The 190,809-nt window shown below is 51.1% G+C and carries 154 protein-coding genes, 1 tRNA gene and 2 riboswitches (1 of these 157 cut by a window edge); of the genes, 54 read left to right on the top strand and 101 right to left on the bottom strand.

Annotation, left to right across the window (positions count from 1 at the left end; genetic code table 11):
- Both BN6628_RS26270 and BN6628_RS02860 read right to left on the bottom strand, forming a co-directional pair.
- Positions 1–293, bottom strand: a 293-nt coding sequence (locus BN6628_RS26270; RefSeq protein WP_162272648.1) for a hypothetical protein, incomplete at its 3' end; no start/stop codon positions are given.
- Between the two features lie 210 nt (positions 294–503).
- Complete coding sequence (locus BN6628_RS02860; RefSeq protein WP_068613955.1) at positions 504–3,614, bottom strand: DEAD/DEAH box helicase; 3,111 nt, start codon at positions 3,612–3,614, stop codon at positions 504–506.
- 273 nt (positions 3,615–3,887) lie between these two features.
- Here BN6628_RS02860 and BN6628_RS02855 point away from each other — a divergent pair, with 273 nt between their 5' ends.
- Together BN6628_RS02855 and BN6628_RS02850 are read left to right on the top strand one after the other, a co-directional pair.
- Complete coding sequence (locus BN6628_RS02855) at positions 3,888–4,646, top strand: tryptophan-rich sensory protein (protein ID WP_068613952.1); 759 nt, start codon at positions 3,888–3,890, stop codon at positions 4,644–4,646.
- A gap of 309 nt (positions 4,647–4,955) precedes the next feature.
- Positions 4,956–5,810 carry an NAD-dependent epimerase/dehydratase family protein gene (locus BN6628_RS02850; RefSeq protein ID WP_068613949.1) on the top strand — a complete coding sequence of 285 codons (855 nt, stop codon included), beginning with the start codon at positions 4,956–4,958 and terminating at the stop codon, positions 5,808–5,810.
- 170 nt (positions 5,811–5,980) lie between these two features.
- Here the strand turns inward: BN6628_RS02850 and BN6628_RS02845 are convergent, their stop codons facing one another.
- From BN6628_RS02845 to BN6628_RS02830, 4 genes are all read right to left on the bottom strand, one after another.
- Positions 5,981–6,361, bottom strand: a complete 381-nt coding sequence (locus BN6628_RS02845; RefSeq protein ID WP_068613947.1) for a RidA family protein — start codon at positions 6,359–6,361, stop codon at positions 5,981–5,983.
- A complete protein-coding gene (locus BN6628_RS02840; protein ID WP_068613944.1) occupies positions 6,358–7,785 on the bottom strand; it encodes a sensor histidine kinase in 1,428 nt (475 codons plus the stop codon). The genes BN6628_RS02845 and BN6628_RS02840 overlap by 4 nt, the downstream gene beginning before the upstream one ends.
- A gap of 177 nt (positions 7,786–7,962) precedes the next feature.
- Positions 7,963–8,163: a CsbD family protein gene (locus BN6628_RS02835; RefSeq protein WP_068613941.1), complete on the bottom strand. Its 201-nt coding sequence runs from the start codon at positions 8,161–8,163 to the stop codon at positions 7,963–7,965.
- A 155-nt stretch (positions 8,164–8,318) separates the two neighbouring features.
- Complete coding sequence (locus tag BN6628_RS02830) at positions 8,319–9,830, bottom strand: HD-GYP domain-containing protein (RefSeq protein ID WP_068613938.1); 1,512 nt, start codon at positions 9,828–9,830, stop codon at positions 8,319–8,321.
- 215 nt (positions 9,831–10,045) lie between these two features.
- Here BN6628_RS02830 and BN6628_RS02825 point away from each other — a divergent pair, with 215 nt between their 5' ends.
- Complete coding sequence (locus BN6628_RS02825; RefSeq protein ID WP_068613937.1) at positions 10,046–11,608, top strand: potassium/proton antiporter; 1,563 nt, start codon at positions 10,046–10,048, stop codon at positions 11,606–11,608.
- A gap of 114 nt (positions 11,609–11,722) precedes the next feature.
- On the opposite strand, the gene BN6628_RS26755 is transcribed toward BN6628_RS02825, so the two are convergent.
- The 6 genes from BN6628_RS26755 to BN6628_RS02800 form a co-directional block, all read right to left on the bottom strand.
- Positions 11,723–11,851 carry a hypothetical protein gene (locus BN6628_RS26755; protein WP_262363141.1) on the bottom strand — a complete coding sequence of 43 codons (129 nt, stop codon included), beginning with the start codon at positions 11,849–11,851 and terminating at the stop codon, positions 11,723–11,725.
- Between the two features lie 777 nt (positions 11,852–12,628).
- Positions 12,629–13,888 (bottom strand): ABC transporter substrate-binding protein, encoded by a 1,260-nt coding sequence (locus tag BN6628_RS02820; protein ID WP_068613934.1) that lies wholly within the window; start codon positions 13,886–13,888, stop codon positions 12,629–12,631.
- 50 nt (positions 13,889–13,938) lie between these two features.
- Positions 13,939–14,775 (bottom strand): carbohydrate ABC transporter permease, encoded by an 837-nt coding sequence (locus tag BN6628_RS02815; protein ID WP_068613931.1) that lies wholly within the window; start codon positions 14,773–14,775, stop codon positions 13,939–13,941.
- Positions 14,775–15,644: a carbohydrate ABC transporter permease gene (locus tag BN6628_RS02810; RefSeq protein WP_068613928.1), complete on the bottom strand. Its 870-nt coding sequence runs from the start codon at positions 15,642–15,644 to the stop codon at positions 14,775–14,777. Before BN6628_RS02810 ends, BN6628_RS02815 begins: the two co-directional genes overlap by 1 nt.
- A 201-nt stretch (positions 15,645–15,845) precedes the next feature.
- Positions 15,846–16,883, bottom strand: coding sequence for a YsnF/AvaK domain-containing protein (locus BN6628_RS02805; protein ID WP_068621898.1), 1,038 nt, complete (start codon positions 16,881–16,883; stop codon positions 15,846–15,848).
- A 303-nt stretch (positions 16,884–17,186) separates the two neighbouring features.
- Complete coding sequence (locus tag BN6628_RS02800) at positions 17,187–17,879, bottom strand: general stress protein (protein ID WP_068613925.1); 693 nt, start codon at positions 17,877–17,879, stop codon at positions 17,187–17,189.
- Positions 17,880–18,338: 459 nt separating this feature from the next.
- On the opposite strand from BN6628_RS02800, the gene BN6628_RS02795 reads away from it, so the two are divergent.
- The 4 genes from BN6628_RS02795 to BN6628_RS02780 all read left to right on the top strand — a co-directional run bounded on the left by BN6628_RS02795 (position 18,339) and on the right by BN6628_RS02780 (position 22,095).
- Positions 18,339–18,665, top strand: coding sequence for a hypothetical protein (locus BN6628_RS02795; protein WP_068613923.1), 327 nt, complete (start codon positions 18,339–18,341; stop codon positions 18,663–18,665).
- A 73-nt stretch (positions 18,666–18,738) separates the two neighbouring features.
- Entirely contained in the window at positions 18,739–19,416 is a 678-nt protein-coding gene (locus BN6628_RS02790; RefSeq protein WP_235847561.1) for a class F sortase, read from the top strand.
- 5 nt (positions 19,417–19,421) lie between these two features.
- Positions 19,422–20,546: an amidase domain-containing protein gene (locus BN6628_RS02785; RefSeq protein WP_068613916.1), complete on the top strand. Its 1,125-nt coding sequence runs from the start codon at positions 19,422–19,424 to the stop codon at positions 20,544–20,546.
- 79 nt (positions 20,547–20,625) lie between these two features.
- Positions 20,626–22,095, top strand: a complete 1,470-nt coding sequence (locus BN6628_RS02780; RefSeq protein WP_068613913.1) for an oligosaccharide flippase family protein — start codon at positions 20,626–20,628, stop codon at positions 22,093–22,095.
- Positions 22,096–22,252: 157 nt separating this feature from the next.
- On the opposite strand, the gene BN6628_RS02775 is transcribed toward BN6628_RS02780, so the two are convergent.
- Positions 22,253–22,663, bottom strand: a complete 411-nt coding sequence (locus BN6628_RS02775; RefSeq protein ID WP_068613909.1) for a hypothetical protein — start codon at positions 22,661–22,663, stop codon at positions 22,253–22,255.
- A 216-nt stretch (positions 22,664–22,879) separates the two neighbouring features.
- Here BN6628_RS02775 and BN6628_RS02770 point away from each other — a divergent pair, with 216 nt between their 5' ends.
- Positions 22,880–23,911 carry an ROK family protein gene (locus BN6628_RS02770; protein ID WP_068613906.1) on the top strand — a complete coding sequence of 344 codons (1,032 nt, stop codon included), beginning with the start codon at positions 22,880–22,882 and terminating at the stop codon, positions 23,909–23,911.
- A 53-nt stretch (positions 23,912–23,964) separates the two neighbouring features.
- Positions 23,965–24,525, top strand: coding sequence for a sugar O-acetyltransferase (locus tag BN6628_RS02765; protein ID WP_068613904.1), 561 nt, complete (start codon positions 23,965–23,967; stop codon positions 24,523–24,525).
- 59 nt (positions 24,526–24,584) lie between these two features.
- Here BN6628_RS02765 and BN6628_RS02760 read toward each other — a convergent pair whose 3' ends face one another.
- The 9 genes from BN6628_RS02760 to BN6628_RS02720 form a co-directional block, all read right to left on the bottom strand.
- Positions 24,585–25,004: an OsmC family protein gene (locus BN6628_RS02760; protein ID WP_068613902.1), complete on the bottom strand. Its 420-nt coding sequence runs from the start codon at positions 25,002–25,004 to the stop codon at positions 24,585–24,587.
- A gap of 20 nt (positions 25,005–25,024) precedes the next feature.
- The gene (locus BN6628_RS02755; RefSeq protein ID WP_068613899.1) at positions 25,025–25,996 is read right to left on the bottom strand and encodes an ABC transporter ATP-binding protein; all 972 of its coding nucleotides are present in this window, start codon (positions 25,994–25,996) and stop codon (positions 25,025–25,027) included.
- Positions 25,980–26,969 (bottom strand): ABC transporter ATP-binding protein, encoded by a 990-nt coding sequence (locus tag BN6628_RS02750; RefSeq protein WP_068613896.1) that lies wholly within the window; start codon positions 26,967–26,969, stop codon positions 25,980–25,982. The genes BN6628_RS02755 and BN6628_RS02750 overlap by 17 nt, the downstream gene beginning before the upstream one ends.
- 68 nt (positions 26,970–27,037) lie before the next feature.
- Positions 27,038–28,633 (bottom strand): ABC transporter substrate-binding protein, encoded by a 1,596-nt coding sequence (locus tag BN6628_RS02745; protein WP_068613893.1) that lies wholly within the window; start codon positions 28,631–28,633, stop codon positions 27,038–27,040.
- A 24-nt stretch (positions 28,634–28,657) separates the two neighbouring features.
- Positions 28,658–29,527 carry an ABC transporter permease gene (locus BN6628_RS02740; protein WP_068613890.1) on the bottom strand — a complete coding sequence of 290 codons (870 nt, stop codon included), beginning with the start codon at positions 29,525–29,527 and terminating at the stop codon, positions 28,658–28,660.
- A complete protein-coding gene (locus BN6628_RS02735) occupies positions 29,520–30,530 on the bottom strand; it encodes an ABC transporter permease (RefSeq protein WP_068613887.1) in 1,011 nt (336 codons plus the stop codon). Before BN6628_RS02735 ends, BN6628_RS02740 begins: the two co-directional genes overlap by 8 nt.
- A gap of 36 nt (positions 30,531–30,566) precedes the next feature.
- Entirely contained in the window at positions 30,567–31,148 is a 582-nt protein-coding gene (locus tag BN6628_RS02730) for a TetR/AcrR family transcriptional regulator (protein ID WP_082926763.1), read from the bottom strand.
- Between the two features lie 219 nt (positions 31,149–31,367).
- A tRNA-Thr gene (locus BN6628_RS02725) sits at positions 31,368–31,439 on the bottom strand.
- Between the two features lie 80 nt (positions 31,440–31,519).
- The gene (locus tag BN6628_RS02720; RefSeq protein WP_068621895.1) at positions 31,520–31,819 is read right to left on the bottom strand and encodes an MTH1187 family thiamine-binding protein; all 300 of its coding nucleotides are present in this window, start codon (positions 31,817–31,819) and stop codon (positions 31,520–31,522) included.
- Positions 31,820–32,429: 610 nt separating this feature from the next.
- Here BN6628_RS02720 and BN6628_RS02715 point away from each other — a divergent pair.
- From BN6628_RS02715 to BN6628_RS02700, 4 genes are all read left to right on the top strand, one after another.
- A complete protein-coding gene (locus tag BN6628_RS02715; protein ID WP_068613881.1) occupies positions 32,430–34,415 on the top strand; it encodes an anaerobic ribonucleoside triphosphate reductase in 1,986 nt (661 codons plus the stop codon).
- Positions 34,412–34,951, top strand: coding sequence for an anaerobic ribonucleoside-triphosphate reductase activating protein (nrdG, locus tag BN6628_RS02710; RefSeq protein WP_068613878.1), 540 nt, complete (start codon positions 34,412–34,414; stop codon positions 34,949–34,951). The genes BN6628_RS02715 and nrdG overlap by 4 nt, the downstream gene beginning before the upstream one ends.
- Before the next feature lie 208 nt (positions 34,952–35,159).
- Positions 35,160–37,493 (top strand): ribonucleoside-diphosphate reductase subunit alpha, encoded by a 2,334-nt coding sequence (locus BN6628_RS02705; protein WP_068613875.1) that lies wholly within the window; start codon positions 35,160–35,162, stop codon positions 37,491–37,493.
- A 746-nt stretch (positions 37,494–38,239) separates the two neighbouring features.
- Positions 38,240–39,271 carry a ribonucleotide-diphosphate reductase subunit beta gene (locus BN6628_RS02700; protein ID WP_068613872.1) on the top strand — a complete coding sequence of 344 codons (1,032 nt, stop codon included), beginning with the start codon at positions 38,240–38,242 and terminating at the stop codon, positions 39,269–39,271.
- A gap of 301 nt (positions 39,272–39,572) precedes the next feature.
- Here the strand turns inward: BN6628_RS02700 and BN6628_RS02695 are convergent, their stop codons facing one another.
- The 4 genes from BN6628_RS02695 to ssuE all read right to left on the bottom strand — a co-directional run bounded on the left by BN6628_RS02695 (position 39,573) and on the right by ssuE (position 43,476).
- A complete protein-coding gene (locus tag BN6628_RS02695) occupies positions 39,573–40,175 on the bottom strand; it encodes a P-loop nucleotide/nucleoside kinase family protein (RefSeq protein WP_068613869.1) in 603 nt (200 codons plus the stop codon).
- Positions 40,176–40,271: 96 nt separating this feature from the next.
- Positions 40,272–41,678, bottom strand: coding sequence for an MFS transporter (locus tag BN6628_RS02690; RefSeq protein WP_068613865.1), 1,407 nt, complete (start codon positions 41,676–41,678; stop codon positions 40,272–40,274).
- A 171-nt stretch (positions 41,679–41,849) separates the two neighbouring features.
- Complete coding sequence (locus BN6628_RS02685) at positions 41,850–42,437, bottom strand: TetR/AcrR family transcriptional regulator (protein ID WP_068613864.1); 588 nt, start codon at positions 42,435–42,437, stop codon at positions 41,850–41,852.
- Between the two features lie 472 nt (positions 42,438–42,909).
- Positions 42,910–43,476, bottom strand: a complete 567-nt coding sequence (gene ssuE, locus BN6628_RS02680; RefSeq protein ID WP_068613861.1) for an NADPH-dependent FMN reductase — start codon at positions 43,474–43,476, stop codon at positions 42,910–42,912.
- Positions 43,477–43,690: 214 nt separating this feature from the next.
- Here ssuE and BN6628_RS02675 point away from each other — a divergent pair, with 214 nt between their 5' ends.
- Entirely contained in the window at positions 43,691–44,593 is a 903-nt protein-coding gene (locus BN6628_RS02675; protein WP_187386103.1) for an SDR family oxidoreductase, read from the top strand.
- 1,106 nt (positions 44,594–45,699) lie between these two features.
- On the opposite strand, the gene BN6628_RS02670 is transcribed toward BN6628_RS02675, so the two are convergent.
- The 8 genes from BN6628_RS02670 to BN6628_RS02635 all read right to left on the bottom strand — a co-directional run bounded on the left by BN6628_RS02670 (position 45,700) and on the right by BN6628_RS02635 (position 53,895).
- Positions 45,700–47,352, bottom strand: coding sequence for a bifunctional ADP-dependent NAD(P)H-hydrate dehydratase/NAD(P)H-hydrate epimerase (locus BN6628_RS02670; protein ID WP_068613860.1), 1,653 nt, complete (start codon positions 47,350–47,352; stop codon positions 45,700–45,702).
- A gap of 472 nt (positions 47,353–47,824) precedes the next feature.
- Positions 47,825–48,742 (bottom strand): GNAT family N-acetyltransferase, encoded by a 918-nt coding sequence (locus BN6628_RS02665; protein ID WP_235847559.1) that lies wholly within the window; start codon positions 48,740–48,742, stop codon positions 47,825–47,827.
- A 398-nt stretch (positions 48,743–49,140) separates the two neighbouring features.
- Positions 49,141–50,010, bottom strand: a complete 870-nt coding sequence (locus BN6628_RS02660) for an AraC family transcriptional regulator (RefSeq protein WP_068613857.1) — start codon at positions 50,008–50,010, stop codon at positions 49,141–49,143.
- A 242-nt stretch (positions 50,011–50,252) separates the two neighbouring features.
- Entirely contained in the window at positions 50,253–50,897 is a 645-nt protein-coding gene (locus BN6628_RS02655) for an NAD(P)-dependent oxidoreductase (protein WP_068613854.1), read from the bottom strand.
- Between the two features lie 555 nt (positions 50,898–51,452).
- Complete coding sequence (locus tag BN6628_RS02650; protein WP_068613851.1) at positions 51,453–51,839, bottom strand: DUF1634 domain-containing protein; 387 nt, start codon at positions 51,837–51,839, stop codon at positions 51,453–51,455.
- Position 51,840: 1 nt separating this feature from the next.
- Entirely contained in the window at positions 51,841–52,674 is an 834-nt protein-coding gene (locus BN6628_RS02645; protein WP_082926762.1) for a sulfite exporter TauE/SafE family protein, read from the bottom strand.
- Positions 52,675–52,731: 57 nt separating this feature from the next.
- Positions 52,732–53,157, bottom strand: coding sequence for a GNAT family N-acetyltransferase (locus BN6628_RS02640; RefSeq protein ID WP_068621889.1), 426 nt, complete (start codon positions 53,155–53,157; stop codon positions 52,732–52,734).
- A 27-nt stretch (positions 53,158–53,184) separates the two neighbouring features.
- On the bottom strand, positions 53,185–53,895 hold the full coding sequence (locus tag BN6628_RS02635) for a DUF421 domain-containing protein (protein ID WP_089153526.1): 711 nt from the start codon (positions 53,893–53,895) through the stop codon (positions 53,185–53,187).
- Between the two features lie 198 nt (positions 53,896–54,093).
- Here BN6628_RS02635 and BN6628_RS02630 point away from each other — a divergent pair, with 198 nt between their 5' ends.
- The gene (locus BN6628_RS02630; protein WP_068613844.1) at positions 54,094–55,044 is read left to right on the top strand and encodes a hypothetical protein; all 951 of its coding nucleotides are present in this window, start codon (positions 54,094–54,096) and stop codon (positions 55,042–55,044) included.
- 612 nt (positions 55,045–55,656) lie between these two features.
- Here BN6628_RS02630 and BN6628_RS02625 read toward each other — a convergent pair.
- The 5 genes from BN6628_RS02625 to BN6628_RS02605 form a co-directional block, all read right to left on the bottom strand.
- On the bottom strand, positions 55,657–55,884 hold the full coding sequence (locus tag BN6628_RS02625; RefSeq protein WP_068613841.1) for a YezD family protein: 228 nt from the start codon (positions 55,882–55,884) through the stop codon (positions 55,657–55,659).
- Between the two features lie 255 nt (positions 55,885–56,139).
- Positions 56,140–57,000, bottom strand: a complete 861-nt coding sequence (cysW, locus tag BN6628_RS02620; RefSeq protein ID WP_068613839.1) for a sulfate ABC transporter permease subunit CysW — start codon at positions 56,998–57,000, stop codon at positions 56,140–56,142.
- A gap of 86 nt (positions 57,001–57,086) precedes the next feature.
- The gene (gene cysT, locus BN6628_RS02615; protein ID WP_089153525.1) at positions 57,087–57,917 is read right to left on the bottom strand and encodes a sulfate ABC transporter permease subunit CysT; all 831 of its coding nucleotides are present in this window, start codon (positions 57,915–57,917) and stop codon (positions 57,087–57,089) included.
- Between the two features lie 33 nt (positions 57,918–57,950).
- Positions 57,951–58,982, bottom strand: a complete 1,032-nt coding sequence (locus BN6628_RS02610) for a sulfate ABC transporter substrate-binding protein (RefSeq protein WP_068613833.1) — start codon at positions 58,980–58,982, stop codon at positions 57,951–57,953.
- Positions 58,983–59,387: 405 nt separating this feature from the next.
- Complete coding sequence (locus BN6628_RS02605; protein WP_068613830.1) at positions 59,388–60,461, bottom strand: lactonase family protein; 1,074 nt, start codon at positions 60,459–60,461, stop codon at positions 59,388–59,390.
- 432 nt (positions 60,462–60,893) lie between these two features.
- On the opposite strand from BN6628_RS02605, the gene BN6628_RS02600 reads away from it, so the two are divergent.
- Positions 60,894–61,385, top strand: a complete 492-nt coding sequence (locus BN6628_RS02600) for a CcdC family protein (RefSeq protein WP_068613829.1) — start codon at positions 60,894–60,896, stop codon at positions 61,383–61,385.
- A gap of 374 nt (positions 61,386–61,759) precedes the next feature.
- On the top strand, positions 61,760–62,149 hold the full coding sequence (locus tag BN6628_RS02595) for a VOC family protein (RefSeq protein ID WP_068613826.1): 390 nt from the start codon (positions 61,760–61,762) through the stop codon (positions 62,147–62,149).
- A 205-nt stretch (positions 62,150–62,354) separates the two neighbouring features.
- On the opposite strand, the gene BN6628_RS02590 is transcribed toward BN6628_RS02595, so the two are convergent.
- The 4 genes from BN6628_RS02590 to BN6628_RS02575 form a co-directional block, all read right to left on the bottom strand.
- Entirely contained in the window at positions 62,355–62,588 is a 234-nt protein-coding gene (locus tag BN6628_RS02590) for a cold-shock protein (RefSeq protein ID WP_068613823.1), read from the bottom strand.
- An 88-nt stretch (positions 62,589–62,676) separates the two neighbouring features.
- Positions 62,677–62,877: a cold-shock protein gene (locus BN6628_RS02585; RefSeq protein ID WP_009223993.1), complete on the bottom strand. Its 201-nt coding sequence runs from the start codon at positions 62,875–62,877 to the stop codon at positions 62,677–62,679.
- Positions 62,878–63,157: 280 nt separating this feature from the next.
- Positions 63,158–64,198, bottom strand: coding sequence for an EAL domain-containing protein (locus BN6628_RS02580; protein WP_068613821.1), 1,041 nt, complete (start codon positions 64,196–64,198; stop codon positions 63,158–63,160).
- A 197-nt stretch (positions 64,199–64,395) separates the two neighbouring features.
- A complete protein-coding gene (locus BN6628_RS02575; protein WP_068613817.1) occupies positions 64,396–64,818 on the bottom strand; it encodes a pyridoxamine 5'-phosphate oxidase family protein in 423 nt (140 codons plus the stop codon).
- Positions 64,819–64,992: 174 nt separating this feature from the next.
- Positions 64,993–65,103, top strand: a riboswitch (TPP riboswitch).
- 214 nt (positions 65,104–65,317) lie between these two features.
- Between BN6628_RS02575 and BN6628_RS02570 the strand changes: the two genes are divergently transcribed.
- The 6 genes from BN6628_RS02570 (at position 65,318) to BN6628_RS02545 (ending at position 70,852) form a co-directional block, all read left to right on the top strand.
- Positions 65,318–66,310, top strand: a complete 993-nt coding sequence (locus BN6628_RS02570) for an ABC transporter substrate-binding protein (protein ID WP_068621884.1) — start codon at positions 65,318–65,320, stop codon at positions 66,308–66,310.
- A gap of 22 nt (positions 66,311–66,332) precedes the next feature.
- Positions 66,333–66,626, top strand: coding sequence for a thiamine-binding protein (locus BN6628_RS02565; RefSeq protein ID WP_068613814.1), 294 nt, complete (start codon positions 66,333–66,335; stop codon positions 66,624–66,626).
- Entirely contained in the window at positions 66,623–67,387 is a 765-nt protein-coding gene (locus tag BN6628_RS02560; protein ID WP_068613811.1) for an ABC transporter permease, read from the top strand. The genes BN6628_RS02565 and BN6628_RS02560 overlap by 4 nt, the downstream gene beginning before the upstream one ends.
- Before the next feature lie 12 nt (positions 67,388–67,399).
- Positions 67,400–68,221, top strand: a complete 822-nt coding sequence (locus tag BN6628_RS02555; protein ID WP_068613808.1) for an ABC transporter ATP-binding protein — start codon at positions 67,400–67,402, stop codon at positions 68,219–68,221.
- A complete protein-coding gene (locus BN6628_RS02550; RefSeq protein ID WP_089153523.1) occupies positions 68,218–69,006 on the top strand; it encodes a TatD family hydrolase in 789 nt (262 codons plus the stop codon). Before BN6628_RS02555 ends, BN6628_RS02550 begins: the two co-directional genes overlap by 4 nt.
- Positions 69,007–69,340: 334 nt before the next feature.
- Positions 69,341–70,852, top strand: coding sequence for an alpha/beta hydrolase family protein (locus BN6628_RS02545; RefSeq protein ID WP_068613802.1), 1,512 nt, complete (start codon positions 69,341–69,343; stop codon positions 70,850–70,852).
- Here the strand turns inward: BN6628_RS02545 and BN6628_RS02540 are convergent, their stop codons facing one another.
- From BN6628_RS02540 to BN6628_RS02485, 12 genes are all read right to left on the bottom strand, one after another.
- Positions 70,853–71,608, bottom strand: coding sequence for an AAA family ATPase (locus tag BN6628_RS02540; RefSeq protein ID WP_068613799.1), 756 nt, complete (start codon positions 71,606–71,608; stop codon positions 70,853–70,855).
- A gap of 2 nt (positions 71,609–71,610) precedes the next feature.
- Positions 71,611–72,135, bottom strand: a complete 525-nt coding sequence (locus tag BN6628_RS02535; RefSeq protein WP_068613796.1) for a hypothetical protein — start codon at positions 72,133–72,135, stop codon at positions 71,611–71,613.
- Positions 72,136–72,287: 152 nt separating this feature from the next.
- A complete protein-coding gene (locus BN6628_RS02530; RefSeq protein ID WP_392397623.1) occupies positions 72,288–72,851 on the bottom strand; it encodes a DUF2062 domain-containing protein in 564 nt (187 codons plus the stop codon).
- A 213-nt stretch (positions 72,852–73,064) separates the two neighbouring features.
- Complete coding sequence (locus BN6628_RS02525; protein ID WP_068613793.1) at positions 73,065–74,624, bottom strand: amidohydrolase; 1,560 nt, start codon at positions 74,622–74,624, stop codon at positions 73,065–73,067.
- A gap of 18 nt (positions 74,625–74,642) precedes the next feature.
- Positions 74,643–76,142 (bottom strand): Na+/H+ antiporter NhaC family protein, encoded by a 1,500-nt coding sequence (locus BN6628_RS02520; protein ID WP_082926761.1) that lies wholly within the window; start codon positions 76,140–76,142, stop codon positions 74,643–74,645.
- Between the two features lie 30 nt (positions 76,143–76,172).
- Positions 76,173–77,027, bottom strand: coding sequence for a PfkB family carbohydrate kinase (locus tag BN6628_RS02515; protein ID WP_068613788.1), 855 nt, complete (start codon positions 77,025–77,027; stop codon positions 76,173–76,175).
- A 136-nt stretch (positions 77,028–77,163) separates the two neighbouring features.
- Positions 77,164–78,177: an SIS domain-containing protein gene (locus tag BN6628_RS02510; RefSeq protein ID WP_068613785.1), complete on the bottom strand. Its 1,014-nt coding sequence runs from the start codon at positions 78,175–78,177 to the stop codon at positions 77,164–77,166.
- 174 nt (positions 78,178–78,351) lie between these two features.
- The gene (locus tag BN6628_RS02505; protein WP_068613782.1) at positions 78,352–79,080 is read right to left on the bottom strand and encodes a GntR family transcriptional regulator; all 729 of its coding nucleotides are present in this window, start codon (positions 79,078–79,080) and stop codon (positions 78,352–78,354) included.
- A gap of 107 nt (positions 79,081–79,187) precedes the next feature.
- Positions 79,188–79,931 carry an oxygen-insensitive NADPH nitroreductase gene (nfsA, locus tag BN6628_RS02500; protein WP_068613779.1) on the bottom strand — a complete coding sequence of 248 codons (744 nt, stop codon included), beginning with the start codon at positions 79,929–79,931 and terminating at the stop codon, positions 79,188–79,190.
- On the bottom strand, positions 79,928–80,524 hold the full coding sequence (locus BN6628_RS02495) for a TetR family transcriptional regulator (protein ID WP_068613776.1): 597 nt from the start codon (positions 80,522–80,524) through the stop codon (positions 79,928–79,930). Before BN6628_RS02495 ends, nfsA begins: the two co-directional genes overlap by 4 nt.
- A 164-nt stretch (positions 80,525–80,688) precedes the next feature.
- Complete coding sequence (locus BN6628_RS02490) at positions 80,689–81,858, bottom strand: YhgE/Pip domain-containing protein (protein ID WP_068613774.1); 1,170 nt, start codon at positions 81,856–81,858, stop codon at positions 80,689–80,691.
- A 509-nt stretch (positions 81,859–82,367) separates the two neighbouring features.
- Positions 82,368–83,060 (bottom strand): LysE/ArgO family amino acid transporter, encoded by a 693-nt coding sequence (locus BN6628_RS02485; RefSeq protein WP_316245787.1) that lies wholly within the window; start codon positions 83,058–83,060, stop codon positions 82,368–82,370.
- A gap of 186 nt (positions 83,061–83,246) precedes the next feature.
- On the opposite strand from BN6628_RS02485, the gene BN6628_RS02480 reads away from it, so the two are divergent.
- The gene (locus BN6628_RS02480; protein ID WP_068613771.1) at positions 83,247–84,710 is read left to right on the top strand and encodes an aminotransferase-like domain-containing protein; all 1,464 of its coding nucleotides are present in this window, start codon (positions 83,247–83,249) and stop codon (positions 84,708–84,710) included.
- A gap of 435 nt (positions 84,711–85,145) precedes the next feature.
- Here BN6628_RS02480 and BN6628_RS02475 read toward each other — a convergent pair whose 3' ends face one another.
- From BN6628_RS02475 to BN6628_RS02460, 4 genes are all read right to left on the bottom strand, one after another.
- Complete coding sequence (locus tag BN6628_RS02475; RefSeq protein ID WP_068613768.1) at positions 85,146–85,784, bottom strand: VC0807 family protein; 639 nt, start codon at positions 85,782–85,784, stop codon at positions 85,146–85,148.
- A 71-nt stretch (positions 85,785–85,855) separates the two neighbouring features.
- A complete protein-coding gene (locus BN6628_RS02470) occupies positions 85,856–86,449 on the bottom strand; it encodes a TetR/AcrR family transcriptional regulator (protein ID WP_068613765.1) in 594 nt (197 codons plus the stop codon).
- 28 nt (positions 86,450–86,477) lie between these two features.
- A complete protein-coding gene (locus BN6628_RS02465; protein WP_068613763.1) occupies positions 86,478–86,993 on the bottom strand; it encodes a hypothetical protein in 516 nt (171 codons plus the stop codon).
- A gap of 42 nt (positions 86,994–87,035) precedes the next feature.
- Entirely contained in the window at positions 87,036–87,575 is a 540-nt protein-coding gene (locus tag BN6628_RS02460; protein WP_068613760.1) for a CcdC protein domain-containing protein, read from the bottom strand.
- Between the two features lie 455 nt (positions 87,576–88,030).
- Here BN6628_RS02460 and BN6628_RS02455 point away from each other — a divergent pair, with 455 nt between their 5' ends.
- A complete protein-coding gene (locus tag BN6628_RS02455; protein ID WP_068613757.1) occupies positions 88,031–88,441 on the top strand; it encodes a hypothetical protein in 411 nt (136 codons plus the stop codon).
- Positions 88,442–88,650: 209 nt separating this feature from the next.
- Here BN6628_RS02455 and copZ read toward each other — a convergent pair whose 3' ends face one another.
- The 3 genes from copZ to BN6628_RS02440 form a co-directional block, all read right to left on the bottom strand.
- A complete protein-coding gene (copZ, locus tag BN6628_RS02450; protein ID WP_068613754.1) occupies positions 88,651–88,851 on the bottom strand; it encodes a copper chaperone CopZ in 201 nt (66 codons plus the stop codon).
- A gap of 19 nt (positions 88,852–88,870) precedes the next feature.
- Positions 88,871–89,206 (bottom strand): metal-sensitive transcriptional regulator, encoded by a 336-nt coding sequence (locus tag BN6628_RS02445; protein WP_068613751.1) that lies wholly within the window; start codon positions 89,204–89,206, stop codon positions 88,871–88,873.
- 182 nt (positions 89,207–89,388) lie between these two features.
- Entirely contained in the window at positions 89,389–90,366 is a 978-nt protein-coding gene (locus BN6628_RS02440; RefSeq protein ID WP_068613747.1) for a diaminopimelate dehydrogenase, read from the bottom strand.
- A 298-nt stretch (positions 90,367–90,664) separates the two neighbouring features.
- On the opposite strand from BN6628_RS02440, the gene BN6628_RS02435 reads away from it, so the two are divergent.
- Together BN6628_RS02435 and BN6628_RS02430 are read left to right on the top strand one after the other, a co-directional pair.
- Positions 90,665–92,335 (top strand): copper resistance protein CopC, encoded by a 1,671-nt coding sequence (locus tag BN6628_RS02435; protein WP_148449254.1) that lies wholly within the window; start codon positions 90,665–90,667, stop codon positions 92,333–92,335.
- Between the two features lie 69 nt (positions 92,336–92,404).
- Positions 92,405–93,184: a YcnI family copper-binding membrane protein gene (locus tag BN6628_RS02430; RefSeq protein WP_068613742.1), complete on the top strand. Its 780-nt coding sequence runs from the start codon at positions 92,405–92,407 to the stop codon at positions 93,182–93,184.
- Between the two features lie 284 nt (positions 93,185–93,468).
- Here the strand turns inward: BN6628_RS02430 and BN6628_RS02425 are convergent, their stop codons facing one another.
- Positions 93,469–94,017, bottom strand: coding sequence for a flavodoxin family protein (locus tag BN6628_RS02425; RefSeq protein ID WP_068613740.1), 549 nt, complete (start codon positions 94,015–94,017; stop codon positions 93,469–93,471).
- Positions 94,018–94,322: 305 nt separating this feature from the next.
- Here BN6628_RS02425 and BN6628_RS02420 point away from each other — a divergent pair, with 305 nt between their 5' ends.
- Positions 94,323–94,544, top strand: a complete 222-nt coding sequence (locus tag BN6628_RS02420) for a PspC domain-containing protein (protein ID WP_068613737.1) — start codon at positions 94,323–94,325, stop codon at positions 94,542–94,544.
- A 42-nt stretch (positions 94,545–94,586) separates the two neighbouring features.
- Positions 94,587–95,261, top strand: a complete 675-nt coding sequence (locus tag BN6628_RS02415) for a PspA/IM30 family protein (RefSeq protein ID WP_068613734.1) — start codon at positions 94,587–94,589, stop codon at positions 95,259–95,261.
- Positions 95,262–95,324: 63 nt separating this feature from the next.
- On the opposite strand, the gene BN6628_RS02410 is transcribed toward BN6628_RS02415, so the two are convergent.
- From BN6628_RS02410 to BN6628_RS02385, 6 genes are all read right to left on the bottom strand, one after another.
- Positions 95,325–96,263, bottom strand: a complete 939-nt coding sequence (locus tag BN6628_RS02410) for an SPFH domain-containing protein (protein WP_068613732.1) — start codon at positions 96,261–96,263, stop codon at positions 95,325–95,327.
- The gene (locus BN6628_RS02405) at positions 96,263–96,697 is read right to left on the bottom strand and encodes an NfeD family protein (protein WP_068613729.1); all 435 of its coding nucleotides are present in this window, start codon (positions 96,695–96,697) and stop codon (positions 96,263–96,265) included. Before BN6628_RS02405 ends, BN6628_RS02410 begins: the two co-directional genes overlap by 1 nt.
- A 146-nt stretch (positions 96,698–96,843) precedes the next feature.
- The gene (locus BN6628_RS02400; RefSeq protein WP_235847558.1) at positions 96,844–98,895 is read right to left on the bottom strand and encodes a methyl-accepting chemotaxis protein; all 2,052 of its coding nucleotides are present in this window, start codon (positions 98,893–98,895) and stop codon (positions 96,844–96,846) included.
- Positions 98,896–99,080: 185 nt separating this feature from the next.
- The gene (locus tag BN6628_RS02395) at positions 99,081–99,926 is read right to left on the bottom strand and encodes a sugar ABC transporter permease (RefSeq protein WP_187386101.1); all 846 of its coding nucleotides are present in this window, start codon (positions 99,924–99,926) and stop codon (positions 99,081–99,083) included.
- Positions 99,923–101,254: a sugar ABC transporter permease gene (locus BN6628_RS02390; RefSeq protein WP_068613724.1), complete on the bottom strand. Its 1,332-nt coding sequence runs from the start codon at positions 101,252–101,254 to the stop codon at positions 99,923–99,925. Before BN6628_RS02390 ends, BN6628_RS02395 begins: the two co-directional genes overlap by 4 nt.
- A gap of 95 nt (positions 101,255–101,349) precedes the next feature.
- Positions 101,350–102,651: a sugar ABC transporter substrate-binding protein gene (locus BN6628_RS02385; RefSeq protein WP_068613721.1), complete on the bottom strand. Its 1,302-nt coding sequence runs from the start codon at positions 102,649–102,651 to the stop codon at positions 101,350–101,352.
- A 633-nt stretch (positions 102,652–103,284) separates the two neighbouring features.
- Between BN6628_RS02385 and BN6628_RS02380 the strand changes: the two genes are divergently transcribed.
- The 3 genes from BN6628_RS02380 to BN6628_RS02370 all read left to right on the top strand — a co-directional run bounded on the left by BN6628_RS02380 (position 103,285) and on the right by BN6628_RS02370 (position 106,647).
- Entirely contained in the window at positions 103,285–105,027 is a 1,743-nt protein-coding gene (locus BN6628_RS02380; RefSeq protein ID WP_068613718.1) for an alpha-glycosidase, read from the top strand.
- A gap of 577 nt (positions 105,028–105,604) precedes the next feature.
- Positions 105,605–106,255 (top strand): DL-endopeptidase inhibitor IseA family protein, encoded by a 651-nt coding sequence (locus BN6628_RS02375; RefSeq protein WP_068613715.1) that lies wholly within the window; start codon positions 105,605–105,607, stop codon positions 106,253–106,255.
- Complete coding sequence (locus BN6628_RS02370) at positions 106,255–106,647, top strand: VOC family protein (RefSeq protein ID WP_068613712.1); 393 nt, start codon at positions 106,255–106,257, stop codon at positions 106,645–106,647. Before BN6628_RS02375 ends, BN6628_RS02370 begins: the two co-directional genes overlap by 1 nt.
- 88 nt (positions 106,648–106,735) lie before the next feature.
- Here the strand turns inward: BN6628_RS02370 and pulA are convergent, their stop codons facing one another.
- Entirely contained in the window at positions 106,736–109,363 is a 2,628-nt protein-coding gene (pulA, locus tag BN6628_RS02365) for a type I pullulanase (RefSeq protein WP_068613710.1), read from the bottom strand.
- Positions 109,364–109,958: 595 nt separating this feature from the next.
- Here pulA and BN6628_RS02360 point away from each other — a divergent pair.
- The 6 genes from BN6628_RS02360 to BN6628_RS02330 all read left to right on the top strand — a co-directional run bounded on the left by BN6628_RS02360 (position 109,959) and on the right by BN6628_RS02330 (position 118,556).
- Complete coding sequence (locus BN6628_RS02360; protein WP_068613707.1) at positions 109,959–110,993, top strand: LacI family DNA-binding transcriptional regulator; 1,035 nt, start codon at positions 109,959–109,961, stop codon at positions 110,991–110,993.
- Positions 110,994–111,087: 94 nt separating this feature from the next.
- On the top strand, positions 111,088–111,738 hold the full coding sequence (gene pgmB / locus BN6628_RS02355) for a beta-phosphoglucomutase (RefSeq protein WP_068613705.1): 651 nt from the start codon (positions 111,088–111,090) through the stop codon (positions 111,736–111,738).
- Positions 111,739–111,860: 122 nt separating this feature from the next.
- On the top strand, positions 111,861–114,185 hold the full coding sequence (locus tag BN6628_RS02350) for a glycoside hydrolase family 65 protein (protein ID WP_068613702.1): 2,325 nt from the start codon (positions 111,861–111,863) through the stop codon (positions 114,183–114,185).
- Between the two features lie 831 nt (positions 114,186–115,016).
- Complete coding sequence (locus BN6628_RS02340) at positions 115,017–116,183, top strand: epoxide hydrolase family protein (RefSeq protein ID WP_068613695.1); 1,167 nt, start codon at positions 115,017–115,019, stop codon at positions 116,181–116,183.
- Positions 116,184–116,231: 48 nt separating this feature from the next.
- Complete coding sequence (locus tag BN6628_RS02335) at positions 116,232–117,383, top strand: winged helix DNA-binding domain-containing protein (protein ID WP_235847557.1); 1,152 nt, start codon at positions 116,232–116,234, stop codon at positions 117,381–117,383.
- A 252-nt stretch (positions 117,384–117,635) separates the two neighbouring features.
- Positions 117,636–118,556, top strand: coding sequence for a helix-turn-helix transcriptional regulator (locus tag BN6628_RS02330; RefSeq protein WP_068613691.1), 921 nt, complete (start codon positions 117,636–117,638; stop codon positions 118,554–118,556).
- A 109-nt stretch (positions 118,557–118,665) separates the two neighbouring features.
- On the opposite strand, the gene BN6628_RS02325 is transcribed toward BN6628_RS02330, so the two are convergent.
- From BN6628_RS02325 to BN6628_RS02285, 10 genes are all read right to left on the bottom strand, one after another.
- Positions 118,666–120,324, bottom strand: a complete 1,659-nt coding sequence (locus tag BN6628_RS02325) for an alkaline phosphatase (RefSeq protein ID WP_068613688.1) — start codon at positions 120,322–120,324, stop codon at positions 118,666–118,668.
- A gap of 234 nt (positions 120,325–120,558) precedes the next feature.
- A complete protein-coding gene (locus BN6628_RS02320; RefSeq protein ID WP_068613685.1) occupies positions 120,559–121,950 on the bottom strand; it encodes an L-cystine transporter in 1,392 nt (463 codons plus the stop codon).
- Between the two features lie 400 nt (positions 121,951–122,350).
- Positions 122,351–123,085, bottom strand: coding sequence for an ABC transporter permease (locus BN6628_RS02315; RefSeq protein ID WP_068613683.1), 735 nt, complete (start codon positions 123,083–123,085; stop codon positions 122,351–122,353).
- Between the two features lie 4 nt (positions 123,086–123,089).
- Entirely contained in the window at positions 123,090–124,001 is a 912-nt protein-coding gene (locus BN6628_RS02310; protein WP_068613680.1) for an ATP-binding cassette domain-containing protein, read from the bottom strand.
- A gap of 24 nt (positions 124,002–124,025) precedes the next feature.
- The gene (locus tag BN6628_RS26010) at positions 124,026–124,172 is read right to left on the bottom strand and encodes a hypothetical protein (protein ID WP_157692451.1); all 147 of its coding nucleotides are present in this window, start codon (positions 124,170–124,172) and stop codon (positions 124,026–124,028) included.
- A gap of 15 nt (positions 124,173–124,187) precedes the next feature.
- Complete coding sequence (locus BN6628_RS02305) at positions 124,188–126,356, bottom strand: peptidase domain-containing ABC transporter (protein WP_082926756.1); 2,169 nt, start codon at positions 126,354–126,356, stop codon at positions 124,188–124,190.
- Positions 126,357–126,389: 33 nt separating this feature from the next.
- Complete coding sequence (locus tag BN6628_RS02300; protein WP_068613677.1) at positions 126,390–129,317, bottom strand: type 2 lanthipeptide synthetase LanM family protein; 2,928 nt, start codon at positions 129,315–129,317, stop codon at positions 126,390–126,392.
- Positions 129,318–129,398: 81 nt separating this feature from the next.
- A complete protein-coding gene (locus tag BN6628_RS02295) occupies positions 129,399–129,581 on the bottom strand; it encodes a class II lanthipeptide, LchA2/BrtA2 family (protein ID WP_148449253.1) in 183 nt (60 codons plus the stop codon).
- Positions 129,582–129,644: 63 nt separating this feature from the next.
- On the bottom strand, positions 129,645–132,761 hold the full coding sequence (locus tag BN6628_RS02290) for a type 2 lanthipeptide synthetase LanM family protein (protein WP_068613671.1): 3,117 nt from the start codon (positions 132,759–132,761) through the stop codon (positions 129,645–129,647).
- Positions 132,762–132,846: 85 nt separating this feature from the next.
- On the bottom strand, positions 132,847–133,077 hold the full coding sequence (locus BN6628_RS02285; RefSeq protein WP_082926755.1) for a plantaricin C family lantibiotic: 231 nt from the start codon (positions 133,075–133,077) through the stop codon (positions 132,847–132,849).
- Positions 133,078–133,614: 537 nt separating this feature from the next.
- Here BN6628_RS02285 and BN6628_RS02280 point away from each other — a divergent pair.
- From BN6628_RS02280 to BN6628_RS02260, 5 genes are all read left to right on the top strand, one after another.
- Positions 133,615–134,085 (top strand): GNAT family N-acetyltransferase, encoded by a 471-nt coding sequence (locus BN6628_RS02280; protein ID WP_068613667.1) that lies wholly within the window; start codon positions 133,615–133,617, stop codon positions 134,083–134,085.
- Between the two features lie 16 nt (positions 134,086–134,101).
- Positions 134,102–134,623, top strand: coding sequence for a phage tail protein (locus tag BN6628_RS02275; RefSeq protein WP_068613664.1), 522 nt, complete (start codon positions 134,102–134,104; stop codon positions 134,621–134,623).
- A gap of 28 nt (positions 134,624–134,651) precedes the next feature.
- Entirely contained in the window at positions 134,652–135,149 is a 498-nt protein-coding gene (locus BN6628_RS02270) for a phage tail protein (protein ID WP_068613660.1), read from the top strand.
- Positions 135,150–135,160: 11 nt separating this feature from the next.
- A complete protein-coding gene (locus tag BN6628_RS02265) occupies positions 135,161–135,682 on the top strand; it encodes a phage tail protein (RefSeq protein WP_068613659.1) in 522 nt (173 codons plus the stop codon).
- A 122-nt stretch (positions 135,683–135,804) separates the two neighbouring features.
- Complete coding sequence (locus BN6628_RS02260; RefSeq protein ID WP_068613656.1) at positions 135,805–140,322, top strand: S-layer homology domain-containing protein; 4,518 nt, start codon at positions 135,805–135,807, stop codon at positions 140,320–140,322.
- A 179-nt stretch (positions 140,323–140,501) separates the two neighbouring features.
- On the opposite strand, the gene BN6628_RS26515 is transcribed toward BN6628_RS02260, so the two are convergent.
- Positions 140,502–143,600 carry an OmpL47-type beta-barrel domain-containing protein gene (locus BN6628_RS26515; RefSeq protein ID WP_235847556.1) on the bottom strand — a complete coding sequence of 1,033 codons (3,099 nt, stop codon included), beginning with the start codon at positions 143,598–143,600 and terminating at the stop codon, positions 140,502–140,504.
- 297 nt (positions 143,601–143,897) lie between these two features.
- Here BN6628_RS26515 and BN6628_RS02250 point away from each other — a divergent pair, with 297 nt between their 5' ends.
- The 3 genes from BN6628_RS02250 to BN6628_RS02240 are packed head-to-tail and all read left to right on the top strand — an operon-like array spanning position 143,898 to position 148,442.
- On the top strand, positions 143,898–144,719 hold the full coding sequence (locus tag BN6628_RS02250) for a cyanophycinase (protein ID WP_068613653.1): 822 nt from the start codon (positions 143,898–143,900) through the stop codon (positions 144,717–144,719).
- Positions 144,709–147,432 carry a cyanophycin synthetase gene (gene cphA, locus BN6628_RS02245; RefSeq protein WP_082926754.1) on the top strand — a complete coding sequence of 908 codons (2,724 nt, stop codon included), beginning with the start codon at positions 144,709–144,711 and terminating at the stop codon, positions 147,430–147,432. The genes BN6628_RS02250 and cphA overlap by 11 nt, the downstream gene beginning before the upstream one ends.
- A gap of 2 nt (positions 147,433–147,434) precedes the next feature.
- Positions 147,435–148,442 carry an asparaginase gene (locus BN6628_RS02240; protein WP_068613649.1) on the top strand — a complete coding sequence of 336 codons (1,008 nt, stop codon included), beginning with the start codon at positions 147,435–147,437 and terminating at the stop codon, positions 148,440–148,442.
- A 171-nt stretch (positions 148,443–148,613) separates the two neighbouring features.
- On the opposite strand, the gene BN6628_RS02235 is transcribed toward BN6628_RS02240, so the two are convergent.
- Positions 148,614–149,597, bottom strand: a complete 984-nt coding sequence (locus tag BN6628_RS02235; RefSeq protein WP_082926753.1) for an S-layer homology domain-containing protein — start codon at positions 149,595–149,597, stop codon at positions 148,614–148,616.
- 181 nt (positions 149,598–149,778) lie between these two features.
- A complete protein-coding gene (locus BN6628_RS02230) occupies positions 149,779–150,156 on the bottom strand; it encodes a winged helix-turn-helix transcriptional regulator (protein ID WP_082926752.1) in 378 nt (125 codons plus the stop codon).
- Between the two features lie 228 nt (positions 150,157–150,384).
- Between BN6628_RS02230 and ahlS the strand changes: the two genes are divergently transcribed.
- A complete protein-coding gene (ahlS, locus tag BN6628_RS02225; RefSeq protein ID WP_068613646.1) occupies positions 150,385–151,233 on the top strand; it encodes an AhlS family quorum-quenching N-acyl homoserine lactonase in 849 nt (282 codons plus the stop codon).
- A gap of 126 nt (positions 151,234–151,359) precedes the next feature.
- Here the strand turns inward: ahlS and BN6628_RS02220 are convergent, their stop codons facing one another.
- The 12 genes from BN6628_RS02220 to BN6628_RS02165 form a co-directional block, all read right to left on the bottom strand.
- A complete protein-coding gene (locus BN6628_RS02220; RefSeq protein ID WP_068613642.1) occupies positions 151,360–152,238 on the bottom strand; it encodes a class I SAM-dependent methyltransferase in 879 nt (292 codons plus the stop codon).
- A gap of 56 nt (positions 152,239–152,294) precedes the next feature.
- On the bottom strand, positions 152,295–153,728 hold the full coding sequence (locus BN6628_RS02215) for an MDR family MFS transporter (protein WP_068613638.1): 1,434 nt from the start codon (positions 153,726–153,728) through the stop codon (positions 152,295–152,297).
- A complete protein-coding gene (locus BN6628_RS02210; RefSeq protein WP_068613636.1) occupies positions 153,725–153,943 on the bottom strand; it encodes a hypothetical protein in 219 nt (72 codons plus the stop codon). Before BN6628_RS02210 ends, BN6628_RS02215 begins: the two co-directional genes overlap by 4 nt.
- Positions 153,944–154,023: 80 nt before the next feature.
- Positions 154,024–154,497, bottom strand: coding sequence for an RrF2 family transcriptional regulator (locus BN6628_RS02205; protein ID WP_068613632.1), 474 nt, complete (start codon positions 154,495–154,497; stop codon positions 154,024–154,026).
- 292 nt (positions 154,498–154,789) lie between these two features.
- Entirely contained in the window at positions 154,790–156,229 is a 1,440-nt protein-coding gene (locus BN6628_RS02200; RefSeq protein WP_068613629.1) for an NAD(P)/FAD-dependent oxidoreductase, read from the bottom strand.
- Between the two features lie 105 nt (positions 156,230–156,334).
- Positions 156,335–156,434: riboswitch (purine riboswitch) on the bottom strand.
- Between the two features lie 393 nt (positions 156,435–156,827).
- Positions 156,828–160,085: a GAP1-N2 domain-containing protein gene (locus tag BN6628_RS02195; RefSeq protein ID WP_068613626.1), complete on the bottom strand. Its 3,258-nt coding sequence runs from the start codon at positions 160,083–160,085 to the stop codon at positions 156,828–156,830.
- Entirely contained in the window at positions 160,086–161,345 is a 1,260-nt protein-coding gene (locus tag BN6628_RS02190) for a TRAFAC clade GTPase domain-containing protein (protein ID WP_068613623.1), read from the bottom strand.
- A 28-nt stretch (positions 161,346–161,373) separates the two neighbouring features.
- Entirely contained in the window at positions 161,374–162,036 is a 663-nt protein-coding gene (locus BN6628_RS02185) for a beta-mannanase (RefSeq protein WP_068613621.1), read from the bottom strand.
- A gap of 566 nt (positions 162,037–162,602) precedes the next feature.
- The gene (locus BN6628_RS02180) at positions 162,603–163,886 is read right to left on the bottom strand and encodes a vWA domain-containing protein (RefSeq protein WP_068613618.1); all 1,284 of its coding nucleotides are present in this window, start codon (positions 163,884–163,886) and stop codon (positions 162,603–162,605) included.
- Between the two features lie 81 nt (positions 163,887–163,967).
- Entirely contained in the window at positions 163,968–166,409 is a 2,442-nt protein-coding gene (locus tag BN6628_RS02175) for a transcription initiation factor TFIID (protein ID WP_068613615.1), read from the bottom strand.
- Positions 166,410–166,412: 3 nt separating this feature from the next.
- Positions 166,413–169,802 carry a tubulin-like doman-containing protein gene (locus BN6628_RS02170; RefSeq protein WP_068613612.1) on the bottom strand — a complete coding sequence of 1,130 codons (3,390 nt, stop codon included), beginning with the start codon at positions 169,800–169,802 and terminating at the stop codon, positions 166,413–166,415.
- 1,197 nt (positions 169,803–170,999) lie between these two features.
- Positions 171,000–172,778 carry a vWA domain-containing protein gene (locus BN6628_RS02165; RefSeq protein ID WP_068613609.1) on the bottom strand — a complete coding sequence of 593 codons (1,779 nt, stop codon included), beginning with the start codon at positions 172,776–172,778 and terminating at the stop codon, positions 171,000–171,002.
- A gap of 442 nt (positions 172,779–173,220) precedes the next feature.
- On the opposite strand from BN6628_RS02165, the gene BN6628_RS02160 reads away from it, so the two are divergent.
- Both BN6628_RS02160 and BN6628_RS02155 read left to right on the top strand, forming a co-directional pair.
- Complete coding sequence (locus BN6628_RS02160; protein WP_068613607.1) at positions 173,221–174,177, top strand: hypothetical protein; 957 nt, start codon at positions 173,221–173,223, stop codon at positions 174,175–174,177.
- On the top strand, positions 174,174–175,949 hold the full coding sequence (locus BN6628_RS02155) for a hypothetical protein (RefSeq protein WP_068613604.1): 1,776 nt from the start codon (positions 174,174–174,176) through the stop codon (positions 175,947–175,949). The genes BN6628_RS02160 and BN6628_RS02155 overlap by 4 nt, the downstream gene beginning before the upstream one ends.
- A gap of 217 nt (positions 175,950–176,166) precedes the next feature.
- On the opposite strand, the gene BN6628_RS02150 is transcribed toward BN6628_RS02155, so the two are convergent.
- Positions 176,167–176,763, bottom strand: a complete 597-nt coding sequence (locus BN6628_RS02150; RefSeq protein ID WP_068613601.1) for a nitroreductase family protein — start codon at positions 176,761–176,763, stop codon at positions 176,167–176,169.
- 187 nt (positions 176,764–176,950) lie between these two features.
- On the opposite strand from BN6628_RS02150, the gene BN6628_RS02145 reads away from it, so the two are divergent.
- Positions 176,951–177,655, top strand: coding sequence for a M50 family metallopeptidase (locus tag BN6628_RS02145; protein WP_068613597.1), 705 nt, complete (start codon positions 176,951–176,953; stop codon positions 177,653–177,655).
- Between the two features lie 139 nt (positions 177,656–177,794).
- Positions 177,795–179,174, top strand: coding sequence for an esterase-like activity of phytase family protein (locus BN6628_RS02140; protein WP_068613594.1), 1,380 nt, complete (start codon positions 177,795–177,797; stop codon positions 179,172–179,174).
- A gap of 583 nt (positions 179,175–179,757) precedes the next feature.
- Here BN6628_RS02140 and BN6628_RS02135 read toward each other — a convergent pair.
- The 3 genes from BN6628_RS02135 to BN6628_RS02120 form a co-directional block, all read right to left on the bottom strand.
- The gene (locus tag BN6628_RS02135) at positions 179,758–180,858 is read right to left on the bottom strand and encodes a hypothetical protein (protein ID WP_068613591.1); all 1,101 of its coding nucleotides are present in this window, start codon (positions 180,856–180,858) and stop codon (positions 179,758–179,760) included.
- Between the two features lie 269 nt (positions 180,859–181,127).
- Positions 181,128–181,670, bottom strand: a complete 543-nt coding sequence (locus BN6628_RS02130) for a hypothetical protein (protein WP_068613588.1) — start codon at positions 181,668–181,670, stop codon at positions 181,128–181,130.
- 833 nt (positions 181,671–182,503) lie between these two features.
- Positions 182,504–183,364 carry a helix-turn-helix domain-containing protein gene (locus tag BN6628_RS02120; protein ID WP_068613582.1) on the bottom strand — a complete coding sequence of 287 codons (861 nt, stop codon included), beginning with the start codon at positions 183,362–183,364 and terminating at the stop codon, positions 182,504–182,506.
- 132 nt (positions 183,365–183,496) lie between these two features.
- Here BN6628_RS02120 and BN6628_RS02115 point away from each other — a divergent pair, with 132 nt between their 5' ends.
- The 3 genes from BN6628_RS02115 (at position 183,497) to BN6628_RS02105 (ending at position 186,357) form a co-directional block, all read left to right on the top strand.
- Positions 183,497–184,555 carry a Gfo/Idh/MocA family protein gene (locus tag BN6628_RS02115; RefSeq protein ID WP_068613579.1) on the top strand — a complete coding sequence of 353 codons (1,059 nt, stop codon included), beginning with the start codon at positions 183,497–183,499 and terminating at the stop codon, positions 184,553–184,555.
- Positions 184,556–184,618: 63 nt separating this feature from the next.
- Positions 184,619–185,500, top strand: a complete 882-nt coding sequence (locus tag BN6628_RS02110; protein ID WP_068613577.1) for a sugar phosphate isomerase/epimerase family protein — start codon at positions 184,619–184,621, stop codon at positions 185,498–185,500.
- A gap of 2 nt (positions 185,501–185,502) precedes the next feature.
- Positions 185,503–186,357, top strand: a complete 855-nt coding sequence (locus BN6628_RS02105; protein WP_068613574.1) for a sugar phosphate isomerase/epimerase family protein — start codon at positions 185,503–185,505, stop codon at positions 186,355–186,357.
- Positions 186,358–186,596: 239 nt separating this feature from the next.
- On the opposite strand, the gene BN6628_RS02100 is transcribed toward BN6628_RS02105, so the two are convergent.
- Together BN6628_RS02100 and BN6628_RS02095 are read right to left on the bottom strand one after the other, a co-directional pair.
- The gene (locus BN6628_RS02100) at positions 186,597–189,353 is read right to left on the bottom strand and encodes an alpha-mannosidase (protein WP_068613571.1); all 2,757 of its coding nucleotides are present in this window, start codon (positions 189,351–189,353) and stop codon (positions 186,597–186,599) included.
- Positions 189,354–190,395: 1,042 nt separating this feature from the next.
- Positions 190,396–190,809, bottom strand: partial view of an alpha-amylase family protein gene (locus tag BN6628_RS02095; RefSeq protein ID WP_082926750.1) — the 3' end only. The gene runs 2,883 nt beyond the window's last position; the window shows 414 of its 3,297 coding nt (coding positions 2,884–3,297); the start codon falls outside the window, past its right edge; it ends in the stop codon at positions 190,396–190,398.

The raw sequence follows: 190,809 nt of genomic DNA, 5'->3' as shown, positions 1-190,809 counted from the left end.
GGAGCGCGGCCCTGCGCCCAAGGCGGCTCGGGCGGCAGCAGGTCCGACGCAAGGGAGGGCTCGCCTCCCTGAAGCAGGGCAGCCAGCTCCAGTGGATGCGAGCTGAAATAGTTCACAAGCGTCTCCTCCAGATCAGCTCCCGAAGCCTCCAGCGGCAGTGTAACCCTGCATGGCTCTTGACCTTTGGAAGCCGCCGCCTTCTTATTCTCCCGCTGCTCCTCAGTCGGAAATGTCACGCGGAGCTCGCCTTCTGAAGCTTCTACCCGATCTTCCTGCTGTAACGCCTTCTTCATCAGAACCCCCTCCTTCCGGTCAACGGACTCTGGCTGTATGCCAAGTTATAATCTCATCCGGTGTTAAGTACATAAGCCAGTTTCGGCCAGGTAGACAGGTTTCTTAGCGAATTTCTTGCTAGTCTCCTACTGGACACTTGCTGGTTTCATTACCAGCTTCTTTCCGCCCACGGCAACTCACTCAGCCAAAGCCCTGGAATCCAGCCGTTGTTAACCCCAGTCTCCGGCCTGCAGTGTAATCAGGCTCTGCAGCTCCTCGCTTGTCATCTCGGTCAGCCACTGTTCGCCAGAACCCACAACCTGCTCTGAAAGCGACTTTTTCCTCTCGATCAGTTCATCAATCCGCTCTTCCAGCGTCCCTTGGCAGATTAATTTATGGACTTCCACATTCTTCTCCTGCCCGATCCGGAACACCCGGTCTGTTGCCTGGTTCTCGACAGCCGGGTTCCACCACCGGTCGAAATGGATCACATGGTTGGCGCGGGTAAGATTCAGCCCAACACCTCCAGCCTTCAAGGAAAGAATGAAGACGGGAGACCCCTTGCCCTCTTGGAACATGCTCACCATATGATCCCGTTCGTTCTTGGCTACCCCGCCATGCAGGAAGAATGGGGCTGTTCCGTATTGATCAGTCAACTGCTTCACCAGCAATTCACCCATCTGCACATACTGGGTGAATATCAGCGCCGCTTCACCATTCTCCCGGATAATATCCAGCAGTTCCAGCAAGCGTTCCAGCTTGCCGGACCGTACCGAGGCGGCGCCCGTTCCAGCGGGACCCACCAGACGGGGATGATCACAGATCTGCTTGAGCCGGGTCAGCGAAGACAGCACCAGCCCTTTGCGGGCGATGCCGGTGCTCTCCTGAATCCGGGTCATCAAATCTTCGGTTACCGCCCGGTACAGATTGGCCTGTTCCACGGTCAGCGGGCAGTAAGACTTGATCTCGATTTTCTCCGGAAGATCCTTGCGGATATCCGGATCACTCTTGAGACGGCGCAGGAGGAAAGGAGCCACAAGCTTTCTAAGCCGCAGCAGTTCGACTGCCTGCTCCTCCCCACCCCCCGTGTACTGTCTGCGGAATGAAGCATAGGTTCCGAGATATCCAGGGTTCAGAAATTGAAAAATCGACCACAGCTCGCTAAGCCTGTTCTCCACCGGCGTGCCCGTCATGGCGATCCGGTGGGGCGCGCTGAGCTTCATCACACTTTGGGCCTGCTTGGTGCTGAAGTTTTTAATATATTGGGCTTCATCCAGGATAATCGATTCCCACTGCGTCTCCCGCAGCTCCTTGGCATCCCTTCCGGCAAGATGATAGGTCGTCAGCACAACATCGTGCTCCCGGCAGGCATTTTGGAACGGTTCGCCATGAAGCCTGCCCGTCCCGTGATGAATGTATAAGCTAAGCTGGGGCGCGAACCTGCGCAGCTCCCGCTGCCAGTTCCCCAGCAGCGAAGTTGGGCATATGATAAGCCTGGTTCCCTCCACATGATCGCTGAGAAGGGTGGTGATGACCTGAACCGTCTTACCCAGACCCATGTCGTCGGCCAGCAGGGCGCCGAACCCCAGTGATTTCATTGTGGTGAGCCACTGGTAACCTCTCTCCTGATAAGGACGAAGGGTTCCTTTTAGAGAAGGGGGCACTGGACGGGTCTTAAGAGTTTTCAGAATCCCGCCTTCCATCAAGGCGGCCAGCAGGCCGGTCGTCTCGACCTCTTCCACATATAACCCCTCGTACCGCCCTTCCTTAGGCCCGTCGTTGGCCAAGTGCATAAGCTCTTTGAAGGTCATGGCTCCCTGTTCATTCTTCTTCATATAACGGAGAACCTGCTTGATCTCCTTCACGTCGATCTCGATCCATTCACCGCGGAACAGAACCAGCGGGGCCCGGGAAGAAGCCAGCTCCGCTAACTCCTCAGGAGTCAGCTTATGTCCGTTCAGCACCGCCTCCAGCTCGAAGTGGACCACCTGCTCCACCCCAAGCTGCGGCTTCTCTGTGCTCCCTGCCTCAGCAGGGTCCCAGCCTGCGGTCTTCAACCGTACTCCCGCTCTCCGCCGGCCCTCCTTAGTCCACCGGGATGGCATCTGTACGGTTACTCCCTGTTTGCGGAGCAGCGGTACGGACTTGCTCAGGAACGAATATACTTCTTCCGGACGAAGCCGGGCGCAATCCGGACGTGGGGCTTGCATGGCTCCTGTAATTTCGGGAGACACTTCTGCGGCTTTAGCCAGTCTGATCAGCAGGTTCTCCTGCACCCCGCTGTACGTTCTCCCGCGAATAACCATTTCATGATCAGGCTGATTCCAGATCAATGCGGCAGGGAGCAGCAAGGAAGCATCCTCTGGCACTTCCGCCCAGAAGGAGAGCTTCCATTCGCCCGGGGAGCTGGAGCTGTCCGCTGCAGCTTGCTCATGAGGCGGCTCCAGCCTTAGGCAGAGCCGGAACCCGCCTCCCGGGGCGGGCTCGTCTTCGGCCGAAGCGCTCGGCAGCTCGCCGCCTACCTCAATGATCCCGCCAGTCAGCTGCTCGATTTCCGGTGCAGTGCCCTGAATGTCCACAGCCCGGTCGCCGCTCAGCAGTCCTTCCCACCATAACTCTGTCAGTGGAGAGACCCCTCTGCGGTATTTACCCTTGACCGCATTCAGCTGTTTGCCAAGCTCTTTGGTCCCTTGGCGGGTCTCATAATCGATAAAAGCGGTAAGAAACGAGTACAGCACCTGAATTTGCCGGCCCTCAGCGGAGAACTCTTCATCTTGAGGCCCATGCTGGACTGGGGTCAGCCCGATAGGCGGCATTGCGCCAGCCAGCAGCCTGAAGCGTTCCTCGTCCCTTGCATCATCAAGACAAGGGGTCCATACGGCCCGCAGTGCAGACTGGGTTCCCCGTCTCCGTGCCCCAGGAACCGCCGCTGGTCTCGCCGACGGAGCGATAGCGCCGCGGAGCATGAGCTCCAGCGCGAATTTCGCTGCACCGCTCCAATAGTTCATCTCGGCGCCTGGAGTTACGCCTTTGGCTATCAACTCGGCCTCCTCATAGTTCAGCAGCATCGGCCAAGCCTCTTCCGGCGATAACGCAAGACCCTCCAGCGTTCTACCGAACAGCCCTTTCCGCTCTCCCCGGCGTACAGCACCGCGAAGGGCAGGCGCGGGCCACCGCAATTCGGCAAGCCGCAGTGCGGCATGCTGGAATGGACGCGCCCCATAGGACAGCTCCAGCCTTCTTAGCGAAGCTGTCCACGCATCCACCCTTGATTCCGATGCCTCTCCCGAGAAGCAGAAGAATATATCACCGAGCCAAATTCCATACAGAGGTTGATTCATTGCTTTCTCCTGTCTGTTCACGATTGCATAACCGATACACCTGCATTACTAACATATTATACGAAAAACCATAGTTTTAAAAATGATCCTGACCACTCCTCTTGTAAAAATTGTCCATGAAATCCGTCTTGCCGGGTGAAGCCCCGCATATGAATCTGAAGAGGGGACAAGAGCAAATCCTACACGATCTTACGGAACAAAAGCATCCCGGCGTGTGCTTCTTCCCTACTTGGGTATATTCATTATAGTAACCATTTAACAGGAGGACCCTTCATGTATACAAGAAATCAGTACAAATGGTGGAACATCCTGCTCTTCATAGGCGTTCTTGCTGTGAATTTCCTTGCCGAGACGCTTCCTCTTGGTGGCCACACCACCGGGGATATCTCAGATATGTATCCTACTCCGATCACTCCAGCTGGGTACGCCTTTGTCATCTGGTCTGTCATCTATCTTCTTCTTGCCGGGTTCATATTCTATCAGGCGAAGCGCACGTATGAGATACGCGACTCCATCCGGGCTATAGGCATATGGTTTGCGGTGTCATGTTTTTTTAATATGGCCTGGATTATATTATGGCACAATCTGTACATAGAATGGTCTCTAATTGCCATGTTGGGTCTATTCTTCAGCTTGTTTATCATTTACCGTCGAACCCGCTCCATTACGTTCCCTACACCGGGAGAGACCTGGTTCGTCCGGCTTCCGTTTAGCATTTACCTCGGTTGGATCAGTGTTGCTACCTTGGTCAATATCATGGTTGTTCTCTCAAAAAACGAATGGAATGGCTTTGGCCTATCCAGCCCACAACGTGCCATTATTATGCTGGCTGTCGGAGCAATTCTGGCTGTCATTCTCAGCTACCGGCCCCGGGATGGCATGCTCCCGCTGGTCTTCGTCTGGGCTTACATTGCCATTGCCATTAAACAGCAGGATACGAGCAATGTGTACCTGACCGCAGGCACACTGTCCCTTATCCTCTTTGTATATGCGATATGGCTTCTGTTCATTCGGGCACGGGAACGGGATTAACTACATTCCTGTACGCGGATACCGTCACAAATCCTTCCCCTATCTTGTCTTTATGTATATAAAATGAACTTATGAAGGTTACCCTTATGGGACGCTGCGATGCCGAGTGTTCTTTAAGACCGCTGTTGTCTCCGAAATGCTTGAGCAATATATCAAAGCAGGGGCATTTCGGAGACAAAGGCGGACGCTCCGCTTCTTCAGAATCACTCGGGATCGAAGCTCAGAGAGGTTAATTTTTAAAGTTCGTTTTATATATAATGGGAATTTCATAAGTTTCTGAATTTTCCTAAGGAAGCGGAGGTAGTTGTTATGCGTATATTTGTAGCTGGTGCAGCCGGAGCGATCGGACGGTTGATGGTGCCCGCCCTTGTCCAGGCCGGACATGACGTCGTGGGGATGACCCGAAGCCCCGGGCACGTTGACACGATCCGGCAGCTGGGGGCACAGCCCGTGGTGGCTGATGTATTCGACCGGGAGCAGCTTGAGACGGAGGTCCTTAGAGCCCGGCCCGATTGTGTAATTCATCAGCTTACCTCACTGGGGAACCGTGATTTCGCGGCGAACTCACGGATCAGGATCGAAGGCACGCGGAACCTTGTGGATGCAGCCCTCAAGGCAGGAACCCGTAAAATGATTGCCCAGAGCATTGCCTGGGCCTATGAACCGGGTCCTTCGCCTGCCGCTGAAGAAGTTCCACTCGATCTAGATGCTCCCCTGCCAAGACAGGGAACCATCCAGGGGGTAGCAGCCTTGGAAGAGGAAGTGTCCAGGATGCCGGAATCAGTCATTCTCAGATACGGCATGTTCTATGGACCAGGCACTTGGTTTGAGCAGAATGAATGGATGGCGGAGCAAGTCCGCCTCGGCCAGATTCCTGCCCAAGACGGGATTACTTCCTTTGTCCACGTCGAAGATGCTGCACGGGCTGCCGTGCTTGCGCTGGATTGGCCCCCGGGAGCCGTCAATATTGTTGACGATGAGCCTGCATCCAGCCGCGAATGGCTGCCAGTCTATGCTGATCTTCTAGGCGCTCCGGCCCCCACCTATGAACCCGGAAGCCCCCGCGGGGAACGGGGAGCTCTGAATACCAAAGCCCGGCAGCACTACGGGTGGCAGCCAATATATCCAAGCTGGCGCTCCGGATTCGCAGAGAACCTTAAATGAGGTAGTAGATAAAATCACCAGCCACAGGCAAGGAGATAGGTTTTAGGTTTTAGGTTTTAGGTTTTAGGTTTTAGGTTTTAGGTTCTTTGACCCAGGCATAAGCCTGAAGCTTCCATCCAATTTAAATAAGACAGCCCGGATCTTCGGGCTGTCTTATTGTCTTCCTGAGCTTATTTCTTGAGTGCAATAACCTCAATTTCAACCAGTCCATCCTTGGGCAGACGGGCTACCTCAACCGCGCTGCGCGCCGGATAAGGCTCTGTGAAGAAGGAACTGTAGATTTCATTAACTTTAACGAAATCACCGAGGTCCTTAAGAAACACTGTCGTTTTAATTACTTTGTCCATTCCGGTTCCCGCCGCTTCCAGGATCGCCTGGACATTGCGCAGGGATTGCACAGTCTGTCTCTCAACCCCTTCGGCAAGCTCCCCGCTCGCCGGATCAAGACCAAGCTGCCCTGAAGTGTAAATGAAGTCTCCGACCTCAACCGCCTGAGAATACGGGCCGATGGCGCCCGGCGCATTTGTAGTGGATACCGATTGTTTGTTCATGGAAATCTCCCTTCCCTCTCTGCTTCATAATTAACGGGTAAATACAGTGAAAATGTGCTTCCAACTCCCTGCTTGCTCTGCAGCCGGATGCAACCTCCGAGCAGTGCCGCCAGATCACGGCTGATGGACAGACCGAGTCCCGTCCCTCCGTACTTACGGCTGATTGACCCGTCAGACTGCTGGAAGGCTTCAAAAACGAGGGAATGCTTGTCCTCCGGAATTCCAATTCCGGTATCGGTCACCGCGAATACAATCCACTGTCCCGGGTCCTGACCATTTCCCCGCTCCTTGCGGATCTCCAGCTTAACTTTACCCGCCTCTGTAAATTTAAACGCGTTAGCGATCAGATTCCGCAGAACCTGCTGCAAACGCAGAGAGTCCGATTGAATCGACTCCGGAAGGTCTTGATCAAACCGGATTTCGAAATCCAGCCCCTTCTGCTGCGCAAGATGCTGAAATTGCAGCTCCATCACCTCGGCAATTTCACGGATGCTGACCTCATCGATCACGATCTCAAGACGCCCCGCCTCTACTTTGGATAAATCAAGAATATCATTAATCAGCTGCAGCAGCTCTTCGCCTGACTTATGGATAATAGCGCCATAGGAGGGATTCTCGTCTTCCTCATGCGCAGGTTCGGATTCCTTAATAATTTGGGCGAGATTCAGAATACTGTTCAAGGGTGTACGCAGCTCATGGGACATATTAGCAAGAAATTCAGACTTGTATTGAGAGGCCATCAGCAGCTGATTGGCCCGCTCTTCCAGCTTAATCTTGGTTCTTTGCAGCTCTTCTGTCTGCTTCTTCAATAGATCATTGGTATACTCCAATTCCAACTTTCGCTTTTGCTCCAACTGAAAGTCCCTCAGCATTACGGCGAACAAGGCACTGAGAATGACCCCAAGCGGAAAGAGCAGCGGCGCTAATTCCAGCATGTACTTTTTAAAAGGAATAACGCCAAAAATACTCACATTCACTGTATTGAATATGTTCACTACCAGAATCGTAATTGTAGCTTTAACCACCAGTCGAACCGTACTCCGCCGCATCCATATATTAAGCCCCGCGCAAATGACACCCAGCAGCGCAAGATTATAAAGCCCTGCTAGTGCCGCCTCATTCACCCCGAAGGTGAGCCGGACCAGGCCGATTCCTATCCCGATAATCATAATTGTCCAGGGCTGTGAGTATACAACGGTTGATATCAGCAGAGGCACAAACCGGAGATCGAATATTACATTGTCGCTTAACCGAAATCCGAACCGCATACAGATCCAGCCAGCTAGGATCATGAGAACTACCGAAGAGACATATTTAACTTTGCTTGAGGTCCGATTAAATAAATACTTATACGCGATATTGGCTAGGTACGCTACGCTAATCAACATCCCCAAATTCATCAGGAACATGTCCCTAAAGCCCATTTGCTCACTCCTGTTGGTAAAACCTTCAAAGTTAGAATATTATAGCTGGGAATATGCTGTCATTTCCTGTCTATCATAGCACGAAGATAAGAGTTAGAGATAGCTTACAGCGCCAGATAAAGACGCAGACCTAGATGGTCTGCGTCTTCCGTTCAGGCTATGCAACTTTTGCCCTTATTACTCGCGTCCCCGGGCCCATTCGTGGAACTCGCGCTCTGCCGCGTCCTTGGTGTGGCCGTACCGCTCCTGAAGCTTCCCGACCAATTTGTCCTTCTCGCCTTCAATTTTGTCCAGATCGTCATCGGTCAGCTTGCCCCACTGGATTTTGACTTCACCCTTAAGTTGGTTCCATTTACCCTTAAATACGCTGCTATCCATCTTAATCAACTCCTTAATCATCTATTGTTTATCTAGCTCGCGGCCTTATCTTAGAGATGAAAAATCTATGTACTTATTACCCTCGCAGCGTAGCTGTGAATCCTTGACTTGCTGGGTCAACATGAGAAAAGGGCCCCATTCATGAGCCCTGTTCATTAACCCGCATATTCAGTTTTGCCTTTCTGCCTGTTTCGATAGTCCTCCACAAACAAACCGGAATAATAAGGGTCCCACTGGGTTCCCCGGCCCTCTTCAAGGATCTGAATGGCCTTCTCCACGTCCAGCCCTCTCCGGTAGGGACGATTGGAGGTCATCGCGTCGAAAGCGTCCGCCACAGCAATAATCCGTCCAAACAACGGAATTTCCTCCCCCTTAAGCTGGTCAGGATAACCTTTCCCGTCATACCGTTCATGATGGGATCTAACTCCGGGAAGGAACGGTGCCATGGCATCGGCGGGTTCGATCTGCCGTAGAATGCTCTCTCCCATAGCGGGGTGCTGCTTGATCTGGTCGAATTCCTCCTCGGTCAGACGCCCTTCCTTCAGCAGAACTGAATCCCGGGTCCCAATCTTGCCAATGTCGTGCAGCAGAGCCGATTTACGCAGCGCATCCAGCTTCTCCGCAGACAGACCTGCAAGCACTCCAATCTGCACCGCATAGTCCGCAACCCGTAGAGAATGGCCCGCCGTGTAGGGGTCTCTCGCATCCAATGCAGCCGCCAGCGTTGCAAAATAACTCTCGATCAGCTGGTTGTTCAGCGCCGACTGCTCTTTAATCCCGCTGAGCATGTGATTGAAGCCGGACACCAGCTTGGAGAACTCATCCGAGAACATTTCGCTTGCATGCGTATTTAAGTTGCCTTCCTTCACTTCAGCCATACGCTCATACAAGTGCTGGATAGGAATTTCCACATCCCTTGTCAGCAGCCAGGCCCCAAAAAAGGCGAAGCCTAACGACACGATCAAAATATATCCTGCCCATCTCCAATACTCTCCCCCAGCCCCATCCAGATTGCCGATCCTGAGCTGTACGGCAAGTCCATACAGCAGCAAGGGGAAAGCGCCAATCAGAAATGCGCCCCAACGGAACTTCTGCTTGATCGAGATAAGCACTTGCCCGCCAAGCGACAACTCCTTGCCGAATTTACCTATACTTCTCCGTTGAAGCTCCTCCAGCACTGGTCTTATGGCATAGGAGGTTAGGAAAAATTCGATCATCGCGTGCATCGCCGCCACCAAGAGCGCACCCAGAACAGCAAGGACAAGAAAACCCTGTGGAAACGAGAGCACTCTGGTATGAATCAGCCACAAGGTTAGCAGTACCGCTGGTACAGTTAATCCGAAAAAATGCGGCCCCAGTATTCTTTTGACTGCCAGGGAAGGAAGCTGATGAAGGCGGATATACACCTGCTGCAGCTCATTGTGGCTAGCGACATCCTGATGAAACACATGTTTGATCGGCCGGATGTGCCTGGAGAAGGACGTCCATTCCAAGCTGACCATGGAACATAAGGAAATCCCCAGAACAATAACCAACCAAAGGTACTCTCTTGGGGAAATCTCCAGCGTAGTAAAGATTATCAGACCGCCAACTCCAGCGACAGCCGTAACAGATCCAATAAAATAATTGAGCATCAGACGTGAAATGAACGTTCTGTATATCGTCAAGACTTTCGCCGCTCCTTTCTCATCTCAAAGGACTACTAAGTCATTATCGGCATATTCTACCAACAAATTGACAGCAGCATTTGACTTATTCATTCGTGCCCTCCCTGATCCCCTGGCCAGAATCCGGCTGGTTCAAGAGGTGGGGAGATGGTCTAATAAATTTAGTAGGAATTAAGTAAACTAAATCACGAGGCAACACATTTTAGGAGGTGGCCATGGAACTCACTGCCTTAACCAGCTCAATCATCATCCTGCTGGCCAGCCTATTGTTGATCGGCGTATTTGCCACCAAATTCTCAAGCCGCTTCGGCTTGCCCGCTCTGGTCTTCTTCATTGCCGCGGGGATGATCCTTAGCAACTTCCTCTATTTCGACAATGCCTTTATTACCCAGCTCGTCGGCACCTTCGCCCTGATTGTCATCTTGTTCGAGGGCGGCATGCAGACCAAATTCATTACGATCCGGCCAATCCTTCCAGCCGCCCTGTCGCTGGCAACGGTCGGCGTGCTCTTCACAACAGCAATCATCGGCGTCAGTGCCATGCTTATTTTGAATGTGCCTCTTGCAGACGGTCTCCTGTTCGGGGCAATTGTCGGCTCGACGGATGCCGCCGCAGTATTCTCTGTCCTGGGTGGCAAGAACATCAAGGAGCGGCTCACTTCCACACTAGAGGCCGAGTCCGGCAGCAATGACCCGATGGCCGTCTTCTTGACCGTCACATTGATCGAGTGGATTCAGCATCCGGAGGGGCACAATCTTCTCCGACTCGTCTTTTCGTTCGTCATGGAGATGGGGCTCGGACTTCTCTTCGGCCTGCTCCTGGGCTGGATTTCCGTTAAAGTTATTAACAGAATCAACTTTGACTCGTCCGGATTGTATCCGGTTATGGCTATTGCTTTTGCCGTGTTGACATACGGATTGACCTCAGCCCTGCACGGCAGCGGACTTCTCGCTGTCTACGTCATGGCTCTGGTGCTTGGGAACAGTGATTTAACCTACCGCCAGTCTATTCTTCAATTCAACAAAGGCTTCGGTTGGATTATGCAAATCACCATGTTCACCCTCCTCGGGCTGCTGGTATTTCCGGGAGAGCTCCCTGCGATTATGCTCCACGGACTCGCACTTTCCCTCATTCTGATGTTCATCGCCCGTCCAGTAGGCGTGTTCGCAAGCACACTTCTAACCAAGTTCAGCTTCAAGGAGAAGCTTGTTCTGTCCTGGGCGGGACTTCGGGGCGCCGTACCGATTGTACTGGCGACCTATCCCCTGATCAGCGGCCTGCCCGATGGCCGGATGTTTTTTAACGTAGTGTTCTTTGTCATTCTGACCTCCGCCTTGATCCAAGGTGCAACCATAACCCCCTTTGCGGTGAAGCTCGGGCTTGTCGATGAACGGAGCGAGCAGTCTCATTCACTTCTGGAGCTTGTTTCGCTTGGCAAAACCAAATCCGAGATCAACCATATCCATGTTCACGCAGGCATGGTCAGCGTAGGGGAGGAAATCCGTAATTTGAATCTTCCACCCAATGTTCTCGTCACCGCAGTTATCCGCGGCGAAGATATTGTTACTCCTACAGGAAATACTGTAATCCAGGAGGGGGACACCCTCTATATTCTCGGTCCAAAGGCAGACAGAGAGCGCATCAAGAAGGTCTTCCGGTTCCGCGAAATGCCGCTGGCACCTGCGACACCAGAGCCTGAGCTGATTCCGGGCCACCCCGAGCCAGGCAAGGTGGATAACAGCCCGCCTATGCCTCCCGACCCCGGGGATACCGATTAATACTCTCTGAAAGCAAATAAGCCCGTCCTAGGGGAAAATCCCCGGGGGTGGGCTTATTTTAATTACGCTGAGAAAATATCTCTATCTTTATGGGGAATTATCACCCCGATCAACTTATCTTTTACTCTTGGCTTTCTTATTCAGCCACAACAGCCAACCGCCAAGTGCAAGGATACCTACCGCCAACAGAATATAGAACGCAATGGTATACAGCTCGTCTTCTGTCATATTGAACACCATCATTCTCCCCTTTCCAAGTTTCCACGACAGCTAAAAAACACCGTATGATTAAATAAACATCCTAGTCTATTTCTAACCTAAAAAGCCGCTTTTCATAAGTGAGCTTGCGTTTTACATTCAATTGACGTATAATATATATTTGAGTTGCAAATCCTCATATATGTAGTTCCTCAGAAAGATGATAACTCTCCTTATAACCTGGTAGAAATTCCTATTTGAACTAACCCTAAGAGTAAGAATTTTGGAGTAATTCTGATTCACACTGGCGCGGTCATTGGAGCCGCAAGGACAAGAGAGAGGTAGGGCTTTTGTTGTTTTGGAAAATGTCAGTTATGATCTGAGCAGGAACATTGCCATGTCTTTACCGTGTACATAAAGGCATAGGTTACAATATAACTTACGCATAACCAAAGCGAGCGCCGCAGGATTCCCTGTTCGGCGCTCGCGTCCATTCTACTGGTCCTTCCCGGCCTATAGCTGCTGCGTACAAGTTCGATGGGCAGTCGGCATTATCTGCAAGGAATTATATAAATGGCTATATTTCCTACTTCTTACTTATTTGATCACTACCAAATTACCCAATCTTACTATTTCGCAAAAAATGAGAGCGTTCCTTGGCAAACTCACGCTTGTGCCAACCGGGTTCGTAAGATTTTAGGATTGAGTATCACCATGTATACCCGCCTCCGGAATATCAACAGACAAAAGGTGCCTCAAAGGTCTAACGAGACCTTGGGGCACCCTTCTTGATGCTTAACCTTGTGATGGTTGACTTGGCGTCTATCGCGCACTTAGGTTGTCCCAGTTTCGCTGGAACTGCTCATACATCTCTTCCTTATTGATTTTGCCGCCAATATAAGCCTGCATGCTGCTTGCGAACTCAGGTGACATGCCGTTCGGGAACCGGAACCAGTTCCAGGTCAGCGCCTTATCTGCATCTGTATACCAGAGAACTTCCATACCCAACGCCCCAAGATCCTCCTCCTTGCCTTTAATATTGTCAAAGGCCGGGATAAACTTGAACTCTTTGGTGATATATTTCTTGCCCGTCTCCGAGGATACCAGCCAATTCAGGAACTCCTTCGCTTCCTTCTTGACCGGCGAATTTTTGTTTACCACCCAGTTATTCGGCACTCCTACGAACAGCTTATCGTTACCCTGCTCATTGTTAATCGGCATGGGCAGGATGCCCAGGTTCAGCTTCGGATTGATCCCGTCAATTTGCACCTGGGTCCAGTTCCCCTGCTGCATCATAGCCGCCTTGCCGCTGGCAAGCATGGTCACCTGGGTATTGTAGTCCGTGGTCAGCGGGTTATCATTCCCGTATTTCAAGGTCAGATCGAATAGGTCCGACCACATCTTAACCACCTTGTTCCCCGCAAACTTCTCGGTTCCTTCGTTAAGCCCCTTGATGAATGCGGCAGGGTCTTTCTGATAAGCAAAAGCCAGATTAATATTATGATTCCCCAGCACGAACGACTCCTGATACCCGTTGGCAAAAGGAACAATACCTGCCGCCTTCAGCTTCTTGGCCGCTTCCTCCAATTCACTCAAGGTCACCGGAGGCTTCTCGATCCCGGCTTTCTTGAATAAATCTTTATTATAAATGAACCCGTAACCCTCCAGGTTCATCGGCTGACCGTATAACCGCCCGTTCTTGGTCATCGGCTCCTTGGCAATCGGCTTTACATCCTTCACCCATGGTTCATCCGACAAGTCTTCCAGATAATCCTGCCACATATCCAGCTCCCGGTATCCGCCGATATTGAAGATATCCGGCTCCTTACCGGAGGAGAACTTCGCTCGGAGCGAAGCTCCGTAGTCGCTGCCTCCACCTACGGTTTGAATGTCCAGCTTCACGCCTGGATGCTCTTTCTCATACTCTGCTTTGAGCCGGGCCATGGCCTCAGATATTTCCACCTTGAACTGAAAAATGTGTACGGTCTTGACCCCGCCGCTCTCCGCCCCGCTGCGGCCACAGCCGGTGGCCGTCAAGGCCGTGAGAAGCAGAAGCGCAAGACCTCTCGCCCATGATTTCATATCATAACAACCTCCTTTTCAACCGTCCTATCCTGTAATCGTCCCATGGTTTAGCCTTTAACGGAGCCTTGGGCAATTCCCTCGATAATATATTTCTGCATCGCCAGGAAGAAAATGACAACTGGCGCAATGCCCAGAACCAGCCCAGGCAGGGCCAGATCCCACTGCTTTGTGAACTGGCCGAAGAAAGCGTAGGTTGCAATAGGGATCGTCCGCATCTCTGGACTTTGCAGGATCAGGGACGGCATCAGATAGTCATTCCAGATCCACAGCGTATTGAGAATGATGACCGTCACAATAATCGGCTGCATAAGCGGAAGCACCAGACGGAAGAAGATGCCGAAGGTAGAGCTGCCATCCACCCTGCCGGCTTCCTCGATGTCGATAGGCACAGTCTTAACAAAACCATGCAGCAGGAACACCGTAATCGGAGCGCCAAATCCCAGATAACACAGGATCAGCCCGGTGCGTGTATCCATCACGCCGAGAAGGCTGACCACCTTGACGAGCGGAATCATCAAGGATTGGAACGGAATCACCATCGCCGCCACAAACGCCCCGTAGAGCAGACGGTTGAAGAGGGTGGGCTTGCGCACCATCCGGTATGCTGCCATGGAACAAGTCAGCACGAGCAGCAGATTGCTGAGCACGGTGATCAGAAGTGAATTGCCAAACGCCTGCGGGAACATGGTTTTGGTCCAGGCCTCCGAGTAGTTGCTCCACTTGAACGCGCTTGGCCAGTCTGCGGAATTTGTCAGAATCTCACCGAACTCTTTCACCGAGTTCACCAGCAGGAAGTAAAAAGGCACCAGAAACAGAAGGCCAAGCAGGATGAGGATGACCTCAATCACCACATAGGAAGAGCGGTAGCGCTTAATCGTATTCATTAGACCTCCACCTCCCTGCTCTTCGTTGCCCGTACCTGAAGAATCGAGATGATCGCGACAATGACGAAGAAGATGATCGCCTTCGCAGACCCCATTCCGAAACGGCTGATGTTAAAGGCCTCATTATAAATATTGAGCGCCACGGATTCCGTAGACTTGAACGGTCCGCCCTTGGTCAGCGACAAATTTAGATCAAACAGCTTGAACGACCAGGAAATGGCCAGGAAAAGACACACGGTTACCCCTGGCATAATGAGCGGTACGATAATATGCCGGAGCACTTGCTTGCGGCCCGCCCCATCCACCTTGGCGGCTTCAATTAAAGACCCCGGGATCGCTCCAAGCGAGGAGATGTAGATCACCATCAGATACCCCGAATTTTGCCAAATAAATACGATCACGATCGCCCAGAAGGAGGTGCTTTCCGTTCCAAGCCACGGGAGATTGAAGAACGGTCCGCCGATGGACTGGAAGCCCCGGACGAAGATGAACTGCCAAATGAAACCGAGCAGCAGGCCGCCAATAACGTGCGGCATGAAGAAAACCGTCCGCATCACATTGCGGGTGGCCAGCGGCTTCGTAAGCAGGTAGGCAAGCGCGAAACCGACCACATTCGTCAGCACCACGCCGAGCACCGTGAACTTAACGGTGAACCAGAAAGAGTTTAGAAAGTCAGGGTCTTTTGTGAAAATATGAATGTAGTTATTAAGCCCAACCCATGTGACATGTCTGGAAATTCCATTCCAGCTTGTGAATGAATAGTAGAGTCCCAGAAAGAAAGGGACCGCCACAATCAGGAGGAAAAACACCGCGGAAGGTCCGACAAATATGAGCTGGTAGAGCCAGCTTGACGCTTTCTTCCGTTCCATACCTATCACCTCTCGTTATGTACTCTTTTGTCCCTTTTATTACCTTCTGAGTACACTTTTGAATCGCCCAGCCCCCTCAAGTCTGGGTTGTCTCCGGTCTCATTTCCTTGAGCTTATGGCGGACAAACCAATCAGCAGCCCGCTTGGTACGCCAAAAGAAGCCGCCCCTAAGCCGGGCGGCTTCTGCCAGTAATTATATAATTAGCGGCGGCTGTTCAGCTGCTCCTCCCTCACTTCGGGAGAGCCGCTGCGCTCGACGCGGGCTTTTTCTTTTCTAACGGTATCCTGCACCTGCTGCGTCTCTTGAACATCACGCTTATGGACCTCAACCTCACCCGTTACCACCGCGTTCTTGTTCACTTCCACCTTCTCCTCGGTCACCGGAATGCGGATGGCCTCCTCCTTGCCAACCGGCTGATCAGACGCACCATCCTGGACAGGCTTGCGCTCAATCACAACTTCTTCATGGCTCACAGGAACATTGATCGTCTTCTGCTCCTCCACAACTTCCTTGCGGACCTGAACCTCTCCCGTCTTAACCCGGTTCTTGTCCACAGACAGCTGCTCCTCACGAAGCTGCAGCTTGTCGGCTTCCTTGTCCGGATATGCAGAATCGGCTCTAGAGGAAGGCTCAACTGTATCCTTCTCATTATATACCGGCATTGTACCTGTGTCCGTGGCGCTTAAGTGTGTTCCTACTCTGTCCTGAGTCTGTACCTCAGCGTCCGCCTGATCATATCGGCTGTAGTAATGCGCGTTCAGCGAATGATTGTCACGGAAGATTTGATACACTCGGCCTGCCTGACCCGGCTGCGCATCAACCATAACCAGAATGCGGCCGTCGTTAATCATGGTGTCATATTCCTCAGCCTCATCCTCTGGGATGCCCAGTCCAACAAGCCCGCCTACCAGTCCGCCTGTGCCCGCACCAACGGCTGCCCCGGTCAGCGCGGCGGCAATAGGACCAGCTGCTACGATAGGGCCGATGCCGGGAATGGCCAGCGCCCCAAGCCCCGCAAGCAGTCCCGTAACACCGCCCAGAATTCCGCCGGTTGCCGCTCCTGTTGCAACACCTTCTGGAGCTTTAGTGCCTGTCTCATCGCTTATTGCCGATACATCACGCTTATCCTTGGCCACGATGGAGATATCGTCTGCTCTGAAACCCTGACGCTTCAGCTCTTCGATCGCGTTCGTAGCTTCTTGTTCGTTTCTAAATACGCCAACAATTTTCTTAGTCATGTTGATTACCTCCAAGTTGTTCGTCATGTTGTAGTTCATCCTGCGAAACGTAATATGTAATTAACCAGCCCCCTGAGGGATAAACAGGATATTCTTATGTTTTTGAGAATATGCAGTTATTCCCAGGTGGATTGAAGCTGCTATATGTAAATCCCCTTTCTGACACTTCCAACCCTGCATATAGGACCTCCCACAGCCTTTTGAACAACCCAAACAGGCCACCCGGTTGAGATGGCCTCGTTCGACAAGCTGCTTCCAATTCACTTTGCTTTCACATATCACCTGTTCCCATGCCATTAACATTTATCTGTGTCTGCTTACTTGCTCATCATGCAGACGACGAAGCTCGGCCTCTTTGTTCTGGGCAATAGAGACGGTATCCTCCGGGTCGGCTGGAACGTCCTTCTCATTGTACCAAGGCAGGGTCCCCTGATCGGTTGCACTTACGTGCGTGCCGAGGACGTCCTGATCTCCTACCTGGCCGGCCTCGTCATTACGGCTGAAATACTGTGAATTCAAGGAATTGTTGCTGTGGAACACGTGATAAATATCGTTCATCTGCTCCGGCTCGGCGTCAATGAGCACCAGAATGCGGCCTTCATTCACCTGGTTATCGTACTCCTTGGCCTCTGTCTCAGGCACACCAACACCAATAAGCCCTCCAGCCAAGCCCCCGGCTCCCGCTCCAATCGCGGCTCCCGTTAAAGCAGCCGCAATCGGCCCGGCTGCCAGCAGCGGACCAACTCCCGGAATAGCCAGCGCGCCAAGTCCGGCAAGCAGCCCGGTCACTCCCCCAAGCACCCCGCCTGCGGTCGCACCGACAGCCACACCCTCAGAGGAATTCGTACCCGTCTCCTCGGAGATCGATGCGGCGCGTCTTGTATCTTTTGCAACAATCGAGATATCCTCTGCCTTAATGCCCATGTCCTTCAATTGCGTTATCGCATTTGTTGCTTCGCCCTCACTGCCAAATACACCTACAACTTTCTGTGTCATAGTATATTTCCCCTCCAGTATGGACCATTTATGAGATAAAAGGGCTCATACGATTTTGTACTATGTATTTAACCATCACTCTTTAGGATAAACAGGCAGGAATACCTGTGTGATCACTGAACATCTCTGAAAATTAACCTGAAGAACAAGGGCCAGGTCGCTGTCAGAGAAAATTAAGGTCTCCATAGCCGAAGCCCCCTCATTCATCTGCGTGCATCCACTCCAGTTTGGGTACCGGGCAGCTGATTCCGGTAGTTTCATAGGATGGCAGAAGCGCTATGGACTCTTCTAGTTACGTTGGTCTTTCTATATATGTTTGGAGTTCACAGATTCTTGGGTGAAATCCCTTCCCCCTCATTTCCTTTTTAGGTGATGGTAAGAAATGTTTAAATAATTGTCTCCAAAACGCGCATTTTAGTATCGTACCCAAAAAACACAAACTCAAGGAGGCAGTACAAAATGAAAAAGATTATCGTAGCAGTCGCATCCCTTGCCTTGATGCTTAATGCAGGTGTAGCTGTATCTTCAGCTTCCGCAGAAACAGATGGGCACAAAAAACCGGCACAACATAAGACCCAGACAAAGAGCACGCATAAGACTCATGCTAAAAGCACCCACAAGAAGCATACTCTGCACAAAAGCTCCCATGGCAAAGCTGGGACACTTCACGGCAAAAGTTCAAGCCACGCCAAAAAAATTGGTGGGATGCACACAAAGAGCATAAAAGCCAAAGGTACACAAATGCCTAAAACAGGTTTTGGCGGCGCAAGCGAACAAATGGAATAGGAAGGACGGAAGAGGGGATTTTGGTTAGTCCTCTCTTTTTTTAAAAATGAATAAGATCAGAATAGCTCGTTTCTTGACCGGAATTTTTTATGTATGGTGCTGTGCGGGTTGTTCCACTACACCGAATTCTCAACCTCAATCTGAACCCAGACCCATTAAGGTACAAACCGAGACTAAGCTGCCTATTCCAAAACCGGATAACACCCGGGATTTTAATTTTGAATCCTTTAAGGGAATAGTTCCTTACGAGATCAGCATTCCCTCTGTAAAACTGCAAGCCAGGATTGAACCTGTAAGCTTTTTGAAAAACGGACAAATGGGAGTTCCCCACAACACCGACCGGGTCGGCTTTCTAAAAGGAGTATTACCTGGCAATGTGGGAAATGCTGTTATGGATGGCCATGTGGATACCTATACAGGCCCCGCCGTATTTTATCCATTGAAAAGGCTAAAGCAGGGGGACTTTGTATATATAAAAAATAACAGAGGGTGTAAAATCCGTTTTACCGTTAAATCCGTGAACTATTATGCTACGGCGGAGGCACCCACTGAAGCTATATTCGGGCCATCGTTAAAACGTCAACTCAACTTGATTACCTGTGCAGGAAGATACAGCAGAAGCCGACGCGAGCATGAGGGAAGACTTGTGGTCTATACGGAACTGTCCGGGGTGGAAGCCGCCTGCAATCAACAAACCAAAGACACTAAAGGGACTTTGAAGCCTAACCCAATAAATACCCAGGGAGAATAGACATCGTGTATAGGATTTTGAAATCTCTCCTCATTTTTGCAATTGTTACTTGTCACACTTATGGTATCAGCAGCCTGCCAGCTGCCCGTGCGGAATCATCTGAGAAAGAACAGATAACCCTGATGCTTCAAAATTTATTTGAGAACCGGGCCAAGCTGCTTTTGGATCAGAACAAAGAGCTTATTAAGGACTATTATCTCCCAAGTGACCGCTACAGTCGTCACGCATTTCAACATGAGCTTGACCGGGCTGAGTATCTGCAGACCTGGGCTCATCACCGGCGAATGAAGTTCGTGAACGCTGAATGTTCAATCCGAATTATCCGCCTCAACGTTACCGGCGACACAGCTAAAGTCTCCCTGGCGCAGTCCCTAAAAGTAAGTTACGAGTATAAGGGGAAATATCCTGGCCAGCATGACTTCGGAATTGGAACCCGGCACGCGATCCGGCTTAAGAAAGTAAACCAAAGCTGGCTGTTGGAACGTGAGTGGTATTCTGATCCGCTTGAAGAGAACCCGAAGCTCATCCAGCAATGCGATACTGATTTCATTCCCGGAAAGGCTCCGGTAAGCGTACGGGCCCATACGAAGTACAACCGGCTCCGTGCGGTTGAATATGCTAACAAATATGCCGGCCTCGCTTGGGGAGCCGGAAATGAGCATCGTTACAACCGGAAGTACTTGGATTATACGTCCAAGGGTGGAGACTGCACCAACTTCTCTTCGCAGGTCATTGGCGACAAGGAGGAAGGCGGAGGCTTGCGCATGTGGAGGGATTGGCGTTACTTCTATGGTAATGGCGGCAGTCAGGCCTGGGTAAGAACGGACAGCTTCAAAAGCTTCCTGGTTCACTCTGGATATGGAACGGTTGTTGCCCATGGAGACTTCACGAAAATTGTTAAATTTTCGAACAAGCTTCAGCAGCAGGGAACTGAAGTATATAAATTTCAGCCGGGAGATCTTATTGCCTACCAACTAAATGGGGATATCGACCACTTCTCGGTTATTGTCGGATTTGATCAAGGCGGTTATCCGTTAGTCAACTCACATACCGCGGACCGTTATCGCGTTCCCTTTGATTTAGGCTGGGATAAATATACCAAATACCAAGTCATTCACATTCGCGATTAAATAGCTATAGCTTGTTCTTAACCGCCCTACAGCTGTCATAAGCTTTATTGGACAGCCTTTTGGGTGGGGAGGACAAGAGTTGAAATTACCCTTGCTTGTTAAACAAACCCTGATGAGGGCCGGGGCCTTAGTAGCTGTCAAAACTATTGGCCTGGCTGGTAAAGTTTTCATCACAAGAAGCCTGGGGATGGAAGGATTAGGACTTTATCAACTGTCCTACTTCTTCTATGCCCTGATCTTAATGATTATCTCTGGCGGAGTGCCCACGGCACTGGCCATTTACACTTCCGGTCACCCTAATGCAGGCTGGGGCCAATTTAAAGGCTTCTCGATGGTTCTGCTGCTTCTGGGAGGCGGGGCCAGCCTTATAACCTTTCTGGAGTCGTCTTGGATCGCTTCCCTGCTCGGTTATCCCCAGCTGGATGTGGTCATCCGCTGCTTGGCCCCGTCTTTATTTGCCGTCCCGTTACTCGGTCTGCTCCGGGGTTATCTTCAAGGGCTTGAACGTTACGGGATCATTGCCTGGTCTGAGATTATTGAGCAATCCGTACGCATTGGCTCTTTAATGCTGCTCATCCCCCTGTTCATTCCCTCAGGCCTGGAGTTGGCTGTAGGTGCGGCGGTACTGGGTACCGCGCTTGGAGCTATAGCTGCCTTTGCGTTTCTTACCGCAGCCATCCTGTTCAAATTTCCGGATAAGTCCCCTTCACCATCAACGGATTACAGAACCGGATTTATGACCATCGCCAAGGTTTCATGCATCATCAGTCTGACCCGTCTGCTTGTCCCCGCCTCTGATTTTGTGGATTCTCTCCTGATTCCCCAGCGGCTGAGAGTTGCGGGTTATTCTTCACTTGAAGCGGTGCAGATGCTCGGGGTGTTTACTGGAATCGCTCTTGTGGTCGCTTATATGCCAACACTGTTCACCGGGGCAATCACACATATTTCCACGATGAAAATCTCATCGGACTGGACCAACCGGAAGTACCGCCAGTTCAATAAAAGAAGGAACTACACAATAGACTTGGCCTGGGTATGGGGGTGGGCCTCCAGTTGTTTTATTTTTTGTTTTTCACCGGAAATATCCGAGCTGCTATTTGGTGTTCCCAGTGCGGAGCCGTCCATCAAGATGCTTGCGGTGATTCCGCTTCTGGCAGGACTTAGAGAGGTGACCACCAGCATATTATGGGCCAAAAATCAAAAAAAAGCCCCATTTCTGGGACTGGCTGTAGGAATTGCAGCTAACTTTACGATCCTGTATGCGGCTGTCGCAGTGCCGGGGATGGGTTATGCGGGCATAGCTCTTGGAACAATCACCCTTGAGCTGGTATCCACCTTGTGGAACTTTAAGGTACTACAGCTTTTCAGCTATATTAAAACCCGCTTAGCGTTATATGTTCGGGACATTGTGTTTTTTGCAGCCCTCGCCTTGCTATGTATAGGAAGCTATAAATGGCTGGTCCCACCTTACGGTATTATGATAGAACTGGCTTCCTACCTGCTCTGCTCTGCCCTCTATTTTAAAATCCGGTTTAAACGTCTTCTATGAGCCGCTCCAACTTTAAAGAGCCAAATGAACTAAACTAGCAGACCCATAGGTCGGCGACGTTAGCCCATGTTGATAATCAAAGCAGCCCTGCTGGCATATTGAACGGTCCACCATCTGGATCACAGTTCATATCGCCATTCAGGGCTGCTTTATTTTCTTAAAAGTCTCCGAACGACACTCCAGAGAACGATACCGGTCCTGTAACGCTTGCTGTATTCAGCAGAACATTAGAGCTGTTGTTTGTGACCACCAGCAGATAGGAATGGTATCCCTGAGGGGCGTTATCCAAATAAGATATGTTTACCGGAGTTATGGCCAGAGCGGATAACCCGGAAGCACCCACGTTAAAAATAGGCTGTCCGTCTCTATAGATCGTAAATACCACATTAGGGACTCCCAAAGTTGTCTGGAAACCTACCGTTGCATTCAACAGCGCACTGCCTCCATTGATGGTATACAGTCCAAAGTTAGCCAGTCCCACCGGATCGGATGGACTTAGAATGGGGATGCTGAGTGTCTCAGTGCCCGTGGACGCAACTGAACTTCCTCTGTCTATTATAACTGCCATGATTACTACCTCCCTTCTATATTTACATAGTATGAGAGACTTATGGAAACGATTGGACTCTTGAGTTTCAAGAGGAATAATGAGGCTGCTCCCCTTACCATAATCGGACTCATCGTTCTCCTGCTCAGTCTCTGGGTGGACAAAAGGACATAAATCATATATTTTATTACTTATTAAAAGTATTATTATAAGTGGTCTGGGGTGATAGCAAACTAAATGAGTCCAATTACAAACAATACAATGCAAGTGAAAAAGATGAACCTGGAACTGGTTCGGCAGGCGCTTAAATCGATGAAGCAGGGCACGAAATCTATGGTGGCACAGGCTACAGGCTTAAGCGTAGCCACCTGTGGGAACATGCTTAATGAGCTGCTGGATACCGGTGAACTGTTCGAGCTGGACCTGGAGGAATCTAGTGGCGGCCGTCCGGCGAAGCTGTACCAATATAATGTGAACTATAGTTATATTGCCTGCATGATTATCCAAGCTGGAGTGGAGACACATTCCCTTAATTATAGAGTGGCCAATCTGGCGGGGGAGACCATCTCGGAAGGCGGCCTGGAAGCGGCGCAAATGAACGCAGGAGTGATTGAAGAGGAAGTTGATAGACTCCTCTCACTTTATCCGCAGATCCGGGCTGTAGGAATCGGTGTCCCGGGGGCTGTATATGAGGGGGTTATTAATCTCTGTGATATTCCGGAATTGGTCAATGTCCCTCTGATGGACCGCATTCATGAGAAACATAACATCGGGGTCCTTATAGAGAACGACATGAACTCAACGGTATATGGCTTCTACCGCAAACAGGAATACGAAGAAGACAAGTCCGTAGCCGTTGTGACATTCGTCGAAGGCTCTTTTCCGGGAGCAGGGATTATGGTCGATGGGCATATTCACAGAGGGAATACGCGGTTTGCCGGAGAGATCTCTTTTTTACCGTTTGGCATGTCACGCGAGGAGCAGCTGCGACAACTGCACAATCGCGATACGTTCCCCCATCTGTCTGCTTGGGCCATATCCAGTTTAATTGCAGTTATGAACCCGGAGACCATTGCCTTGACGGGAAGCCTTATCCAGCCGCCTGACGTACAGATGATCCGGTTGGAATGTCTGAAGTATATTCCAGAGATGCATGTGCCTCAGCTTACGCTGCTGGAGCATCCAGAAGAGGACTATATGTACGGGTTGATCACAATGACACTGGAAAGTCTCTCCTATTCCCTTCAGCTTGTGGAGAAACGGAGATAGCCTGAAGTATATGACAACAGATTACCATGATAAGAGAGGATTGGAGAGATACCATGAAAACAGAAAAACAAAAGATGCTGGATGGGGAACTGTACCTTGCTTCCGACCCTGAATTAACACGTGAGCGGGCCTATGCCAGACGAATGACACGTCTTTACAACCTGACCACCGAGATGGATGAAGAACGCCGGAGCCAGATCCTCAAAGAGCTGCTGGGCTCCACGGGAGAAACCGTTAGCATGGAGCCGAATATCCGGTTTGACTATGGCTCCAACATTCACGTTGGCGAGAATTTCTATGCTAATTTTGACTGCACCATCCTGGATGTGTGTGAAGTACGGATCGGGGATCATTGTATGTTCGGACCCGGTGTTCACGTGTATACGGCCACACATCCTGTGAATCCATATGAACGGATACAAGGACCCGAATACGGCAAACCTGTAACTCTTGGCAACAATGTGTGGGTTGGTGGCCGGGCCATTATTAATCCAGGCGTAACGATTGGAAATAATGTTGTTATTGCTTCTGGAGCGGTGGTGACTAAGGATATTCCGGACAACATGATTGTTGGCGGCAACCCGGCTAGAATTATAAAACAAGTTGAAGTGTAACTTGAACTGTTAGCTAGAAAAAGGCGCAGGTCCCATAACCGGAACCCGCGCCCTCTCTCTTATTTAAACACCTCTACGCCATTCAGAATAAGTCTGTGTGTAATGGCCGCACTCAACGAATCCGATACGGAACAATACTTCAACGTTCCAAGTTCAATGGCCTTCCAAATCCGGTAATCGGGAATATCGCCGTCCACCTTAAAGATCAGCTCGATGGATTCAAATCCCTTTGGAGGTTCCTCCTTGCGGACTCCGTTCGTTACAATCTCCAATTTATCGATGGAAGACAGGAAATTCTCCAGAATCATGGTTACATCAATACCAATACAGCCCGCCAAGCTTGCCAGCAGGACTTCCACGGGCGAAGCGCCGTTACCTTCCCCTCCCCATTGCGGCGTTGCGTCCATGTTCACGTTGTAGCCGGAAGGACCTGCTGCTTGAAAAAACTTCTTACCCTGCCATGTTGTCGTTACTTGCATATGGATAACCTACTTTCCTATTACGATTTTTGATATAAATGACAAGCTGTATAACGATTCTCGGATACTTTAAGCCATTCTGGCTCTACGCTGCCGCATTGCGGCATGGCATGAGGACAGCGGGTATGGAATACACAGCCTGAAGGCGGCTTGCGCGGGCTCGGCACCTCCCCGGACAGAACAATCCGCTCTCTTCGATTGTCCGGATCCGGTTCGGGAATGGCTGAGATCAGCGCCTGTGTATAGGGATGGAGAGGATTCGTGAACAGCTCCTCCGAGGGGCCGATCTCCATCATTTTCCCCAAGTACATAACCCCTACGTGGGTGCTAATGTACCGGACAACCGACAGATCGTGGGAAATGAAGAGATAGGTAAGGGAGAGCCGGCTCTGCAGATCCTCCAGCAAGGTCAGAATTTGAGCTTGTATCGATACATCCAGTGCCGACACCGGTTCATCAAAAACAATGAATTTAGGCTCAAGAATCAGTGCCCGGGCGATCCCTACTCTCTGCCGTTGACCGCCCGACAGTTCATGCGGATACCTTGAGGCATGTTTGGCGGTCAGCCCTACAACCTCGAGGATATCATTCACTTTTGCCACAAGCTCTGCAGGCGCCAATTTATAATGGGTACGCAGCGGCTCCTCCAAAATACGACGAACGGTCCATTTCGGATCAAGGGAGCCGAACGGGTCCTGAAATACCATCTGCATGTCCGTCTTAAGCCTTCTCATGGCCTCCTTACCGAGCTCTGTAATATCTGACCCCTCGAACAGGATGCCTCCAGAGGTAGGCTCTATTAACCTGAGCACGGTTTTGCCTAGAGTGGTTTTCCCTGAACCCGATTCCCCCACGATAGCGAACGTCTCCCCTTTTTCAATGGCAAAGGATACCCCATCGAGTGATTTGGCGGCGCCAGTAACCCGGCCGAACAGACCCGTTTTTACAGGATAATGCTTCTTTAAATCGTTGACCTCAAGAATGGGCTGCATCCGTATCCCCCCTATAGAGATGGCACTTGCATAAATGCTGATTGCCGAAGTCGTAAAGCGCCGGCTCTATGCTCTCACATAAATCCATTCTGGAAGGGCAGCGCTGGGCAAACCGGCAGCCAGGCAAATATTCCGAAGGATGGGGAACCTGGCCGGGTATCGCCTTCAGACGCTTCATCTCACCCGAGAACTTGGGCATCGAGTTCAACAGGCCGATTGTATAAGGATGCTTAGCTTCCTTGAACAGCGTCCGGATATCCCCCTGCTCCACAATTTGACCGGCATACATGACGGCCACCCGGTCACACATTTCAGCCACAACTCCAAGATCATGCGTGATAAAAATAATTGCGGTTCCCCGCTCCTTTTGAAGCTTCTTCATGAGCTCAAGAATTTGCGCCTGAATGGTGACGTCCAGGGCGGTTGTCGGCTCATCCGCGATCAGAATATCCGGATTGGAGGCCATCGCCATCGCGATCATCACACGCTGCCGCATGCCTCCGGACAGCTGGTGCGGATAGGCCTCCATAATTTGCTCCGGTGCGGATATGCCCACTTCCCCGAGCAGGGCAACCGCATCTTGATGGGCTTCTCTTTTACTTTTTTTCGAATGCTGCCGTATCGACTCGCGAACCTGGCGGCCGATCTTAAAGACTGGATTCAACGCCGTCATCGGCTCCTGAAAGATCGTGGCGATCTGATTGCCCCGCACCTTTTGCATTTCGGATTCGGACATGTTCAGCAGACTCTGTCCACGGTAACGAATATCTCCCTCCGCCACCTTGGCCAGCCCCTGGGGAAGCAGTCCCATAATGGATAGCGAGGTCACACTTTTTCCACTGCCGGATTCCCCGACAATGCCAAGCGTTTCTCCTGCCGCTAGTTCCAATTGCACCCCGTTTACTACCCGAATCGGACCGGAACCACTGGAGAAGTCGATAGACAATTGATCTATTTCCAAGAGCTTGGTCATAGCGGCCTCCCATGATGAATTAAAGTAGGTAAGACCCCCTGCGCCCTTCGGCTCGGAGGTCCTTCTTCTTATTTGTACAATGAGCTGAAGCGAATAATCTCATCCGGGTAGAAGATGTACCCTTTTACATCCTTGCTGATGCCAACAATCAAATTGCTTTCATACAGGTACGCCCACGGTGAATCCGCCGTAACCTGTTTTTGGACCTGCTTGTACAGCTCCGAACGCTTCGCATCGTCTGGTTCGACATTAGCCTGTGCTAACAAATTATCAACGACCTTACTGCTGTAACCTGTATAGTTGGAAGCACCTTTGCTGTCCAGCAGGAAACCGTAGTGATACGATGGGTCATTGACCAGCGAAGTATATTTGCCCAGATAAGCTGCTGCTTTCTTATTATTAATCAGCTCGCGGTATTGGGCTGGAGCTACTTTGTTAATGTTCAAGGTGACTCCAATTTTCTCAAGCTCCGATTTAAGCAAGACGGCAATATCTTCATAGTCCTGAGTTGAAGAGTTTACGGTTAAGTCAAAGGTAAATCCTTTCTCATAACCCGCTTCCTTAATCAACTGCTTGGCCTTATCCAGGTTGTAGGAATACTCATATCCCTCGGATGTGAAATCCGGAGATTTGCTGGAGATGGAGCTCTTCAGCGGTGAGGCTTGTCCGAAGGCCACATCCTTAATCAGCTTGTTCTGGTCAATCACATAGTTTATAGCTTGTCTCACCTTCAGCTGGTCGAATGGCTTGAAGTTCGCATTCATGCCAAGGTATACAATCCGGTTGGAGGATTCCGAGCTGATCGTGAGGTTGTCTTTCTTCGACAAGCTTTCCACGTCTTTAGCCGGAATGTCGAGCGCTACATCAACTTCACTTTTCTCAAGGAACAATTCACGGTTAGAAGCCTCTGCTACATACTTAACGATCACCTTATCAACCTTTGGAGCACCCTTCCAGTAGTCTTTATTAGCAACAAAGACAGCTTCGGTAGCAGGGTCCCATTTCTCAAGTTTAAACGCCCCGGAGCCTGCTGAATGCTGAGTCAGGTAATCATCCGGTTGGCCCTTAGCAACAGATGGATCGACGATCGAGAACGTAAAGGTAGCCAGATATTTCAAGAACAAGTGATTAGGAGCACCAAGCTTAAATTCAACTGTTTTATCATCAATTTTGGTCACAGACTTAATATTTGCCAGCTTATACAGGCTTCCGCCTTCGCCTTTGGATTGAACCCGCTCAAACGAGTATACAACCGCATCGGCATTGACAGGTTTACCGCTTTGGAACTTGGCCCCATCCCGGAGGGTGAACGTATAAGTCTTCAAATCATCGGAAACCTTCCAGGATTCAGCCAGTGAAGGAACGACTTTGTCGGTACGTCCCACCGTTTTGCCACCGGCTTCCTCCGTTGCGCTTGTTACCAGCTGATCATACAGGGCAAATGCGTAGGAGGCTGAAGTCAAGTCTCCGGCATCATGCGGGTCCATCGTCTGGCCTGCACCTTGCGAATAAGCAATCGTAATTGTTTTTCCAGCCGCAGAATCAGCCTTGGGCGCTGTATTGCTGCTTGCGGTTCCGCTCGGATTGGAGCTTTGTGCACAGCCCGATGCAAGCACCAGTACCAGCAATGCTGAAATAAGAATAAGAAATTTACTTTTAATCATGTCTTCCACTCCTTCTCTATATTTCTATTTATGTCTGGAAGATTGGCGGTGCGGATCAAGAACATCGCGCAGTCCATCTCCAAGTAAAATGAATCCGAAAATCGTTGTAGCAATCGCAGCTCCCGGGAACACCGTCATCCACCACTCGCCCGAAATAATATAATCACGGCCATAAGAAATCATGGCCCCCCATTCTGCTGTTGGAGGTTTGACCCCCAGCCCCAGAAAGCTCAGGCTTGAGGTAATCAATACGGCTGATCCCAGGCCAAGCGTAATTTGTACAACGACCGGCGCCAAGGCGTTCGGCAGAATATGCTGAAAAATAATCGCTGACTGCCGCACCCCCAGCGCTTTGCTGGCTTCAATAAATTCCTTCTCCTTGATCACAACAGTCTGGCCGTACATCAGACGGGCGAATTCCGGTATAGCCACGATGCCGACCGCCAGCAGGGCGCCAAATAAACCGGGTCCAATCGATGCTGCAAGCGCCATAGCCAGGATCAGCGATGGAAAAGCAAGCAAAATGTCCATGATTCTCATGATGAAATTCCCGGTCTTTCCTCCAAAATAACCGGCGATAGCGCCGAGCGGAATTCCAACCACACTTGCTATGCCTATCGCTACCATCCCGGTCCAAATTGTGACCCGCGCCCCGTACAGAATCCGGCTGAAAATATCCCGGCCGAAATTATCCGTACCGAACCAATGCACCATATTCGGGGACTGCAGCTTGTCTTCTGTTCGTATTTCATCAGGTCCAAACGGAGCAATCCATGGGGCTACCAACGCCAATATAACCCATGCCAAAACTATGATTAAACCAACTAACAACAATTTCTTCGCTGTAATCTTCCTCACGAAGCTTATCCATGGCTGCCTTAATGATCTATTCATATCTCACCCGGGGATCAAGCACCCCATATAACAATTCAACAATAAGATTAATGAATCCATACAACACGGCACTAATCAGGGTCATCGCCTGGATAGGCGCATAGTCTGCCGAGAGAATCGATTCCGTTACATAATTTCCGATTCCCGGCCATACAAAGATCGTCTCCGTAATGACCGCTCCCCCAAGCAGTGCGCCAAATTGCAGTCCGATTACCGTCAGGGAAGGTATCAAGGAATTAATAAGACCGTGCCTGTAAATGACCGCTCTGTGCGATAATCCCTTGGATTTGGCCGTTCTCATGAAATCCTGCCGGATGACCTCCAGCATGCTCGCCCTGATCATCTTCGTGACTATAGCCATCGTGCCCATGCTCATGCAGACCGCTGGCAGGATCAAATGCTGGAGTGAGCTTTTCAGAGCGGCCATATCCCAGCTCAGCAGGCTGTCCAGTACATACAAGCCTGTGATATGCGTCGGTGGATTCAGGTCTCCGCTAATACGGCCGATTGGCGCGGGCAACCATCCAAGCTTGGAGTAGAATAACGTAATAAGCAGCAATCCAAGCCAGAAGATAGGCACCGATGATCCAATAAAAGACAGCACTCTCGCGATATGGTCAAAAATAGAGTTCTGCCGGGAGGCTGCTGCAATGCCAAGAGGAATCGCTATGATTAAAGCTACGAGCATGCTTGCAAGCGTAAGCTCCAAGGTGGCCGGGAAACGGGACACAAAATCGGATACGACCGAGTGCCCCGTATGCCAGGCAAACCCCAAATCGCCCCTGAACAACTGCTTGATATAGTCCCAGAGCTGAATATAGAGCGGCTGATTGAATCCGTACTCCTCCCGTACCTTGTTCACAAACTCGGGAAGCGCTTGTTCCCCTGTTATCATAAGCGCCGGGTCCCCTGGTAAAATTCTTGTTAAGATGAACGTGATCATGACGATACCCGCGATACTTGGGATCATCATGGCTAATCGTCGAAGCGCATACTTTAACAACTCACATGATCCTCCTTCTCAGCTGTCTTCAACCTGTCATATCCCAAGCAATCCAAAAAACTCAAAATGAACGGCCTGCGCTGCCAATTCATCCACCGCAAGCTCAGGCAGGTTGGAATCCGAAGGGGTAGGTCCGAACAGCCACCTTGCAACAATTCCCTCAATTAAACTCATCAGGAGCGCTGCCCGTATATGTATGTCTGACGATTTCGGCAGCATGCCCAGCTCGACCGCCCGTTCAATATTTCGCCTGAACGAATCCTCCATTTCGATGCGTGTTTCCCGGAACGCATTTCGAATGGCTTCCTCTTCCCCGTTATCCATGAGCAGCAGCTGCATGAAATACCGGTGTTCCTGTGCAAATCTAAAAATGTCCGCCAGCAGGCGCTGCGAACCCTGAACCATCTCTTGGACAGAGCCGCCCCCAGTCCGGTAACCTCTCTTGATCACTGCAAGCAAATCTTCCCGGCCAGCCTCAATGATCTCAAGGGCTATCGCTTCCTTGCTCTTGAAATACCAATAGAATGTGCCCTGCGCAACTCCGGCATCATTAACGATGTCTGAAATTTTCGTGTTCTGATATCCATATCTGGCAAATCTCTCAACGGCAATATCCATCAATTGAGATTTTCTCGTATCCCGGAGACTAGACTGATTTGCGTTTGCGATGGAAATCACTCCCTCCAGATTGACTGGTCAGTCAGTTATTTTCATATCTTATAGGTTTAGTCGGTTTTTGTCAACGAATAAATCCGCTTAATCTGACTGATGTTCTTGGCTTTGAAATACAAAAAAAGCCACCTTCAATTTGGAGATGACTTTCTGGATTTGAAAGCATGCTGGTGAAGGGAATTGAACCCCCGGCCTACGCATTACGAGTGCGTTGCTCTACCCCTGAGCTACACCAGCTTATATATATAATTATATAACATATCGTCTGTTTTTCAACCTTGAATTAAGGCATTAAAATGAACCAAAGAGAGAGGCTTTCACAGCTTCTCTCTCACCGACCGCAGCTTCTGCTCTGAAGAGGAAGGCTTATCGCGACGGTCGTCGATTTTGATGGACGTGGAGACCCGACCGGCTCCAGCTTCAAAAGTCGCTTCGTGAAGCGCCGTTATGGCCGCAAGGATACGGTCAAGCGGTCCCTCGATAATCGTGCTCATGGATGTGAGCTGATACTCTACCCCTTCCTGCTTCTGCAGCACCCGCTGCATCTGAGCCACATAAGTGCTCAGGCTGGTGGAGCCTGTGCCTATAGGAATAATAGTTACCTCAGCAATAGCCACAATCAACTTCTCCCTTCTCAATTGGATTATCCCGCTATTTGTTCTCATTTAATTTTAACATCCCTCTTTCATTTTTCCAAAGACCAAGCTGAAAACCATGAAAATTTACACCCCAAATACAACCAATTTTCTTCAAAATCCCGCAAAAAATTTTTGTGAAATTTCTTTGAATCGGCTCATCCCAAGCAGGGTGCGGGAAGGCGGTTATCTCTCGAAAAGTCAAGCCCCTTTTTCTTGGCGTTTTGGATTTTCAAACCCTATTCAAACACTATATATTGTGGTAATGTAAATAAACCGAAACCAAATATAGTGTGAACAGGCTTTTGGCAAGCCAGACGCTTCTGTGGGCTTATTGTTCTGGAGGATCTCATGATTCTACCCGAAACCACGTATTCCCCGACTTCTTCTGCAAGTGTTCGGCTTTCAGGATATGCCTGTTTTCACGACGCCCTCCTTCTCTTGGGAAGACACGGGAGTCCGGATGCACTACATACAACAATTCGAAAGCCCGATTGCTTTCCTACCTGCACGATAAGTATCAGCAGTGTTGCTGGAATGGGAGCTTCTTTCGCATCCGTATATACAAGTATATCGAGGGGAGAAGTTGTAAATGGCACTATTGAATCCGGTTCTTGGCAGACAAGAAAGTATGCTAAGTGAAGTTATACAGCTTGGAGATGACATTCGGGGCAGCCTCGATCTGGAGATGCTGCGGGAGAATGCCAATTTGAACGGAGAGAGCTTCTCAGGGAAAATGAGCAAATTCGGCAGTGAATATGCCAAGTGGTATGCAAAGCATTTTGTGATGCCAACACCGCTTGTGCAGGCTTATGAAGACAATTGGGTCTATATTCATGATCTTGATCAATACGCCATTGGCACAACGAACTGCATATTCATCCCATTTGATAAACTGCTTCGGCAGGGCTTCAATACGGGCAACGGAAGTGTCCGTCCGCCGAATTCCATCATGACCGCTATGGCGCTGGTGGCGATTATTTTCCAGTCCCAGCAGAACTCCCAGTATGGCGGCGTATCTGCGAACAAGCTGGACCATGACCTGGCTCCTTATGTGGCCAAGTCCTTCTCGAAGTATTTTCTTAAAGGCCTGGATTACTTCGAGGAGCAGGATCCAAACATTACAGGCGCAGAGCTTGGGGAAGTCCACATGAGCCGCCTGGATCTCCAGGAACGTTATCCAAAGGCCTTCCGTTATGCTCTCAAGGAGACGGAGCTTGAGACGCTGCAGGGCGCAGAGAGCCTTATCCATAATCTGAATACGATGTCGAGCCGGGCAGGAGGGCAAATCCCTTTTACCAGCATTAACTACGGCACCTGCACCTCACCTGAAGGACAGCTTGTCATCAGCTCCATCCTGGCGGCTACTTTAAGAGGGCTTGGCAGCGGGGAGACCCCGATCTTCCCTATCCAAATCTTCAAGTGTAAAAAAGGCATCAACCAGGCGCCTGGAGAACCGAACTACCCGCTCTTCCTGAAAGCGGCGGAATGCTCGGCACATCGGCTGTATCCGAATTTCGCCAATCTGGATGCCCCACTCAACCTGGCTTACTACGATCCGGCCAACCCGGATACCGAGTTCGCAACGATGGGCTGCCGTACCCGGGTGCTGGCCGACCGTTTCGGCCGCAATCACCTGTCCGGCAAAGGCAACCTGTCCTTCAACACCTTGAACCTGGTGAAAATGGGGATTGAACATGGCACAGCGCTCGGGCGGCGCAAGAAAGCCGATGAAGCAGGATTTTACCGGGAGCTGGACCGCTGCCTGGATATCGCCCTGGAAGGGCTGCTTCACCGGTTTGAGATCCAGTCCGCCCAGAAAGCCAAGGCGTCCGACTTCATGATGCGCGAAGGGGTATGGGAAGGCGGCGAGCAGCTTGATCCGGAAGCTCCTGTGGGAGATCTGCTCAAGCACGGAAGCCTGTCCATCGGATTCATCGGATTGGCAGAGTGTATGAAAGCCTTGTACGGCAAACATCATGCCGAGGATGAGCAGGTCTATCAAAAGGCGCTGCAGCTGATCCAATACATGCGGAGCTACTGTGACCGCCACAGCGACAGGCTGAACCTGAACATCACCCTGTTCGCCACACCGGCTGAAGGGCTGTCCGGCAAATTCACCAAGCGTGACCGTGCTTTCTATGGGGCAATCCCCGGTGTAACGGACCGGGAATATTACACGAATTCGTTCCACGTGCCTGTGTACTATCCGGTGACCGCGGCCACCAAAATTAAACTTGAGGCCCCGTTCCACGACCTGTGCAACGCTGGCGCCATTTCCTATATTGAACTGAACGGGAATGCCCGCGCCAACCCGGAAGCATTCCTGCGCATCGTCCAATATGCCCTCGATCAGCAGGTAAGCTACTTCAGCATCAATCATCCGATTGACCGCTGCTCCGCCTGCGGGCATGAAGGCATTATCGGGGCCACCTGCCCTTCCTGCGGAAGCCATGAGAATGATGTACATATCCGCAGGCTCCGCCGGGTCACCGGCTACCTGACCGGGGATTTCCAGACCCGGTTCAACGGGGCCAAGCAGGCCGAAGTCAGAGACCGGGTTAAGCATACCCCATGAATATTTGCGGATATTCCCCGGAGTCTATTAATGAGGGCGAGGGCCTCCGGGCCGCCATCTTCATCAGCGGATGCCGGCATTACTGCCCGGGCTGCTTCAGCCCGAAGACCTGGAATTTCAATTACGGCGAGCCCTTCACGAAGGCCAGGCAGCTTGAGATCATCGATGAAATTAAGAACAATCCGTTATTGAATGGAGTCACGATTCTTGGCGGAGATCCTTTCTTCTCTGCGGAGGAGGTCAGCGGCTTTCTGGATCTGCTGCGCCTTAAAGCCGGTCCCATCCCGGTGTGGATTTACAGCGGTTATACGTTTGAGGAGTTAACCGCCCAGCCCGGTTCGGCCGAATACGCACTGCTGTCGCGCTGCGAAGTGCTTGTCGACGGGCGTTTTATTGAAGAGATGCGCGATCCTTCCCTGCGTTACTGTGGGAGCTCCAATCAGCGGCTGATTGATGTTCCGAAGAGTCTTGCCCAAGAAAAAGCTGTTCTCTGGAAAAGCCGCTTCAGCTCTGGCTTAGAGCCATTTTCACCTTGAAATGAATACAAATAACGGCAGCAAAGTCTTTAATTCTTTCTTTATCGCCATGACTCTTTCTAGTATAATTGCTTCTTGTGGTCCTTTTTTGAGCGGCAAACCTAACCAGCCAAAAACAGATGATCCATTGCAGCCAGTTTCAAACGATGTAATCTGCAATTTTACTCTATAAATTTATATTTCAATAAGAAAGTAGGGATTTACTTCTATGCCATCCTTCGTCACTAAACCGAACAACCGTCAACTCGCTTTCGACAGCAACCGTCTAGGTATTTATGCGGACCGCATTCTTGAAGGGCTCCCTTCTTTGGATAAAGAACGCCTGCTGCGCGGAGTGACCTCCAAGCTGCGCCGTGATGAAGTCACTGCTGAGGAGATCAGCAACGCGTTTACCATGTCCTCGCTGGAGCTTGTAACCAAGGAAGAACCGGACTGGAAGTTCGCCGCTGCGCGTTCCCTGCTTACGACACTGTATAAGAAAGCTGCGTTCAACCGCCGCTACAAAGCATATCCGGAAGAACCGTACGGATCATTCTATCACCTCGTAAGCGAGCTGACCAAGGCTGGCATTTATAAAGAGGAGCTGCTCGAAGTCTATACCAAAGAGCAGATTGAAGAACTCGGCGAAACGATTGATCCTTCGCGCGATCTGCTGTTTGACTATATCGGGCTGCTTACCCTTGCTGAGCGCTATCTCGCTAACGATTTTGACGGACGAGTTATGGAGCTTCCGCAGGAACGCTATATGATCATCGCGATGTTCCTGATGCACAAGGAACCGGCTGAGACGCGTATGGAACTGGTCAAAGAAGCTTACTGGGCCATGAGCAACATCTACATGACCGCAGCGACGCCAACCATGTCCAATGCCGGTAAAAAAGTAGCCGGACAGCTCTCCAGCTGCTTCATCGATACGGTCGATGATTCCCTGGAAGGCATCTTCGACTCCAACACTGATGTGGCCCGTCTGAGCAAAATGGGCGGCGGTATCGGCGTATACCTCGGCAAAGTCCGGGCCCGCGGTTCGGATATCCGCGGCCACAAGAACACCAGCTCCGGCGTTATCCCTTGGATCCGCCAGCTGAACAATACCGCGGTCAGTGTTGACCAGCTCGGCACACGTAAAGGTGCGATCGCCGTATACCTGGATGTGTTCCATAAAGACATCCTGGCCTTCCTTGACCTGAAGCTGAACAACGGGGACGAACGGATGCGCGCGCATGACGTGTTCCACGGGGTCTGCCTTCCCGACCTGTTCATGGAGGCAGTAGAGAACCGTGACGAGTGGAGCTTGTTCTGCCCGCATGAAGTGAAGAAGACCATGGGCTGGAAAGATGCGAACGGACGCCCATTGGGACTTGAAGACTTTTATGATGAGTCCTTTGGTGAAGGCTCCTTCCGTGAGAAATATGAAGAAGCTGTGGCTCATCCAACGCTTCCGCGTATTACCGTACAGGCTATCGATATTATGAAACGGATTATGAAATCCCAGCTGGAGACCGGTACCCCGTACATGTTCTACCGTGACACAGTGAACCGGGCCAATCCGAACCGTGCGCATGGCATGATCTATTCTTCCAACCTCTGCACAGAGATTATGCAGAATCAGTCCGCTACAGTGGTTGAACAGGAAGAGCTTGTAACCAAAGACGGCCAGACCCGCATTGTCATCTCCAAAATCCCGGGTGACTTCGTAGTCTGCAATCTGAACTCCATTCACCTGGCACGTGCGGTTCCGGCCGGCGTTCTGGAGCGTCTCGTACCGATTCAGGTCCGCATGCTGGACAACGTCATCGACATTAACAACATCGAAGTGCTGCAGGCTCAATACACGAACAGCCAATACCGTGCCATCGGTCTGGGGACGTTCGGTCTGCATCACCTGCTGGCTCTGGAAGGCATCCGTTGGGAATCCGACGAAGCCGTAGCCTACAACGATGCTCTATATGAGAAAATCAACTACCTGCTTGTCCGCTCCAGCATGGAGCTGGCCAAGGAAAAAGGCCGCTACGCCAAATTCGAAGGCTCCGACTGGGATACAGGCCACTACTTCACCTACCGTCATTACACCGACGGAACCCGTGAAGGCAAATATGTAACTACTGAAGAGTGGCGCGCTCTTCAGGCTGAAGTGCATGAGCATGGTGTGCGTAACGCCTGGATGTTCGCTATCGCGCCAAATGGCTCCACTTCAATCATTGCCGGATCTACAGCAAGTATCGATCCGCTGTATGAACTGTTGTCCTATGAAGAGAAGACAACTTACAAAATTGCCAACCCGGCTCCGGACCTGTCCGAGAAGACAATCTGGTATTACAAAACCGCATTCCTGATTGACCAGAACTGGTCCATCAAGATGGCTTCGGCCCGTCAGCGTCACGTGGACCAGGCGCAAAGCTTCAACCTGTATGTGCGCCCTGACATCAAAGCGACTGAATTCCTCAGTCTGCACCTGCATGCCTGGAAAGCGGGCATCAAATCGACGTATTATGTGCGCAGCCGTGCGCTGACCATTGAAGAATGTGAGTCGTGTGCATCGTAAAATCCGAAAGAGCCTTCGAAGGCTTTTTCCAACCCACCCAAACCCTCCCTTCCTAAGGGAGGGCCCCAAGGGCTTCGCCCTCTGGACACCCGAGTGGGGAACGTGAGAGTTTGAGAGACGGTTGTGTGAGGCTTCGTGCTTGGATCGCTTGCCGTCCCTATCGGGACCCGCTTTCGGATTGGATGTGTCTAGTTACCTGTTTCAATCGCTTGGGAGCCGGGCTTTTATGACCCGGGTGAGATTCGTGCTAGGAGCCGCTTGTCGCCCCTGCGGGGCACGCTCTACTTAAGAGCTCCTGCGGCTGGATGTTGGTGTGAATGCGGGCGGGTTTACTTTACGACGTGGCTGCGAGGCGCTCTCCCTTCGGGATACGCTTGGGCTTGGTGCAGGGCGGCCTGGGAGTTGCTTTTGTGCTTAGCTTGAGACGACGTGCTGCGAGACGCTCTCCCTTCGGGATTCGCTTGGGCTTGTGCGAGGCAAGAGCTTGAAATGATCTTGTTGGTTTGGCTGTAGCGGGAGCGGAGTGAGCGGAACGAATCCGGAGAAGCGACAGCGGTCGCCTTTATCTCCGAGTTTCTACCGCAACGGCGGTTCCAATCAGGAAACTTGGAGATAACAGCGATCGGAGGATCGTTGCGCTCTCGGAGCGTCTACCACGCACAAAGTGGCAAGCTGCTAAGGAGCCCCTCCTCGCACCAAAGCACTATCTCGCTGGCTGAACGCAATATTTTAAGGAGATGATTGTAATGCAATTACAAACAATTTTTAATACAGAGGCACCTAACAAATCTACGCGCATTATTGGCGGAGAATGCTCGGGTATCCTGAACTGGAACGATATCCGGATGCCGCATATGTATAAGCTGTATAAGGTTCTTCTTCTCAACCACTGGATTGCAGATGAGATCCCGATGTCCAAAGATGCGCAGCAGTTCGCACGCCTCGATAGTGAAGAACAGCGCACGTTCAAGATTAACATCTCTCTGCTGGCTGTGCTGGATTCCATGCAGACCATGTTTGTGGGCGACGTGAAGCGCTATTTCACTGACTCCTCGCTGGAGGCGATCTCCGCGATTATCGGCCAACAGGAGGTTGTGCACAACCAATCTTACTCCTACGTGCTGTCCTCTATCGTATCCGAGCAGGAGCAGAAGGAAATTTTTGAATATTGGAAGCATGATCCGGTACTTCTTGAGCGCAACAAGTTCATCTCGGACATCTACCAGAACTTCCGTGACAACGCTACGCCGCAGACATTCTTCGAAGCCCTGGTAGCCGACCTGATCCTGGAAGGTATTTTCTTCTACAGCACCTTTGCCTTCTTCTACAACCTGGCACGCGACCAGAAGATGATGGGCACAAGCCAGATGATCTCTTACATCCAGCGGGACGAGAACCAGCACTGCTATTTCTTCGCCGAGGTGTTCAAGCAGCTGCTTGCGGACTATCCAGAGCTGAATACGAAGGAGAACATCGACTACGCATACCGTACTATCAACCGTGCGGTTGAGCTTGAGACCAACTGGGCGCATTACACCCTCAAAGAAGTAAAAGGCATCGATCTGAACGAGCTGTCTGATTACATCAAATACATCGCCAATAAACGCCTGACCCTAATGGGTCTGGAAAAAGCTTATCAAGGTGTGGATGTGAACTGCATGCCTTGGATCAAGCCTTTCTCCGATGAGGCTCTCAATGCAACCAAGACGGACTTCTTCGAAGCCAAGTCCCGTAACTACGGTAAAGTTGGTGACGACAACGGATTTGACGATCTGTAAGAAGGAGTATGAACTCCTGAACAGATCTGAATAGATAAAGAAAAAGGCGTGCAGCTTGCAAGAGCTGTACGCCTTTTTTGTTTATGCAATTTTGTGCATGACTTTGTTTATGCAATTTTTGTATGCATTTTGTGTACTTTGTGCATGCAGTTTTTGTATGCCCTTGTTTATAACCTTTCTGTTATAGAACCTACCGTTATAATCTCTACTGTTTTGTACCTATGTGAAGTATATCTTTTGCACATAGCCTTTTGTAAATAAATCTATTGTACAAAAGCCAGAGGCTAGAGATTAGAGCTATCTAGTCCTGTTTAGGGTCGGCAGTGATGAATTGGTACAGCCCTTCAACCTTCTCATCGGTCAGGTCGCCACTGTTGTCAAACACCAGGATAGACGAGGCTGGAATGTTCCAGTTCACTTCAGGCACAAACTCCACACGTTTCTTGAAATTATCCCAATGGTTAAGCTTCCATGTGTCGCGCTCCGTGGCTCTTTCGATAATCCGTTCTTTCTGCACATCCATATCGCTGAGTGTCACCACAACCACCTTAACATCCACTTGATCCAGGCTGAGTCCGGCAGCTGACAGCACTTCCTCAATCCAGGCCTTGTTCTTCAGCTCGGAGGTGAACGGTGAGATCATGAATACACTCTGCCCAGCGGCCAGGTTATCAATGCAAATATCTTTGGTTGTGTCATACTCCAAATCACGCAGATGCTCTTTGTAGAACTCCGAGTCCCGGTCATTCTTATCGAGATGATTCATCTCCAGAATCTTCTCCACAAATCTTCCACCTACTGTATCTCTATCTAAAAAGGCAGCCTGAATCCGTGCGGACAGCTTGCGGGCCACCGTAGTTTTGCCTGTACCTGCTACACCTACAAAGAAAACCAGTTTTTGCATGGTTATGCCTCCAGTTCTGATATATTCATTTGTACATTTTAACACAATGAAGGAAGCAAGTGTAGCGCGGTGCCCAAGCTGAAGGTCACTAGGTCACTAATCAGCCAATCCATGTCCAGTCAATTGCTTCTCTTCTGTCACCTTGACCATGCCCCGGGCTTGTTTGTTACGTAGTGTGTAAATTACAGTTAAGATTAAGCTTACCCCTGCAGCAGACAAATAAATATTACTGAACACCGCCGCCCCGGGGTAAGGATGGAGCGGATTCCAGCTGCCTGCAGCCCCTTGGTCCAGGATGCGGCTTAAAATCGCAGAGACTGCGGCAAACGTAATAAAATTCAACATGGACATCAGTCCCATGCCAACCCCCGTCTGTTCAGGGGGCAGTGTGCGGGAAATTGTATTCGACAGGCCAATCTGCATAAATGTAACCCCGACATTTCCAAATATTATTATAGCCCCAATCAGCCAAGGCAGACTCCCAGCGGTGAAGGACAACAGCATATAACATAGAATGAGCAATCCAAAAGCAACATAGATTACAAAGGAGTTGCCCCTCTGATCGGCGAGTCGTCCTCCCTTCAGTCCCAAGATGGCTGAAGCTGCTGCACCCGGCACCATCAGAAAACCGATAATTCCCGGATCAACATGGTTAACCCGAGAGAAGAGCTGCGGAATCAGGAAAGGCAGTGAGATCGCACAACCATTAACAAGAACGACCATCAACAAGCCAAATACATAATTTTTGTTCCGGAACAAGCGGGGCTCCACGAAGGGTTCTGGTACACTAACAATCCGCAGAATAAACAACAAGAGCAGGATCAATCCTCCAATCCCGAACATCCATCCCCCATTTGTGATCGCAAGCAGCAGCAGGGCCACCATTCCGGCAAGCAGACCACCGCCCAGCAGATCCATCTTCTTCACCACTCCACCTTGATCATCCAAGTATTTTCGGTAAAAAGGAAGTGTCAGCAGCGTCAGCAATGACAGGCTGAATAACCAGCGCCAGTCCCCTACACTCATCACCACACCGGAGACGACAGGGGCAGCTGCATTCCCCATGGCCATTCCAATTGCAGAGATACCCAAGGCCCGCCCCCTGACCTCAGGCCGGAAATATCTGACTGGAATAATCATGGCGGCAGCAGGGATTACCGAGGAACCGGCCGCTTGGAACAAACGCCCAAGCAGAATCATAATATACGAATTGGCGGTCAATCCTATGGCTGAACCCAGAGCGAATACAATCAGTCCGAAGGTGAGCAGGTTTTTAAATTTATATTTATCCGCTAATTTCCCATAAATCACCGAGCCTATCGCATACATTAGCATATAGATCGAGGTTACCCAACTTACCTGGGCAGTGGACAGCTGGAAATCACGCGCAATTTCCGGCAGGACAATATTGAATATTGAGGCATTCATAACCGAAATAACCAGAGTAAAAGCCAAAATCCGAATCAGCTTTTCTCCCGCTGAGTGCTTAAGTTCAGTATTCATTCTCTCTCCTTCTTTCTGCTTTAAAATGGAAAGCTAAGACTATAGAGCAGCGTATTCGCTTCTCCATACAGTTCCAGCCAGGCTCAGGGCAAAATCTCCAACTCCTTATCTAGCAGGGACCTCCAACTGTCTGTTAGTTAGTACTAACTAACATCAATTCGATAAAAAAATCTAGGGGGTTAATCCCCTAGCGAAAACCAGTACACTCTCCTGAATAAATTCATCCAGCGGTGCCGTACTAAGCGACCGTTCCGGTCTACGGCTGTCCAGAAAAGCGCCGTGGTTCATCCACATAAACGCAAGTGCCAGATGCTCAGGCGAGGTCTGAATCAACTTGCCCCGTTCATACATCCCTTCGAAATATCTCGTAAGAAACTCCTTAAGCTGCCGGGGGTGCTGATGCAGCCTCTCGTGCAGGCCCGGAATCCGGGCGGATTCCTTTACCCCAATCTGAATCAGCTTTGTATTACGGTTCATAATTTCGTGATAGGTCCTGCTGACCAAAAGCAAATCTGTCTGCAAGTCCCAAACGAGCTTCTCCTGAAACAGAGTCTTCATCTCTGGTCCATAATGAAAACGGTCCACCGCAGCCTCCAGCAGGTTCTGTTTGGAGCCAAATTGCCTAAACAGGGTCATCTCGCTTAAATTTGCGGCCGCCGCAATCTCCTTAGTGGTAACCCCGTTATAGCCTTTTTCCGCGAACAGATCAATAGCTGCCAGAAGCAGTCTGTCACTACTGGACCAAGATTTAGTGTCCATTTAAATTCCTCCGGTCAGCAACAGATGTTAGTGATTACTAACATCATCATAGACGTATTCCAAGTATTTGTAAAGGGTCAAAAAGCCCCTGTCTACATATGTTCAAGAACCTCTCTAGAATTCATTGGAATAACCAGGTTTTTCCCAATATCAATTCTAAGAAATGCACTTCAACATAAGTCAGGGACCTTTCAATTCGTGCAGGAGCATTACCTGCTAAATCCCTCAGAACATTCTGCTGTATAACATCTGCATTGTATCTTCACGAAACTACCAATATTGCAACGGTACGCTGTGGACCTCATCGCAAACAACACACCGTGGGTGCTGGGAGCTAAAGCCCCGGGCAACCGGGCAGCAAGACCTCATACCCTCAACACCATACCACGCCCCGGGAGCTTAGGCTCCCGGAGAGCCCGCTGGTTATGAGCTACCCTAACAGTAGAACCTAACACCTTGCTTTGTAATCCGCTTAAGCCAGACCCTTCGGAAGCTGGTTGTTCTCCACGCGGAGACGGGTTTCCTTAATGAGCTCAGCCGCGTTATCTTCCAGCCGGATACGCAAATCCTCAGCAATATCAAAGCCACCAGCCTCTGTGCGGGCCACCTGGTTATCGACAGCATATACACCGCCCAGAATATGGCGTGCGCCCAGCGCGGCCAGCACTGGCTTCAAGGAGTAGTCGATCGACAGCAGATGCGCAAGGCTGCCTCCGATGAACAGGGGCAGGATAACTTTGCCGGCCAGACCCTTTTGCGGAATCAAATCAATAAAGGTCTTAAGCACTCCCGTATAGGAGGCCTTATACACCGGGCTTGCGATAATAACCGCATCGGCCTGAGCCACCAGGGCATTGGCTTTAACGATGGCCTCGCTCTCAAATTTCGTATGTATCAGATCCTCCGGTGGAAGCTCCGCGACGTTGACGTGATGGACCTCAATGTTCTCTTTCTTCAAAATCTCCTCAGTCAGTCCGATGATTGCCGATAAACGGGAAGTTAACGACGGATTTCCGTTGATAATCGTGACTTTGAACATCATAACATGCTCCTTTCTTTTCCTGTTTTTTAAATTCCGACATACAAACTATGATTTAAACAGATGCTATCAAGCTTTCTCCGGATTGTCAATAAAATCACTTTTCACCTCCCCATTGTACCTGCTGGGTTCCCTTTTTCCAAGGAACCTTCAGATGGGCAGATGCATATGGATGAGCAAGAGAATAACGAATTGTAGAGGAGATTATTTGACCATGATAAACCCCGTATATCCCTATTACGGAAAAAAGACGGTGTGCATAGAACAGAAGCTGAGCTTCCCTCCCCAGCACCAGCCCGTTCAGCCAGGCTTAGAGAGCCTGATGAACCCAAGACCCATCTCCGAAATCCCGGAATACTGCGGCAGCGGCAAGCTGCTCGGTAAAGTGGCTGTAATCACAGGTGGAGACAGCGGGATTGGACGTGCCGTAGCGTATGCTTTTGCCAAAGAAGGAGCCGATATTGTCATTGCCTATCTGAACGAAACCTCTGATGCGCTGGAAACAAAAAACCGGATTGAGCAGCTCGGCAGACGCTGTATTCTGATGGAGACCGACTTAAGGTTTAAGAGCAACTGCTCCTCGGTTATTGACGGGACGATCCTGCATTTTGGCCAGCTCGATATCCTTGTGAACAACCATGGGGTGCAGTACCCGCAAAGCAGCATTATGGATATTACGGAGCAGCAGCTGTACCATACGTTCCAGACGAATATCTTTCCGTTCTTCTTCCTGGTGCAGGCGGCACTGCCTTATCTCCGCAGGGGGGCAGCCATCATTAATACAGCCTCCATCACGGCTTATCGGGGGCAAAAGGAGCTTATAGACTATTCATCTACCAAGGGAGCAGTCGTCTCTTTTACACGTTCCCTGGCCCTATCCCTTGTAGACCAGGGCATTCGGGTCAACGCAGTAGCACCGGGTCCGATCTGGACACCGCTTATCCCATCCAGCTTCTCTGCGGAGGAGGTATCCACCTTCGGCACGAAGACTCCCATGCAGCGGGCCGGTCAACCGTATGAGCTCGCCCCGGCCTATGTGTATTTAGCCAGCCAGGATTCCTCTTACGTAACCGGCGAGACTATTCATGTCAATGGCGGCGATATGGTCACTACCTGATCATGGATGATCCTGTCTCCTTGTTAAAGACCCATATAAAGCACACAGACCGGGGGTCTTGTTAAAAACCAAAAACCTATCATAAAGCTCACAGATCGGGTGATTCGCTTATGTAAATGGCTCAGGCTGTACATTGTACCAACGGCATCCGCCGGGTGGGCTCACCTTCGAAGAGCAAGGCCAAACTAAGATCGGCCCTCTTAAGCCATCCGTCTTCCATGTAAAACTTCTGGGTAATACTTCTGGCTTCCTCATGTCAACCTAACGCTAAGCTCCAGGCCCCTGCCTGCGGCTTAGCTTCGAAGGTAAAATCCAGGCTTGGCCCACCTCTATGCGGTGCTAAACGGAGGACCTGTAGGTATAGAATGCGCATCAAACAGCCCGCATCCATAGTAAAGGGATACAATCGAAGGCAGCAAAGCTTCCTCTTTCCTCTTCTATCTGAATGCAGGCTTAATGAATAAGACAATTTCTCAAATTAATAATTTATACCATTAATTAATTGTTGCCCGTGGAACAATTCAGTTCCACTTCCGCCTATAAGTTCATCTTGCGGGGTGGAGAAAAGTGCTGAGGAGCGGCGACTGCTAGGCAAAACGAGAGAGCAGGGCGGGGGATCTGCAAGGCTTCATCAAGCCTTTCCATCCTCGGTTGCGTTATTCTTGCAACTATCTGGGTGCTCACCTCAGCAGGAGACATGAAGGTTAAATGGACAAGACACGTGGGACTAGAACGTTGGGAGTTAATCGAATTGCTAACTCCAGCAACTTGAGATCTTCTCTTCGTGCATTTCACCTCAAGTCTATGATTAACTGAATGCTCAACCAACAGCAGGGGACGTGAGGGCAGGACAGGCAAGACACGTGGGACAAGATCATTAAGCGTTGACCAAATGGCTATCTCCAAAACCTAGGAACTTCTCACTCCGTCCATTCACCTCAAGCCAACGTTTAACCGAACGCCCGGCCAACAGCAGGAGACGTGAAGGCAGGACAGGCAAGATAGGCTACACATTGGTCTAGATCATTAAGAGCTGACCGCGTGTGAATAGCATGCTTTCAGTTGCCATGTCTGTGCTTCGTTATACAGCGCCGCAGCCTCCGCCGTTATAGATGCTCGATGATGTCCCCGGCGAGCAGCGATGCCGGGTGGTTTCTCGCGGCGGCGGCCCGTTCTCCGGCCAAGCCGTGCAGATATGCGCCGAACGCCGCAGCCTGCACGGCGCTAAGGCCTTGGGCCAGCAGACCGGCGATGATGCCGGTCAGCACATCTCCGGCTCCCCCGGTGGCCATGCCCGGGGTGCCGGTGATGTTCACAAAAACGCGGCCATCTTCAGCCGCGATGACCGTGCGCGCGCCCTTGAGCACGAGCGTCACCCCGTGCTCAAGGGCGTACCTGCGGACCAGGCCGATCCGGTCCCGCTGGACCTCGGCCGTGGAGATGCCCGCCAGGCGCGCCATCTCGCCAGGATGCGGCGTAAGAACCACCGCCGCATCCCGCCTTGGCATTGCCGCGGGGCCACCGGCCGCAGCAAGAATGTTCAGTGCATCAGCGTCTAGTACCAACGGACGCTGGGCGCGCTCCCAGAGGGCGAGCAGGAAAGCCTGCTCGCCGCTGAAGCGGCCAAGCCCCGGCCCGGCGGCGAGCACGGTGCGCGTCTCGAGCAGCCGCAGCACCTCTTCCGCTGCGGCTGCGCTCCAGCCGTCGGCCCCGTCGCCGACAGGGGCCAGCATCAGCTCGGGCACCGCGCCGAGCACGTGCGGAGCAACCCCGCCTGGCAGCGCCCAGGTGGCCAGCCCGCAGCCAGCCCGCAGTGCGGCCTTGGCGGCCAGCAGCCCGGCGCCGCTCATCTGGGCATGGCCGGCGGCAAGCAGTACATGGCCATAGGTGCCCTTGTGCCCATCCGGGGCACGCCTCCGCAAGAGGTCAACCCCCAGCTCACTGGAGAGCACTTCTTCCGTGAGCAGGTAACTACCTGGCGACTCAGAATCTGCCGCCAGACTGCGCGGGATGCCGATGTCTCTAACGATGACATCGCCCGCTGCTCCGGCGCCCGGATATTGGGTCAGCCCGGCCTTCAGAAAGGCCAGGCACACCGTCATCCGGGCCTGGACACACGGCTCGTAAACCTCGCCCGTATCTGCATCCAGTCCGCTTGGGATATCCGCGGAGATGATGGGCAGACCGGAAGCGTTAGCCTCTTCAATCAGCTTGGCATAGCTCCCCCTGGGTGCCCCTGAAGAGCCTGTTCCAAGCAGCGCATCCACAATCCCGGTATACCGGCTGTAATCGATCGGTTCTTGACCAAATACGAGAGAAGGAAGGCGCAGCGCCTCTGCAATCTTGTACTGTACCTCGGCCTCCCCCGTCAGCTGCTCCGGCGGGGAGGCATACAGCAGGGTAGCACGAACCCCGCTGTTCATGAGGTGCCGGGCCGCCACAAGCCCGTCTCCGCCATTGTTGCCCTTGCCGACCAGAATGAGCCAGTGCTCCCGGGAAAGCATCTCAGTCATCTTTTGCCCGGTATTCGCGACTCCCTCGATCCCATTCCCCACTAAGGCTGACCACTCCCCGTAAGCCTGTTGTTCCATTCGGGAACCCGCCTCTTCCCTTACCAAGCTATGCCGAACACACCACCTGACCACTTCATCCGCAATGGCCTTCCCTGCATTCTCCATCAGAGATAACGCCGGGATGCCCACCTCCTGAATGGCCCGTTCATCCAGTTCCCTCATCTGTTTCGCGTTTACGATCCGCATAATTTCTTCCCCCTCTCGCTCGAACACAGCTGATTCACAGCGTCTATAATCTTCACTACTTGTATATTAACCTTCCCACCCGTCAGAACCAAGCCCGCTAATTCACCATCATTTAACTTTGGGTTTGATTCGTCTAAGACAGAATATAACATGGCAAAATGGGGCAGCAGGCAAATGATGCCTGTCACCCTTATTATCTAGCAGGCATCCCTAAACATGCCATTAACCAAACTTTTTATATTCTTTCGTGTTTATAATAAACTTTTCTAATCTACGGCTGTAATCAATTTTCAAGCTTCATAAATGTAAAAAGACCGATTCTCTATTCGAGAGAACATCGGCCTTTCTGATCTTATAAATTTATTTCCAAATCACCTAGTGCCTACTAAGATTAGTCTTTAGATGCTGAGGAGTCATTTCATTGTATAAAGGTTCTCACATTTTAATTGTAACTTCACTGACAGGCAAGCCATTAGAGCAGGTCCCGATACAACCGGATTTCTTCCTTCACAACCCGGAATCCAACAGACTCATACAGGGACAAGGCTGGCTCATTCATTGTTAAGACATCCAGCTCAGCGTAACCATGTCCGTGTTCCCTTAAATATTGAACCGCCTGGTTCAGCAGAAATCTGGCGACTCCCTGATGTCTCCATGGCTCACGGACGAATACGTCCTCTATCCGCCCATTGTCCCCGTCCTGCCAAACCATCACACTGCCTGCCAGCTCGCCCTGCTGGCGCACGTTCAGCATGGTCCAAAGCGGATACTTCATCACTTCCACGAGTCTCTCCGCCCGGAGAGGGGCATCCGGCCATATTTCGCTTTCTACACGCAGATACTCTTCTTCCTCACCATTCTCCAGCTTCGATAAAGAGAAGAAGGCGAAACCCTCCGCAAGATCAGCCGGGGCAGAAGCAGAAGGCTCCTGAAGGTTGCAGCCCATCAAGTACAACCGGGTTAAAGGTTCGAAGCCCTTGTACTCCTCAAAAAACTTCAGATTGGCCGTCTCCGCATCATAATTGCCCACACAGATATGTGTCCCATGTTCCGGCGGCAGGGTGCTTTTTAGCTCAAGGGCACGTTGATACAATTTTGTATAGATTGCATCCAGAAGGACGTAATCCTCCTGCCTGTCCGGCAGCGTTTTGATATTAACATAGATGCTGTGGTTGCTCTCACCGCCAAAGTCCGAAGGAACCACACTAATAATTCCCACCTGTCCCTTGGCAATCATGATACCATCTTCTATGGCACAGATCACATTATCCCAGTTAGACTCCTCCCCAACCCACCAAAAGACAACATCACTATGTGTGGTCACCGTGTGATAAAGTTGACCCAACATTCCCATATCTTCAGCTTGAAACCCGCGAATTTCCCAGCTCATCTTGTAGTCCCCCATCTTCGTTTGATTTGATTCTATCATTCTGGCTGCCCAGTGACAGGGGAACAATTTGCTATAGCTGATTTGTAGCACGGATTAGCCTTTTATCTCGGTGTTTTTAATACGATCGGTTTATTGGTAGAAAGTTTATTGGCTTATTGGCTTATGATCCCAATGCTTCTGGTACAACCGGTTTGTCTGCTCATTGGTTTATTAGCTGGTGGTTTACCAGGCTGGTTGCCCGGTTGGTTTGTTGGGTTTGAGGAGCTGGCCATCTGATTTGCTCTGTAGAATCGTTTCCTTAGAAGCTTTGATCGTAAGCCCTCCTCTTTTAACTGAGTTGAGCAGTTCGGCCATTTTATTTGATGGAATAACCGATTGACTGCCAGGCTGAATTTTCGTTAGTCCCTCGTTGCTTCCTTCTTAGCCACCACCGGAACCCAAAGCTCATTACGTCCTTCCTCAGGCGGCAGGTAGTTCTCAATAGCTGGCAAGTAGGCCAGATCGTAGCTGGAGGAAGGCACCCATTCCGTATATAGGCGTTTCCATATTTCCTGAATCCCTCCCGGATGACCCGGCGCATCGAACACCGCCCAGGTGCTTGCAGGATACTCGAACTTGACCATGCCTTCCCTTGGCTCATGTTCAGACGTAATTGCCAGAATATAATCAAATTCTTCATTCTCCCCGAATTCCCCGTTCGCGCATATGCCAAGAATGCCTCCGACCTCATGACCCTCTTGACGGATGTTCCACAGTTCTTCGAACACTCCTTGGCTCCGGGCATTGTCCCATATTTGAGGAATGATACTAAATGCATTCTCCGTATTTACCCGCTCAGAAATCCCAACAATACGAAACGGTTTAAGTTCAACCATCCGGTAATTCATTTCCACAGCCCCTTTTATCGAAATGTGAAAGGCAATCTTGGGATAAGCCTTCAGCGTTGTCCCCACCTTTCTCGCCGCTGTAGGTGTAACCCCGTGAAGGCTGCTAAACGCGCGCGTGAAAGCTTCCGGGGAATCATACCCATACTTCAAAGCGAGATCGACGATCTTGATATCCTGATGCTGGAGTTCAAATGCCGCCAGAGTCAGGCGACGGCGACGGACATATTCTCCGAGCGGGACCTCCGCAATGAAAGAGAACATTCTCTGAAAATGATACACGGAACAGCAGGCCACCCTGGCCGCTTCCGCGTAGTCCACCTCGTCCATCAAATGACACTCAATATAATCAATAGCCTCGTTCATTCTCGAAATCCAGCTCATCTGCCGTAAGACCCCTTTCACTCTCAATATAACGGAAGCGGTTCATCCAAGCCGTGCAGTTCTTGCACAAAATTGCAAGCCGCCTGTAGTTCTTGTCTCTTTGAGTGTACCATACCCTTTCCAAGTGAAATATGAGCGCCTCCGGCTGCCGATATGGCAAACTAAAAAGGCCCGGGAGCTAGTCCCGGGGCCCGTTTCTATATTTTAAATTCCACTGTTATCGGCAGCAGCCTACCTCAGATTCAATATCCTACGGTGAACCGGCTTCTTATGAAATGTCCCTCATCCGCCTCATCCAGCAAGGCAACCGCGTAATCCTCTACCGAGATACGGCTGTTATCCAGCTCATCGGTAACGAGCTGATTCGTTCCAATCCGGAAGTTGCCTGTGCGTTCACCGGGTTCAATAACTGCCGCCGGACTGAAATAAGTCCAGTCAATATCTGAATTCCGGTAGATTTCATAGGCTTCAGCGTGAGCTCTGGCAATTGGACGCCATTCCTCCGGGAAAGCGGGCGTATCCATGAGCATGACTCCTGGCTCCACCTCAAGGCTTCCTGCCCCGCCCACAACAATCAGCCGCCCGGCGCCCCCGCGTCTTACTCCTTCAACCAGGGTCCGCGCGACTTCGGACAGTTCATCTTCCTCCCCGAATTTAGGACCGAACGCGCTGATTACCACATCCTTGCCCGCCGCCGCTTCCGTCACAGAATCGGGAACCAGAATATCCCCGGTCTTGAGCTGCAGCTTCTCATGCTGCTTGGACAGCTTCTCCAGCTTAGATATATCCCTCAGCACCGCGGTTACCTCATAACCTCTGCGGAGCGCCTCCTCCAGAATGCTTTTGCCAATCGTTCCCGTAGCTCCAAACAAAGCGATCTTAAGCATATGTAATCTCTCCTTCTCTATATTCTTACAGGTGAATTTCTGCACTATTCACGGCCAGACCCATGCGCAGAGTCCTTCTATTATAATTATCCCCCAGAGTGAATCCAAAACGCATTCCATTTATTTTCCCCAAAATAAGAAGATCCCTCTCCACTTGAAGAAGGATCATGTTCTTAATCATTTACATGATTAATATTAGACTTCGAGCCATTCTCCGCTTGTGCCAGTTGCCTCCCAGGTTCACAGCTGTCACAGTGCATCTATATAAAATGAACTTATGAAGGTTACCGTTTTAGGGCGCTGTGATGCCGAGTGTTCTAACGAGACCCCTGTTGTCCCCGAAATCCATGAACTAGCTATCCAGTTGGGCATTTTGGTGACAAAGGCGGACGCTCCGCTTCTTTAGAATCACTCATCTCTCCGCTGAGATCGGTACATTCTAAAGTTCATTTTATATAGTCGTTTACTTACTTTCCTACAGCTTGGATCTCTGTCGTCCGTCATACAGCGCAACACCATGGGCGTTGCTTTTCGCATACGGTGTGAGGTCTAAATCTAGCCCGCCTTCCCCAGCATAAAGCTGAGAATAAGAATAATAAATACGGTGGCTGTAATCGCCACGAACCGGTAATCCTTCTCCTGCCAAAAGACAAACAAAGAGACGAATACCCGCAGAACCGGTGTCATAATCAGAAGCAGCAGTCCTGTCTCTATAATCGCCACCGACTTAAGCTCAAGCAGCCCCTCCCAGATTGCGGCGAAGCCGAGCGGATAAGTATCATCCGGGTATCCGCTGACCCCAGTGACCAGCAGCTTCACCAGCCCGATAATGATAACCGCCGCGGCCACAACCACGCCGATTCTCAAGATTTTGCTTATCGCCAGCTCTACATCGGCAATCCGGCTGGGCGTCTCTTCGTGATGTGGATGCTCAACCGTCATGTTAACCCCTCCAGCCTTGATATAACATTTGCCCGGCCACATAGATCATAACCGGGATAAACAGCTTGCGGATCGTCTTGCTCTTCATCCGCTGCATCAGCCTTGAACCGATGGTAGCTCCAATCAGGACGCCAAGAGCCACCGGCGCAGAGATTACAGGATTAATATCGCCTCGCAGCAGGTAGATTCCCGCACTTGCCGCTGCCGTAACCCCCATCATAAAGTTGCTGGTTGCGGTGGATACTTTCAGAGGCATTTTCATAAAGACATCCATCGCCATAACTTTAAAACTGCCGCTGCCGATTCCCAGAAGCCCTGAGATGACCCCTGCACCGTACATGACGCTGAAGCCCTGCGGCACCTTATCCACGTTATAAGCCACAGTTGTACCCATAGCTTTGTCGTAGTATTCCCCTTGAAGCCCCAGCTTCCTGGCTACCGGATGCAGAGGGACATTCTGGGGAACCTCCTGCTTGCCCTTCTTAATCATGGCATAAGCCGAATAGAGCAGAAGAACAGCAAAGATGACGTAAAGAAATTTGGGAGCGACGATAGCTCCAAGGAACGCCCCGGTAATCGCCCCTACCGTAGTAGCGATTTCAAGAAACATCCCCACTCTCAGGTTGGTGATACGGTCCCGGATATAAGCAACCGCCGAACCGCTGGAGGTGGCGATAACAGAAATAATACTGGCTCCAATCGCATGGTTAATGTCCACGCCGAACAGCAGGGTCAAGGCCGGAGTGACCACGATTCCGCCGCCAAGTCCCAGAATGGAGCCTACGACTCCCGCCAGAATAGCAATAAAAAAGATCTCGATTACTGTACTTGTCAATTCCGCAGCTCCTTTGTATGTAATAGCATTGCGGTCCAAGCCTTTAAACTGGGCAAGCTAGGGCCGGATCCTGAGGTACATGCCTTGGCCTTCCGGCTGGGTATAAGCGAAGCCAAACTGCCGGTAAAGCTGATCGGCCGGGACATCGGCGATCAGACTCACATACGTTTTGTCTGGAGCTGACTGATTCAGGTGGTCCACCAGGCGTGCAAAGATCATTTTACCAATGCCCTTACCCTGGTAGTCAGGTCTCACCGCAACGTCTACAATCTGCATATGACAGCCTCCGTCACCGATGATTCTTCCCATCCCGATCAGCTCGCCCTCCGCATAGACCGTGACCGCAAAATAAGAGTTCGCAAGGCCGATGGCGGCCCCCTCCTCACTCCGCGGACTCAACCCGCAGCTAACCCGGAGTGCGAGATACTCTTCCACCCCGGGCGGCTGTTCGCGAACCTCCAGCTCTGATAAGCTCAAGTTCATGTTCAATGCCGGTTCACTCCTTTCCCATTAACTAACTTCATTCGGAAGCTTAAATGATTTGGACCGGTGCTCGAGCACATACAGACCTTCATCCGGGGTCCATTCGGCATAAGCAATCTCGTCAAAATTGTTATAACCGCATTGCTGAAGCTCAGCCCGCAGCCAGTCTTCGTCCTTCTTCAACAGCTTCAGCCCTTCCTTATCCACTTCCCCGTCCTCGATCAGACAATAAGAGAAGAAGGCATCCTGCTCGGGCAGCTTCAAATCCTGGCGAGTCACCTGCTCATAGTCGGACTTCTTCATTACACTAAGCGTACCGTTGGCTTCAAAGATAGCATAAGCCACTTCACGCATGAAAAAGACATTCTGCTGGCGCAGCAGCATTCGCAGCTGGTCGAAATCCAGCTTGTTCTTGCGCAGCTCCTTCAAATCAACCTCGCCGTGGCGGATCAATATGGAGGCTTTGCCATCCAGAAACCCGCGGCCCCGCTTGAAGATCTGGGTGATTTTTTCAAAGGCAAAGGAAAGCACGGCCCACAGTGCCAGCGCATACAGCAGGTAAGAGAATTTCACATCCTCTTGGTAAACGGTATTACCTACAAGCTCGCTCAGCATAAGCGAAGAAACAAAATCAAACGGGGTTAGCTGGGAAATCTCTTTCTTGCCCAGAATCCGTGTCATGGCCCAAAGTCCGATAAAACCGATCACAAGCTTCAAAGTAATATGCTCAATACCCACAAGATCTCCTCCATTATAGCCTATTTGAATGCCGGGTGTACTTTTTGCCCAAGGTACTTGCTATATATATACCCACGGAGACATGCGGAACCGCTTGTATTATGTGCCGGTCTTGTGCAATAGTGGAGGTAGAGAAATAGGGTATGGGAGGGACGATGGCAACATGTCCCCTATACCGGTTGAAGGAGTGATCCTCTGGTGTCTCTTACGCAAGTCTGGTCATGGGTGACCGGGCACCCCACAGGGCCTTATCTGTCCGCCTTGACCGTCGTTATTTACATAGCACTCTATTCCGCGTTCCGCCACCGGACCTGGCGCATGGAACAAGCCCGGCTGGAAAGGCTCCGGCACAGCCTGGAGCTCAGCGCCGCCGCGCTCAGTCCTCTGCAGCGGGCCGCGGAGCAGCGCGGACGCGGCCTGTCCGAGGAAGCGCGGGCACAGCTTCAGGACCGCCTGCAGGCCTGCAAGGCTGCGCCCTACCTGACCGCTGATCTGCAGGCCCAGATCAGCGCTTACCTGGCAGACGGGGACGAGGCCCGTCTGCTCCTGCTGCACCGGGCGCTCGATCGCGAAGCCGCCCGGCTAATGGACGAGCGCGCCAGGCTGCTGGCCCGCACCGAGCAGCCCGGCTGGGGCCTCTCGCTGTGGCTGCAGCTTCGGGCGATGCTGCCCTTCGCCTTCGCAGCCGCGGCGGTCCTGCTGACCGCCTGGCTGCTTCAGGCACTCGGCAGCGCGCCCGCGGACGGCAGCAGCGAGGCTGGATGGCTGCGCACGGCCATCTGGGCCCGCTTCGCCTCCATCCTGTTCTCGCTGCTGCTGCTTGGCCCCGTGCTGCTGGGCAGCCGCCGCCCCGAGCCGGGCGGCGCTCTTCTGCGCCTGCTCTCCATCCTCATCGCCCTGCTGGCGCTGATTCATCTCGCAGGCCTGGAGACCGCGCTGTACGTGCTTGCTGTACAGCTGATGCTCTTCGGGCTCGGCTTCAGCCTCACCGGCAAGAAGCCCCGCAAAGCCAGGCCCTTCGCCGGCCATTATGACGATGATGTAGTACAAGCCCATCTTTCGGGCGGCTCAGTCGGGGCCGCAGATGAGGGGCTGACCGAACCGGGCACGGCTGATTCTTCCAGCGAAGAGCCTACCGGGAGGAACTGAGGCATGCCATAGTTGTTATAATATCTTTGCGCAGCGTGGCGCTTAATTGTTGGATTGTTATATAAAATGAACTTATGAAGGTTACCTTCCCGGGTGCTACAATGCCGAGTGTTCTTACGACCACGCTTGTCTCCGAAATCCTCGAAATAAATATCCAAGTAGGGGCATTTCGGAAACAAAGGCGGACGCTCCGCTTCTTCAGAACCATTCGTCCTCTTCGCTGAGATCGGTGAATTCTAAAGCTCATTTTATATAGTTAACTTGTCAGAACACATAAAAGCCCCGCAGCTCCGGGGCCTGATACTAATCAGGCTCTTCGAAGCTTGCGGGGCTTTTCATTTCCCTTTATTCATATCTGCGCATATCAGGAACCCATCGCTCGCTATATAAAATGAACTTATGAAGTTTACCCTTTAGGGGCACTGCGATGCCGAGTGTTCTTTAAGGCCCCTGTTGTCTCCGAAATGCTTGAACTAGATATCCAAGTAGGGGCATTTCGGAGACAAAGGCAGACGCCCCGCTTCTTCAGCATCACTCGGGATCGAAGCTGAGACCGGTGAATTCTAAAGTTCATTTTATATAGATTTCTAATTAGTCCCTCATACGGCTTATCTATCTACCGGGACCGGACTCGCGCAAAGCTCTGTTGGAAGCTTTAGCTCCTGCCGAAGCCTTCGCTCCAGAGGAGGCACTCGACTCATACCGCTTACGTTCCGTGCGTTCCACCTGTACAATCTGTCCCTCGTGAACCACGATATTCAGGGACCCAAACTCCATGTCGCTTAGCAAATCGGCAATCCGGTTCAGCCACACATCGTCGACTTTTAATGGTTTAGCCATGGCCTGCGCCTCCTTAATCCCGATAAATTTTCTCTCAATATAAAATGAACTAATAAAGGTTACCCTTATGGGGCGCTGCAATGCCGAGTGTTCTTTAAGGCCGCTGTTGTCTCCGAAATGCTTGAACTAAGGTAGCCAGTGAGGCATTTCGGAGACAAAGGCGGACGCTCCGCTTCTACAGAATCACTCGGGATCGAAGCTGAGAGGGGTTAATTTTTAAAGTTCGTTTTATATATCAATCACCGCTTGATTCTATCAGTGTGCGTTCTTGCGTGTGAACCAGCCTTTTAACACCAAAGTCACCAAGGCCAGAATCAGCAGCAGCGAAGCTACGGCAAAAGATGCCGAGAACTGGTACTCGTTATACAAAATTTCCACATGCAGCGGCAGGGTGTTTGTCTCTCCGCGAATATGTCCCGATACGACCGATACCGCACCGAATTCGCCCATCGCCCTCGCATTACACAGAATAATTCCATAGAGAAGTCCCCACTTGATATTAGGCAGCGTAATCTTCCAGAATACGCGCCATCCCTTGGCACCGAGTGTCACTGCCGCCTCTTCCTCATGCTGCCCCTGATCCTCCATGAGCGGAATGAGCTCTCGGGCAACAAACGGGAAGGTAATGAACAGCGTGGCCAGCACGATCCCCGGCAGAGCGAAGATCACTTCGATATTGTTCTTATCCAGCCATCCGCCAAGCCATCCATGTTCCCCGTATACAAGCACATAGATTAACCCTCCAATAACCGGAGATACCGCAAAGGGCAGGTCAATCAAGGTAATCAGCAACTGCTTGCCGCGGAAGCGGAACTTGGTAATGGCCCATGCGGCAGCCACACCAAAAATTGTATTTAAAGGCACAGTAATCACGGCAACGAGTAAGGTCAACCTTAGAGCAGACAGCGCATCCGGGTCCACAATCGCCGCCAGATACACATCCCAGCCCTTTTTCAAAGCTTCTGCCAGGACAACAATGAGGGGAAGAACGATCAGCCACAGAAGGACCAGAGAAGCGAGAGCGATTAACGTCCACTTTACCCAGCCTGTCTCCTTCAGAGACCGGGTTCTTACTTGGGTACTGCCTGCGGGACTCATAGGTACAGAACCGGCCATATTACCTTCCTCCTTTATCAGATATGTTCATTCGAAAGTGTATGCCTGCCCTCTCTTGGACGACTATACACCTAGTCCGTTTGCGGTTAACGTGCGGTTTTACGAAGCCGATGCTGCAGCGTATTGATGATAAGCAGCAGCAGGAACGAGATGAACAGCAGCAGCAGAGCTACGGCAGTGGCTCCCGCATAATCGAACTGTTCCAGCTTCGACATGATCAAGAGCGGGGCAATCTCGGTCTTCATCGGCATATTCCCCGATATGAACACCACCGAGCCGTACTCACCGATACCCCGGGAGAAGGCCAGAGCGAACCCGGTCAGCAGAGCCGGGTACAGCTGCGGAAGGATCACGGACATAAAGGTTCTCACCCTTCCAGACCCCAGCGTGGCTGCGGCTTCTTCCACCTCGGCCTCCAGATCCTGAAGAACTGGCTGAACCGTTCTTACTACAAACGGAATTCCAATGAACATTAACGCAAGCGTGATGCCGATCGGCGTATAGGCCACTTGAATTCCCAGCGGCTCTAAGAGGGAGCCGATCCAGCCTTTGTCGGAGTAGATCGCGGTCAGCGAAACTCCGGCTACGGCCGTTGGCAGCGCGAAAGGAAGGTCAATCATAGCGTCAAATATGTTTTTGCCCGGAAAGTCGTATCGAACCAGCACCCAGGCCAGAAGCAGGCCTAGCACAGCATCAATCAGTCCCGCAGCCGCAGCTGTCAGGAAGCTGACTTTAAATGAGGCCAGCACTCTGGCGTCTGTGGCAATATCCCAGAACTTCCCCCAGGTTAGTCCCGTAGAGTTCAACAGCAGGGCTGATAGTGGAATCAAGACCACCAAGCTGAGATAAAGCACAGTATAACCCATAGTGAGCCCAAAGCCGGGAAGCACTCCCCGTTTGGCAGCTATCGTCTTCATGATCGTTTCATCCCCTCCGTTGTCCGGTCGGTATTATTTGCTGGGCACGTAAATTTGGTCAAATACGCCCCCATCGCTAAAGTGCTCCTGTTGTGCCTTGGCCCATCCGCCAAATTCATCAATAGAGAAGAGCTTCAGGTCTTTGAAGTTGTTCTTGAATTTCTCCTTCACACTCTCCAGCGTCGGACGGTAGAAATTCTCTGCTGCAATGGTCTGACCTTCCTCAGAGTACAAATATTTGAGATAAGCTTCGGCCACTTCACGGGTTCCCTTCTTATCCACGTTGGTGTCAACCACGGCAACCGGCGGCTCCGCTAGAATACTCTCCGACGGGTACACGATATCCAGCTTGTCAGGACCAAGCTCCTTGATCGATAACAGGGCCTCATTCTCCCACGCGATCAGCACGTCGCCGATTCCGCGTTCCACGAATGTTGTCGTTGCCCCGCGGGCTCCCGTATCCAGAACAGGCACATGCTTGAACAGCTCCTGGACGAACTCCTTCGCTTTGTTCGTGTCATTGTTGTTGTGATGCAGGGCATAACCCCATGCAGCCAGGTAGTTCCAGCGCGCCCCGCCTGAAGTCTTAGGATTCGGCGTGATCACCTTGACGTCACCTTTAATCAGATCGTTCCAGTCCTTAATCCCTTTCGGGTTGCCTTTACGCACCAGAAAGACGATCGTAGAAGTATAAGGCGAACTGTTCTTCTCGAACTTGGTCTGCCAGCCCTCTTTAATCAAGCCCTTCTTCTGAATCGCATCAATGTCATATCCGAGGGCCAATGTAACCACATCGGCCTTCAGGCCATCGATTACCGCCCGGCTTTGCTTGCCTGAGCCGCCATGTGACTGCTTAATCGTAACCTTCTGGCCCTTCTCCTTCTCCCAATAGGCAGAGAATGCCTTGTTATAGTTCTCATACAGCTCACGGGTCGGATCATAAGACACGTTCATTAATTCCACAGTATCCGAGCCCTTGCCTGAGCTTGAGCCGCAGGCGGCTGTCACCATAGACATAGCCAAGACCAGACTTACAACAATCCCCTTCTTCAGAGCCTTTTTCAATCCCATCACTCCCCTTTAGTTCGGTAATCTTGTATTCTTCTCTACTAAAAAATGACCTCGACCCGCGTCACCTTGCCCATTCATGATAGTTATATGAACGACAAAGAAACGCTCTTTGCCATAAGTCAAACCGAGCGACTGCCCGTGCCTGCAAGGCCATTAGAGCGTTCCTCCGTTCGTACGGTGAGAACCTAATTTAATTATTCCTACCTGTTTAGTAAGTTATGTTTGTAATTGTAATTGCATTACACATTCATTGTCAAACCTTTTTTGCGTCAATCCGCTAAAATATTTTCAGGTTTTCTCCTACAGCAAAAAAACACAGCCAGAATTTGTCCTGACTGTGTTTTTTATAATTCACCTTCACATCAAAAGCCATAATTCCATGCGGCCAATTAAAGCCGCTTAAACTTGGGGATTGTTCGCGAGAGCCACACACACCGGCTTGCTTAAGCGAAGCTCATACCCGGTCTTTTTAGGAATACCGGTCTCAGAATCCAGGCGGAAGCTGACAAGGTTGTTGCTGTTCTGATGTGCGGCGATCAGATGGCCGCCTTTGACAACGAGGAAGTGACGCGGAATTTCTCCCCCGCTGGATACCCACTGGGGATCGGACAGTTGGCCGGTTTCCTGATCGATCCGGTAGCGCACAATACTGTCGTGTCCGCGGTTGGAACCATACAGATATTTCCCGCAAGGTGAAATGCCCACCTCTGCCGTGGTAGACTCGCCGCTGAAGTCCTCGGGGACGGCTGAAATGTGTTGGAGAATCTCCAGATCACCGCCAGCCTCATTCAGAGAGTATACCGTGACGGTATTATTGAGCTCGTTAATTCCATAAGCCCACTTTCCGGTTTGGTGAATCTTAAAATGCCTAGGACCAGCACCTGGCGGAAGTTTAATTTCCTTATGAGTGACCAGCTTGCCATCCTCAATGCGGTAGATCACAATTTGATCGAGCCCCAAATCCGATACATACGCGAATCTGCCGCTGGGGTCTACAACCACCGAATGGGCATGGGCCGCTTCCTGACGGTCTTCCCGGTGCCCACTGCCTACGTGCTTGACCCGGGAAGCCAGTTCCTTAATCGCTCCGTTTCGATCCAGATGATAGCTGCTGATCTCCGCACTCCCGTAGTTGACCAGATACAGCTGCGATTCCTCACCTGGAACATGGCATATGTAACATGGGGAGTGGCCGCCCGTTGTTTCACGGTTAAGCTCGCGAAGCCGTCCATCCTGCTGGTCGATTTCATAAGCTGCAATCTGGCCTTCCTCCATTTCACCAACGGCATAGAGCCGCGTTCCTTCCTCATTGACCACGACAAAAGAAGGGTTCTCAATCCCGTCTGTGCTGTGGACCAGACGAAGCTCCCCGCTCTCCTTGTCCAGGGCCACCAAGTGAATTCCGCCATCCTCTGCTGAGGAATAGCTTCCTACATACAGCAAAATCTCGTTTCCATTCGCCTGAATCGCCATGCTTCTCAAGTCTCCTTTTTGTACATAAATTCGACTACTCTACAAGGGTATTAATACTCTTATAACGTCTCCTGTCCCAGTTGGTCCGCCCCGGGCTTTCCCTGCGTTGGTCATGAGGTCCTTCTGTGATTGTAATATAAGAAGGTTATTTTTTACAGTAAAACGCAAATGCTGCCCGCCTTCCGCTGTGCAGCTGATCTTTAGGGCGGACTGGTCTTTGTTTCTGCCCGCTTAATGTATATACCCGAAAATTGCCCTTTCCTCATAAGTTCCTGCCAGTCAAGCCTCTACAGATGAGCGGATTGGCCTGTCGGAAGCCGCTCAACCTCAGTAATCAGAAATGATCCGGGCTCCTTATAGTTCAATCCCAGCATAGGATTGTGATATAATATAAAGACATGAGCTTGCCAAAAGAGAAAGGGGCCTGAATTTATGCAACTCAGTCCTTCATACTTACAAATTGCTGCTACAGTGGGCACTTTAATCATGGCCCTGTTAACTATATTCATCCGGCTTAAGGCCAGTAAGCGGCCGGTTACAGTTAAGAAGATCATCATGCCTCCGGTTGGCATGACCACCGGTTTCTTCATGTTCATTGTACCGGCCGTCCGGATTCCTTGGCTGTGGGGGATTGCGGCATTTGCTGTCGGCTGGCTGCTGTTCTCTTACCCACTCATCCGCAGCACCAAATTTGAGGTTATTGAGGATCAAGTGTACGCCCAGCGTTCGCGGAGCTTCATCGTTGTCCTGCTCGGCCTGCTGGCGGTCCGTATGCTTCTTCACGAATTTATTGAACAATACGTCTCGGTGCCGCAGACAGGCGCGCTTTTCTTCCTTCTTGCTTATGGAATGATTACGCGCTGGCGCTTGTTCATGTGGAAACATTATCAGACCCTCCTCAAGGATCGAATCCCTGTGGAGTAACGGATAGATACAAACAAGGGGTTATCCTTAAATGGATAGCCCCTTGCTCTGTGTTTATGAGTTTTGTTTGTGTTCGAAAAGGCTCCGAGGACGAACGCCCACTTCCATCGCTGTTGGTTTCCGATTTCTCGAATTAGTTCCAGCGGATGAAACCCAAAACCAAAGGCGAACGCTAGCGCTTGGCCGCGGGTCGTTCGCCTCTCCGCGGCTCTAGCGAAATCCCCCACCCAACAACAAACAAATCAGGGCAAAAGAAGCCGCCTCCTAGTATATAGAGGTTACCGGAAAACTTATCTGATTATCCCTACTTGACAGGTAAGCTTTCACGCTCTCATAATCGTTATTAATTTATAGGCTCAAGGAGGAGGATACATATGAGACAACGGAGAATTGATCACGTTGGAATCGTGGTGCGGGATATTGAGACTTCCACCCGTTTCTATACGAGTGTGCTGGGGCTGGAGCTAAAGGGCACTTTACTCCATACGAACGGGGTATTTAAACTTGCTTTCCTCGGCTATGGAGGAAGTGAGGAGACCGAAATTGAGCTTATCCAGGGCTATAGCGACAAGTTGCCTTCGGAGGCAACCGTGCACCATTTTGCAATCACTGTGTCTGATATTGAAGAGGAGTTTCGGAGAATTCAGGCGATCGACGGTGTTGAATTTATTGATACAGAAATAACAACTCTACCCAACGGACACCGTTACTTCTTTATTTATGGACCTGAACGAGAATGGATTGAGCTGTTCCAGCGCAGTTAACCTGTAGTTACAGAGACAACATTAAAATACGCGGACGAGGTGGCTCTGCGGAATGTTTTCAAGAAATCCAAAACCAACTGCTTGACAGGTCTCGTTCATGTCTGCGATGGAGCAACGTTCGCTCTCGAAGCGTTTGAACACAAACCGGACTCCACAAAAACAGGGGCCGTCTCTTGACGGCCCCTTGCTGTGTTCACACGATAACCTATTGATCGATCTGAACACCCTTCTTGAGGGATTTCATATCAGCATTGTTGTTTACGAGTTGGGGAAGCATCTTAGTGCTCTTCTCCATCTCAGACGAACATAGAGGGCAAGCAGGAGTATAGTCAAACGCAAAATTATCCCTCATCCATCCGTTGCAACTATCATTGGTACAGGACCAAATCGGCGTGATCTCCTCAGGAATTTCTTCTAACGTTTTCTTCCGATAATTCATGATTATCCTCCTTTTATTCCTTCCTACCTCTCAAGAAAAAAAGAAAAAACTGCCCTCAACGCACACGTTAAGGGCAGTATGGTTTGCGTTACAGTTTTACAACGTTTTCAGCTTGCGGTCCACGGTTGCCTTGTACAACGTTGAATTGTACGCGCTGTCCTTCGTCAAGCGTCTTGAAGCCTTCGCCAGTAATAGCGCTGAAATGCACGAATACATCGTTGCCGCCTTCAACTTCGATGAAGCCAAAGCCTTTCTCAGCATTAAACCATTTAACTGTACCTGTTTCCATTTGGGGTAGCCTCCCTAAAAGTAGAAAAAAATTAATATGCTCCTTTTTTCCGTAAAAAAAAATTCACACATTGAAAAAAGTTCCAACCGTAGCAAGTGACACTCTTTTCAATATGAGAATATCGCTTCAAGACTTAACTTAACCTAATTATAATCCTTTTTCCAGCAAAAAGCAAATAATCACCCGCACCTTATGGTAAAACTGGAAATAAAAAGGCTCCTCTTCAGAGCCCTTCAGCGAAGTGCGATTATCCTATCCATACGGCTGGAATCTCCGTTGATTAGGCAGAGCTGGGCATCAGCTTCTGCGGGGGCTGCGGCATCGGTCTGCCGAACAGATATCCCTGGGCGAGCGAGGCGCCATAAGTACAGCAGAACTCAAAATCTTCACGTTCTTCAATTCCTTCAGCAAGCACCTGACCGCCAAAATCCCGGGCCCTCTCAATGATGTTCAGGATCTCCTGCTGTTTGCGGCGATCTTGGCTGCAGCCATTGACCAGCCCCCGGTCAATCTTAACGTAATCCGGTTTAAGGCGGGTCATTTCTTCCAGTGTGGAATAACCGGACCCTACATCGTCCAGAGCTACCGAAATCCCGTTTCTCCTATATTCGGTGAAAATGTCCAGCAGGTTCGTCATATTATGAATCTGCTCTGTCTCCACTACTTCAAACACAAAGTCAGCTGGATTCAGCAAGAGCCTCTCGATTGCTGCAAAGGTATGGGTAAGACAGTATTTTGGATTATAGATGGAGGACGGAAGAAAATTGATGAATCTTTTTAAGCCGTGGGGAAGATACTGCGCGCTCAGCTCAATGGCTGAGATACGGGCGGCCCGGTCAAGAAAGGAATGAAGACCAGCCTCCCGCGCAATCTCGAACAGCTCGAACGGATTGAATGGATACTGGATTTGCGAAGGACGTAGGAGAAATTCAAAGCCAATCACCTCTTCCGCAGCACTTACGATGGGCTGCATATGACTGGTGAATCGCTTACCGACAATAATATCAACGACATCATTATGTTTGAAGCGAGCCTCCATTTGAGGCAAGGATGCCCATACCCAACGGTCACTCTGCTTACTAGAACCTTCAATGTTCACGTAAACTTCTGTCTTGTCCGCCAGCGCAGACCGGCGTACAGACTGAAGCAGCTGAAGCAGTTCGGCTCTTGAGCAGTATGACACCCGGCAGGCATCCGGATCACAGATCGGGGTGAACCCGTCTTGTCTTAACAACGAAACGAGCTCGGCTGATGCCGGGCGCAGTGAAATGACTCCCTTATCCTCAATTGGCCCCTGAACGCTGCAGCTGCTACAGATCATAAGAATCCCCCTTGGCACTTTTTGCCGAATTATGTCGAGTTCATTATATCACGCACAGGACATAATACCTAGGTCTTGACAACTATTTTTCGTAGGTAATCTAAGAACGGAGTCCTCCTTTTTCAAGGCTAGTGCATCAGTGCTAGAACATAAGAAAAGCCCGGAGATTGTCCCGGGCTTGATGGATCTTATGTGTATTACTTGTCCGCTGTCCATACCTGTCTGTCCGAACCCTTGGCTGCAAATTCAATCCTGGATGGAGTAAGCTTAATCACCACATAATCAGGATCATCAGGTCCGCTAAGATAAGGCTTGAAGTCGTCCCTCCATACCTTTGACTTTAAGTCCTGAGCATCACTTACCGATGCCTCCCCTTCAATCTCCACCACGTCCCCCGTTCCTCCCTGCTCATAGCCTAACAGGAGGGCCGCCTTCGGGTTATTCTTAAGCTCCTCCACCTTGTGTGTCTTTCGGTCAGTAGCCAAATATATGCTGAGTCCCTCATGGTAGATGGCCATATAACGAACCTTGGGGCCACCGTTCTCAACGGTTGCCAGTGAACCAAATTTGTTAGCCTGTAATGCCTGTTCGATCTTCGATTCCAACTGCTGACGATCCACGATTGTCTGCTCCCTTTCTTTAGTAAATTAAAGACATGGCATAACTATGGAAGCTTCATCCATACACCACACAACGTTAGTGTACCCTGTTCCCAGCCCGCTGAACCGTCTTCCTTCCTTTACAAGATCGCGGGGGTGGGACTATAATACTCCTAGCAGTACCACCCGCTTAACTTCATAGACCCGGGGAGCTGGAATTCGGCCGGCTGAGAGTGTATCCCAAAGATACTAACCCGTATACCTGATCTGGATAATGCCAGCGTAGGAACGAGAAAAGTATGGTTACCCATTCTTTCATACGCATACAAGGCGTCCTGTCCAGGGCGCCTTGTCTTTATTTATGTGGAATTAGACGCGGCTTCCCCGCTCTAATTCTGTATGCAGATTCATGTTATTAATTAGGCTGTTGGAGAATAAGTCGGGATTCAAATTGAGGTAAGGAGAGATTCAATTGAACAAGAAAACCTGGGGCCTGCTCCTGCTGATCTGTCTGATCGTGATGACCGCGGCAGGCTGCGGAGCTTCGAAACAAACGGATAATGCGGACACCAGCACCGGTAAGACCGCAACACCCACCGAACCGGCCAAGCTGAAAAACATCAAGGTGGTTCTGGACTGGACCCCCAATACGAACCATACAGGGCTCTATGTTGCCAAAGAGCTCGGTTACTATAAGGATGCTGGACTAAATGTGGACATTATTCAGCCGGGAAGCGGCTCTGCGGATAATATGGTTGCTTCTGGCGCGGCGGAGTTCGGTGTCAGCTATCAGGAGAGCATTACCCAGGCCCGAACGCAAAATGTGCCTCTGGTCTCCCTGGCGGCTGTGATTCAGCACAATACGTCCGGCTTTGCGGCACCCGTTGACCGCAAGATCAAGTCTCCGAAGGATTTTGAAGGCAAGAAATACGGCGGCTGGGGTTCACCAGTAGAACAAGCCGTAATGAAGTCCATAATGGAGCTTCAAGGTGCCGACGTCAGCAAAGTAACCAACATCAACATGGGGGATGCTGACTATTTCACCGCCGTGAAGCGGGATATCGACTTCGCCTGGATTTATTACGCCTGGACCGGAATTGAAGCCCAGCTTCGCGGGGAACCGCTCGACATGCTGTATGTTAAGGACTACTCCGAGAAGCTCGATTACTACACTCCGGTGATTGCCTCCAGTGAGAAAGTGATCTCGGGTGATCCGGAAATGGTTAAGGCGTTCATGAGCGCCACTTCAAAAGGATATCAATATGCGATTGACCACCCGGAGGAAGCTGCCAAGATTCTGCTGAAGGCCGCGCCGGACTTGGATGAGAAGCTGGTCATGGCCAGCCAGAAATGGCTCAGCCCCCGCTATAAGGATGATGCGCCGCGCTGGGGAGAGCAGAAGGAATCTGTCTGGAAGAACTATTCCGACTGGATGTATGAGCACAAGCTGCTCGACAAGCCGCTTGAGGTAAACAAGGCCTATACGAACGATTATCTGCCCGCAGCCAAATAAATAACCAGGAAGGAAGATTACAATGGCAAATACGCTGCTCAGTGTTCAGATTATTCCCAAGACTCCAGGCGGTGAAGACGTGATCCCCTATGTGGACCGGGCAATTGAAGTCATTCAAGCCTCCGGTGTGAAGCATCAGGTTAACGCCTTGGAGACGACGATGGAAGGGGAGCTTGACGAGCTGCTGGATATCGTTAAGAAAATGAATGAGGCTGTTATCGAGTTCGGCAGCCCAAGCATTATTTCCCAGATCAAGATTCTATACACGCCGGAAGGAGCGAGTATGGATAAGCTGACGGAGAAATACCGTCCGTGAGAGCATGGTTTAGAACTGTATGGCCGCCCCTTGTGGCGGTCATCTTGTTTATCATCGTCTGGCAGGCGGCGGTTTCCACGCTTGGCATTGACAAATGGCTGCTCCCGGCTCCTTCCGACATCGCCAGAGAAGCAGCCGTGAATCCAGAGAATCTGTGGGTGAAGACGATGTCCACACTCCAGCTGACGGTTCTAGGGCTGGTCATTGGCGTGGCGGTTGGTCTGATTCTTGCTTTTGCCCTTCATTTTATTCCGTTATTGAAATCAGCCTTCTACCCACTAATTATTCTCAGCCAAAACATTCCGACCATCGCGCTGGCTCCGCTGCTTGTTGTATGGTTCGGCTTCGGCCTCACCCCGAAGCTGATTATCATCACCCTGGTCTGCTTCTTCCCGGTGGCGGTGGCCGCCATAGACGGCCTGTCCAGAACCGACCATATTATGCTGAATTACATGCGTATGATTGGCGCAAGCCGGGGACAGATTTTCCGCAAGCTGGAACTGCCCTACGCGCTTCCCTCCATCTTGTCCGGGATTAAGATTGCTTCCACTTATAGTGTCATGGGAGCGATTATTGCTGAATGGATTGGGAGCGGCACAGGCATTGGCCAGTATCTGATGATGCAGAAGTCATCCTTCAGGACAGACCGGATCTTTGTGGCCATTATGATTATTGTCCTGCTGAGTCTCCTGATGTTCACGCTGATTGTTCTGCTGGAGAAATGGCTGATCCGTTACAAGCCCGAACAAACCAATAAATAAGGAGTTATGAAGATGAGCGATGTCACAATCCAAGAAGGAAGGCCAGACACTCCCGCGCTGGAAATCCGGGGCATCTACAAAAGCTTCCGGGAACGCAAACAACAGCTCCCCGTTCTCCAAGATGTCTCGCTGTCCGTGGCTCCGGGTGAGTTTGTATCTATCGTGGGGCCTTCCGGCAGCGGCAAGAGCACCTTATTCCATATTGTCGGAGGCCTTGAGAAGCCCGACCAAGGGCAAATTCTGCTGCAAGGGACCGATGTTACCGGAAGCAAAGGGCATATCAGCTATGTGCCGCAGCAGCCTGCGCTCTTCCCGTGGCGGACGATCGAGGACAATGTGATTCTTGCGCTTGAAGTCGCCGGCGTACCGCTGAAGGAAGCCCGCCAGGAAGCGAAGAAGTGGCTCGTCCGGGCCGGCCTCGGTGGCTTTGAGCAGGCTTACCCGCACAAGCTGTCCGGCGGCATGCAGCAGCGGGCCTCCTTCCTGCGGGGACTGCTCAGCCGCCAGGAAGTAATGTGCCTGGATGAACCATTCAGTGCACTGGATGCCTTGACCCGCAGCGATATGCAGCACTGGCTGCTGGATATGTGGGAGGAGAACAAACGCTCCGTCCTGTTCATCACCCATAACATTGAAGAGGCTCTTCTGCTGTCCGATACGGTATATTTGTTCTCCAGCCGGCCGGCCTCCGTCCTGCATTCGGTGAAGGTTCCCTTCCCCCGGCCGCGCCGGGAGGAGCTGATCGAGGACCCGGCCTTCAACCGGCTCAAGCGGGAACTGACCGGCTACATGCGGGAAGAGCAGCGCAAGATGCGTGAAGGGAGCGTAGGATGATGCAGGCTTTAATCGATGCCCATATTCACCTGGATATATATGAAGAGCCCGACCAGAAGAGACTGCTCAGCGAGCTTGCGACGAGCGGTGTTGAATCCGTCATCGCGGTATCCATGCACCTGGAATCGTGCCGGGAGAACGAGGCCCTTGCGAGGCAGTATCCAGGCGTAGTCCGCCCTGCGTACGGCCATCATCCCGAGCAGCCGGTTCCTGCCGAAGACGACATCCGCAAGCTGCTGGCCTGGATGGAAGAACGCGCAGGCGACATGACCGCTGTCGGCGAAATCGGCCTCCCCTACTATTCCCGCCTGGAGGCGTTGGAACGCGGGGAGACCTTCGAGCTTGAGCCGTACATCCGGCTGCTGGACAGCCTGCTTGCTTTTGCCGCCCGGCATGGGAAGCCGGTAGTGCTCCATGCGGTATATGAAGACGCCGACCTCGTCTGCGATCTTCTGGAGAAGCATGGCATCAGCAAAGCGCATTTCCACTGGTTCAAGGGCGCTTCCCATACCGTCAAACGTATGGCGGACGCAGGCTATTACATCTCGTTCACCCCCGATCTCCTGTATGAGAAGGAGATTAATGAGCTAGCCAGGGTCTATCCCCGCCATCTCGTGATGGCTGAGACCGACGGGCCGTGGCCGTTCGAGGGACCGTTCCAAGGGCGGATCACCGACCCAGCTATGACCCGGGATGTTGCTGCTGCCTACGGAGCTATCCATGGACTGACTGCGGAAGAAGCAGAGCTGCTGCTGTATGAGAACACCCGCCGGTTTTACGGATAGCACTTCCCGTATTCGCTGTGGCAACTTCATCAACGTTGTCTGGACATTACATAGAAGCCGGTATTCACATTCCCATTTAAGTTGAACCTGAGAATTACCAGTAGGCAAGCGTGTGAAATGATTCTGGAGAGCGGAGTGTTCGTCTTTATGATCGGAAGAACATTTCGCACGGCTGTCACACTTGTAATTCAATAGTTCAACTTATTCGGCTTCTTTTCAGTCCTGGCCATCTCCGATTTATACACAGTGTAAGATTCCGTTTATATCCAGTTTAAAAAAGTGCCGAATAATACGGGATATCTAATAAGATATACCTGATCTAGGAGGCGCAAATATGAGATTATTTGAGATGATTCTCTTGCTGTGTACCGCTTCTTCCATCATAATCTACTTCTTTGGCAAAACAAGGCTATCCATCAAAGCTCTTTCGGGCTGGGTATCATTGGCCATACTTGCAGTCCATCTTCTTACCGAAGGCTATCGTTGGCCTTTGCTTCCCCTATATTTCATCGTTCTGCTCTTCTCGGCCTTGTCCTTATACCAATACTATAAAAAGCCCCCTCTTAAAAAGAGGCGGCCTGTTCATACGGCATTAATCAGCAGCATTTTAGCCGCCGTTCTCTTTATATCCGGTGGTTTAATGGTGCTGTTCCCTTTCTTCCAGCTTCCCGAGCCGACCGGGCAGCTAAGTGTCGGCACACAGACGCTCCATCTGATTGATAAATCCAGGCAGGAAATTTTTGCGGCCGACAGAAATCCAAACCGAAAAAGAGAGCTGATGGTCCAGCTGTGGTACCCGGCCGAAGCAGTCTCTGGTGACCCAGCGCCTTTCATATCCAGCGGGTCCAAAATGATCAAGGCCGTTGCGCAGAGCATCGGCATGCCAGCTTTTTTATTTAATCACCTGAATTATATTCCTTCAAATTCTTACAAGGATGCGGCCATCGCAAAGATTAACAGCACCTACCCGCTCGTTATTCTAAATCACGGCTTCAGCTCATCCCGGGTGTACCAGACTTCATATGCCGAGAACCTGGCCAGCCACGGGTATATCGTCGCATCCATCGACCATACCTATAGTACGGCGGCAACCGTATTTCCGGATGGAAGAACAACATATACGGACACTTCGCAGGATATGCTGGATACTTCGGACACTTATAGGGACAAGCTGGGAGGAGAATGGACCAAGGACATTCTTTTTACGCTGGATCAACTAGAGAAGATGAATAAAGGCACCGTACCAAGCATTTTCAAGGGAAAAATCGATCTGAATCATATGGGGGTATTCGGACATTCTCTTGGAGGAGCAGCCTCCTATGATGCTGCCTATGACCCCCGTATCAAGGCGGGAATGGATCTCGATGGTTCGCTATTCAATTACCGGAACAAACATGGTTTCAACAAGCCGTTTATGTTTATGATGTCGGATCAGGGCTTCAACATGTACAAAAGGGTGATCGACAAGCAATATTTCTCCGATCAGGAGCTAAAGGAACTGGATACAACCCCTGGGCAGTACAAGCGGGATGTGGACAATATGAAGGCGATGTTCAAACATTATCAGCATGTCGTTCGGCAGGGAGGCGAAGTGGTCTATGTGCAGGGCACCAAGCACAACAATTTTATGGATCAGCAGCTGTTCTCCCCGTTGATTACGCGGCTGCTAGGGATTACAGGAAGCATCGACGGCGAGCGGTCCATCGAGATTGTGAACCGTTATGTTCTGGATTTCTTCGATAAACATCTGAAGAACACAGGGGGAGATCTGTTGACGGGGCCTAACCCCAATTATAGGGAAGTTAAATTCATTTCATCCACCTTCAGCAAATTGAACCAGACCTGATCAGTCAAACAGCTCCCGCATCATTTTGTCCTTATTGTTCAGAAATTCCTTCATGATAACATAATGATCCGTCTCCTCCAGGGCCCGGACTTCCATTCCTTCCGCCGTCAGGTTATAAATGATGGAGTCCGGATAGGCCATCAGAATTGGAGAATGCGTGGAAATAATAAACTGGGAATGGTTCTGTACCAGTTCATGAATCCGTGCCAGCATGGCCATCTGCCGCAGCGGGGACAGCGCAGCTTCAGGCTCGTCCAGAATATATAGCCCGCGTCCCCCAAAACGGTGGGTGAAGGCGGAAAAAAACGATTCCCCATGGGACTGCTCATGCAGGGACTTCCCTCCATAGGAATCCCGGATGGGCGGACTATTACCTTCTTCTCTGTCCAGCTCATCCATGTTCGTCGCCAGGTTGTAATAGCTCTCCGCACGGAAAAAGAACCCGTCCTTCGGCTTATTCCTCCCACGTACGAGACGGATATATTCATGCAGCGGGGAATGGGTGGCCTGGGTAGTGAAGTTAAAGTTCTTTGTTCCCCCCTCGGGATTGAATCCACAGGCTACCGCCACCGCCTCCATCAAGGTGGATTTGCCCATTCCGTTTTCCCCCACAATATATGTCACTTTAGGATGAAGCTCCAAGCTGCTCAACGTCCGGACAGCCCCCACATTGAACGGATATTCCCGGGTGCTGGGAATCCGGTCCCTAAGCAGTTTGACACTCCTCACATACGCATCCGCTTCATAAATGCTCATCCTTAATCACCCCCGCTGTATTTTGTCAGCCAGCTTTCACGCCACCCGGAGAAATCCTGCCCAGTTACCTCTTCTACGGTCCGGCCATCTAGGCTATAGAGTGCATCTCCAACAGGTTTATCCGATTCACCCTGGCTTCCTGCTGCGATGTATCCTCCAACGATCTTATCCCGGACAATTAACAGAGCCGCTGTCAACATCTCCCCAGACTTGAGTCGAAACTTATACTCCTGTTCCGGGCTGCTTACGATGTATCGCCTGATGGTGACTTCGTTACCGACATACTCTGCGGGGTCCGCCTGTTGCAGCCCCCAAATCATCATCTGCGGCAGCTGAGCCAACTGCTTCCGGGACAGTTTATACTTATAGTCGCTTCCGAGCCGATCCTTAACCGCATAACCCCAATCCGCCAAATAAGCCTGGTCCTTCTCCGGTATAGAGATAGATGCAGCACTTGGACTATCACTGCACCCAAACAGCGGCAATGTGATGAACAGAAGCACGAGGCTGATTTTTAATAAATTCATCATTTTCCTCCCTGTGCGAAAGGTCGATAGAACCCTCGGGATTAAAAGCTGCCCAGGATAAAGTCCCCCCTATTATAGCGCGAATGAATTCGAATTTACATTATGTTCCAACGACAAAAAAGGACAGACAAAAAAAGGATCGGAGTCCTCGCTCACGATCCCATTTGTTCATATAACAGTATTCTGCTCCGCCGTTTCTCCAGCCGGCGCTGGGCTGTCTTGTTATACAAGAATTGAATCACATAATAGGAGATAACCCCAAGCACCGCCCCGAAAATGCTCATACCGATCAGAATATGAAGCCCCCCGTGCAGAATATCCCTTACAGCCGTGAAATCCCCCTTGAAAATATCCACCAGTGAAGCCTCATGGATGATACCTTTATTGTGCCGCGGCCCATGAATCGGATACACCCAGGAGCCAAGCTTCCGTGCAAAGGGCATCAGCAGAATGGGAAGAAACGTCAGCTTCCCGATTACATTACCGATAATCGCAGCCGGGACCGAGCCGCCTGCAAGCTTAACTACAGGGTAAAAAATCAGATACACCAAACAAGCGGAAGAGATAACAATCATCTCCAAAGCGAATCCAATCGAAAATCCGAGAGATACTTTTTTGACGCCGCCGGGTGTACGGAGCAGCTTAAGGAAATTCAGCTTGAAAGCCCGGTATATTTTATTGAGAATTTGCTTCTTATTTGATGTCATCTTATTCATGGCAGACTCCTTCTGTCCATAACCCTTATGGAGATAATAAAGATTATACCATAGAAGAAGCTGCACTTCCTATCCGGTGGATTACAGTTCTGTCATAAGAGCGGCAACATCCCCGAAGGCCCCGCGTTATAGGTGCCCCATAACAAAACCCGGCCTCAACCGGATATTCCGGTACTGAAGCCGGGCTTATATTGATGAGGCCAGCCCGCTCACTCAAGCCTCAAACACGATTTCCCCATTCATCATTGTAAAAATCACCTTAAGCCCCCGCAGGTCCTCTTCGGGTACTTCCAGCGGATTTCGATCAAGCACAGCAATGTCAGCATATTTGCCCGCCGCAAGACTGCCCGCTTTATCTTCCAGGCCATGATGATAAGCAGCATGGAGTGTCCAGGCCTTCAGCACGTCAATCACAGGCATGCCGTTCTCCTTGAACCATCCGCCGTCAGGCGAACCATCCGGGAACAACCGGGCAGATACCGCATACAGCGAATCAGGAATGTTCGGATACATCAGCGGCAGATCAGTGCCCATCGTTACCCGGACACCTGCCCGCTGCATCGATCCGTAATTGTAGAACAGTCCTTCCCGGTCCTCCCCCGCAAACTCTCTCATATAAGAGCTGTCATGAGAATCGTTCATCAGCAGGATTTGCGAGTAGACTTCCGCTATGATGTCCTGCTCGGCCATTCGCTTCAAGTCATCCGGATGGCTGAGCTCCAGATTGGCGATGGAGTGTCGGAACTTCCGGCCGGACTGCTGCCTGCATGCCTCCAGAATCGACACCGCTTTACGCACGGCGGCATCCCCTTCTGCATGAATGCATACCTTGAAACCGCGGCGGTCCGCCTCCAGTGCAGCATCATGGATTTTTCCGTAATCAACCGGCTTCAGATTGGTCGTATCCGGACGGTTCGTGTATGGCTCAAGCAGGTCTCCGGTGAACGCCGCAATAATTCCGTCAGTCATCAGCTTATATCCCTCGAACCGGATGAAATCCCCTTGATATTTCCGGGACGCTGTTTCGCCAAAGTCAAAATCAACAGGCCGCGCGTTCGGCTGGGAGGAGAAATGAACCCGCAGCTTTAGATTTCCCTCAGCCTTCAGCTCCTCAAGCACATCCAGCATGCCCAGATAATCATCAAAGGCGATGTCCCGGATTGAGGTAATTCCCCGGCTGGCCAGCTCACGGCTGAATTCAGTGAACTTGCCTTTGATGAAGTCCTTGCGGCGAACCAGCTCCTGAAGCAGCTCCGCCACAGCCTCCGGATTGCATGCTTCCGGCGAGAAGTGGTACTTCTCCATCGCCCGTGTATTCATCCAGCAGTAATCCCGGTCTGCGTTGAACAGCATAACGGCACGGTCTGGATACCGCTCATCCAGAATCTCGGAAGCCGGCTGCTGCTCCCAGTCTGAGGCGTCCCAGCCATGGCCGTACAAATCCGCACCCGCCTCGTGACGCCCGGATTCCTGCTCAAGCATGTCCAGCGCTTCCTGAACAGAACCGCAGGCAGACAAGTCAACACCAAGCGTAGTTAACACACTGCCGGTGAAGAACGTATGATTATCATGGAATCCGGCCGTAATCAGGCCGTCCCCGAAATCCCTGACGACCGTGTCCGGGCCGACCCAGGCTCCCTGATCTTCCTTCCGTCCCACTGCTGTGACAAGCCCTTTCTTCACCGCCACAAATCCTGGAATAACCGCGTCATCTTCACCGGTGAATATATGATTCGAGATTAGAACAAAATCCGCATAAGTTGAAGTTTCCATAACCGTGTCAGCTCCTATTTAGAATATGAACCCAGCCACCAGGAATGCGGCGGCAGACAAGACCATCGCGATAATCGCATACGGCAGCGTAGACATGCCGTGCTTGTACAGATCAATCTTACCTGAAGCCGAAACGACAATTCCCGCATCCGAATAGAAGCACGCGTTACTGCCCCAGATCCCAGCTGAGATCAGAGCGCCCAGCGTCAGATATACGTTTGCACCGGTTGCCGTACACAGCGGAATGATAATCGGGATCGCCATAATGTACAGCGCCCAGTTCAGAGAGACGAGGAATTCGGTCACTGCGAACACGGCAAAGATAATAAATGGCAGCAGATGTGCTGATACCATCGTTCCCGTCATGCCTACAATGTATTTGGTGAAACCAATCTCATCTACGGAGCTGCTCACGACGAATGAAATAACCAGCAGGATAATAAGCATGAGCATATCCTTCATGCCCACCATCATCGTATCGATATACTCCTCGGCATTGAAGATACCTTGGGCGATGAACACAATGGCGGTAACCACGACTGTTGTAATAAGTCCCAGCTGAATATTCATGTCGAAATAAATCGTGGAAGCAATCAGCACAATGATCGGAATGAAGAAGTTAATGATTCTTGCCGGCTTCTTCCCGGCTGCGGGAGCCTCAGGACTCCCTTCGGCATCTGCCGCCTCCACAGAGCTGTCGGTTTCTCCTGCTGCCTCAGGGGATACAGATCCGCCTGCCGCAACACGCTCATAAGCCTTCTTCATAGGTCCAAATTTCGGAATAACACCAATGATCACCAGCAGCGTAAGGATGATGATCAAGATCGGATAGAACAGGAACGGTACGATCTTCATATACTCAGCCATGCCCTGGTCCGGCGCGGCAAACTTGTTGGCTACGAGCAGACCTGCCACGAAGATCGACCAGGAGCCAATCGGATGCAGCGCGCAGGGTGGTACGGCTGTTGTTCTCAGCACCAACGCGTTCATTTCACGCGGCGTCTTGAACTTGTCGTTAACCGGGGTCATACAGGTGCCCACGGTGAGAGCGCTTAAATAATCATCGATAGAAAGAACAAGAGTCATCAAATACGTAATAAACAGGCCCATCTTGCTGCCTTTAGCCTTCTTCGAGGCCCACTCGCCAAATGCCGCGGCAACACCGCTTCGCTCAAAGATCGCGATCAGACATCCGAACAGCAGAAATATAATAATCAGCGACAGATTATCAGGGTCCTTTAGCTGGTCAACCAGCTTGTCATTATAGACGGTCAGCGTCTGTGCTTTATATTTCATAAACACAGCCATGATGCTGCCCCAGAGAAATCCCTCAAGAATCTTCCGCGTTGTAAGCACGAATAAGAACATCAGAACCGGAGGAATCAGAGTCCAGGCTCCGTAAGTTTCCGCACCCTTCGGCGCAAACAAGCCTACGATGATAAATACAATCAGAATTGCTAAATATACAACCGCATTTTTATTGAAAGCGAGCCTTCTCGTCTTGGAATTGTCCATCATATGCGCCCCTTTTGGCCGGTATAAATTCGTTTATTGATAAGATTGCCCATATCCGAAGGAACCTTGGACCAGACAGGTCTGAGCGGCAAATTTCGAAGCCTTGCGCAGGCCTTCACGAATCACTTTTTCTCCCGGAAAACTGGCGCGTGTCCAACCGTTAGCTGCCAGATGAACCAGGAAAGCGGTTACAAAAGCGTCTCCGGCTCCCATCGTATCCACGGGTACCACATAATCAACGCCGCCTTCATAGAAGCGGCTGCCATCATAGAATAGGGAGCCCTTCGATCCTCGTGTCACCAGTGCGGCTCTGGCTCCAAATCCAGTTACTTTCTTAAGCATATCCTCAATCTGCTCGGTACTTAGGCCGCTGCAGGACAACAGAGCGAAGTCAATATGTGGACAAACCCGGCTCAAGTATTCATCTGAATGAAACTGATCTTCATCCGAGAAGTCAAAAGATACAACGGCATCCAGATCCCGCAGCTTCGGAAGCTCGGATTCAAGCCGGGAGAAGCAGCTGGAGTGAATAAGTTTGAACTGGCTCAAATAACTGAGAAAATGCCCATCCAGCTCAATCGGCTGCTCGGTGGATATGCCTCCTTCATTCCAGTCCACGAAGACCCGGTCCCCATCCTTCAAATTCACCTGGCAATACCCGCTAACCCCTTCCCGGCTGATACAAGCCGAAGTGTCGATTTCCAAATCGCGTAGAGCATCCTGGATTACTTTCGCCGCGGTGTCTCTTCCGAAGACACCCAGATAAGCCGAGTCAATTCCGAGCTGTTTGGCATAAACGGCAAAGTTCACCGCATTGCCTCCGGGATATAACGTTTTGGTATGCAGATACTGATCTACCACGTTATCTCCAAATCCGATCACCCGCATGTCCATTCCCCTTTCTGTCTACCTCTTTCTTTCTACCTCCATCCGGGAACAGGGGGTGGACCGTCATGCTGCCGATAAGGACGGATACTCCCGCTGTTCCCCTTGGAGTGTGCAGTTCGTTATTTACGAATTGATCTTAATATTCCACAGTACGATAGTATCTTCTGGTGCTCAGCGGATGATTGCGCTTGGCTTCCAGCTGGACACTCACTCTTTCGAACAAGGAAGCAATAATGAGCGGCGACAAGTATTGGCGGAATTCCTCCCCGATCCCCTTAAGCTCATAGTCTTTGGTATCAAATATTGAAAGCTTCTCCGTATATTTCTCCGCAAACCGCTTCACCCGGTCCATCAGCGGACGGCTCTCATCTTCACCTGTCATCAGAATGATGCTGGTATCCTTCTCCACCAGTTCAAGCGTGCCGTGGAAGAATTCAGCCGCATGGATCGACTTGGTGTGGATCCACTGCATTTCCTCCAGCACACACATGGCATAGGAATAAGTCTCTCCATATACGCTGCCGGAACCAACAAGCATATGATACTTCTCGTCTTTATACTGCTCTGCGAAAGCCTCTGCCTTCTTCTCTGTAGCCGCCTTCACATCAAGCAGCACTCTTGGCATGGTCTGAAGCTGATCCGCGAACTGCGGGTACTGAGGGAAGTCCCCATTCTTATGCATCAGAGCAAACACTAACAGATAGAGCTGAAGATAGATGGAATCGGAAGCGGTATCATTTTCCGAATAGTTAACGAGCTTGTAATCGGACAGATCCGCCAGCGGCGTGCCCAGCTCCCCAACAAGACCAATGGTTGTGGCGCCCTTCTCTTTGCAGAACTTGGCGGCGGCCACCGTCTCCTTCGTCGTACCTGACAATGAGGATAGAATTACGATGGAATCCGGTCCGAACTGCTTGTGGTCATACAGGACGAACTCCGCGGCAATCTCGGCAAAAACAGGAATCGTAGATGTCGTCTTGATCATATATTCGAACGGATACATGATGGCAATCGAGCCGCCTGATCCAATCAGAAAGATGTTTTTATATCCCTTCTTCGATACCTCATCCACAATCTGCTCAATTTGACCTCTAAGCCCGACCGCCCCTTGGGTGACCTTCAAGAAATTCTCTTCGCTAAAGTTAAACATCCCAGCTGCCTCCTTTAAATATCAATCCATTCATAAAGATTACATGTAATCGCTTTAATGGTATATACCATATTGATTGGTATATACCATTTATGAACTTAGTATAGTACCTGTCTCCCTAAAAAGTCAATACTTTTTAGACGATTGGTATATACCAATTTTTCGAATAAGGACTTACAGTGTCAATTCTGTGTAAAAACTCACGATATCGCCTCTTGTGATGGACTGGGAGAACTCAATGCTCCGGCCTTCTGTATCATAGGCTACGGTCTCCAGCAGCAGGCAGGCGCTTTCATTCTGAATCTTCAGCAGTCTGCTCTCCATCTCGTCGCTGATGGAAATCCGGGTGTACTGCGTGGCCTTGTGCAGCTTGATGGAATAAACATCCTCCAGCACTTTGTACAGGGATACGTTCTCGTTCATATAATCCTCAATCCCCCGGCAGTAACGATAGGGAATTTGCGACAGCTCAATTGCAACGGGAATGCCGTCGGCCAGACGAAGTCTTTTTAAGGAGAATAACTCCTCGCCCTCTTCGACATCCAGCATCTTGGCCACAGACGGTTTGGCTCTCTCCACCTTCATGAACAGAGTCTCCGTGGTTGGCTTCATCCCCAGATCAAGCATGGATTTAGAGAAGCTGTTGAAGGTGAAGTCCATCTGAATCTTGCGGTTCGAGACAAAGGTTCCCGCCCCTACAATTCGCTCAACGAACCCTTCTCGCTCCAGCAAAGACAAGGCATGTCTTGCCGTCATGCGGCTGACTTTGTGCTGCTCTGCGAGGTCCCGCTCCGAGGGCAGCTTATCCCCCTGATTCAGCCTTCCACTCTCAATATCCTCCACAATCATCTCTTTCAGCTGTCTGTAAAATGGAATGTTCTCTTCCGTCTCATGGCTTCTCATATACTTACCTCGATATCCGCGGTTTTGAAAGTCAGCTTTCATTATATGAAGGATTTGAAAAGATTGTCAATTGAAAGAAGCGGGCCTGGCGGCACCGCTTCCCCTGCTTATTTCAGTTCAAAGCCCTTCTTCTGGAGGAACTCCCGCATATGCAGACGCAGCGGCTGGGTCATCTTCTCGGCCATCAGCTCGGACCAGGCCGTGTCCTTCTGGCCGCCAGTCCGCTCGCGAAGATAGCGGATCATCGTCTCATCATATATGCCGACCTGCTCAGCCGTCTTCCCGGCATCATAACCGTCCCAGTGGAGTACTGCCGACACTGGAAGACGCGGACGAAGTCCCGGCTCCTGGTCGGGATACCCCAGGCACATGCCGAACACCGGATAGACCAGATCCGGCAGGCCGAGCAGCTCGGACACCTCCGCAATCTTATTGCGGACCCCGCCGATGTATACAATGCCAAGGCCCAGCGACTCTGCCGCTACAGCCGCATTTTGTGCGGCCAGTGCCGTATCTACGGTAGCGATAATGAAATTCTCGGTAACATCCTCATAGGATTGCTGATCCGGACGATGTTTCTCTGCGGTATATTTCAAACGGTGCAGGTCCGCGCACCAGACCAGGAAGACTGGGCACTCCCGGATGTAGGCTTGGTTGCCCGCAAGCTCGGACAGCACTCTTTTACGCTCCGTATCCGTAACCGCAATCACACTGAAGGCCTGGACATTGCTTGAGCTGGATGCGGCTTGTCCGGCGCTGATAATCTGTTCTACCATCTCTTTGGAAAGCGGCTTGTCCTTATACTTCCGGATAGAACGGTGCCGCTTCAAGAGCGATATTGTTTCGTTCATGACATCTGCACACCCAATCCTTTAAATATAAACGCTACGGTCTGATCCGCTATCTCCAGCGGATTCATATCCGATTCGCCGATAATTGCGTCATAGTTGTACTCCCGCTTATGCGCAAGAGCTACTCCCATTACCATCAGCAGCGTGTAGCTCAGGGAGTCAAAGTGAAAGATTCCCTGATCTTTCCCTTTCTGAAGCAGCTCCTTGACCTTGGTCCACACCGGATTCAAATACTTGTTCACAATTGCCTTACGCGACGAATTCATGGTCATCTCCTGCTGAATGATAAAGCTGAGTTCCTTGTCATACACACAGCTGAAGTTCACGGTTTCTTCAATGATCGTACGCAGTCCGACCACCGGATCGCTCAGTTGGTCCTCTAACTCGGATATCATATTACCAGAGAAGAAGTGCTGAAAAATCGCCTCAAACACCTTCTCCTTCCCGCCAAAATGATATGAAACGAGAGCCACATTCGCTCCCGCATCCTCACAGATCTGCCTTACCGTTGTGCCTTCAAAGCCCTGCTTGGCAAACAGCTTTCTGGCAGACAATAGAATTCTTGTTTTGATATCGTTATCCGCTTGGCTCATCACTTCAAGTCCCCTCGAATCATTCTTATCTTATTATGAGACTTTGAAACCTCCTTCGCAAGGTCGGTATGCAGGGAAAGCCTGCGTCTGGCCAGGCAATACGGCCAAGAAACACAGGCTAACAAATATAGGAGACACGACTCTATTCGGGCTTGCTGGAAAGCTTATACGGCTGGAACTGCAGGCTCCGCACTCAGCTCCTTATTTTGCTCCAGCTTCGGAGCCCGCTTCAGGGTAACTGCCAGCAGGCTGATTCCCACACTAACCAAGCTGATTACCAGAAGGGCCAGCACTTCAGGCCCAATAGCCGGCCCGCCAAATTGCAGGTTCATCAATCCCTCCACCGCATACGAGGCCGGAAGAAACTCTCCGATGGATTGGTACGTGCTGCTGAGAAGTTGACGAGGCACCATTGCTCCCGAGCTGACCAGCTGTACCGACAGCATCGTTACATTCACGAGCATACCAGCCATGCCAAACACAATCAGGAACATTTGGGCAAACAACATGAAGGTCAGCACGAACACACCAAGGAACATCCATAAGCTCAGGAACCCATGAGCGGCCTGACCGCCAAGGGCCATTACAAGCGAAGAGCCAACCAGAGAGACAAACACAGCGGACAGCACGTTCAGCAAAAGGCGGGCTCCAAACAGCTTCCATTTGGAAGTGCCGGGCTTCATCATCATCACGCCCTGCTGCACATTCATGCCCATAATCATGGCCCCTACAAAGGAGGCCAGCACGAGCATCATAGGAACCATCTGATTGTTCATACCGCTTACGGGGTTCGTAAAAGTGATTTGAGATTCTACGCGGCTTGTTAGCGCCGTTGAGGCCTGACCCGCCTGCTCGGCGGGCATTCTAAGCTGCTCCAGCACTGCCTGAGTTCCCTTGGCAGCGGCTCCTGCATTTACCGATGCTGTAATGGAATTCGCCGCACTCTGCATGGCGCCCTTTACCGTAACCGGGTTGGATTCATTGATGGTGTATTTCAGCTCGGCTTTCTTGCCCGGTGTCTGAAGCTCAGCACTGAAATGCTCCGGTACAGTCACCACCATCTGGACTTCACGGCGGTTCAGACGATCAGCAGCCTGCACACCATCCATCTCCACAATGCGGAAGGGAAGCTTGCCTTCCAGCTGTTTCTCCAGCGACTGGCCGAATGCCCCATCCTGATTTACAAAAGCGATTTTGAAATCCTTAACCCGCTCATTAACCCCGTCATATCCAGTCATCCAGACCAGGCAGAAAATAATCTGGAACGACAACGCCATCACGATGCCCACGATCGTTTGGGGCTTCTTGAGTAAATCCTTGAAAGTTTGCAGCATAAATTGATTCTCTCCCTCTACTCCACACAAATTTGATTTGATTAAAATAAATGATTTAGTTTCTGTTTAATCTAATGTTTAAATCATATGTTTTAATCATTCATTTAAAACAACTGTTTAAATATAGAGCAGATTTCGACTGCTGTCAAATCTTTTTTCTGTTATATGGGCAAAAAGATACACTCGGAACCTTAATTCTCTCTCCGAAAAGCAAAAAAGCTTCGGAACTAAGGGGGAGCCCCGTCCGAAGCTTTCATTCTTCTATTAATCGCATTTATTTGCATATGTTTCAGGCTTCTTGTTGCCCTAAAGCTAATTTCAAGAGAACATCTATTCCATTCATACACTGCAAAAAGAGCAGGAAGCATGGACAAAGGAGCCAGTCCGGGATATCGCCTCAGCGTGTGAAAAAGCCCCTGACTCACCACCTAAAAAAGCTGCCCTTCAATCCATTAAGGCAGCTAAGGCAGCCTAAACAAGCTTACGGGGCGTAAAGTTGGATCTCTGTTTTACCCGATCGCCTCTATGAATTGAACCGCCAGGTACACCGCAACCGCCCATATAATCACTGCCGACACTTTATTAATCACCTTAAGAATTTTTCCGGCCCGGTCCAGACTTCCCACCCAGTGGCCTGCCAGAGCCAATGCGGAGAACCAAATCCAGGATAAACCAATGCATCCAAGGGTAAAGCCCCACTTTGCCTGTCCCTCATACCCCAGGGCGTTCGTACCGATGACACCGACCGTATCCATGATCGCATGAGGGTTGAGCAGAGATACAGACACCGCGAACAGGATTTGCTTTCGGACAGGAAGCTTTTCTTCACGGGAAGCCGAAGGACTAGCCTCGCTCTTCCATATGGACCATCCCATATACATCAGGAATATGACCCCGGCCGCGAACAGCAGCAGCTTCAGCCAAGCCACAGACAACAAGAGCAAAGACACACCGAACACGGAGAGCAGGATCAGCAAAGTGTCGCACAGGGAGGCGGCCACAACCACAGGCAGGGCCAACGGCCATCTGGCGGCTGCAGCCCCCTGGTTAAATACAAACACATTCTGCACGCCAAGCGGCAGGATCAACCCCAAAGCCAAAATAATTCCGTGAATAACCGCTTCGATCACTTTTTTGTTCCTCCAATACTTAAGCTGGGAGCAAATGCCACGGGTAAATTCCAGACTCTGGTCATTATACACGCCCGGGCAGGCTCCTCTTTTGCTCCCCATTGTACCCTGTCTTGCTGATCCTGCCTCCAGCCATTTGGATGGAACATATACCAACCAAATTGTATACTGGATGTAACAAGACCAGGCTCAGGAACCCACGATAATAAAACGTAAGGGGATGAGCGCACCGGACTCATCAGAAATGGAGGGCATAACATGCAGTCAAATTCATGGAAACCAAACCGCCAGTCCGAGCTCCCGCTTCATCTGCAGATTAAACGGCATATCCGGGAGAAAATCGCCGGTGGCGAGTGGCCCGCGGGCACGAAGCTGCCGTCCCAGCGCCGCCTCGCGGATGCCTTTGGCGTCAATCGAAGCACCGTGGTTACGGCGCTGGACGAGCTGGCCGCCTCCGGGCTGCTTGAAGGCAACCGCGGCGGCGGCACGCGGGTGGTGAGCGGCGCTTGGGGCGTTCTGGCTGCGGCGAAGCCGCCGGATTGGAACGCCTACGTGCGCTCCGGCAGCCACCGCCCGAATCTGCCGGCGGTGCAGGAGATCAACCGGGCAGAATTCCTGCCCGGGATCATCCGCCTCGGCACGGGCGAGCTGTCGCCGGAGCTGCTGCCGCAGGCCGGAATGCAGCGCCTGCTGCGCACGATGGCGCGGCGCACCAGCCCGAGCCTCGGCTACGGCGAGCCCGGGGGCGACCCGCAGCTGCGGGAGCTGCTCTCCGCGCGGCTCCGGGGGCTCGGCATTCAAGCCTCGCCCCGCTCCATCCTGATCGTCTCGGGCGCCCTGCAGGCTCTGCAGCTCATCTCCATCGGGCTCATGCCGCCTGGCTCGTCCGTCCTGCTTGAGCGTCCATCCTACTTGTACTCCGTCCCCGTCTTCCAATCGGCAGGCATAAAGCTGCGCGGAATTCCTATGGACGCCGAGGGAATACGCACCGAGCTGATCGCTCCCTATGCCAAAGCCTCCGGCGGAGCGCTGCTCTACACGATCCCTTCGTTCCATAATCCCACAGGGCTCGTGATGAGCAAGCAGCGCCGAAGCAAGCTGCTTGATGCCTGTGCCGAGATCAGTCTTCCGGTGCTTGAGGATGACGTGTACAGGGACCTGTGCCTGGACACACCCCCGCCATCGCCGCTCAAGGCCCTTGATGACAAAGGTTTGATCCTCTATATGGGGAGCCTGTCCAAAACGGTAAGTCCCGGCCTGCGTATCGGCTGGATCGCCGGACCCGAGCCTGTAATCGACAGGCTCGCGGACTTGAAGATGCTGACGGATTACGGCTCCAGCCAGCTCTCCCAGTGGGCTGCGAGAGAATGGCTCGCCAGCGGCATGCACGAAGAGCATCTGGATAAGCTTAGAAGGAAGCTCACCCAGCGCCGGGATGCGGCAGCGGCTCTTTTGCATAAGCATTTTCAGGGACTTGCGCAGTGGCAACTTCCCGCCGGGGGGTTCTATATTTGGATGAGGCTAATTGAGCCAGTAGCGCCAAGGGTTCTGTTCGAAGAAGCCCTCCGACAAGGGGTGCTTCTGAATCCTGGTTACCTGTATGACCCGGAGGCGGCGGACTGTCTCCGGCTGTCCTATGCCTATGCCTCCCCGGAAGAGCTGAAGCAGAGTATCCCTATACTGGCTGATCTTATTCGCCGTTTAAGCGGACAAGCTATTTAAGTTGAACTATTGATTTAAAGGTAAGGCAGCCATATGATAATGTTTCATCCGATCGCTGCTGCTCCCTGATGTATAAGGGTGGAAGTTCAGTTACAAAGGCGAATGCTTCGCTTCTCCCGAATCATTTCATCCTCTTGTCTATTGGGAATCCTTAAGTTCAGCTTATATAACCAAAGAACGCCAAAGGAAGATCACCATCATTAATCAGGAAGCTTGTCAACAGTCTGTTCCTAGACTGGCAGTCGCTAATCCTCGTTCCCTGAACGTCTTTAGCGCCACCGTCAATCGCCGCCAGCTTCTTACATCTCCTCAATAATGAGATGACTTCATAGGAATCGGGAGAAGCATGACACCGCAGGCCTGAACCAATCGACCTTACAAAAAACCTTCAAATCCGCATGCTGGCTTGATTTGAAGGTCATCTTTTATCCATATTCAGGTATATTCAATTATTCCGGCAAGAACAAACCGGCTCCGGCGCCTATATTTCCAAGTCCACACTGCTGCGGCAGCGATGAAGCCATAGAAGACCAAATTAGATATCCCCAGAAACACAGGCGTGGACAACGTAAATACCAACACGGTTCTGACAGCCGCCTCAAGCAGCAGTATAACGCCCCAAACCGCGGTCATCATATTAAAAATACGCCGGATCTCCCGATGCTGGAAACCGGCCTCATACCGCGCCGCCGTATCAGGAGATACAAAGCGCCGGGCCAATCCGTAGATCAGAGGCTTGCGGAATAAAAGAGACAGCAGAAAGACCACTCCTACAGCTCCGGTCACGAAGGAGCCGCGGATTAACAGCAGATGCTCGTCCCCACCCAGCAGCGCAAGAAGAGCTGCAAGAACGAATGACCCAAGCATCAGCGCGCCAAAGGTGTCCAAGCGCCGGTTACGGAACAGATAGATCACATTTTCAATCAGAGGCAGAAAAGCGGCCACAGAAAGAGCCGTAAAGCTGGAATAACGGCTGGACAAGATGAGATAGACCATCCAAGGCAATACGGCATTCAGCAGAAGTGTAAACAGCAGTTGCGGCCCCCATGACCGCCAAGCGGAAGCAGGATTCATTCATTCACCCGGATTCGTCAGAAATCTTACTCCTGTCATTATATCCAGGTCCCTGCCGCCAAGCTAAACAATTATTGTAAGGTCCGGAACAATAGGGCAAATACATCCTTGGCGTCCAAGGATGTTGCCCCTTCCCCCGCCACCACATTCTGAACGCGGAGCCCGTACCCGAAGATCATGAACATGCTGGCCATCTTGGCGGCATCGATGCCTGCGGGAATAGCTCCTGCCTGCTGGCCGGTCAGAATCCAGCGCTCAGCTGTTTTGAGGGAGAATTCATAAACGTCCCGCAGAATTTCAGAGACTTTGGGATTATCCGCCTGGCTCAGCAAATAGGTAAAGATGGTGTTCGTCACGTTCTCCTTATCCGTACTTTCCATCATTCCCTTTGTAATCGAGAGGATCGGCGTTCTGACATCCCGTTCTCCCGCTTCGGACACCGCCTCCTCAAACTGAAGATTCATCGACTCCATCTTGGATTTTAAAATCAGGCCGAACAGTTCATCCTTGCCGGATACGTAGTGATAAATCGCCCCCTTGGACAATCCAGAGCGCTCAATAATATCCTGAAGGGTTGTCTTTCGGCAGCCCTTCTCCCGGATCAGTTCCTCTGACGCGGAAAGAATAAGCTGAAAGCTGCTGTTCGGTGGTGTAGACTCGTTCATACAGATGACCCCCATAGAGTTGGATGAATCAGAAGCGGTGACCGCGGTTAATGTAATTCCTCTCCTGCCGGCTTACACCTGCAGCCTGCTGGAATTCATCCGGATATTTGATAATAAGATAAACCGCTCTTCCCAGCATAATGCCGGAGAGTGAGAACAGATAAGGAACAAACATATAACTTCCCGTTAGTTTCACTGGAATATGAAACAGCTCCGTAAATCCGTATTTAATGACCAGCCTCAGCGGAATAGACAACAGCCAGATGCCCAGGGTTACCACGGAGCCCTGCGTCATCCAGACCCCCCCTTGCTCAAACACTCTTACAAATCTTCCTTGGTAAAGACCAACAGCTGCTCCCAGTCCGAGACCGATCAGTAGTGAGGCAGTTTCACCCACGCCGACCGAGAGTTTGGCGGCTAAATATCCGCCGTATAAGGCAAGGATCAGGGGAACTGTAACTATGCGGGCCGACACAGGCCGGGGGGCAAGCTGTCTTTTGCCCATAATAATCAGAACCAGAAGTGCAATCCAAACATAATCCATCGAATTTATCTCTCCTTTATTGTATACCAACGGTCGGTTTGATTAAAGGGCAGGTATCTGGTCTTCCTGTATTCGCCCCTGCCGACGTACAACCCTGCGATAGCTTATATACATATACAGCCTCCAGAGGAAGGTGAGCAGCACCAGAACTCCAACGTACTCCGCAAGCATCAATTCAATATCAGGACGGTGCTGCGCATCCAGAATCGGATGACTGTGGAAGACCCGGTCACGGACTGTGTAACGAATGTAAGGCAGTGTGAACAGAAAGATATAAAACAACACATTCGACTGAAAGCGGACGGTGCCATCCGGGAACGCCTTGAACCGGGTGGTCACAATATACGGCAGTGCAAGCAGTACGCCGAATCCCAAGGTCCATACCAACTGCTGCATGGTTCCACGTTCAATCATCCGGTAGGCAATCCAAGGCACGGGGGCAAACAACAGCCAGTCCCCGAACAACAGCTTGAAGCCTCTGCCTTGAACTGGTCTTCTGGTTTGTAAAAACTGCTTCAGCGTCATCCAGATAATTAACGCCCATACCCCGTATCCTATTAAATCCCATTGCTGCTGTGTCATATTTGTCATCTCTCCTTGTTTATCGTATTGTTCTTCAAACCAAAAACTCCAGACCGACCAACGGTTTATTGAAGCCGGATTATGACTTTTTGATTCCTTTTTTGCATATGGAAGACCGAACTATTGGATAGTATCATTTACCCTACCCATGTTATTCCCCCTCGATGCTAACTTCTGCATTCCCGGCCTGGAAGGTACTTCTCTTTAGAACTCGGGAGATATTTCTCTCTAGAAAAGCACCAGACCGACGGTCGGTTCCCGATTTAATCTTACGATACCGACCGTCGGTCTGTCAACAATTAAATTCTAATCTCTCTTCTCTACTTTGCACACCTCTCCCTCTAAACCGTCCCGGCCTGCTTCAAAATCAGCAAATGCAGCACTCAAGTCGTCCAAACTGAATCTGTCTTCTAGCATACAATGCAGTATATTCCAAGAAGGAGTTGATAGATTAAATGGCACAGATATTGGCTTATGGTACAAACGTTCCTACTCCAATTACGGATGGCGCGGCAATTACGATTCCACTGACCCCTGCCGGCCAAGGGATCTCCCTGGTAAGAATCACTGTTCCTCCAGTAGCAAATAACCGTGTGGAGTTGGTAGCCACTGTTGGTTTCCGTGGAGATGCGGGAACAGGAAGCGTACTTTTCCGTATCTTCCGTGATGGTCGTGAAATATACTATGCACGGCAAGGCTTTGAAGCCGGCTTCGAAAAGTACTATTTGACCACACAGCAAGCCATCGATACCAATGTTGCTGCGGGAACCCATGACTATGTTCTTTCCGTTGAGCTTCTAAACGCTGGCACAGCGGCTACGGTCATCGGCCCGATCACCTTCAGTGCTCTGGCGATTGAGCCTTAATTGCTCTTAGCTTGAAATCTGATAACAGGTGGTTTAGTGAATCACCGTCCTTACAACAAGAAGAAGAGGAGCCCTGACATAGGGCTCCTCTTCTTCCATTTCAGGTTTCTAGCTTCAACCTAAACTTCCCAATTTAAACACGAAATCTCGTCTTGCTTATCGAAGCCGCTTGCGGCTTCTGGCGTAAGCATTACGCTTTTTTCAATACCTTAGACTACATCGTAGCCTTGATCCTCAATCGCTTCCTTCAGCTTATCCACGGATACCTTGCTTTCATCGTAATTGACATCAACTGTCCCCGAAGCCAGGTTGACCTTACCTGAAGCGCCTGCCTCTTGAAGCGCTCCTTCTACTGCTTTTACGCAGTGCTCACAAGACATACCTTTTACATTTAGAGTAATGCTTGACATACCAATTCCTCCTCCTGGATTATTTCATCAGCTTATTCACCGTAACCAGCAGTTCATCCATAACTTCCGTCTCTCCGGCCTGAATCCGCTCGATTACACAGCTCTTCAGATGCCCCTCAAGCAGCAGACGTCCCACACTGTTCAGCGCCGATTGGATCGCCGCGATTTGGTTCAGGATATCATCACAGTAAACATCCTTCTCTATCATTCCCTTAACTCCGCGGATTTGCCCTTCAACACGGTTCAGGCGGGTAATCAAATTACTCTTCGTCTTCTCAGAATGGTGGCTTTGGCGGGTATGGTTGCCAGCTGCACAACAGTGGTCTTCAACTACCGGATTCTCTTGTTCTGGCATAGTCCCTCACCCTTCATATCAGGTTTGTAAGCTTATTCTAGCATACCCCCTAGGGGTATTCAAGCAGCATCTCCGCTTACCGTGAGTATGCCATTCGTTCTGTCTCCAGTCAATGCCAAAAGGACGCCTCGTTCAAATCAGAAATTGAACGGGCGTCCTGGTCTTTTATATCTATTTATAAATTACAATAATTCCTTGCGTAATTGCTCTGGCGACTTCGGTGACAGCAGACCGAACGGAATATCAAACACCGTTAAGGCTCCGGTCTGTCCAGCCTTGGACAGCTTATAAGCCGCACGGGCGTACGCTACGAGCACGCTCGCCGTAAACTCTGGATTGCTGTCCAGTTTAAGTCCGAACTCAATGATCTGTGTGCTGCTCTCTCCGGTCCGTCCGCTGCGCAGCACAGTGCCGCCGTGCGGCATGGCCGAGTGGTTCGCCTTCAACTCTTCCTCGGAAATAAAGTTAACCGTGGTATCATAATCAGAGAAGTAGTTCGGCATTTCTTTGATTTCCCGCTCGATCCGGGCAAGATCGGCTCCTTCTTCTGCAACGATGTAACATTCGCGCAAGTGCTTGTCCCGTGTGGTCAATTCCGGATTCTCCCCGTTACGAACACGCTGAACCGCCGATTCCACAGGAATCGTATACTGCACACCGTTCTTCACACCCTCTACCCGGCGGATCGCGTCGGAATGACCTTGGCTTACGCCCTTGCCCCAGAAAGTGTATTCCTTCCCTTCGGGAAGAATAGCCTCAGCAAGAAGACGGTTCAAGGAGAACAGACCCGGGTCCCAGCCTGTTGAGATGACGCTTACCTTGCCACCCTGACGGGCTGCTTTATCCACACTTGCATAATATTCCGGAATTTTGGCGTGGGTATCAAAGCTGTCGACTGTATTGAAGAGCGCCGCAAGCTCTGGACCTTGCTCAGGCAGGTCCGTTGCAGACCCTCCACACAGCAGAAGCACATCAATCTCACCTTGGTAATTCTTGATTTCAGACATATGTACAGCCTTCACACTGGCTTTGACGCTCCCTGGATCTCTTCGGGAAAAGACCGCTTTAAGCTCAAAATCTGGATTTTGACGCAGAGCCATTTCTACACCGCGCCCCAGATTTCCGTATCCTACAATTCCAACTCTGATAGTGTCTGACAAGTTTTGTAGCCTCCTTATTTATTAAGCTTCTATTATTGTAGCTTAAGGAGCAATCATTTTAAATAGTTTACACATTCTCTGATTCACAAATTGGACATAAAAAGCCACCGCCAGATTAGAATAAATAGCCCGTTGTAGTCATGCTAATTAGGCAATACTAGGATAGAATGAAGTTTAGCCTGCGAGAGGATCGGAAGTAGCGACACCAGAATGGCTTAACCTCCGTTTTTTGTGATATTTATAGACAGTTATTCCTTACTCGGAACTCAACTACAGCTGCAGAGAAGGTGAATTTGCATTGAAAATTTGGACTAGACATACATGGATCACAGCAGTTCTTGTGCTTTGTATGTGTTTTATTCTGTATCCCGGGCGTACTTTCGCCCATGCCTACATCGTCAAATCAACCCCTGCCGCCAATGAGGCGCTTGATCAATCCCCGGACACCGTTACAATTGTGTTCAACGAGGCGATCGAGAAGGTATTTCACTCCCTAACCGTGACGAATACTGCGGGAGAAAGGGTTGATCTCGACAACTCCCATATTGATGATAATAATCCGGCACGGCTTGACGCCGGACTCAAGAAGAATCTGCCGGACGGGATCTACACCGTGAGCTGGCGGGTCGTCTCTGCAGACGGACACGCGATATCCGGCGTCATTCCGTTCATTGTAGGAAGCGGTGGCACCGCTCCGGTTCAGGAGGCTGATTCCGGTGCCAAGGCGCTTCCCGGGCTTGATCAGACCCTGATCCGCTGGCTGCAGTATACAGGTCTGTCCTTGTATTTGGGCACACTCTTTTTCCATCTGTTCCTGCTCCCTAAAGCCAAACGCAAGGAATCCTACAACCTTGGCCGGAGCCAGGCGGCAATCATTGTATCCTTTGTACTGACCTTCTTGGGGGTCGTCCTTAGCCTGCCTCTTCAAGCCAAGCTTGACGCAGGGGTGACCTGGAGCGAGGTGTGGAGCAATAATGTGCTTGGGGAAGCCTTGAGATACTCCAGCTTCGGTTCGATTTGGTGGACCCAGGTGCTGCTCCTGCTTGTTCTGGCTGGTCTGACCTATGCTCTGATCCCGAAATGGAGCCAGGGGGAGAAGCCGGTTTTTGCAGGGCTTGCCCTGGGAACTATCCTCTGTATGTTCGTTGCCAAAGCCTTTATGGGACATGCGGCGGCAGCCGAGCTTGAGAGCGTGGCAATCGGAGCCGACTTCATCCATCTTGCGGCGGCTTCCCTGTGGCTGGGCGGGCTGCTTGCCTTGGCTTTCCTGCTTCCTGCTTATGGTGCAGGCGAGCCGGACACCGCAGCGCGCAAACAGCTCTATTGGGGGACAATCCGCCGATTCTCCGTTACCGGTGCAGTATGTGTGCTGCTGGTGCTCGGAACCGGACTATACGGGATTAAGATCTATACCCCAACCCTGTCCTCCCTGTTCACCTCGATCTATGGTCAAGTTCTGCTGGCCAAGATCGTACTGTTCATAGTTATGCTGGTGTTTGCCCTGACCGGATTCCTGCGGGGAAGACGGATGAACCGGGAGCTTGGACCCGCCGTATGGATCGAATTCTCTGCGGGGATTGTTACGCTGGTCTTGGCTGCCATTCTGTCCAACCTTCCGACAGCACTCTCCAATCCGGGCCCTGTTCATCTGGAGGATAAGACACGAAGCGGTCATACCGTGATGATTGACATCTCCCCAAATATCATGGGCAAGAATGAGTTCAAAGTTACGGTTCAAGACCCTGATGGCAAGCCGGTCAACGGCATTGAGGCGACCTCGCTTAAGTTGACCTCGCTGGAAATGGAGATGGGGACCCTGGAGATTAATATGCCGGGCAACACCTCTCCGGTTATCAAAGATGACCTGATCACCATGGCTGGACGGTGGCAGATCAAATACCATGTACTTTTGAAATCACTCGACTCCCTGGACGGCCTGGTTAACTTCACCGTTGGGAATCCAAAATAAGGATTTGCTGATTCTGCTCCAGCCATTGCATGAAAATGAAAATTCATATATAAGGAGACTTCTGAAAAAATGAAACGAATCTACTCCAAAGCTGCTGCCATCTTCACGTCCGCGTTAGCCGGAACCCTGCTCTTCTCCGGTCTGGCGAGCGCCCACGTTACCGTTAAGCCTTCAGCCTCGAAGCCAGAAGCTTATGAGACCTACACGATTAAAATTCCGGTTGAGAAAGAAATTGCAACAACTAAGGTTGCCATCAAAATTCCAGCCGGTGTGGATTTCAAGAACTACCAGCCTGAACCGGGCTGGAAAGTGGAGACGACCAAGGATAACGCCGGAAAAGTTACAGCGGTAACCTGGACAGCTGAGGGTGCTGGCATTGAGCCTGGTCAATTCCAGCAGTTCAACTTTGTGGCGAAGAATCCCGCCAAAGACACATCCATCGCCTGGGATGCCTATCAATACTACAAAGACGGCAGTGTAGTGGAATGGACTGGAGATGGCGGAGAGAACCCGCATTCAGTGACCACGATAAGTGAATCGGCGGAAGGAGCCGCCGCTGCAGACAGCGGTCACGACGATCACCATGCCGCAGGCGGAGACAGCACGTCCGGCGGTACATCCGGCACATCCGGCACGACGGGCAACACCAGCGCTACGGGCAGCACGGACACCACAAGCAGCGCCGGTAACGAAGCAGCAACGGGTCAAGCTGCTGCCTCAACATCAACAGATAACAGCGGATCTTCCACCGCCCAGACGATCTCCATCGTCCTGTCAGCTGCTGCTCTTCTCGTTTCTCTGGCGGCGCTCTGGATCTCCATCCTGTTCGTCCGGAGAATCAAACGCTAAGCTGAACGATATCCAAGTCCCATACATCAAAATACAAGAGGTTATCCCGTCCACATATGGCATGACAGGATAACCTCTTTTTTTGTCATTCATCATGCAAGCCGGAGTGTACGCCCACTTCTCCCAGCCTCCAAGTCCTGGTCTGCTTCAATCTGAGGAAGCAGAAGTTTTCGCACCGTACGAAGCTCCCAGCTCCCGATATGGCGTTGCATGGCAGCTGTCAACCCCGAGAGGTTTGTTCGGCCGATTTTAGTAAGAACTTACTGGTACCCTGCACATTTAAACTAACTGTACAGCTCTTTGAGCTGGGTGTTCAGCCATTTGGCGTTTTGCACCGCCCGGGAGTCCTGCAGGACATCCCCCGGTTTACTGCCCTTGCCTATGAGATATCCCTCCAAGGGCAGATTCACAAAGTCAAAGGTATACTTGAGCTGCTGGATAAGCGGCAACGCTTTGATATATGGATCGTCCCCGCCAACAACCACGATATAGGCTTTCTTTTGCGATATCAGTTCCTTGAAGTTGTAATCCGGACTCCGGAGACTCTGGGACCAGCGGTCAATGAAAGTCTTCAGTGTGCTGGAAACCCCATACCAATACACCGGTGTGGCGAAAATGAGAATATCGTGCTCCAATATCTTCTGGACTAACCGATCATAATCATCCGGCACAGGCTGGAAGCCCTCCGGGTCATGCCGCTGGTCGATAATCGTCTCGATATGGCTCTCGCTGAGCCCGTACTTATGGTGACTAACCCCGTCCACCACCAGATCTACCAGCTGTTCTGTATTTCCGCCTGCCCGCGTACTTCCCAGCAGTACTGCAATGCTCATTTTTTGACGACCTCCAGTAATTACCATCTTATAATCCTATGGATATACTACGACTTTATGCACTTCATTACAATAACATTCTGCCCCGGTAAATCATTAAATCTATTTTCATTTCTCCCCGTCACCCAGTCTTTGTACAGAACCTGTTCCCCGACCTAAGTCTAGATCAAAAACCGTCTGAGGGCCGTTTTGAACAAATCGTGCACAAGGTAAGATATAGACATAAGTTACAGTAACGGTGCAGCGTACGACACACGAACTGAGGCTGACTATCCAAATCCATTACCGAGAGGGAGATTTACATTATGAATAAATTATACAGATCCAGAACAGATCGTAAAATCAGCGGACTTTGCGGCGGATTGGCCCAGTACTTCGGTGTCGATCCTACCGTAATCCGTCTGGTGACAGCGGTAGGTGCTTTGTGCAGCTTCGGTACCTTCGTTCCCATCTACATCATCGCTAGTCTTCTTGTTCCTAAAGAACCTGCAGGCTTCGGATTTCATGACTACAACCATACGTACTAATTTCACTTAGCCATAAACACTATATTAAGGGAGAGATCAACCATGAGTATCTTTGAAAGACTTGCCAATATGACCAAAGCTGTTGCCCACGAAGCCTTGAACAAGCTGGAAAATCCCGTTCTGCTGATGAACCAGTACCTCCGCAATCTGGAGGAAGATATTCGCATCGCCGAGCGCCGCCTGAATGAGCAGCAAAGCGCCGTTAAGGTGCTGGCATGGCGGAAGGAAGAGGCGCTTCGCTCAGCTGAGCAGTCCGCTCAGACTGCGGAACAAGCACTTGCTGGCGGCAATGAAGCCGCTGCCCGCGAAGCGATCGCTGCCAAGCTGCAGTTCACGCAGCAGGCTGAACTGCATACAGCCCAGCACCAAGAAGCGTCTGTACGCATACAGGAGCTGGAATTCCAAATCCAAAGTGCCAAGGAAGAATATGAGCGCCTCAAAGAGAAACGGGCCGAGCTGGCCGCACGGGCTCAGAAGGCGGAAGAAAGATCCGGAAATATCCGTCCAAGCTTCAGCTACGGATTGGAAAGCGGCACGGCCGCCCGCGGCTTCGAGCGGATGGAAGAGAAAATCACGCAGTGGGAAGCAAGCCTCGATGCTTCAGGCCGCACCTATCCGGCTTCCAGCAGCCCATTTGGCACAGGCAGTCCAGCCGTTGATGCCTCCGCTGTTGAGGAAGAACTCCGCCGCTTGCAGAGCAAGAAATCGCAAGCCTAACATCATCACAAAGAAAGCCGGGTGAGAGCAATATTGCTCTCTTCTCGGCCTTTTGCTTTTAGGTTAAGACTTCTCGTTCTTGCCCGCCTTGAATACCTCACCAATCGCTCCGATACTGCCAAGTGCATCCACCGTACTTGTTGGCAGGAACACTTTGTTGGCTGGCCCCTTGGCCACTTCGGTCAAGGCCTCGAAGGAGTAGTAGGCTAACACGTTCTCATCCAGGCCCGCATTCCGAAGCAGCTCGATGCGGTTTCTCTCCGCTTCGGCAACCACCTGAATCGCTTTGGCCTGACCCATTGCCTCCAGCTCCTGCGCCTGGCCGAGACCTTCTGCTTCACGGATGCGCGCTTCCTTATCCCCTTCCGCCTTGAGGATCTTACTCTGCTTATCCCCTTCAGCCCGAAGGATCATATCCTGCTTGGCCGCTTCCGCTTCCAGCACGATGGCCCGCTTGCTCCGTTCGGCCTTCATCTGTTTGTCCATCGCTTCCTGAATATCCAGCGGCGGTTTAATATCGATAACCTCTACCCGCTCAATGCGCACGCCCCATTTCTCGGTGGCTTCATCAAGCGCCAGGCGAATCTCGGTAGATATTTTTTCCCGGCCGGACAGAGTCTCGTCAAGCTCCAGCTTACCGATAATCTGGCGCATGGTAGCTGTCGTGATATTACGCACCCCGTAGACATAATCTGAAATACCGTAAGTCGCTTCTTCCGGACCTACCACCTGATAGAAAATAATCGTGTCGATCTGTACCTGCACGTTATCTTTGGTAATTACCGTCTGGGGCGGCACATTCGCCTGCTGAATCCGCAGATCGTGATAAATGCGAACCTGATCCATCACCGGGATAAGAATATTCAGCCCCGGCGTCAGCAATCTGTGGAATTTCCCCAGCCGTTCAACTACGCCTACCCGCTGCTGTGGTACGATCTTAACCGTTAATGCGATGAATATAACGACAACAACCAGAAGAATTACAATAACTGCCCAAGTCATTAGTGTGTCCCCTCCCAACGTTCCACTTCAATAATGGCATTGCCGCGCTTCACTACAATGACCTGTTCATTCAGGCCGATGAACTGATCGGACACTGCGCTCCACGTGTCGCCCCCAATTTTGACAATGCCGTACTGGCCCTTGTCAATAGGTTCAATTACAATCCCCTTCTTGCCGACAAGCTCGGTACCGGTGTCTTGGAACCCTCTGGATGTGCGAAACCTTTTGGCCAGCGGCTTGGTAAACACTGTTAACACCAGTGCGACCGCACACCCCACGATGACCTGCAGCAATATGTTGTCTGGCGTCACAATCGACACCAGCATAGCCGCTGCTGCTCCCAGGCTTAGCCACAGGAGATAGAAGGTCAGCGTCATCATTTCCACCACAAACAGGATCCCGGCAGCTATCAGCCAAAATACCCATGCATGCATACGGCAGAACCACCACCTTTCCGCAATATACTCATTATATACGGAATATCCTGGGAAAAGTATCAAAAAGAGCACGTATCCCTTATCAAGGGGACGTTAAGATAGACAGATGCCACCCGATAGTCGCTCATGGAACTTGATTGGACTCAGACAGTGAGGCCCGCAAGAGATCTTTTTAATTCCTCTGCAAGACTTTCCAGCCGGGCAGACAAGGCCACAAGCTGCTCACTGACCCTGTACTGCTCAGAGGACATGGAAGCGACCTCCTGGGTAGATGCGCTGGTCTCTTCAACCACGGCGCTTACGCTGGCGATAGAGTCGCCAAGAATATGCTGGGACTCGGCTAGTTCCTTAACCGAGAGAGAAGAGTGCTCAATATGCTTATAGAACTGCTCCATCTCTTCTTTAACATTCGCAAACAAGGATGATGCCTCCTGAACCGAAGCAAGCTGTTCATCAAAGAGCGGGGAGACCTGGTTCAGTACCTCGACTGTACCCGCAATATCCTGCTGGATCTGCTCGGTGATCTGGGAAACCGACTGAATGGACTCATTCGAATGTCCGGCCAGAGTACGAATTTCCTCCGCAATCACACTGAATCCTTTGCCAGCTTCTCCAGCTCTGGCCGCCTCAATGGATGCGTTAATCGCAAGAATGTTCGTCTGCTTGGTCATTTCGACCATTGGGGCTAAGATGCTCCGGATGGAATCTGTACTCTTGGTCAGCCGGTCCGAATTGAGCTGAATCAGACTGGTCATCTCGGAAGCGGTCCCCGTCTTCTGCACGAACTCCTTCATATACTCCGTTCCTTTAATGCTGACTTCAATGGCCCGGCCAGCCGAGGCCTCCATAGAGGTGTTCGCGGCGTCCACTCTGCTCATCTTCACTCCCATATCCTCGGCAATTTGACTCTCCCGGTCCGCTTCGGCAGCCAAAGATGCCGCTCCCTGAGCGATCTCCTGGGTCGCTGCGGCGATCTCACCTGCTGCCTGGGACGTGCTTCGGGAAGCCTCTGCAAGCTCCTCAGCGGTATCCAGAACACTCCGGGCTGTCGCATTCGTCTGTTCCACCAGGCTGGAAATACGGGACATCATTTGATTGAAGGAGTGACCCACATGACCAATTTCGTCCCGGCTTCGGAAATAGGCCCGTACCTGAAGATTGCCCTTCTCGCCCTCTTCCATAAGCTTGGACAATTGACGCAGCGGCTTCCCGACCATCCGGATCATATAATAGCCAATAAGCAAGGCAAGCAGAACGGCAGCAATAACTACAATTAAGGTGATCATTAGCAGGCGGTCAGCTGCACTCAGGAAATCACTGACAGGAGCATAGCCAAGAAGCGTCCACCCTGAAGTCGCCAGCGGCTGAAATACAACCAGATTCTCTGTTCCCTGCTCATCCGCTGCCTTGAATGATCTATCTTTCCCTTGAACCTGGACGGAGCTTACTTTAATAAATGAAGGCTTCTCCAGCAGCTTGCTGTTCTTGGCATGTACAATCTCGTTATTTGGGGTTACAAGCCGAATCTCACCGGCATTGCCGATCTTCATATTAGAGAGGACCGTACCCAGTGCCGATTCCTTAATCTCGATCAGCAGAATATATTCCGCCTCAGGATGCTGCAGATTCTTGAGCAGTCTTCCCATCGTAAATTCCGGCTCACGAGTAGTCCCGAAGAATCCCTTGTTCAAGGTCGGAACCCACACTGGTTCCCCGTCTGCCTTTTTGATCCGGTCGAGTCTGGCTTGCACCACATCGTCTGAACGCACCCCTGCAGCCCCCGATTGAAAAGACAAAGTGTTTCCTTGGCCGCTTCCAATCAGCTTCACACTGGTCAGCTGGTCATCCGACCCCGTGAGACCATCCAGCCTTCTCTTGATACGTTCCTCGGCTCCGGTTCTCTCAACTGTGCCAACATCGGGCTTGCTTACAGTCTCAAGATCAGATCTTAACATCGGGTCCACCGCTAATTGGCGTGACTGCGCTTCATACTGGGTAAAGAGGAAATCCAGCTTATCCGCAGCCTGCTTAACGGCCTCTGAAGAAGCTGAAGAAACCTGGTCTTCAATAATGCCTTTGGATACTTGATAGGAAATCAGGCCAAGACCCACAGATAATGCAACGATGGTGAGAAATACAACCAGAAATAGTTTTGTTCCCACAGACCTCCAGCCTGCTTTGGTTCCGAACTTCAAATTCGACCCCTCCATCTACTTGTATAATGTTATCTAGATCTGCAAATAACTTACATTGTATGTAACCTTTTGCTCAAAGCAAAGGCACAGTACCATAAACGGGACTGTGCCTATACAATTGGAGTTATACTTCCTCTTACGCCGTGAAACCCGAGTACGCTATAAATCTATACAAAACCACCGGGTTATCCCTTACTCGCCCCGGACGTCAATCCGTCCACAAGCAGGCGCTGCAGGAAGATGAACAGAATGATAATCGGAATAGCGATAAATACCGAAGCAGCGGCGAACAATGTAAAGTTGCTGTTCTGGCTTGTGTTAACGATATCCCATAACCCGACCGCAAGCGTCCAGTTATCCTTCGTCCGCAGAATCAGACGGGCGAAGATGAAGTCCACCCAAGGGCCTACGAACTGGGTCAGTGCCATGTACGTGAGCATTGGACGGGACAGCGGCAGGATGATCCGGCGGAAAATCGTGAAGTTGCTGGCACCGTCGATCCGGGCCGCTTCATCCAGCGATCTTGGAATCGTGTCGAAAAAGCCCTTGGCGATGAGTGTTCCACCCAGCGGAGCCCCGCAGGCATACACGATGATTAGAGCAATATGCGTATCCAGAAGGTTAAGTTCCTTAAGCAGCAGGAAGATGGCAATCATACTCATAAAGCCAGGGAACATCCCTAGTACAAGTATCGTTGACAACGCTGTCTTCCGGGCCCGGAAGCGGAACCGGGATACTGCGTAACTGGTCAGCAGAGTAAGGAAAACCCCAATAATCATCGAGAAGGTAGCAATCTTAAGTGTGTTCATGTACCACTGTCCGAACATAAACGTATCGGACGTGAAGAGCTCTTTATAGTGTTCCAGTGTAAAGGTCTCTGGAATCAATGACTTACTGTACAGCGATTTACCCGGTCTGAAGGAAGCGAGTACAACCCAAAGCGCGGGGTACAAGGCACAGATGGCCAAGATGACAAGTATGATATAGCTGGCAATCAAGCGCAGCTTGTTCGCAAGTTTACGTCCGATCATTGGATCATATCCTCCTCTTGGAACGACTTCGTCCGGCGGTAGTTATATATCGAGAAGGAAGCAACAATCACGAATATAATGATGCCTACCGCAGAGGCCATGTTGTTCTTATTCTGATCCAGCGTAAGTTTATACAGCCAGGTCACAAGCAGATCCGTCGAACCGGCGTACTGGTAATCCCCGTTAACCGGATTCCCGGCGGTCAGCAGGAAGATGGCATTAAAGTTATTAATATTGCCCGCAAATTGGGTAATCAATGTAGGTGCCGTAGTGAATAGAATCATAGGCAATGTGACAATTCTAAACTTCTGGAATCCGGTCGCGCCATCCACTTCCGCAGCCTCATACATATCCTTAGGAATGGTGGTAAGCACACCCATGATCAGGAGCATGGATACCGGGATACCTACCCACATATTAACAACGATAACCGTAACCTTGGCCCAGAATGGATCCGTCAGCCAAGGAAGGCCGCCAAGTCCGAAGTACCCAAGATACTGATTGATCGGACCGAATTGGCCGTTGAACAAGTTCTTCATGACAAGCAGGGAGATCAGCTGAGGGATCGCATAAGGGATGATCAGAATCGTTCTCCACATCCCCTTGAATTTGATGCCCTTTTGACTTACGAGGAGAGCTACCAACAGCCCGCCAAAGTAGGTGGTGATCGTGGACAGCACCGCCCAGATAATGGTCCAGGTCAGTACCCCATAAAACGTATGACTCCAAGTGCTCAGTGACACTAGATTGGTGAACGTCTCAAAACCTACCCAGTTCACAAGCTTAGCTGGCGGAATATGATCTGGTGCCGCATAGTTCGTGAATGCCAGCAGGACCATGAAGATAATCGGCATGATCGTAAAGAACAGGATCCCAATGGCTGGAAGCACCAGAAACACCTGAGCGAACTTGTAATCCAAAATATATCTAACCGATTGTTTGAATGTATTCGGTGTATTTCCGTTGTCTCTTAACTTACCGATCCGGTAAGCATCCTTAATGTTCATGTAATAAGCAATTATAAAAAGTACAAAAAAGAGCAATGTAATCAAGCTTTGAATCATGATGATAATAGAATGGTCACCTTGGATAAGCTTGGAGACCATAATTCCCGAAGGAGATTTCACTTTTACGAATCCTGTAGGCGTCTCACCCAACGTGGTGATCCCCCAGAACGCAAAGCTCAAATAATTGATAAAGTAGGCAATTCCCAAAACTTCAACCAGCAAGAAGATGGCGCCTTTGATATATTGGCGGTTATATATTTGTCCGAGTCCCAAGCTGAGTATCGACAGTATAGCGGCTTTGGTGCGGTGACGACGATCCATGTGCCTTCAATTCTCCTCTCCCGGCGATCGGGGAATGACCCGCCGCTTATTGCGGCGGGCCTTGTCATGCTTCAATCCCCAATTCACAATTCCAATTATTTCTTAGCGCCGTTATTCAAATCTTTGATTTGTTGTGCTGCTTTATCCAGGGTTGCTTTTGGATCTTTGCCGTTATCCCAGATTTCAGGAAGAGCGGCGTTAACCGGGCTCCATACGTTACCCATTTCAGGGATGGATGGCATTGGCTGAGAATTCTTAGTCTGCTCAGCAAAAGCGGATACGAACGGATCGTTCTTGATTTGATCGGACTCAAGCGCTTCATTGTTCGTTGGAACAGAACCTACTTTCTCATTCAGGAGAAGCTGGGCATCCTTAGACGAAGCAAACTCGGCGAACAATTTAGCCGCATTTGGATATTTGGTGTATGCATTGACATACCAAGCTTTGATACCGGAGAAGCTGATCGCCGGTTTGCCGCCGATACTTGGGATCGGTGCAACGCCGAGCTTATCGCCAAGAGCAGTCTTGTATGCGGCAAGTTCCCAAGGACCGTTAATGTCCATAGCCACGTCACCAGCATTGAACAAGCTGCGTTTGATATCTGGAGTGATATCACCGCTCTTCACCGGAAGGATTTCTTTCAGGCTTTGATACACTTTCAGGCCTTCAACAGCGCCTGCATTGTTGATACCGATGTCATTCTTGTCAGTGCCATCTTTACCGTAGATGTATCCGCCTGTAGTAGCGATAAACGGATAGTTAAAGTACATGTTGCCAGTTTCCCACATCAAGGCGTATTTCTTTTTTGCTTTATCTGTAAAGGTTTTGCCGAAGGCTAGCACATCATCGAACGATTTTGGCGCTTCTTTTACCAGAGACTTGTTGTAGTAGAGGGCATAGGTCTCAGCTGCTCTTGGATAGCCGTACAGTGTGCCGTCGTAAGTTACCCCTTTAACGGAGTTCTCTGTGTTATTTTTAGTGGTTTCTTCCGCAAAAAGATCGTTTGGCAGAATCAAGTTTGCGCTAGCAGCTCTACCCAGGTTGTCATGCGGGAAGATAACAACGTCAGCCGCAAGTCCTGACGGACCGTCCTGTGTCAATTTGGTTACCTGGTCTGTTGGTGCCACTTCTTCAATTTTCACTGGAACGTTGTATTTTGCAGTAAATTGCTTAGCAATTTCATCTGTGAATGATCTTTCGTCCTTACTTTCCCAAATGACAAGCTTCGCCCCGTCCTCAGGCTTTACTTCAGCAGTTGTAGTAGTTTTCTGTTCTGTTGAAGTACCTGTGTCAGCTGGTGTCTGCACCTGCTCAGCAGCCTTCTTAGGTCCGCAAGCCGTAATGGATACAGCCATGGAGAATGCAGCAAGCAAAACCGCAAATTTCTTGATCTTCATAAAATATAACCCTCCCATATTTGGCGAACAGTTTGCAGGAATTAAGGCCAGCGCAAACGATTCCACAAAACGCAATAGCACGCCTTGCCTTAAACATGAATTCGGTGATTCACAAGCCCTTTTGCTTGGAAGCGCTTAATCCCTGAAGACATCATACATCACTTGTCAGGCTATGTAAAAACGTTTGCACAACTTGTTTTGCTGGCTAATTTGCTTATTACCTCCAGTTTCCTTCTAAATACTCTTGATATCACAGTATATCTCTAAATTCATGGTTGATATTCATTCCTGTAATCCCTTACATTCATGTGCAAATAAAATAATAGCACTGTAATCTACTTTGGATTCTCCTGTGAAAATGCCCACGCTTCCTGGTATTTCAGGGATTTTCTTACTTCCCCCTATGCAAAGGTTTGAATGATTCTTCGTAAATCATATTGTTTAAAATAATATGGACATGCTATAATCCTGAGCATTGAAAGACAGCGGCCTTTTTACCCAAGGATTCCTGCATTCTTTCAAAACAAAAAGGCGCTGTTACCCGATAGGTACATCCTCGGCTCGATTGTAGAGACAGGGATGTACTTTTTTGCACATTTTGCACATTAATTATGTATTGAGGGGGAAATCAGGATGTTGCTTGAAGCAGTCTATCACCGTCCAAAGCTGAACTGGGCATATGCCTACGACAAGGAAAACATTCACCTGCGAATCCGCACCAAGAAAGGGGACCTTACCCAGGTTTATGCTTGGACAGGCGATAAATATGCCTGGGACCGCACCCGCGAGCTTGTACCTATGCGAGTCCTTGCATCAGATGAATTATTTGACTACTGGGAGTGCAACGTCAAGCCTCCATACCGGCGTCTGAAATACGGCTTCCTGCTGCAAAAAGGCAGCGAGAAGATGTGGATGACTGAATACGAGTTCACGCCAGAAATGCCGCCTAACCCGGATCGGCTGTTCGAAATTCCTTACATAAATCCGGCTGATGTATTCACGCCGCCTGCCTGGGTTAAGGATGCTGTATTTTATCAGATCTTCCCGGAACGCTTTGCGAATGGGGACGCCAGCAATGATCCGGAAGGAACGCTGCCTTGGGGCGGTAAACCGGAACGTGACAATTTCTTCGGCGGCGACCTTCAGGGCGTCATCGACCATCTGGACCACCTGAGCGAGCTGGGCATCACAGCTATTTACTTCACTCCACTGTTCGCGGCCACCACCAATCATAAATACGACACCGAGGACTATATGAAGATTGACCCTCAGTTCGGGGATGCCGAAACGCTGAAAAAGCTGGTAAAGCTGTGTCATGAGCGTGGAATCAAAATTCTGCTGGATGCCGTATTTAATCATTCCGGGGGAACCTTTGCCCCATTCCTGGATGTGAAAAAAAATGGCGAAGCGTCGAAGTACAAGGACTGGTTCCATGTAAACAGCTTCCCACTTGAGGTCAAAGACGACATTCCAACCTATGACACCTTCTCATTTGAACCACACATGCCAAAGCTGAATACCGGGAATCCGGAGGTTAGGGACTATCTGCTGGGTGTTGCTGAGTACTGGATCAAAGAAGTCGGAGTCGACGGGTGGCGGCTGGATGTGGCGAATGAGGTTGATCAGAGCTTCTGGCGTGAATTCCGTAAAGTTGTGAAAAAAGCCAATCCCGACGCCTATATCCTCGGCGAAATTTGGCATGAGTCGTCCCCATGGCTGCAGGGAGATCAATTCGATGCGGTCATGAACTATCCGTTCACCTTCGCCGTGACCGATTTCATCGTTAATGGCACACTGGATGCCAGCGGTTTCGCTAGTGCGCTTGCCGTGCAGCTGTCTCGTTACCCGCAGCAGGCCAGCGAGGTTGCCTTTAACCTGCTGGACAGCCACGACACTGCGCGTCTGTTGACTCTGTGTGACGGCAACAAGGACAAAATGAAACTGGCCGCCGTTACCCTGCTCACTTACATGGGCACGCCTTGCATCTATTACGGTGATGAAATCGGTATGGATGGCGGACCAGATCCAGACTGCCGCAAGTGCATGGTCTGGGAGCCAGAGAATCAGGATCATGACATGTTCGCATTCTACAAACGTCTGATTCAGATCAGAAAAGACCTTCCGGCTCTGCGGTCAGGCTCAATCAAGTTCCTCTCCGCCGGTGAAGGCGAGTCCAAGCTCGCTTACGAACGCTATCTGGACGGCGAGACGGTCATGGTGATGATCAACAATGACAGCACGATCCAATCCATCGAGGTGGATGTCTATGAGAACTCCTGGAAGGATGAGTTCACTGGACAGACCCTCGAAGCTCAGCGTGGCAAGCTGTCTGTAAGGCTTCCTGCTTATGGATTTGCTGTGCTGTCTTCAAAATAATGGAAAGCCGCCGCAGGGCGGCTTTTTTGCGTCTATTGAGTGGGGAGAGTGGAACAAGTCTAGGGGAACGGCTTGTCCATCTCCGGCCGCTTCTTGTCCGCCCTTTGCCTGGATTAGACCAGGCGGTAGCAAAGGGCTACCAAAGGCGGACGTAAACTCCTCCGATTGGACAAGCCTTCTCCCCTGTTCCTTGTTCCCCAAAACCCATCTCAGGCTGGCGCAAAGAAGTCCGTCTGCGGCGGGGAGAGGCGGGAAGTAGATCGCCTGCTGGGATGCGGGAAGTAAGGGGGGGAGAGTGGAACAAGTCTGGGGGGAACGGCTTGTCCATCTCCAGCCGCTTCTTGTCCGCCCTTTGCCTGGATTAGACTAGGAGGTAGCAAAGGGCTACCAAAGGCGGACGTAAACTCCTCCGATTGGACAAGCCTTCTCCCCTGCTCCTTGTTCCTCATTCCGCGATGCCCTTCATAGATCGGCGCAAAGAATTCCGCCTGCGGCGACCCTCGTTTCCCGTCGTATGATGACGATTTATGAAACTTTTACCAGGCTGTCTGCGTTTAACTACATGGAGGCGATTTACATGAAATCAAAACAAATTACAGCTGGCATTCTATCTTTGGCAATCGGATTGACATCAGCCGGTATGGCAATGGCTGCACCCGCAGCAGGCGAAGCGAAGGCTTCAGCCAAGCAGGCGCCAAAGGTTTCCATTAAGGCTGGAGACAAGAAAGCGGCAGAGCAGAAAGTTACCGACCAAAAAGTTACAGACCCTACTTCGATCAAAAGTCTTAATCATAAGACAACTATCCCCCTGCTGGTAGAAGCTGAGAAAAGATACTTGTACGCGATGGCCGGTGGCTCGGGAGAGAAAGAAGAGGCTTTCAATTACAACGGGAAGGAATACCGCTATTTATCCGCGGATATCGATACCAAGGAAGAATTGCTGAAGTATCTGATGAAGACGTACACGAAGCAGGCTAGTGAGTTTTTCATCAAGAAATATATCGTTGAGCATGATGGAAGACTCGCCCAACTGAACGCGGACGCAGGCAACCAGCTTGAATTTGACCGGGCAACCGCAAAAATGATCAGCATGACCGACACCAAACGGGTATACAAGGTTAACGTGCCTTCTAAGGATGCAAAGGTGAGCTCCAAATATATCATGGTTAAGTTTGCGAAGGTTGGCGACTACTGGAGAATAGACACGGCTCCTCACCTTATTTTTTAATGCTCCATCATATTGAGCTATATGTATCCGATTTAGACAAGAGTTCTGAATTCTGGGGATGGTTACTAAGCGAACTCGGCTATTCCTTGTACCAACAGTGGGAGTCAGGATTCAGTTGGAAGTACCATGAGACTTATCTCGTGTTTGTGCAAGCACAGACAAGGTTCTTGGATATTCCGTACCATCGCTGCAGGGTAGGGCTGAATCATTTGGCATTCCATGCCCCGACCCGGGAATATGTGGACAGCCTGACAGCCAAGCTGAAGGAAAAGAACATTCCCATTCTTTATAGGGGACAACATCCTTATGCGGGTGGTCCTCAGCATTATGCTGTTTATTTTGAAGATCCGGATCGGATAAAAGTTGAAGTTGCCGCACCTGATACGGCCTGAACTTCGCACCTTCCCCGTATGCTGTGGCGTACAGGGAAGGGCTTTTTTTTTGAAATAATCTTGATGGCTGCCAAAGTCGTCACCCTTACTATTCATCATACAGCACCATGATGGATAATCCGGATACCAGCACCGAGTCGCTCGCGGCTTCCAACCGGGCAAGCACCTCTGTACCGGCTCCCCTGTCATCAACAACCACATTCCACTGGCCTAAGTATGCAGGCAGAAGAACGCGGCATGCGGCCTGATTTCCGTTATAAATAACGACAATGTTCCGCCACGAATCTCCTCCTGCATGCTCTCCAAGCCTAAAAGCTACGATATTTCCTTCTGCCCGTAGAATCTGCAGATGGCTCTCCACGGCTTCCCTTGAACTCAACCGGAATGCTGGATGCTCCCGGCGAAGGAAGATTAGCCCTCTGTAATACTCGAACACCTTCTGGAACCTGATCTTATTGCCCCATCTGATCTGATTAATACAGTCGGAGCTTTTATAGCTGTTATGGTCCCCGAACTTGGTTCTCAACATCTCATCACCGGCGTGAATCAGCGGAATACCCTGGGAAGTTAGGATGATGGCGTTTGCAAGAATCGAGCGCCTGACAGCTTCATGAAGCATGATGTCTTCTCCCGTGCCGATTCCCCGATAAGGCTCCGACAAGTTAACAGCCTCCGCAACCGAACCTCCATTCCGAAGCTTCCCGTCCTGCATTTCAAGCAGACCAAGCTCGTCTTTAAGTCCCTGGGTTATTAATATTTTGTCCCACAGAATCAAATTATCATGGGCGGTAACATAATTGATGGTCTCAACAGGGCTGGCGGCAAACGTGTGGATGGAGCCCTGTACACCTGTAGCAATATCCCCTTCTTTTCCGGGCGCTCCTGTCGCAAACCCTGCACCACTGCCGTCACTATCTCCCTTAATGGCCATTCTGAAATTATCGTTAAATACGCTGTACCCCCTGCCGCGCTGCGTTCCCTTCAGCGTCTTGCACTCCTGCGGAAGGGGAGTCCGGCTCATGTCCCAAGGCTCGCCATAAATCAGAATCCCGGAATCCAGCTCATGCAGCATTCGGGCAGCCTCACTGACCGTTTCCTTATCCAGAAGACCCATGAGATCCAGACGAAAGCCGTCAATTCCATATTCCGCTGCCCAGTATCTGATGGAGTCAAGAATGTATTTTCTGACCATGGGCCGCTCGGAAGCCATCTCGTTCCCAACCCCGGTCCCGTTCGTACAGCGGCCTGTGTCCGTTGTCCGGTAGAAGTATCCAGGTACAATCCTGTCAAAAGGTCCTTCGTCCGTAGAATAAGTGTGGTTGTACACCACATCCATAATTACGCCAATCCCTTGATGATGCAGGGTCTGTACCAATTCCTTAAATTCTCTGATTCTGGCTGCCGGGTCATGCGGATTCGTGGAATAGGACCCCTCGGGGACATTGAAGTGCTGCGGATCATAACCCCAATTATATGACTGTTCGGATATGCCTTTCTCTTCGTCATCCAGCTCGTTCACTGTGGCAAAATCACTGCACGGAAGCAGCTGGACATGCGTAATCCCCAGCTCCTTCAAGTGCCCCACTCCGCTGGGCAGGCCTCCTGCCGTAGATGCTCCAAGCTCGGTAAAAGCTTTAAACTTGCCTTTATGCACGAGTCCCGAGTCATTGGCCGTAGAGAAATCACGGACATGCAGCTCATAGATGACCGCATCCGTCCATTGACGCAGAGCCGGCTTCTCCTGTGGGTTCCAGCCCGGAGGGTCCGTAGACCTCAGATCGATGACTGCAGTTCTCTGCCCGTTCGCGGTTACGGCCTTGGCATAAGGATCTGGGGCAAGAGAAGCCGTGCCATCCGCAAAATGCAGCCTGTACAAGTAGTACCACCCCGCCAGATTGCCGCTAACCCGGACACTCCATACCCCACAGGGGGAACGTTCCATCCTTAAGCTCTGCCCATCTTCATGCTGATCAACCAAACCGGCCGCATTATATATCCCGGGATCGCTGAATAACACCAGACTTGCCTTGGCGGCAGTCGGCGCCCACAATTTGAACTCCGAAGCAAACGGTGTATACGTCAGGCCCAAGTCATTACCAGCATAATAATAACGTGGGTCGTCCAGGATATGCCGCATCGTAACCACACAAGCACGATAGGTTCTGCTGGACACATGATACAGGCGGGCCGGATCTAATTTGCCCGGAGGAATCAGCTTGACCGTAAGTTTCTGCTCTCCGGATAACTCTGTCTCAACCGGCACCAGCTGCCCGCTTTCCATGTCCATTAATTCAAGGGTAGCTGCTTCCTCCCTGTTCACAGGGCCACTAGCAACCACAGTCAGCATGTCCGGGGCATCCGCCAATACGGCGTGGAATCTTGGGGAAATGTCCACTTCCCCACGGGAAAAGTATACGTTCTTGTCGCCCTGAAGCAGCCAGACTTCCACCTCGCCCCGCCCCGCCGGCAGCTCAATCTTCCAGGGCTCCTCCTGATCGGCCCAATCGCTATAAGAAAGACTCATTCTCGGGATAACATGGACCGCCCCAGCCGGAAGTTCAATTGAAACGGTGGCGAAACCGTCACCGTCTATTTCGCTCCAGGCATAGCTGTTCCCCTCATGAGAGTCATACCATACCCACAAGTTCCAGTTCTCCAGGTTCTGGTCATACCGGTAATAATGCAGCTTGAATTGATTGACGTTTCCATTCCACATGTGCTCACATCCTGTCCGGCCCCGCCAGGCGGTGGAGTACGCTTACCTGTAAGAAATTTAATCCTGAGCATCAGCATTATTCAGGCTATAGGAGAGTACTGAACCCGGCCCCCTGACATCCGCCTGGCCCAGTCCGTGCTTTCCGCCAATCCGGCGGTCCCACTCGCCCTCACGGGAAAATTATGCAGGCAGAGCCGCAAGCGGCCGCAATTTTCCTTAATGGGCTCAGCTTACAGCTCCGGATGGTTTATAGTATGCAAGGCGGACCAGCCGGGTTCCCTGCTGGTGATGAACGCCAATGAATATGTACACCGGATGACGCGGGCTTAGGATATGGAAACTTTAATTAACACCAGGCGCATGATCCGGCAAGTAGCAGATGAGCGCTATCCCCGGGCCCTGTTTCCAACGCCCGGTGTGGCGTTACATGGCGGCTGTCAACCCTAACGAATTTCGCCATAGTGAACAACTTTTTTTGTAACTTCGCTGAAATTGTCCGCTTTTAGTGCTGCGATATGGACTCTCTATTTACTTTACAAAACCTTTCGATTAAGATTACACTATAAAAAGCAAACGGTTCCACAAGGAGGTTACCATGGCTGTAACCATTAAGGATGTTGCCAAGAAAGCCGGAGTTTCACCTTCTACCGTGTCCCGGGTTCTATCCAACCATCCACGAATCAGCACTCAAACCTCCAACAAGGTCAAAGAGATTATGGAGCAGCTCGGTTATCATCCGAATATCATGGCGAAAAGCCTGGTTTCGAAGACAACCAACAGTATCTGTATTATTCTCCCGAAGCCGGCGGAAGAGCTCTTCTCCAATCTGTTCTTCATGGAGCTGATTCGAGGAATTGTGACTCAGGCCAACCGTTCCGGATATGATGTTCTTATCAGTTCCGGCGCGAGCGAGAAGGAAGAGGTTGAGGCTGTGGCCCGACTGCTTAAGGGCCGTCGTGTAGACGGTGTGATCCTCCTGTATTCCCGCAGCGATGACCCGGTTATCGAGTTCCTGCATTCGGGCGGATACCCTTTTGTCATTATTGGCAGAAGCAACGACCATCCCGATGCCTTATCCGTCGATACGGATAACGTGCAGGCTGCTTATGATGCTACCAAGCATCTGATTTCCATGGGACATGAACGCATCGGGTTTGTCAGCGGTCCCCCTAACCTTACGGTCTCCCAAGACCGGATGAAAGGTTACCAGAACGCAATGGCGGACGCCAATCTTGAGATTCGCTCCGATTGGATCGTAGAGGGTGAATTCCTTCAGGACAGCGGCTACCGCGCCATGTCCTTCATTATGAGTCTTCCTAATCGGCCAACCGCCCTGGTGGTAGTTGACGATATGGTCTCTTTTGGAGTGCTGCGGGGCCTTCATGAACTGAACTTCAAAGTACCGGATGATATATGTCTGGTCAGTTTCAATAACATTACGTTATCGGAGCTTTCCACACCACCGATCAGCAGTATTGATATCGGGATCTATCACTTGGGTTATACGGCATCCCAAATGCTGATCCAAAAGATCCAGAATGGTGAAGATGCCACGTACCAGACCCGTCAGATCATTCCACACCGTCTGATGATACGGGAATCCTCCATGCTGTCACTTCCAAAAAGGTGATCTGAAGGAGTACAAAAATAATTGAAGCTGAAATGCTTCATTTATTTTTGGTCTTTTGTTCAAACGTTTGCGCTAATATGGGGAGGAATTTATTATGGCATCAATTCAAGCTTGTTTATTCGACCTTGACGGTGTTCTGGTCGACACGGCGAAATATCATTATCTAGCCTGGAGACGTCTTGCCGAAGAGCTTGGCTTCGGATTCACGGAGCAGGACAACGAGCGGCTCAAAGGGGTATCCCGGACGGCCTCGCTCGAGATTCTGCTTGAAATCGGCGGACTTCAGCTGGATGAAGAGACCAAACAGCAGCTAGCGGAGCGCAAGAACACTTGGTACGTCGAATCCATCAGCCGGATGGACGAATCCGAAATTTTGCCGGGTGCCCTTGATTTCCTCAAGGCCTGCCGCAGCAAAGGAATCAAGGTTGCTCTCGGGTCCGCCAGCAAGAACGCCATGCTTATTCTGAACAATACCGGCCTTACGCCTTATTTCGACGCCATTATCGACGGAACCAAAACCTCCGCTGCCAAGCCGGACCCTGAAGTCTTCGTCCTCGGTTCCGAGGAAGTGGGTGTACCTCCTGAGAACTGCGTGGTGTTTGAAGATGCCGAGGCTGGTATCGAGGCCGCCATACGTGCGGGCATGCGCAGTGTCGGTATTGGAAGCCCTGAGAACTTAAGCCGTGCCAACCTGGTGGTTCCTTCTCTTCAGCAAATGACAATCGACCGGTTGGGTGAGCTGTAAACCAACCAGTAACCGTCTATAGGCAGCATGATCGGGGGCTGGCTGAACCAGTCTCCGGCTTAACCCATATAGCTATATCAGTTCACAAATTTCCAGTTCGACGTAAAAAGGAGTCGGTATACGTGAAACAATATTTAAAAGTTGACGAATGGTCTATCATTGAAGAAAGCTTTGACCCGAATCACCACGAAATCTCCGAAAGCATATTCAGTATCGGCAACGGATTTATGGGCCAGCGGGCAAACTTTGAGGAGCAGTACAGCGGCCCGTCCCTTCAGGGCAGCTACATGGCCGGAGTCTACTACCCGGACAAAACCCGTGTAGGCTGGTGGAAGAACGGGTATCCGGAGTATTTTGCCAAAGTCCTGAACTCCACTAACTGGATCGGCATTGATGTCTATATCGGTGGAAACGCGCTGGATCTTGCCAAGTGCAAAGTAACCGAGTTCCACCGTGAGCTCAATATGAAGGAAGGCCTTCTAATCCGCAGTGCCGTTGCTGAAATGGAAGATGGCAAAATGATCAAAATCGACTCCACCCGCTTCGTAAGTGTGGCGCGCCATGAGATTGGAGCCATCCGTTACTCGGTAACCCCGCTGAACTTCTCCGCACCTATCCGTTTCACGGCTTATCTGGATGGGGATGTGCAGAACAAAGACTCGAACTATGAAGAGAAGTTCTGGAGCGAAGTAAGCAAAGAGGTGGCTGCAGGAACGGCTAACCTGACACTCAAGACCAAAAAGCTTGATTTTCACGTTACGTCTGTAATGACCTACGATGTATTCAAGAACGGCGGGAAGCTGGATATCACCCCTTCTACTGTAGAGAAGGAGAAATACGTCGGCAACGATATCACCGTCCATGCTGAGCAGGGTGATGAGGTAACCATTTATAAATATGTGGCTAACGTCACTTCCCGCAATCATGGGCTGGGACAACTGGTGGAAGCCGGTACCCAGGCACTTGAAGCGGCCAGAACAGCGGGATTCGATGTTCTTCTCTCCGAGCAGGTAGCTGCTTGGGCAGAGAAATGGAAGGGAAGTGACATTATCATAGAAGGTGATGTGTCCGCGCAGCAGGCGATCCGGTTTAATATTTTCCAATTGAATCAGACTTACAGTGGTGAGGACGACCGCCTGAACATCGGACCGAAGGGCTTCACCGGGGAAAAATATGGCGGCAGCACCTATTGGGACACCGAAGCGTACTGTGTGCCGTTCTATCTTAGCACCGCGGACTCTTCGATCGCCCGCAATCTGCTGATCTACCGCTACAAACATTTGGAGAAGGCCAAAGAGAACGCGCGCAAGCTCGGCTTCAAGAAGGGCGCGCTGTATCCGATGGTGACCATGAACGGGGAAGAATGCCACAACGAGTGGGAAATTACTTTTGAAGAGATTCACCGGAACGGCGCCATTGCTTATGCTATTTATAACTATGTGAATTATACCGGCGACAAATCCTATCTCGGCCAATATGGCCTTGAGGTTCTGGCTGAAATCTCCCGCTTCTGGGAAGAGCGTGTCAATTACGCGCCACTGAAGGATAAATATGTGATGCTCGGCGTTACCGGACCGAACGAATATGAGAACAACGTCAACAACAACTGGTACACGAACCGCATCGCTGTATGGACGCTTGAGTACACGCTTGAGGTGCTGGATTACCTGAAGGAGAACGAGCCTGCCCGTTACAATGAGCTGGTGGAGACTTTGAATCTGCAGCCGGAAGAGACAGCTAAATGGAAGGATATTATCGCCAAAATGTATTATCCGATCGACGAAGAGCGCGGAATCTTCCTGCAGCAGGACGGCTTCCTTGACAAGGAGATCATTCCGGTCAAAGAGCTTGCGCCTGAGAACCTTCCAATCAACCAGAACTGGTCTTGGGACCGTATTCTCCGCTCCTGCTTCATCAAGCAGGGGGATGTGATTCAAGGGCTCTACTTCCTTGGACATTTGTATGATCTGGATACGAAGAAACGCAACTTTGATTTCTATGAACCGTTGACGGTGCATGAGTCCTCCCTCTCCCCATGTCTGCACTCTATTCTGGCGTGTGAGCTTGGTTATCAGGAGAAAGCTTATGAAATGTACCTGCGGACAGCACGTCTGGACCTGGACAACTACAACAATGACACCGAGGATGGCTGTCACACAACAAGTATGGCCGGCACCTGGATGTCTGTGGTCCATGGCTTCGGCGGCCTGCGTGTGCAAAATGACGAGCTTGTGCTCAAGCCGTTCATCCCAGGCCACTGGAAATCCTTCTCGTTCAAGGTCATGTTCCGTGGTGCCCGTCTGAAGGTCAGCGTATCCGACCGAGACATCACGGTTTTCAACGAAACTGAGACTCCTGCGGCAATTCGGATCTACGACCGCGACTATACTGTGAGCGGACTGGGCATGATCCAGGTGGAGAATGCGATGGTTTCTTTAGAAGTGTAAGAAGCTCACTGGGGAGCTCCGCAGAAGCGTAACAACCCTTTGAGGAGCTCCCCTGTCGTAACGTTCCTGCGATCGCTGTTGCCCCCAGATTCCCTGATTGAATATGCAGAGAAGGAATCCGGGGGCAAAGGCGAACGCTTCGCTTCTTTGGAATCGTTACGTCCGCTCCGCTATTCGGGGGAGATGTACACCCCAACTGCAAGCCTCCCACCGCTTTGTTGGGTGGAGGATAGTAAAGAAGCGCTTGGGCCGATGGCTTTCAGGCGCTTCTTTGAGTTGTTGGATGAAGGGGCTGGGAGCATGTGGGGGTAAATACTTTTAGGTGACTCATTGAGGAAAGGCTTGATGAGCTTAAGGGCTTGAAGGGCTCAAGAGTCTAAAGAGCCGGAAGAGCTGAAGAGCGTTAAGAGCCGGAAGAGCCTAAGAGCTTGAAAAGTCTAAGAGCTTGTAGAGTCTAAGAGCTTGAAAAGTCTAAGAGCTTGTAGAGTCTAAGAGCCCAGTGAGCCTGGAGAGCTTGAAGGGTCTAAGAGCTTAAAAGGCTTACTTGGAGGAGCTCCGCTGCCGTAAGCTGGCCGATTTCCGGATACGTCAATTGCCCTCTGTTCATCGTGACATGCTCCTCATCCCCTTCGTTAATGATGTATTAATTCATAATAACGATAATTACGATCATAATTATGACTATTTTTATCAAATGTTATTTGAAGAGGTGCCCAAAATACTTTTTTATAAACCAAGAACCCTGACAATATGCTGTCAGGGTTCTTGGTTTATGCTGTTGATATCAAATTAGGAAGTATCACAATCCAGAATTCAAGGAGGTTTTTTACCATGATAAAGTATCCACACTCCAGCACGATCGGCAGCACGGGCATCCGTCCATTTCGTATTGACATCCCCAAAGATTCCCTCGATGATCTTAAATTCCGTCTGGCCCGGACACGGTGGCCAGAAGTTCAGACTGATGCCGGTTGGGATTACGGCGTGTCGCTTGACTATGTGAAGGAACTGGCCGAATACTGGGAGAAAGAGTATGATTGGCGAAAGCACGAAGCCCGCTTGAATGGGTATCCTCAATTCATCACGGAGATTGACGGGGCCCAAATTCACTTTATGCACGTCCGCTCCCCTGAATCGGATGCGCTGCCGCTAATTCTTACCCATGGATGGCCAGGCTCCATCGTAGAATTTCTAGGGATAATCGGACCGCTAACCGATCCCCGGGCCTATGGTGGAAATCCGTCTGACGCCTTCCATCTGGTGATCCCGTCGATTCCCGGCTATGGGTTCTCTGGCCCCGCCCAAGGCACTGGCTGGAACACTCCGCGAATTGCCAAAGCCTGGGCGCAGCTTATGAGCCGATTGGGCTACACCCGGTACGGTGCCCATGGCGGTGATGCAGGCTCGCTCATCTCTCGGGAAATGGGAATTCAGCAGCCTGAGGGACTGCTGGGCATTCATGTTATGCAGCTCTTCTCCTTCCCTTCAGGTGATCCAGAAGAAATGATAAATCTGTCTGAAGATGACCAAAACCGCCTGAAGGTGTTAGCTAATTTCCGTGAGCGGGCTGGATATAATGCAATTCAGATGACCCGTCCGCAGACTCTTGCGTTCGGGCTCGCCGATTCTCCTTCTGGGCAGCTGGCCTGGATTGCGGAACTGTTCAACGGGTTCGGCGACACCGTTGATTCCGTGGACAGGGACGCTTTTCTGACCAATGTGATGCTGTACTGGCTGACGAACACCGCAGAGTCCTCCGCGCGCCTGTATCATGAAGACGCCCATCAGCCGCCATCAGCCTTGCAAGGACCAAATAAAACAGCAACCGGCGTAGCCGTATTCGCCCATGATTTCCAATCCATGAGACGATTCGCCGAGCGCGATAATACAAATATTGTGCATTGGTCCGAATTCGACCGGGGCACACACTTCGCCGCCATGGATGCGTCCGATTTGCTCGCCAGCGATCTGCAGTCATTCTTCCGCCGCTTCAGGTAATCTAATCTGCGTACGCTTCGGTAACTTAGCCTAGTTAGGAGGCAGTCAATGATCCCGGATATCTCCCCTCAAATGTATAGTCACTCTAGTTCGCCTCAACCACCTATTCTTGGTACCGGTGCCCTGAACCGGGCGCTTCTCGCCAGACAAATGCTGCTTGAACGGGCGAAGCTCCCAGCTCTTGAAGCTGTTGAACGGTTAGCCGGTCTCCAGGCGCAGAGTCCCAGTGCGCCTTACTTCGCCCTGTGGACCCGGCTGGCCGAATTCCGGCAGAAGGAGCTTTCCCGTCTCCTCCTGAACAGGAGCGCCGTCCGCATAGCGCTGATGCGATCGACCCTTCATCTGGTGTCCGGGCGTGATGCCCTGTACCTGCGGCCCCTGCTGCAGCCCGCCTTGGACCGCAGCCTGAGCGGCAGCTTCGGCAAGAAGCTGACCGGCATCAACCTTGACGAGCTGGCAGCCGCAGGAAGGGAACTTGTGGAGTCCGGCCCAATATCCCTCCATCAACTAGGGCAGCAGCTTAAGGATCATTGGCCCGAGGCTGATCCCGCCGCACTGTCGGCTGCGGTTCGCACGCTTGTCCCGCTTGTGCAGGTTCCTCCCCGTGGGATCTGGGGAGAGAGCGGCCAGGCGCTGCACACCTCCTCCGAAATTTGGCTTGGGCAAGAGCTTGAGACCAATCCTTCCACGGAGCGAATGGTTCTGCGGTATCTTGCCGCCTTTGGGCCAGCCTCGGTCAAGGACATTCAAGTCTGGTCAGGACTAACGAGACTCGGCAAGGTTATAGACCGGCTTCGTCCCCAGCTCGCCGTTTTCCAGGATGAACAGGGCACCCTCCTCTACGATCTCCCAGGCGCGCCGCGTCCGGAACAGGACACCCCCTGCCCGCCAAGATTTCTCGGCGAGTTTGATAACATGCTGCTGTCTTATGTGGATCGTTCACGCATACTGGAGAGTTCTTACCGAAGCCGCGTGTTCACCGTGAACGGCATAATCCGTTCTACGGTCCTGTTGGATGGTTTTGTTGCCGGAGTCTGGAGAATTAAGCGGAAGCGCAGCGAGGCTGGGCTGGTAATTGAACTTTTCAAGCCGCTTACGTCCAACGTAAAGAAAAGCCTTGCAGAGGAAGGCGAACGTCTGCTCAGGTTTGCGGAAGCTGATGCCGTATCTTACAATATACAGTTCAAAGAGCCAGTATAAGATGAGGTAGTTAATTCGTGTTTAGATATAGGTTAGTTGCTGCTCTTTAGATGCCAAAGTGACGTTAAAAAATCATAGGACAGTAATGTAATAACGTGACTTGCGAGGGATGAGAACGCCGCCCTGGCTTCCGCCTCCGTGCCCCATAACCGCATACTACAGATAGAATTAAAGGAATACAGCGCTGTACATATCGGGCAAGAAGTATACCCTTGTGAAAAAACAAGGCACAACACGAGAGGAGGAACCCCCATGAAGCTGGATCGGCTGCTGGCCATCACAATGACTCTGCTCAATCAGCCGCGCGTCAGCGCAACCGAGCTGGCGGAACGCTTTGAGGTCTCCTTAAGGACGATCTACAGGGATATGGAATCGATCAATCTTGCGGGTATTCCCGTTGTCTCCTATCCCGGATCTGAAGGAGGCTACGAGATTCTCCCCGGCTACCGGGTCGACAAGCAGGTGCTCTCCCTGGATGATCTCTCGTCCATTTACTCGGCTCTGCGCGGGGCAAGATCCGCCACAAGCGATTCCGGGATTGATGGGCTCATGGACCGGATCGGAGCCATGCTTCCCGGCAGACCGACGGAGGCTCACACCGCCAGTGTAGACCTGGACTTCACTCCTACGCCAAATGATAGACAGAAGATTGGCCCCCTTCAGCAGGCAGTCAAACAATTGCGTGTAGTCCGGTTCAACTACCTGGACAACCGTGGGACGGAGACGGAGCGGACCGTAGAGCCTATGGGACTTTTCCTCAAAAATTATGTCTGGTATCTGTACGGGTACTGCCGGATGAGATCGGCCATTCGGGTGTTCAGGCTTTCCCGCATCCTCAAGCTTCACCTCCTGGAGGAGCCGTTTACCCGCAGAAGCTTTACCCTTCAGGATGTAGAGCGCCAGTTCATGGGACAGGCCGACTATTCAAAAGTCAAAGCTTCCCTCCAATTCAGCCCTGAGGTCAGAACTAGGGTCCGTGACGAATTTGGATTTGATGAAGTACTCGAGAACCCGGACGGGTCCCTGTCGGTTACCGCCCATTTTTTCTCTACCGAGCGGGCTATCCAGATCATCCTCAGCTACAGCTATCACGTAACGCTTCTAGGGCCGCCAGAGTTAATTGTTGAATTCAAAAGACATATCCAGCGGTTGACGGAGAAGTACAAGCTATAAATTGTGTGCACGTATAGCCGGACTGACTGGTCCGCGCATAAATAGAAAATACCCGGGACCAAATGGACCCGGGCATTTCTATTATTTCAATAGTACTGCTTCAAGCATCCTATTTCAACAACTCAAGTACCGTCCGGGAAACCCAGAATCTGTTGTCAATCAGCAGCGTTGGAATTTCCAGTGTCTTCTTCTGCCCGTTCACCAGGGCATAATTTTTGTTCACAGCAAGCCGGATCTTGGTCCCATTCTTCTCAATGACAGCGGTTGGATAAGCCTTGTCCGAATTGTCAAACTTCACAGCGGCCCCAAGCGCGCGGATGTCATGTCCTGTGGCATACAGCTTGTTATTCAGCTCATCTAGATTAAGACCGGTAATATACTGCACATATTTGTTAACGTCTGTATTCTGAATTACACCGCTGTGAAGATAGTCAGCTGGCTTGAAATTGTTCGGATGGTAGGCATACAAAACCACTTCCTCCGAGGTATGGTCCTCATGAGCGAACGAGATTCCAGCCTTCTCCCCCAGCTTGCGGCCAATAGCCCCGGAGAAGTCACCCTCTTCCTTCTTCAACTCCCCCTTAATCTCGGCAAGCTCTTTGCTGCTCAGTCCCGACAAACCGTACCACTGCTCCAGCACCTGCTTCAGATTAGAACCATCCTTGCTGATCTTGCTGCGGATAGCGTGGTTGGTCAGCTTTGCCTTCTTCATTACGGCGCCAAACTGCTTCGCCGAATCATAGCTCGACAGATACAATCCGCCGGTATTGTGATCCGCCATGGAGATAACTGCGGTATTCCCATCCTTCTTTGCAAAATCCATAGCGACCTTTACCGCTCTATCGTAGGCCAGGGTCTCGCTGACCATACCAACCGGATCATCCTCATGACCGAACGTGTCAATATCGCTGGCTTCTACCATCAGGAAAAAGCCATTCGGATTCTTGGACAGAATCGACAACGACTTGGTTGTCATCTCTGCCAGACTCGGCTGCTGCTTCGGATTGCGGTCGAAATCCGCATCCAGATTCCATGGCTGGAACAAGCCCCACAGCTTATTGGACTGTGACTTGTCCATACCGCCCTTGCTTGTTACATAATCATAACCTTGTGCCTTCAGGGCCTTCGTCAGATCCAGACCGTCCGAACGGCCGCCACCTTCCTTGCCTTCCGGCTTCAACAGAGCGGCACCTCCGCCCAGCACCACATCTACGCCGCTATAAACCATCTGCTTCGTAATATTCTCTGAGTCATTCCGGCTTACTGCATGCGTAGCAAAAGCGTCGGGGGTTGCATCATCCAATGTGCATGTAAACACAAGTCCAGTAGACTTGCCGGCCAGCCTGGCAGCCTCCATAATCGTCGGCACCGGCTTGTTAGCTTCGCCTGATTTCGTGCTGGCGATTCCTGGCATAGTTACTTTGGCCGGAAGAATGCTTAGCGACTCAGACACCGCCTTATGGCCTGTCGCATAAGCTGAAGCCGCCGCCCCCGAATCCGTCGTAATCGAATCGGATGCATAGGTCCTTACGAGACCTGATGCATATTGATCGACGGTCAGCGGTGTTCCGCCGTTATACCAACGGGTCATGCTCGTTATGGTATTGCCCATTCCATCCGGAATAATCATAATTACATTCTTGACCGCGTGCTTATCTGAAGCGGTAGCGGACTCCGCATAAGCTTTCGGGTTCCCCGCCCCTGTACCGGATAGAAGCACCGAACCAACCAAAGCTAACATCCAAGACTTTCTCACGCTCATCTTCATCTCTAGGCTCCTCCTGTTAATCCTATCTTGTGTAAAATATCTAAATTACGTTCGAATACTGTCTAATCATGTCATAGTAATGTTAGCTAGATATTAATGGAAGTCACTAAGATGATTATCTAAATGTAAACTGGCTTCCTCCTGTCTTCGTTAAATACCAAAAATCCCGGCCTGCAAATGCAGACCGGGATTTCTCTACCTATTGGAATACTATATAGAATACGAACTATCTTCTTACGCGTGAGCCACGTCAAGATCCACATCGCTGTTGAAGACATCTTTGTCGTTCTCGCCGAGGATCTTACCGCTGATAACGCCTGCGGTGATGGAGTCGTTCACGTTTAGAGCAGTACGTCCCATATCGATCAGCGGTTCAACCGAGATCAGGAGACCCGCAAGTGCTACCGGTAGGTTCATAGTGGACAGCACAATCAGGGAGGCGAAGGTAGCTCCACCGCCGACACCCGCAACCCCGAAGGAACTGATGGTAACCACCAGAATCAGAGTCAGGATGAAATCCCAGCTGAACGGATCTATACCCACAGTTGGCGCGATCATTACCGCCAGCATAGCTGGGTAAATCCCCGCGCAGCCGTTCTGACCGATAGTTGCCCCGAAGGTAGCGGAAAGGTTGGCAATCCCTGAGGATACCCCAAGCTTCTTCGTCTGTGTCTCCACATTGAGCGGTATTGTAGCCGCGCTGGAGCGTGAAGTGAAGGCAAATACCAGAGTCGGCAGCACTTTGCGAACATAGCGCACCGGATTATAACCAAACAGTGCAAGCAGAATCAGATGAATAATGAACATAACAATGAGAGCCACATAAGAAGCGCCCACGAACTTGATCAGCTTCACAATGGAATCGGCGTTTGTGGTAGCGATCGTCTTGGTCATCAGCGCCAGAATACCGTAAGGCGTCAATCTGAGCACCAAGGTCACAATCCGCATAACAACAGCATATACAGCATCAATCAGCTTGCGGAAAGTTTCCGCCTGCTCAGGCTTCTTCTTATCCAATCCAAGCACCGCCACTCCGATAAACGCGGAGAAGATAACCACCGCAATGGTGGAGGTCCGGCGTGCTCCAGTCATATCCTCGAACGGATTCGTAGGGATAAACTCCAGAATCTGCTGCGGAATCGTAAGATCCTTAACATCCTCCAGCTTCTGTTCCAGCTTAACTCCCTGCTGCTGCTCTTTGTCGCCTTTTTGAATCTCGATAGCCTTAAGATTGAAGCTAAGGCTCGTTACAATACTCACGGAAGCAGCAATTGCTGTAGTAATCAGCAGCACCGCGATAATCGAAGCACTGATCTTACCTAGATTCTGCTTCCCTTTAAGATTCATAATGGCCGAGATAATAGATACCATGATCAGCGGTACAACCACCATCTGGAGCAATCCGACATAACCGTAACCAATTATATTGAACCAGTCCGCAGACTTCGAAACCACGTCGGAATCCGGCTTGGATACGAGCTGCAGAATAACCCCAAACACAACCCCAAGACCAAGACCAGTAAATACCCGCTTGGTAAATGATACGTGCTTCTTCTGAAGCCAGAGTAGAATTCCGACCAGAACCAGCATGACAACTACGTTAATAATGACCCAGAATGTAGTCATATTTACGCTCCCCCTCTTCAAATGTAATCTTCTGTATGGCTTGAACCAAGGTGAACTGTAACAGGGACTTTCCGTCTACCTGTCCTCAGTTCATCACCATTTCGTGGTGTATTCGTCCTCAAACCCGGGCCTTTCAGCCCCTCCCATGGCTTGAAGAAGAAACTGCTGGATTATTGTAACATAATCTCGACTAAATTTATAGGATTAATTTCTGTATACTTTTGACTAAAATGGACGAAGTACTCTCCTACCCCGTATTACCCGATTTCAGCAGGAATCATGCCGCAAAAAAAGACCTCCGAACCATAACCAGCTCAGAGGCTCAGAGGTTCAGAGGTTCAGAGGTTCAGAGGCCTTATTCCATATTCATATTCCTTTTCTTCTATTCACTTGATTTCCATCACTTGATTTCCGTGCGCCTGAACCAATATACGCTGAGCAGCAAAGACAACGCAATGGTCAGCAGCGCCACCACAATCAACTGCCAGATTTGATATGCCGTAATGTTCGGCGATGATGCAACTGCGATTTGGCCTAGAATCGTCTTCTCGTAAATGCTCCGGAAGATCTCACTCTTCATCGCAACCGCCTGCAGGATGACATACAGGTTGTATAGTCCGAAGAACACCCCTATGGTAGCCAGACTGTTCTTGAACAGCATAGAGATCAGAAAAGCCACCGCCCCCACGCCCACGTAAACAAGCAGACTGAGCGCAAAGGTTCTGAATATTATAACCCCCGCGCTTGCCTGGGTCGTTCCCCCAAATCCGTTCAATCCCGAATTAATGAGGGTGGTGAGCAGAGGCATGATCACACTCAGCAGAAGAATCACCAGCAGGTACACAATACTTTTGGACAGAAGAATCCGCCCCCGGTTATGGCCAAAATAAATATATTTCTTAAACCCGCCCGACTTGTATTCCCCCGAGATAAAGCTGGCTCCCAGCAGCCCGATCACAATAATCAGCGGGAACATGAGCTGAATCTCAAATACGAGCAGCATCATCCGCTGCCCGGAATAAGTTCTGAACCAATATGAAATCGCCAGCGACAGCAGCGTCAGAAGAATCACCATAATATAGAGGATTTTGGACGATTTAAGCTTGTACAGTTCAGCTCGGATTAGATTTCCCATGGCCTCATTTCCTTTCAAGCAGTCCCATATAGTAGTGCTCCAAATCCTGTCCCTTACAGGAGATCTCCTCTACTGAGATTCCGTTCTCATACAGGACGGAGGCCACCCTGCCGGACTCCGCATAATAATCATATAACAGCACTGTACTGCCGACGACCTCGAACCGGTTGGTATTCAGCTTGGTGGTTAACACCTTAAGGGTATCCTCCACCGGCCTCGACTTGATCGCCAAATACTGCTTGCTGCGCTTATTCAGCTCCTCAGCCGAAAGCTCTTCAATCAGTGTATGATTATTGATAATGCCATACGTAGTCGCTATCTGGGCTAACTCGGTCAAAATATGGCTGGATATCAGGATCGTGATCCCGTATCTATGGTTCAGCTCCAGCAGCAGCTCCCGCATCTGGGCGATCCCGACCGGATCAAGGCCATTAATCGGCTCATCCAGCACCAGCAGTTCCGGGTCACCAAGCAGTGCCATGGCAATCCCCAGCCGCTGCTTCATGCCCAGAGAGAAATCGGCCGTTTTCTTGCTGCCAGCTTCCTTAAGTCCCACAATCTCCAGCACCTTGTCAATCTCCCGCCGATCCTGAATTCCCTTATGAATCCGTTCCATCTCCAGATTCTCATATGCAGTATGGTTCAGGTAAAGCGCAGGGGTCTCAATCAGCCACCCGATCTTCGCACGCAGCTGTTCGATCCGCCGGGGATCTGTCTCTCCGAACAGCTCCACCGTCCCGCCAGAGCTTGGAATCAGCCCGGCCAGAATGCGGATTAGTGTCGTTTTACCTGCTCCATTCATGCCGATGAGCCCATAGATATCCCCTTTACGGATATTCAGGTTGAGGTCCCTCAGTATTTGATCTTGCTTATATATTTTACTTAATTGATGTGTCCTCAATATATAATCCGGCAATGTGATCCCCCCCATCTTCCGAAGCTATGCGTTCTTATTCGCGGAGAATTCCAGGATCACCCCGATGACCAGTCCCGCAAGCAGACCCCACAACAACTGGTTTATCATCAGGCCAATCACGAGTCCCAACGCCACACATACCACCATCGTCAAGCCTTTTTTCGTCCGCATCTTAATTCCTCCATTCTAGGTTAGCATTAAGGCTTCATTCTCCGTACCGGCCTGAGTCCGGTACAGCTCCGAGTAGACACCGCCCAGGATCATTAGCTCCGCATGTGTACCCCGCTCGGCAATTTCACCATTCTTCATAACCACAATGAGGTCAGAATCTTTAATGGTTGACAGACGATGGGCGATGACAATTCGTGTACAGCCTGCCGACTTGAGATAATCGGAAATCCGCGATTCATTAATGACATCCAGAGAGCTGGTTGCTTCATCCAGAATGATCAGCTTGGGATGATTCAGCAGCGCTTTCGCCAGAGCCACCCGCTGCCGCTGACCGCCCGACAGATTCATCCCCATCTCGGAAATCACGGTGCGGTAACCCATTGGCATAGCCATAATCTCCTCATGGATCTGGGCGATCTGGGCTGCCTCAATAATCTCCTCCATGGTCACCTCTTTGTTCATGGCAATGTTCTCGTAGATCGTTTTATTGAACAGCGTAATGTCCTGGGGAACAATCCCCATCTGCCTGCACAGCTCTTTGCGGTCGAGCGCCCCCATTGGAATTCCGTCGTATAGAACTTCCCCGCTCACCGGAGAATATAGGCCTACCAGCACTTTGCCAAGTGTGCTTTTGCCGGAGCCGGAGGAACCCACAATGGCAACCTTCTGACCGGCTTCTATATGAAGATCAATATCTTTGAGCACCCGTTCAGAATGGGCGGTATACGAAAAGCTGACTTGCCTTAATTCAACGCTTCCTTTCAATTCATGCTGAACCGGATTATCCGGTACCCTCTCCGGCTGCTGCTCCCAGATGTCGTTAGCCCGCTCTAGATAGGTCGTGGCCAGAAGGTACTGGGTGTATACACCAAACAGGGAGGTGCTGAGGCCGAAGAAGGTCAAGGATAAGGCTTGAAAAGCCACCACCTCACCGATCGACAGCTGTTTGTTGAACGTGAGGTACATCCCGGCAACCAGGATCAGTATCGGTCCGATCGTCTGGAAGGTGCCGTTCACTGAGTTGTACATATTTTGAATGACAGATCTCTTCTTATACTTATCGAGCACCTGCTCAAAGCTCCCGTCCCAATTGGCATACACCTGATCCTCCATGCCAGACATCTTGATTGAGGAAATGGCAAACAGGGATTCAACCTGAATCGACTGGGACTTGGTCTGCATCACAATCTCATTGTTAATGGAGTCGGCAATCGACTTCCGGGTCAGAGCCATGAACAATACGTTGAGTGCACAGATGCCCACTGCGGCAAGCGTAAGTACGGCAGACTTGCTGAGCATGTAATACAGAATGAAGACCATGGCACCAAGATCGACAAATCCCCCGATGAGCTGGGTAGTCAGAAGCTCCCTAAGGCCATTGATACTCCCCAGCCTGTAGATCAAGTCCCCTGAGGTGCGGACATCGAAGAACTTAAAGGGCAGCTTCAGCAGATGCAGGAACGTCTTGGACACGAGTTCCCGGCTTACAGCCACATTCAGCACAATATAACTCATTCCCCGGGCCAGCAGCACGAACAGATAGAGCAAAGTAATCGCACCAATCCCCAGCAGGTAGGCATTTAGCCACTGCACATCGGTAGCCGAAGCCGCCTTGTCGATGATCATCTCCACAAAGCGGGGAATCTGAAGCATAATCAGGTAGCTGACAACCGAGATCAACAGGGCGGCGAACATCAGCCGCTTCTTCTCAAGCAGCATCTTAAGCACGTGAAGCCATGGGCTTCTTCGGGTCCTTTTTCGGGGAACATAGTCTTCTGTAGGAACAGCCGTCAACACGTAATTGGTGAATTTCTCTTCGAACTCGGCATCGGGGATTTTGCGGCTCCCACTGGCAGGGTCTACGATCAGAACCCCATCCTTGGTGAACTTCTCCACCACAAGAAAATGCTCATGGTTCCAATGCACAATCACCGGCAGCTGGAACTTCTTGAGCTGTTCCACATTCGCCTTGTACATCTTCGATTCGAAGCCCCGTCCGGTAAACAGACTCTGGAGCTGCTTCATGGACAAGCCGTCCCGGCCTACCTCAATGAACTCCCGGAGGTCAAGCAAAGTCTCATGGCTCTTGTAATAGTTCAGGATCATCGCACAGCAGCACAACCCGCACTCGGTCTGCACCATCTGGCTTATATAAGGAACATGCCTTCTCCTTGGTATTCGCATCGTATCTTCCTTTCGGACCCGGGAGGGCGGAAGTTAGTGGTAGATTTCCATGGCTAACACGGAAGGAAGCCTGTTATTATTCAGACGCAGCAGGGTGTAACCGATCCCGGTTAATCCCACCATGAATGACAGCAGGTCAAATGCGTTGCTCAGCCCGCAGATCACGCGGGACGCCTTAATCTGTTCCAGCGCCCGCGCAGCTTCCGTGTGGGCAGTGCGGAACCATTCAGCTTCGCCGAGAGACTTTCCGGCCGTCACCAGAATATCCAGGTTGCCGAATACCCCATGGCACAGGCTGTGATCGAGCCGCAGAGAAAAGCCGTCAGAGAGCAGCTTCTGGATTCCGAGACGCAGATCCGCCTCCAATCCTGGACGATCCTCTGGATCTGCAATCCTCAGCATCTCAGCTCGGCTGAGCGCAATGCCGGGAGCGCCATGGCACCAGTAGACCGGATCGGCCTCTTCCTCCTCTCCGGTTCTTAGATCGCGCCAGTTCCTATTCTCCTGGCTGTAATGCTCATTCTCTTGCGTCAGCAGCCGAAGGGCCAGGTCTTTGTAACGCTGGGGCTGATCTTCCTCTTCCAGACAGGCCGCCAGCTTAAGTAAAGCCAGTGCCGCACCTGACCAGCCATGGGACAGCCCCGCCAAAGCAATTCCCTCCCGGTCCTTGATCCCTTGATATAGATACTCACCCAAAGGTTTACAGATTTCAAGCAACCTTGAGTCCTGTTCCTGGTCGTAAATATTCAGCAGCAGGGTCACAAGTCCCGAGACTCCGGATACATAATCCAGCTCATGATGCCCTGTTAGATCGGTCTCCTTCAGAAGATAATCCAGCTGTTCCCCGTATTTGGCATATGCCGCCATATCGCCGAACATCCGGTATACAGTGTAATAAAGATAAATAAGAGAACCCACCCCGTTGAAGGAAGAGAGTGCCGCCTTCATTCCGGCCCCATCCAGCTGATCCTCAATACCTCTGAGCCCTGCTTCGGCCAGCTTGAAATAACGGTCTTCCCCAGTCTCCTTGGCCAGAGTGTACAAGAACAGAATGACTCCACCGCCTTCATAGAGAAAATAGTTCAGCGCCCCGAGTCTGAGCCGCTCCTTGTCAATCAGTTGGGCGAGCCAGGTACAGGCAGTCCCCTCCTTGTTCCACACTGCCATGCGGGACAGGCGATCTCCGAGTTCCCTTGCGTACTCCACATAATTGGAACCGCTCTTGAAATAAGGAATTTGGCGGTTCAGCCTAGGGAAGCTTCCGGCCGGCTCCTTGAGCCAATTGTTAGTCACGGAGGTGGAGATCGACGAGCGAATGAGAAAGAGCTGGGTCTCCAGCTGGTCCAGCGAAATCCGGTCTAGACGGTTCATAATAATATCCATAAGCGTAAGGTTGAAATACTCTGGTATGCTGCCCTCGTTATTGCATTCCAGGTCCCTGGAATTCATGGTTGTCGTAAAGTACGGGATGTCACACTGGAACAGAGCTGAAATCTCATACTCTCTCTGAAGCAGAATCTTCTGATTCTCCTGATCCTTCCTCGTCTTCAGTTTGGATAGAAGATTCAGCCGGTCTGCAGCTGACTTTAAATAGACCGGATGTGAGGACGCTTCAAGGAATTTGGCATAAATACTGGTCGGCTTCAGCACCTGTCTTACGATTACCGGATGAATGGCGCAATACGAGGTTAGACCATCTTTGAATTCCTGTTTATGCTCACAAATGAGCCGGTATCCGTCTTCGAAGCCTTCCAACAGATCCTCGATATAAAGGTAAGGCTCCACCTTCTCCCCGTTCAGTATCACAAAATTCGAGGCCCTGCCTATTGTGCCTGGCAGCCGCTCAAGCTTGATTTCATCGGTGAAATTGTTCAGCACCACGAACATTTTCCAGAAATCCGAGGTCTGTTCCTCCATACTGGACATCGCACTCATGTCGAAGTCAAAGATGCTGTTCTTGAAATTCAGCGGCAGCACCGCCGTGCCCAGCACCGACTCGTTAATCATCCGGTTGAATTCTTCCACCAGGCTGCCGGTGTGCGGCGCTTCCATGGTCTTGTTCTCAATGAGGGTTTCCAGATCCACGATATACGGGTGCTCGCCTGCGCTAATGAGATTCTCAAAGTGAATATCCGTAGCTCCAATCGTATGGAGCAGTGCCAAATTAACGCCGAGCCGGTAATAATAGGCTGCGACCTCCTGTGTGCTGCCGCATTCCGCGGCTTCGACGTAGTCCTGCCAGCCGTAGCTTCCACGATCGATGCTTGTGACGTAATGAATACGGGTCCGCAGTCCGCCCTGTTCGTTCATGAAATCCACCAACGCGTTCCACAGGCAGTCCGTGGACAGGCTGTGCGGTTTATATAAGAATTTCCCGGTATCTGTAGTGATACTGAGAACTTTTTGTCCATCGTTATGGGTATCCCCGGAGGTAATCCGGATACGGGTTATCTTGGCAAAATCCTTTCCAAAGTCTGCTCTAATCCGCTCCTGGTCCTGAGCCAGACGGGTTAAAGCTTGACCCATGAGCCTCAGCCGTCCTTGGATCAGCTGAAGGATCAAGTCGTAAAGTACCGGGTACTTATTCAAAATTTCAAAGAACGGCTCATGATTTAAAAATTGGCTGTGATAATATTCATACCTCTGTTCGGGGGTGTCCCCCTGCAGGAGGCCAAGTATTCTTTTCTCGTTGATTTCATAGATTAAGGTCCGGATGCTTAGTGAGGATAACTCACTTTCCAGAGAGTCTACAATCTCAGGAATAATGATCTCCTTCTCCACTTGAAGCCCGCTTTCTCGTTCCAGCCGCTCCAGCAGCCGAGCAACCTCCTGTTGGAACCCGCTGAGGAATCTCGCAAAAAACAAATGAAACGCCTGCCTGTCCCGATTCGGATGATCCCAGGCAACCTCGAAGTCCGCCAGCCCTCTAACCCACTCATTGTCCTTCATCTCAACAGCCATACGAATCCTCCCTCTGGTAACTGGAATTGGAGATTAGGCAGGAGAGCCAGTGCTCCCCTGCCTAATCTGAGTCTTACGGAATTAACAGGATTTCGTACAAGCGGATGTAGGGCATGGAGTTGCATTCATGGTGAGACCAATAACCGAGATGACCACTGTGGCTACCGGTGTCCAGCCGCCTTTGACATCCTCGTTACCCGCCAACAGTTCAAGCTCGTTCTCCTCGATCATTCCGGAAATCTGATTCAGTTCTGCTCTCATCATTCATTCTCCTCTCATGATTTGAAATATTTATATATAGGGGGTTGCCCGCCGATATATCAGCTTCTATTCCAGCCAGAGAAACTCAGGAACCACATCTGGCGCATACTGCCTGAGCATCGAGTATCCAAAACCTGTGATGCCAATCATCAGGCTTAGCGACCAGCCGCTCTTCATGTTCTTCTGATTCCACTCCTTCGACAGCACTTGGTCAAAGAGCTCTTGATAAGCCATGTTGGATTGGTTCAGCAGCTGGTGGTTACCGGTTAACTCTCCAGCGAAGCGGAGCGCGGCCAGATTGCCGAGATCCCCATGGCAGTAAGTCGGGTTGTTTCCGATACCGTACTTCATCGTGGTGTGAACCGCAGTCTCAATCTCCTGCTCAAGCTGGCTATCCGAGTAGCCCGTCTTAAGCAGCAGCAATTTGCTGACCAACATTCCAGGGGCCCCATGACACCATCCATGGCTTACCTTATCCCGGCGGTCTGACACGAACCAGTTGCCATCCCCGGCAGAGAAGAGGCTCCGCTCGAACCGGAGGGCTCTGCCCAAATCCGCCAGAATCTCTTTGTCCCCGCACAGGGTATAAAGCTTGTGCATATATGTGATAATTCCGGCGCTGCCATGGGAGAAGCCCGAGTAGGACTTATCCCCGACGGAAGGCCAGAAGATCATCTCTTCCTGCTGCCTCGCGGACCGCATCAGTTGATCGCGGCTGGCCATAGCCAGCTTAAGCGAGGCTCTCTTCAGTTTTTCATTCGGCGTATTGTACATCGAGAGCGCAACGGCCATAGCCCCCGCTGCTCCACCGATTACATCGTGAATCTCATCCTTCAGAAGCACCTGTCCAAGGGTGTCCATATGAGCATTGATGAAATCAATGCTCGTCTCATCCCGGTATAGATCGGCCAGCTTGTGCAGCGTATACATAATGCCCGGGAGGCCGGTGAAAGCTCCGATCGAGTAAGGCTGATCCTTTTCCAGCGTCTGCATGATGCTCTTTGGCATCTCCATGGCCTCAAAGGCGGCTTCCTTGAAATCGGCCCGGCCGGTAATTTTACCCAAATATCCGAGGAACAAGGCTATGCCGGCATTTCCGTTATATAAATCAAACCCCAGAACATCGGGCTTCCATATATTCTCCTCAAAGCCCTGAAGGCTCGTGCTAATCCAGAACTTGTCAGGGTTCCCCGCATCATTCCTGCCGCTGATGCTGCTGTCCAGAATGTGCTCACCAATCTCCTTCGCCACCTGGAGCCAGCGTTCGGGAGTCAGCTTGCGCGGGCCGGTCCCCAGCTGAACACCGGTAAGATCGGCTTCGTCCGTTCTTTTATTGAAATAAGACATCTCGATGAACTCATTCTGTCTGTTCAAATCACCTAGGGAAAGGGACTCCAGCTTCTCCAGCACCGCACTCATCGAGCTTCGCTCCAGCAGATCCTCACAGGCTTCGCCGCGTGAATTAATCACCCGGGTATCATTGATATCCACGGTAAAATAAGGGATGTCATTCTGGTAGAGATCCTCATACTCGGAACTGACGATCCACTTCTGAACCTCACTCGCCTTAAGGGCCACCCGGTGAAGGATCATCCGGCGGTCGGCCTCATATCTCATAAAATCAGGATGTGCGGCGATCTTCAGAAGCTGTCCGTAGAAGGCTGTCGCTTTCATAATCAGGCGGCTTCTCATGGCCGAGAAGATCATCTTGACCTTATGCTCGACCTCCCGCTTGTGGTTCATGATCCATAGATACATTTGGCTGAATCCATCCTTCAGATGCCGGACGTAATCCTCTGAGCTGACAATTCTCCCTTCAAATACGGGATTGTTGGACTTCGGTGTGATGACACTGTCCTGCCTCAGCACCTTGACGAGATCCGTTTCAATTCCATCGATGAACAACGACTTAATAGGAATGGTCTGCTCTTCATGAACACTTAAACCGCCAAGGTCAAAGCTGATTTCATCGGCTCCCGATCTCTTGCTAAGGACCGTAGGCAGAAGACTGATCATATTGACGGAAGAATTGATAACTTTCCTTGCTTTGATATAACCGCTGTGCTCCTCCTTCTTCTCTCCCTTGGCCACCGCATGGAAGATGGATTCCATATCAATCAGCATCGGATGTTCCCCCGACGCAATCAGGTTCTCGAAATGGAAATCGACGGAGTTCAGCACATACAGCAGGCATAAAATTTGACCTGAGCGGACATAGAACCTCTCAAGCGCCTGGTAATCCGGGCACTCCTCATTCTCGATAAATTCCATCCACCCGCAGTCCTGCAAGCTGTACACCCGGCTTGTCCGAAAGTCCAGAACCTTCCCAGCCTTTGCCGCCTGATTGTTCAGCCAGTGAAGCAGCTCATTAAAGCCTATTTCCAGCTCCAGGCTTCTAGGCTTGTACACCAGCTTGCTTCCACTGGTGAAGTGCATGATCGATACTGCCTTGCCACCCTTGTGACCATCGCCTGCTCCTGTATCCAGCTTGACTACCCGGCCCATCGGCTCCTTCATGAAGAACACAGATTCCAGGCTCATCTTCTCTGTTGCCGTATTGTGCAGTACTTCAAGAGTAAAATTAAAGTAATTTCGTGTGGTAATACTCAAAACCTCAATTAGAGTGCTGTATTCCTCGTATATGCTTAGTAGGTAACTTTTATCTTTAAGAAGGACATCGGCAAAATAAGTTAAGCGTTCCTGGGACGTTGCCCCTTTCAGCTGCCCGCTCATCCGCGCCGCGTTTACTTCCAGCACGATAACCCGGTAGGCCAGCTCGAACAGGCTGTCCAGAATATGTTTTACCGTATGCTCAGTAAACAGGACTGGATCCTCTACAATTTCCATTTCAGCAAGGCGCGATTGGAACGGGCCAAGCTCATGACTTACAACAGGAAGGAAGAAATGACAGAAGGGGACATAACGTTCCAAGCGGTCCGCATGAGTGATTAGATATTCAGCCAGCGGCTTATCCATCAAAGCAGCAAATCTTTCATGAGGGACCGAAACCAGCTCCTGCTGCCTCTGCATAGTTTCATCAATCAGGCATTCAAGGCTTAACTCACCAATCATATGTAATAATTCTTGTAACTTATCCTCGTTCTCTATCTCGGGAAACAGACCAAGCCAGTAATTCACAATATCCTTGCCGGTAATTTGAACGGATTCTGCTGTGAGTTCCATGTGAATGCCTCCCTTTGTTTTGACATTGGCATAAGGCAGCTGGTCGGTCTGCCCTATGCCAACGACTTATACGTAAGACCGATAATTATTTCCGGCAGTTATTGATGCATTCTACGGTTGCAGTACATACTTGCCCTTTGTCACCTAGAGCATAGCTGGCACCCAGACAAGCCAGGGTTGTCAGAACAGTTCCCCAGCTGATTGCGCCTACAACATCATGATCTTTAATTTCTTCCAGCACGTTTCCTGAAGGATTCTCACCTTCATACCCAATTTTGTTTCTCAATACCGGATTTTTGAGCACAGCCATTTTCATAAATAATCCCTGCCTTTCAATTATTTTTGTTGGATACAATTTCTAATTTGTACCCTACGCCGATACTAGCTTATAGATTTAATCTATGTAAATGCTTACATTGTCCTGGTTTCCAGTAAACTTCCATTTTTATTCTTGGAAATGTTATAGCCTATGTACTATTTTCAGAATTCCATGAAAAGCTGTGAAATTCACAGCAGGCCAGGCTGGCCGCGTGATAGCTCATCTGATTTGCTAACTTACTAAATATGGTAATTTTTCAGTACATAAGGACCATTTTTCTTTACTTGCTCTCTCGCTAAAACACGATCTGAAATCTAAAAATTACATTCTTCTAATAGTCTTATTCCTTCCTTAGTTCTTTCTTTTTCATAGAATTCTTTACATTTCAATGAGAACAATTCCCTCCTTCTTCCATATCGAATTTCATTTAGAAAGAAGTAAATAACAAGAATTGACAACCCAAATCCTCTATGGTATTTCTAAATAGCACTATTTTCATAGTACGTCTCTACTAAATTCCTGAGGGGTTAAGGCATGGAAATCAGAAAGGCATTGCCCGAAGATGAGCCTTTTCTATATGAGGTGTTTGTCTCGGGAAGATGGGATGAAGTGAAGACATGGGGCTGGGGAGAAGAAGAAATTCAATCCTTCTTGTTCATGCAGTGGACCATGCAGATTAATTCCTATCAATTGCAGTACCCACAGGCAATCAACCACATCATCTCCTATGATCAAAAGCCTGCCGGAAGAATGTTAGTCCAATCCGACACCAAGAGCATCCGCCTCATTGATATTTGTCTGCTGCCCCCTTTCCGCAACAAAGGGATTGGAAGCGCCCTACTCCACGAACTTCAACGCCAAGCAGGCAGCCAGGAAATTCCTCTATTTCTTTCAGTCACTCCTACGAATCCAGCCAGAAGACTTTACGAACGTCACGGCTTCCTGCCGTGCAGCCAGACCGAAACCTATTGGGAGATGGTATGGAGCAATCAGACAATTTCATAACGGAAGGAGATTTATCATGAGTGAGCCGTATTTGGGTGAAATCCGCATGTTTGCGGGCAACTTCCCGCCGGCGGGTTGGGCCTTCTGCAACGGAGCCTTGCTTCCGATCAGTGAGAATGATACGCTCTTCGCGCTTATCGGCACAACCTATGGAGGCGATGGGGTCAACACCTTTGCTCTGCCGGATCTGAGCGGGAGACTTCCTGTTCATACGGGACAAAGTCGAGTTGATGGCATTACTTATCTTCTGGGACAGAAGGCAGGTGTGGAGGCCGTAACTCTGACAACCAACCAGCTTCCAAGGCATTCCCATCCTATTAACGCCAACATGAGCAGCGGAGAACTCGTAGACCCTACCAACAACGTGTGGGGACTTAGCAGCAGCATGAAGCCGTACAGCAGTGCTGCTCCGACTGGCAGCATGAGTCCTTCGGCTATCCGTCCTGCCGGAAACAGTCAGCCGCACAACAACATGATGCCATATCTGCCGATCAGCTTTATTATTGCGCTGAATGGTGTCTACCCTGCGCGAGACTAACCATTAATTTTATAGGGGGGAAATTCAAATGGCAGAGACTTTTTTAGGTGAAATCCGTGCCTTTTCCTGTAATTATGCACCCAGAGGCTGGGCGGAATGCAACGGGCAGCTTCTTCCAATCGCTACAAATCAACCTTTGTTCTCCCTTCTTGGGACTACCTATGGCGGAGATGGGGTTAACAATTTTGCGCTGCCTGATCTGCGCGGCCGGGTTCCTGTGCACCCGGGAAATGGAATCACTCTTGGACAAGCCTCTGGGGAGTCCGCTCATACCTTGACTACACAGGAGATGCCAGCCCATAACCATCTGGCCATGGGAGATGCCACTGGCTCCACATCCAATGATCCTTCCGGAAAAGTATGGGGTAAGCCTTCTTCCGCAGACTATGCGGCTGAGCCGAACACAACCATGAGCCCAGCCGCTTTAGGAACAAGCGGCGGCAGCCAACCGCATACCAATATGCAGCCGTACAGTGTTCTAACCTTTTGTATTGCAACTACCGGATTTTATCCGCCAAGGAATTAAGGAGGCCGATTATGGATCAGTATGTTGGGGAAATCCGTATCTTTGCGGGGACCTTTGCGCCTAAGGGCTGGGCCTTCTGTGACGGGAGTATAATGCCCATTCGTAACAACACACCTTTATTCTCGCTCTTGGGCAACACCTACGGGGGGGACGGGAAAACGACCTTCGCTCTTCCCGATCTTCGCGGCCGGGCACCTATGCATCAAGGGCAAGGCCCTGGCCTTACGCCAAGGCCTTTGGGAAGTCCAGGGGGAACGGCTAGTGTAACTCTGTTGACAACAGAAATGCCCGTCCACACCCACATTCCTGCCTGCCAAAATGCAACCAACGGGGTTGCGGAGCCGACGAATGCGGTATGGACGAAGACGGCAGGACGGGTGGGACCTCCTGCTTATTCTGTCTCGCCCAATCAGAACATGAATCCACAGGCAGTTGGCGTCACCGGGTCAAGCCTGCCCCACAATAACATGCAGCCGTACCTGGCGGTGAACTTTATCATCGCTCTAGAGGGGGACTTCCCTCCACGCGGTTGAAGATGCGCAGCATGACCTGACCCCGAATTTGGGCTCAGGTCATTTCAAATTCGGCATAGTTGGGAATCCCAGACCATTTAATGTCTGGGATTCCCAACTATCTAGTTATAGGGAGGTAATATATGAAGAGAATTTCACAGTGGCTGATCCTTGTCCTGTTCGTGGGGATACTTCAACCATTTGCGGTGGCTAATACTTCTGCTGATGGCAGTGGAACAACAGTTGCTAAAAATCCGGTAGCCGATCTGAACTTCAGTTATCCGTGGAATGCGGATCCCGGATCGGTTAAAGATGGGCAACCCTATAATGATAAAGACTTGTATTTTGGACATTTAAAGCAAGATGGACTAGATACAATTGAAAGGAGCGTACTAAAATTTGATTTAGGGAGTGTACCCGGAAAGATTACTCAAGCAATTTTAAAACTTAAAACAAGAGAGCAGGTTTTTCAACCCAATCAATATATAGAAATTTGGGGCTCAAATAATGTGGATTGGGATGAAAGCTCTAATACTTTGCCTGAGTATGACAAAACTAAATCTCCTGACAATTACGTACAACTCAACCCCGAGAATACTCTTGGTGATAACTCGAAACCTCAAACTGCAGATATAACAGAAATCGTTAAAAAATTCAGAACCAATGGATACGTCACGCTCATTCTGACAGGCAATGAATCAGACCCAGTTAGTACACGCATTTCTGCTTATGCCAGTGAAAACAATGACTCAACCGTCCCAATACTCGAAATAACCTACGCCGCCAACGAGCCGCCAACGGGTTCCATCTCCATTAACTCCGGCGTGACTCTTACCAATTCACTTCACGTCAATCTGGATCTGTCTGGAATTGACCCGGATGGAGACCCGTTGAAAATGCGTTTTTCTAACGATAATCAGATCTGGTCAGATTGGGAGGAATTCAGTTCCACGAAATCGTGGACCCTTGCTGCAGGCGACGGAACCAAGACAGTGTATATGCAGCTGAGCGACGGAACAGAGACGGTCTCCTTCTCGGACGATATTATTCTGGACACCACCCCGCCTACAGTAAGCGGAGTAGCCAATGGTGCCGTATATAAAACAGACCAGACTGCTATCTTCGCCGAGGGGACGGCCACGCTGAACGGAAGCGTGTATACCTCAGGAAGTTTAATAACCAGGGAAGGAAGAAACACCTTAGTAGTTACCGATCCGGCTGGAAATACAACAACCTTGAATTTTATCATCGATAAGACAGGCCCAACAGGAACCATATCTATTAACAATGGGGCGGCTGCAACGAAGTCCACCACCGTCAGCCTCACTATCACAGCCAGCGATCCGGGAGGCGAGGGTGGCTCTGGGCTTGACAAGATGCAGTTCTCCCAAGATGGGGAGACATGGATCACACCTGAAAGTTACTCTACCACTAAGAGCTACACCTTAACGGACGGTGACGGAGCTAAAACCGTCTATGCCCAGTTTACAGATAGGGCAGGGAACATTTCCGGCATCGTGTCGGATACGATCATGTTGGATACCGTAGCCCCTGCGGTTCAAGGGGTTACTGAAGGAGGCATCTATAACACGGCTCCTAAAGCAACTTTTGATGAAGGAACCGCTAGCGCTAAGCTCGATGACCAGAACTATCTCAGCGGCACACCGGTTAGCACAGACGGTCCTCACAAGCTGGTTGTAACCGATGAAGCCGGGAATGCAGCCACGATCAACTTCTTCGTTGATACGGTGAAGCCGACCGGTACAATCGTGATCAACGCCGGAGAGGTGTACACCCGTAATTCCAAGGTTACGCTGACTTTAACCGGGAATGATCCCGGCGCTCCTAACGCTTCTGGTGTGAAGCAGGTTCAATTCTCTGCGGATGGAATCAGCTGGAACACGCCGGAACCTTATCAATCGACCAACGAGTATTCTCTCACTGAAGGAGATGGCTCCAAAAAGGTGTACGTGCAGTTCATCGATGCAGCAGGGAATATTTCCGAAGCTGTCTCAGGTGACATCATTCTCGATACGACTCCACCAACAGTAACCGGTGTATCCGATCAGGCATTCTACAACAAGTACCCTACTATTTCTTTCGAGGAAGGTACAGGAACTTTGGATGGACAGCCGTTCACAAGCGGCACAGAGGTTTCCGCTGAAGGCAAGCATGTCCTTAATGTAAAGGATGCTGCGGGCAACAGCACCATCATAACGTTCACTATAGATACCAAGCCACCGGTAATTAGCGGGGTCGAAGACGGCAAGTTCTATAATTCCGATCTAACTATTACGTTTGATGAAGGCACCGCCCTGCTTAATAACGAACCGTTCACCAAAGGCTCGACCATTCAGAAGGAAGGCCGCTATACGCTGGTTGTTACGGATGAGGCGGGGAACAAAGCGACCGTGAAATTCACCTTGGACAAAACACCGCCAACCGGCTCGATTGTCATTAATGGGGGAGCAGCCTATACAGGCTCTAAGGAGGTTACCCTGACTCTCTCCAGCGAGGACAATATGGGCACAACACAAATGCAATTATCTCATGACGGCCAGACATGGGGCAGTGAGGAAAACTACACTACCTCCAAAACCTGGACCCTTGCAGATACAAATTATGGGACCAAGGCGGTATATGTCCGGTTTAAGGATCAGGCAGGTAATGTAAGTGAATCTTATCAGGACACCATCGAACTGGTTCAAGCTCTCAGCACCAAGGAAGATACAGTCCTGAACTTTAGGGCCAAAGATTTCAACTTTGACTCACTTAAGAAGATACAAGTGGTTAATCTTCCGGAACACGGAGTCCTTAAGCTAAGCGGGACAGCGGTAAAAGCCGGGCAAGAGATAGCCGCTGAAGATCTAACCAGCCTAACCTTCGTGCCGGATGCAGACTGGTACGGCTCCACCACCTTCAACTGGAAAGCAAGCGGTGGTGGAACGTATGATCCAACCATACGGAATATCATCATTGAAGTCACTGCGGTCAACGATGCCCCTGTCGCCAAGAATCTTCAGTTTAAAGCTACTGGCGGGACAGAATACTCCGGCACACTGTCAGCCTCCGATGTCGACGGTGACAGCCTTACCTACGAAATTGTGAAACCTCCGGCTAAGGGCAAGCTGACTCTAACTGACGCCTCCAAAGGAACGTTCAAGCTCACCTTTACTGCGGATGACTATGGATCATATACCTTCACTTACCGCGTTACAGACGGTAAAGATTACTCCAATGAAGCTTCTGTGACTATAGAGGTTTCCCCTGTTCCTTCTACTGGTGGAGGCTCAAGCGGTGGCGGTGGAAATGGAAGCAGTGGTGGTAACGTTAACGGCAGCGGTGGCAGCGGTGGAAGCGGTAGTGGTAGCAGTAGTGGAAGCACGCCACCGGTTGTCTCAAATCAGGATATTCTGATCAACGGAGTCTCCTTGGGACAAATGGCAGCCGCTGAGGTCAAATCCGAGAACGGAAAGCAGATTACCCAGGTGTCTCTGGATGAGACCAAACTTCGTGCCCATTTGGATAAAGAAAAAGATGGAGTCATCATGACCATTCCGGTCAAGAATAACTCAGACTCCGTAGTCTCCCTGCTGAATGCGCGTTTATACAACATGCTGAAGGCCAAACATGGCACCTTGGTGATTCAGACAGAAACAGCAACCTATACCCTTCCGGCAGACCGCATTCATCCAGAGACCGTGGCAGACAAGTTCGGCCCGGATGCACAGCTCCAGGACATCCAGATCCGGATCGAGGTAACCAAGCTGCCTAAAGACACAATTAAAGTAGTTCATGTAGGAATCGGGCAAATTATCCTGATCAGCCCTGGGGTGGAATTTACAATCAAGGCTGTATATAAGGGAAAAGAGATTGCAATTGACCGCTTCCCGGGTTATGTAGAGCGGATCATCGCTCTTCCTGAGGGAGCCATGCCTGTAAGGTTCTCGACAGGCGTGGTTATTTCCACTCAAGGCAAGCTCACCCATGTTCCGACTAAAATTATTAAGAAAGACGGCAAATATTATGCGGTAATCAACAGTATGAGCAACAGCCTATACGCCGTGATTTCCCATAAAGCCACCTTTACTGATATCTCTAGTCACTGGGCCCGAACCAGCATTGAGAACATGGCATCCAGATTGATTCTCCAAGGAACGAACGGCACGAAGTTCCTGCCGGATCATTCTATCACCCGGGCGGAATTCACTGCTGTTATAGTCAGGGCTCTTGGGCTCAAACCCGCGGATAAACCGTCCGCATTCAAAGACGTTAGCTCCAGGGACTGGTTCCAGGAGGCGGTATCCACCGCGGTGAACGAAGGGCTTGTGCAGGGTGATCCGAACAATGCCTTCCATCCGAATTCCAATATCACTCGGGAGGAAGCCATGACCATACTGGCCAAAGCGATGAAGCTGGTCCATATGGATACTTCTGTTTCGGATACTCAAGTGGAGGAGCAGCTTAAGCCGTTCGGAGATAAGGACATGATCTCTAACTGGGCCAAGTCTGCTGCGGCACTTACCATCCTTCATGGCATGATGAAGGGGGATGCGGGGAAATTAAATCCTGGTCAGAACATGACCCGGGCGGAGGCTGCTGTGATTATGGAACGCTTCCTGCAAGCCGCAGGCCTGATCAACAGCATGTCCGACCAATAGAAGACAGAGTAGAACATCTTCGAAATATCATAAAATAGATAAGATGAAGGCCCCGGACTCGAATCCGGGGCCTTCATCTTATCTATTTTACCATTGTCGATTGGAAATCAGAGACTACTCGGCACTGGGCAGTGCCGGAATTCAGCGTTTCTTTCTCTATCCTTCATCATAACGCCTAGCTAGATCGCCTGTTTGCCGATATAGATCAGATCCGCAAGCACCAGCGCAGAGTACTGCGGTGCAATCGACTTGCCTGTCTGGGCTGCTACCCCAGCCCCGAACGCTGTCAGCCTTACAAGCTGCTCTTTCTTGCTCTTAGCCTGTTGGATCGATACCACTTTATTTTGCAGCTTCTTCACTTCCGCTTGCTTGGTAATCCACTTCTTGGATGCTCCCAGATCCACCAGCTCGTCCAAGTGATCCACATCAATCGTCTCTGTGAGTGTAAACAGCTGCGTGGAGATATTGCCTGCCTTGTCCGTGGCAGTTACCTTAAGTGTGTGCTTGCCAAGGCGCAGGGTCCACGGGGCAATGCTGGACGGATCGGCCACAGATTTGCCATCTACGGTATATTCCGTCTTGGCCACGCCGCTAACTGCATCCACGACCTGCGCGCTTGGAAGCGCCGCATCCGTCTGATAGAATGTCGTTCCGGCTGGAAGCGTAATGACAGGTCCCTTTTTATCAATATTAACAACAATGGCTTTGGCCGTCTCCACGTTTCCTGCTTTATCAACAGAACGGTATTCTATGCTGAATCTGCCCTCTTCAGACAAGGTTACAGGCTCACTCACTGGCGTCCATTCCCCGCCATTCACCCTGATCTCCGTCCGCGCTACCCCCGTGCCTTCATCCGTTGCGGCAAAAGTCAGCGTGACTTCGGTCCGATTATACTGCCCCTCCCCAATCTTACCGTCTCCTGCACTTACTTGTGTCACAGGAGCAGCCGAATCGGCAGGCTGCACATCCTTCTCCGACACAGGTTTTAACTGATAAGCGCCTTTGAAGACCGATGAGATTCCCGAGATATTTACTACCGTACCTGCTGGATACTTCTGCATAAACGCCTCAGCACTTATGCCGGTTCTTCCATCCACCCGCACATGGGTAGCTGCCCCGCTTGAGGACAAAACATCGAACTCAAATGATCCGGCTGGCGCCGCTGTTTTATAGTTCTGGATGGTCACCTGCTGCAAGGTAACGAACTGGCCCTGATTGCTCTCGGACAACGCCGTTTGTATAACTGGCTCGGGAAGCTCTGCCGTTCCCTTTTTCTCAATTAGAACCGGATTCTCAAGCTCAATCTCCCCGTTGTAGACCGTCTTGGATGCGCTGACCGAGACCTTGTCTCCAGCGTGATAGCCGGAGGCATTCTGGAACACATAAATCCCGCCGCTGCTGTCCTGCAGATAGAACCCCTGGCCTCCGAACAGGCCCGGCTCTGTAGTAATGACACCTTCTACCGTGACCACAGTGCCATCTGCAGCTTGCCGGGCATCAGCAACCGGAACAACCGTTGGTACCTGAGGATGGTCGCCGGGCAGCGGCTCAGCCGGCACATTGGCAATCGTAACCGCTTCAGTTATAACATTAGTGCTGCCCTGCTTCAATCTCAAGCTGGCTGCGCCCAGGGAACCAGGCTTCATTTGTACTGTAAGCTCCATTGCGGCATGACCGGACGCATTGCCTGTCAAGCTGAACGGCGGGCTGTAATTATAATCAGACCAGGTTCCGTTTGCATTCTTAAATCTGGCAATCTGCTGGCCTCCAGCCAGATAGATTCCCACCTTCAGGTCGGACAGCACCTGACCCGGTGTCAGGCCATCCGCAGTTACGCGGATTTGGAACTCCTGCTCGCTCGGCAGCTGCTTCTGCTTCACGAACCCGTAGACCGGCTTCGGATCAGGAATTTTGGATGAACCGTAAGAACCCGGCTTGAATGTGGATGGATCATACCATTTGTAACCGGCTTCCGGAGCAGCCCATGGCTCCGGCTTGGGCTCCGTGGAATCGGCCGGATTCTCGAAAGGCAGGAGCTGTGTAGGCTTGTCAAGCGTTAATCCCGGCACTTCCCCTAGACTCGTGTAGCTCTCCTTATTGGCAAGCCACTCCACGGTCTGAACCAGGAAGGTGGCATCGTCCACTTCCTTAAACCCGTCATAAGTGGTTTTGGATTTGCCGTTCTCCTCGCGCACGTACTTCGGCGAGGCATCTTCTACAGGTGAGGAGTCCCCGATAAAAGCGGCCTTGCCCAGGCCCAGCTTGGAGATTGCCGCAAAAGGCCCCTCCGCACGTCCGCCTCCATTGTATACGCCGCTGTCCACTGCATTGCCCCAAGCTGGGACACCCGTTGGGACATATACAAGCCCCTTGGCCTTCTGTGGGTCCAGGATAGCCAGAGTAGAGCCGGCATGAACCGCCACCCGGGCAACCCCTTGGGTTATGCCAAAGGACTGGTCTGGGGTGACAATATCATTGGCGTTGACATCACCCAGCGCATTATAGCGAAAACGCAGGCCAAAATTGTCCGCCAGCCAGTCGGAGCTTTCAATTCCCTGCATCGCCGGGGATGAGGCTTCCTCGGCATTCATGCCCTTGGCCGGATTGCTCCAGGCACCGCGCCGGTAGCCATTGAATACCTCGGAAGAGTCCCAGCGGTTCTTGTTTCGGTCCGCATTATAATGGTCGGCAATGAAGAACACCCCGCCGCCTTCACGTACGAACTGAAGCAGCGCTTCTTGCTCCGATTTCTTATATGGAATATTTGCTTCTCCGATAACAAATACATCATAATTCTTCAATTTATCATAAGTAACGGCCTGCTCCCCGAAGGTATAAGGCATAGATCTTTCCAACGCATCCACGGTAAATCCATCACTTCTCAATCCATTGGCAAAATCAGAGAATGCGCCGTCAATAACCCAATCCGCCGCACCGGCAGTCTGGGCATGGGCGTTGTCGAACAGCACCTTCTTGCCCTGCCCATTCGGAAGCGGGACTGCCGCTGTGCTCAGGTCTAACCTGGAATCCGTCTTCCCCGCCCCTTCTTCGGCAACCGCTCCACTCTCAGAAGTACCCGGTCTAGCTGAGCTATCCTGGGCAGTGACTGGAGTTTCTACAGGATCTTGAACTTGAACTTGGCCAGCATCAAGATCAGCTGCCTGCGCAGGTACCGTTCCGGCCACCGCTGCCTGCGGCAGGAGTACAGCCGCTCCACTTAATGCGAGCGTGCAGGCCAAGGTAACACTGAGCAGCCTTTTTCTCCAATTGTTGTTCATACGTCATTTATTCCTCCTCTGATTTGGGAAAATATGTTGCCTCTCTATCATACAAGATAATCGAAAAATGAATGCGCTTTCTTTGTAAAACCAACATAAAATAGGAGTTTTGGTTCACTCAAAATAGTTCAAGGTTAATGATAGGCACAACATCTATTTATCTATGAAAATATATAAGCTGACCTTGAGAATTACCATTAGGCAAGCAGCCCTAAGAAACATATCACACGGCTGCCCAACGGGTATATCAATAGTTCAACTTATATAGAACATTTTCATCAAAGGCTGGTGCATAGAATGTCGAAGGGCGATTTACTCATCATTGGCGGGAATGAAGATAAAGAAAATTCGCGGGAGATCCTTACTAAGTTTGTCGATATTTCCCGGGAAAAGAAAGGACCCATCGGGATTCTGACCACCGCTACCGAATATCCTGAAGAACTGGGTGGAACCTACTCCCGGATTTTCAAGGAGCTTGGGGCTTCCGAACCGGTCCTCTTCCATATCGATACACGTGAGAAGGCCGAAGATCCCGAGGCAGCTAAGCTTCTGGGCAGCTGCAGTTCCCTCTTCATTACTGGAGGGGATCAGGTCAGGCTCACCAGTATTCTTGGCGGAACCCGGTTCTATGCTGAATTGAAGGACCTATGGCAGCACCATGGTCTGCTAATTGCAGGGACGAGCGCAGGAGCAGCTGTCATGAGCCGACATATGATTATGTCTTCAGTAGATATCGAAGACGAGACCATTGTGGAGATGGGGGCCGGTTTTGATTTCGTCGATGACGCCATCATTGACCAGCATTTCTCACAGCGGGCCAGATTCGGAAGGCTCATGACCGCCATTGCTCACAATCCTCAAATTATGGGGATTGGAATTGACGAGAATACCGCTATTTGGGTAAAAGAGGAGGGCCAGTTGTTCGAGGTGCTTGGAGAACACTCTGTGACCTTGTTTGACGGCAAAAAGCTCACTTTTGTGGATACCACATCACATGGTGACAACCATGACATCACGATTTCTGGAGTGAGGCTTCACTCCCTAGCCAGAGGTTACACTTTCGATCTGATCAATCGTGAGCTGATAAAAGCCGCAGGAGGAGAACAACATGAAGATTAATAAAATCAAATACTTATCCGGTCCGAACCTGCACAGCTACAAACCGACCATCTGGATTGAGCTTGATCTGGAGGATCTTGAGTATAAACCCTCAAATATGATTCCCGGCTTCACCCATAAACTGCTGACCGTTCTCCCTAGTTTGAAAACGCATACATGCTCAAAGGGATACGCAGGCGGTTTCGTAGAACGGCTTGAAGAAGGAACTTGGATGGGACACATCCTTGAACATATCGCCTTGGAGATTCAGCATTTGGCGGGCATCCAGGTGAAGCGAGGCAAGACAATTACGAGCGAGACCCGTCCCGGAATCTACTATGTAACCTATGATTATCGGGAGAAGGAATCCGGCATTCAGGCCTTCTATGGCGCTATGGAGATCGTTGAAGCCATTCTGGAAGGCAAGGAGCACATTGACGCGGAGCCTCTGATTGCCAAGACAGCCCAGCTCTACTATGAGAACAAGCTGGGGCCCAGCACAGAGGCGATTTATCAGGCCGCGCTGGCCCGGCAGATCCCTGTCCAGCGGGTAGGCAACGATAGCTTCCTTCGTCTGGGCACCGGCAGAAAACAAAAATCTGTCCAGGCTACCGTCTCCAGCCAGACCTCTTACCTTGGGGTTGAGAATGCTTGTGACAAAGAGATGACCAAAAGCCTGCTTGAAGGCGCGGGGCTTCCGGTGCCGGGGGGCGTGGTGATTGAGAAACGCGAAGAGCTTCAGGCAGCAGGTGAGCAGGTCGGATACCCGGTTGTGATCAAGCCTGTTGACGGGCGGCAAGGTAAAGGCGTAGTGACCCATCTCCTGAATCTGGAGCAGCTGCAAAGCGCCTATGATTATGTAACGGAGGAGCACAAGGATTATACCCAATTCATTATTGAGCGTTATTACAGCGGAGATGATTACCGCTTCTTGATAGTGGACGGTAAGCTCGTGGCAGCCAGCCTACGGCTTCCTCCCTCCATCACTGGCGACGGGGTTCATACGATTCGTCAGTTGATTGAAGCCGAGAATGACAATCCGCTGCGCGGGGAAGATCATGAGAAGCCTATGACCAAAATTCCGCTTGATCTGGCCGGGTGCTGTCTGTCCAAGCGAAATCTCAGCCTGGAGGATATACCCGCCTTCGGAGACACCATCCAGGTTATCGGAAATGCAAACCTGTCCACTGGCGGCTCAGCTATAGATGTTACCGATCAGGTCCATCCTTCCTACAGCCGATTGGCTGTCCTTGCCGCCCAGACGATCGGCCTGGATATCGCCGGGATTGATATGATCAGCCCAGACGTGACCGTACCCTATGAGGAGGGACATGCTGTCATCCTTGAAGTTAACGCCGCCCCAGGCATCCGGATGCACCTTTATCCTTCCGAAGGAACCAGCCGTGATGCCGGTGGAGCGATAGTCGACTATTTATTCAAATCCCGGGAAGAATCCGCGATTCCCATCGTGGCTGTCACCGGAACGAATGGCAAAACAACCACAGCCCGGCTAGCCGCCCATCTGCTTAAGCAGGAGAACCGCCGGATCGGACTTACCCATTCCGACGGAGTCTGGATTGACGACACCTGCATCGACACCGGTGACTGCAGCGGGCCAGGCAGTGCCCGGAAGATCCTGTCTCATCCAGAGGTGGATCTGGCCGTTCTTGAGACCGCCCGGGGTGGAATTCTGCGTGAAGGACTTGCCTTCCGCCACTGTGATGTCGGGATTGTCACCAACGTGGCCGAGGATCATTTGGGACTTGATGGCATCGAGACCCTAGAAGACCTGCGCAAGGTAAAGCGGTTAATTCCAGAAGTGGTTCTACCCGGTGGAACCTGTGTCCTTAACGCGGACGATGAGGGCTGTGCCGCGATGGCCGAACACACCGATGGCAAGGTCGTCTACTTCTCGCTGAATGCGGGCAACAAGCTGATTCAACAGGCGATCCAGGCAGGAGGCACGGCCTGGTATGCCGATCATGATTGGCTGGTCTGCTCTTCTGAAGGACATACGTGGAGATTCCTTCCGATCAAGGATATCCCGATCACCATCAACGGATTCGCCCGTCATAATATTGCGAATGCGCTTGCCGCACTGGCGGCAGCTCACGCTCTAGGAAAGTCCATTGCTGAACTGCGCAGCAGCATCATTACCTTCTTCCCGGATATGAAAATGAACCGCGGACGTTTCAATCTGTCCATGATCGACGGGCGTTATGTAATCGCCGATTATGCCCACAATCCGGCTGGTGTTAAGGCCATCTACGACACGCTGTCGCAGATGGGCGTGAACCGCCTGATTACAGCGGCCTCAGCGGCCGGCGACCGTCCGGATGAAGCGATCGGTGAGATGGGCAGGCTGATTGCCGAGAACTCGGACCTGTTCGTCATCAAGGAGGATGGCAACCTTCGGGGCAGGAAGCCTCTTGAGGCGGCTGGCTTGCTCCGTGAAGCCGCATTACAGAGCGGCATGGAGACATCCGCAATCCGGATTGTCCCGGATGAATATGAGGCCTGCCATGCGGCTTGGCTGCTGACAGAGCCCGGTGATCTCCTTCTCGTGCTGCACGACAATTTCGATCATGTTGAGCGGTTCCTGACTGACATCAGCCAACCGGGGGCAGTAGAGCAAGCCAAGCCAAAGACCTCAACGCTCTTCCGCCATAAGGTGCAGCGATACAGACCAGCGCAGGGAGAGGAACGCTTTCTGCCTACTAAGCGGGGGGTTTAGGCATGAGTGAGGTTTTGGTAACGGTTAGCCGGGGGGCTAACCTCGAAAGTGTTCACCGCGGTTCCATTGCGGTAGTCGATCTGCAAGGAAATCTGTTGTACTCGGTAGGCGATCCGGGCAGATCCCTGTATGCCCGCTCCGCCTTTAAGCCTATCCAGGCTGTACCTTTGGTGGAATCCGGCGCAGCGGATCATTACGGGCTTAATGAGCTTGAGCTCGCAGTATGCTGCGGTTCCCATAATGGGGAACCCATGCATACCAGGACGGTGCATAGTATTCTGGACAAGCTGGGATTCACCGAGGAGGCCCTGACCTGCGGAGTGCAAACCCCTTATATGAAGTCAACCTATGAAGAGCTGCTCCGCAGCGGGGGACACCCGTCCCCTATTCATAACAACTGCTCCGGCAATCATGCCGGTCTCCTGGCCTTGGCGAAATACATGGGAAGCAACCCGCATCTGTACCGGAACCCGGACCATCCGGTCCAGCTCCGGGTGAGAGAGATGCTTAGGGAACTAGCCGGGGTTCAGGAGGATGAAATCTCCTCAGCTGTGGATGGATGCGGCATCCCCACATTGATGCTGCCCCTGAACCGGCTGGCTGCCGCCTATGCACAGCTTGGTGATCCCAGTACGCTTGCCCCCGAACGAGCCTCCGCTATAAAGCGGGTGACGGGGGCCATGGTCGCCCACCCGGAAATGGTCAGCGGAACGGGCGAGTACGATTCCGATGTCACCCGGGTGCTCGGCGGCAAAGTGATCGCCAAGGTTGGCGCGGAAGGGGTTCATTGCACGGCCCTGCTCAACCAGGGCATTGGAATTGCCCTGAAGATTGATGACGGGAACAGCCGGGCCGCATATCCGGCCGCCTTGGAAGTGCTGCGTCAGCTCGGGGTGCTGGCATCCGGGGAACAGCAGCTTTTGGATGCCCATTTAACCCCAGTGGTCCGCAATCATTTGGGCGAGACCGTTGGCCGGATCGAGCCTGTCTTTACACTTCATAAGGCATAGCTGCTGCTGGTCCCACTGAATACTGCTCACAGGTAGTTGGGCCTGCTTTCAGATATCGGTGAAATTCACAGCATGCTGTTCAAAACACAAAGCTATGCTGCACTTCCGCTTACAAACAAAGACACTTCTGAGCTCAGCCTGTTATGCAGGCGCACACTCAGAAGTGTCTTTTTATTTTGTAAAATTAAAGGTGCTCTTCAGCTTCTTCACTCCTGCGAATAACAGATCGTATTCTTTCTTAACCTTGGCATCATCAGGCAGAACCTGCACATCGGTTGGAGTATGAAGCGCATAGACCTTACCGCCCTTCCCCGCAAGCTGCCAGATCGGAATCTGTCCCTTGATCTCTTTCTCGCTCGCTTTCCAGTCCTTCTCCGGCCAGATTCCGATCGTGAATACAATGCCTGAAGCGGACTTCTTCGCAGCCTTGCTGATAAAGTCTAAGCTTGCGTAGCCGTCTTTCCCCACCGTTTCTCGAACTTCATATTTGTCAGCCCAGCTTTTAGGAAGCTTTAGGGTGAAGCCATACTTGTCATTTCTATATTGGAGATTTTCCACCAGGTATGACTGCCGGGTTGAGGAAACAGCCTTCAGCTTGCTGATCTTCCCCTTCAGACGTTGGATAAGCGCAAGTGCCTCTGTCCTTGTCACTTTGTCCTGCTGCTGATAACCGGACAGGCTTAGACCGCTTTTGCCCTGTATTAATCCCTGATCCATCAGATACAAGATTGAATCCTCTGTGCTGTAGTTGTGACCGGTGGCATTTGCCAGATAGACGGCTGCTTCAGCCCTAGTAAATCCCGCGCCAGTGCTTGCAGTCTTCCAGCCCAGTTTCTTGGCATAGCCGAGATAGGCAGACGCCCAGTTTCCCGTGCCCTTGCCCTCCTTCAGATCAGCCGGATGATAAGCCCGGATCAGCATGGCCAGGAACTCGTTCCCATCCACCGCCCTATTCGGCTTGAATGTACCGTCAGGGTACCCGGTTATCAGCTTGTTCTGAGCTCCCCAACGGATGCTGGAATAACCCCAATAGCTTTTGGACACATCCTTGAACGATATACTTGAAGCTTGAGCCGATCCGACAGCAGCTCCTCCTAACAAACTGAGTCCGAGTACGGCAGCAGTGGCAGCTTTCTTATACGAAGACATATTCATCCAACTCTCCTTCAGATTTGGAATATCTTACACATACCTGACAGATATTTCTCTCTAAAGGTTTCACTTTACTGGAAAATGAGTTGGGCTGCTGTCTTATAAAAATAAATTATTAGACTTACGTGGCGACGTTGAAGGGTACAGTTAACACAAAGATGACGCTGCCGGGATGATGGTAGCCTTATTTTCTTAGATCATAATTGGCTCTTGCCTCTTCGACAGACCAGTAATTCTCCCTACCCCACTGTCTTAGTTCTCTCATCGGCTGGAGCAAGCTTTCCCCCAAAGGAGTAAGCGAGTATTCGACAGCTGGGGGCACGGTTGGTGTGATATGGCGTTGGACCAGCCCATTCCATTCCAGCTTACGCAATGTTTGAGTGAGCATTTTTTTTGAAATACCTTCGATTCTTCTTTCCATTTCCCCGTATCGAATGCTTCCGTTTTCCAATGCATAAATGACGAGTGCCGTCCATTTATTGGAGATGATTTCGAGAACTCTGCTATAACCGCAAATCGTCAAAGAGATGTCGGGTTGTTTTATTTTGGCCGAAGATGTCAAATGACTGCCCTCCTATGCACTTGAAAGTTCCCAGGACACTTTAAAGTGCCTACTTACATAAGTTTAGTTTATCCATTATTGTATGTCTATGCCAGTAAAAGAGAAACCATGGTTACTCACGGTGTGGTTATAAACGCAGTGAGGGCTTGCAAGCCAACAGCAACCTCATAAGCTGGCAAAGTTGAACATAAACATTACAAAACTTCGAATTAATAGGAGAAAATAAATATGCCGAATATTAATAAAGCCCGCCCCAAGCTGTATGTGATGGATAATGGTCGTATGAGCATGGATAAAAATTGGATGATCGCCATGCATAACCCAGCTACGATCAGGAATCCTAATGCACCAACACAGTTCGTGGAATTTCCGATCTATACGGTATTGATTGATCATCCAGAGGGGAAAATTTTGTTCGATACGGCTTGCAACCCGAACTCCATGGGCAGTGAAGGACGCTGGACCCAATACACTCAGCAGGCGTTCCCGTGGGTGGCGAGCGAGGAATGCTACCTGCATAACCGGCTGGAGCAGCTCCATATTAGACCTGAAGAAATCAAATATGTTGTTGCCTCTCATTTGCATCTGGATCATGCCGGGTGTTTGGAGATCTTCACGAACGCTACGATTATCGTCCATGAAGATGAACTGAATGGCACGCTGCAAAGCTATGCCCGTAACCAAAAGGAAGGGGCCTATGTGTGGGCGGACATCGATGCTTGGATCAAAAACCAATTGCAATGGCGGACCGTCAAACGCAATGAAGACAGCCTGGATCTAGCTGAAGGCATCAAAATTGTTAATTTTGGCAGCGGCCATGCCTGGGGCATGTTAGGATTGCACATTGAAATGCCGGAAACAGGCGGCATAATCCTCGCTTCCGATACTATTTATACGGCAGAGAGTTATGGTCCACCTGTCAAGCCACCGGGCATCATATACGATTCGATCGGCTACCGGAACACCGTTGAAAAGATCCGTACACTAGCTGCCCGAACAAATTCCCAAGTGTGGTTCGGGCACGATGCGAATCAATTCAAACAATTTCGCAAATCAACGGAAGGATATTACGAATAGGTAGAAGTGATTCAGAGCCTCCAGAGATGAAGCCTTCATAGATAATAAGAGAGGTTTATAATTCAATAAAACAGCGACAATCCGGGACTTTATGTTCTCGTCCACGGTTGTCGCTGTTTCCTCTCTCTAATACATGTTCTGATCCTGCAATCGAATCAGTACTTTGCCAAAACGTTCTCCCTCCTGAATGACGATTTTGCCGGACGGATAGGCCTGCTCCAGATAGCCGACAATGATCTTCCGATTCCGCTCGTCAACAGGCAGGTGGTGGTGGCCAAGCCAAGTCATTGCTTCCTGCAACGCTGCTTCTCTGGAGACTTCCGTCGTTTTCCCTTCGTGCGTGATCAACGATTCGTATGCATAACCTTTAAGATACAGCAGATGCAATAAATATCCCATTTCCGTAAGTTTCGAATGGTAGGGTTGACCGGTGACGAGCGGCCAAACCTCCTTCACTAGGCTGTGCTCTGTATGAAGTACCGGCATACTGATATAACAGAACTTTCGAGCACACTTAAGCACCTTCTCCACGCTCTCCCAATTGTGAACGACCGGACTCATCGAGACAAAGACGAGATCGAAGGCCTGGTTCCAGCCCTTGGCCTCTACGTCAATATCTTCAAACGGTACAGGAACAATCTTCACCTGATCTTCGGCGAAGCTCGAGATGTTTTCTTCCAGCAATTCGATCAGCGGGGGAGAAGTCTCTACGGCGGTTACACGGGCCCCTCGCTCCGCGAACGGCACTGCGAACACGCCTGAAGCGGCGCCAATATCCAGAATGGAGCTGTTCTCGAATTGAACTCCTTGTCTTTCAAGCCAGTTCATGATTCGTTTCGTTCGTTTTTTTCCCTCTTCGCTAAGCGATTGTTCGTTGAAGGTCTTGGCCTTATGGTCAAAAGACCTGGTAGGATCGATTCCACTCTTCTTCATCCTGTCGATTTTCACATCGGACTCGTCTTTCCACACTTTTTCCCATAGAGCTGCATTAAAAAAATCGTTCATGAGTATTCCCCACGCTTTCCTTATGATTTATGAAATTCCCAAACGAACGGTGTCATTCATCCAGCCGCCTGTTCCTGCTCCGGCGATTTTTCTTTACGGATGAAGAGACCGAGCACGAGCGCAACGAGCGCGATGATGAAGCCGAACCAGAATGCGTTGTTGATCCCGGCTGCGAGTCCTTTGGCGATTTCCGCCGGAGCCTGCGGATCGCTTGCACCGCTCAAATACTGCTTCTGCCCGCTTGACATAATACTGATATACAGGGCAGTGCCAATTGCGCCGGAGACCTGCTGCAGTGTATTCAGGATCGCTGTCCCGTGCGGGTGCAGATGGCTTGGTAACTGGTTAAGTCCAGCCGTCTGTGCAGGCATCATAACTAGCGCGATGCCAATCATCAGCGCAATGTGAACAGCTATAAGAAAGCCAGTGCTCGTCGTTTCGTCGAAGCGGGTAAATTGCCACAATGAGATGACGACAATGATCAATCCTGGGATGACCAGAACACGCGGCCCAAACTTGTCAAACAGCTTGCCGGAGACCGGGGCCATGAACCCATTGATAATCCCGCCAGGAAGAAGGATCAAACCGGACTTGAATGCCGTTACCAGAAGTACGCCTTGCATAAACATCGGGAGCATGATGGCGGATGAGAAGAAGGTCATCATAAGCACAAACAGCAGCACCGCAACAAGGGCAAAGGTCGGATATTTAAATGCATGTAGATCCATGACAGGCTGCTTCAATATTAGCTGTCTCCAGATGAATAGCACCAACGCTGCACCACCCGCTACGATCGTCCATATAACTTCCGGCTGCGACCAGCCGTGATCCCCTGCACTGCTGAACCCATAGACAATTCCGCCAAAGCCGATCGTCGACAATACTATAGATAAGAAGTCCACTCGCGGATTCGTCACTTCCCATACATTCTTCAAGACAACGGCTCCTATAATAATGGAGAGCAGCGCAAACGGTATGACAAGGTAAAACAGCCAACGCCATGAAAGCCCGTCAACGATTAAACCTGATATAGTTGGACCAATCGCCGGTGCGAACATGACGACGAGCCCTAACATCCCCATTGCGCCTCCCCGCTTTTCTGGTGGATAAATGGTCATAATGACGTTCATGACAAGCGGCAGCAGCATGCCGGTTCCGATCGCTTGGATAATCCGCCCGACAAGCAGCACCCCGAATTCCGGCGACACTGCCGAGGTGACCGTTCCCACGAAGAACAGGCCCATAGCCGACAGAAATATTTGCCGTGTCGTGAACAATTGCTGCAGGATTGCAGTTACCGGTACAAGCACACCAACGACGAGCATGTAGGCGGTCGACAGCCACTGGACCGTTGCCGCAGATACTTCGAACGATTTCATCAATTCGGGAAGGGCATTGCCCATTAGCGTCTCATTCAAAGCGGCGACGAACATGCCGATAATCAGGGCAAACATGATCGGGCCGCGCTTATTATTAGTTGTCGTGCTCATTTTTTCTCCCCCAATTCTCTGTATTCAGTTATTGTTGATGACCACAGCAACAAACGCGCCTGTCTAAGCACGGTAATAGCCTGATGCAGTCGGGAAGCTGCATCCCCAGCGTTATAGATTTCCGAAATGTGCGTTTTGCCAAATTCATCAACGATGATCACCCCGTCTTCCGAGATTCCGCATCCGAATGCCTGCGGCAAGTCGAACAGAGACACTTGTTTACGCCTCTTAAATATGACTATTAATGATCCATAATATCCATAATTAAAGCACAAGAGGCGTATCACTTCTTGTTTCACTTATGGGTACAACGCTTGAAAGCTTCATCCAGTACCGACTGGATCGTGTGTTCCCGCAAATATTGGTACAGTTGCTGTTCAGCCCCGTACATAACTTTCTCAACCCAGCATTCCTTTTTTTCCGGATGTTTCATTTCCCGCTGTGCAGCCTCCTCTTCCGCTAACAACCGATGCTGCCGCGAACTCGAATTGGAGCATACGAATAACTTCTGTCTTCCTTCAATCACTTGAATCACATCAAGAAACGTAATCTGCTCCGCAGGCCGTGCGAGCTCGTAACCACCGTTCACTCCTGGCACAGCACGTACGATTCCATCCTGCCTCAGCTTGGACATGATTTTGGATAAATAGCTTTCGGAAACGCCAAGTGTCCCGGATAATTCCTTGATCCCGATGTTATTGCAACGCTCCGAGTTTCCCAGATGAATTAAGGCGTGTAGGGCATAATCTGTACTTTTGGAGAACTGCAAGTTTCCCCCTCCCTTCTCATGATTATCACTAATATAGACTTATTATATCCATAATAGATGATCCAATTCTAATTTGCAATGAAATTCTTGATAACGAACATTTCACAGTCTGTCATACATGCAAATCATTAACTTAACTTATATAGATACTTTATGGTCACCTTGAAGGTGCCGAAGCCGCACACAAAAAAGATACCGCCTGCCTAAGGGCACAGCGGTACTATTCAGTGTATTTTTTATTAGCAAAAGGTTGCAGACAAGCGAGCAGCATCTGTACAGCTCATTAAGCCCCCTATACTCCCGCCTTATCCATCATGCCCCGGGCGATCCACACTCCTGCTGCACCTGCCTGGGCAAGCCCCCGGGTAATCCCGGCGCCATCCCCTCCGCAGTACAAGCCCTTGATCTCCGTCTCCAGCGTCTCATCCAGCTTCGGGCGGGCGGAGTAGAACTTCGCTTCCACTCCGTAGAACAAGGTATGCTCTGAAGCAATCCCCGGTGTAACCTTCTCCAGTGCCTCAACCATCTCGATCAGGCTCTTCATCGTATTGTAAGGAAGCACAAGTCCAAGATCACCCGGCACAGCCTCCTTCAAGGTCGGCTCAAGGAAGCCTTCCGCAATTCGACTCTCTGTGGAACGGCGTCCACGGATAATGTCGCCGTACTTCTGCACAATAACCCCGCCGTTCGACAAATCGTTGGCCCGCTGACAAATTTCACGGGCATACTCATTCGGCTTGTCAAAAGGCTCTGTGAACTTATGGGAAACTAGCAGAGCAAAGTTCGTATTCGAAGAGCCGAGTGCAGGGTCTTTGTAGGAATGGCCGTTGGCAGCCATAACCCCGCTGTGATTCTCTACAACCACATGACCTGAAGGATTGCTGCAGAAAGTCCGCACCCGTGTTCCCACCGAAGTGTTATAGATGAATTTCCCCTCATACAAATGTTCATTGATCTCTCTCATGACCACATCGGAGGTCTCTACCCGCACTCCAACATCCACCTGATTGTTGTACATTCTCAGACGGCGCCTCTTCAAAATGTCTGTAAGCCATGCCGAGCCATCCCGTCCAGGAGCGATCATCACCAGGTCCGCCTCATGGACCTCCCCGTTCCTCAATGTAATTCCGCGCGCCCGGAGTTCCCCCGACTCATCCTTGACCGTCAGGATATCTTCCACCTCGGTTTTAAAGGCCATATCGATACGGGTCTTAAGATACTCATAGATCGATTTAAGAATCTCCAGATTCTGTTCTGTGCCGAGGTGGCGCACCTGCGCCCTCAGCAGCTTAAGCCCAGCCGCATATCCGCGCTGTTCAATCTCCCGAATAGCCTGAGTCATCGGATCGGTAATTTGTGGTGTTGCCCCGTGCTTCAAATTAATACCATCCACATATTTAATCAATTCGAGCACTTTGGAGGGAGCCACATAATCCGTCATCCATCCGCCGAACTCGGTTGTGATATTGAATTTACCGTCGCTGTACGCTCCAGCGCCCCCAAAGCCTGCAGTAATCGAGCAGGCCGGTAGACATCCGGCGAACTCCTTCTTTCCGGCAGCCGGCGGGCAAAGCTTAATCTTCTCTTCCAGGATCGGACAGCGGCGTTTATAAATATCATGCCCTTTATCCACGAGCAGTACTTTCCAATGCGGAGCCTTAAGGCTCAATTCATAACATGCAAAAATCCCTGCCGGTCCGGCACCTACGACGATCACATCATATTTACTCATGGTTCCTCCTAAGGTGTGGGTATCGTTCAAATGCTTCTCTAATTCTTCCTAAACCTAAATAAAAGTTAAAATTCCACGAAAAAAAACCTGACTACATGAATAGGTATGCGGCAGCACCCTATTCGTAGCCAGGAATTTATGGTCCCTTGTAGAAACCCCCAAACCGTATTATCGGGGATATACGAACAGTAACAGCGATAAATTTTCAAATTCATGATGTTGAACAAGGCAACAAGATGAATATAAAACAAAAACACGAATGTGTCAAATTAATAATCCTTTAATGTTCGTGTTTTGTGCATTAATTATATTCGTATATCTCTTATATCAAATAAATAATAGTAAAATGCGAATATTAAAAACCCCTTATCCGTGCTGTGCGAACAGGCTCCAGATAAGGGGTGGGAATTGCAATAGTTGCTGTTAGTTGCTGTTAGTTGATTTTAGCTGCATTTAACTGTATCTAACTTCGTGTAGCTATACTATACTCACTGATTTAACCCAAGTAGCGCAGTCGATCGTACTTATTCCCAGACTTCAGCTGTTTAAAGCCATATGAATCGGGACGGATGAAGTTAATCGGATGAAAAGAGACCTGTCACTCTTTGTTACTAACCTGTTTGGTAACAAACTCAAATTCGAGATGACCTGCACTTAACCGGCTCCCGGACGGGATGCTGTAGGCCTTGCTTAACAGAGCTGTGGCCTGATTCGCATACCGTTTAGGATCAATAGCCAATGAAGAGGCCTGGCCCTTGTCTTGACCCTCCTTGCCAGAGGAGGGGCTTTTAACTCCTTCAGATTTGCCAGCATTAGAAGTACTCGCCGAGTCTGCCATACCTGCTGCTCCCGTCCCTATGTCATCAGTTCCAGCCTTACCAGCCTGAGATACCGACTTCGCGTCGTCTTTCCTGCCATCGCTGTCCGTTTGGGTGACCGATTTATCGCCTATATCGGCATTCCCTGCCGATGAACCGGAAGTTTTATCCGCTTCCGTGCCGCCCTCGGTTGAAGTGCCCGGATCACCCTTTTCTGAAGTCTTCCCGGACTTACCGGAGTTCTGCGTGCTGCCTTCAGAATCATTACCAGAGGTCTTCTCGGCACAGGAATGACTTAACTTATTCAGAGGGAGAGTCTGCTTCTTGGCCTTCTCATCCCCCGTGTCCACCACTACGGAGTCCGCCGTGAAAGCCCGGCATTCCTCCGCGGATTGAAACAAGAACACCAACCGGGTGGCTTCCTTGCCGTCCTTACCCATCACCTGCTCCGCATAAACCGCCCGCTCTGGAAGAAGGGGTTCTATCTCCTTCGTCCCCTGCTGAACCGGCTTGTCCGGCACATTGGGAACCACAGCTACAGGTTCCTTCTTGTCGAAGGCCCCTGTCAGCTGGAGCGTTCCCCATATTCCTGCCACAAGCAGCACCACAATCAGGCCGAACAGGAGAGTTCTCTTTCCCCGGAACATCCGGGCCAGCGGAGAAGCCAGCTCCTGCTTCGCCCGCTCATAGACGGGCTTCAGCACACGGCCAGCCTTGTCAAAGTGGTCCTTCCAGTTGGCCCGCTTCTTAAATGCATCCCGGTCATGCTTCCGGAAATAGGACATGATAGCTGCCTCATAAGCAGGCGCAAGCTTGCTTCCCCGAAGATACAACGGCTGCCGCTCGGACCACTGGAAGAACCGGTAGATCGTATCCGGCCCGGCCGCGTAAGACCGCAGCCCTTCTACGAGACCCGCGTAATCCATGGAATCATCCGCGCCGCCTCTGTAATAAGCCAGGGTCAGACGATCAAACTGGCCGGCACCAACCTCGGCGCGCAGCCACCGGCGCCCGACCCGCTGGACTTCGTCCATCTCCTTGGGCTTCAGCTGATCGAAGACCGGCACATCCGGCTCCGCCTGACCAAACCAGGCATACAAGGATTTCAGAACAGCCAGCTTCGACTTCATCTGGGCATCCAGCTTCTGCGGGCCAAAATCACCTGTCCCTGCCCAAGTGATAAATTCCATACTTAACAAGGCTTCTTTGGTCAGCTTCTCCATATCCAGCAGGGCCAGCAGAATACGCCGGACCGCTGACGCCAGGTCGGCCATAATCCCAACGCTGCCATGGCCGCCGGCTTCCCCCTGATCACTCAGTCCAGGCCGATCCAGTACGTCCCAGCCGCTCAGCTCTTTGGCCTCGGGGGCCGTATTGCTGTTATTAGCCCGCTGTCTAGGCTGTCGCTTATTTTCCGCCCCGGTCTCGCGCTGATTCGCTCCCTTGAAGGGCTCGCGCTGTCCATCGACCATGGCTAGAACCTCACCCGCCGCGGCCGTTATATCCTTCGCCTGCTGCAGCCTGCTGGTCACTTCTGAACGCGCAAGCTCACGCAGCCCTTTCTTATCCCATACACCCGGATAGAACCGATCCCATTCCTGAATCACGCTGACTACTTCACGGACATTTCCAGCTGAACGGAAGCGGTCCTCGATATACGGCACAAACAGGAGTGCAGACAACTGGTCATCCTTAAGAACCTGGTCAAAATAAGCCTTGCGCAGGGATGGATGGTTCTCAATCAGCGCATTCAGCTTACTGAAAGCCGCTGGCTCCTTCCGGGCGTTGGCTGCTGCCCGAATGAAATATTCCACCACCCGCCGCTCATTGTTCTTCGGATCAATCCGGTAGTAGTCCTTAATACATTCGGCTATCGCCGGATCAGGCACCCTCCCCGATTTCACCGCATCGAACTCACGGTCGAACCGGGCAAGGAACAGATCGTTCAACCGCTCCTTAGCCGCCAGTGCCCCTTCGGGACGGAGATACTCCAGTATCCCGCGAAGCACGGATATTTTATGGCTCTCATACAGCCCCTCATTGCCGCCTTCCACCTGGTACAACACGCTCAGTTCATGATAGCTTGTTATGGACAAAGCCTTCTCCTGGCCCATGTCCCGCAGCATAATATCCGAGAACCAGTGGAAGTCCTCAAGCTGCTCCTTCCGGCCCAGCAGCTCCCAGGCCATATCCAAGTAAGGCTGCTTAGTCCAATCCAGATCCACATTCGTTACCCGGCCTGAAGCCAGATCGAACGTATAGTCCTTCTCAATACCACGGTCACCGGGACGCAGACTGCCCCGTTCAACAAAAGAAATATGGATTCCCTTGCGGCTCTGCGGCTCCTTCGCATAAGACACGAAGCCGAGCACTCTTCGAACCGGATGCGGCAAAGCCGAATACAGCAGCTCAATCAGCGGCAGGGCAGCCTCGGAGATGTATGCAGCCGGAACGTCCAGTGCCACGTACACTTTACGCCCGCCAGTTACGGCCGACAGAATTGCAGACAGCAGCTGCTTGAACATCGGCTCCGAAATCTTAAGCTCCTTGAGCAGCTCATACGGATTCTCTATCACAGAACCCGTCTCCATCCGCCGGACGGGAAGGCGATCCAAGGCCGGAAGCTCGTCACCCTGCCCAATATCATATTCCCGGGCAAAATCGGCGTGTAAAAACATACCGTAATCCTGGACCAATTCCTCCAGTCTGGCTGCGGGAATCACATAGTTATGGGAGAAAAAGGCGCTGCGCAGACCTGTGAAGTCGGCTGGCTGAAACAGACTCCGGCCCAGCACCGTATCCCCGTTGTCTGTATGAAAGAGGTGTACGGCTTCCGGGTAAGCCGCGCCGTCCTTCTCCCCGCGGGCCGTCAGTTCGGCCGGAGCGTCATAGACGCAGAACGGATGCAGCACTTTTTTGATCCAACCCGGCTCCAGGCCCCCTGATCTGGCTACGGTGTCGAAGCCTTCAGTCTGACGAAAAATCCCGCGCCGCTCGCGAGTGTACATCTGCTGCTGAATAGAAGCGGAGTGACTCACTTAAGCCTCACTCCCCTCGATATAATTCAGTTTGTACAGCAGCCAGACGAAGGGCTCATCCACGCGGATCGGGCTCACCACGCCTTGCAGCTTCTGGTTAACCGGATTGCTTCCAAGCGCCGATACGGCAAAATAGGCTGTGTCTTTGAAATATACGTCCATCGTGCCCTTGAACGGCCGGTCCACCTTCTCAATCAAATGCCGCACTTCACCATCAATGTTCTCGAACTCCGTCAAATTCAGCGTCCGGCGATGCACCGCATTGTTGAAAATATTGCTGTTCTTCTTGATATACTCCCCTTCCTCATCCGCCAAAGCCCGCAGCATGTCGCTCTTCGTCAGCACGACGGCGGTGGGAATATCAGTCTTCCCTTTGTCCTCATAAGCGATAAAGTCACCGAACAAAGTCAGTACCACATCACGGGGCTCGTCATACTGTGACACCCATTCTCCAGGCGTATCCCCGTGCTTGATGCGGAGCTTCTCACGGATCGACCGGATTTGCAGTGGATCGACCATAAACAGAATCCCGGCGGAGTTCTTGATATGCTGCCCATGCAGTCCAAGATAATCCTGATCGACCATGCCCTCCCCGGCAACATCGAAGAATACCAGCGTAAGCGGCGGCTTGGACTCATCCTTGAACACGAATTGGAAAATAAATGGCTCCTGCATCTTCTCCTTCTGCGTGGAAGCCAGCAGATCGCCCCGCTCGAACAGCGGCTCCTCATACGCGGAGCGGAACTTGCGGCTGATCTCAGCCGTCAGCGGCATGCAGGCCGCTCCGAAGTGATCAGCCGTCTCATGCTGGAGCGTGTGAATCAGTGACGTCATGTACACAGATTTCCCCGCCTGCGAGGCGCCAATGATGGAGATGATGTTGCTCGGCACCTTTCCCGCTGTAACCGGGAGTTCATTATGGCATCTCGGGCACAGTCTGCGCCGCGTAACAACGCCGTATCTGTCATTAAGCCCGATCAGCACATGGTCCGAATAAATGCGGTGCTCCTCGTGAATATCCCGCGGATGCAGAATGGCCTCGATGTCATACACCGTATCGAGCCCAAAGCGCTCCCTGTATTTATTCAGCTCGTAGTCCTCACCGAGAGCGTAATCCTCATCATCCTCCCGGTGATGCGCAGCGCGGAACACCACCTCTTCCGGCGAGAACTTGCTGAAGCAGTACGGGCACACAATATCGTAATAAAGCGGCCGCGGTGCCGCTTGAGGCTTCTTTTTGAATAAATTGAAAAAACTCATCGACTTGTTCCTCCTTCCCTTCCCAAGGCTATTCCGGAATCAGCACATACATATGGCCATATTTAGGCCCATCCGTGAAGAACAGCCGGACATGATCCTGCTTGCCAACCTCAATGACCGGAAGCACATTTCTTCCTGCAGCAAAAGGGGTGACAAACGGGTAAACGGTACCGTCCTCCCGGTCCGCCGGATACCCTCCCTGCTTCTTCACATAACAGAGTACATCCTTGGCCACCGGGACCTCGGCGGTCACCGTGATTTGTACGGTTTTATATTTGCTGAACAGACCGCTCTTCTCGCGGACCGAGTAATAAATCTTCGCCTTGCCGGTGCTGGCCACCGTCCGGTTGGCACCGTCATGCTGCCTGGCGAGCAGGGTATCCCCCTGCTCAGACCAGCTGGCATACACGGTATACACAAGCTGACCGATCTCTTGAATCCGGTCGTGATAGCCGTTATTGGCCTTGTACTCATCCCGGGTATACAGCCGCAGCTCCCCGGCAGGAGGCACGGAAGTCTGGTAATCCGCTCCCCCGCTTCCCGCTGGAGACTTGTAGATATACACCGCCTGGATTCCCTCCGGCCAACGCCAGCGCAGTGTACACCGGTCATCATCAACCCGGTGGGTCAGCTCGCCGATCACCGGGAACGGGACCGGGGCAGATGGCTCATCCTGATCGATAAACCGCATCGTTCTTCTCCTCCTGTGGCTCGTGCTAGAATGTGACGGTTTGCTATGCTCCATCATGCTCGTCATTGGATACATGCAGGCCTGTTTAGGGCGTTGATGGGTTTGTGTAAGCTTGCTTGTAAGAAATTTGCTTCAAGATCTGCTTATAGCCTTGCTATAGAGCCTGCTACCTTGATGCAAAACCCGTTAAAGTCTGTTACAGAGTTTGCAAGTAGCTGACTAAACAGGTTGTTTCAGAGCCCTGCTATATAAAATGAACTTATGAAGGTACCCTTATAGGGCGCTGCGATACCGAGTGTTCTTTAAGGCCGCTATTGTCTCCGAAATGCTTGAACTAGATATCCATTGTGGCATTTCGGAGACAAAGGCGGACGCTCCGCTTCTTCAGAATCACTCGGGATCGAAGCTGAGAGAGGTTAATTTTTAAAGTTCGTTTTTTATATACATAGCCACTACAAAAACTAAAACTACAACAGACCCTTCCTCTATGCTGCTACTTGGTCTACTTCTGAGCCGCTTTAAGTCCTGTTTCAGAGCTTGCTGCAGCCCTCCTTCTTGATCTCCTGTTAGAACCCTCTGCTGGAGCTGTCCTTCCGTCTGCCTCCGAATCCGTCCGCATTTCCAGCCTGCCCCGGCCGTACACGGCCTCCGGAAGCTTTAAAATGCTCCTTAACCGGAATAATCCAGGCAAACAAAGTAATCACTCCGGCAAGAACCAGATCAGCCCAGAGGCGGCAGAGCATGTCAGCGGACCCGTGCCCGCTTAGGCCAAATTCCAGAATCAGGCCGGCCAGCAGACCCGAGACCACCCCGCCGATGCCAAAGCTGCGGGCGAGATAACGGTTATCGAAGATCAGGCCGAGCGCCAGCCCAAGGGCTGCCCCAATAACAACAAGAGCCACGATTCGCAGAATCATATAATATGTGCTGTCTGCCGCAGGTCCGGTCCGCTCGGTCACCAGGGTCCGTTCACCGAGCGTATCTTTGTCATAGATTTGGCGGAACACATACTTAAGATCTCCGGCCTTAGCCACATCGCTATATGTTCCTCCGGTCTCTGTCGCAATTTCCTTGAGCAGATTTGAACCCGCGGAATCAACCAGGTTCAGACCGACCGTATTCACTTTAATCTGCTTGCTTTTGTAATCCGCTAGGGCTGTCTGCAGATTAATATTACTAACTCCATCCGACAACAGGATCACCATCGTGTTCTGATCCGGCGTGCCTTCTGCCGTAATGTGCTTCATCGCATCCCCTAACGCAAGCCCGATGTCCGTCCCCCCATCCGTGGCTTGGATGCCATCAATCGCTGTCTTCACTTCATCCTTGGCCGACTGGGAGCTTAAGCTGACAAACGGCTGCACAAGGGTGGCTTGATCACTGAATGTGAACACAGCAACTCTCTTGTCCCCATCCATCTCATCCACCAGCTTTTTGGCGGCATCATACCGGTCATTATTCGGGTCATTCTGTTTCATGCTGCCCGAGCTGTCCATAATCATGACAATATCCTTAACCTGCTTGACGCCCCCGCCGTTCAGCTCATAGACAAATTCCAACGCAAGCCCGGCCACAAGCAGGATGCCTAAGGTTGCCGGGACCAGCAGCTTCCAGGAAGCATCCACATAACGCTGCCGCCACGACATGCCGTTCAAGCGCGGTTTAATCATTTCCGCCACAAGGCAGAACAGCCCTACACACAGAGCCATAATTCCAAAATAAAGGCCAATCACAACGATATTTGGCCATCGTCCACTCAAATCACCCAGCAGCCATTCCCCAATGGCGAAACCTACAGCGCCCCCGATCAGACTGAACAGTGTGAGGAGCAGATTGAATTTTCGCTGCATTGTAACCACGCACCCTTTCTATTTATTATTTCCGTGGATACCTATGGCAAATTGTTATGTCACCACAGAGCGTCCAAGCAGCTATCTTAGCTCCGGCAGGTCCTTCGGATCTATCCCGTGGAACCTGTATCCGTTCTGCAGATAAGTCTCGTAGTAGATTTTGCCGTTGCGGTAGAACATGAGATCTTCCAGATGAAAACCACCCATCAGGCACAGCTTCTCTACCCCGCTGGTACGGTTCTCATGGACCATACCCAGCTTGTAGATCCGCGACGATTCATCCGCATCCATCGCATACTTCATAAATTCACTCCCGGCATCCCCGAAGAAATACTTCTCCTCATACCGGTGCTCATGCGTGTAGTCGAACAATCTGACATTAATGACGGCGTGTTCCTCCAGTGTGCGGTAGAGCTTCTTGAACAGCTCATCCTTGGAGAGCACCTGCTTGTTGTCATACTCCACGGCAACATTTGCACGCCGAAGCAGTTCCTCCTCGAACGTCTGCGCGAACGGTCCACTTGTAAGAATATCTCTGCGGCATACCAGAATCATCCGCTCCACCAGGCTGTGAATCCCGCCTTCCATAAGTGCCGCAGGGCTCCCCATATACCGTTCGTCGAACCAGATGTCCGCTCCCCGCCGGGCTTCAAGCTCCGCCATAACCTCCTCGGTCACCCGCTCGTAGTACTCCATTAGGTTTTGCCCGATATAGTCATCGGCCAGCCGGATGCTCTGCACGGCGCTCCCGCGCAGCGTGTCTTCGAGCTCCTCCAGCTGTCGCGTCTGCATTCTAAAGCCAGCATGAAGGCGGTCCAATTCTGCCTCAAGGCGGCGGGCCAGCTTCAGCTGGGTATCCAGCAGCAGGATATCCACCTTCAAGGTATAGACCACGCTGATAAAATGCCGGATAAAGCTGCGCACATTGTGCTTATCCATCATCGGCATACGAGGAAAAGATTGATCCTGGACCAGGCCCTGATAGGTCTGATCCAGCTCAGCCTTCGCCGATTCAAGCTGGCCGGCCAGCTCACGAATCCGTGAGCGGTAGACCTCCCGCAGGCTGCCCGGCGCCCCGGCATCGTCCGTCCACTCCGCAAGGTGGAATAATCCCACCTGCGGGTGGAGATTCCGGCTGCGGCGCACGGTAGCGTCCAGCTCCTCGTCCAGCCGGAGCCCGGCCAGTGCGCTGTCGACCTCCCGCTGATAGTTATCGCGGAAGAACAGCTCCCCGCCGCCACCGAACAGCGCGGCCTCCGCTTCGCGAAGCGTCATTGTCCGCAGCGCAGCGAAGCTGACCCCTTGGGTCATGATGCCGTTCATATCGGCAAGCCGCGACTCGTCAGGGACGATCCGCCGCGCCTGCCCGGCCAAGGTGTCCGCATCCAGGCCGAAGAAGGCCAGCTTCTCCGTGTTCTTCCACTCCAAGGGGCCGTTCATCCGCCGGATGAGCTGCCTGTAGAAGTGGTAGAGCACGGTCAGGGCAATGGACTCATTCGGCCGCTTCACCTTGGCAAAACCGGCCGAGACATAGCCCTGCCGGCCGGATTCGGTCATAATGTTATTTTTGAAGGAGGTGTTATTGTATGCTGCGCCAGACACGGACTCATACTGCGAATCCTTCCGCTGCCGGTTCTTCAGCAGGCTGATCTGGCAGATGATCTCATCGTTGTCCCGCATCCCCCCAGGCGGCGTTACCCCCCGCTCGTTCTTGTCAGACAAAATATAGACCAGATCAAACAAAGGAGACGCCGGATGACTCACCGGGATGGAAAGACCGTCCTCGGTCATTAAGAGCGGGGCCGTAAAGGTATAATCGGCCTGCTGCATCAGCTCAAGCTCCCGCAGGAAGGCAATGCCCGCAGCCCCGGTATAGCCGAAGGCCTCGGCATCCTCCCGCTCGCTGACCAGTGTGAACAGGTCGGTCTGGACCGACTTGAAGGACTGGCCGAAGATCGTATTCGCCAGTATAGTTACCTCCGGCACGAACACGTTTAGAGGATCTCCTGCCTGTGTGATCACAGATAGATGAATCCGGTCGAAAGAAGAGTACAATCTGCCGTAATCTGCAATTCGCTGGCTCACCTGCCGCAGGGCCCGGTTAAGCTCCAGAAGCGGCTGCGGCTCCCGGTAGAAGGCGCGGTACAAGTCGGGACGCCGGGTCTTGGGCCCGGCTTCTTCTGGCACCGCATACCTGGGCTCCGGCACCCGGTAGCGAACTACGCGCGGATGCTCCTGTGCGGGCGGGACAGGCCTTCCCTCTCCATAAGAAGGGGAAAAGGCGGCCGTTACCCCTGCCGCCGATCCCTCCTGTGAAGTCAGATGAAAGTACATCACCCCTGCACTGTTATCCCATTTCTTATCATGAATCCGGATGACCGGATCAATCGCCTCCGCGATTCTATCCCCGATGAACAGGTAGACCGCGGGATAATGAATGCTGCTCGGATCATCCTGCTTGCGGCTTAAGCCTTCCTCCGCCGCAGCGTAATCGGCTGCATACTGCTCTAATAGTTGTCTCATAAGCTATTTCAACCTTCTGCGGATATCGTTCAGCTTCGTTGTCATCTGCTTGTAGAACTGGTAAGCTTCCTCCCCATTGGCAAGCTCCACCCGCTCGTACTCCAGCTGATCTCTAGCTTCCAGGAAAGCCTCATACAGCTCTTCCAGCTTCGACAGGAGCGGAGTGATGTCCTCGGAGGCGGTCATTTCCGCATCCCGGCGATCCGCTTTGCGCATCAGGGTGCTGCGGCTCTTCTCGTCAAGAGCGCGGAAGCTGCCGTACACTTCAAACTCCGCGAAGTTCCGGCTCTTCATCAGATTCGCGAACGGTTCCCAGGCTTCTTCCTCCGGATCACGGTCATATACGTAGAGCGCACCCTTCTTCGCAATCGTTCCGGTATACAACGCCTCAATGAACTGATCCAGCCATTTTTCCTCATCCTGATGCTGTCCAAGCAAAGCCTCAAGGGAAGCCGCCTGCTCCTGAATCACCCGGTACTTCTCCAGCTCTTCACGGACACGGGCCAGCAGCTCAGGGGAACGAATCAGGTTCTCCTTGGCCATATCTTCATTAATGCTGCCGAAAATATCCTTGCTGCCTTCCCGCTCTAATCCTTGGGAGAGCAGCCTTCTAAGCTCGGAAAGAGCACGCTTGACCTCTCCCAGATTCGGCTTGTTCGAAGAGACCTGCATATCATAAGGCCGGAGCGTTTCGGCCAGGTTAAACGGCCGGGTCAAAACAACCTCATACCGGTTGCTTGTATTCTGGTCGATGTTCTTCTCGGTAATTACCTTCAGCTCAATGGCCTTGTCGAACTCGGCACGCACCCGGGCATTGTAAGCCTGAACACGGGCATTCGAGTACACATCGCCCCACGACTTCTCAGGAATCGGGGAAGGCAGATACGTCCAGTTGTTCTTGTCCGTCTGCACCAGGTGGCGCCCAATGCCTTCCTTATCCAAAATCGTGCGCTCATAACTCTCCTCATACACCTTTAGCGGGGTATAGACGAAGAGCGGCACCCCGTTCTTCGTATTCAGCCAGAAAATCCGGTTCTTCACTTCACTCTCTTTGACCGTAAAGTGAGACTTGCCCACCGCGTTGTTCTGATAGTTCTTGATCCCCTTGAGGATGCTTGGCGCCTGAACCGGCACCGACACAAAGCCCCAGGACGGGAAGTACAGGTTGCCTGAGCTGTTGCTTAAATGGAATACCGGAACGGCCTCATCATCCAGCTTGCTGGCGATATTGCGTTCTACGAACTTCTCGATCGACTCATCCTTGCCGTATTTCATCAGCAGGAAGTCCTCCATCGACTGGGTGATCAGGTCCCCGAACTTGTCGGTAAGGAACTCGGAGATGGAGCTGACAATGTCAATTTCCTGCTCCTTGATCCACTGGTTGGAATGATCTAGCAGTTCCTGGGAGAAATCGCGGATCAGATCATCCACATCCTTGGAATCCATCAAGTTGCCAACCACCTTGGAAATGTCAGGCACGCTGACAATATTCCAGTAGTACGTTTTGTTCCCTTTGTGATCCTCCTGCTCTTCTCCATTGAGGAGGATGTCCCCGTTTTTGGCAAAAATCGAGTTCAGCGCGTTCAAAATTTCCGTAAACACGTTGTAAATCCGGTTATTTTCCTTATTCAGCAGGTCATACAGGTCCTCGTAAAATTCAATCATCTGCTCTGTGCGTTCCACATCGGCATGCAGCCAGTACTCATTAATCTTCGCTTCAATATAAGCGTTCTTCTTCTTGTCCTTGGACACGAAGGCGCTCTTGGCATCGCCCAGCTTCTCTTCCGACTGCTCCCTTGCCGCCTCAATGTCCCGTGGGATGCGCGTCAGGTTCTCCCGCAGCGTCTCAATATAGGACAGCAGCATCTTCAGCAGACTGAAGCCCTTCTCCGTATAGATCAGACGGGAGACATAGAACGGTCCCTGCTCTGGATGAAGGAACAGGCGGCGGATCTGATCCGAGAACTGCGAGACTATTTCGCCAGGCAGCTGCTTTTTCGCCTTGATGTACTCTTCACGGGCGCGGGCCAGGAAGTTCTGCTCCAGCTCCGTATCCATATTCACAACCTGCTGCTTCACCACGTTGGTATAGCTGAGGCGTTCGGAGTTCTGATAGCCCGGAAGCGGCTCGGGAACGCGGGACTCGAATGTTTTGACCATCGTATCGAGGTCAATACCGAGCTTGCGTGCGAACTTCTCCACATCGTCCTGGTTCGGCGCTTTGTGGAACATTTTCTCCATTTTGCCGAACAGGCGGAAAGCCAGATAAGTGGTCATTTCCTCAATCGGCAGCACCGCTGAGGAGGCCCCGATAATGTTGTACTCATAGTTCGCCGGGTATACCTTGTTCATCTGGGCGATATTCGTACGGATGTTGCTGATATAGTCATGAATGGCAAATTCCTCGCCAGACTGCTTCTCCTCGCTCGCCATAAAGTTCGTTATGTTCTCTGCCGTAACGTTCATGCAGTAATCATAAGCGTTCTCCAGCAGCTTGCCTTCGGTATTGGTCGCCGAAATCAAATGACACAGGTTGAACGGCGGAAGCGGGGAATTAACGGTCAGAATATTCCCGTACTGCTGGCGGAACCGTTCACCCCGGCTGTCCACGTTCATCCAATAGTCGAGCTCTTTGAGTGCGGCGTAACCGTTCTTTTTGATATATTCACGGGTATGTTCACTTAGCGCCTTGCTGGCAAGGTTGATGTCCGGTGTGAAAAGATACCCCAATGTATTCACGCGGTCGATGCCGGCTGAGCCATGATCCCGCTCGATAATTCCCCGGACAATATAGGCAATGTCCAGGAACGTTCCGCTGCCTGTACCGCCGGAAAGTCCGGTGAGCAGGAACACCATCAGCTTCTTGTTAGTACCTACGGAGAGCGTCTTGATCTTCTTGTCGATCGCCTGAACGACCTGGTTGATCTTGGTGAACAGCAGCAGTCTCCCTGCCTGGCGTACCCCGGCAGCTCCATTCATGCCATCGGTAATGCTCAGCTCGGGCGACAGCCATTCCGTAATGTAAGGTTCCAAAATGCTGCGGTTCTGCAGCAGGCCGCCGATTTCAGCGTTCGACAGAAGCACGAACTCATTGATTGGATCGAGGCCGATGCCTTTGTAGCGTTTGCCCCGGTCCTGCTCGTTCGTCTCAAAAGCCAGAAATTCCACATTGTTCGGCTTCTCTTGACGCTTCTTGGAGATCGGGTCCTCAGGCAGCTTGAATCTGCGGTTAATCTGGTATTTCAGACGCAGCAGGGCGTCGATCCCGGTACCGCCAAGGCCGATGATCAGAATCGGATTGTCGATGGTATCTACACGAATCTTCTCACTGACGATACCTCCGCCGAGCGAAACGTCCAGTTGCTGAATATGTTCTCTTACTATCGGTTTCATATGTTGACCCCCTAAAGTGGCCGGAGCAAACAAATCATCTCTTTCTGTTTGCTCCGAATAATTGAATTCATTAGTTCGATTTATGGTGAGTGCGATATAAGCACGTGTTGATGAGTAAATTACGTTTCTGGTGAAAACAGGTTGCAATCGGCCACCCTTCTTCGTGCTAGGCCGTTCTGCAATGAACATCCCTCTATGTTCGGAGGCCGCTCCGCAGATGGATCATTCTTAAGCCTGCCTAGTGATCTCATAGCGAATGCTCAGCCTTCTACGTCTTAGGCCGCTCCGCGGATGAATAATTCCTATGCCTGCCTATAGTCGCCGGAGATCTCCAGCTCTAGAGACCGCTCCGCAGATGGATCATTCTTACGATCGCTGTTGTCAGCAGATTTCTTTGATTGTCCACTTAGAGTGGAAATCCGCTGACAAAGGCGACCGCTGGCGCTTCTTCAGAACGATTCCATCCTCTCCGCTGGGCTAGTGCGATACTGTTACATGCTCAGGGGAGGGAATCTCCGTCGCATGCGGGACTTCCCTTGGAGGTAAAGGGGTGATCCGGTTGTGATTCATCCACACTAGCCTGGTTACCCCTGTCAGGGGCTACCGTCGCCAAGAATCTCACGGATTGTTGGCCTTTGCGCCCCACTATCGGTCCCGCCGCCTCAGGAGGGGGCCATCATCCACAAGAACACTCCCTTTGTTAACCCCAGCGATTGTCACTTCGTTACCAAATGCCAGGCACAGCCTCCAGCCACTCATGGAGACTAGTCTTAAGTAACTGTGCTGCCCGAACCCTAACCGGACTGAAGGTAGAGCCAATTCAAGCTGCAACCATCTATCCCACAAGGCAAGTCAGGACAAGCAAAATGCCAGTTTCTATAGAAGCTCTAACTTCCAAAAAGATGTTCAAAGTTTTGATCCCATAGTAATAACGATCAAAACGCCACTTTTGATACATTTACCCCAAACAAACCGCCTGTTAAATTTGGGAAGCTGCCTTCTATGCTCTAACCCAGCGGAGCGGCCGGAATCGTTCTGGAGAAGCGAAGCGTTTGCCTTTGTGACCGAATTTCTTCCTTTTAGGTAGTATAATCAGGAAATTCGGCCACAACAGCGATCGGAAGAATGATCCGGCAGCGCAGCGGCCTTAAAAGCTCTTAAAGCTCTCGGCACAACAGAAATCCCAATTTAACAAGCCTACACCAGATATTCCAGCAGGATCGTCTGATCCACCCCGATCAGCGGGATTGTGAGGCGGTCGCCGCTCTTCAGCTCAAGCCCTTTGCTGGCGTCGACGGCGCGGCCGGATTTCTCAATTGTATTCGGGCTGAGGTTCTTCAGCACGATCCGGTCGTTTTTGCCTGGGGTGAAGACGATCTTCTCCGTCTCCCGAAGCTCAGGAGCCAGCTGCAGCAGCTGGTGGAGGTTGAACTTGCCTTTGAAGGCAGCCAGCTTCTTGTACTGCGGATAAGTCTTCTCCCCGGTATTCTCATCCCGGATCTCGATGACCATCTGGCCGACGAAGCCCTGGTTCGCCCGCTGCCACATGCGGAGCAGGAAGTAGGCCGCCGCCAGAAGGACTGCAAGACCTACAGCACCAAGGATCACGTACAAGGTAGGAAAAGGTTTCTTATCCTTGTCTCCCGGGCTTGCCGTTGTTCCGCTGCCCGCCGCTGCACTCTTGGTATTGATCTTGACGGCAGGGGTCTCGCGGTAGAAGCTCTTTTCTTCGGCGCGTACTTTAATCTCATAATTATGCTTATCCGGGATCTCGAAGGTGCCGCTGAAACGGTCCCCCGTATTACCCAGCTTGAGCTCAGAGGTCTGGCCGGTATCCAGGTCCTTCACGACCAGAACCGCATTCATATCCTTATACAAGCTGTTGTTCTGAACTTTATTCCCGGCGCTGACCAGGTATGAATTAATATCAATCTTGTCGCCCTTGCTGTAGGTCTTGGATGGAACCGGGTCCATCGTCAGCTCCATGTCATAGTTGAAAACAAGGTTTATATCAATCTTGTCCTTAGCCACCCCTTTGACCTTCAGCTTCCAGTCACCTTGGTCCGGTTTAAGAAGCTTGATCAGAGAGTAGGTTCTGGACTTCGATACCATAACGTTGCTTGACGGGATAGCCACCTCTTTGCCCGAAGGGTCATACAGCTTAGCTTCGACTGGCTTGGAGGACATAATCGATATATTCGCCTCAAGCACATTCGCATTCGGCACGTTTACCGTGACATCCTGATAGCTGCCGTTCGCTGTAATTGACTGAATAGGAACGATCTTCAGCTTCAGGTGGCTGGCAAAAATCTCACTCAGAATCTGCGGCAGATCATCCGCGGTATCCGTTACAAAGGACTTGCCCCCGGTCTTCTGAGCAATCGCTCCAAGGCTGGCTTTGTTCAGTTTGCCGTCCGCGTTAAGCCCAATTGTATAGACCGGCACTCCGTTTTTCTTCGCTTCATCAAGCGCCTGGTTTAGCTCTTGGTCCGACTGTTCCTGGGTTCTGCCGGAGGTTTTATTGAAATCATTATTGCCGTCCGCAAGAAGGACGATCATCGGCTCGTGGGACGGGTCCGCCCCGTCCTGAAGCACCTTGACCGCCTCCTTCACCCCCACCGCAATATCGGTGTAGGCCCCACGGTCCAGCCCGTCAATGAAATGCTTCAGGTCCTCCTTGTCTCCCGGGGACTTGATCTCAAGCAGCGCCTTCTCGCGCTGAATGCGGTCTGTGTAGGCGACTACGCCTACTTTGTCCCCTTTTGCGGAGAGCATATCTATGAACATTTTCATGGCTTCATTGCTGATTTTGTTGCGGTCGCTCTTGTTCATCGAGTTGCTGTCATCCACAACCAGTACGGCATCGATATGTGAGGATTGCTGGGCTGCTTCCACCACTGGAAGCCCGCTTGCAAAAGGTACGAGCAGGGACAGGGCAAGCAGCAGCGCTAAAGTTAGTTTTTTCTTTGGAACCATACGGGTACTCCTTCACTTGAAATCGGAATAATACTACTCTATGGAACAGGTCTTAAGATATTATTAAGAAGATATTAAGATAGCGTTAAAATGACGGAAACCTATTATAATACGACATAACACTTACTATTTCTACCATTACTATGCCTTTATGATATAATTAAACACCGCAAAGTTCAAACCATTATGTCTCTTCGTGCGGCTTTTCGCCGGGGATCTGAACTTATTTGAAGTAGGAAGAGAAGCCTTTTATAATGACGGGAAACACCTCTTATCCATAGAAAGGATTCGGTAATATGATTGCATACGGATGTTTGGGAATTTTGTTTCTTTTTGTAGTGATCCGGATAATCCTCTACTATACTCACCGCAAGCGTCCCTTTCCCCGCGAGGAAATTGACCGTCAGGTGCTGGCCCTCATTAACGACAGGCAGGAGCGCTCATGATGAAGAAAATTCCTGTCCAGATCACTCCGCTCAAGCGCACCAGATATGCCTTTCAACGGCTGAGGGTATGCCGGAGCTGTCATAATTTCACGGTTCTCTGGGAAAAAGAGTGCATGCACTGCGGCAAATCAGCCTTCATACCTGTAGAACATATGGCGGTTCGCCTCACCAAGCGCTCTATGCAGACGGAGCGGCTGGTCGCCCTGTTCCTGACCCTGGCTGGCGTGCTGTTCAGCTCGACCTTCCAAGAAATCGCAATCTGTCTTGGGGGCGGGCTGGCCCTAACCGTGCTGCTCTGGATCGTACAGCGGCAGATGGTACAGACGGAATCCCCACGCAAGCTCTCCAAATGGTTCAATCAGGAGCAGGACCGGCTGATTCAGGGGCTCCGGCTTAATATCGAAGCAGCTGTCAGTATCCGTCCAGACAATGAGCGCCTTGCTTACGAGATGCTCCGGGAGATCGGGACGCTGGTTGACAGTGACCGCAACCGCCTTCAGCAGCTCTCTCTGCTGCGCTCATTCATCCTAAGACGGGATATGGACCTGCAGCTTGAATCGCTGCTGCTGTTCCACTTTGACGAAGGGCTTGCGGAGTACATCGGCGAAATTGCCAAGATCAAGCCTGAGCTGATTAAGGAACGGACACTGCTGTATGTGCTGGACCATGAAGCGGAGTTCCTGAGCATGCCTGGCGGCAAGGAGATCCTGGCTGCCACAGTAGGCGCCATTGTCCGGATGAAGCGGTATGTGACGCTGTATCCAGAGTTCATCCGCAGGTATGCACGGCTGCTGCCCAAAGACCGTTTTTTGCGCCTGTTCCGGATCGTTACAACAGACCCGCACCTGCAGTTCAGCAATCTGGCTGTGGAGGTTGCCGAGATTTATAACAGCAAGTACCAATGGGACCCTGATTTTCAAAATACAGATAAGAAACTTGGACATAACGTATGAGACTATTTCTACTGACGATCAAAAATGCGCTAACCCTGCGTAATCTGATGATTTTATTGTGCAGTGTAATGCTGGCGCTAATTGCGGTTAAGGGCTATTATATCAATCGGAAAATGGCCTGGATTGCGGAAGCTGACCGCTATTACAAGAGCAAGAACCTGGTGGCTGCCGAGGAGTGGTACCAGAAAGCCTCAAATAACCGCTGGATTGAATACAAGGAAGGTGAAATCCGTACCCGGCTGGCCGAATTGGCGCCGATCACAGAAATCAAGTCAAGACTGGCCTCTCTGGATGGAGCGGCTGTCTCTGCTGATCCTGATTCCGATGAGGATTACACAAGAGTCATCCAGGCTTATTCGGACCTGTCTGTCCTGCGTAATAAGTATATGAAGACAGGGAGCCAATATAGTCGTTATTACAAGCAAATCTCGCTTTCCTATCAAGTCACCGACCATTTTGCGGCTAAGCTCAAGGAGTTCGAGCAGCGCTTCACCCGGCAGATGGACAGCAATTTGGAGCAGCGATCCTATGCCAATGAGTCGTTTCGCGAGCTGCTGATGCAGCTCCCAGCTGGATACTACGGTAGCGAGGCCAAACGGACGGCCAGCCTGTCCGCCAAATTCAAGAAATATGACAGCCGGAAGCTGTCCCAGCTCTCTGGGCAGGGCATGTTTACCAATATGTTAAGTGAAGCCCTCTCCCTTCACAGCCGGTATCAGCAGCTGAATTTAAAAGCTCCTTGGATTAAGAAAACCGCAGAGCTGCTGGCGGATCAAATGCTGCGGGCCGATCTGAAGACCGGGAACTATACAGCGTTTGCTCAGCACGGGCGGGACTTCGTGAATTTCGTGGAGTCCGCGAAGGTGAAGTCGCCGCTGACCGGCTATATCTCTACGCAGTACAGCCGTCTGATCAAAAAGGCAAAGGCGATGGTCGCGCGGGGGGAGTTCCAAGAGGCAATCGCTATTTATGAGGCGGTGTCCACATACAAGAACACCTCGGAGGAGATCGCCGCAGCCAAGCTGGCCTGGACCAAAGCGGAGCCCATCCGGCTCCTGCAGGCGGCGGACAGCAGCCGGAACTATGCAAATGTGATTGGCGGTAGCGGTAATTACGGGGCGAAGGTGTACGCGGCTGGATCAGATGAGACGGGCCGGATCTACTATGCGGCTATGGATGCCTCGGGCCAGACCCGGATGGTATCCAGCAGTGAGCTTGTGCAGGGCAGAAAGATCAAAGGCCTGTCCTTCGAAAAACAGCTGAGCACCAGCACCATGCCGGTAATTCTGGTAGAAGGCGAATCCTCAACACGCCTGGCCTACTACACAGCCTTCGGTGTGGAAGGGGGCCAGAGAATCAGCAGGCTGTTTGAGTTCGAAGCAGACGGATACCAAGTCATGAAGGACGGCACCTTGCTGGTGAACAACCCAGAGGGGAATGGAGCGGGGGGAACCGCGGTGTATGCCTGGACGGGCAGCGCCTACCAGTACCGGGAACCTGTGAAGCCGGAATCTGAATATCAAGATATACGGATCGAAGATCTGCTTCAGCACCCCGGTGAAAAGGTGAGGTTCAGCTGCAGCATTGTCAGCATTACGGACAACGGGCCGCTGGCTGTACTCGGAGACAGCTATGTCCTGCTGAAATCAAACAGCCTGATGAGTGTCGGAGACACAACTGTATCAGGAATCCTGGCCGCCCAGAATGAGGATGTCACCTTGGGCGGGCAGACGCTCTCGCTGCCGGTGTTTGAGGTGGCTGCGGTGGAGTAAGAATACGCCGGAACTATAATTAAGATTAAAAAAGCCCTCATAGACGGATGTGAGTCCGTGTATGAGGGCTTGCTTACTTGCTTGGCCCATAACCTGAAATGTCCTTGCGAATTTTCAAACAATTAGGCTGCAAAAGAGTCCCGCCCTGTCTACTCTAAGTTGAACTTAAGAATTATCAATAGACAGGAGTGTGAAATGATTCTGGAGATGGGACATTCTATTGGTCAGCTTTTATTTTCTCCGGTGTATCCACCCACACCGTTTTCTCCTGGAATGGGGTGCGCTTGCCTGTAAGATCAGATACGTCCGGCTCGCCGAGATAAATGAAGCCAAGGACTTTATCCTGCGGACGAAGCCCGAAGTGCTCGTTCATCTTCGTATGATAGCACGGGTCCCCGGTTCTCCAAACAGCGCCAAGGCCCAAGCTGTGAATCTCCAGCAGCATGTTCTGGATCGCGGCGAAGACGGCCCCATATTCCTCAATCTCAACTACGCCTTTCTTGTCACTTGGCGTGACGGCCACGGTGATGATCACCGGCGAGCGAAGCGGTCTGCTCTGCGCGGTCTCCACCGCCTTGCGGGCTTCCTCCGAGTTCGGGTCCTCATATTTCTCAAGCGCAATGTCCGCCATGGCGTTCCCGATAAGCTGCCGCCCTTCCCCTCTATGTACAAAGAATTTCCACGGCTCGGTCAATCTGTGGTTGGGCGCCCACGTACCCGCCTCAAGAATACGCTCAATCGTTTCTACGGGAATATCCTCCTGTTTGACTTTCCCGATACTTCTTCTATTTCGAATCGCTTCAGATACATTCATGCATGTTAACCTCCCATCAAATTTAAAATTCCTAAGGTCATCCATGAACCCTTCCTTAACTTCATACGTATAAGGGTATAGGATTTATTCCGCATACTATCTTATTGTAGCAAAAAATTCCACCCATTTCATACCAGAGCAAGCTGCATCTATTTTTATTCTATATAGAAGGGAACTCGTCCACTTCATGAACAAATGGCTAAAGACCATTCTTTTTCTTCTGGGTTCGGCATTCCTCACCCGTCTTATTCCGTTCTCCTCCTGGTTCAGAACAGTGGACACCATGGTGCATGAGTTGGGGCATGCCATTGTCACCCTCCTGGTATCCGGCCGCGTGATGCGGATTGAGCTCAATGCGGATCACAGCGGTGTTACGTATTCCCTGCTGTCCACCGGCTGGAGCTCCATTCTGGTCTCGCTGGCAGGCTACACCCTAGCCGCCCTGTTCGCCCTGCTGCTCTTCCTCGGTTATCAGCGGAGAAGGCAGGCGGCCGGGCTAATCGGCCTCATGGGAATTGCCCTGCTGATGATGGTGTTTTTTGTGCATAGAGGATTCGGTGTCTGGTGGCTTGGCTTATTTTTGCTGATCAGTGGAATCATCTATTTCCTGGGTCCGGCTGTGCGAAACTTCTATTACCTGCTGCTGGCTTTCCTGTGTCTCGAGGAGTCAGTTATGGGGCCCCTCACGCTGGTTCTTGCTGCGATCCGCAGTCCCGGAGAGGCAGGCGACGCCGCCAATCTGGCACGAATGACCCCGCTGCCCGCCGTGCTTTGGGCTATTCTGTTCCTGATATTCTCCCTGTGGTGCGCCAGCATGTCGCTCCGGCTGTTCTGGAGCAGGCGTCCGGCCCAGCATGGAACTGACAGTTCTACAGCATATGAAAGAGCATGAAGAGAAGTCTCTTTATGCTCTTTTTACGTTTTACACAGAACAAATGTTATACATACATTCCGTTAATAAAACAACACTAGAATAAACGTAAATACGTCGATAATAGTCGATGAAACAGGAATGGAAGGAGTCTTTACATATGTCATCCAAAAAATGGTTCGCCGCTGCTCTAGCCGCCCTTTCGGTCGGAAGCTTTCCCCTGCTCTCCTCGGGAGCTCATGCCGCAGAATTAGAGTATACGGTGAACGGCCAAAGCACAAAAGTAAGCGTCTATGAGGATTGGGATAGCACCAGCGGCACCCTTTCGCTGACCGCCAAGCCCAAACTGACCGGTAAATATACACTGAATCAGCCGGATCTCGCCAAGGGCATCAAGTTCGGCATCGGCTCCTCCCTTACCCATCTTCCGGGGGACCCGGATAATGTGTTTTACACAACCGCCGACCGCGGTCCTAACGGAGAGGTTGACGTCAAAGGCACAACGCGCCGGACGTTCCCGCTGCCTAATTACACACCAACCATCTACAAAATCCAGCTGGACCAAGATCAAATCAAGGTGCTCGAGACCATCCCACTCAAAATCAACGGTAAAGACCCGGTCACAGGCACAAGCCAAATTACCGGGCTGCCTAACCTGAAATCACGGGATGAAGTGCCTTATGATCAGGCCGCTGAGAACGTTATCTCGTACGATCCTTACGGTCTGGATGTGGAAGGTCTCGCCTACAATCCCAAGGATGATACGTTCTGGATCTCGGATGAATACGGTCCATACCTTGTCCAAGTGAAACGCGATGGTACACTCGTGCAGCGTCTCGCTCCCAAAGGAATCAGCGCTGAGCTGAACACACCGGAGCTTCCACTGAAGGACGTGCTGCCAGCTTCCTACCTGAACCGCCGCCAGAACCGCGGAGCTGAAGCCGTAGGGGTTACACCGGACGGCAAGTGGCTGTACATGGCTATGCAGAGCCCGCTCCGCCTTCCCGATAAGAGTGTGGACAATTCGCGCACCCTGCGGATTCTAAAGCTGGACCTGGCCACACTTCAGCCTGTCGCGGAATACGCTTATATTGCGGACGATGCGAAGCAGTTCAAGGATCTGAAGCAGGGAGATATCGTCATCTCCGACCTGAACGTGATCAACGAGAATACTCTGCTGATTGACGAGCGGGACAAGAATGCGGGCGACAAGGCCCAACTGAAGAAAATCTATCAGATCGATCTGTCCAAAGCGACCAATATCCTGGGGCAGTATGACGATACAAGCAAGGCAGGCAAAACATTGGAACAGCTCACACCTGCCGAGTTGATCAAATCTGGCGTTACTCCGGTTAGCAAGAAGACGATTCTGAATGCGGTAGACTTCAAATACCCTAACGAGAAAATCGAAGGGATCTCCCTTGTTGGCGGCAACAAGCTGGTCATTGTTAATGACAATGACTTTGGTGTGGACAAGCCGGACTCCAAGGAGAATGGAACCGACCTGTGGACCTTTGAGCTTCCTTACACGCTGAAGTAAAATAGCTCGGATCACCTTACTAACCAGACTTACGAAAAATGGGCCTGCCCTCCTCATGCGATCATGAAGGGGCAGGCCCATTCTCTGTTCGATGCGGGGAGGTTGGATGAGGGGCCCCCCCGAGGGAGCTCTTTAGCACACGCCACTCAGAAGGCTGCTCCTCTCCCTATTCATAATCGAGCAATCTCACGAGGATACTTCATTCCTAATTCAATGCAAAGACCCTTCAGCTCCACGGTTAGGCGGACGCTAAAGGGTCTTCCCTGTATGTGCATTCCTGTATGAGCTTTCCTGTATGGCTCTCCAGTATGTGCATTACTGTATGAGCTTTACTCTATGCGCATTACTAAATGCCATTAGAGTATATAAATATATGCCGCGGTCTGTCTTTTCCTTACCATGTGCCTGGTGGCACTCCGCGGCACTCTATTTTCCCATGTTCAATGGTCCGTTTCCTGGTGTTCTGACTGCTCATTGCTCTAGTTTCTAGGGACTCAAGCCCTCGTGGTCCAAGCTCTAATGCTCGGCTCCTTCTGCCCGTATTTTGACACCTCAGTCGTATGTCCATTTCCGGTCAACCGCATTACGGTCTCGCAGCAACCTGTGCCCCCACTTCCGCCAACAAATCAGAGGTAAGTACATGAAGTGCTTTAAGATCCAAAGCGTCATTATAAATAGAGGTAATACGGTCGCGGTAGTCCTTAACCGTCTCCAGAAGAGCGATCGCTTCCTTCATGGAGCGGGTGTAGCGGTCTTTAATCTCCGCGATTTCTTCCGCGTACTTCTCATCCGTTCCCTCCGCAATCGCAAGCTTGTAGACGTCGAGGATCGTATCACCTTGCCGGGATGGGAAGTGCTCATGAGGCGCGGTACTGTCGAATATGGCCAGGCTGAGCTGCGGGAAGATCAGCATATCCAAGCTGTTCGGGTCGAAGCCGCAGTGGTAGATTTCCGTGTCGATACCACGATTTTTGGCCTCGGCGGCGATTTTTTTGAAGAGTGTCGATTTTCCTGAGCCTGGGCGTCCTTTTACAAAGATCCGGCTGTTCAGGTCCTGGGTCAAATTCAGGACAAAATCCATCGCTCCCTGCCAGGTAGCTGCTCCAAGAAAACGGTGAATTTCTCTGCCGCTGCCCGAGGCTCCTTCTGCCGAAGCCAGATGCTGCTTGACAAAATCCTCCGCCAACTGATCCGCCTTAGCCCGGTCCAGGTGATCGATATAAAATTTTTCCCACTCATCATGAATCCGGAGCGTCCGGTTGAAGGTATCATACGCCTCCTCATAAGTCAGAGCGATCTGCTTATCCAGCTCGGCCACTTCCTCCGCGAATGGCTCAAGAGCTTCGGCATCCAGCAGCTTCTCCATGTCAATATAGCGGATTTCAGCTCCTTCAAGCACCGCGTCCGCCCCCCAGGCATTGCCGTCCACTACGCCAATCCGCTGCTCCTCCAGAATGATCCCTTCGAGCAGCCTGCTGTCCAGCGGCTGGTGAATATAGTGCAGGATCAGATTTCTGCTGCTCCAAGCCGCAGCCAGTTCTTGAAGCACCCGTGCATTTCCCGCCCCGGTGCGGCCGCCAAGAACATAGATCGTCTGGAGGCCCTCCAGCACCGATTCAAACAACGTATATAATCCAGCAGCTGTATTGCCGCGCGCAAAATAATGCTTTTCCTTGTCCGCCATGTAGTCCAACACACTCCTTTTCGTATAAAAAGAAAATGCTTACACTATAGGCTATGCGCGGCAGCCAGTCTGTGTGTATGCCTATTTTGGAGCGTCATAAAAATTTATAATTTGCAATCACAAACTAGTTACATGCCTCACTTCTCTAAGAACAAAAAACACCCCTCAAAGCCAAAGGCTTCTTTGGAGCACAGTTAATGTTAAGTATAAATTGGAAATATCTCTAGCAGCCGAGAAACCTATTAAATCTCACTTTTCGATGCAAAAATCTATGGCTTTTTGCTGATTTTATACTCCTGCAAAATATTACAGATTCTAACCAGGATATTCAGCCCCTTGTCCGTATCGGTGGGTTCATTGGGCAAACCGAGTCCCCAAGTCTTATATTCACCTTGTTCCGTACGGACAAATCCGGATGCATATGTGTCGTCACCCTTAATCTGGTCTAAGGCAAGTCCGTCTACATAAAACGCTGCTGTTGAAATTTCCTCGGCTCCAATGAAGAAAACAGGGTATTTTATATGTTTCAAAAACTCTTTATTCATAGGCTGTGCTGCCTCTTCAAAATACTCCTTGGAAACGATGAGTCCATCAAACGTTCTGCTGTTCTTTTGATTTAGGTCGTTAAATCCAACGTTCACATAGCTTACACGTGGTATGGCGGGATATTTGCTGTTACCTAAGACCGCTACCGTTAAAGCGATGGTAGGTCCGTTGGGAGTAGTATGCTCCAAATTGGGTTCTTTGTTATTGGTGCAGCTCACCAAGAAAGAAAAGAATAATAATAAGAACAAACAGAAAGTTTTATACATAAAGATATTCCTCCTGTATTCGGAGACCCCTTTTCGATGTAGTACATACACAACCTGTCTTAGACTACTATTAAAAAAACAAGGATTAAAATAGATAGAATTATAAAAGGTCTCTTGTTTTGTCTTTTCTGAGCTATCCAGGTTCCATAAGAAGAGACAACAGCGATACTTGAGAAAAACAAAAAAAATAATATACCCTCTTGTGAAAATAAAAAGGAGAGATTCTCAGTCTTAAAGAAACCTGCAATCAAAGGTACAATATAAACGGGGATGGTTCCAACCAATACAAAAGCTAAAGTTTGCAGCCAAAAGTAGTACTTGTTTATTGAACGTAATATGATTACACATATAAGGTAAAGGAATATGCCCACTGTGAAGAATGCAGGAGCAGTCCATATAATGAATCGCCCCATATCTCTCGTAGTCTCACCATATATAAATCTGAGTGTGAGTAGATAGATTAGTGGTCCTATTAGGTAACTAACGATAGCTACCCAAATATAGAAAAAGTCTGAACGCTTCATTAAAGCATCCCCTTTCAAACAACGCCGAACGGCCCTTCCCCTACTCACAAAGGAAATGTACATCAGGCCGTAAAATTGCGGCTCTCCTGTCCTCAGATGGTTGCTCTCTAAATGTTCTGTTATTTCCTAAAATCTCTTAATAAATTGAAAGAGTGCATAATATATATAAAGAGAAATGCCTCTACTTGGATATCTAGTTCAAGCATTTCAACAGAGGTTGTAAGAATACTCGGTATCGCAGCGCCACAAAGGGTAACCTTCATAAGTTCATTTTATATAGATTCTATAAACTTAATGGATTCCGTCCCCCTACTGCCCCACCCGGCTCCGGTAGCTTCTTGGCGAGATGCCCGTAATTCTCTTGAATACTCTGGAGAAATAGAACGTATCTTTGTAACCGAGCGATTCCCCGATTTCTTTCACAGACAGATCCGTGTTGAGCAGGATGTTCTTGGCCTCCCCGACCTTCAGCTGATGTAGATATTCATTTAAGGGGTAGCCTGTATACTCATGCACGATTCTGCGCAGCGTCGAGACCGAAATATGATGCCTTGCCGCAAGGGCCGCAGGCTCCTGGATAATATGCAAGGAGCTGGCCAGGTCCTCGATCACCTTAATCACGAGGCTGCCCCGGCTCCCTGCATGGGTGCGGTCGCTTTGAGTCGCAAGCTCATACATGAAGGACTCAATCATCAGGGAGGCACGGTCCAGATTGCTCGGCATTCCGCTTTCAATCAGCATAAAGGCCACCTCCATTTTATGAATGAAGGTCTCATCAATGACAGCCTTATTCACGTAAGCCGGATGAGGCAGCCAATTTTCTATCCATTCGGTGAGCCTGGACCCATCCAAGCTATAATAATACTCATCCCAATAACCGCCCTGGTCCGGTCCATAGTTAAACACCGCGCCTGGATACAAGCAGAACCAGCTTCCCGCCTCCACCCGCTGCACCTCACCTTCGTTGACCTGATAAAATCCAGCCCCCGCAGTGATCATCACAAAAGCCCAATTCTCAAATTGGGCATCCCTGCGCTGAGGTGTCCGGCCGGGTAAGTGACCGGCACTTATCACAGTAAGAGACTTCACCTTCCGCTTGCTGGCATCCACAGCCGGATTGAATACCCTAATCGGGTCAGAACTGATCATATAATCCAGATATTTTGTCATCCTGAACATTCTCCCTCGCACAATCAGTGTGCTAAATTGGAATCAATGAATATATAAAACAAATCCGTGCTGCATACATTAGGATTATTGTATCAGAACCCTGCGGACCAAGAAAGGATGTAAGCGCAAACAATGAGTGAACTGAAAATCGGTCTTATCGGCAACGGTTCCATCTCTGAGTGCCACCTGCTCGCCTACCAAGCCAATCCGAAAGTCAAGCTTTGGGCTGTCTGTGACTTGAACGAAGACAGAGCCAAAGAAACAGCCAAGAAATATGATATTCCTCATGTATATACAGATTACAACGAGCTTCTGGCGAACGCCGAGGTTCAGGCGGTAAGCATATGCACCTGGAACAACTCTCACGCGGAGATCAGCATCGCGGCCCTTGAGGCGGGCAAAAATGTGCTTTGTGAGAAGCCGCTGTGCAAGACGGTGGAAGAGGCGCTTAAGGTAGAGGATGCCGTGCGCCGGACCGGAAAAATGCTTCAGGTCGGTTATGTCCGCCGCCACGCTTCCAACATTGCGGTACTCAAAAAATTCATCGATGCCGGAGATCTCGGCCAGATTTATTATGCCAAAGCCAGCATGCTGCGTCGTCTCGGCAATCCAGGCGGCTGGTTCGCCGACAAGGAGCGCTCCGGCGGAGGTCCGCTAATTGATATCGGCGTACATGTCATTGATCTCTGCTGGTATCTCATGGGCAGACCAAAGGTTAAATCCGTCAGCGGCAACACATATAGCAAGCTGGGCAACCGCTCCAACATTGAGAATTATGAGTTCTACCAGGCTGCCGATTACGATGCCTCGTTCAATACGGTAGAGGATATGGCCAATGCACTCGTCAGATTCGAGAACGGAGCCTCTCTGTTGGTGGACGTGAGCTTCTCCCTTCATGCGAAGGAGAACTCGGCCCAAGTGAATATTTACGGGGAAAAAGGCGGCGCCGAAATCGAGCCCGAGCTGCTGATCGTGACCGAGCAGCACAACACCATCATCAATGTGGCCCCGCAGATTACGGAGCCCGGCTTCAATTTCCAAGGCGCCTTTAATAACGAGATCAATCATTTTGTCGACAGCTGTCTGGGCCTCATCACGACCAACAGTCCAGTGGAAGACGGCGTGGAAATGATCAAGATTCTGAACGGAATTTACCAATCCGCAGCAGAGGGCCGGGAAATTCATTTCTAAATCCGGCGGCAATTTCTAAGAGACCCTAATTCTATTTCAACGCAATAAGGAGGCAGGTGCTTAATGAGTTTTACGAACAAAATCGGTGTCATTGTCGACAGCTTTGGCGTGGGCGTTACAGAAGGTCTTAAGAAAGCCAAAGAAGTTGGCGCAGACGGTGTGCAGATCTATGCCGTATCCGGGGAAATGGACCCGGCGGCCCTCAGCCCCGCCAAACGCAAGGAGCTGCGCAGCTATATTGAGGGATTAGGCCTTGAAATCTCCGCGCTGTGCGGGGATCTCGCCGGACACGGCTTTCAGGATGAAGCCGCCAATCCGGAGAAAATCGAGAAATCCAAGCGGATTCTTGATCTGGCTGTGGAGCTTGGAACAAATGTGGTTACCACCCATATCGGAATCGTGCCAGACGACACCAGCAGCCGGATTTACGACTCCATGCAAAGAGCCTGTGAAGAACTCGGTGTTTACGCCAAGAGCATGAACGCCTACTTCGCCATTGAGACCGGCCCGGAGCGCTCTGCTCATCTGAAGAGCTTCCTCGACTCGCTCAGCACCAACGGTGTTTCGGTTAATTTTGACCCAGCCAACATGGTTATGGTCACCGGTGATGATCCGGTTGAGGGTGTAAAGCTGCTTAAAGACTATGTGGTACATACCCATGTGAAGGACGGCAAGCAGCTGCGTCCAGTTGACCCGAGAGATGTATATGGGTTCCTCGGGTATGGAGCCATGAGCCATGAAAAGATTGCGGAAATGGCCGCATCGGGTGCTGCCTTTGAGGAAGTCCCGCTGGGTGAAGGGACGGTAGACTTCCCAGCTTATTTCGCGGCCCTCCAGGAAATCGGCTACAAAGGTTATTTGACCATCGAGCGTGAAGTCGGAGCTAATCCGGAAGAAGACATCCGCAAGGCGGTAGCATTTATCAAGTCATATAAGGGGAAATAGTCATGAAACTGGGAATTAGTTCATACAGCCTGTATCAAGCCTTAGAAGCAGGAGAAATGGATATTTTGGAGATTATGGAATGGGTAGCTGGAATCGGAGCAGAACACATTGAGATTGTTCCGTATGGCTTCACGTTCGAAAACCCGGAGCTGGAAGATCAAATCCGTGAAAAAGCGGCCTCTCTAGGAATCGCGATTTCCAACTATGCTATCGGGGCCAACTTTGTAACAAGCTCCGAGGAAGAATACGAAGTCGAGATCGAGCAGGTCAAGGCTGAGGTGGACCGGGCACACCGGCTTGGCGTCAAGCTCATGCGCCACGATGTCGCTGCACGGACAGATACCTCTATCGCAAGGTTCAATGAAGACTTGGGACGCGTGGCCGCTGCCTGCCAGCGGATTGCCGACCATGCGAAGCAGTACGGCATCACAACCAGTCTAGAGAATCACGGCTACTATGTTCAGGCCAGTGACCGTGTGCAGTCCGTAGTTCATGCCGTAAACCGCCCCAACTTCAAAACCACCCTTGATGTGGGCAATTTCGTGTGTGTGGACGAGAATCCAATTACGGCGGTGAAGAATAACATTCCTTACGCCTCCATGGTTCATGTCAAAGACTTCTATATCCGCCCGGCCTCCCGCAACCCGGGAGAAGGCTGGTTCCGCAGCGTCGGCGGCTCTTACCTTCGCGGGGCCATTGCCGGACAAGGCGATCTGGACCTGTATGAGATTCTCAGGATTGTGAAGAACTCTGGCTATGACGGGTACATCTCCATTGAGTATGAAGGCATGGAGGAATGCCGGAAAGGGACCAAGATCGCTTTTGACAATGTTGCACGGATTTGGAACGAGGTTTGATCAAGATACTAGTAGAGTTGTAGCTTAGTACAGAAGAGCCTTGAGGCCACCTTGAAAATAGGCCAGATCTCCTTCATTATTTAACGGATCAATTGTACGATGACGGGAGCTAGGATAAGATCAGACCATTACATTCGAAACACAATTCATTCTAACGCCAAGACCAATTCAAGCAGGGTGCCCCATAACGGGAGCACCCTTTTTTGGTTACTTATTTATTCTTCCTCAGTGCTGCAAGCTTATCGCCGCACACCCAAAGTCAGAATCTCACATGGACCTGCGAGAACAGACAGCCCATTGGCCACATTGCCTGTAAGCGGCTGACCCGCTTCCTCTAAGATCGTCGTTTTGTAAAAATACTGCTGAGGAATCTTGGAGCTCAGCGTGAGCTCGGACTCGTCTTTGCTCATGTTATACCAACGGAGCAGGAGATCGCCGGTGTCCTGATTCATTTTCAGAGAAGAGAAGGCAAGCTGCGCACTCTCCCACTCAAACGGGGCATATACCGGCTCAACTGGCCCGCCATGCACTTCAGTTTGGACTGCTGTCCACGGAATTTGGAACTGGTATGCCTCCGCGTAAGCTCCTGTACTGAGACCGTCTCCAGAGTGAGGAATCAGCTCCAGCTGGGCGGTATGCTCACCAAGGCACTGTGCTTCCGGTGTCGGGAACAATCCCCAATCCCCAAGCTCGCCTACCGAACGAAGCAGCGTGATGGCAATCGTGTTGCGTCCATCGCGCAGCACCTCATATTCATTCAGGCCAAGATTGGCAACAGTAAGTCCCGCGCCTTCACCGCTGACATCCACAAATGCCTGCTGATGCTGAGTATTGCTCGGATTCTGCCATTCCGGCGCCGGCTCGTTATCCCGCTGGGCAATTTCAAACATCGAATCTACCTGGTGCACGGATGCAGCCACATCGGTTGGGAACAGAGCGCGAATCCGGTGATCTTTGGCCGTATTCTGAATAGTGGTGTCGATCCGCAGACCTTTGCCTCCCCGCTCCAAGCTCAGAACGGTACGAAGGCTAACCGTCACAAGGCTGCGGCTTCGCTTAGCCTTCCGTTCAGGATAATACACCAGCTCCCGCTGCTCCTCATCCAGCTGGGCATCCGCCGACTCCGGTATCGCCCACTCATGCTTGATCTCTACACTTGCACGGTATGGAGTGTTCTCAAGCACCGTCATCTGGGCTTGAAGTCCCTTGGTGGTCAGCGGTGTCTCGCCTTCTGGCTGTTTGTACATATATTCGTTCCCGATATCCCCGGTGTCCTCGTAAATCCCCATATCCGTGAAGGTGCGTCCGCTAAGCTTGTCGTGCAGGCTGAATGAGCCGTCATCCGCAATTTCCACTTTCAGGTTTGCATTCTCCAGAATGCGTCCGCCCTGAAGCAGTGCAGATTCTGGCACAGAAGCTGTGTCAGCCCCCTTCAGGTCCTGCTTTCTTACCCAAGCGTATGCTTTAAGTCCGAGGGCCGGAATTTGTTCCGCTTCAAAAGTCAGACTGACCTTACGGCACATGTACGGCTGGCGGAACTTATCGTCAGGCAGATCATAGCCGAATAACAGGCCCAGATCCTCCACGGAAGCATCCAGCACCCGTCCCTCAGCATCCACCAGCACCCGACCGGATAAATCGACATCCTTCATACGGCGGGCAGTCTCTTCCAAGCCGTGACCATCGCGCAGATAGAGACGGGCGGCATCAATTTCAACACACACAACGCCCGTCCGGCTCCAACCGCTCGTGTTCATCACAACCAACGGAAGTGGGTCCTCCCCATAAGCGGAGAAAACTGTCGTATCCACAGCATCCGCAATGACTTGCTTGCTGTCGTCAACAATGGCCTCGGCGACATGGCGGCTTTTATCAAAGCGCGTCACCATCTCACGGTGCACCTCATCTACACTGCATCCGCAGATGCTGTCGTGCGGGTGGTTCTGCATCAAGGTTTTCCATGCATAGGTGAACAAATGATGCGGATATTCCTTGCCAAGCACATGGGCGAAGGAGGCAAGCGGTTCAGCTACTTTTTCCAGGATAGCCTGGCCTTTCTGATTCATCTGCTTCAGATAGACCCGGGCGGAAGCCGTATTCACCAGCGTTCCCCATCCGTCGTTGCGCTGACTTCTCAGTTCACCTTGTACGGTGGACAGATTGGATTGGTCAACTGCTTCATCCAGCGCCTTCAAATAATCTGGGAAGTTGGAATGAATAAACTCCGTGTCCGGATACAGCTTCCGCGCGGTCTCAATCGCCTCCGGCAGATCCAATTGAACCGGCTGGTGGTCACACCCATTCATATAAAGCAGTTCGCCTGTAGATGCGTATTTCTCCGCATCCGCCAGCTTACGGTCCCAAAACTCGCGGGCTTCCTGTTCATCCACCGGAACTTCATTTCCGTTGGAGTACCAGTTCGCAAACAGAATGCCAAGCACCTTAGAGCCATCCGGCCCTTCCCAGATCAGCTCGGAGAAGGAAGACTCATATTCACCTTCCGATACGGTGTTGTTAAAGCCCGTCGGTTTGACGCCGCGTCCGAAAAAGGCGTTGTTAATGCCAGATTGCTGCATAAGCTGCGGCGTTTGGCCTGTTAGACCAAAGGTGTCCGGGAAATACCCGATTTTGGCTGGCTGCCCGTATCTGGCAGAATCCTGGTGTCCGATCTGCATATTGCGCACATTCGCTTCAGAGCTGGTCAGAAAAGCATCCTGCAAAATGTACCAAGGTCCGATCAGCAACCTTCCGTCTGTAATATGCTTTTGCAGCCGCTGCAGGTTCTCCGGCCGCACCTGAAGGTAATCCTCAAGAATAATCGTCTGTCCGTCCAGGAAAAAGCTCTTGAATTCACTGCCGCTGTCCAGCTTGTCCAGCAACGCATCCATCAACTGGACCAGGCGGACATGGTGCTTCTCGTAAGGCAAATACCATTCCCTGTCCCAGTGGGTATGGGAAATGATATGGGCTTTGCGTTGTTTATGGTTTGGGTCCAAGGTGAAGACCTCCCTCAAATTTGTAATTCGATCCCTCCCAAACCCTCCCTTAGCCAAGGGAGGGCCCCAAGGGCTTCGCCCTCTGGACACCCGAAATGGGAATAATGTGGGCGTTACTGAGGCGGAGCTTATCGGCTTGGGATCGTGGATCGCTTGCCGTCCCTATCGGGACCCGCTTAACTTGCGGTGTTGTTTAGTTACCTGATTCCGTTGGTGGGCGGCGCAGAGTTTGGAGCACCCGGGTAGCTGGCGTGCGGTTAGCCGCTTGCCGCCCCTGCGGGGCCCGCTCTACTGGTGCGCTCCTGCCTGGGGCGTGGGGGCTGCTGCTTAATGCCTCTTGCAGAACATTTGTGCTGGGAGGCGCTCTCCCTGTGGGATTCGCTTGGCTTGAGTGCGTATCCTCGTGAGAGCTGCTTCCCAGCGTTTTACTTCTACTGCGTTTGGGGAGACGCTCTCCCTGTGGGATTCGCTTGGCTTGAGTGCAAATCCTCGTGAGAGCTGCTTCCCAGCGTCTTACTTCTACTGCGTTCGGGGAGACGCTCTCCCTGTGGGATTCGCTTGGCTTGAGTGCGAATCCCCGTGAGAGCTGCTTCCCAGCGTTTTACTTCTACTGCGTTCAAGGAGGCGCTTTCCCTGCGGGATTCGCTTGGCTTGAGTGCGTATCCTCGTGGGGGTTGCTTCCCAGCGTTTTACTTCTACTGCGTTTGGGGAGACGCTCTCCCTCCGGGATTCGCTTGGCTTGAGTGCGAATCCTCGTGGGGGCTGCTTCCGAGCGTCTTACTTCTACTGCGTTCAGGGAGACGCTCTCCCTGCGGGATTCGCTTAGCTTGAGTGCGAATCTTCGTGGGGGCCGCTTCCTAGTGTCTTACTTCTACTGCGTTCGAAGAGGCGCTCTCCCTACGGGATTCGCTTGGCTTGAGTGCGAATCCTCGTGGGGGCCGCTTCCTAGCGTCTTACTTCTACTGCGTTCGGGGAGGCGCTCTCCCTACGGGATTCGCTTGGCTTGAGTGCGAATCCTCGTGGGGGCTGCTTCCTAGCAATTTTATTGAGTTACTTGGATCTTGACCTCATCTGGGCGGTATACGCCCAGCAGTGCACCGCGGGAATCGACCGCGAAGAGGACCGAACGCTCCTGCTCCAGCAGGAACGAATAGGTGCAACCGGTATCCGGGTCCTTCACTTCCACCTCGGTGTCGAGTGCATACTCGGACACGAAGGTGAACAAGGCCCCGTCTGCGTAGCTGAGCTTCCGGCCGTAGATGCCGGGAAGCTCGCCGCCGCGCAGCCATTCCAGGCCGCGGCCTACTCCGGCGGCCTCAGCAGCGAAGCGGTACAGCGCAGCGGTAGTACTGCTGCGCTCGCTAAGCTCCACGGGCAGCGGGCTCCAGATGAGCCGCCCGCCGCCCGTGCCCAGAGGCACGTTCACGACCGAAGCTCCACCGGAGCTTCCCAGCGC

The sequence above is a fragment of the Paenibacillus tuaregi genome, from assembly GCF_900086655.1.
GTDB classification, from domain to species: Bacteria; Bacillota; Bacilli; order Paenibacillales; family Paenibacillaceae; genus Fontibacillus; species Fontibacillus tuaregi.
This window is presented reverse-complemented; position numbering and strand designations above follow the sequence as displayed.

What these genes read in the sequence shown, in the direction of transcription:
- BN6628_RS02860 (WP_068613955.1), bottom strand. Translation starts at nt 3,614, where the DNA reads ATGAATCAACCTCTGTATGGAATTTGGCTCGGTGATATATTCTTCTGC.
- BN6628_RS02855 (WP_068613952.1), top strand. Translation starts at nt 3,888, where the DNA reads ATGTATACAAGAAATCAGTACAAATGGTGGAACATCCTGCTCTTCATA.
- BN6628_RS02850 (WP_068613949.1), top strand. Translation starts at nt 4,956, where the DNA reads ATGCGTATATTTGTAGCTGGTGCAGCCGGAGCGATCGGACGGTTGATG.
- BN6628_RS02845 (WP_068613947.1), bottom strand. Translation starts at nt 6,361, where the DNA reads ATGAACAAACAATCGGTATCCACTACAAATGCGCCGGGCGCCATCGGC.
- BN6628_RS02840 (WP_068613944.1), bottom strand. Translation starts at nt 7,785, where the DNA reads ATGGGCTTTAGGGACATGTTCCTGATGAATTTGGGGATGTTGATTAGC.
- BN6628_RS02835 (WP_068613941.1), bottom strand. Translation starts at nt 8,163, where the DNA reads ATGGATAGCAGCGTATTTAAGGGTAAATGGAACCAACTTAAGGGTGAA.
- BN6628_RS02825 (WP_068613937.1), top strand. Translation starts at nt 10,046, where the DNA reads ATGGAACTCACTGCCTTAACCAGCTCAATCATCATCCTGCTGGCCAGC.
- BN6628_RS26755 (WP_262363141.1), bottom strand. Translation starts at nt 11,851, where the DNA reads ATGATGGTGTTCAATATGACAGAAGACGAGCTGTATACCATTGCGTTC.
- BN6628_RS02820 (WP_068613934.1), bottom strand. Translation starts at nt 13,888, where the DNA reads ATGAAATCATGGGCGAGAGGTCTTGCGCTTCTGCTTCTCACGGCCTTG.
- BN6628_RS02815 (WP_068613931.1), bottom strand. Translation starts at nt 14,775, where the DNA reads ATGAATACGATTAAGCGCTACCGCTCTTCCTATGTGGTGATTGAGGTC.
- BN6628_RS02810 (WP_068613928.1), bottom strand. Translation starts at nt 15,644, where the DNA reads ATGGAACGGAAGAAAGCGTCAAGCTGGCTCTACCAGCTCATATTTGTC.
- BN6628_RS02805 (WP_068621898.1), bottom strand. Translation starts at nt 16,883, where the DNA reads ATGACTAAGAAAATTGTTGGCGTATTTAGAAACGAACAAGAAGCTACG.
- BN6628_RS02800 (WP_068613925.1), bottom strand. Translation starts at nt 17,879, where the DNA reads ATGACACAGAAAGTTGTAGGTGTATTTGGCAGTGAGGGCGAAGCAACA.
- BN6628_RS02795 (WP_068613923.1), top strand. Translation starts at nt 18,339, where the DNA reads ATGAAAAAGATTATCGTAGCAGTCGCATCCCTTGCCTTGATGCTTAAT.
- BN6628_RS02775 (WP_068613909.1), bottom strand. Translation starts at nt 22,663, where the DNA reads ATGGCAGTTATAATAGACAGAGGAAGTTCAGTTGCGTCCACGGGCACT.
- BN6628_RS02770 (WP_068613906.1), top strand. Translation starts at nt 22,880, where the DNA reads ATGAGTCCAATTACAAACAATACAATGCAAGTGAAAAAGATGAACCTG.
- BN6628_RS02765 (WP_068613904.1), top strand. Translation starts at nt 23,965, where the DNA reads ATGAAAACAGAAAAACAAAAGATGCTGGATGGGGAACTGTACCTTGCT.
- BN6628_RS02760 (WP_068613902.1), bottom strand. Translation starts at nt 25,004, where the DNA reads ATGCAAGTAACGACAACATGGCAGGGTAAGAAGTTTTTTCAAGCAGCA.
- BN6628_RS02755 (WP_068613899.1), bottom strand. Translation starts at nt 25,996, where the DNA reads ATGCAGCCCATTCTTGAGGTCAACGATTTAAAGAAGCATTATCCTGTA.
- BN6628_RS02750 (WP_068613896.1), bottom strand. Translation starts at nt 26,969, where the DNA reads ATGACCAAGCTCTTGGAAATAGATCAATTGTCTATCGACTTCTCCAGT.
- BN6628_RS02745 (WP_068613893.1), bottom strand. Translation starts at nt 28,633, where the DNA reads ATGATTAAAAGTAAATTTCTTATTCTTATTTCAGCATTGCTGGTACTG.
- BN6628_RS02740 (WP_068613890.1), bottom strand. Translation starts at nt 29,527, where the DNA reads ATGAATAGATCATTAAGGCAGCCATGGATAAGCTTCGTGAGGAAGATT.
- BN6628_RS02730 (WP_082926763.1), bottom strand. Translation starts at nt 31,148, where the DNA reads ATGGATATTGCCGTTGAGAGATTTGCCAGATATGGATATCAGAACACG.
- BN6628_RS02715 (WP_068613881.1), top strand. Translation starts at nt 32,430, where the DNA reads ATGGCACTATTGAATCCGGTTCTTGGCAGACAAGAAAGTATGCTAAGT.
- nrdG (WP_068613878.1), top strand. Translation starts at nt 34,412, where the DNA reads ATGAATATTTGCGGATATTCCCCGGAGTCTATTAATGAGGGCGAGGGC.
- BN6628_RS02705 (WP_068613875.1), top strand. Translation starts at nt 35,160, where the DNA reads ATGCCATCCTTCGTCACTAAACCGAACAACCGTCAACTCGCTTTCGAC.
- BN6628_RS02700 (WP_068613872.1), top strand. Translation starts at nt 38,240, where the DNA reads ATGCAATTACAAACAATTTTTAATACAGAGGCACCTAACAAATCTACG.
- BN6628_RS02695 (WP_068613869.1), bottom strand. Translation starts at nt 40,175, where the DNA reads ATGCAAAAACTGGTTTTCTTTGTAGGTGTAGCAGGTACAGGCAAAACT.
- BN6628_RS02690 (WP_068613865.1), bottom strand. Translation starts at nt 41,678, where the DNA reads ATGAATACTGAACTTAAGCACTCAGCGGGAGAAAAGCTGATTCGGATT.
- BN6628_RS02685 (WP_068613864.1), bottom strand. Translation starts at nt 42,437, where the DNA reads ATGGACACTAAATCTTGGTCCAGTAGTGACAGACTGCTTCTGGCAGCT.
- ssuE (WP_068613861.1), bottom strand. Translation starts at nt 43,476, where the DNA reads ATGTTCAAAGTCACGATTATCAACGGAAATCCGTCGTTAACTTCCCGT.
- BN6628_RS02675 (WP_187386103.1), top strand. Translation starts at nt 43,691, where the DNA reads ATGATAAACCCCGTATATCCCTATTACGGAAAAAAGACGGTGTGCATA.
- BN6628_RS02670 (WP_068613860.1), bottom strand. Translation starts at nt 47,352, where the DNA reads ATGCGGATCGTAAACGCGAAACAGATGAGGGAACTGGATGAACGGGCC.
- BN6628_RS02665 (WP_235847559.1), bottom strand. Translation starts at nt 48,742, where the DNA reads ATGAGCTGGGAAATTCGCGGGTTTCAAGCTGAAGATATGGGAATGTTG.
- BN6628_RS02660 (WP_068613857.1), bottom strand. Translation starts at nt 50,010, where the DNA reads ATGAGCTGGATTTCGAGAATGAACGAGGCTATTGATTATATTGAGTGT.
- BN6628_RS02655 (WP_068613854.1), bottom strand. Translation starts at nt 50,897, where the DNA reads ATGCTTAAGATCGCTTTGTTTGGAGCTACGGGAACGATTGGCAAAAGC.
- BN6628_RS02650 (WP_068613851.1), bottom strand. Translation starts at nt 51,839, where the DNA reads ATGACGGTTGAGCATCCACATCACGAAGAGACGCCCAGCCGGATTGCC.
- BN6628_RS02640 (WP_068621889.1), bottom strand. Translation starts at nt 53,157, where the DNA reads ATGAACTTGAGCTTATCAGAGCTGGAGGTTCGCGAACAGCCGCCCGGG.
- BN6628_RS02625 (WP_068613841.1), bottom strand. Translation starts at nt 55,884, where the DNA reads ATGGCTAAACCATTAAAAGTCGACGATGTGTGGCTGAACCGGATTGCC.
- cysW (WP_068613839.1), bottom strand. Translation starts at nt 57,000, where the DNA reads ATGGCCGGTTCTGTACCTATGAGTCCCGCAGGCAGTACCCAAGTAAGA.
- cysT (WP_089153525.1), bottom strand. Translation starts at nt 57,917, where the DNA reads ATGAAGACGATAGCTGCCAAACGGGGAGTGCTTCCCGGCTTTGGGCTC.
- BN6628_RS02605 (WP_068613830.1), bottom strand. Translation starts at nt 60,461, where the DNA reads ATGGCGATTCAGGCGAATGGAAACGAGATTTTGCTGTATGTAGGAAGC.
- BN6628_RS02600 (WP_068613829.1), top strand. Translation starts at nt 60,894, where the DNA reads ATGCAACTCAGTCCTTCATACTTACAAATTGCTGCTACAGTGGGCACT.
- BN6628_RS02595 (WP_068613826.1), top strand. Translation starts at nt 61,760, where the DNA reads ATGAGACAACGGAGAATTGATCACGTTGGAATCGTGGTGCGGGATATT.
- BN6628_RS02590 (WP_068613823.1), bottom strand. Translation starts at nt 62,588, where the DNA reads ATGAATTATCGGAAGAAAACGTTAGAAGAAATTCCTGAGGAGATCACG.
- BN6628_RS02585 (WP_009223993.1), bottom strand. Translation starts at nt 62,877, where the DNA reads ATGGAAACAGGTACAGTTAAATGGTTTAATGCTGAGAAAGGCTTTGGC.
- BN6628_RS02580 (WP_068613821.1), bottom strand. Translation starts at nt 64,198, where the DNA reads ATGATCTGTAGCAGCTGCAGCGTTCAGGGGCCAATTGAGGATAAGGGA.
- BN6628_RS02570 (WP_068621884.1), top strand. Translation starts at nt 65,318, where the DNA reads ATGACCGCGGCAGGCTGCGGAGCTTCGAAACAAACGGATAATGCGGAC.
- BN6628_RS02565 (WP_068613814.1), top strand. Translation starts at nt 66,333, where the DNA reads ATGGCAAATACGCTGCTCAGTGTTCAGATTATTCCCAAGACTCCAGGC.
- BN6628_RS02555 (WP_068613808.1), top strand. Translation starts at nt 67,400, where the DNA reads ATGAGCGATGTCACAATCCAAGAAGGAAGGCCAGACACTCCCGCGCTG.
- BN6628_RS02550 (WP_089153523.1), top strand. Translation starts at nt 68,218, where the DNA reads ATGATGCAGGCTTTAATCGATGCCCATATTCACCTGGATATATATGAA.
- BN6628_RS02545 (WP_068613802.1), top strand. Translation starts at nt 69,341, where the DNA reads ATGAGATTATTTGAGATGATTCTCTTGCTGTGTACCGCTTCTTCCATC.
- BN6628_RS02540 (WP_068613799.1), bottom strand. Translation starts at nt 71,608, where the DNA reads ATGAGCATTTATGAAGCGGATGCGTATGTGAGGAGTGTCAAACTGCTT.
- BN6628_RS02535 (WP_068613796.1), bottom strand. Translation starts at nt 72,135, where the DNA reads ATGAATTTATTAAAAATCAGCCTCGTGCTTCTGTTCATCACATTGCCG.
- BN6628_RS02530 (WP_392397623.1), bottom strand. Translation starts at nt 72,851, where the DNA reads ATGAATAAGATGACATCAAATAAGAAGCAAATTCTCAATAAAATATAC.
- BN6628_RS02525 (WP_068613793.1), bottom strand. Translation starts at nt 74,624, where the DNA reads ATGGAAACTTCAACTTATGCGGATTTTGTTCTAATCTCGAATCATATA.
- BN6628_RS02520 (WP_082926761.1), bottom strand. Translation starts at nt 76,142, where the DNA reads ATGATGGACAATTCCAAGACGAGAAGGCTCGCTTTCAATAAAAATGCG.
- BN6628_RS02515 (WP_068613788.1), bottom strand. Translation starts at nt 77,027, where the DNA reads ATGCGGGTGATCGGATTTGGAGATAACGTGGTAGATCAGTATCTGCAT.
- BN6628_RS02510 (WP_068613785.1), bottom strand. Translation starts at nt 78,177, where the DNA reads ATGTTTAACTTTAGCGAAGAGAATTTCTTGAAGGTCACCCAAGGGGCG.
- BN6628_RS02505 (WP_068613782.1), bottom strand. Translation starts at nt 79,080, where the DNA reads ATGAGAAGCCATGAGACGGAAGAGAACATTCCATTTTACAGACAGCTG.
- nfsA (WP_068613779.1), bottom strand. Translation starts at nt 79,931, where the DNA reads ATGAACGAAACAATATCGCTCTTGAAGCGGCACCGTTCTATCCGGAAG.
- BN6628_RS02495 (WP_068613776.1), bottom strand. Translation starts at nt 80,524, where the DNA reads ATGAGCCAAGCGGATAACGATATCAAAACAAGAATTCTATTGTCTGCC.
- BN6628_RS02490 (WP_068613774.1), bottom strand. Translation starts at nt 81,858, where the DNA reads ATGCTGCAAACTTTCAAGGATTTACTCAAGAAGCCCCAAACGATCGTG.
- BN6628_RS02480 (WP_068613771.1), top strand. Translation starts at nt 83,247, where the DNA reads ATGCAGTCAAATTCATGGAAACCAAACCGCCAGTCCGAGCTCCCGCTT.
- BN6628_RS02475 (WP_068613768.1), bottom strand. Translation starts at nt 85,784, where the DNA reads ATGAATCCTGCTTCCGCTTGGCGGTCATGGGGGCCGCAACTGCTGTTT.
- BN6628_RS02470 (WP_068613765.1), bottom strand. Translation starts at nt 86,449, where the DNA reads ATGAACGAGTCTACACCACCGAACAGCAGCTTTCAGCTTATTCTTTCC.
- BN6628_RS02465 (WP_068613763.1), bottom strand. Translation starts at nt 86,993, where the DNA reads ATGGATTATGTTTGGATTGCACTTCTGGTTCTGATTATTATGGGCAAA.
- BN6628_RS02460 (WP_068613760.1), bottom strand. Translation starts at nt 87,575, where the DNA reads ATGACACAGCAGCAATGGGATTTAATAGGATACGGGGTATGGGCGTTA.
- BN6628_RS02455 (WP_068613757.1), top strand. Translation starts at nt 88,031, where the DNA reads ATGGCACAGATATTGGCTTATGGTACAAACGTTCCTACTCCAATTACG.
- copZ (WP_068613754.1), bottom strand. Translation starts at nt 88,851, where the DNA reads ATGTCAAGCATTACTCTAAATGTAAAAGGTATGTCTTGTGAGCACTGC.
- BN6628_RS02445 (WP_068613751.1), bottom strand. Translation starts at nt 89,206, where the DNA reads ATGCCAGAACAAGAGAATCCGGTAGTTGAAGACCACTGTTGTGCAGCT.
- BN6628_RS02430 (WP_068613742.1), top strand. Translation starts at nt 92,405, where the DNA reads ATGAAACGAATCTACTCCAAAGCTGCTGCCATCTTCACGTCCGCGTTA.
- BN6628_RS02425 (WP_068613740.1), bottom strand. Translation starts at nt 94,017, where the DNA reads ATGAGCATTGCAGTACTGCTGGGAAGTACGCGGGCAGGCGGAAATACA.
- BN6628_RS02420 (WP_068613737.1), top strand. Translation starts at nt 94,323, where the DNA reads ATGAATAAATTATACAGATCCAGAACAGATCGTAAAATCAGCGGACTT.
- BN6628_RS02415 (WP_068613734.1), top strand. Translation starts at nt 94,587, where the DNA reads ATGAGTATCTTTGAAAGACTTGCCAATATGACCAAAGCTGTTGCCCAC.
- BN6628_RS02410 (WP_068613732.1), bottom strand. Translation starts at nt 96,263, where the DNA reads ATGACTTGGGCAGTTATTGTAATTCTTCTGGTTGTTGTCGTTATATTC.
- BN6628_RS02405 (WP_068613729.1), bottom strand. Translation starts at nt 96,697, where the DNA reads ATGCATGCATGGGTATTTTGGCTGATAGCTGCCGGGATCCTGTTTGTG.
- BN6628_RS02395 (WP_187386101.1), bottom strand. Translation starts at nt 99,926, where the DNA reads ATGATCGGACGTAAACTTGCGAACAAGCTGCGCTTGATTGCCAGCTAT.
- BN6628_RS02390 (WP_068613724.1), bottom strand. Translation starts at nt 101,254, where the DNA reads ATGGATCGTCGTCACCGCACCAAAGCCGCTATACTGTCGATACTCAGC.
- BN6628_RS02385 (WP_068613721.1), bottom strand. Translation starts at nt 102,651, where the DNA reads ATGAAGATCAAGAAATTTGCGGTTTTGCTTGCTGCATTCTCCATGGCT.
- BN6628_RS02380 (WP_068613718.1), top strand. Translation starts at nt 103,285, where the DNA reads ATGTTGCTTGAAGCAGTCTATCACCGTCCAAAGCTGAACTGGGCATAT.
- BN6628_RS02375 (WP_068613715.1), top strand. Translation starts at nt 105,605, where the DNA reads ATGAAATCAAAACAAATTACAGCTGGCATTCTATCTTTGGCAATCGGA.
- BN6628_RS02370 (WP_068613712.1), top strand. Translation starts at nt 106,255, where the DNA reads ATGCTCCATCATATTGAGCTATATGTATCCGATTTAGACAAGAGTTCT.
- pulA (WP_068613710.1), bottom strand. Translation starts at nt 109,363, where the DNA reads ATGTGGAATGGAAACGTCAATCAATTCAAGCTGCATTATTACCGGTAT.
- BN6628_RS02360 (WP_068613707.1), top strand. Translation starts at nt 109,959, where the DNA reads ATGGCTGTAACCATTAAGGATGTTGCCAAGAAAGCCGGAGTTTCACCT.
- pgmB (WP_068613705.1), top strand. Translation starts at nt 111,088, where the DNA reads ATGGCATCAATTCAAGCTTGTTTATTCGACCTTGACGGTGTTCTGGTC.
- BN6628_RS02340 (WP_068613695.1), top strand. Translation starts at nt 115,017, where the DNA reads ATGATAAAGTATCCACACTCCAGCACGATCGGCAGCACGGGCATCCGT.
- BN6628_RS02335 (WP_235847557.1), top strand. Translation starts at nt 116,232, where the DNA reads ATGATCCCGGATATCTCCCCTCAAATGTATAGTCACTCTAGTTCGCCT.
- BN6628_RS02330 (WP_068613691.1), top strand. Translation starts at nt 117,636, where the DNA reads ATGAAGCTGGATCGGCTGCTGGCCATCACAATGACTCTGCTCAATCAG.
- BN6628_RS02325 (WP_068613688.1), bottom strand. Translation starts at nt 120,324, where the DNA reads ATGAAGATGAGCGTGAGAAAGTCTTGGATGTTAGCTTTGGTTGGTTCG.
- BN6628_RS02320 (WP_068613685.1), bottom strand. Translation starts at nt 121,950, where the DNA reads ATGACTACATTCTGGGTCATTATTAACGTAGTTGTCATGCTGGTTCTG.
- BN6628_RS02315 (WP_068613683.1), bottom strand. Translation starts at nt 123,085, where the DNA reads ATGGGAAATCTAATCCGAGCTGAACTGTACAAGCTTAAATCGTCCAAA.
- BN6628_RS26010 (WP_157692451.1), bottom strand. Translation starts at nt 124,172, where the DNA reads ATGCGGACGAAAAAAGGCTTGACGATGGTGGTATGTGTGGCGTTGGGA.
- BN6628_RS02305 (WP_082926756.1), bottom strand. Translation starts at nt 126,356, where the DNA reads ATGCGAATACCAAGGAGAAGGCATGTTCCTTATATAAGCCAGATGGTG.
- BN6628_RS02300 (WP_068613677.1), bottom strand. Translation starts at nt 129,317, where the DNA reads ATGGCTGTTGAGATGAAGGACAATGAGTGGGTTAGAGGGCTGGCGGAC.
- BN6628_RS02295 (WP_148449253.1), bottom strand. Translation starts at nt 129,581, where the DNA reads ATGATGAGAGCAGAACTGAATCAGATTTCCGGAATGATCGAGGAGAAC.
- BN6628_RS02290 (WP_068613671.1), bottom strand. Translation starts at nt 132,761, where the DNA reads ATGGAACTCACAGCAGAATCCGTTCAAATTACCGGCAAGGATATTGTG.
- BN6628_RS02285 (WP_082926755.1), bottom strand. Translation starts at nt 133,077, where the DNA reads ATGAAAATGGCTGTGCTCAAAAATCCGGTATTGAGAAACAAAATTGGG.
- BN6628_RS02280 (WP_068613667.1), top strand. Translation starts at nt 133,615, where the DNA reads ATGGAAATCAGAAAGGCATTGCCCGAAGATGAGCCTTTTCTATATGAG.
- BN6628_RS02275 (WP_068613664.1), top strand. Translation starts at nt 134,102, where the DNA reads ATGAGTGAGCCGTATTTGGGTGAAATCCGCATGTTTGCGGGCAACTTC.
- BN6628_RS02270 (WP_068613660.1), top strand. Translation starts at nt 134,652, where the DNA reads ATGGCAGAGACTTTTTTAGGTGAAATCCGTGCCTTTTCCTGTAATTAT.
- BN6628_RS02265 (WP_068613659.1), top strand. Translation starts at nt 135,161, where the DNA reads ATGGATCAGTATGTTGGGGAAATCCGTATCTTTGCGGGGACCTTTGCG.
- BN6628_RS02260 (WP_068613656.1), top strand. Translation starts at nt 135,805, where the DNA reads ATGAAGAGAATTTCACAGTGGCTGATCCTTGTCCTGTTCGTGGGGATA.
- BN6628_RS26515 (WP_235847556.1), bottom strand. Translation starts at nt 143,600, where the DNA reads ATGAACAACAATTGGAGAAAAAGGCTGCTCAGTGTTACCTTGGCCTGC.
- BN6628_RS02250 (WP_068613653.1), top strand. Translation starts at nt 143,898, where the DNA reads ATGTCGAAGGGCGATTTACTCATCATTGGCGGGAATGAAGATAAAGAA.
- cphA (WP_082926754.1), top strand. Translation starts at nt 144,709, where the DNA reads ATGAAGATTAATAAAATCAAATACTTATCCGGTCCGAACCTGCACAGC.
- BN6628_RS02240 (WP_068613649.1), top strand. Translation starts at nt 147,435, where the DNA reads ATGAGTGAGGTTTTGGTAACGGTTAGCCGGGGGGCTAACCTCGAAAGT.
- BN6628_RS02235 (WP_082926753.1), bottom strand. Translation starts at nt 149,597, where the DNA reads ATGAATATGTCTTCGTATAAGAAAGCTGCCACTGCTGCCGTACTCGGA.
- ahlS (WP_068613646.1), top strand. Translation starts at nt 150,385, where the DNA reads ATGCCGAATATTAATAAAGCCCGCCCCAAGCTGTATGTGATGGATAAT.
- BN6628_RS02220 (WP_068613642.1), bottom strand. Translation starts at nt 152,238, where the DNA reads ATGAACGATTTTTTTAATGCAGCTCTATGGGAAAAAGTGTGGAAAGAC.
- BN6628_RS02215 (WP_068613638.1), bottom strand. Translation starts at nt 153,728, where the DNA reads ATGAGCACGACAACTAATAATAAGCGCGGCCCGATCATGTTTGCCCTG.
- BN6628_RS02200 (WP_068613629.1), bottom strand. Translation starts at nt 156,229, where the DNA reads ATGAGTAAATATGATGTGATCGTCGTAGGTGCCGGACCGGCAGGGATT.
- BN6628_RS02190 (WP_068613623.1), bottom strand. Translation starts at nt 161,345, where the DNA reads ATGAGTTTTTTCAATTTATTCAAAAAGAAGCCTCAAGCGGCACCGCGG.
- BN6628_RS02185 (WP_068613621.1), bottom strand. Translation starts at nt 162,036, where the DNA reads ATGCGGTTTATCGATCAGGATGAGCCATCTGCCCCGGTCCCGTTCCCG.
- BN6628_RS02180 (WP_068613618.1), bottom strand. Translation starts at nt 163,886, where the DNA reads ATGCAGCGAAAATTCAATCTGCTCCTCACACTGTTCAGTCTGATCGGG.
- BN6628_RS02175 (WP_068613615.1), bottom strand. Translation starts at nt 166,409, where the DNA reads ATGAGACAACTATTAGAGCAGTATGCAGCCGATTACGCTGCGGCGGAG.
- BN6628_RS02170 (WP_068613612.1), bottom strand. Translation starts at nt 169,802, where the DNA reads ATGAAACCGATAGTAAGAGAACATATTCAGCAACTGGACGTTTCGCTC.
- BN6628_RS02165 (WP_068613609.1), bottom strand. Translation starts at nt 172,778, where the DNA reads ATGGTTCCAAAGAAAAAACTAACTTTAGCGCTGCTGCTTGCCCTGTCC.
- BN6628_RS02160 (WP_068613607.1), top strand. Translation starts at nt 173,221, where the DNA reads ATGATGAAGAAAATTCCTGTCCAGATCACTCCGCTCAAGCGCACCAGA.
- BN6628_RS02155 (WP_068613604.1), top strand. Translation starts at nt 174,174, where the DNA reads ATGAGACTATTTCTACTGACGATCAAAAATGCGCTAACCCTGCGTAAT.
- BN6628_RS02150 (WP_068613601.1), bottom strand. Translation starts at nt 176,763, where the DNA reads ATGAATGTATCTGAAGCGATTCGAAATAGAAGAAGTATCGGGAAAGTC.
- BN6628_RS02145 (WP_068613597.1), top strand. Translation starts at nt 176,951, where the DNA reads ATGAACAAATGGCTAAAGACCATTCTTTTTCTTCTGGGTTCGGCATTC.
- BN6628_RS02140 (WP_068613594.1), top strand. Translation starts at nt 177,795, where the DNA reads ATGTCATCCAAAAAATGGTTCGCCGCTGCTCTAGCCGCCCTTTCGGTC.
- BN6628_RS02135 (WP_068613591.1), bottom strand. Translation starts at nt 180,858, where the DNA reads ATGGCGGACAAGGAAAAGCATTATTTTGCGCGCGGCAATACAGCTGCT.
- BN6628_RS02130 (WP_068613588.1), bottom strand. Translation starts at nt 181,670, where the DNA reads ATGTATAAAACTTTCTGTTTGTTCTTATTATTATTCTTTTCTTTCTTG.
- BN6628_RS02120 (WP_068613582.1), bottom strand. Translation starts at nt 183,364, where the DNA reads ATGACAAAATATCTGGATTATATGATCAGTTCTGACCCGATTAGGGTA.
- BN6628_RS02115 (WP_068613579.1), top strand. Translation starts at nt 183,497, where the DNA reads ATGAGTGAACTGAAAATCGGTCTTATCGGCAACGGTTCCATCTCTGAG.
- BN6628_RS02110 (WP_068613577.1), top strand. Translation starts at nt 184,619, where the DNA reads ATGAGTTTTACGAACAAAATCGGTGTCATTGTCGACAGCTTTGGCGTG.
- BN6628_RS02105 (WP_068613574.1), top strand. Translation starts at nt 185,503, where the DNA reads ATGAAACTGGGAATTAGTTCATACAGCCTGTATCAAGCCTTAGAAGCA.